This is a genomic window from Embleya sp. NBC_00896 (genome assembly GCF_045207785.1).
Taxonomy (GTDB): Bacteria; Actinomycetota; Actinomycetes; order Streptomycetales; family Streptomycetaceae; genus Embleya.
This window is the reverse complement of record NZ_CP108777.1, coordinates 1-228,783: the sequence shown is the minus strand read 5'-3', so window position 1 is coordinate 228,783 and position 228,783 is coordinate 1. Positions and strand designations below refer to the sequence as shown.

The 228,783-nt window shown below is 69.9% G+C and carries 203 protein-coding genes and 22 pseudogenes; 111 read left to right on the top strand and 114 right to left on the bottom strand.

Features of this window, described 5'->3' with window-relative positions; all coding sequences use genetic code 11:
• Positions 1-267 precede the first annotated feature (267 nt).
• The gene (locus OG928_RS34255; protein ID WP_331765891.1) at positions 268-843 is read right to left on the bottom strand and encodes a hypothetical protein; all 576 of its coding nucleotides are present in this window, start codon (positions 841-843) and stop codon (positions 268-270) included.
• Positions 844-1,447: 604 nt separating this feature from the next.
• Here OG928_RS34255 and OG928_RS34250 point away from each other — a divergent pair.
• Positions 1,448-4,120 carry a hypothetical protein gene (locus tag OG928_RS34250; RefSeq protein ID WP_331765890.1) on the top strand — a complete coding sequence of 891 codons (2,673 nt, stop codon included), beginning with the start codon at positions 1,448-1,450 and terminating at the stop codon, positions 4,118-4,120.
• Positions 4,121-4,205: 85 nt separating this feature from the next.
• Here OG928_RS34250 and OG928_RS34245 read toward each other — a convergent pair whose 3' ends face one another.
• Positions 4,206-5,282 (bottom strand): hypothetical protein, encoded by a 1,077-nt coding sequence (locus OG928_RS34245; protein WP_406291429.1) that lies wholly within the window; start codon positions 5,280-5,282, stop codon positions 4,206-4,208.
• 1,493 nt (positions 5,283-6,775) lie between these two features.
• Here OG928_RS34245 and OG928_RS34240 point away from each other — a divergent pair.
• A complete protein-coding gene (locus OG928_RS34240; RefSeq protein WP_331765888.1) occupies positions 6,776-6,919 on the top strand; it encodes a hypothetical protein in 144 nt (47 codons plus the stop codon).
• 176 nt (positions 6,920-7,095) lie between these two features.
• On the opposite strand, the gene OG928_RS34235 is transcribed toward OG928_RS34240, so the two are convergent.
• Positions 7,096-9,630, bottom strand: coding sequence for an FtsX-like permease family protein (locus tag OG928_RS34235; RefSeq protein WP_331765887.1), 2,535 nt, complete (start codon positions 9,628-9,630; stop codon positions 7,096-7,098).
• Entirely contained in the window at positions 9,630-10,463 is an 834-nt protein-coding gene (locus tag OG928_RS34230; protein ID WP_331765886.1) for an ABC transporter ATP-binding protein, read from the bottom strand. Before OG928_RS34230 ends, OG928_RS34235 begins: the two co-directional genes overlap by 1 nt.
• 341 nt (positions 10,464-10,804) lie before the next feature.
• Between OG928_RS34230 and OG928_RS34225 the strand changes: the two genes are divergently transcribed.
• From OG928_RS34225 to OG928_RS34215, 3 genes and pseudogenes are all read left to right on the top strand, one after another.
• Positions 10,805-11,368 (top strand): hypothetical protein, encoded by a 564-nt coding sequence (locus tag OG928_RS34225; RefSeq protein WP_331765885.1) that lies wholly within the window; start codon positions 10,805-10,807, stop codon positions 11,366-11,368.
• Positions 11,369-11,547: 179 nt separating this feature from the next.
• Positions 11,548-11,955 carry a YciI family protein gene (locus OG928_RS34220; RefSeq protein ID WP_331765884.1) on the top strand — a complete coding sequence of 136 codons (408 nt, stop codon included), beginning with the start codon at positions 11,548-11,550 and terminating at the stop codon, positions 11,953-11,955.
• Positions 11,956-11,963: 8 nt separating this feature from the next.
• Positions 11,964-12,217: pseudogene (locus OG928_RS34215) on the top strand (RNA polymerase subunit sigma-24); the annotation flags it as partial.
• A gap of 33 nt (positions 12,218-12,250) precedes the next feature.
• On the opposite strand, the gene OG928_RS34210 reads toward OG928_RS34215, so the two are convergent.
• On the bottom strand, positions 12,251-12,757 hold the full coding sequence (locus OG928_RS34210; RefSeq protein ID WP_406291426.1) for a hypothetical protein: 507 nt from the start codon (positions 12,755-12,757) through the stop codon (positions 12,251-12,253).
• Between the two features lie 59 nt (positions 12,758-12,816).
• Positions 12,817-13,194 carry a hypothetical protein gene (locus tag OG928_RS34205; RefSeq protein WP_331765882.1) on the bottom strand — a complete coding sequence of 126 codons (378 nt, stop codon included), beginning with the start codon at positions 13,192-13,194 and terminating at the stop codon, positions 12,817-12,819.
• A gap of 200 nt (positions 13,195-13,394) precedes the next feature.
• Here OG928_RS34205 and OG928_RS34200 point away from each other — a divergent pair.
• Positions 13,395-13,745: pseudogene (locus OG928_RS34200) on the top strand (class I SAM-dependent methyltransferase); the annotation flags it as partial.
• Between the two features lie 421 nt (positions 13,746-14,166).
• Positions 14,167-15,597 (top strand): hypothetical protein, encoded by a 1,431-nt coding sequence (locus OG928_RS34195; protein WP_331765880.1) that lies wholly within the window; start codon positions 14,167-14,169, stop codon positions 15,595-15,597.
• 43 nt (positions 15,598-15,640) lie between these two features.
• Here OG928_RS34195 and OG928_RS34190 read toward each other — a convergent pair whose 3' ends face one another.
• Complete coding sequence (locus tag OG928_RS34190) at positions 15,641-15,859, bottom strand: hypothetical protein (RefSeq protein ID WP_331765879.1); 219 nt, start codon at positions 15,857-15,859, stop codon at positions 15,641-15,643.
• Between the two features lie 67 nt (positions 15,860-15,926).
• Entirely contained in the window at positions 15,927-17,906 is a 1,980-nt protein-coding gene (locus OG928_RS34185; RefSeq protein ID WP_331765878.1) for a M20/M25/M40 family metallo-hydrolase, read from the bottom strand.
• A gap of 883 nt (positions 17,907-18,789) precedes the next feature.
• On the opposite strand from OG928_RS34185, the gene OG928_RS34180 reads away from it, so the two are divergent.
• The 3 genes from OG928_RS34180 (at position 18,790) to OG928_RS34170 (ending at position 21,382) form a co-directional block, all read left to right on the top strand.
• Positions 18,790-19,848: a helix-turn-helix domain-containing protein gene (locus tag OG928_RS34180; protein WP_331765877.1), complete on the top strand. Its 1,059-nt coding sequence runs from the start codon at positions 18,790-18,792 to the stop codon at positions 19,846-19,848.
• 46 nt (positions 19,849-19,894) lie between these two features.
• Positions 19,895-20,377, top strand: a complete 483-nt coding sequence (locus tag OG928_RS34175; protein ID WP_331765876.1) for a sigma factor-like helix-turn-helix DNA-binding protein — start codon at positions 19,895-19,897, stop codon at positions 20,375-20,377.
• Between the two features lie 183 nt (positions 20,378-20,560).
• Complete coding sequence (locus OG928_RS34170; RefSeq protein ID WP_331765875.1) at positions 20,561-21,382, top strand: SAM-dependent methyltransferase; 822 nt, start codon at positions 20,561-20,563, stop codon at positions 21,380-21,382.
• Positions 21,383-21,415: 33 nt separating this feature from the next.
• On the opposite strand, the gene OG928_RS34165 is transcribed toward OG928_RS34170, so the two are convergent.
• From OG928_RS34165 to OG928_RS34155, 3 genes are all read right to left on the bottom strand, one after another.
• Positions 21,416-22,342, bottom strand: coding sequence for a helix-turn-helix transcriptional regulator (locus OG928_RS34165; RefSeq protein ID WP_331765874.1), 927 nt, complete (start codon positions 22,340-22,342; stop codon positions 21,416-21,418).
• Between the two features lie 90 nt (positions 22,343-22,432).
• Positions 22,433-22,669 carry a DUF397 domain-containing protein gene (locus OG928_RS34160; protein WP_331765873.1) on the bottom strand — a complete coding sequence of 79 codons (237 nt, stop codon included), beginning with the start codon at positions 22,667-22,669 and terminating at the stop codon, positions 22,433-22,435.
• Positions 22,670-22,978: 309 nt separating this feature from the next.
• The gene (locus tag OG928_RS34155; RefSeq protein ID WP_331765872.1) at positions 22,979-23,551 is read right to left on the bottom strand and encodes a TetR/AcrR family transcriptional regulator; all 573 of its coding nucleotides are present in this window, start codon (positions 23,549-23,551) and stop codon (positions 22,979-22,981) included.
• Positions 23,552-23,709: 158 nt separating this feature from the next.
• Here OG928_RS34155 and OG928_RS34150 point away from each other — a divergent pair.
• Together OG928_RS34150 and OG928_RS34145 are read left to right on the top strand one after the other, a co-directional pair.
• Positions 23,710-24,279, top strand: a pseudogene (locus OG928_RS34150) (DUF2867 domain-containing protein); the annotation flags it as partial.
• A gap of 812 nt (positions 24,280-25,091) precedes the next feature.
• Positions 25,092-25,913 (top strand): annotated as a pseudogene (locus OG928_RS34145) (IS1380 family transposase); the annotation flags it as partial.
• A 167-nt stretch (positions 25,914-26,080) separates the two neighbouring features.
• On the opposite strand, the gene OG928_RS34140 reads toward OG928_RS34145, so the two are convergent.
• Together OG928_RS34140 and OG928_RS34135 are read right to left on the bottom strand one after the other, a co-directional pair.
• Positions 26,081-26,326 carry a hypothetical protein gene (locus tag OG928_RS34140; protein ID WP_331765871.1) on the bottom strand — a complete coding sequence of 82 codons (246 nt, stop codon included), beginning with the start codon at positions 26,324-26,326 and terminating at the stop codon, positions 26,081-26,083.
• A complete protein-coding gene (locus OG928_RS34135; RefSeq protein ID WP_406291420.1) occupies positions 26,323-26,580 on the bottom strand; it encodes a hypothetical protein in 258 nt (85 codons plus the stop codon). Before OG928_RS34135 ends, OG928_RS34140 begins: the two co-directional genes overlap by 4 nt.
• A gap of 797 nt (positions 26,581-27,377) precedes the next feature.
• On the opposite strand from OG928_RS34135, the gene OG928_RS34130 reads away from it, so the two are divergent.
• Entirely contained in the window at positions 27,378-28,349 is a 972-nt protein-coding gene (locus OG928_RS34130) for a DUF1838 family protein (protein WP_331765870.1), read from the top strand.
• 219 nt (positions 28,350-28,568) lie between these two features.
• Here OG928_RS34130 and OG928_RS34125 read toward each other — a convergent pair whose 3' ends face one another.
• The 4 genes from OG928_RS34125 to OG928_RS34110 form a co-directional block, all read right to left on the bottom strand.
• Entirely contained in the window at positions 28,569-29,684 is a 1,116-nt protein-coding gene (locus OG928_RS34125; protein WP_331765869.1) for a cell wall-binding repeat-containing protein, read from the bottom strand.
• A gap of 1,031 nt (positions 29,685-30,715) precedes the next feature.
• A complete protein-coding gene (gene vanX, locus OG928_RS34120) occupies positions 30,716-31,333 on the bottom strand; it encodes a D-Ala-D-Ala dipeptidase VanX (protein ID WP_331765868.1) in 618 nt (205 codons plus the stop codon).
• Positions 31,330-32,382, bottom strand: a complete 1,053-nt coding sequence (gene vanA / locus OG928_RS34115; protein ID WP_331765867.1) for a D-alanine--(R)-lactate ligase — start codon at positions 32,380-32,382, stop codon at positions 31,330-31,332. Before vanA ends, vanX begins: the two co-directional genes overlap by 4 nt.
• Positions 32,375-33,352, bottom strand: coding sequence for a D-isomer specific 2-hydroxyacid dehydrogenase family protein (locus OG928_RS34110; protein WP_331765866.1), 978 nt, complete (start codon positions 33,350-33,352; stop codon positions 32,375-32,377). Before OG928_RS34110 ends, vanA begins: the two co-directional genes overlap by 8 nt.
• Positions 33,353-33,458: 106 nt before the next feature.
• Here OG928_RS34110 and murF point away from each other — a divergent pair, with 106 nt between their 5' ends.
• Entirely contained in the window at positions 33,459-34,802 is a 1,344-nt protein-coding gene (gene murF, locus OG928_RS34105; RefSeq protein ID WP_331765865.1) for a UDP-N-acetylmuramoyl-tripeptide--D-alanyl-D-alanine ligase, read from the top strand.
• Positions 34,803-34,853: 51 nt separating this feature from the next.
• Here murF and OG928_RS34100 read toward each other — a convergent pair whose 3' ends face one another.
• From OG928_RS34100 to OG928_RS34085, 4 genes are all read right to left on the bottom strand, one after another.
• Entirely contained in the window at positions 34,854-36,044 is a 1,191-nt protein-coding gene (locus tag OG928_RS34100) for a peptidoglycan bridge formation glycyltransferase FemA/FemB family protein (RefSeq protein WP_331765864.1), read from the bottom strand.
• A gap of 116 nt (positions 36,045-36,160) precedes the next feature.
• Positions 36,161-37,282 (bottom strand): endonuclease/exonuclease/phosphatase family protein, encoded by a 1,122-nt coding sequence (locus OG928_RS34095; RefSeq protein ID WP_331765863.1) that lies wholly within the window; start codon positions 37,280-37,282, stop codon positions 36,161-36,163.
• Positions 37,283-37,298: 16 nt separating this feature from the next.
• Positions 37,299-38,411, bottom strand: a complete 1,113-nt coding sequence (locus OG928_RS34090) for a HAMP domain-containing sensor histidine kinase (protein ID WP_331765862.1) — start codon at positions 38,409-38,411, stop codon at positions 37,299-37,301.
• Positions 38,404-39,099, bottom strand: a complete 696-nt coding sequence (locus tag OG928_RS34085) for a response regulator transcription factor (protein ID WP_331765861.1) — start codon at positions 39,097-39,099, stop codon at positions 38,404-38,406. The genes OG928_RS34090 and OG928_RS34085 overlap by 8 nt, the downstream gene beginning before the upstream one ends.
• Before the next feature lie 244 nt (positions 39,100-39,343).
• Here OG928_RS34085 and OG928_RS34080 point away from each other — a divergent pair, with 244 nt between their 5' ends.
• Positions 39,344-39,700 (top strand): hypothetical protein, encoded by a 357-nt coding sequence (locus tag OG928_RS34080; RefSeq protein ID WP_406291415.1) that lies wholly within the window; start codon positions 39,344-39,346, stop codon positions 39,698-39,700.
• 446 nt (positions 39,701-40,146) lie between these two features.
• Here the strand turns inward: OG928_RS34080 and OG928_RS34075 are convergent, their stop codons facing one another.
• Entirely contained in the window at positions 40,147-41,085 is a 939-nt protein-coding gene (locus OG928_RS34075) for a phospholipase (RefSeq protein ID WP_406291413.1), read from the bottom strand.
• A 376-nt stretch (positions 41,086-41,461) separates the two neighbouring features.
• Here OG928_RS34075 and OG928_RS34070 point away from each other — a divergent pair, with 376 nt between their 5' ends.
• The gene (locus tag OG928_RS34070) at positions 41,462-41,680 is read left to right on the top strand and encodes a replication-relaxation family protein (RefSeq protein ID WP_331765859.1); all 219 of its coding nucleotides are present in this window, start codon (positions 41,462-41,464) and stop codon (positions 41,678-41,680) included.
• An 8-nt stretch (positions 41,681-41,688) separates the two neighbouring features.
• On the opposite strand, the gene OG928_RS34065 is transcribed toward OG928_RS34070, so the two are convergent.
• Positions 41,689-42,711 (bottom strand): ketoacyl-ACP synthase III, encoded by a 1,023-nt coding sequence (locus OG928_RS34065; RefSeq protein ID WP_331765858.1) that lies wholly within the window; start codon positions 42,709-42,711, stop codon positions 41,689-41,691.
• A complete protein-coding gene (locus OG928_RS34060; protein WP_331765857.1) occupies positions 42,708-43,679 on the bottom strand; it encodes an SDR family NAD(P)-dependent oxidoreductase in 972 nt (323 codons plus the stop codon). Before OG928_RS34060 ends, OG928_RS34065 begins: the two co-directional genes overlap by 4 nt.
• Before the next feature lie 139 nt (positions 43,680-43,818).
• On the opposite strand from OG928_RS34060, the gene OG928_RS34055 reads away from it, so the two are divergent.
• Positions 43,819-44,046, top strand: a complete 228-nt coding sequence (locus tag OG928_RS34055; RefSeq protein WP_406291411.1) for a hypothetical protein — start codon at positions 43,819-43,821, stop codon at positions 44,044-44,046.
• A gap of 171 nt (positions 44,047-44,217) precedes the next feature.
• Here OG928_RS34055 and OG928_RS34050 read toward each other — a convergent pair whose 3' ends face one another.
• The 3 genes from OG928_RS34050 to OG928_RS34040 form a co-directional block, all read right to left on the bottom strand.
• Complete coding sequence (locus OG928_RS34050; protein ID WP_331765855.1) at positions 44,218-45,087, bottom strand: class I SAM-dependent methyltransferase; 870 nt, start codon at positions 45,085-45,087, stop codon at positions 44,218-44,220.
• A 194-nt stretch (positions 45,088-45,281) separates the two neighbouring features.
• Entirely contained in the window at positions 45,282-45,851 is a 570-nt protein-coding gene (locus OG928_RS34045; protein ID WP_331765854.1) for a helix-turn-helix transcriptional regulator, read from the bottom strand.
• Positions 45,852-46,076: 225 nt separating this feature from the next.
• Positions 46,077-47,303, bottom strand: coding sequence for a trans-sulfuration enzyme family protein (locus OG928_RS34040; RefSeq protein WP_406291408.1), 1,227 nt, complete (start codon positions 47,301-47,303; stop codon positions 46,077-46,079).
• A 185-nt stretch (positions 47,304-47,488) separates the two neighbouring features.
• Here OG928_RS34040 and OG928_RS34035 point away from each other — a divergent pair, with 185 nt between their 5' ends.
• The 3 genes from OG928_RS34035 (at position 47,489) to OG928_RS34025 (ending at position 49,462) form a co-directional block, all read left to right on the top strand.
• On the top strand, positions 47,489-48,583 hold the full coding sequence (locus OG928_RS34035; protein WP_406291406.1) for an aminotransferase class I/II-fold pyridoxal phosphate-dependent enzyme: 1,095 nt from the start codon (positions 47,489-47,491) through the stop codon (positions 48,581-48,583).
• Positions 48,562-48,744, top strand: a complete 183-nt coding sequence (locus OG928_RS34030; protein WP_331765851.1) for a hypothetical protein — start codon at positions 48,562-48,564, stop codon at positions 48,742-48,744. The genes OG928_RS34035 and OG928_RS34030 overlap by 22 nt, the downstream gene beginning before the upstream one ends.
• A gap of 76 nt (positions 48,745-48,820) precedes the next feature.
• Complete coding sequence (locus OG928_RS34025) at positions 48,821-49,462, top strand: XRE family transcriptional regulator (protein ID WP_331765850.1); 642 nt, start codon at positions 48,821-48,823, stop codon at positions 49,460-49,462.
• A 20-nt stretch (positions 49,463-49,482) separates the two neighbouring features.
• On the opposite strand, the gene OG928_RS34020 is transcribed toward OG928_RS34025, so the two are convergent.
• Both OG928_RS34020 and OG928_RS34015 read right to left on the bottom strand, forming a co-directional pair.
• On the bottom strand, positions 49,483-50,187 hold the full coding sequence (locus tag OG928_RS34020; protein ID WP_331765849.1) for a hypothetical protein: 705 nt from the start codon (positions 50,185-50,187) through the stop codon (positions 49,483-49,485).
• Between the two features lie 267 nt (positions 50,188-50,454).
• Positions 50,455-51,771 carry a DUF2254 domain-containing protein gene (locus OG928_RS34015; protein WP_406291403.1) on the bottom strand — a complete coding sequence of 439 codons (1,317 nt, stop codon included), beginning with the start codon at positions 51,769-51,771 and terminating at the stop codon, positions 50,455-50,457.
• A gap of 295 nt (positions 51,772-52,066) precedes the next feature.
• Here OG928_RS34015 and OG928_RS34010 point away from each other — a divergent pair, with 295 nt between their 5' ends.
• Positions 52,067-53,914 carry a glycoside hydrolase family 15 protein gene (locus tag OG928_RS34010; RefSeq protein ID WP_331765847.1) on the top strand — a complete coding sequence of 616 codons (1,848 nt, stop codon included), beginning with the start codon at positions 52,067-52,069 and terminating at the stop codon, positions 53,912-53,914.
• A gap of 25 nt (positions 53,915-53,939) precedes the next feature.
• Here the strand turns inward: OG928_RS34010 and OG928_RS34005 are convergent, their stop codons facing one another.
• The 3 genes from OG928_RS34005 to OG928_RS33995 all read right to left on the bottom strand — a co-directional run bounded on the left by OG928_RS34005 (position 53,940) and on the right by OG928_RS33995 (position 57,065).
• Entirely contained in the window at positions 53,940-55,709 is a 1,770-nt protein-coding gene (locus OG928_RS34005) for a cation:proton antiporter (RefSeq protein ID WP_331765846.1), read from the bottom strand.
• Between the two features lie 55 nt (positions 55,710-55,764).
• Positions 55,765-56,019 carry a hypothetical protein gene (locus OG928_RS34000; RefSeq protein ID WP_331765845.1) on the bottom strand — a complete coding sequence of 85 codons (255 nt, stop codon included), beginning with the start codon at positions 56,017-56,019 and terminating at the stop codon, positions 55,765-55,767.
• Between the two features lie 269 nt (positions 56,020-56,288).
• Positions 56,289-57,065, bottom strand: coding sequence for an SDR family oxidoreductase (locus OG928_RS33995; protein ID WP_331765844.1), 777 nt, complete (start codon positions 57,063-57,065; stop codon positions 56,289-56,291).
• Positions 57,066-57,263: 198 nt separating this feature from the next.
• Here OG928_RS33995 and OG928_RS33990 point away from each other — a divergent pair, with 198 nt between their 5' ends.
• Positions 57,264-58,154: a helix-turn-helix transcriptional regulator gene (locus OG928_RS33990; RefSeq protein ID WP_331768209.1), complete on the top strand. Its 891-nt coding sequence runs from the start codon at positions 57,264-57,266 to the stop codon at positions 58,152-58,154.
• A 252-nt stretch (positions 58,155-58,406) separates the two neighbouring features.
• Here OG928_RS33990 and OG928_RS33985 read toward each other — a convergent pair whose 3' ends face one another.
• Positions 58,407-60,884 (bottom strand): hypothetical protein, encoded by a 2,478-nt coding sequence (locus OG928_RS33985; protein ID WP_331765843.1) that lies wholly within the window; start codon positions 60,882-60,884, stop codon positions 58,407-58,409.
• Positions 60,885-60,969: 85 nt separating this feature from the next.
• Positions 60,970-61,302: pseudogene (locus tag OG928_RS33980) on the bottom strand (PQQ-binding-like beta-propeller repeat protein); the annotation flags it as partial.
• A gap of 20 nt (positions 61,303-61,322) precedes the next feature.
• On the opposite strand from OG928_RS33980, the pseudogene OG928_RS33975 reads away from it, so the two are divergent.
• Positions 61,323-61,706, top strand: a pseudogene (locus OG928_RS33975) (orotate phosphoribosyltransferase); the annotation flags it as partial.
• A gap of 107 nt (positions 61,707-61,813) precedes the next feature.
• Here the strand turns inward: OG928_RS33975 and OG928_RS33970 are convergent.
• The 3 genes and pseudogenes from OG928_RS33970 to OG928_RS33960 form a co-directional block, all read right to left on the bottom strand.
• Positions 61,814-62,395 (bottom strand): hypothetical protein, encoded by a 582-nt coding sequence (locus OG928_RS33970; RefSeq protein ID WP_331765841.1) that lies wholly within the window; start codon positions 62,393-62,395, stop codon positions 61,814-61,816.
• A complete protein-coding gene (locus tag OG928_RS33965; protein ID WP_331765840.1) occupies positions 62,326-62,946 on the bottom strand; it encodes a hypothetical protein in 621 nt (206 codons plus the stop codon). Before OG928_RS33965 ends, OG928_RS33970 begins: the two co-directional genes overlap by 70 nt.
• 979 nt (positions 62,947-63,925) lie before the next feature.
• Positions 63,926-64,106: pseudogene (locus tag OG928_RS33960) on the bottom strand (hypothetical protein); the annotation flags it as partial.
• A gap of 104 nt (positions 64,107-64,210) precedes the next feature.
• Between OG928_RS33960 and OG928_RS33955 the strand changes: the two are divergent.
• Entirely contained in the window at positions 64,211-64,852 is a 642-nt protein-coding gene (locus OG928_RS33955) for a hypothetical protein (protein ID WP_331765839.1), read from the top strand.
• 327 nt (positions 64,853-65,179) lie between these two features.
• On the opposite strand, the gene OG928_RS33950 is transcribed toward OG928_RS33955, so the two are convergent.
• Positions 65,180-66,124, bottom strand: coding sequence for a LysR family transcriptional regulator (locus OG928_RS33950; RefSeq protein WP_331765838.1), 945 nt, complete (start codon positions 66,122-66,124; stop codon positions 65,180-65,182).
• 271 nt (positions 66,125-66,395) lie between these two features.
• On the opposite strand from OG928_RS33950, the gene OG928_RS33945 reads away from it, so the two are divergent.
• The 3 genes from OG928_RS33945 (at position 66,396) to OG928_RS33935 (ending at position 69,114) form a co-directional block, all read left to right on the top strand.
• On the top strand, positions 66,396-67,271 hold the full coding sequence (locus OG928_RS33945) for an alpha/beta hydrolase (protein WP_331765837.1): 876 nt from the start codon (positions 66,396-66,398) through the stop codon (positions 67,269-67,271).
• Positions 67,268-67,861, top strand: coding sequence for a flavodoxin family protein (locus tag OG928_RS33940; protein WP_331765836.1), 594 nt, complete (start codon positions 67,268-67,270; stop codon positions 67,859-67,861). Before OG928_RS33945 ends, OG928_RS33940 begins: the two co-directional genes overlap by 4 nt.
• A 62-nt stretch (positions 67,862-67,923) precedes the next feature.
• Entirely contained in the window at positions 67,924-69,114 is a 1,191-nt protein-coding gene (locus tag OG928_RS33935) for a multidrug effflux MFS transporter (protein ID WP_331765835.1), read from the top strand.
• Positions 69,115-69,246: 132 nt separating this feature from the next.
• Here OG928_RS33935 and OG928_RS33930 read toward each other — a convergent pair whose 3' ends face one another.
• From OG928_RS33930 to OG928_RS33920, 3 genes are all read right to left on the bottom strand, one after another.
• Positions 69,247-70,548: a glycosyltransferase gene (locus OG928_RS33930; protein ID WP_331765834.1), complete on the bottom strand. Its 1,302-nt coding sequence runs from the start codon at positions 70,546-70,548 to the stop codon at positions 69,247-69,249.
• Entirely contained in the window at positions 70,541-71,143 is a 603-nt protein-coding gene (locus OG928_RS33925; RefSeq protein WP_331765833.1) for a helix-turn-helix domain-containing protein, read from the bottom strand. Before OG928_RS33925 ends, OG928_RS33930 begins: the two co-directional genes overlap by 8 nt.
• 1,221 nt (positions 71,144-72,364) lie before the next feature.
• Entirely contained in the window at positions 72,365-73,375 is a 1,011-nt protein-coding gene (locus OG928_RS33920; protein ID WP_331765832.1) for a hydroxyacid dehydrogenase, read from the bottom strand.
• A gap of 484 nt (positions 73,376-73,859) precedes the next feature.
• Here OG928_RS33920 and OG928_RS33915 point away from each other — a divergent pair, with 484 nt between their 5' ends.
• From OG928_RS33915 to OG928_RS33880, 8 genes are all read left to right on the top strand, one after another.
• Positions 73,860-75,188: a sugar ABC transporter substrate-binding protein gene (locus OG928_RS33915; RefSeq protein WP_331765831.1), complete on the top strand. Its 1,329-nt coding sequence runs from the start codon at positions 73,860-73,862 to the stop codon at positions 75,186-75,188.
• Complete coding sequence (locus OG928_RS33910; protein WP_331765830.1) at positions 75,185-76,156, top strand: sugar ABC transporter permease; 972 nt, start codon at positions 75,185-75,187, stop codon at positions 76,154-76,156. Before OG928_RS33915 ends, OG928_RS33910 begins: the two co-directional genes overlap by 4 nt.
• The gene (locus OG928_RS33905) at positions 76,153-77,019 is read left to right on the top strand and encodes a carbohydrate ABC transporter permease (RefSeq protein WP_331765829.1); all 867 of its coding nucleotides are present in this window, start codon (positions 76,153-76,155) and stop codon (positions 77,017-77,019) included. Before OG928_RS33910 ends, OG928_RS33905 begins: the two co-directional genes overlap by 4 nt.
• 105 nt (positions 77,020-77,124) lie before the next feature.
• Positions 77,125-78,501, top strand: a complete 1,377-nt coding sequence (locus OG928_RS33900; RefSeq protein WP_331765828.1) for an alpha-L-fucosidase — start codon at positions 77,125-77,127, stop codon at positions 78,499-78,501.
• 51 nt (positions 78,502-78,552) lie between these two features.
• Positions 78,553-79,986 (top strand): polysaccharide lyase 6 family protein, encoded by a 1,434-nt coding sequence (locus tag OG928_RS33895; RefSeq protein WP_331765827.1) that lies wholly within the window; start codon positions 78,553-78,555, stop codon positions 79,984-79,986.
• A 32-nt stretch (positions 79,987-80,018) separates the two neighbouring features.
• The gene (locus tag OG928_RS33890; protein WP_331765826.1) at positions 80,019-81,446 is read left to right on the top strand and encodes a polysaccharide lyase 6 family protein; all 1,428 of its coding nucleotides are present in this window, start codon (positions 80,019-80,021) and stop codon (positions 81,444-81,446) included.
• Between the two features lie 162 nt (positions 81,447-81,608).
• Positions 81,609-82,469: a TIM barrel protein gene (locus OG928_RS33885; protein WP_331765825.1), complete on the top strand. Its 861-nt coding sequence runs from the start codon at positions 81,609-81,611 to the stop codon at positions 82,467-82,469.
• A 65-nt stretch (positions 82,470-82,534) separates the two neighbouring features.
• Positions 82,535-83,182: an SGNH/GDSL hydrolase family protein gene (locus OG928_RS33880; RefSeq protein WP_331765824.1), complete on the top strand. Its 648-nt coding sequence runs from the start codon at positions 82,535-82,537 to the stop codon at positions 83,180-83,182.
• 155 nt (positions 83,183-83,337) lie between these two features.
• Here OG928_RS33880 and OG928_RS33875 read toward each other — a convergent pair whose 3' ends face one another.
• The 3 genes from OG928_RS33875 to OG928_RS33865 form a co-directional block, all read right to left on the bottom strand.
• On the bottom strand, positions 83,338-84,387 hold the full coding sequence (locus OG928_RS33875) for a LacI family DNA-binding transcriptional regulator (RefSeq protein ID WP_331765823.1): 1,050 nt from the start codon (positions 84,385-84,387) through the stop codon (positions 83,338-83,340).
• 233 nt (positions 84,388-84,620) lie between these two features.
• Positions 84,621-85,856 carry a nickel pincer cofactor biosynthesis protein LarC gene (gene larC, locus OG928_RS33870; protein WP_331765822.1) on the bottom strand — a complete coding sequence of 412 codons (1,236 nt, stop codon included), beginning with the start codon at positions 85,854-85,856 and terminating at the stop codon, positions 84,621-84,623.
• A complete protein-coding gene (locus OG928_RS33865) occupies positions 85,853-87,082 on the bottom strand; it encodes a lactate racemase domain-containing protein (protein WP_331765821.1) in 1,230 nt (409 codons plus the stop codon). The genes larC and OG928_RS33865 overlap by 4 nt, the downstream gene beginning before the upstream one ends.
• A 99-nt stretch (positions 87,083-87,181) precedes the next feature.
• Between OG928_RS33865 and OG928_RS33860 the strand changes: the two genes are divergently transcribed.
• From OG928_RS33860 to OG928_RS33825, 8 genes are all read left to right on the top strand, one after another.
• Positions 87,182-87,367, top strand: coding sequence for a hypothetical protein (locus tag OG928_RS33860; RefSeq protein ID WP_331768354.1), 186 nt, complete (start codon positions 87,182-87,184; stop codon positions 87,365-87,367).
• The gene (locus OG928_RS33855; protein WP_331765820.1) at positions 87,364-88,737 is read left to right on the top strand and encodes a mannitol dehydrogenase family protein; all 1,374 of its coding nucleotides are present in this window, start codon (positions 87,364-87,366) and stop codon (positions 88,735-88,737) included. Before OG928_RS33860 ends, OG928_RS33855 begins: the two co-directional genes overlap by 4 nt.
• An 84-nt stretch (positions 88,738-88,821) precedes the next feature.
• Positions 88,822-89,667, top strand: a complete 846-nt coding sequence (larE, locus tag OG928_RS33850; protein ID WP_331765819.1) for an ATP-dependent sacrificial sulfur transferase LarE — start codon at positions 88,822-88,824, stop codon at positions 89,665-89,667.
• Entirely contained in the window at positions 89,660-90,361 is a 702-nt protein-coding gene (larB, locus tag OG928_RS33845) for a nickel pincer cofactor biosynthesis protein LarB (protein WP_331765818.1), read from the top strand. Before larE ends, larB begins: the two co-directional genes overlap by 8 nt.
• Before the next feature lie 317 nt (positions 90,362-90,678).
• Complete coding sequence (uxaC, locus tag OG928_RS33840) at positions 90,679-92,082, top strand: glucuronate isomerase (protein ID WP_331765817.1); 1,404 nt, start codon at positions 90,679-90,681, stop codon at positions 92,080-92,082.
• Positions 92,079-92,702 (top strand): hypothetical protein, encoded by a 624-nt coding sequence (locus OG928_RS33835; protein WP_331765816.1) that lies wholly within the window; start codon positions 92,079-92,081, stop codon positions 92,700-92,702. Before uxaC ends, OG928_RS33835 begins: the two co-directional genes overlap by 4 nt.
• Complete coding sequence (locus OG928_RS33830) at positions 92,699-94,141, top strand: gluconokinase (protein ID WP_331765815.1); 1,443 nt, start codon at positions 92,699-92,701, stop codon at positions 94,139-94,141. Before OG928_RS33835 ends, OG928_RS33830 begins: the two co-directional genes overlap by 4 nt.
• A 150-nt stretch (positions 94,142-94,291) precedes the next feature.
• The gene (locus OG928_RS33825) at positions 94,292-95,875 is read left to right on the top strand and encodes a serine/threonine-protein kinase (RefSeq protein WP_331765814.1); all 1,584 of its coding nucleotides are present in this window, start codon (positions 94,292-94,294) and stop codon (positions 95,873-95,875) included.
• A 54-nt stretch (positions 95,876-95,929) separates the two neighbouring features.
• Here OG928_RS33825 and OG928_RS33820 read toward each other — a convergent pair whose 3' ends face one another.
• The gene (locus tag OG928_RS33820; protein WP_331765813.1) at positions 95,930-96,679 is read right to left on the bottom strand and encodes an SDR family oxidoreductase; all 750 of its coding nucleotides are present in this window, start codon (positions 96,677-96,679) and stop codon (positions 95,930-95,932) included.
• A gap of 94 nt (positions 96,680-96,773) precedes the next feature.
• Here OG928_RS33820 and OG928_RS33815 point away from each other — a divergent pair, with 94 nt between their 5' ends.
• A complete protein-coding gene (locus OG928_RS33815) occupies positions 96,774-97,382 on the top strand; it encodes a TetR/AcrR family transcriptional regulator (RefSeq protein ID WP_331765812.1) in 609 nt (202 codons plus the stop codon).
• Positions 97,383-97,753: 371 nt separating this feature from the next.
• Here OG928_RS33815 and OG928_RS33810 read toward each other — a convergent pair whose 3' ends face one another.
• Positions 97,754-98,221, bottom strand: coding sequence for a MarR family transcriptional regulator (locus tag OG928_RS33810; protein ID WP_331765811.1), 468 nt, complete (start codon positions 98,219-98,221; stop codon positions 97,754-97,756).
• A gap of 84 nt (positions 98,222-98,305) precedes the next feature.
• On the opposite strand from OG928_RS33810, the pseudogene OG928_RS33805 reads away from it, so the two are divergent.
• The 7 genes and pseudogenes from OG928_RS33805 (at position 98,306) to OG928_RS33775 (ending at position 104,651) form a co-directional block, all read left to right on the top strand.
• Positions 98,306-99,233: pseudogene (locus tag OG928_RS33805) on the top strand (zinc-binding alcohol dehydrogenase family protein).
• Positions 99,234-99,450: 217 nt separating this feature from the next.
• The gene (locus OG928_RS33800) at positions 99,451-100,143 is read left to right on the top strand and encodes a TetR/AcrR family transcriptional regulator C-terminal domain-containing protein (RefSeq protein WP_331768208.1); all 693 of its coding nucleotides are present in this window, start codon (positions 99,451-99,453) and stop codon (positions 100,141-100,143) included.
• Between the two features lie 51 nt (positions 100,144-100,194).
• Complete coding sequence (locus OG928_RS33795) at positions 100,195-101,730, top strand: FAD-dependent oxidoreductase (protein WP_331765810.1); 1,536 nt, start codon at positions 100,195-100,197, stop codon at positions 101,728-101,730.
• Between the two features lie 587 nt (positions 101,731-102,317).
• Positions 102,318-103,445 (top strand): alpha/beta hydrolase, encoded by a 1,128-nt coding sequence (locus tag OG928_RS33790; RefSeq protein ID WP_331765809.1) that lies wholly within the window; start codon positions 102,318-102,320, stop codon positions 103,443-103,445.
• An 86-nt stretch (positions 103,446-103,531) separates the two neighbouring features.
• Positions 103,532-103,942, top strand: a complete 411-nt coding sequence (locus OG928_RS33785) for a hypothetical protein (protein WP_331765808.1) — start codon at positions 103,532-103,534, stop codon at positions 103,940-103,942.
• Positions 103,943-103,983: 41 nt separating this feature from the next.
• Positions 103,984-104,328 carry a hypothetical protein gene (locus tag OG928_RS33780; RefSeq protein ID WP_331765807.1) on the top strand — a complete coding sequence of 115 codons (345 nt, stop codon included), beginning with the start codon at positions 103,984-103,986 and terminating at the stop codon, positions 104,326-104,328.
• Positions 104,325-104,651, top strand: a complete 327-nt coding sequence (locus OG928_RS33775; protein ID WP_331765806.1) for a hypothetical protein — start codon at positions 104,325-104,327, stop codon at positions 104,649-104,651. Before OG928_RS33780 ends, OG928_RS33775 begins: the two co-directional genes overlap by 4 nt.
• A gap of 263 nt (positions 104,652-104,914) precedes the next feature.
• Here OG928_RS33775 and OG928_RS33770 read toward each other — a convergent pair whose 3' ends face one another.
• From OG928_RS33770 to OG928_RS33735, 8 genes are all read right to left on the bottom strand, one after another.
• Complete coding sequence (locus tag OG928_RS33770) at positions 104,915-105,481, bottom strand: dihydrofolate reductase family protein (RefSeq protein WP_331765805.1); 567 nt, start codon at positions 105,479-105,481, stop codon at positions 104,915-104,917.
• 463 nt (positions 105,482-105,944) lie between these two features.
• Positions 105,945-106,610, bottom strand: coding sequence for a hypothetical protein (locus tag OG928_RS33765; protein ID WP_331765804.1), 666 nt, complete (start codon positions 106,608-106,610; stop codon positions 105,945-105,947).
• A 334-nt stretch (positions 106,611-106,944) separates the two neighbouring features.
• On the bottom strand, positions 106,945-108,450 hold the full coding sequence (locus OG928_RS33760) for a hypothetical protein (RefSeq protein WP_331765803.1): 1,506 nt from the start codon (positions 108,448-108,450) through the stop codon (positions 106,945-106,947).
• A gap of 259 nt (positions 108,451-108,709) precedes the next feature.
• Positions 108,710-109,663, bottom strand: a complete 954-nt coding sequence (locus OG928_RS33755; RefSeq protein ID WP_331765802.1) for an RNA polymerase sigma-70 factor — start codon at positions 109,661-109,663, stop codon at positions 108,710-108,712.
• A 6-nt stretch (positions 109,664-109,669) separates the two neighbouring features.
• Positions 109,670-110,614 (bottom strand): NAD(P)-dependent oxidoreductase, encoded by a 945-nt coding sequence (locus tag OG928_RS33750; protein ID WP_331765801.1) that lies wholly within the window; start codon positions 110,612-110,614, stop codon positions 109,670-109,672.
• A 383-nt stretch (positions 110,615-110,997) separates the two neighbouring features.
• On the bottom strand, positions 110,998-111,195 hold the full coding sequence (locus OG928_RS33745; RefSeq protein ID WP_331765800.1) for a hypothetical protein: 198 nt from the start codon (positions 111,193-111,195) through the stop codon (positions 110,998-111,000).
• A gap of 206 nt (positions 111,196-111,401) precedes the next feature.
• Positions 111,402-113,915, bottom strand: a complete 2,514-nt coding sequence (locus OG928_RS33740) for an FtsX-like permease family protein (RefSeq protein ID WP_331765799.1) — start codon at positions 113,913-113,915, stop codon at positions 111,402-111,404.
• A complete protein-coding gene (locus OG928_RS33735) occupies positions 113,912-114,616 on the bottom strand; it encodes an ABC transporter ATP-binding protein (RefSeq protein ID WP_406291384.1) in 705 nt (234 codons plus the stop codon). The genes OG928_RS33740 and OG928_RS33735 overlap by 4 nt, the downstream gene beginning before the upstream one ends.
• A 224-nt stretch (positions 114,617-114,840) precedes the next feature.
• Here OG928_RS33735 and OG928_RS33730 point away from each other — a divergent pair, with 224 nt between their 5' ends.
• Complete coding sequence (locus OG928_RS33730) at positions 114,841-116,124, top strand: sensor domain-containing protein (RefSeq protein ID WP_331765797.1); 1,284 nt, start codon at positions 114,841-114,843, stop codon at positions 116,122-116,124.
• Positions 116,112-116,753 (top strand): response regulator transcription factor, encoded by a 642-nt coding sequence (locus tag OG928_RS33725; RefSeq protein ID WP_331765796.1) that lies wholly within the window; start codon positions 116,112-116,114, stop codon positions 116,751-116,753. Before OG928_RS33730 ends, OG928_RS33725 begins: the two co-directional genes overlap by 13 nt.
• A 363-nt stretch (positions 116,754-117,116) precedes the next feature.
• Here OG928_RS33725 and OG928_RS33720 read toward each other — a convergent pair whose 3' ends face one another.
• On the bottom strand, positions 117,117-117,446 hold the full coding sequence (locus OG928_RS33720) for a hypothetical protein (protein ID WP_331765795.1): 330 nt from the start codon (positions 117,444-117,446) through the stop codon (positions 117,117-117,119).
• Between the two features lie 535 nt (positions 117,447-117,981).
• Between OG928_RS33720 and OG928_RS33715 the strand changes: the two genes are divergently transcribed.
• From OG928_RS33715 to OG928_RS33700, 4 genes and pseudogenes are all read left to right on the top strand, one after another.
• Positions 117,982-118,314, top strand: coding sequence for a PCC domain-containing protein (locus tag OG928_RS33715; RefSeq protein ID WP_331765794.1), 333 nt, complete (start codon positions 117,982-117,984; stop codon positions 118,312-118,314).
• A gap of 507 nt (positions 118,315-118,821) precedes the next feature.
• A pseudogene (locus tag OG928_RS33710) lies at positions 118,822-119,013 on the top strand (IS256 family transposase); the annotation flags it as partial.
• A 356-nt stretch (positions 119,014-119,369) separates the two neighbouring features.
• Positions 119,370-119,564, top strand: a complete 195-nt coding sequence (locus tag OG928_RS33705) for a hypothetical protein (protein ID WP_406291381.1) — start codon at positions 119,370-119,372, stop codon at positions 119,562-119,564.
• 367 nt (positions 119,565-119,931) lie between these two features.
• Positions 119,932-121,188, top strand: a complete 1,257-nt coding sequence (locus OG928_RS33700; RefSeq protein WP_331765792.1) for a serine/threonine-protein kinase — start codon at positions 119,932-119,934, stop codon at positions 121,186-121,188.
• A gap of 479 nt (positions 121,189-121,667) precedes the next feature.
• Here OG928_RS33700 and OG928_RS33695 read toward each other — a convergent pair whose 3' ends face one another.
• The 5 genes and pseudogenes from OG928_RS33695 to OG928_RS33675 all read right to left on the bottom strand — a co-directional run bounded on the left by OG928_RS33695 (position 121,668) and on the right by OG928_RS33675 (position 125,097).
• On the bottom strand, positions 121,668-122,108 hold the full coding sequence (locus OG928_RS33695; RefSeq protein ID WP_331765791.1) for a hypothetical protein: 441 nt from the start codon (positions 122,106-122,108) through the stop codon (positions 121,668-121,670).
• Between the two features lie 106 nt (positions 122,109-122,214).
• A pseudogene (locus OG928_RS33690) lies at positions 122,215-122,445 on the bottom strand (acyltransferase); the annotation flags it as partial.
• Between the two features lie 47 nt (positions 122,446-122,492).
• Positions 122,493-122,747: pseudogene (locus OG928_RS33685) on the bottom strand (class I SAM-dependent methyltransferase); the annotation flags it as partial.
• The gene (locus tag OG928_RS33680; protein WP_331765790.1) at positions 122,744-123,760 is read right to left on the bottom strand and encodes an aminotransferase class I/II-fold pyridoxal phosphate-dependent enzyme; all 1,017 of its coding nucleotides are present in this window, start codon (positions 123,758-123,760) and stop codon (positions 122,744-122,746) included. The pseudogene OG928_RS33685 and the gene OG928_RS33680, both read right to left, overlap by 4 nt.
• A complete protein-coding gene (locus tag OG928_RS33675) occupies positions 123,757-125,097 on the bottom strand; it encodes a radical SAM protein (protein WP_406291380.1) in 1,341 nt (446 codons plus the stop codon). The genes OG928_RS33680 and OG928_RS33675 overlap by 4 nt, the downstream gene beginning before the upstream one ends.
• 374 nt (positions 125,098-125,471) lie before the next feature.
• Between OG928_RS33675 and OG928_RS33670 the strand changes: the two genes are divergently transcribed.
• Entirely contained in the window at positions 125,472-125,756 is a 285-nt protein-coding gene (locus tag OG928_RS33670) for a hypothetical protein (protein WP_331765788.1), read from the top strand.
• 216 nt (positions 125,757-125,972) lie between these two features.
• Here the strand turns inward: OG928_RS33670 and OG928_RS33665 are convergent, their stop codons facing one another.
• Positions 125,973-127,169 carry a serpin family protein gene (locus tag OG928_RS33665; protein WP_331765787.1) on the bottom strand — a complete coding sequence of 399 codons (1,197 nt, stop codon included), beginning with the start codon at positions 127,167-127,169 and terminating at the stop codon, positions 125,973-125,975.
• Between the two features lie 472 nt (positions 127,170-127,641).
• On the opposite strand from OG928_RS33665, the gene OG928_RS33660 reads away from it, so the two are divergent.
• The 5 genes and pseudogenes from OG928_RS33660 to OG928_RS33640 all read left to right on the top strand — a co-directional run bounded on the left by OG928_RS33660 (position 127,642) and on the right by OG928_RS33640 (position 132,046).
• Complete coding sequence (locus OG928_RS33660) at positions 127,642-127,803, top strand: hypothetical protein (RefSeq protein ID WP_406291378.1); 162 nt, start codon at positions 127,642-127,644, stop codon at positions 127,801-127,803.
• Between the two features lie 167 nt (positions 127,804-127,970).
• Complete coding sequence (locus OG928_RS33655) at positions 127,971-128,945, top strand: quinone oxidoreductase (protein WP_331765786.1); 975 nt, start codon at positions 127,971-127,973, stop codon at positions 128,943-128,945.
• A 36-nt stretch (positions 128,946-128,981) separates the two neighbouring features.
• The gene (locus OG928_RS33650) at positions 128,982-129,905 is read left to right on the top strand and encodes a TauD/TfdA family dioxygenase (RefSeq protein ID WP_331765785.1); all 924 of its coding nucleotides are present in this window, start codon (positions 128,982-128,984) and stop codon (positions 129,903-129,905) included.
• Between the two features lie 35 nt (positions 129,906-129,940).
• Positions 129,941-131,283, top strand: a pseudogene (locus tag OG928_RS33645) (MFS transporter).
• A gap of 163 nt (positions 131,284-131,446) precedes the next feature.
• Positions 131,447-132,046, top strand: a complete 600-nt coding sequence (locus OG928_RS33640) for a DM13 domain-containing protein (RefSeq protein ID WP_331765784.1) — start codon at positions 131,447-131,449, stop codon at positions 132,044-132,046.
• 152 nt (positions 132,047-132,198) lie between these two features.
• Here OG928_RS33640 and OG928_RS33635 read toward each other — a convergent pair whose 3' ends face one another.
• Positions 132,199-134,268, bottom strand: a complete 2,070-nt coding sequence (locus OG928_RS33635; protein WP_331765783.1) for a phosphocholine-specific phospholipase C — start codon at positions 134,266-134,268, stop codon at positions 132,199-132,201.
• 720 nt (positions 134,269-134,988) lie between these two features.
• Between OG928_RS33635 and OG928_RS33630 the strand changes: the two genes are divergently transcribed.
• The 4 genes from OG928_RS33630 (at position 134,989) to OG928_RS33615 (ending at position 139,042) form a co-directional block, all read left to right on the top strand.
• A complete protein-coding gene (locus OG928_RS33630) occupies positions 134,989-135,279 on the top strand; it encodes a hypothetical protein (protein ID WP_331765782.1) in 291 nt (96 codons plus the stop codon).
• 783 nt (positions 135,280-136,062) lie between these two features.
• Positions 136,063-137,403, top strand: coding sequence for a nucleotidyl transferase AbiEii/AbiGii toxin family protein (locus OG928_RS33625; protein WP_331765781.1), 1,341 nt, complete (start codon positions 136,063-136,065; stop codon positions 137,401-137,403).
• An 86-nt stretch (positions 137,404-137,489) separates the two neighbouring features.
• On the top strand, positions 137,490-138,404 hold the full coding sequence (locus OG928_RS33620; protein ID WP_331765780.1) for a hypothetical protein: 915 nt from the start codon (positions 137,490-137,492) through the stop codon (positions 138,402-138,404).
• Positions 138,389-139,042: a hypothetical protein gene (locus OG928_RS33615; protein WP_331765779.1), complete on the top strand. Its 654-nt coding sequence runs from the start codon at positions 138,389-138,391 to the stop codon at positions 139,040-139,042. The genes OG928_RS33620 and OG928_RS33615 overlap by 16 nt, the downstream gene beginning before the upstream one ends.
• A gap of 212 nt (positions 139,043-139,254) precedes the next feature.
• Here the strand turns inward: OG928_RS33615 and OG928_RS33610 are convergent, their stop codons facing one another.
• Positions 139,255-139,386, bottom strand: coding sequence for a hypothetical protein (locus OG928_RS33610; protein ID WP_331765778.1), 132 nt, complete (start codon positions 139,384-139,386; stop codon positions 139,255-139,257).
• Positions 139,387-140,042: 656 nt separating this feature from the next.
• Here OG928_RS33610 and OG928_RS33605 point away from each other — a divergent pair.
• Entirely contained in the window at positions 140,043-143,642 is a 3,600-nt protein-coding gene (locus tag OG928_RS33605; RefSeq protein WP_331765777.1) for a DEAD/DEAH box helicase, read from the top strand.
• 268 nt (positions 143,643-143,910) lie between these two features.
• Entirely contained in the window at positions 143,911-144,315 is a 405-nt protein-coding gene (locus OG928_RS33600; protein WP_406292077.1) for a hypothetical protein, read from the top strand.
• 320 nt (positions 144,316-144,635) lie between these two features.
• On the opposite strand, the gene OG928_RS33595 is transcribed toward OG928_RS33600, so the two are convergent.
• From OG928_RS33595 to OG928_RS33575, 5 genes are all read right to left on the bottom strand, one after another.
• Positions 144,636-144,782, bottom strand: coding sequence for a hypothetical protein (locus tag OG928_RS33595; protein WP_331765775.1), 147 nt, complete (start codon positions 144,780-144,782; stop codon positions 144,636-144,638).
• A gap of 235 nt (positions 144,783-145,017) precedes the next feature.
• Positions 145,018-145,887 carry a 4'-phosphopantetheinyl transferase superfamily protein gene (locus OG928_RS33590; protein ID WP_331765774.1) on the bottom strand — a complete coding sequence of 290 codons (870 nt, stop codon included), beginning with the start codon at positions 145,885-145,887 and terminating at the stop codon, positions 145,018-145,020.
• Between the two features lie 279 nt (positions 145,888-146,166).
• Positions 146,167-147,057, bottom strand: coding sequence for a hypothetical protein (locus OG928_RS33585; RefSeq protein WP_406292075.1), 891 nt, complete (start codon positions 147,055-147,057; stop codon positions 146,167-146,169).
• Between the two features lie 546 nt (positions 147,058-147,603).
• Positions 147,604-147,738 carry a hypothetical protein gene (locus OG928_RS33580; RefSeq protein WP_331765772.1) on the bottom strand — a complete coding sequence of 45 codons (135 nt, stop codon included), beginning with the start codon at positions 147,736-147,738 and terminating at the stop codon, positions 147,604-147,606.
• A complete protein-coding gene (locus OG928_RS33575) occupies positions 147,729-148,049 on the bottom strand; it encodes a hypothetical protein (protein WP_331765771.1) in 321 nt (106 codons plus the stop codon). The genes OG928_RS33580 and OG928_RS33575 overlap by 10 nt, the downstream gene beginning before the upstream one ends.
• Before the next feature lie 68 nt (positions 148,050-148,117).
• Here OG928_RS33575 and OG928_RS33570 point away from each other — a divergent pair, with 68 nt between their 5' ends.
• Positions 148,118-148,258, top strand: coding sequence for a hypothetical protein (locus OG928_RS33570; RefSeq protein WP_331765770.1), 141 nt, complete (start codon positions 148,118-148,120; stop codon positions 148,256-148,258).
• 133 nt (positions 148,259-148,391) lie between these two features.
• Here OG928_RS33570 and OG928_RS33565 read toward each other — a convergent pair whose 3' ends face one another.
• The 3 genes from OG928_RS33565 to OG928_RS33555 all read right to left on the bottom strand — a co-directional run bounded on the left by OG928_RS33565 (position 148,392) and on the right by OG928_RS33555 (position 150,251).
• On the bottom strand, positions 148,392-148,556 hold the full coding sequence (locus OG928_RS33565) for a hypothetical protein (RefSeq protein ID WP_331765769.1): 165 nt from the start codon (positions 148,554-148,556) through the stop codon (positions 148,392-148,394).
• A 510-nt stretch (positions 148,557-149,066) separates the two neighbouring features.
• The gene (locus OG928_RS33560) at positions 149,067-149,639 is read right to left on the bottom strand and encodes a dihydrofolate reductase family protein (RefSeq protein ID WP_331765768.1); all 573 of its coding nucleotides are present in this window, start codon (positions 149,637-149,639) and stop codon (positions 149,067-149,069) included.
• A gap of 291 nt (positions 149,640-149,930) precedes the next feature.
• Positions 149,931-150,251 carry a DUF6069 family protein gene (locus tag OG928_RS33555; RefSeq protein ID WP_331765767.1) on the bottom strand — a complete coding sequence of 107 codons (321 nt, stop codon included), beginning with the start codon at positions 150,249-150,251 and terminating at the stop codon, positions 149,931-149,933.
• On the opposite strand from OG928_RS33555, the gene OG928_RS33550 reads away from it, so the two are divergent.
• The 3 genes from OG928_RS33550 (at position 150,244) to OG928_RS33540 (ending at position 152,429) form a co-directional block, all read left to right on the top strand.
• Positions 150,244-150,753, top strand: a complete 510-nt coding sequence (locus OG928_RS33550) for a TetR-like C-terminal domain-containing protein (protein WP_331765766.1) — start codon at positions 150,244-150,246, stop codon at positions 150,751-150,753. The genes OG928_RS33555 and OG928_RS33550 overlap by 8 nt on opposite strands.
• A 190-nt stretch (positions 150,754-150,943) precedes the next feature.
• Positions 150,944-151,300 (top strand): hypothetical protein, encoded by a 357-nt coding sequence (locus OG928_RS33545; protein ID WP_331765765.1) that lies wholly within the window; start codon positions 150,944-150,946, stop codon positions 151,298-151,300.
• 259 nt (positions 151,301-151,559) lie between these two features.
• Complete coding sequence (locus OG928_RS33540) at positions 151,560-152,429, top strand: DnaB-like helicase C-terminal domain-containing protein (protein ID WP_331765764.1); 870 nt, start codon at positions 151,560-151,562, stop codon at positions 152,427-152,429.
• Between the two features lie 118 nt (positions 152,430-152,547).
• On the opposite strand, the gene OG928_RS33535 is transcribed toward OG928_RS33540, so the two are convergent.
• Positions 152,548-152,985: a hypothetical protein gene (locus tag OG928_RS33535; protein WP_406291373.1), complete on the bottom strand. Its 438-nt coding sequence runs from the start codon at positions 152,983-152,985 to the stop codon at positions 152,548-152,550.
• Between the two features lie 551 nt (positions 152,986-153,536).
• Complete coding sequence (locus tag OG928_RS33530) at positions 153,537-154,526, bottom strand: NAD(P)H-dependent oxidoreductase (protein WP_331765762.1); 990 nt, start codon at positions 154,524-154,526, stop codon at positions 153,537-153,539.
• Positions 154,527-154,695: 169 nt separating this feature from the next.
• Between OG928_RS33530 and sigJ the strand changes: the two genes are divergently transcribed.
• The 6 genes from sigJ (at position 154,696) to OG928_RS33500 (ending at position 159,092) form a co-directional block, all read left to right on the top strand.
• Entirely contained in the window at positions 154,696-155,643 is a 948-nt protein-coding gene (sigJ, locus tag OG928_RS33525; protein ID WP_331765761.1) for an RNA polymerase sigma factor SigJ, read from the top strand.
• A gap of 826 nt (positions 155,644-156,469) precedes the next feature.
• Positions 156,470-157,201: a DUF4232 domain-containing protein gene (locus OG928_RS33520; RefSeq protein ID WP_331765760.1), complete on the top strand. Its 732-nt coding sequence runs from the start codon at positions 156,470-156,472 to the stop codon at positions 157,199-157,201.
• A gap of 114 nt (positions 157,202-157,315) precedes the next feature.
• Entirely contained in the window at positions 157,316-157,528 is a 213-nt protein-coding gene (locus OG928_RS33515) for a hypothetical protein (RefSeq protein ID WP_331765759.1), read from the top strand.
• 2 nt (positions 157,529-157,530) lie between these two features.
• Entirely contained in the window at positions 157,531-157,902 is a 372-nt protein-coding gene (locus tag OG928_RS33510; RefSeq protein WP_406291372.1) for a fic family toxin-antitoxin system, toxin component, read from the top strand.
• 488 nt (positions 157,903-158,390) lie between these two features.
• Entirely contained in the window at positions 158,391-158,561 is a 171-nt protein-coding gene (locus OG928_RS33505; RefSeq protein WP_331765757.1) for a hypothetical protein, read from the top strand.
• Between the two features lie 138 nt (positions 158,562-158,699).
• Positions 158,700-159,092, top strand: a complete 393-nt coding sequence (locus OG928_RS33500; RefSeq protein ID WP_331765756.1) for a hypothetical protein — start codon at positions 158,700-158,702, stop codon at positions 159,090-159,092.
• Positions 159,093-159,114: 22 nt separating this feature from the next.
• Here the strand turns inward: OG928_RS33500 and OG928_RS33495 are convergent.
• The 5 genes and pseudogenes from OG928_RS33495 to OG928_RS33475 all read right to left on the bottom strand — a co-directional run.
• Positions 159,115-159,246: pseudogene (locus OG928_RS33495) on the bottom strand (IS982 family transposase); the annotation flags it as partial.
• Positions 159,247-159,257: 11 nt separating this feature from the next.
• Positions 159,258-159,410 carry a hypothetical protein gene (locus OG928_RS33490; RefSeq protein WP_331768353.1) on the bottom strand — a complete coding sequence of 51 codons (153 nt, stop codon included), beginning with the start codon at positions 159,408-159,410 and terminating at the stop codon, positions 159,258-159,260.
• Positions 159,411-159,594: 184 nt separating this feature from the next.
• Complete coding sequence (locus OG928_RS33485) at positions 159,595-159,873, bottom strand: hypothetical protein (RefSeq protein ID WP_331765755.1); 279 nt, start codon at positions 159,871-159,873, stop codon at positions 159,595-159,597.
• A 163-nt stretch (positions 159,874-160,036) separates the two neighbouring features.
• A complete protein-coding gene (locus tag OG928_RS33480) occupies positions 160,037-160,318 on the bottom strand; it encodes a hypothetical protein (protein WP_331765754.1) in 282 nt (93 codons plus the stop codon).
• A gap of 617 nt (positions 160,319-160,935) precedes the next feature.
• A complete protein-coding gene (locus tag OG928_RS33475; protein ID WP_406291371.1) occupies positions 160,936-161,304 on the bottom strand; it encodes a winged helix-turn-helix transcriptional regulator in 369 nt (122 codons plus the stop codon).
• A 110-nt stretch (positions 161,305-161,414) separates the two neighbouring features.
• Here OG928_RS33475 and OG928_RS33470 point away from each other — a divergent pair, with 110 nt between their 5' ends.
• Positions 161,415-161,897 (top strand): luciferase family protein, encoded by a 483-nt coding sequence (locus OG928_RS33470; RefSeq protein ID WP_331765752.1) that lies wholly within the window; start codon positions 161,415-161,417, stop codon positions 161,895-161,897.
• A 54-nt stretch (positions 161,898-161,951) separates the two neighbouring features.
• Positions 161,952-162,872 (top strand): NADP-dependent oxidoreductase, encoded by a 921-nt coding sequence (locus tag OG928_RS33465; protein ID WP_331765751.1) that lies wholly within the window; start codon positions 161,952-161,954, stop codon positions 162,870-162,872.
• A gap of 810 nt (positions 162,873-163,682) precedes the next feature.
• Here the strand turns inward: OG928_RS33465 and OG928_RS33460 are convergent.
• Together OG928_RS33460 and OG928_RS33455 are read right to left on the bottom strand one after the other, a co-directional pair.
• Positions 163,683-164,156, bottom strand: a complete 474-nt coding sequence (locus tag OG928_RS33460; protein WP_406291370.1) for a hypothetical protein — start codon at positions 164,154-164,156, stop codon at positions 163,683-163,685.
• Positions 164,157-164,310: 154 nt separating this feature from the next.
• Complete coding sequence (locus OG928_RS33455) at positions 164,311-165,009, bottom strand: response regulator transcription factor (protein ID WP_331765749.1); 699 nt, start codon at positions 165,007-165,009, stop codon at positions 164,311-164,313.
• A gap of 278 nt (positions 165,010-165,287) precedes the next feature.
• Between OG928_RS33455 and OG928_RS33450 the strand changes: the two genes are divergently transcribed.
• The gene (locus OG928_RS33450) at positions 165,288-166,478 is read left to right on the top strand and encodes an IS110 family transposase (protein ID WP_331765748.1); all 1,191 of its coding nucleotides are present in this window, start codon (positions 165,288-165,290) and stop codon (positions 166,476-166,478) included.
• An 18-nt stretch (positions 166,479-166,496) separates the two neighbouring features.
• Here OG928_RS33450 and OG928_RS33445 read toward each other — a convergent pair.
• A pseudogene (locus OG928_RS33445) lies at positions 166,497-167,750 on the bottom strand (sensor histidine kinase); the annotation flags it as partial.
• A 431-nt stretch (positions 167,751-168,181) separates the two neighbouring features.
• Between OG928_RS33445 and OG928_RS33440 the strand changes: the two are divergent.
• Both OG928_RS33440 and OG928_RS33435 read left to right on the top strand, forming a co-directional pair.
• The gene (locus tag OG928_RS33440) at positions 168,182-168,484 is read left to right on the top strand and encodes a hypothetical protein (protein ID WP_331765747.1); all 303 of its coding nucleotides are present in this window, start codon (positions 168,182-168,184) and stop codon (positions 168,482-168,484) included.
• 165 nt (positions 168,485-168,649) lie between these two features.
• On the top strand, positions 168,650-169,516 hold the full coding sequence (locus OG928_RS33435; protein ID WP_331765746.1) for a nucleoside-diphosphate kinase: 867 nt from the start codon (positions 168,650-168,652) through the stop codon (positions 169,514-169,516).
• 215 nt (positions 169,517-169,731) lie between these two features.
• On the opposite strand, the gene OG928_RS33430 is transcribed toward OG928_RS33435, so the two are convergent.
• Positions 169,732-170,490 carry a class I SAM-dependent methyltransferase gene (locus OG928_RS33430; RefSeq protein WP_331765745.1) on the bottom strand — a complete coding sequence of 253 codons (759 nt, stop codon included), beginning with the start codon at positions 170,488-170,490 and terminating at the stop codon, positions 169,732-169,734.
• A 920-nt stretch (positions 170,491-171,410) separates the two neighbouring features.
• Between OG928_RS33430 and OG928_RS33425 the strand changes: the two genes are divergently transcribed.
• The 5 genes and pseudogenes from OG928_RS33425 to OG928_RS33405 all read left to right on the top strand — a co-directional run bounded on the left by OG928_RS33425 (position 171,411) and on the right by OG928_RS33405 (position 175,837).
• On the top strand, positions 171,411-171,635 hold the full coding sequence (locus tag OG928_RS33425; RefSeq protein ID WP_331765744.1) for a hypothetical protein: 225 nt from the start codon (positions 171,411-171,413) through the stop codon (positions 171,633-171,635).
• A 103-nt stretch (positions 171,636-171,738) separates the two neighbouring features.
• On the top strand, positions 171,739-172,386 hold the full coding sequence (thpR, locus tag OG928_RS33420) for an RNA 2',3'-cyclic phosphodiesterase (protein ID WP_331765743.1): 648 nt from the start codon (positions 171,739-171,741) through the stop codon (positions 172,384-172,386).
• A gap of 511 nt (positions 172,387-172,897) precedes the next feature.
• Positions 172,898-173,023 (top strand): annotated as a pseudogene (locus tag OG928_RS33415) (IS5/IS1182 family transposase); the annotation flags it as partial.
• Between the two features lie 188 nt (positions 173,024-173,211).
• On the top strand, positions 173,212-174,726 hold the full coding sequence (gene metG, locus OG928_RS33410; protein ID WP_331765742.1) for a methionine--tRNA ligase: 1,515 nt from the start codon (positions 173,212-173,214) through the stop codon (positions 174,724-174,726).
• 397 nt (positions 174,727-175,123) lie between these two features.
• Complete coding sequence (locus OG928_RS33405; RefSeq protein ID WP_331765741.1) at positions 175,124-175,837, top strand: hypothetical protein; 714 nt, start codon at positions 175,124-175,126, stop codon at positions 175,835-175,837.
• A gap of 260 nt (positions 175,838-176,097) precedes the next feature.
• Here the strand turns inward: OG928_RS33405 and OG928_RS33400 are convergent, their stop codons facing one another.
• Entirely contained in the window at positions 176,098-177,447 is a 1,350-nt protein-coding gene (locus OG928_RS33400) for a M64 family metallopeptidase (protein WP_406291369.1), read from the bottom strand.
• A gap of 164 nt (positions 177,448-177,611) precedes the next feature.
• On the opposite strand from OG928_RS33400, the gene OG928_RS33395 reads away from it, so the two are divergent.
• Both OG928_RS33395 and OG928_RS33390 read left to right on the top strand, forming a co-directional pair.
• On the top strand, positions 177,612-178,985 hold the full coding sequence (locus tag OG928_RS33395; protein WP_331765739.1) for a helix-turn-helix transcriptional regulator: 1,374 nt from the start codon (positions 177,612-177,614) through the stop codon (positions 178,983-178,985).
• Positions 178,986-179,097: 112 nt separating this feature from the next.
• A complete protein-coding gene (locus OG928_RS33390; protein ID WP_331765738.1) occupies positions 179,098-179,289 on the top strand; it encodes a hypothetical protein in 192 nt (63 codons plus the stop codon).
• Between the two features lie 132 nt (positions 179,290-179,421).
• On the opposite strand, the gene OG928_RS33385 is transcribed toward OG928_RS33390, so the two are convergent.
• Positions 179,422-180,474: a ferritin-like protein gene (locus OG928_RS33385; RefSeq protein WP_331765737.1), complete on the bottom strand. Its 1,053-nt coding sequence runs from the start codon at positions 180,472-180,474 to the stop codon at positions 179,422-179,424.
• A gap of 442 nt (positions 180,475-180,916) precedes the next feature.
• Between OG928_RS33385 and OG928_RS33380 the strand changes: the two genes are divergently transcribed.
• Together OG928_RS33380 and OG928_RS33375 are read left to right on the top strand one after the other, a co-directional pair.
• The gene (locus OG928_RS33380) at positions 180,917-181,120 is read left to right on the top strand and encodes a hypothetical protein (RefSeq protein WP_331765736.1); all 204 of its coding nucleotides are present in this window, start codon (positions 180,917-180,919) and stop codon (positions 181,118-181,120) included.
• Positions 181,121-181,222: 102 nt separating this feature from the next.
• The gene (locus OG928_RS33375) at positions 181,223-181,723 is read left to right on the top strand and encodes a hypothetical protein (RefSeq protein WP_331765735.1); all 501 of its coding nucleotides are present in this window, start codon (positions 181,223-181,225) and stop codon (positions 181,721-181,723) included.
• 39 nt (positions 181,724-181,762) lie between these two features.
• On the opposite strand, the gene OG928_RS33370 is transcribed toward OG928_RS33375, so the two are convergent.
• Together OG928_RS33370 and OG928_RS33365 are read right to left on the bottom strand one after the other, a co-directional pair.
• Positions 181,763-182,056, bottom strand: a complete 294-nt coding sequence (locus OG928_RS33370; RefSeq protein ID WP_331765734.1) for a hypothetical protein — start codon at positions 182,054-182,056, stop codon at positions 181,763-181,765.
• 216 nt (positions 182,057-182,272) lie between these two features.
• Positions 182,273-183,433, bottom strand: coding sequence for an alpha/beta fold hydrolase (locus OG928_RS33365; RefSeq protein ID WP_331765733.1), 1,161 nt, complete (start codon positions 183,431-183,433; stop codon positions 182,273-182,275).
• 445 nt (positions 183,434-183,878) lie between these two features.
• On the opposite strand from OG928_RS33365, the gene OG928_RS33360 reads away from it, so the two are divergent.
• Both OG928_RS33360 and OG928_RS33355 read left to right on the top strand, forming a co-directional pair.
• On the top strand, positions 183,879-184,106 hold the full coding sequence (locus tag OG928_RS33360; protein ID WP_406292148.1) for a hypothetical protein: 228 nt from the start codon (positions 183,879-183,881) through the stop codon (positions 184,104-184,106).
• A pseudogene (locus tag OG928_RS33355) lies at positions 184,091-184,341 on the top strand (transposase); the annotation flags it as partial. The gene OG928_RS33360 and the pseudogene OG928_RS33355, both read left to right, overlap by 16 nt.
• Before the next feature lie 223 nt (positions 184,342-184,564).
• Here the strand turns inward: OG928_RS33355 and OG928_RS33350 are convergent.
• Positions 184,565-184,720 (bottom strand): hypothetical protein, encoded by a 156-nt coding sequence (locus OG928_RS33350; protein WP_331765731.1) that lies wholly within the window; start codon positions 184,718-184,720, stop codon positions 184,565-184,567.
• 148 nt (positions 184,721-184,868) lie between these two features.
• Positions 184,869-187,601 carry a hypothetical protein gene (locus OG928_RS33345; protein WP_331765730.1) on the bottom strand — a complete coding sequence of 911 codons (2,733 nt, stop codon included), beginning with the start codon at positions 187,599-187,601 and terminating at the stop codon, positions 184,869-184,871.
• 150 nt (positions 187,602-187,751) lie between these two features.
• Here OG928_RS33345 and OG928_RS33340 point away from each other — a divergent pair, with 150 nt between their 5' ends.
• Both OG928_RS33340 and OG928_RS33335 read left to right on the top strand, forming a co-directional pair.
• A complete protein-coding gene (locus tag OG928_RS33340; RefSeq protein WP_331765729.1) occupies positions 187,752-189,056 on the top strand; it encodes a hypothetical protein in 1,305 nt (434 codons plus the stop codon).
• 108 nt (positions 189,057-189,164) lie between these two features.
• Positions 189,165-189,449, top strand: coding sequence for a transposase (locus tag OG928_RS33335; protein WP_331765728.1), 285 nt, complete (start codon positions 189,165-189,167; stop codon positions 189,447-189,449).
• A 284-nt stretch (positions 189,450-189,733) separates the two neighbouring features.
• On the opposite strand, the gene OG928_RS33330 is transcribed toward OG928_RS33335, so the two are convergent.
• The gene (locus OG928_RS33330; protein WP_331765727.1) at positions 189,734-189,934 is read right to left on the bottom strand and encodes a hypothetical protein; all 201 of its coding nucleotides are present in this window, start codon (positions 189,932-189,934) and stop codon (positions 189,734-189,736) included.
• Between the two features lie 573 nt (positions 189,935-190,507).
• On the opposite strand from OG928_RS33330, the gene OG928_RS33325 reads away from it, so the two are divergent.
• Both OG928_RS33325 and OG928_RS33320 read left to right on the top strand, forming a co-directional pair.
• A complete protein-coding gene (locus OG928_RS33325; RefSeq protein ID WP_406292073.1) occupies positions 190,508-191,566 on the top strand; it encodes an alpha/beta hydrolase in 1,059 nt (352 codons plus the stop codon).
• A gap of 162 nt (positions 191,567-191,728) precedes the next feature.
• Positions 191,729-192,076 carry a hypothetical protein gene (locus tag OG928_RS33320; RefSeq protein ID WP_331765725.1) on the top strand — a complete coding sequence of 116 codons (348 nt, stop codon included), beginning with the start codon at positions 191,729-191,731 and terminating at the stop codon, positions 192,074-192,076.
• Positions 192,077-192,326: 250 nt separating this feature from the next.
• Here OG928_RS33320 and OG928_RS33315 read toward each other — a convergent pair.
• Positions 192,327-192,488: pseudogene (locus OG928_RS33315) on the bottom strand (SDR family oxidoreductase); the annotation flags it as partial.
• A 638-nt stretch (positions 192,489-193,126) separates the two neighbouring features.
• Here OG928_RS33315 and OG928_RS33310 point away from each other — a divergent pair.
• Both OG928_RS33310 and OG928_RS33305 read left to right on the top strand, forming a co-directional pair.
• Entirely contained in the window at positions 193,127-193,591 is a 465-nt protein-coding gene (locus OG928_RS33310; RefSeq protein ID WP_331765724.1) for an NAD(P)H-binding protein, read from the top strand.
• 26 nt (positions 193,592-193,617) lie between these two features.
• Positions 193,618-194,469 carry a hypothetical protein gene (locus OG928_RS33305; protein WP_331765723.1) on the top strand — a complete coding sequence of 284 codons (852 nt, stop codon included), beginning with the start codon at positions 193,618-193,620 and terminating at the stop codon, positions 194,467-194,469.
• A gap of 246 nt (positions 194,470-194,715) precedes the next feature.
• On the opposite strand, the gene OG928_RS33300 is transcribed toward OG928_RS33305, so the two are convergent.
• Complete coding sequence (locus tag OG928_RS33300; RefSeq protein ID WP_331765722.1) at positions 194,716-195,282, bottom strand: TetR/AcrR family transcriptional regulator C-terminal domain-containing protein; 567 nt, start codon at positions 195,280-195,282, stop codon at positions 194,716-194,718.
• A gap of 26 nt (positions 195,283-195,308) precedes the next feature.
• On the opposite strand from OG928_RS33300, the gene OG928_RS33295 reads away from it, so the two are divergent.
• Together OG928_RS33295 and OG928_RS33290 are read left to right on the top strand one after the other, a co-directional pair.
• Entirely contained in the window at positions 195,309-196,463 is a 1,155-nt protein-coding gene (locus OG928_RS33295) for an MFS transporter (protein ID WP_331765721.1), read from the top strand.
• A gap of 167 nt (positions 196,464-196,630) precedes the next feature.
• Positions 196,631-197,281, top strand: a complete 651-nt coding sequence (locus OG928_RS33290) for an SDR family oxidoreductase (RefSeq protein WP_331765720.1) — start codon at positions 196,631-196,633, stop codon at positions 197,279-197,281.
• 238 nt (positions 197,282-197,519) lie between these two features.
• On the opposite strand, the pseudogene OG928_RS33285 reads toward OG928_RS33290, so the two are convergent.
• The 4 genes and pseudogenes from OG928_RS33285 to OG928_RS33270 form a co-directional block, all read right to left on the bottom strand.
• Positions 197,520-198,709, bottom strand: a pseudogene (locus tag OG928_RS33285) (IS110 family transposase).
• Positions 198,710-199,007: 298 nt separating this feature from the next.
• Positions 199,008-199,859 carry a MerR family transcriptional regulator gene (locus tag OG928_RS33280; protein ID WP_331765719.1) on the bottom strand — a complete coding sequence of 284 codons (852 nt, stop codon included), beginning with the start codon at positions 199,857-199,859 and terminating at the stop codon, positions 199,008-199,010.
• A gap of 193 nt (positions 199,860-200,052) precedes the next feature.
• Positions 200,053-200,424, bottom strand: a complete 372-nt coding sequence (locus OG928_RS33275; protein WP_331765718.1) for a hypothetical protein — start codon at positions 200,422-200,424, stop codon at positions 200,053-200,055.
• 310 nt (positions 200,425-200,734) lie between these two features.
• Positions 200,735-201,259: pseudogene (locus OG928_RS33270) on the bottom strand (IS110 family transposase); the annotation flags it as partial.
• Here OG928_RS33270 and OG928_RS33265 point away from each other — a divergent pair.
• Positions 201,252-201,647: a transposase gene (locus tag OG928_RS33265; protein ID WP_406291368.1), complete on the top strand. Its 396-nt coding sequence runs from the start codon at positions 201,252-201,254 to the stop codon at positions 201,645-201,647. The pseudogene OG928_RS33270 and the gene OG928_RS33265 sit on opposite strands and share 8 nt — an antisense overlap.
• Before the next feature lie 90 nt (positions 201,648-201,737).
• On the opposite strand, the gene OG928_RS33260 is transcribed toward OG928_RS33265, so the two are convergent.
• The 4 genes and pseudogenes from OG928_RS33260 to OG928_RS33245 form a co-directional block, all read right to left on the bottom strand.
• Positions 201,738-202,013: a hypothetical protein gene (locus tag OG928_RS33260; RefSeq protein ID WP_406291367.1), complete on the bottom strand. Its 276-nt coding sequence runs from the start codon at positions 202,011-202,013 to the stop codon at positions 201,738-201,740.
• 676 nt (positions 202,014-202,689) lie between these two features.
• On the bottom strand, positions 202,690-202,860 hold the full coding sequence (locus tag OG928_RS33255) for a hypothetical protein (RefSeq protein WP_331765717.1): 171 nt from the start codon (positions 202,858-202,860) through the stop codon (positions 202,690-202,692).
• Between the two features lie 142 nt (positions 202,861-203,002).
• Positions 203,003-204,439, bottom strand: a complete 1,437-nt coding sequence (locus OG928_RS33250; protein WP_331765716.1) for a hypothetical protein — start codon at positions 204,437-204,439, stop codon at positions 203,003-203,005.
• Between the two features lie 365 nt (positions 204,440-204,804).
• A pseudogene (locus OG928_RS33245) lies at positions 204,805-205,496 on the bottom strand (DMT family transporter).
• Between the two features lie 65 nt (positions 205,497-205,561).
• Between OG928_RS33245 and OG928_RS33240 the strand changes: the two are divergent.
• The gene (locus tag OG928_RS33240; RefSeq protein ID WP_331765715.1) at positions 205,562-206,002 is read left to right on the top strand and encodes a hypothetical protein; all 441 of its coding nucleotides are present in this window, start codon (positions 205,562-205,564) and stop codon (positions 206,000-206,002) included.
• Here the strand turns inward: OG928_RS33240 and OG928_RS33235 are convergent.
• The 3 genes from OG928_RS33235 to OG928_RS33225 form a co-directional block, all read right to left on the bottom strand.
• Positions 205,925-206,224, bottom strand: coding sequence for a transcriptional regulator (locus OG928_RS33235; protein WP_331765714.1), 300 nt, complete (start codon positions 206,222-206,224; stop codon positions 205,925-205,927). The two genes, OG928_RS33240 and OG928_RS33235, sit on opposite strands and share 78 nt — an antisense overlap.
• Positions 206,221-206,640 (bottom strand): hypothetical protein, encoded by a 420-nt coding sequence (locus OG928_RS33230; protein ID WP_331765713.1) that lies wholly within the window; start codon positions 206,638-206,640, stop codon positions 206,221-206,223. Before OG928_RS33230 ends, OG928_RS33235 begins: the two co-directional genes overlap by 4 nt.
• 356 nt (positions 206,641-206,996) lie before the next feature.
• Complete coding sequence (locus OG928_RS33225; RefSeq protein ID WP_331765712.1) at positions 206,997-207,848, bottom strand: TniB family NTP-binding protein; 852 nt, start codon at positions 207,846-207,848, stop codon at positions 206,997-206,999.
• 536 nt (positions 207,849-208,384) lie between these two features.
• Between OG928_RS33225 and OG928_RS33220 the strand changes: the two genes are divergently transcribed.
• From OG928_RS33220 to OG928_RS33210, 3 genes are read left to right on the top strand one after another with little or no spacing between them, the layout of a single operon-like run.
• The gene (locus OG928_RS33220; RefSeq protein ID WP_331765711.1) at positions 208,385-208,822 is read left to right on the top strand and encodes a hypothetical protein; all 438 of its coding nucleotides are present in this window, start codon (positions 208,385-208,387) and stop codon (positions 208,820-208,822) included.
• Positions 208,819-209,175: a hypothetical protein gene (locus OG928_RS33215; protein WP_331765710.1), complete on the top strand. Its 357-nt coding sequence runs from the start codon at positions 208,819-208,821 to the stop codon at positions 209,173-209,175. Before OG928_RS33220 ends, OG928_RS33215 begins: the two co-directional genes overlap by 4 nt.
• A 35-nt stretch (positions 209,176-209,210) precedes the next feature.
• On the top strand, positions 209,211-209,423 hold the full coding sequence (locus OG928_RS33210) for a hypothetical protein (protein ID WP_406291366.1): 213 nt from the start codon (positions 209,211-209,213) through the stop codon (positions 209,421-209,423).
• 177 nt (positions 209,424-209,600) lie between these two features.
• On the opposite strand, the gene OG928_RS33205 is transcribed toward OG928_RS33210, so the two are convergent.
• Together OG928_RS33205 and OG928_RS33200 are read right to left on the bottom strand one after the other, a co-directional pair.
• Complete coding sequence (locus tag OG928_RS33205) at positions 209,601-209,693, bottom strand: helicase associated domain-containing protein (protein ID WP_331765708.1); 93 nt, start codon at positions 209,691-209,693, stop codon at positions 209,601-209,603.
• 961 nt (positions 209,694-210,654) lie between these two features.
• The gene (locus tag OG928_RS33200; protein WP_331765707.1) at positions 210,655-211,020 is read right to left on the bottom strand and encodes a hypothetical protein; all 366 of its coding nucleotides are present in this window, start codon (positions 211,018-211,020) and stop codon (positions 210,655-210,657) included.
• 762 nt (positions 211,021-211,782) lie between these two features.
• Between OG928_RS33200 and OG928_RS33195 the strand changes: the two genes are divergently transcribed.
• The 3 genes and pseudogenes from OG928_RS33195 to OG928_RS33185 all read left to right on the top strand — a co-directional run bounded on the left by OG928_RS33195 (position 211,783) and on the right by OG928_RS33185 (position 214,074).
• Positions 211,783-212,901 carry a pyridoxal-phosphate dependent enzyme gene (locus tag OG928_RS33195; RefSeq protein ID WP_406291365.1) on the top strand — a complete coding sequence of 373 codons (1,119 nt, stop codon included), beginning with the start codon at positions 211,783-211,785 and terminating at the stop codon, positions 212,899-212,901.
• Positions 212,898-213,362 (top strand): annotated as a pseudogene (locus tag OG928_RS33190) (transcriptional regulator); the annotation flags it as partial. The gene OG928_RS33195 and the pseudogene OG928_RS33190, both read left to right, overlap by 4 nt.
• 88 nt (positions 213,363-213,450) lie before the next feature.
• Entirely contained in the window at positions 213,451-214,074 is a 624-nt protein-coding gene (locus OG928_RS33185; protein WP_406292147.1) for a hypothetical protein, read from the top strand.
• A gap of 481 nt (positions 214,075-214,555) precedes the next feature.
• Here the strand turns inward: OG928_RS33185 and OG928_RS33180 are convergent, their stop codons facing one another.
• The 10 genes and pseudogenes from OG928_RS33180 to OG928_RS33135 form a co-directional block, all read right to left on the bottom strand.
• Entirely contained in the window at positions 214,556-215,044 is a 489-nt protein-coding gene (locus OG928_RS33180) for a DUF4265 domain-containing protein (RefSeq protein ID WP_331765705.1), read from the bottom strand.
• Between the two features lie 529 nt (positions 215,045-215,573).
• Entirely contained in the window at positions 215,574-216,578 is a 1,005-nt protein-coding gene (locus OG928_RS33175; RefSeq protein WP_406292071.1) for a TniB family NTP-binding protein, read from the bottom strand.
• 80 nt (positions 216,579-216,658) lie between these two features.
• The gene (locus OG928_RS33170) at positions 216,659-217,834 is read right to left on the bottom strand and encodes a hypothetical protein (RefSeq protein WP_406291364.1); all 1,176 of its coding nucleotides are present in this window, start codon (positions 217,832-217,834) and stop codon (positions 216,659-216,661) included.
• A gap of 871 nt (positions 217,835-218,705) precedes the next feature.
• Positions 218,706-219,407 (bottom strand): hypothetical protein, encoded by a 702-nt coding sequence (locus tag OG928_RS33165; protein WP_406292070.1) that lies wholly within the window; start codon positions 219,405-219,407, stop codon positions 218,706-218,708.
• A 601-nt stretch (positions 219,408-220,008) separates the two neighbouring features.
• Positions 220,009-220,386 (bottom strand): annotated as a pseudogene (locus OG928_RS33160) (TniB family NTP-binding protein); the annotation flags it as partial.
• Between the two features lie 1,594 nt (positions 220,387-221,980).
• A complete protein-coding gene (locus OG928_RS33155) occupies positions 221,981-223,237 on the bottom strand; it encodes a TnsA-like heteromeric transposase endonuclease subunit (protein WP_331768207.1) in 1,257 nt (418 codons plus the stop codon).
• Between the two features lie 124 nt (positions 223,238-223,361).
• Positions 223,362-223,616: a hypothetical protein gene (locus OG928_RS33150; protein WP_331765700.1), complete on the bottom strand. Its 255-nt coding sequence runs from the start codon at positions 223,614-223,616 to the stop codon at positions 223,362-223,364.
• A gap of 188 nt (positions 223,617-223,804) precedes the next feature.
• Positions 223,805-224,023, bottom strand: coding sequence for a hypothetical protein (locus tag OG928_RS33145; protein WP_331765699.1), 219 nt, complete (start codon positions 224,021-224,023; stop codon positions 223,805-223,807).
• A 1,249-nt stretch (positions 224,024-225,272) separates the two neighbouring features.
• Positions 225,273-227,423 (bottom strand): Helicase associated domain protein, encoded by a 2,151-nt coding sequence (locus tag OG928_RS33140; protein WP_331765698.1) that lies wholly within the window; start codon positions 227,421-227,423, stop codon positions 225,273-225,275.
• 290 nt (positions 227,424-227,713) lie between these two features.
• Positions 227,714-228,202 (bottom strand): DEAD/DEAH box helicase family protein, encoded by a 489-nt coding sequence (locus OG928_RS33135; RefSeq protein WP_331765697.1) that lies wholly within the window; start codon positions 228,200-228,202, stop codon positions 227,714-227,716.
• Positions 228,203-228,783 lie beyond the last annotated feature (581 nt).

The window sequence follows — 228,783 nt, the reverse complement described above, 5'->3', positions numbered from 1 at the left end:
TGCGCCCCCAATTACCCGGCGGTCGTCGCCGTACCCGAGTCGCGAACCCGCCCCTGGTACGACGCAGAGGCGTGCGTGATTCTGCCCGAGCCAAGATCACCCCCACAAGGACGCAACGCGCGGGTCACGACCACCCCAACCATGCTCGACGGACACCGCCGAGTACCCCCGATCGACGGTGGCCCGAGCGCGGTGCCGGTGCCTGCCCGAAATGGCGACAAGTACCGCATGGGGACAAGCACAGCGCACTCCCGTCGATGCTGCTTGTCACACACCGGGCCCACGGGTGCACCCGGGAGCGGCTGTTTCGAGATCGCGTTTCGCGTGATCGGGATAGGCGAACTCCGGAGCGCGGCCCCGGCTGCTCCGCAAGCGTTCCCGTCGGCGATGGCGCAGTCGACTCGAGCGCGTTGTCGACTGGGGCGCGCGAGACGACGGCGCGGCAACGCCCGAGATTGCGACGGCCCGATGGCGGTCGCGGTGCTGCCGCCGCGCCCGACACCCGGCGACGGCCCCGGCGGCGGACGCTCCGAGCAGTCCGAGGAACAGATCCCCGACGGTGTCGCGGTAGATGGACACCGACTCGGGCGTAGCGAGAACGAAAGCCCCGTACTCGAAGAACTCCCACAGGATCGCCGTAGCCGCCCCGGCCCCCGCGCAGCACCACGCGACCGCCCACGCCGGCAACGTGCTCCACCGCCGCAGCGCCACCGCGCACGCCGTTCCGAGCACCGCCCAGTTTCCGAAGTGACAGGCGTCGTCGAACCACGCGACCCGGTCGTACAGGTCGGCCGCGTTCCCGGCGACATCCACCACGAACGGCAGGGTGATCAGTGCGTCCACATCCCAGGGGTACGCCTGCCCCCGCCGCCGGACCCACCACCACACCGGCAGCGCTGGCGGCGAGCAATATTACAGCGCGCCAAATGCGACTGGCTTTGAGCACGTTGTGTAACCGCGCGTAGCCAACCGAGGGCCAGTCGGGACTGACCCTCAGCTGCAGCTCAGGCTCTGTGGCGCCTATGTCTGGGCAGCGTTTAGGCGTCGCGTTCGTCGGTGCTGTCAAATCCCTCGATGTATCCATCCTCCAAGAACTCGTGGACCAGGGCAATGGAGTTGTCCACCCGTGCCATCGACAGCCGGTACTCGGGGCCGTAGTCATGACAGTCGAGATAAACGGACGGAGCGAACATCCTCAGACTGACAAGCGTGTCGAACAGCCCGCGCCAATGCGGGCTTCGTGCCGGCAGCCTCCCGGATCCGATCAGCGAGGGTCGAGATCATTGCCGCCTACGCATGCGTCGACGCGGTGCTGTCTACGTACTTTCTTGAGTACTTACACGGATGCCACGTTTCCCGGATTGCTGCCAGAGTGGTCTATTTCCAGGGTTCCCGGGGCGTGCCGGTGACCCCTCGCACAGATCAGTACGACGAGAGAAGCGATTCCATGCAGGAGCGTCCGGTCAGTGTTCCGGCGGAAGCCGTCTGGGATGACGGCGACAAGGAGTGGGTCCTGGCCGAAGTGGACGAGGACGGCCGCAAACATGGCGTGGTGACCTACTGGCGGCCGGATGGCACCCTGGTCAACTGTTGCGCTTATGAGCACGGCGTGCCGCACGGCTCCTCCACCCGCTACCACGAGTCGGGGGAGGTCTCGCGCTCCTGCACATTCGTCAACGGGGTGATGCACGGGGTCGACGCCGTGTTCCGCTCCACCGGACCGACGACCGAACTTGCCTTTCCTGTCCACCGAATGCCGGACACCGTGTGGCGCTACGAGGCCCAGAAGGTCCACGGCCAGATCACCGGTGTGCGGTTGTTCGACCGGGAGGGCCACGAGGTCACCGAGACTGGTCAGCCCTACCCCGAGCGGCCGCAGAACGTCCCGGGCGGTGCCGTGTACCGGTCGAAGGATGAGATGTGGCTCGACGGCGTGAGGGATTCCGACGGCAGGCCGCGCGGTCTGTGGTGGAGTTGGAACCGGGAAGGTGTTCCGTCCAGGCTCAGCTATCACCGCGCCGGCAACGAGGTTGCTCTTTTCCCCAGTGGTGTGGCCAAGGCCAGCCCACTGGTCGAGGCTGCCCGCGACAGCGACGCCAAGTCGGTCGAGCTGTGCCTGGCAGCCGGTCTGGGCGCCTCGCCGGGCGTGGCGCTGCACGCCGCTTATGAAGGGCTGCCGGAGCTGGCACTGCGGCTGCTGCGGTCCGAGCCCGTCGGTGAGGCGGCACTGCCCGAGGTGCGTACACCACCCGCTGTGCCGTCGACCGGGGTTCCCGACGACGCGGTGTGGGTAGCGGGCCTGCTCGCGTTCGTCGCCGGCGAGATCGACGAGACGACCGGGGCTGCGGTCGGAACCTGGCGGCTGTGGGAACAGGCGTGGCATCGTACTTCGGACGTGGCAGGGCCGACGTATCATGCCCCTGACAGCTGTTACCACGGCTACGCGGAAGCCGACTTCGCCGACGGCAAGCTGGTGGAGCGCAGGACGTACCTCAGCTCCCGCACTCTCTACCGGGTGAAGCGGTACCGGCCGGACGGCGAGCTGCTGCTGGAGCGCGAGTACGACAGCGGAGTGCCCGAGTCGGAGCGTGAGTGGCCCGCCGACGGCATCACGATCCATCGGCGGTTCCACGGTGACGGTGCCGTCCGCGTCGAACGCACCGAGCGGGACGACGTCCTCGTGGCCGAGCACTGGTACGACGTGGACGGCAACCGGGTCGTCGACGTCACGCCCACCGACGCCACGGTCGAGAAGGCAGCCGTCGAACGGTGGCGTGCCCTGGACCCCAGCGGTGCGGTTGTCGCTGAAGGCCACGTCAAGCCCGGCATCCTCGGCAGGCCGGTGGGGCACTGGCGTCTGTTCGGCTTTGACGGCGCCGAGCTGGGGACCGTGTCGTTCGGGGGGCTCGACCTCGTCCGCCATGAGGACCTCGGCCTGTCCGCCCATGCCGTACATGTCTGGCGGTCGGCGCCCACGCCGACCGAACTGGCCGGTGTCGAGGCAGTGGAGTGGGATCAGCTCGACACGTTCTTCGGCTCCCCAAGTGAGGTGCCGTTCCTGCTCAAGGGACTGGCCGTCGTCAACCCGAAAGCGTTCTTCCTGCCCCTAGGGAACCTGTCGGCCAGGCTGCACCACCAGCACACCATCGCGGGGGCCACCGGACCGGCGTTCCGCTACATGACCGCGCTGCCCGGACGCGTCGACGGCGATGACGCCCGAGCCAGGCTGCTGGAGTTCCTGGCCGCCATCGCGACCCGCGACGGCGACCTCGGCGCCGCCCACCAGCTCAAGCTCATCCAGGCCCACCTCCCCGCCGATGCCACCGAACCGGGCGAGTTCTTCTCCCAGAACGGCGCCGAGTCCGCCTACCACGAGGTCTTCTCCGCCCTCGCCGACGCCGTTCCGACCTGGACCGGTCTGGCCGCCCACCACAGCGCCGAGATCCGGCGCTGGGCCGTCGTCCTGCTCGCCGCAGCGCCGGGTGAGGCGGCCGCCCGGGCTCTGCGCGACCGCCTCACCGCCGAATCCGAACGCGAAATCCGCGCCGAGATCATGCTCGGCCTGGCCCTGCACGAAGCCGGCACCGACACGCGCCGGACGTTGGAGCAGCACCTCACCGACGACGATCCGCTGCAGCGTTTCTGCGCCGCCCTGACCTGGGTACGCAAGCAGAACTCCCCCGCCGACGCAGGCGCCCAGGTTCTCATCGAAGCACTCCGCGGAAACCTCGACACCGACGGCTTCGCCAGCCTGTACCTCGGCGCTGGCGACCCCAAAACCGACGCCGCCACCACCCTGGCGCTCCTGCCGCTCGAGCAAGCCGAAACCCTGCTGTCCGGGTTGTGCGCGACCCTCGACGAGGTCCACTCCGTCGACGCCGTCTCCGTCGCCAACACCCTGCTCGACATCGTCTTCCCGACCGAGGCATACGGCGAGGGCGAGCCGCTCACCGACGCCCAGCGCACCGTAATCCGCGCGATCGCCGACAACCCTCACACCGGGGAGTTCAACGTCGATCTGAACGAGGTACTGCGGCGCAACGGGCTGCCGTGCAGCGCCGACGAACTAAGGGCTCTCGCGGACACCGCGCCTGCCTCCGAATCCGCCGGGGTGCAGTAGTTACGACGAATTGCCGGACCTGATGTTCCAGTTGCGGTTCTCCGTAACTGGAACATCAGGCCGTCAAGTGCGGTAGTCCGGGTGCCTACTCGGGTTCGGTGGGTGGCTGAGAGGCTCTGAGTCGGCTGGCGACGTAGCTGGCGCGGTCGCCCCCGTTGAGCTTGTGCCAGTTGTGGGCTGTGCCGTCGGCGAGGCCGAGGAGATCGGCGAGCATCTTCCAGTGGACGGCGCCGACCATGGCGAGCCAGGCCCCGTTGCGGGCCTTGCTGGTGCTGGGGATGCCTCGGCGTGTCAGTCGTCTCTGCAGAGTGTTGGAGGTCATGGGCTGGTCGGGTCGGAGGCCGGGGAAGAGGTAGGGCGTCTCGCGGGTCCTGAGCGGGGCGGCCAGCGGGCGTCGTTCGTTGATCAGCTGTTGGAGCAATGCCGACAGCCGCGGCCGAAGCCAGAGCGGGTCTCGTCCGAGTTGGAGACCGAGGACGCCCGGCTCCTCTGGGTGGACCAGGACGTGGTCGGTCGTGAGGCTCACAAGTCGATCAGTTCGCAGCCCGTATTGCAGGACGAGACAGCCAGCGACGCGGTCGGTGATGTGCTCGGACTCGTCGGTCTCCAGGCGGAGAGCGGTGAGGATCCGGTCGGCATCGCTCATGATCGCCCGGTCGACGGTCCTGGTCGCGGTGGCGATCGCGACGTTCTGAGGGATCAAGTGGGAGGTGGCGGCCCAGAGCAAGAAGGAGCGGGCTTGGTTCTGGCGGCTCTTGTTTGCGATCAGCCATCGGTCGACGAGGGTCTGGGTGACGCTGTCGAGAGTGCTGCCGCGACGGCGGATGTGGGTGAGCAACACGTGTGCCGTCTGCAGCTTGCGGCGTAGATGCTCGCGCTGGAACCGGTTGAGACCGGACCGTTCGAGGCCGTGGTAAGCGAGGGGCATGAGATGCCAGCGTGCGTATCGGGCAAGGACAGTCTTGTCGTGCAGGTCCGTCATCAGCTGACCGCCGGGCCGTCGCAGGTAGAGGGCCAGGGAGTACGGCTGCTCGTACTGCTCCAGGACTTCGGCCAGCGGGGCAAGATGGGGCGAGCGTTGGCCGTCGGGGTCGGCGAACGTCTCGTCGAGCTCCTGCAGAGCCCGACAGCGGGGGCACTGACCATGCAGGAGTCTGCCCATCGCGCTGCAAGTCGGGCAGCGGTAGGCGAAGTTGACTCCGGCGCACTCCGGGCAGAGCGGACCTGCTTCCTCCTGGCGGAAGACGGCCGCCAGCCGGCCGCATCGGTGGCAGCCAGCGTGGGTGAAGCGGACCTCGTCGACGCAGGGCAAGCAGACCGGGCCTTCCGGCCAGCGACGCTCGGCTCTGGCGAGCGTCCCGCAGCGGCTGCAGGGGACACTCGCTGCCCCGTAGCACGAGACGCAACATGGTATGCCGTCCCAGCTCGGCATCGGCATGGACGGGTTCTGTCCGCAGTCGACGCAGGTGGGACCGGGGCGAGCGTGCTGCCAACAGGCCGAGCACCACGGTCCGCGGGCGTCACGGGCGGTGACCACCTTCGTGATGCCGCAGCCGGAGCACGGTTGCGCGCAGTCGCGACGACGGCAGTTGTCGCACCAGGGCTGGCCCTCGGTGTCGCGAAAGGCGACCGGCATGCTCCGGCGACAGATGCGACATGGCTCGCGAGGCCGCATCTGCTGGGTGCAGGCCCGGCAGACCCCCGTGCTCAGGACGCCGATCTTGCGGTGTTTGCCGCAGCGCGGGCAGAGCACGATGGGTGCCCGCCGGTTGTTGCACTTCTCGCAGAGCGGTCCGTCGTCTGCGATCCGGTCCACGGCTTTCATTTCGCTGCAGTCGACGCACTTGTGTCGGGGCCGATCACCGCGATGTTCCCGCTGGTAGCAGGCACTGCAGACCGGGCTGCCGTCCTACTCGCGGGCGGTGATCGTTCTGGTGATGCTGCAGCGGGAGCACGGCTCGGCAAGTGCCTGCTTGCGGCAGGGTTCGCACCAGGCGCCCTCTTCGGTGTGAGCCGAGGCCACGACCATGCGACCACAGACCCAGCACGCCTCCTTGGGCAGAGTCTTTCGGTGGCAGGTGTAACAGATTCGCCCCGTCGGGGTGTTCTTCGTGGCCTTCAGCACGCGGCCGCAGACATGACACGGCAGCGGGATGCGACGTTCGCGCTGCCAGCAGCGACAGCAGACCGGCTTCCCGTTCCGCCGTTCTGCGACTTTCCCGTCCCGCCCGCAGACGCAGCACGGCTCGGCCAGATTCCTCGCCCAACAGAGCTGGCACCAGGACCCTTTCTCGTCCCGGAAGGTCGCGGGCTCCTGACGTCCGCACTGCCAGCAGGTCTCCGTCTGCCGGAGCTTGGTCCAGCAGGTGTAGCACAGGCCCCGCGACTTCAGCGCGATCGAGCGGTCCTTGCCGCAGTCCTTGCAGATGCCGTGTTCCTTCCGCCCCACCCTCAGCCCTCCGCATCGAAGAAGTCCGCCGACAGCAGCGGCATATCCGGGACCACGGGCCGCGGGCCCTTCGGCGCACCCCAGCGTGGCCAGGGCGGGCCCCCGACCTGCTCGCCAGGCGCGGCTGGTCCGACGCCGGCGGCCTGTGGCAACGACGCTTCGACGACGCCGCGGGCAACGGCGAGCACGCCGACAAGGCGGCGACCATGCTGGTGGAGGCGATCAACGCCATGGGCGTGAATGACCCGAACGAGCTGAACTACCAAGGAACCGTGTCCGGACGCGGCCACAGGTTCCAGCTTGACCTGCCCCATCTTCGGCTGCCCCGGGTGGACGAACCGGGCGACTGACGACGACCCGGACCAGGCACCGAACCGATGGACCGGGCGGTGCCGTCGGACCATTTGATGATCCAGGCAGTCGCCGGCACTGACGCGAGCTCCGACGCGGCATCGACGCCGGCACCGACGCGAGCGCCGGACGAGCCGAGATCGGCCCGTCCGGCGCTCGCGGTGCACGGACCGCGCTATTCCTTGGCGCCGACCGCGTCGATCGGAGCCGGCCGCAGCAGCCGGCGAGCCACCGGGGCCACCGTCAGCGGGGCCAGCAGGAGGGCGGCCGCACTGATCGCCAGGCACAGCTGCACCGGGACGTACGGGGTCGCGGTGTCGAACGAGCCCTTGTTGAACGGCACCAGGGTGGCCAGCGCAACCGACATTCCGAGCCCCAGGCCGATCACACCGACCATGATCGCCTCACGCCGCAGCACCGCTCGAACCTGGCCGTGGGTGCTGCCGATCATCCGCATCAGGCCCAACTCCCGGTTCCGGGCCGCCGTGGTCACCGCCATCGTGTTGATCGCGGCGATCGTCGCGAAGCCCGCGAGGATGACCAACATGATGTAGTTCAGCCACTTGTTCGTCTCTCGGTCCTTGTCCACCTGGGTCGCGTACGCGGCGCGGTCCTGCACCGACGCCCCCGGGTGACGCTGCGTCAGACCGGTCAGCGCCGCGTCCGCGGCCCGCACGTCCGCGCCGGGCGCGAACCGCACCAGCAGCCGCGTGTCCAGCGCCGTCTCCACGTGTCCCGCGACCGCGGCCCGCGGCAGCGTCACGCCGGCGGTGCCCAGTCCGCGATCGTAGATCGCCACCACGACCGGGTCGATCGGAGTACCGTCCCCGAGCCACATCGAAACCGGCTTGCCGACCTTGCCGTGCAGCGCCGACGCCACCTCGCGGTCCAGCGCGACCGCTCCGCCCGCCGGTTGCGGCGCGCCGGGCCGCAGCGCGTCGGTGCTGCCCTCGCGGACACCCAGATCCAGCGTGGTCGCCAGGTCCTGCGCGGTGCCCCCGATGCCCTGCGCGCTCTGCTTCTGCAGGCCGCCGTCCCGCACGACCACGACCGAGGTGTTCAGCACCGACGTCACCGACGCGACGCCGGGCGTGGCGGCCACCCGGGCGGTGGTCTGCGGAACGAAGCCCGGCCCGGCCAGCACCCGGTCGGCGGTGATCGCGTCCCGGGACTGGACGCTCGCATGGTGATCCTCGGCCGCGAACATGAAGCTCAGCGTGGCCGCGAAGGCAACCGCCAGCGCGATCGGGGTGATCGCCGACGCGAGCCGCCGCGAGTTGGCCCGGGCGTTGTCGAACGCGAGTTGTCCGGTGGTGCCGAACAGACTCCCGACCCACCCGAACACCGAGACGCACACGTGCGCCAGGATCGGGCCGAGCAATCCGATCGCGAGCATGAACAGCATGATCACGCCGCCGGCCGCGGCGATCGCGTCGTCACCGGTCGCGTTCAGCGCGATCCGGGTCACCGCGATTCCGCCGCCGAGCGCGCCGAGGCCGAGCACCAGCCGGATCCAGCCGACGAAGACCCGCTCGACAGCGGCGTCGCCCAGGGCCTCGGTCGGCTTGATCTTCGCACTGCGCCGCGCCGCGAGCAGTCCCGCGCCCAGCGCGGTCAGCGTGCCCGCGCCGATCGCCACGACCATCGGGATCCAGCCCACCGACAACGTGACGCCGTGCGCGACGAGCCCCCGGTCGTCCATGGCGGAGAACCACCAGCGGGCCAGCAGCGTGCCGGGCAGCACCCCGACGACGCCCGCCACCAGGGACACCAGACCGGTCTCGGTGGCGATCATCCGGCGGATCTGCCACGGCGTGGCCCCCACCGCGCGCAGCAGCGCGATGTCGCGCCGGCGCTGCCCCACCGACAGCGCGGTGGCACCGGCGACCACGAAGATCGCCACCATGAGCACAATGCCGCCCAGGGTGCCACCGATCGCGGTGAACATCTCCTTGGTGTTCCCGAAGTCTCTGTACTCGGCCGCCCCGCGGTCGTCCCCGGTGGACACCTTGGCACCGGTGCCGGCCAGTGCGGCCCGCACGTCGCCGGCGACCTTGCCGGTGTCCGCGCCGTCCGCCGGAAGCACTCCGATCGCGGTGACCGTGCCGGGATGCCCGGCCAACCGCTGCGCGTCCGTGTCGGACACGTACAGGTGCGCACCTCGGCCCGGCACCACGCCGCTCACCCGCAGCGCGACCTCACCGCCGGGCGTGGTCGCCCGCACGGTGTCGCCGACCTTGGTCGAACCGGCCGCGGCAGCGGTCAACACGACCTCGCCGGCGCCCGGCGCGGTGCCCTCGCGGGTACCGGCCAGCGGCGCCGAGGACCACCCGTGCCCGTCCACCACGGCCCGCTCGGTCTGTGCCGGGAAGGTCAGGTCGGGAATCACCGAGCCCACCCCCGGCACGGCCGCGATCCGCCCGGCGAGCCCGGCGTCGATCCGGGTCCGCTCGGGCAGCGGGGCCGATTCGGTGTACCTGCCCTCCCCCTTGCCCAACCGCTTGCTCACCTTGTCCGGCCCACTGACCAGGAGCGGCGTGTCGGCGTAGCGCTCGGGGGTGGCGTGCGCGCGGATCCCGCTCTCCATGAACACGCCGCACATCGTGACCAGCATCGCGGCGAACAGCAGCGCCACGAACGAGCCCGCGAACGACGCGGGTCGAAAGCGCACCGAGGTGCGCGCGAGACCGTTGGGTCGAAGCAGCGACATCAGGCGGCCCGTCCCTGCCGTGCGTCGACCTGGGAGAGGTCGACCATCCGGGCGGCGATCGCCTCGGGGGTGGGCCGGTACAGCTCGCCCGCGAGGTTGCCCTCGGCCAGGAAGACCACGCGGTCCGCGTAGGAGGCGGCGATCGGGTCGTGGGTGACCATCACGATGGTGGCGCCGGTCTCGTCCACGGCCCGGCGCAGCAGCGAGAGCACCTCCGCGGCGGTGGTGGTGTCCAGCGCGCCGGTGGGCTCGTCCGCGAAGAGCACGTCGGGTCGGGTGACCAGGGCCCGGGCGATCGCCACGCGCTGCTGCTGGCCGCCGGACAGCTGCGCGGGCCGGCGGCCGGTGTGCCGGTCGAGGCCGACCATGGCGAGCACTTCGGCGGCCCGGCGGCGGTCGGCGCGTACGCCCGCCAGCCGCAGGGGCAGCAGCACGTTCTTCTCGACGGTGAGCGAGGGCAGCAGGTTGAACGCCTGGAAGACGAAGCCGAGCCGGGTCCGGCGCAGCCGGGTGAGCTCGTTCTCCTTCATCGCGGTCAGGTCGTCGGTGCCGAGCAACACCCGCCCGCCGTCCGGCCGGTCCAGGCCGGCGGCGCAGTGCAGGAACGTGCTCTTGCCGGAGCCCGAGGGGCCCATCACGGCGGTGAACGTGCCCTTGGGGATCGCCAGGTCGATCCCGCGCAGTGCGTGCACGGCCGACGCGCCCTTGCCGTACGCCTTGGTCACCGCGTCCAGCCGGACCGCGCAATCGACCGACGCGGGCACCGCGTACCGCGGCGAGTTCGCGGCATCCCGCTTCGCCTGTCGTGTACCGCGACCGCCTCGCCCGAACATGGTGCCTCCTGTGACCCGTGATGCCTGCCGAAACCAACAGGTTCGACGCTACGGATCGGGGGCCGTTCGGTACGAGGGTGCGACCACGCGGATCGGGGGTGGGGGCAACCCCACCCCCGGGAGGGGGGTCAGGACGCGGGTGGCGAGGCCCTCCCCACCGCCGGGCGCTCAGGCGACGGGGCGGGCGCTCGGCTTGGCCCGGCCGGGGCCCACTGTCGGCCTCGGTCGATGATGGTGCCGGCCGTTCGAGGCCGGGACGACCCGCGCCGTTTCCGCGCACCACGATCACCCTCCCGGACGGCATCGACAACGCGCTGCAACAGGCCTTCGCCCTGCCGGCGTTGCTCGGCGCCGCCGAGCCGGACTCGCTCCAAGCCGCCCTCGCCGCCCTGTACGCCGCCGCGAACACCCACGGCACCGACCACCGCGGCTTCCTGGACGAGGTCCGCCGTGCCTGGCCCGAGCTCGGTGTCGTACCGCCCGCACCGCAGGTGCCGCCCCCGCCGCCCTTCCCGTTCCCCCCGACCGCCCGAAACGCACCCGGCGACACGGTGCCGGGCGAGCCGGCCTCGGCGGCCGAAGCCCGACCCACGGCTCCGGCGCCCGATCCGAAGGCCCCCACGGCCGCCCCGCCCCGGACCCGCCCTCCAACCACGCCTACCACCGCACCGCGGCTGCCGCCCGGTACGGGTCTCGCGCCGCCGGCGCGGCCGACCCCGGCCCCCGGCTCCCGGCCGCACCCCGACGGCAAAGGAGCCTCGATCGGGAGGGCGGCCCAGGTCATCATCGCCGTGACGTCTTCGGGCCGGCCCGAGGCCGTCGCCGCGGACGGCGTGGCGCGTTTGCCGATCGAGGGCGTCGATTCCGACGGCGACGGCGAACAGGAGCATCCCGACGCCGAATGAACAGGCAAGAGGACCGCGCCTCGCCACCGCCCCATTTGCTGTTCCTGCCCGCCCGCCGGGTCCCTCGCCCCACAAGAGCCCAAAAATAATCGGACGGCGATGTCGAGAACCCGCGTCCGGCTCCGTCCCCGGGGTGAACGCGACCACAAGGGGTCGCACGAGCATCGAGGAGCACCACGATGGCCAAGTACCTGCTGTTGAAGCACTACCGCGGCGCCCCGGCTTCGGTCAACGACGTGCCGATGGACCGGTGGAGCCCGGAGGAGATCTCGGCGCATGTGCAGTACATGAACGACTTCGCGGCCCGGTTGGAGGAGACCGGCGAGTTCGTCGACAGCCGGGCGCTCGCCCCCGAGGGAGCGTGGGTCCGCTACGACGGTGAGGGGCGCCCGCCGGTCACCGACGGACCGTTCGCGGAGACCAAGGACCTCATCGCCGGCTGGATGATCATCGACGTGGGCAGCCACGAGCGCGCCGTCGAGTTGGCCGGGGAGCTGTCGGCCGCCCCCGGGGCGGGCGGCAAGCCGATCCACGAGTGGCTGGAGGTGCGCCCGTTCTACACCGAGCAGCCCACCATCACGGAGTGACGTCACCGATCGACGAGATCCTGCTCAGGAACCTCACCCCGGGCGTGCTCACCGTCCTCGTCCGCCGCGGAGCCGACTTCGCGGCGGACGAGGACGCCGTGCGGGACGCTCCCGGTCGAGGCGCTCCGGGTCCGGGCGGCCGACCGGCGGCGGGGCACAAGTTCCGCGACGCGACACGCGCCGACGCCGCCGCCGCCGACGTGAGGACCGCGTCGACGAGGAGTCGGCACCCGGGCCGGCACCCGGGCAGGGCCCAAGCCTTCAGCCCGCCGAATAGGCCAACGCCGCACAGGCCCTAGCGCCGTACGTTGAAGAACGCCAAGCCCTGCTGCTCCGAGTCCTGTGCCTGGCCGCTCGCTGCCACGATCGCAAGCTGGACACCGACTTTCCTGATCCAATCGTCGTCCGGGATGACAGCCTCTCCGGAGAACGAGCCATCCGCTGCCGCGCGGAACTCGCCGAGCTGCGGATTCATCGGATCCTGGCAGATCACCTGCACGATTTTGCCCGGCTGGAAGCCAGTGCCCATGATCCGGATGGGAGTCCCCGGAGGACCCGAGTTCGGCTCGATGGTGATCTCGGTGTTGGCCAGGGTCGCGGCCGGCGGTTCGCCGTTGTCGTCGTTCACGCTTCCGACGAGCCACGCCACGGCGACGATCGCGGCTACGGCGACCGCGACCAGCATGACCAGCGTAAGTGGCCCCAACTGCTTGACGATGTTCTTGTTGTTGTTGTGGGTGCGTGAACTGTTGTCCACGGCCATGTCACGGCCGGCCATGTACGCCGAGGCGTCATGGTTCAACGAAGCGCGCAGATCCGACCGACCGAGGTCCTCGCCCGGGGACGGAGGTGGTGGCTGCGTCATGACGGGGTCTTCTTGACCGTCATGTCGCGACCGGCCAGATAGGCCTCTCCGTGACCGGAGACGTTGGCGCTCATCCGGATGTTGGTGATGCCGGCGCGTGCGGCGTCCGGCAGCAGCGGAGTCAGCTCTTGATCAAGGACGCGCTGCAACTCGGCCCGCAGCGAAGGGTCCTCGGACAGCAGCCGCCTGAGCTTGCGCTGCCAGTCGCCGATCAGGGCCTCTTCGACCGAACTGTCTCCGACCGCCCGTGCCTCGGTCACCTCGGTGCGGCAGTGCACCAGTTCCGCCTCGATGGCCGGGACCTCTTCGGCATGGCGCTGTCGCCAGAACGCCACCACCGCCTGGCGTGCCTGCTCCCAGGCCTGCGTCGCCATAGCCCCCACCACTGCGGATGCCGCAGCAAGTGTCAACGGATCCACGCGATTTCCCCCCCTCGCGTCCGAATGCCACTACCAAGGGTAGTCCGGAGCGCGGCACTCCGTGCGTGTTCGCGACAATTCATCCGTACGGGTGAAGCAGCCCCGAGTGCGAAACCGGATGCACCTCGGCGGGCGTATCCGCGACACTGCGTGCCATGACGGATCTGTGGACCGGCTCGGCCTACGACCTGCACAGCCACGCCCAACATGCCTGGGGCACGGACGTACTCGCTCGCCTGGAACCACCACTGAACGCGACCGTGTTGGACGCCGGATGCGGCAGCGGCCGCGTGACCGAGGAACTGCTGCGTAGGTTCCCCTCAGCCTCGGTGGTCGCGGTCGATGTCTCGCAGAGCATGGCCGACCAAGCCCACGTCCGACTCGCACCCCACGCGGACCGCGTCGTCCTGCGTCAGGTCGACCTCGAGGCCGGACTCCCCTTTGAAAACCGCTCCTTCGACGCCGTGCTCTCCACCGGAGCCCTGCACTGGGTCCGCGACCACGTCGCTTTCCTCGCCGAGACCGCTCGGGTGCTGCGTCCCGGCGGGCGCCTGGTCGTGCAATGCGGCGGCTACGGCAGCCTGGCCCGAGTCCGCGCCATCCTGGCCGAACTGGGCGTCGACACTGCGGCGCGCAACCACTACGCCACCCCCACATGGCTCTGCCATGGCCGCACATGCCGGCCATCCCCGGCACGGGAAACCCCGATCGCCTCGTCGGGAACGTGGCGGCGGGGGCGATCCGGCTCACGGAGGCGGAGGTGCGGCGGCTCGACGTGCTCGCACGATCCACGGTCACCCACTGTGTTCGAGTTGACACGCAGGGGCATGCGTCGCGTACTGGATATAAGGGACTATCCCCCCGGAGTCCGGTCGGTGGTGCATCCACCGCCTGTCGGGTCCCCCTCCCTTCTCCCCTGGAGCGGCAATGACCGTGCAGCAGCACGCGACGACCCAGACAGTTCTGGTGTACGAGGACGATCCCGGAGCTCCTCTGCAGGAAAATGTGCCGGTTCGGCACCCGGTGCCCCAGCTCGACACACAGCCCTTTCCGACGGCCATCGCCGAGGCCGCGCCGAATCCGGACAGTGCCGGGCCGGGCACGCCGGCTTTCCGCTACTGGGTGGCGGCCGACGCGCTGAGCACGGGTTGCCAGACCTGGGGTCCGTTGGTTCCCACGGGAACTCAGTGGGTCCCGTCGGTGGGACGTGTCCTGACCGTGCATCTCGACGCGGGAGTCGACCTCAACGCCTTCTACGACCGGCGAGGCCTGAAGTTCTTCCACCAGAGGGTGGAAGGAGTGGACGTCTTCTCGGGCCAGAGCCCCGAGATCGTCCGGCACGAGTTGGGCCACGCGATCCTCGACGCCCTGCGCCCCCAGCTGTTCAACGCGGCGATGCACGAGTCCGACGCCCTCCACGAGGCGTTCGGTGACATCAGCGCGCTGCTGACCGCACTCCAGCTGGAGTCGCTGCGGATCACCGTCCTGACCCAGACGCAGGGCCGCCTCGAGCAGTCCTCTCGCGTGTCGCGGCTGGCCGAGCAACTGGGCTGGGCGCTGCGCAAGATCGTTCCGGACGCGGCCGAACCGGACTGCCTGCGCAACATGTCCAACCACTTCTTCTACCGCGACCCGGTGCAGCTGCCGCCGGTCGGACCCGCGAACATGCTCACCAGCGAGTCCCACTCGTTCTCCCGGGTGTTCAGCGGCGCGTTCCTGAAGACCGTCGCGGGGATCTTCCGTCAGCAGGACAGCCAGGACCAGGTCGCTCTGGCCGAGGCGGCCCGGATCGCCGGCCAACTGCTGGTGGACGCCGTCGTGGCCGCGCCCGTGGTGTCCGGCTACTACGCGCAGGTCGCGGGCCACATGATCGCCGCGGACCAGCGTCGCAACGGCGGCAAGTACGGTCCGTCCCTGCGCTCGGCGTTCACCCGCCACGGAATCCTCTCCCTGGGCGCTGCCACGTCCCTCACCGCGACGGAGATGACACGCCAAGGCGCCGCCGTGGCCGAGGCGACGCCGGGCGGTAGTGACGAGGAGGGCCTGACGATGGTCACGGTCCAGGGGATGGCGTACGGCATCAAGGGGCCGCTCACCCTCTACGCCCCCGGGGAGGCCCGCCGGTTCGGCATCGCCGGCTCCGACCCCGCGGGCGGCTCGGTGCGGCCCGCAGACCCCGAGCAGGTCGCCACGTCGTACCTGGAGGACCTCCTCCGCCGCGGTCGGGTCGAGATCCCTGCCGAGCACCGCACCGACGTGGCGGTCGTGGACGACAACCCCACCCGGCTCAAGACCCACGAGATCGCCCGGAGCGAGACCACCGAGGGCCTCGCTCTGGTCCGGCGCTGCTTCGACTGAGAAGTCGACTGAGAAGTCAGCAGCTGAGAAGTCGGCTGAGAAGTCAGCTGAAAAAGCGCAGACGACGGACGGTGAGCCGTCCGTCGTCCTCGCGCTTGACGACGTGCGTCGTCCGAGACGTCGGCTCCTCGCCCTCGAACACCGCCTGGCCCCGTGCCAGCAGATCGCTGACGTACTTCTCGGTCGCCCGGCGCTCGGCCTCGTCGTTCTGCTCGTGCCCGTCCTCGCCCGAGGCCGGGTTCGGGTCATTGTCCGTGCCCATATGTGAACTCCATTCCGTATGTGAACTCCATTCCGTCGGTGTCTACAGCCCGGCGAATGGTCGGTGTCTACAGCCCGGCGAAGGTCAGAGCGGTTGCGGTGACCGAGCCGGCGATCGTGGCGGCGAAATCGGTGTCGTGATCCTGGTCGAGGAGTGTGTCCCCCGGGGTGTGGTACTGCCGGGTGCCGGTCCCGGGCGCGCCGTCGGGGGTGGAGAAGAGGTCCTCGGACACGGCGACGGCCGCCCATCCCCGCTCATGGAAGCTCGCGTGGTCGCTGCGTCCCACTGCCGGGTCGCCGGGGCCCGTGAGGTGCTGGACGGTCACCGCGGGATCGAAGGTCGGCACGGTGCGTGCGACGAGGTCGCCGAGCGCGTCGGAAGCCCCCACGACCGGGCCCGGTACGGAGGATCCCGCGTGGATCTCGACCTTGGGCGTGCTGCCCCGCTGCAGTCCCGCGATCATGTCCATCTGGAAGACCCCGGCGATACGGTCGCCCTCCGCGGCGGCGGCCCGTGCGTAGAACTTGCTGCCGACGAGGCCCTGTTCCTCGGCGTTGAAGAGCACGAAGCGCACGTTGCGGGTCGGCTGCCCGCCGTCCGCGAGCAGGGCGGCCAGACATTCGGCCGCGGCCATCACTCCCGCCGTCCCGCTTCCGTCGTCGTCGGCTCCCGGCGCGGGGTCCACCGCCGGGTCGTAGGGGCGGGGTTCGCCGTTCGCGTCCACGAAGTCACCGCTGGACGCGGTCGAATCCAGGTGGGCCGTGATGAGGACGGTGGAGTCCGCCCCGGCGACCCGGTGCTCGGCTTCCAGGTTGAACAGCTGTCGTCCCTGCCACCGGAACGGGTGCCGTCGGACGTGCAGCCCGAGTTCCCGGAACCGGCGGGCCAGCGCCTCCACGACCCGCGCGTTGTCCTCGGCCGCCGCATCCCTGCTGCGGACCGTCAGTGACTCGCCCTCGACCAGTGGCTGCACGCCGGAGATACGCGCCACATGGCCCCGCAGGGTCTCGGAGGTCACCGTCGCCCGCACCGCGGCGATCGTCTCGGGGGACGGGAGGCCGTTGCCGGACGCCGCGCCGGGCCGGCCCGGGCGCGGGCTTTCGGCCGCTGCGCCGGTGAGCACGTCCGCCTGAGCCTCGCCGGGCCGCGAAAGGAGCGTCGGGTCCGGCAGCAGGCGTTCCGTGTGTCCGGGCTTGGCACCCGGCAGGTGCACCTCCTCGACCGGCGCACCGGCGGGCACGGCGAGATACACACCACCCGGTGCGGGTCCGAGCAGGGCGGCCGGCGGGGCACCCCTCCCGGCCAGGGCGTCGGCGATGAAGCCGTATACGGCCGTGGCGCGCCGCGCCGCCCCGGTCGCCGACCCCGCGGCGTCGGTGGAGTCCGCAAGCGACTCGGCCTTTGTGACCGGACGGTCGTCGCGGATCAGGAAGGCCGCCCTGTCCTCCACCGGTTCGCGCCGGTCCACCGTGAACCCGGCGCGTTCGAGCGCCTCGGCACCGAGAGCGCTCGCCATGACGAGCACGAGCCGGTCCGAGGCCACATGCAGGGGAACCACCTCGGTCGTTTCCGCCGCCGCGGCCAGCTCCGGCAGGCCCCGGCCGTCCGGCAGCCCGATCCGCGCGAAGAGCACGGGACGGTTCTCCACCGCGGCGAGGGCGAACACCGGATGCGGAGCCGTACGCATCCCCGCCTCCCGCGCGAATGCTCTCTCCTGGGCATCCTCGCCCACGAACACACAGTCGTTGGCCGGCGCACCCCCGGTGCTCGCGACCGCCAGATCGAAGGGCCTGCGGCTGTCCTTCACACCCCAGTGCACAAGACTCGCGTCCGTGAAACGGCCGGGGAACGCCTCCTCGAGGGCCGCCGCCGCCCGTTCGGCCGCACCATCGCCCGGCCCGGGGTTGGAGATGATGCCCTTGCGTACGTCACGGAAGGCATCGAGGACGGCGACCACCCGGGGCCGGGGCCTGAGCGTCAGTGAGCCGTCGGGCTCCACGCGGGCATCCGCCAGAGTGGCCCCGATGTCGAAGAAGAGCACGGACATGTGAAGTGCCTCCGAATGTGGGGGGTTCCCTCCTCCGTCCTCTGCCCGCGACTCGTCCGTCCACTGCGCGCGACCCTCCGCCTGTACCCGATCGGCGTAAGTGACGTTTACGTACAGCTTCTCCCGCCAATCACGCTGTCCTCATACCCACGGGGCGGGCAACCCCGCCGGTAGGTGCCGTGAGTGCGATCGTCGGGAGGGCCTCCCGAATTGCGACGTCCGGGTGTGCTGCGCGAGCGCGATTCCGTGCGCCGGCGGCTGTGCCCCGCGTGCGGGTGGGGTCGAATGGGTCTCGCGCGTGGCGATGGCCGCGGGTATCGCCACGATTCCCGGGCGGGGCGGTCGATGACTTTTTGCAGGTGCATTTGCATTCGTGTCACCCGCAGGGGTGGTATTCCTTGTGTGGGCGTCCTCTGGGCGGCCGATTCCCAAAAGGGGCAATTCGCGATCCGGGATGGTTTCCGATCGGGTTTCGTCGTCGAGCGACGTTTTCGCGGCCTGTCATCCGCGTCTTTCGGTCGTTCGGAGGCCGGTTGATGTCCTGATCGCAGGGTGGCGGCCGTCGTTTCGGGCGGCGCGGCGAGCGACTGTGCATTTGCATCTGCAGTGAATCCTTGGCATCCAAGAAATTCTGGCGATAGCTTCCAGACCATCAAATGACCCCGGACGGCGGTCACGGTCCCGGGGTCATCAGGAAGAACGATCAAGGAATCGCGTATGTTTGAGCGATTTATGCGCCATAGGGCTTTCAGCAGGCCTCCGGCGGTTCCCGAATCCACCATTCCGTCCCGCGGCCGACACCCGCACACCGCGCCCGTCCCCGACCGCCGCGGCGGCCTCCAGAGATGGATGTCACCGATCCGTCCGGAAGGAGAAACAAGGAATGGACCCCCGACGGGGCAGCACGACGTGCGGGGCATGCGGCCGACGGTTCCCTCAGCGCAGGACGACGGGCCGCAAACGGCTGTACTGCGACCCGACCTGCCGCCGGCGCGCCCAGAAGACACGCGAGAAGCAACGCGGCCCCGCCACGCCGCTCCGCGCCGCGGGCTCGGAGGAGATCGGCATCGCGGGGATCCTGCGCGAGTTGGCCTGCGCGTTGGAGGAGGCGGAGAAGACCCGCGAACCGCTGCGCGTGCGCCTGGCCTACGCGGACCGCCTGACCGGGGAGACCCAGCGCTACCGCGCCGTCGTCGGCGAGGCCCGCCCCACGGACACCGGGACACGGCCGGCCCCACGCTGGTCCGCGCAACTGGCCGCGCGCCTGGGACACCGATCCCGGCCCGGCGGGGACCACACCGGCGACGGCGGACGCGCGCCGTCCTCGCAGCACGCCGGCGAGCGCCTGGCCGCCGCCCTGCGCGAGCTGCGCCGCACCGCCGGGATCACCGAGGCGGAGTTGGCGTGGCGGGCGGGCATCGGCGAGGCGTTCACCGCGCAGGTCCTGGCCGGCCAAGTGTCGCCGTCGTGGCCGGTGATCGAGACCCTGACCGGGAACCTCGGTGGGGACGCCCGCGAGTTGCGCGCACTGTGGGAGTGCTCGCGCGGCGTCGACCACGCCGGGCGCCGCGACCTGCGGGACCTGGCGCTGCTGTTGTGCGCGATGCTGCGCGGGCTGCGGCTCGCCGCCGGCCGCCCGGACCTCGACCGTCTGGGTGGGGACCCGCTCACCCCCGGGCTCGTCGAACGCGTCCTGGCCGGCCACCTGATCCCGGACCGGGCGACCACCGAGTTGCTCGTGGAACGCCTCGGGGCCCATCCGGACGTGGCCGGCCGGTTGTGGAGGCACGTCCACCACGGCGTCCTGGCCGGGCTCGACGACGCCTTCCCCGCCGGCGGGCTTCCACTCGCCGCACTCGCCGCACTCGCGGCGCCTCCGGTGCCCGACCGCGAAGCCGGCTCCGGACACGACCCCGAGCGCCCGGCCGCGGATGCCCCCTGAGACACACCCCGATCGCCCGCGACCGCGCACGAGAGGACGAGCGCCCATGCCCCCACCCACGCCCCACGGCCCCGGCCGACCGACCCTCACCACCGCGGGAGGTGTCCGCGACCCGCTGGACTTCTCCGCGTTCTGCCTGCTGCACCGGGCGAGGTGGGCGCAGTACGCCCGCCTGCGGGTCGGCGACCGGACCAGGGGCGAGCGGGCCGTGCAGTCCGCGTTCGCCGAACTGGCCACACACTGGGGCGACATCCTGCGCGGCCCCAACCCCACCGCCGGGGCGTGGAGGATCCTGGGCCGGGCCGTCACCCGCTCCCACGCCGCCGGCCCGGACAGCCTCCACGGGGCGCTGCCTCCCTCGCAGGCCGACGCCGTCGTGCTGCACTACCGCCTGGGGATGACCCTGACGGCCACCGCCGACCTGATGGGCACCGACCCGCCCGAGGTCGCGGCCCACCTGGTGCTCGCCGAACGCAGCCTGCCCACCCACGTCGTCCGGACGCTGGAACGCCGCCCCGACACCACGTGAGGGCCCGGAGATCGCGCGGCACGAAGCCGCGCGACCCGTTTCTCCTCTCGGGGCGACCCCTTTCGCGCCCCGAAACACCCGGTGCTCCCCGAACGAGTGCCTGACTCGCGCCGTCCGCCGCCCCTAGCATGGGTCGCGGCGGGCGGCGGCGCCCCCGACGGCGCGAACTCGAGGGGAAACACCATGGGGAGCACGGAGAAACGGGTTTCCGGCCCGACCGGCATCGACGTGGACACACCGAGCGCGGCCCGCATGTACGACTGGTACCTCGGCGGCACCGACAACTACCCCTCCGACCGGGCGGCCTGCGAGGAACTCCTCAAGATCGTCCCCAGCACGAGGGAACTCGCCCGCAACAACCGGGCCTTCCTGCGACGCGTCGTGCGGGTGCTGGCCGGCGAGTACGGGGTGCGGCAGTTCCTCGACCACGGATCGGGCCTGCCGACCCGCGACAACGTCCACCAGGTCGCGCAGGGCATCGACCGCGCGAGTCGGGTCGTCTACATCGACAACGACCCCATCGTCCTGGCGCACGGCCGCATGCTCCTCGAGGAGAACGACGAGACCGCCGTCGTCCAGGCCGACATGACCGACACCGCGGGCATCTTCGACCACGACGAGGTCAAGCGCCTGATCAAGCTCGACGAGCCGGTCGCCGCGCTGTTCGTGTCCGTCCTGCACTGCATCCCCGACGAGGCCGACCCCGCCGCGATGATCCGCCGCGTGGCCGAATGCCTTCCCGCGGGCAGCTTCATGGTCATCTGCCAGCTCGTCAGCGAACACGAGCACATCCGCGACGGCGTCAGCGACTTCATGGCCGAGGCGACCGGCGGCAACTGGGGCCGGGTTCGCGAGGAGGCCCAGGTCCGCGAGTACTTCACCGGGATGACCATCCTGGAACCGGACCTGGTCGAGGTTTCCACCTGGCGTCCCGACTCGCAGGTCGCACCACGCCAGGAGACCGACGAGTGGATCGAGTTCGGCGGCCTCGCCCGCATCCCCTGACCGACAGCGCCGGAAGGAACGGCCGCGGGCACCTCAGGCGTTCGCGGCCGCGGTGAAACGCCGCTCGGCCTCACGCAACATCCCCCGGCTCGACGCACGCGTCTCCGCCACGTGCCACAGGCCCAACAGGACCTCGCGGTAGGCGTCGATGTCGACGCGCTTGTTCAGGTACAACGCGCTGTTGACCTGCTCCAGGTAGATCATCTCCGTCGGCCCGCCGGGCGCGAACTTCAGATACGTCATCGGTGACGGGGGCGTGATGCTCGCGGACTTGTCGAACCGCACCACCCGGATGTTGATCCGATCGCGCGAGGACTCCTCCAACAGGTGCCGCATCTGCGCGGCCATCACCGCCGGGCCCCCGACCGGACGATGCAGGACTCCCTCGTCCAGCAGCGCCGTCAGATCCGGGTGCCGCTCGTCCTCGAGCAACGCCTGCCGTTGGCGGCGCAGTTCGATCCTGCGCGCGACCTCTTCCTCCTCGGCCCGCGGCAGGGCGGTGTGCACCAGCGCCCGGATGTAGTCCGGCACCTGCAACAGGCCCGGGACCACGTGCACCTCGTACGTGTGGATCTCTATCGCCGAGTCCTCCAGGCTGATCAACCTGGTCAACCATCCCGGGGTGACATCGCTGTACCGGTTCCACCAGGACGGTTCCAGAGCCCTGGTCAGCATGGCGTCGATCTCGGCCCGGAATCCCTCGTCGTGCATCCCGTACAGGTCCAGGAGGTCGAAGACGTCCCGCGGCCGGGGCGGGCTCTCACCGCGCTCCAGCCGGCTGATCTTGGACATGGACGCGCGGATGTGCCCGGCCGCGTTCTTGAGGCCCATCTTCCTGTCCAGGCGCAACTTGCGAAGCGTCGCCCCGAGGACCTTCATGGCCGCAGCCGGATTGCTCTGCTGGGTCAACGGGGTCACGGGCCCGATAGAGGACGCGCGGGCCAGACGGTCGGCGGACATGCGGGCTCCCGGGATGGGCGTGTCGACGCGCGCCAGTATCCCAAGAGGAAACCCGCCTGTCCGCCGCTTCGACAACGGCCCGACGGCGAATCAGTCGATCAGGCACTCGAATTCGCCGCGCGCGGCACCGGTGACGAACGCGACGATCCCAGCTCCGGGATACACCAACACCGGCCCTTCCGGGACCTTGGAATCGCGGACCGCCACAAGGCCTCCCGGAAGCGCGGCCAACTCCACACAGTTGCCTTCCGCCGTGCTCGAGCTGCTCTTGACCCACGTCGCGAACCCGAGCGAGCCCGCAGGATCACCGCTTCCGAAAAGCTCCATCGTCACCCTCCGCGCTCCCGTCCGACCACGCCCCTCGGGACGCGGCGACGGACACCGACAGACCTCATGCAAATCCACATGCATTTGCACGAGGCGGACCGACGGAAAGCCTAGCCACACGAAACCGACCGCGAAGTCCCCCGAAAGAGTGCTCCGAACACGCTCCCGTGAGGCCGCGCGGCGCCCGCAGCCTCCGCCGTACCGGCGAATCCGGTCGCCCCGGCATCGGCCGCGCTCCCCACACTCGACCTCCGGTGGGGTGTTGTTGACCGGGACGGCCCTGGGCGCTGTGGACGACGTGCGCGCCGGTCAGGGGCTGTCGGTCCGGCGTGGGCGGTTGAGGATGATGTCGCCGGCGTGGGCGCGGACCTGTGCTCTGGTGCGGTGGCCGTGGTCGGCGGCGAGGAAGTGCTGCCCGATGGCGACGCAGAAGGCCATCAGGCTGCGGGCCTCGACCTCGTCCGGGTCGGGGCAGAAGCTGCCGATCTTCTCGCGCAGCAGCGCCATGCGCCGGTTGTCCACGCGCCGCAGCCGTTCGGCGACCGCTTCGTCGCGTCGGGCCCAGTCGCGGATGGCCAGGTCGAGGGGCAGCAGGCGGTCGTCGGAGAAGGTCAGCGCACCCGCGCGCTGGATCTTGCTCTTCGGGTCGCCGCCTTCCCGTTCGACACGGTCGATCACCTCGTCGATGCTCTCCCGCTCCCAGGTGTCCAGCATCACCTCCAGCAGGGCGTCGCGGTCGGCGAAGTACCCGTAGAACCCGCCCTTGGTGACGCCGAGCCGCTTGGCCAGCACCTCGATGCGGACGGCGTCCGGACCGCCGGCGGCCAGGGCCCGCAGCCCTTCCTCGACCCACCTGTCACGCGGTGTGCGCGGCGTGCCCATTATGTGTCCCACCTCACTTTCATGCTGGATGTACGGAACCGTATGAACCGGCTAACCTCATCTTATACGCCACCGTATATCCGAACGGAGACGGCGATGCCAGCCGCTTGCGTCACATTCCACCATCCGCGGTCCGAGCCCCCGAGGCGGTCCTGCCGATGAAGCTCCCCGACGCCGCGTACACCGATCAGCCGTGGCGCATCCACGAACTCACCCGCGACTTCCGGGTGGAGGACGTCTGGGTGTTCCGCACGCCCGGCGCCGGGCCGGACGACTTTCCCACCATGCTCGCCGCGATGCGCGCGGCCGGCGGACCCGCGAAGCAGACCGCGCCGGTCCGGTTCCTGTTCGCGGCGCGCTGGAAACTCGGCGCCCTGCTCGGCTGGGACAAGCCGAAGACCGGTATCGCGGCACGGGTTCCGTCCCTGCGCGACCGCCTGCCCGCCGACCTGCGCGAAGCCCCGGGCCCCGAGTCCGAGCAGGTCCCCCTCACCCCCGTGTACGAACTCGACACCGAGTGTGCCCGCGAGCTGGCGAACAAGACCGTCCACACGGTCATGCACCTCGGATGGGTGCCGGCCGCGAGCGGCGACCACGAGCTGCGCATGACGGTCCTGGTGAAACCCAACGGGACGTTCGGACGGCTGTACATGGCCGGCATCGCGCCGTTCCGCTACCGCATCGTCTACCCGGCACTGACCCGGCAATGGGAGCGCGCCTGGCGGGAACACGGCCGGCCGGGTCAGGAAGGAGGCGACCCGGGCCGCGAGGAGTGCGGCCCAGTGGCCGTCGTCGACGGTGCTGTGGGCAGACACAACGTCCCCCCGTCGTTTCACGCCCTCACCTCGATGCCGGACTTCGACTACGTCGACGTGTTCACCCTCGCCGCGGCTGCGGGCCCGGACACCGGATCGGACGCGGACGCGGACAAGGAGGCCGCGGTCGCCACGCCCGAGCAGTGGGCCCGGGCGATGTTCGGCGACGTCCCCAGCGCCGCGGGACGGCTGATCTGGCGCGGTCTGCTCGGGCTGCGGCTGAGCCGCGGGCAGTCGCCGGACACCGTGGCCGGCTGGCGCATCGCCGAACGCGGCGAGGGCTGGATCCGGTTGGAGGCGACGTCCTGGTTCCTCACCGGCAACCTCGTCGTCCGCACGGCCGACGGGCGGGTCTCGCTGGCCACGTTCCTGCGTTACGAGCGAACCCTGGGTCGGCTGGTCTGGCCCCCGCTGTCCGCCGTTCACCGCCGCCTTGCCCCCGGACTCCTCCGCGACGCCGCGGTGAAGGTCCGCTGACGCGACGGCGCGGCCGTCGACCGCGTTGCGGCGGCGATGCCGTACGCCCGGGCGCCGCGCTCTGGCCCGCCTACGCCAGGACCGTGACGCTGCTGCGGTATCTGTCGGAGCCGCAGCTTCGAGAGCAGATCACCGCGGTCACCAATCGGACCGACTGGATCTCGCCGTGACGCTCGCGGTGGGCGGGGACTGCCTCTCCGGCGTCGGTGTCCTGCGCGAACAGCCCGACGTGTTCGGCCCCGTGGCGTCCGATCCGAGTGCTGTTGCGGCCCGGGAACGCCGGGTCGAACACCGCGAGCGATCACATCGAGGTCACCCGACAGGCCCTCGCGCAAGTCCCGAAACGACACCGGCGGGGCCGGAACACCCTGATACGGACGGATTCGGCGGGCGGCACCCACGAGTTCCTCGCGTGGCTGTCCCGGCCGGGCCGGTGGCTGTCCTACTCGGTCGGGTTCACGATCACCAAACGGATCCACGCGGCGATCCTGCGTGTTCCCGAGGCGGCGTGGACGCCGGCGTACGACGCCGACGGCCGCCCTCGTGAGGGCGCGTGGGTCGCGGAGGTCACCGACATGCTCGACTCGTCCGGGTGGCCGAAGGGCATGCGGGTGATCGTGCGCAAGGAACGCCCGCACCCCGGCGCGCAGTTGCGGATCACCGACGCCGACGGCAACCGCTGCGTCTGCTTCGTCACGAACACCGCCGGCGGGCAACTCGTGGACCTCGAACTCCGCCGGCGCCGACGCGCCCGCGCCGAGGACCGCATCCGCCAGGCGAAGGCGACCGGCCTGCGGAACCTGCCCCTGCACGGCCTCGCACAAAACCGGATCTGGTGCGAACTCGTCGCCCTCGCCTGCGAGTTGATCGCCTGGACGCAGACGCTCGCCCTGACCGGCGAAGCAAGGCGGTGGGAGATCAAGAAGCTCCGCTTCCGCCTGTTCTCGGTCGCCGCACGCCTGGTCCGGACCGGCCGACGGATCGTGGTCCGCCTGCCCGAACAATGGCCCTGGACCGGGCACGTCCTCGACGGCATCGACAGACTCGGCCGGATCGCCGCACCCACCTGACGCCCGAGCCCCCGTCCCGACGAACCGCGACACACCTCCGGAGACGTGGAACCCGGCGCCCACCCGATGCGACAATCGGGCCACCACACCCGAAAATCGAATCAACACCTCCCGACCAGCGGAAACGGGTCGTCAGCAAGCTGACGACCCGTCACGAAAGATCGAGGCTAGCTTGGCGTGCGGGCGACGAGCTTTTTCCGCTGCGGGTCTACACTCAGCTTCCCGCAGATATCCAGGAGGCTGCCTTCCCGGTATTCATGCGGAACCTCCAACTCGACGGCCGTGTGCTCCGGACTGACCGGCAGAGGACGGGGAAATACCTGCTGAGGAACGACGCCTCGGTAGTCTTCAGTCTCCACCGGGGCCGCCGCAAGGATGCGGCCATCCTCGTCGTGAACGATATGCAGTCTCATTGCGTCACCCTCGTGGCAGTCAACCGCACCAGACCGCCACCCCCTGAGATCATGGTTACGACGACGTCGGTGGAATTGTTCAGGTTGTTGTCATGGTTGGCCGAGACGCGCTCCAAGACGGTCGTGTCGTTTGCCTGAAAGGGCCGAGCCGCGAAGCCCCAGTACCAGTCCCTGTCGCCCCACGGAACGTTCCAAGCCACGGTTCCGGGGGCTTGGAACACCGGTTGTGCCCAGAAGTACGAAAGCGTTCCCATATGGAACAGGCTATCACCGTATGTGTTCGATCGAATTCAGGCTCGCCGCGTGTTGTCGTCCGGATGTCTTCTCGTGCCGGGAGGATAACCCGTGGCGCTATTCCGAAGGTCATGGCCGGCAGGTCGTGACCGATGTGATTATGCGACGGCCCATACCTGGAGCATCTCGTCGACGCGGCCGACGGCTCCTACGCGAGCCGCCGCGGGTGCCGAAGAAGACACCGGCCGGTTCGCCGTCGACCACGCACATCGCGTCGCGGAGCACGGACGGATAGAAGTGTTCCTGGGGCAGCCCCTTGGTCAGGCCCTCCCACGTACGGGAACGACTGCTGCGACTACTCTCCCCACGGATGGCGAGGGGCGTCCGAGCGGGCCCTGGCGCGTTCACGCGCACTCGACCCGGCGGGCGACCTCGCCCGCTGGGCGGCCGCGGTCGAAAGACTCGCCACCTGATCGCGGGTCCGGCCGCGCGGTGTGGCGCGAGCAGTACCCGGGTCGGGACCGCCCGCCGTTGTGGGTTTCGATGAGGCGGGCGGAGAATCGGTTGTCGCCCTTGGCTGCGCCTTCTTGGGTGGGGAGACCGGGTATTCGTCGTACTCGCGTCCGTCGACCATCTCCGGGATCGTGCACGCGATCCGCCGGCGTCGTGGATACGCGCGGTTTGCGCGAGAGCTGTAGGCATGCAAAGGCCCACGCACGCCTCCGAGTCGCTGCGCATAGGCTGCCGAGGGCCAGGCCACGACCGAGCCCGAGTCAGCGACGCCCGGAGTTCGGCCTACGACATGATGGGGGCGGACATGACCGAGACGCGTGGACGGACACCGCGTACGGAACCCGACAAGACGTCGCCCGAGGCCCTGATCGCGTCGCTCGACGACGCGAACGCCCGGCTCTTCGTGCGGCTGCTCGGCCGTCCCGACGGCCACGACATGCTCTACCGCATCAGCGGGACGGTCCACAACCACGTGCCCGGTGACGTTCACGGCAAGGTCTTTCCGCACGGTCGGGTGCTGTTCGGTGTCGAGGGCTACAACATCCGCCGGCTGATCCACCCGCCGGGCACCGACGACCTGCACATGGTCTCGCGCGAGATCGTCTTCTACACCGACCCACAGGCCGGCACCGTCCTTACGGAGTGGACGAATCCTTTGGACGGACACACTCGTCCCCTCCCACCGATCGCCAACGACCGCGTCCAACTGTCGTATCGCATCCGTGACGGCGCCCTGTACGCGTTGTATGGCCCCGCCGAGGTTCCACTCGCCGCCTCCGTCGCCCCGCGGCAGGTCCATCGCAACCTGGTGTGGACCCTGGACGTGCCTCCCGTTTACCGCCTGGCCGACCGCTACGGCATCGACGACGACTTCGGCCTCTCGAACTCGACCTACGCGTCGTGGGAGTTGTTCGACTTCCTGGTGCACGAGGACGACGCCCGGGAGTACTCCGTCACGGGTGCCGACGCCCGGAGGGGGGCGATGCCCGTCACCAACTGCTGGAGCCGGATCTGCCCGTACGTGCCGGCGATGGGGATCGCGGAAAGCGAGACGCCGGGCAACCTCGTCTACCACGCGCGGGCTTGGACACTGGACGGCTTCGACGCGCTCGAGCCGTGGCTGGCCGACCTCGTACGCACGCACCATCCGCTGTACACGAGCGCCCCCGACGCCCCCGGCACCGGACCCAACACCACCACCTGGACCGCGTTCCACGCCGGGGAACTCGCCCCACGCGGCCTCACCTGGCGCGAATGGCGCAACGCGACTCACTGACCCGCCCACTCACTCACCCGCTGTGACGGAGTTCGGCCAATGCCTACTCGGCGGCCATCGGCTCCGGGCCTCAGGAGCGGAGTTCCGCGGCGCCCCGATGCCGCAGCGCGGGTCGCCCGACGGTTCACCCCCGCCCGTTCCGTCGGGCCACCACCGGCGAGACCCGGAACGTGACGGCGCCCGCGACCGCTCCGGAGCGGTCGCGGGCGCCGTCGGGGGTCAGCGCGTGACCGCTGTGGCCGGCGCGCGCTTCGGGAACTTGCTCAGGCGGTCGCCCTTGTCCTTCGGCGCCGTCAGTGACGGGGCCTGTGGTGCGGTGCGCTGGGACTTGGCGTCGCCGCCGACGCCGAGCGCGCTCTCCGTGTCGGTGAAGACACGGTCGCTCAGCGCCATGGTGCCGCCGTAGAGGAGTGCGTTGTTGAGCGTCGAGCGGTTGGTGGCGATCCACGCCGCCACCCGCGAGTCGAGCTCGTCGCCGTTGCTCAGCAGCACCGGCGCCCCGATCAGGCCGGACAGCGCGCTGCCCGCCATCGCGTCGTGGTACGTGTTCATCGTCGCGATGCTCGCGTTGCCCGGCGTTTCGAGCCAGCTCGCCACCGCGAGCGAGGTGTCGATCGCGTCGTCGCCGGCGAACGTGTAGAACTCGCGGTTGTAGTGGTAGGCCAGCGCGTCCTCGGCCGGCGTGCCCACCGTGACCAGTTCCGAGCCCGGGTGTTGGTCGAGGTAGTCGCGCACCGAGTCGGGCAGGTTGGATCCGTCGGTGAGGACGACGACGCTGCCGTCGAGGGAGGCCGAGGCACCCGCCGCCAGCGCGTCGTAGTACTCGCGACCGGTGGCCAGGAAGATGTACTTCGGGCTGGTGTTGGCCGCGTTCGCGATGTTGATCGCGGTCTCGTACTGCGACGCGCCACCGATCCGGACGACGTTGTAGCCGAGCGCCTCGACCCGGTTCTCGACGTTCTCGGAGAGCGCGAGCTCGCCACCGAGGATGTAGACCGACTTGCCCTGCGGCAGGACGCGCTTGAGCTCCTCCTCCGCCTCCGGGCTCAGCGACCGGGTCTCGGTGAGCAGCAGCGGTGCCTTCTTGGCGACGGCCAGCGGCGCGGCCACCAGGCCGTCACCGAAGTGGTCGACGCGGGTCAGCACGACGGCCTCGGCCTCGCCGTCGTTGTAGGACGCCTGCGAGACCGCGGCCGAGGTGGCGACGGCGTTCCAGCCCGACAGCCGCAGAACCGAGCCGGCGTCGGCGGCGCCGGCCGGGGAGGAGAGAGCGACCGTACCCAGCGCGACAGAGGCGGCGGAAACGATCGCGGTGATCAGACGACGTGGCTTCATAAAGCCCGACCTTCTCTTGGAAGAATAACGAAGAAGTGCATGCCGACCGATGGCGATCCGGACAAGATCCGGACGAAGACGTGTCAGGGTGGAGTGCCGACGGACACTCTGAAACATTTATCGGTTATATCGATGCAGAGCTCGTGCCGTGCTCGCCGATACGCGCAGTTTGCGCGTCGGATGATTCCCCCACACCTCGGGCTGAATTTCCGAATCGTCCCCAAACGTCCGGATGCCGGTAGGCGAGATCAACTTAACCCGTCGCGGAGTTGAAAGCCAAGTCAATTCCTGTGTGGTGTGGCGCATTCCACTCGCAGGTCCCCCCACCTGGCGTTTCCGCCCTTCTCGTCCCTCTGTTCCGCATTCGTTCGGTGCCGGTTTCGGACCCGCCTCGCACGTGTTTTGTACTCGCGCGGCTTTTCCTCCGTTATTCGCGAAGCCGTCGGCCGGACCCGGTGGTACGGCCGGGAATCGAGGACCCGCCCACCCCGGCGACCGCCGGAGCGACGAGCCGACCGGAAAACGCCGCATAGGCGGACATCAGGGCGCGGAGTCGGGTTCGATTGCGCGTCGGGTCGTGAATATCGCCGTCCGTCGACAACCCGGGACATCGATTTGCGCCGAAAAAGGGCCGGTCGGCCGCCGCGCCGGCATCGAGTATGTCCACACGGAAGGAGCTTTGTCCTTTCGGCGCCCGATCTTTGGTGACTGCCAATCCCGTGTCCGTGCACCTTGTCGAGCCGCGTAGCGGGCGCGTCTCGTACACACCCGGCCGAAGGTTTGACCTCGCTCGCCGTCACCGGCCGCCCGGCCAACCCCCGACACCGCGAGCGGCCCCTGCAGAGTGGAGGCCCCCAGCCGTTCCTTCACCCACGCGCGCCGCGCCCGCCTGCGCCGGTGGGCCCCGGACGCCAGGCCGCCCGCCGGACGCCTCGTCGCCAGGCCGTGTCCGTCGCCCCGGGGGACGTTTCGACACCCACCTCACGCCCTCCGACAGCGCGTCGGGTATGCCGCCCCGTCGGCGTGCTCGACTATGCGATGGGGAAATCGAAATACGTGTCCGGATACGGTTCGTCGGTCAGCGTGTAATGCCACCACTCGCAGTCGTATGCGCTGAAACCGCAGGCCTCCATGAGGGTGCGGAGGTGCCGGCGGTTTCTCGCTTCGGCCGGCGTGATCCCTTGTGCTCCGTGATGCGAGATGGAATCCATCAAGTCATGGCCGCCGCCCATGGGGAGGATCTCATGGGAAGCCAGATCGTAGAGCGTGAGGTCAACGGTGCTGCCCCGGCTGTGACCCGACTTGGCGGCCACATATCCCTGCTCGAACATCTCGGCCCGGCCGATGTTCGGATAGTGCCGCGCCTTCGTGCGGCCGTCCTCCGGCTGCTTTGACCAGCGTACGAAGCAGTCGACGGCGCGCTGCGGGCGATAACCGTCCCAGAGGAGCAGGCCGAAGCCCAGGGATTCGGCCTGCTCGCGCGCTCGTTCCAGTCCTTCGCACAGCGCCCTGGTGCCGACGATCCGATTGGCCAGATATCCGTCCACGGGCTTGCCGGTGAAGTTGTCCCAGGTGGCGTACTTGGCGTCCCAGCGCATTCCGGCTGTTCCGGACGCAAGTTCGTCCACGAATACGAAGTCGTCCTTCATCGGCTCTTCCCCGTCAAGGCCAAGGACAGGATTCGGTCGAGCACTTCACCGAGCGGTATGCCTGCGGCCGCCATCATGCGGGGATAGCGGCTGTACGAGGTCATGCCGGGGAATGTGTTCACCTCGTTGAGGACCACCGCTCCGTCCTCCTTGAGGAACAGGTCCACCCGTGCGAGACCGCTGCAACCCAAGGCGCGGTATACGGCCATGGCGGTCTCCTGGACGAGCAGGCGTGACTCCGCGAGAATGTCGGCCGGAACGATCGCCGTCGAGTTGTCGGAACCGGTTTCCGGCGCATCCTCCTGATGGATCCGGAAGAAGCCGTGGGAGAGGGCGATCCGGTCCACCTCGCCCGCCATCAGGTCGAGTTCGTTCCCCAGGATGGCGCAGCCGATCTCGCTGCCGACGACGGCCTCTTCGATCAGCACCTTCGCGTCATATTGCCGCGCGGTCTCCACCGCGCTCTGCAGTTCTTCTGCCCGGGACACCTTGGTGACGCCGAAAGAGGAGCCCGAACGCGCCGGCTTCACGAAGACCGGATAGGTGAGCAGGCCGGGATCGATGTTCTGGTCTGCCGCGATGATCCGGAAATTCGGCGTGGCGATTCCCTCGCTTGCGGCGACGGTGTAGGCAAGGGATTTGTCCATGCACAGTGCGGAACTCTGCACATCGCAGCCCACATAGGGGATACCGGAGAGCTCGAGCAGCCCCTGCATCGCACCGTCCTCGCCGTGCTTGCCGTGCAGCACGGGCAGTACGACGTCCAGGGGGATCGTCTCGTACCGCCCCAGCGCCTGCCCCTCTTCCTGGACGAGCAGTCCGTGCACGGTGCTGTCCGGCGACAGCGCGGCCGGACGGCAGTTTCCGTTCTCCCAGTCCGCGTCGGGGCCGTCGCAGAGCTTCCAGGCGCCGTCCTTCGTGATGCCGATATAGAACGGTTCGTACTTCTCGGCGTCGAGGTTCCGGGCGACCTCTTGTGCGGACTTGATGGAGATGGGGTGCTCTTCGGAACGTCCGCCGAATATGATGCCGACCTTCAGCTTATCCATGCTGGTTCCCGCTTTCGAATTTCAGGCAGTTGGTGAGGGAGTTTTCGACCGTGTCACGCAGGGCGTGGTCCGTGTAGTAGGCGGTGTGCGGGCTGATGAGCACATTCGGCAGCTCTTGCAGCCGCAGCAGTGGCTTGCTTTTCATGGGCCTGATTCGGTAGTCGGCGTAGAAGATGCCTTCCTCGCCCTCGACGACATCCAATGCCGCGCCGCCGAGCCTGCCGCTTTCCAGTGCCGATGCAAGGGCCTCGGTGTCGATGAGTGCCCCTCGTCCGGTATTGACGATCAGCGCGCCCTGTTTCATCTGCTCGATACGCTGCCGGTTCAGCAGATGATGCGTATCCGGGTTGAGCGGTGCGTGGAGCGTGACCAGGTCGCTCTGCTGCAGCAAATCGTCGAGAGGAACGTATTCGGCGGGGGTTTTGGGGCGATTGTCGTGGGCGAGTATGCGGCAACCGAAACCGCGCAGCCTGTCCGTGACCGCAGCGCCGATGCGTCCTGTGCCGATCACGCCGACGGTCAGATCGCGCAGTTCCTTGCCGCGCACTTCGTTCAGCCGGTAATCGTGAACATCCGCGCGCCGGATGATGGATTTCGCGTTGCGTACCGCCATCAGTATCAGCATCAGCGTGAAGTCGGCCACGCTGTCCGGCGAGTAGCTGACGTTCTCCACCGTGATGTCGATGCCGGCCGCGTATTCCACATCGATGTGGTTGCACCCGATGCTCCGGGTGGAGATATACGTCACGCCGACTTGGCCAAGCGCAAGAAGAGTGGTGTTGGCGATGGGAGTCTTGTGGCCGACACTGATGGATCGGCTTCCGGCTGCCAGCTCGATATTCGCTTCGGATACCGGTGCGTCCGTAATGGTTGGCGTCATACCGAAGCGAGGCGTCAGCTCTCGGAACAAGACGGCCTCATCGGGGCCGCACCCATAGACGGTGATGCGGGGTGGTTCGCTGTAGGTCATACGTACAGTCAAGGCGTCGTGGTGTTGCCGGAACGTATGTGGATTTCGATATGCCGGCGATACACCGCGGCGCATTGACTGGTGGCATGACTTACAAGGAATCAGCGTGATCCCCCTCGGCCTCGGCGAGATCGCCGCGATTGTCGGCGGGACGGTCGAGGGCGACCCGTCCGTGACGGTGACCGCGCCGGCCGTACTCGACGGCCGGCAGGCCGAGCCGGGCGGCCTCTTCGTCGCCTTCGCCGGTGAGCACGTCGACGGCCACGAATACGTCGGTCAGGCCGGACGGGCCGGCGCGGTGGCCGTGCTCGGCTCCCGGCCCACGCTGCTGCCCACCGTCGTCGTCGAGGACGCTCGGGCCGCGCTGCAGGCGCTCGCCGCGCACGTCGTGGCCCGGCTGCGCGATGGCCTTACCGTGGTCGGGGTGACCGGTTCGCAGGGCAAGACCAGCACCAAGGACATGCTGGCGGCCGTGCTTTCGAGCGCGGGGCCGACGGTCGCCACGATCGGCTCGCTCAACAACGAGCTCGGTGTGCCGCTCACCATGCTGCGCGCGGACGCGGCCACCCGGTTCCTCGTACTGGAGATGGGAGCCCGCCACATCGGCGACATCGCCGAGCTCGCCGGCCTGGTGGCGCCCGACATCGGCGTCGTCCTCAACGTCGGCCAAGCGCACCTCGGCGAGTTCGGGTCGCGCGCGGCCATCGCCGAAACCAAGGGCGAGCTGGTGCGGGGGCTCGCGCCCGGCGGCACCGCCGTACTCAACGCCGACGATCCCTGCGTGGACGCGATGCGCGCGCTCACCGACGGCCCCGTGCTGACCTTCGGCCGGGCGGAGCACGCCGACGTGACGATGCTCGGCCTGGATCTCGACGGGCTCGGCCGTCCGTCCTGCACGCTGCGGACCGCCGACGCCTGCGCATCCGTCGCGCTGCCGCACGTGGGCGCCCACCAGGCGCACAACGCGTCGGCCGCCGCTGCCGCGGGGCTGGCGGCCGGAGTACCTCTCGACCTGGCCGAGGCGGCGCTGGCCACCGCTTCCCTGTCTCGGTGGCGGATGGAGCTGCGCGTCCTCGCCGGTGGCGCGACGCTGCTCAACGACTCCTACAACGCCAACCCCGACTCGACCCGCGCCGCCCTGGACGCGCTGGCGGCGATCGAGGGTGGGCGCCGCGTCGCCGTACTCGGCGAGATGCTCGAACTCGGCGACGCCAGTGCGGCCGAGCACCGCGCGATCGGGGAGTACGCCGCCGCCCGCGCCGACGTGGTGGCCGTGGTCGGCGAGGCCGCCCGGTCGATCGCCGACGGAGCGGGGGAGCGGGCGGTGGTGCTCGACGGCAACGGCGCGGCCGTCACCTGGCTGCGCGGCCACCTCGCCGCCGACGACGTGGTGCTCGTCAAGGCGTCCCGCGGGGCCCGCCTCGACGAAGTGGCCGCCCAGCTTACGTAATTGGGCCTCCCGCCTGCTGCCGGTCGGGCCTACCGCCCGCGGCTGTCGGGCCTACCGCTCGCGGCGCCTCATGTAGAGGTCGAAGGCCCGGTAGACCATCGGCCGCAGGGGCAGGTCCCACTCGCCCACGTACCTCACCGCCTGACCACCGGTGCCGACCTTGAACCGGATCAGTCCGACGTGCGGGTCGTCGGCGTCGAGGGTGGGGGTGATGCCGCGCAGGTCGTAGACGTCGCAGCCGGCCGCGAGCGAGTCGCGGATCATCGCCCACTGGCAGGCGTTGGAGCCGCGCACCTCGCGCTTCTCGGTGGAGGAGGCGCCGTAGGAGTACACCGCGTGGGCACCGACGCGGACCAGGATCGTGGCGGCGACCAAGTCGTCCTGGTGGCGGGCCAGATAGAGCTTGATCCGCTCGGGATCCTCCGCGCTCAGCGCGGCGAACATGGTCTCGAAGTAGCCCAGCGGCCGGGGCGTGAAGCGGTCCCGCTCGGCGGTGTGGACGTAGAGGTCGTGGAAGGCCTTCAGGCCCGCGCCGACCGTATCGACCGTGACCTCGACTCCCTCCTTGGCCGCCTTCTTGATGTTGCGGCGCCACTGCTGGTTCATGCCCTTGAGGAGCTGCTCCTCGGTCCTGCCGGCCAGCGGAAGCTCGTACTTGAACTGCGGATGTCCGACCCCGAAGCCGTCCATAGGGCTCTGCGGCAGCCAGCCCGCACCCCTGAGCCGGCCGGCCACCTGGGCGCCGACCGGGTCGGACCACTGGCTGGGCACCTCGGTGAGCCGCTTGGTGCCCGGGTCGGCGACACCCTCCTTGACCTGGACGGCGCTCCAGGTGTCCGTGCGCACCGGCGGGCCGAGCCGGATCGCGAACGCGCCGTGCGCCTTGAGATGAGCCGCCAGCGGGTCGAGCCATACGCCGAGATCGCCGGTCCAGTCGATGACCGGGCCCTCGGGCAGATAGGCCAGCGTGAACCGTTCGAGCTTCGGCACCGGGCGGTGCAGGACGAGCCCGGCACCGACCAGCTGCCCGCCGTCGAACCAGCCGAGGGACTCGCTGCGCCACTCGGTCTTCACACGGCCCCAGGCCGACGTCTGCGGGAAGCCGGCCGACCGCTGGGACCGTACGAACGCCAAGTGCTCGGTGGTGCTGATCGGCCGGACGGTCAAAGGCCCGCCCGAGGCGCCGGCCCCCGAGTACCGCCGGGCTCCGGCTGCTGTGTGTACTGGTTCGCTGTAGGACATGCCGCCAGTCAAGGCAATGCGGTGTTGCAGGCGCGTATGCGGTTTTCGATACGCCGGCGATATGTTCCGGAACTTTCGGTCCAGCCCGTTCCGGCACGTCCCGTACCGGGATGCGGTCACCAGCTGACGCGGGCTGCCACCGGCCGGTGGTCGCTCCCGGTGGCCGGCAGCACCCACGAACTCCGCGGCTCCACGCCCCGGGTGAGGATCTGGTCGATCCGTACCATCGGGAACTTCGCCGGCCAGGTGAAGCCGAAGCCGTTCCCGGCCGCGTCCTGGGCCGAGTGCAGCTGCGAGGTGATGCCGTCGAGCGCGCGGTCGTCCGTGGTGCCGTTCATGTCGCCGAGCAGCGCCACCCGCTCGTTCTGCTCGGCGGCGACGGCCTTGGCGAGCGCCTCGACGTTCCTGTTCCGGCTCTCCGTCCAGAAGCCTCCCCTGGGATTCACGCGAACGGATCCCAGATGGGCCACATACACGGCCAGCGGCCCGTGGTCGGTGGCCACCGTGGCACGCAGCGCCCGGTTGTCGACCGCCTTGACGTCGGCCGGCTTGGAGTCCCCCAGCGGCCCGACGTCCTGCGCGATGTCGACCGGCCGGATATCCGACAGCGGCAGCTTGCTCCACAGCCCGACCGTGCCCTGTACCGAGTGGTACGGGTACGCCTTCGCCAGTTCCTTCTCGTACATCGGCTTCGCCTGTGCGGTGATCTCCTCCAGGGCCAGCAGGTCCGCGCCGGAGGCGGCCAGGTCGCGGGCGGTGCCGGCGGGGTCGGGGTTGTCGGCGTCGACGTTGTGGCTGACCACAGTGAGGTCGCCGCCCGCGTGTGACTTGTCGATGAGTAGCCCGCCGAAGAGGCTCACCCACGTCACGACCGGCAGCAGCAGCGCGACCACCGCGGAGGCGGACCGACGCCACAGCGCCCCAGCGAGCAGCACCGGGATGAACACGCCGAACCACGGCAGGGCGGTCTCCACCAGACTGCCGATGTTCCCGCTCCGGTTCGGTATCTGCGCATGCAGCAGCAGGAGCAGGCCGAGCAGCAGCGCCGGCGCCGCGAGCCACCGGCCGCGCTTCCACGGCCCCGGCTGGGACAGGCCGCCGATCGCTCGGTGGATGACCGAGCGCTTCACTGCGGTCTTGGTGGTCTCGGCGGTTTCGGCGTTCACGGCGGTCTCGGCGCGCCCCTCCGCTTCGACCTGCTTCCGCGCGTCCGCAACGTCTTGTCTTGGTTCACTCATTGATCAAGTTCCTGAACTACTTGGCTGAATGCGGTGCTGGGGCGGGCAGTTGAACGGCGATACGCAGGCCGCCGTCGGCGCGCGGGGTGAGGGTGAGGGATCCGTCGTGTACGTGGACGATCCGCTGGACGATGGCCAGGCCGAGGCCGACCCCGGCGTGGTCGTTGTGGATGCGTTCGGTGCCGCGCTGAAACGGTTCGGTCAGGGTCGAGACCAACTCTGGGGAGACCTTCTCGCCGCTGTTCTCGACAGTGAGTACCGCGCTCCCGGAGCGGACGCCGGTGCGGACCCACACCGAACCGCGTTCGGGCAGGTTGTGCACGATGGCGTTGTGCACGAGGTTCGTCGTCATCTGCAACAGCAGCGCCGGCGACCCGGAAGCCGTGGCGATGTCACCGGAGGTGTCGATGGCGACCCCGCGTTTCTCGGCGAGCGCGAGCAGTGTCTCGGCGGCCTCTTCCACGAGCAGGGACAGGTCGACGGGCTCCCGGGTGAAGGCCTGCTTATCGGCGCGGCTGAGCACGAGCAGCGCCTCGGTGAGGTCGATCGCCCGGGCGTTGACGACGCGGAGGCGCGCGACGAGCTCGTCGATGTCGCGGTGCGGATCGTTGCGCGCCACGTCGAGAAGAGCCTTCGTGGTCGCCAGCGGCGTGCGCAGTTCATGCGAGGCGTTGGCGGCGAATCTCTGCTGCTCGGCGACGTGTGCTTCGAGCCGCTCCAGCATGATGTCGAAGGCATCGGCGAGTTCGCGGAACTCGTCCCCGCGACCCGGCAGCCGGATGCGGTGGGAGAGCGATCCGTTGGTGGCCATGCGGGTGGCGTCCGTGATGTGGGTCAGCGGAGCGAGCATGCGGCCGGCGAGGATCCACCCTCCCACGAGGCCGAACACCAGCAGGAATGCCAGTACTGCGGCTGCCCTCGGAGCGAATTCGTTGAGAAGAGCGGACCGGACGGGGAAAACACCGCCACTGGGCCTGTCATCAGGGTTGTAGAGCATCGCACGGTCAGGGACGTACCTCAGGAGGAACACCCACACCGCCCCCATCAGCAGGGCGCCGGCCAGCATGAGGAATCCGGCGTAGCTGAGGGTGAGCTTGACGCGCACGCTCACACCAGGCCGCCTATCCACGACTCTGCCCCTCGCGTCCGGTGCCGGGTGCGGTGTCGATGCGGTAGCCGACGCCTGGCACGGTGGCGATGATCCAGGGTTCGCCGAGCCGTTTGCGCAGGGCCGAGACGGTGATCCGTACGGCGTTGGTGAACGGGTCGGCGTTCTCGTCCCAGGCCCGCTCCAGCAGTTCCTCGGCGCTGACGACACCGCCTTCGGCGGCGACGAGGACTTCGAGTACGGCGAACTGCTTCCTCGTGAGCGCGACATAGCGGCCGTCGCGGTGGACCTCCCGGCGGAACGGGTCGAGCCGCAGACCTGCGATCTCCCGCACGGGCGGCCTGCTGTGCGCACGCCTGCGGTCAAGTGCCCTGAGCCTGAGGACGAGTTCCTGAAGTTCGAACGGCTTCGTGAGGTAGTCATCGGCGCCGAGCTCGAACCCGGTGGTCTTGTCGTCGAGGCGGTCGGCAGCGGTGAGTATGAGGATCGGCATGCCACTGCCGGAGGCGACGATGCTCTTGGCGACCTCGTCACCGCTGGGCCCGGGAATGTCCCGGTCGAGGACGGCGATGTCGTACGTATTGATGCTCAGCAGCTCCAGCGCGGTATCGCCGTCACCTGCGATGTCCGCCGCGATGGCTTCCAGGCGCAGGCCATCGCAGATGGCCTGCGCCATATAGGGCTCGTCTTCGACGATCAACACACGCATTCTCCGAGGCTACGAGCCCCGACATATCGTCGTCGTATCGAAAACCTCATACGGGACGGCAACATGCCGCGGCCTTGACGGCAGGCATGACCTTCAGGACCTTCAGCGAAAAGCCCCGCGCCGCGGACCGCCGTAACCGATCGACTCTCCTTGCGGCCCTTGCGATCGCCGGCATGACGCTGGTCGGCGCTCTCGGCTGCCAGTCACCAAACTGCCGTGCGACCAGGTCCTGTTGGTAGCGTGGGTGGCGGTAGCCGGCCAGCCACTTCACGTTCGCCGGCAGCACCGGGTCGATCAGCCCCACCCTGCGAAACGACCACCCTGCCAATACACAGTCACCGCATCGGCCGACCACCCGCTGCCCCGCATGCTCGAGGCCGGACTGTTCGTCACGCTCAACTCGGACGACCCGCCCATGTTCGGGACCGACCTCGTCAACGAATACCGCACCGCCCATCGCATGGGGCTCGGCCGCTCCCAGCCGGCCCACCTCGCCCGCAACGGCGTGCGCGCCGCGTTCCTCGAACCGGCGGTCAAGGCCGCCCTCCTCGCCGACATCGACGCCGTATGCGCGGACGCGGGAGTGGAATCCACCGAATAGCCAACCGCACGGGTACCGGCACAGAGTGGTGCCTGTCCGGACGGACGTTCCGCAACCACCGGCACCCGTAAGAGCAAGGACGAGAGGTGTCGACCCCCTGGTGGGGTCGACACCTTCCTTGTCGTCCACGATGCGGGAGCGGTAGGCGATCACGAGCCGGACGCGGGCCGGCCGATCGTCTTGGCCTTCGTCGTCCTGTTGGTACGGAGCCGACCACGGTGACGCCCCGCCCCCGGACGGCACGCCGGTATCGAGCCTGGTCGGCGGGCCCTTCTGCGGGCACTGGCATACGTGCGGGCGAGCCGGCCGCGCGGGCCCGTCGTTGGTCGCCGACCCATTGCCCGATCGGGTACGACGTCGAAGCAAGCCGTCGGCCATGGTCCCGGTCGACAGCTTGAGGGGGCCGTGAGGCGCAGGGCGGTACGGGCTCGGCTCGGGGCTGTGCTCTACCTGAACAGGCGGTCGCCGCTGGTGGCCATGCGGTGGGTGGCGCTGTGGCGGTTCACCCAGTCACGGATGGAGTTGATGGCGTTGGCGCACTGCCGGCTGTTGTCGTAATCGCGCACTCCGGTGAAGCTGCCGTAGCCGGCGATAATGCCGTCCACGCGTGCGTCACCCAGCAGTTTGTCGACGTACCACGGGTCGTTGTAGGTGGTCGTCCAGGAGAATGTTGCCGCGAGTCGTCCGGCGGCGCGGTCCGCGGCGCCCTTCTTCAGTTCCGTGCACGTGTTCCAGGTGGCTTCCGTGCAGTTGCCGAAGCCCTTGGTGATGTCGGAGTCGCCATAGTCCATCGCCCGGCGACCGGCCGGGAAACCGGAACCGGACCGGTCGAAGGCGCTGCGGACCTGGTCGCGGGTCCCGGTCGTGGTGATGCCCTCCAGCGGGCCGAGCCTGCCTTCCAGGCTCTTCCAGCCCCTGCCGCCGACGTCCGGGGTGCTGCCGCCGTGGTACTCGTAGAACCCGTAGAGCACCTGGATCCCGGCCGCCGTCAGCCTCTGGGACTTGTCACGCAGTCCGGCGACGCTGCACGTGCGGTTCGGCGCTTCGCCGCAGTAGTTCGGGTCCTTGATGTCCAACCAGACCAGCCCCAGCCGGCGCCCTGCGTTGGCATTGGCGAGAATGCGATCGATCATGCTGTCGAAGCTGGGGCCCAGTCGGGCCTCACCGGCCGAGGAACAGTCGTGCCAGGCCCGCCATTCGTTCGGATTCCACCAGGCACAGACGTCGATCTCGATGGCGTTGGCACCATGGGCCAGCGCGGCGTCCACGCCGTCCAGGGTGTCGACCCGGTGCGCGATCGCGTAGATCGCCTGACGCTGATCGGCTGCCGCCGCCGGCGTCGTACCGAGCGCGGTGACGCCGATGATTCCGAACAGTGCCGCCAAAAGCGCCAGTACCCTCCGCGGGCCGGTGCCGTGTCGGTGAGTGGTCAAGGAAGGCACTCCTTTATGTCGATGTCCCGAAGCGGACAACCGATCTCACCAACCGCACCGACGGGTAGGCAACCCTTTCGACTCACTCCGATGTGTGTTGAGAAAACAATCGGGTGGATGAGAACAGAAATTCCTGGGATGGTCCAATCACCGCCTCCCCGACCGGACTTCCACCGATTTTCCGCTGCCGCGCAACGTCAGTCCGGCCGCGCCGCCGGGTGCCGCATCGAGGGTGGACAGCCGAAACACGGTTCCACGTGCGAAGGCTCCATCACAGTTCGCGTTCGTCCAGAATGCCGCGCTTGCCGAGTGCCGAGCACGCCCGTCGATGGTGAACGTCACGTCGAGGCGTCCGAAGCCGACGTGGGGCCGGGCCCACCGCGACCGCGCACTCGGCCTGAAGTCCCCGAGCCGCCAGGCGCACCTGATCGGCGTGAACGGCTTCCACACCACCCTTGAGGCCCGCGCCCGCACCCACCCCGACACGAACGTGAAACGCTGGTCCGGCAGCGAGGCGCGTTGGTACGGGCCGTGGGCAGCCGCTTGATGCCCGGCTCAGAGAACCTTCGTCCTCGGGGTTGTCCAGTTGATGAGCATGATGCCGCCGCTGGCACCGCTGGCCAGACCGAACAGTGCGATCTTCATGCCGGGGTGCAGACGGCCTTGTTCGGTGGCGAGGGCGAGTTGCAGGGGGAGGGTGGCCGCGGCCATGTTGCCCGTACGCGCGAAGGTGGGCACGACCGCCTCGGGACGGGCGCCGACGCGTTGCGAGATGGCGCGCACGAACGGGACCGACGGCTGGTGGAGGCACACGAGGTCGAGTTCGCCGGGATCGGTGTCGTGTTCCTTGAGCCACTGGGCGGCACGGGCGTCCATGCCGAGGAAGGAGGCAAAGAGCCGCTGGGAGTCGATGTCCAGTCCCTGGGGCAGGCCGGGTGCCTGGTAGGGGTTGAACAGGGTGGCGGCGGGCCAGCCGGTGGAGTTGGCCATGAAGGTGGCGGCGATGATCCCGGGCTCGGTGCCGGCCTCGACGAGCAGGGCCGCGCCCATATCGCCGCCGGTCATCGAGGCCAGCGCGGTCCGCATCTCGTGGCGGCTGGTCATCGTCCAGCGGCTGAGCCGGCTCAGGGTCTCACCACACGCCACCAGGATCCGTCGATAGCGGCCGCAGCGGATGAGGGCATCGCCGACTTCGAGGGCGTTGAGGACACTGTTGCAGGCGTTGGAGATGTCGAAGACCGGGCAGGTCAGACCCGTCTTGGCGGCCACGATGTGCGCGTTGGCCGGTTCCTGGACGTCGGCGCTGACGGAGGCGAACAGCAAAAGGTCGACCTCGCCGGGCTCCAGCCCGGCCCGGGCCAGTGCCTTCAGCGCGGCGTGCGAGGCCAGGTCGGAGGGCAGCACCCCGTCGTCGGCGACCACGCGCTCCTCCAAACCGTACGTCCGGCGCAGCAGACCGGCGGGGATCCGCAGGGTGGGGCTGTGTTCGCGCAGCCGGTCCTCGATGGCTTCCACGGTCTGCCGACCGGCGGGCAGGTGAACGGCGACCTGCGTGATCCGGCTGTAGGAGACGCTCACGCCGCCGTCTCCACGGCCGCGGTGGGCACGGTTGCGGTGCGGGGCAGGCCGGTGACGGCGTGCTTGACCCGGTCCGAGAGCCACAGCGGTGACATCGTGTGGAGCGGGATGAGGAACCGGGCGTCGACGCCGACGGTGTAGCGCGGCCTGGGGCGCCGCGCGGACAAGGCGGCCGCGATGACCCTGGCCACCGGTTCCGGGCCGGGGACACGTCGGTTGACGGCGGTGAACAGCGCACGCGAACGGTCGTAGCCCGCCCCGCCGCCGCCGGGGTCGGCGCCGGCGAGGTCGGCGAGGTCGGCGACCGCACGCTCCAGCATCGAGGTCGCGAAAGCGCCCGGTTCGACCAAGGACACCCGCACTCCCGCGTGCGCGGTCTCCACCCGCAGGCAGTGCGTGATCGCGCTCAGCGCGTGCTTGCTGGCGCTGTACCAGCCGCCCATTGGCCACGGCACCCGCCCCAAACCGGAAGACACGTTCACGATCCGCCCGCCACCGCGCCGGCGCATCCCCACCAGCGCCAGCCGGCAGATCCGCATCGCACCCAGAAGGTTCACCTCCAGCAGATGACGCGCCTGCTCATCGCTCACGTCCTCCACCGAACCCGCCTGCGGCACACCGGCGTTGCTCACCACCGCCCACGCGCCACCGCCCGTCATCTCCTCCACCCGCGCCATCGCCTCACGGCAGGAAGCCGCATCCGCCACATCCAGCACCACCGCCTGCAGCCCGAGCCCCCGCTCGACCGCGGCGGCGACCAGAGCATCCGCCTTTTCCCGACTGCGCACGGTGCCGATGACATCCCAGCCCGTCGCGGCCAGCCGCAACGCCGTCGCGGCACCGATACCGCCGCTCGCCCCGTGACCACCACACTGCGCCCCGCGCGGTGGCCGGCCGGGGTGTCCGTCGAAGCCATGTGCGCCCGCCTTCGCATTCCCTGACGGCCCGCGTCCCGCACGCCACCGCATCCGGTGCTCAACGAGCCGGGCGGGGCGCGGATGCGGCCGGTACCGGCAATCCGGCGAAGCTGCATCCCGCGTTGCCACGACGGCCACGACCCCTGCGCTTCGACGTGAGCGACCGGGCAGCGTGAGCAGACGCGCGGGTATGGCGGGGCATCACAGCGTCAACATCCACCGCTGGGACGCGATCGTCCGCGCCTGGGCGGCCGGCGACGAACGGGTGCCGCAAACCCCGACGGCCGGCAAGGCCGCACCGCTTGTCACGGCGATCGCCCGGCCGGGGGTGCTCGATCGCGACTGCCGCGCCGGCACGCTGACGCGCGAGGAATGCTTCCGGGAGAGGAACGAGCTGTACAACACGTACTTCCCGTGAGAGCGGGTGCCCAGATCACGGGCCGGCTGGCGATCCTGCGTTCCAGCGAGCACTGTGGCTGCCGGCTGCCGGCTGCCGGCTGCCGGCTGCCAGCCGCCAGCCGCCGACTGCCGGCCGCCGGTCCGGCCGCGCGCAGCGCGGTGCCCGCCGGCTGTCGCCGACGTGCTCGGGTCAGGTGCGGCGTGCGGCCCACACGGTGCGTTCGGTGCGGACCGCGAGGTCGTTGCGGCGCAGGATGCTCAGGGGGCTGTCGGTGTCGAGCAGCCGGTCGAGGGAGGCGAGATCCTCGGCGGTGAGGGCGTGGGCGGCGCTGTCGCGCAGGCGCTTCAGGCTGCTGAGCGCGTAGTGGCCGACCGCCTCGCTGCGGGAGCCGTCGACGTTCACGGTGATCGTGCGCTCGCCCTCGACGGTGAACCCGGCGGCGGCCAGCCTGGGGCCCCAGTCGGCGCCGCGGTGCGGCACGTGCTCGGCGTGGTGGTGTGCGAGGGCGGTGTGGCAGCGGTCCTCGAGGCCGGGCCGCTCCCGGGGAGCGTCGGCGGGCAGGAAGCGCGGGAAGTCGGCGAGCTCGACGACGGCGAACAGGCCGCCGGGCGCGAGCAGTTCGTGGACCGTGCGCAGGGCGCGGTCGGGGTTGGCCATGTGGTGCATCGACGCCGACGCCCACACCAGCTCGGGCCGGCTGAGCTCGGGCCAGTCCGCGTCGAGATCGGCCGGCACCGTGCGCACCCGGTCGGCCACCCCGAGCGCCTCGGCCCTTTCCCGCAGGCGGTGCAGGTGGCCGGCCGACGCGTCGACGGCGGTCACCTCCGCTTCGGGGAAGCGCGCGAGCAGGGCGAAGGCGCCGGCCCCGGTCCCGCATCCCAGGTCCACGATGTGGCGTGGGTCCCGCTCGATGGGCAGCCATGCGGTGATGGACGTGATGTGCTCGGCGAGTACTTCCGCGTCCAGGTCGAGGAGTTCCGCCTGGTCGCCCGAGTCGGGGGTGTGCCGGGGAGCGCGGTGCGCGTCGTCGTGTGCCGCGTGCGGGGAAGCGTGGGTCATGACAGCCACGCTAAGCGGATCTTGCCGTTGCGGCAGCATGGTTCCCAGTGTGCGCAAGACGATGGCCGGATGAATTGCCGAACGCGCAAGAGGCTGTCTCGGGGGAGGGGGCGGCGCATGCCCCACCATCGTCTTTCGGCGTGATCGTGCGGAGCGGGGCCCGGGACGTTTTACCGGCAGGCCTGACCGCTGTCTCAGGCGTCGTCACCGCGCTGGTGGCCGCGGCGGGCGTCGCGGTCGAAGATGCCCAGAATCTCGCAGGGCCCGCCCTCGGCGCCGATGGCGTGCGGCAGCATCGTGGGGAACTCCACCGCCTGGTTCGTCTCCACGCGAATGCGCCGGTTGCCCAGCAGCAGAACCGCGGTGCCGGACAGGACGACGAGCCATTCGCGGCCCGGATGGGCGCGCATGCGTGAGGGGCTGTCGGGTGGCGGGTCCGTCATGCGCCGGCGCACGACGCTCGTGCCGGGGTCCGCCTTCATGGGCCAGCGCATGAGCCCATGGGCCGCGTCGATCATCGGGCTGGTGACGACGTCGTCGGCGGCAGTCTCGACGAGCTGGTCCAGGGAGGTGTCCAAGGCCCGTGCGAGGGCGACGAGTTGGTCCAGGGCCAGACGGCGCCGGCCGTTCTCGATGCGGCTGAGCGTGGACTGGCTGAGCTTGGCGCGGGTGGCCAGTTCCTCCAGCGTCCAGCCCTGCGCCACGCGCAGGGCGCGGATCCGCTTGCGTACCAGGCTGTCCATCTCGCCACCGTCTTGCGTCATAGGCAACATCGTATGCCTTAACCGCAAGCCGTGCGTGCTTATCGTCGTGAACGCGACACCCCGGTGGATACTCGTACACCACCCCGCCTGGCTGTTCGAGCGCCGACGCCGGGCCGAACAGGTCCTGGTCAGCGCCGTTGTCACCGCCCACCTGCTCGGCGCCGGGTCGCGGTATCGGATCCGCGCGGTTTTGGGACGCCTGATTACGAGCCTTGTCTCCGGGCGTCAACGCGTACGGGTTGCGGTGATGGCGGTGGTGAGGTCGTCCCACAGGTCTTCGACGTGTTCGCAACCGACACTGAGGCGAAGCAGGCCGGGCGGGACGTGTTCCTGGCCGGGGAGTTTGGCGCGTCGCTCGATCGTGCTCTCGACGCCGCCGAGACTGGTGGCCGAAGTGACGACGCGCACTGCGGCACAGACGGCGTCGGCGTGCGCTGCGTCGACGAGTTCGAAGGCGAGGACGGCCCCGAAGCCGGTCGTCTGCGCGGTTGTCCGAGCGTGCCCCGGGTCGCCGGGCAGGCCGGGGTAGCGAACGCGGGTCACCGCCGGGTGCTCGGCCAGGCGGCGGGCGAGGATGCCGGCGTTGTACTCGCCTCGCTCGAGGCGAATCGCCAGGGTGCGGATGCCGCGCAGCGCCAGAAAGGTTTCCAGTCCCCCGGGAGTGGCGCCTGCGAGTGCTCGTCGATGACGCAGGCCCTCGGCCGTGAGGGCCTCCGCGGCGACGGCGAGACCCATGAGCAGGTCGGAGTGTCCGCCGACGAATTTCGTGGCACTGTGCACGACGATGTGCGCACCCAGTGACAGGGGTTGTTGGCGAAGAGGCGTGGCGAACGTGTTGTCCACGACGACGATGCCGCCGGCCGCGCGGCCCGCGGCGCACAGTGTGGGGAGATCCGCGACCTCCAGGAGGGGGTTGGTCGGGGATTCGAGCCACAGCAGATCGGCCGGCGTTTCGTCCGCCAATGTCGCCAGGACCGCCTCGGTATTGGCGACGTCGACCCTTTCGACGTCCCAACGTCCGTTGTCGGCGCCGTCGGTCAGAAGAGCGCCCACGCCCAGGTAGCAGTCGGTCGGCGCGATCACCCGTGACCGGACCGGCAGAAGGTCCAGTACCGCGGCGGCGGCCGCCATCCCGGAGGAGAACGCGACGGCCGAACCCCCTTCGAGGTCGCCGACCACCGACTCCAACGCCTCCCAGCCCGGGGTGGCGTCGTCTCGGGCGTATTCGCGGGCGCCGTCGACGGCCGCGTGATCCGCGCTGTGGAAGTTGGACGCCATCACGATCGGAACGTTCAACGGTCGCCCGCCGCCCGCAGGGCGCCCTCCAGTGATCACCCGGGTCTGCATCCGGGTCGTGTCCCGCATGCCGGGCACGTCTTCCTTGCTTGACAAGGTTCCTCCCAAGGTCGAATCGATCTCGATACAGTGCACTATAGTGCTCTGATAGTGCACGACGCATGGAGAGCGGGAACGCGCCCTTGAGGAACGCCGTCCTTCGGGAACGCTGATCGGTCACCTCTCGCTGCCCGAGTAAGCGGGACAGGTCAGCGTTCACGAACCAGGTCCCGGCTCCGGGACACGCCCTACCCAGTAGACGGGATCGCGCCATGCAACTGCCTCCATTCTTGATCGAGCGCATGTTCGCCAAGCATGAGTTCACGTGCCGGGTGAACCTGACCGGATCAGACACCGAAGGACTGTCGCTGGACGCGCTCTGGGAGGTCGCCCCTGCGGACACGCGTCGGTGGTACGAGTCCCTGACGCTGGGCTACACCGAATCCCCGGGCCACCCGCTGCTGCGGGAGCTGGCCGCCCAGTCCTCCGGTCTCCGATCGGGGTCGGCGGTGCAGGTCTTCGCCGGCGCCACCGAGGCAGTGTTCGTACTCCTCAACGCCATCCTCGGCCCCGAGGACCACGTGGTGGTCATCGGCCCCACCTACCAGCTGCTGATCGATGTGCCACGTGCGATCGGGGCCGCGGTGTCCGAGATCTGCCTCCGGCGGGAGGATGGCTGGCGATTGGACGTGGACGAGGTCAGGCGCGCCCTGCGGCCGAATACTCGGCTGATCGTGGCGAACTTTCCCCACAACCCCACGGGAGCCTTGCCGGAAGCGCCGGTCTTCGAGGAGCTTCTGGGTCTGGTGGACGGCACAGAGACCCTCCTGCTGAGCGACGAGATCTACCGAGGCATCGAACTGGAGCCGCAACGCCGACTTCCGTCCGCGGCGGCGATGACGGCCAACGCGATCTCGGTCACGGGGGTTTCGAAGGTACTGGGCATGGCCGGGGTCCGAATCGGCTGGACGGTCACGCAGAACGCAGCGGTGACGGCGCGCCTACTGGACTACCGCTACTGGACGACGCTGGCCACGAGCGCGCCGAGCGAGGTCCTCGCCATCGCGGGCCTGCAGGCGGCTCCCGCGCTTGTGGATCGCGCGAACAGCCTGGTCCGCGCCAACGCAGGGGCGCTGGCGTCGTTCGTGGAGTCCACGCCTGGGTGGGACTGGGTGCCCCCAGTCGGTGGGACCTGCGCCTACCCGTGGCTGACGGCGACGGAGGCTCGGGCGTTCTCCGAGTGGCTGGTCGATCATCACGGTGTGCTGTTGGCTCCTGACGTGATGTTCGGGCATGCCGGTCAGCACCTGCGATTCGGCATGGGCAGGGAGCTGTTCTCCGAGGGGATGGCCACGCTCGTCCAAGCCTGGCCGGAGTGGCAGCACGAAACCTCCTGAAGAGCGCCCGGATCGCCGGCGCGCTCACGTCGCCTTCGTCGCGGGCGACGGAGACGATCCGGGAGACAACCCGGCCCTGGTCCTGGGCACGGCACGCGGCACCCGGCACGCGCCGACTGGTGTCGGGACTGACCCTGATCGGCATCGTCGAGGCACCCTGACGTCTCCCTTCGCAGGCGACTGCAAAGTTTGGTGCACTATAATGCCCTGGGAGTGTCGGATGGGGAGGCTCGGGAGATGGCGGAAGCTCCGGATGTGGCGGGAGCGATTGCCGCGCGAGTGCGTGGTGGGCGCCTCGATCGGAGGTGGACACTCGACGAGATGGCGCAGCGCTGCGGAGTCAGCCGCCGCATGCTTGTGAATATCGAGCGGGGGTCCACGAACCCGAGCATCGGTACGCTCCTGCGCATTGCGGAAGCGCTTGGCGTGGGTTTGCCGTGGCTGGTCGATGTGGTCCGTCCGCCCTCGCTGTCGGTTACGCGTGGCGGTACGGCCCCCGCGCTGTGGGAGGGGTTGTCGGGCGGGCGGGGTCTGCTCGTGGCCGGGTCCGAGGGGCCCGACGTGATCGAGCTGTGGGACTGGACGCTCGCCCCGGGTGAACGACACGAGAGCACGGCGCACACCGAAGGCACCCACGAACTCATCCTGGTCCTCGAAGGACGGGTGGAACTGACCGTGGGCACCTCCGCGGAGGTGTTGGCGACTGGTGATTCGGCCTCGTTCGCGGGAGACCTTCCGCACGCGTACGCGCACGTTGATCCAGCCGAAGGGTCCGCCCGCTTTGTCTTGAGCGTCCTTCAACCCACACATCGGTCGGTCCGGGCGACGACCACCAGTCGCGAACCCGGTCACGGCTCGTCGGCAAGCTCCCCGTCCTGACGCATCTGCTCGGTTCGTAGTCAGCGGCTGCTGCGGTACGGCGTCCAGCGGATGTGCTCGAACGGATTCCACGCACTGGGATGGTCGGGGCCGTCGATCCTCCGGCGCAGCACCAGGGCGACGGACTCGGCGTAGGCGGCCGGGGCCTGCTCGGACCCACCCTGGCTGACCGTCAGCCAGACGTCGCCGACCTGCCAGACCCGGTAGTGGCAGTCCAGGCTGCGCTCCCAGTACTTGGGGCGGTCGTCCACGGCGCAGCCCTCGTGCTCCGGCTCGCCGAGCATCCGCTCCACGGTGTCTGCGACGCTGCGCCAGTGGGCGTCGAAGACGGCGCGAGCCGTATCGTGGGGGTGCCGGGTCCAGTTGGGAACGAACCGGTCGAACTCGCGACGGGTCTCGGTGTGGTCGGCGTCGAACAGCTCGCCTCCCCGCCAGTGCACCTCGTGGTAGGCGGCAACCTCCACCGAGATCCGGTCGCACAGGAGGCCCGGCACCGTCTCGTCGTACGGAGCCTCCTGGAAGTGCCAGACGACCCCGTCCGGCGAACTGACCTGCCTGTACTCGGGGTTCTCGAGGTTCTGCGTATCCCACCAGTCGACCGGGGGCCCCAGGCCGCAGGCGTCCCATCCGTCCAGAACCGAGCTCTCCGTCCAGTCGGGCAGCCGGGCGAAGGCGAGCAGGTTGCGGATGAGGCTGTCGTCAAAGCCGAGGGTGCGGAAACACATTGGGCAGCAGGCTACCGGAGCGCGAACGTGCAGACGTTCGACGCGGTCCGCTGTCATGTCTACTGCTGACCCGCCAATCCTCCCTTCCCCGCAGGTCGTTCCCGCGTCCGTGCGGTTCGCGGGCGCGCCACCACCCGGTTGCTTCCTCCCGGCCGAGCGGTGCCGGACGTGGGCGGGCCCGCGGAGCCGGCGACCGCGCAGTCCGATGCCACCGGCCGCGGACGGCTCCGGCCGAGAACGGGCGGCGTCCGCGCGGTGACGAGTTGCCTACCGGTTCGGTCGGAACCGGCCGCCGATCCCCTGCCGGTCGGCCCACCGGGCGATGGTGCGGCGGGTCGGGTCCGTGAACGACCTGTCCACCGACTGGTCCAACAGGTCCAACTCCCGCCGAAGCGCGGGATGTCGCTCGCGCGGCAGAGTGTCCAGAAGGCCGTCGAGCAGGGCATACAGGCGCCGGCAGACCTGTGTGGACGTCGCCCCGTAGTCGCGGATCTCGGAGACGGCGAGCTGGAGGTAGTTCTCCCAGTCCCGCCCGTGCAGGACGAGACGTGGCCGGCCGCGGTCGTCCGCAATCACATAACGCCCCCGCAGCCGTGCTCTGCCGACCACACTCAGGAACGACTTGATGTGATTGAGCACTTGGACAGCTGTCGTGGGGTCGTTGACCGCCGGGGAGAGGGCACGGATGGCGATGTCCACGAGAACCCGAAGGGCGAAGGCGGGATCCTGTTCGATGGTCCGTTCGACGTCCAGGGCGACGAGACCGGTCACGCGGCGGGGACCGGGCGCGGACGTACCGCCGTGGATCTCGACGAGGACGGCGTCGGGGGGCACGAAATCTCCGATGAGGTGGGGCACGACGAGGACGCAGTCGTGGCGCACGGCGGTAGCGACCAAGCCGGCTTTGTCGAGTGCCTGGATCGCACCGCCGTGGGTCGAGCGGACAAATGCCACAGGGCCCTGTGGCGTTACGGATTCACCGTCGTCCGGGACGGATCCACGGACTTCCGTGGCCTCGCGGGCGAAGACACTCGTGCCCGTGCGTCCGACAAGGTCGGCGATGGCCACCGGCCTGAGGTTGTGCGTGAAGCGATTGAGATAGACGAGCAGCAGCAGAAGGCTGACGGCGACCGCCGCACCGGCGAGGGTGACCCCGAGGTCCGGTACCGAGTTCGACTCGATGCTGCGCAGGAGCGAGAAAGCGAATGCGAACGTTCCGGTGAAGGTGGCCAGGACGGTCTTCTGCAGCCGGTCTCTGTACCAAAGGCGCATATACCTCGGGGACAGTGCACCGGTCGCCTGCTGGATGACCAGCACACCGATGGTCACGACGAATCCGAGCAGGGCCACCATCGCCCCCACGATGGAACTGAGTACGCCGGCGGCGGTGGTCGCGGAATAGCGCCAGCCGCTCGGCGGCCAGTCCGCCCCGTCGGCGGCGATGGCGCATTCGGCGAGAATGACGCCCAGTGCCATGCCACCCAGTGGCGCGATCCACAAACTGGCTTTCGTGTACTGCCTCAATCGGAATAGAGCGGCCCAGGACACTATTCTGCGCATGCCCGAACCCTTCTCTCGCGGCAACCGATGCTCCGGGTGTGCGGCCCAGGTATGGTGCGCCGCCGGTCGGGGCGATCGATGTTCCAGGTATGGCCACGGTATGGCAGCAATGGAACGCGCAGCGGCACGGCGCACGAGGCGTCCGGCCGCCGCATCGGCCCGGCAAGACCGGCGCGGCGCACTCGCGTAGCCTGGACGGGTGGCTTCATGGCCGCAGGCCGCCGTGGAGGCGATTTGGCCGTCCGGTCGGAGACCGACGGAGTTCATGGAGTTCGTCGGGCCGGCCCGGATCCCCATCCTGGGCGAAAGCAGGCTCCCAATGGACGCGTACCCATTGATCGAAAATCACGGGCTGATCGGCGACCTGCAGACGGCGGCGCTGGTGACCACCGACGGCGCGATCGACTGGTTCTGCTGCCCTCGATTCGATTCGCCCAGTGTTTTCGGTGCTCTTCTGGACCGGGAGAGGGGTGGGCATTTCACTGTCCGGCCTTCCGGCACGACCTACACGACGAAGCAGTTGTACTTTCCCGACACGGCCATTCTCGTCACCCGCTTCATGACGGAGTCAGGGACGGGCGAGGTGGTCGACTTCATGCCGGTGACCGGAGGCGTCGCGACGGATCGCCATCGCCTCGTCCGCATGCTGCGCTGTGTGCGCGGCAGCATGACGTTCGAAGGGGACATCGCGCCCCGGTTCGACTACGGCCGTAAGCCGCACGAACTGCACATCACCGAGCACGGAGCGGTATTCGACGCGGAGGGAATGCAGCTGGCCGTGCATGCCGTCCGGGAGCCGGAGGACGAGCGCCTGCTGACGCTGCTGACGGGGGACAGGGATCTGCATCTCTCCCTGCCTCTGCGGGCCGGGCAGGAGCGCGGCGTCGTCGTCGAGTCGTCGCCCGACGGCCCACCTCGGGAGATCCGGGTCGCGGAATTCCAGCAGCTCTATGAGGAGACGATCGGATTCTGGCGGTCCTGGCTCGCCCAGTCCCGCTATTCGGGCCGCTGGCGTGAGGCGGTGGAACGCTCGGCCGTGACACTGAAACTCATGACCTACGCGCCGAGCGGTGCCCTGGTCGCGGCTCCCACCGCGGGCCTGCCGGAGCAATTGGGCGGCGAGCGCAACTGGGACTATCGGTTCACCTGGATCCGTGATGCCTCCTTCTCGGTCTACGCCCTCCTCGGCCTGGGCTTCAGGGAAGAGGCCACGGCGTTCATCGGCTGGCTGCGCGACCGGGTGAAGGAAGAGGCCGGTGGCGCCACCGACACAGGACCGCTGAACGTCATGTACCGGGTCGACGGCTCCTCCGACCTGACGGAGGAGATCCTGGAGCACTGGGAGGGGTACGAGGGATCCGCGCCGGTGCGTATCGGCAACGGCGCCGCGAGCCAGATGCAGCTGGACATCTACGGCGAGGCGATGGACAGCATCCACTTCGCACACCAGCACGGAATACAGCTCGACATCAAAGGCTGGTCCGCACTGCACACCCTCCTCGACTGGCTGGTCGACCACTGGGATCAGCCAGGCGAGGGACTCTGGGAGACCCGCGGAGGCCGCAAGGACTTCACCTACGGTCGCGTGATGTCCTGGGTCGCCCTCGATCGGGCCCTGCGGCTCTCCTCCGCGAGCGGGCGCCCGGCCGCCCGCGGACACTGGGCGACCGAGCGCGACCGGATCTACGAACAGGTCCTGACACAGGGATGGGACTCGAAGCGTGAAGCGTTCGTGCAGCACTACGGCAGTGACGTTCTGGACTCGTCGTTGTTGCGGCTGCCGACCGTGGGATTCATCACCCCGGACGATCCCATGTGGACGTCCACGCTGGATGCGATGGACCGCGAGCTGGTCAGCGACAGTCTGGTCTACCGCTACAACCCCGAGGCGTCGCCCGACGGACTGCGCGGCTCCGAAGGGACCTTCTCCCTGTGCACGTTCATGTACGTCGATGCCCTGGCACGGGCCGGGAGGACGGACCAGGCCAGGCTCGTGCTGGAGAAGATGCTCACCTATGCCAACCACCTCGGCCTGTACTCGGAGGAGATCGACCTGACCGGACGACAACTCGGCAACTTCCCACAGGCTTTCACCCACCTGGCGTTGATCGACGCGGCGATCACCCTCGACTCCGCTCTCAACCGGGCACGTCGGAACGGCGGGTGACACGCGGGGCATCCGCGAGTGACACTCACTGCCCTGAGGAAACCGGGGTGAGCAGGACGACGCTGTCGCCTTTCTCGGGCCTGACCGGCCGGTTCTCGGTGACCGGCTCCAGGCGCTGGTCGGCTCGTACCACGAAGAGCATGTCGTGGCCCGGCGGCAAGGGTGCGGAGGTGGGCCGGACCACGAACCGCGCCCCCGCCGCATAGCGTTCCGCCAGGGTGTGACGGACGAGCGACCTGCCGAAGAGGATGTCGCCGCCGGTGTAGGGAGCGACGACGCCGTGGCTGTCGTACGGAGGGCCGACGCGGTAGACGGGGCCTTCGACGTTGTCCTGCATGACGACCGAAGCGAGCGCGTTGAAGTCGTCGTCGTCGGTGACCAGGAACACGGCCGACACCCCCTCGAGCCGGGCGCCGGGATTGGTGGCGGTGGCCAACAGGTCGCCATGGGCGAGCTGGATTCCCGCACTTCTGATCCGTTCTCGCTCCTCCTCGGCGCCGGCCCACATCAACACGTCGAGGCCGGCGGATTGCAGGGACTGTCCCATCTCGACCACCCATGGCTCGCCGCCCACGAGGAGGAGGCGTGTCCCCGCCGGTTTGACGACGCCCAGCCGCCGAGCCACGGGGGCTGCTGTCAACGCGTACAGAAGTACCGTCCCCACGATCACCAAGAAGGTGACCGGGAGGATTCTGGCGGCGCCGTCCACCCCCCGGTCGACGAGGCTCGCGGAGAACGCCGACGCCGTTGCGGCGGCGACGATGCCGCGTGGATCCATCCATCCGATGAAGCCCCGCTCTCCTGGAGTCAGGTCCGAACGGGACGTCGACGCGAAGGCGACCAGGGGGCGCACCACCAGGACGAGGATCACGATGAGCACGAGAGTGGGCAGCAGCACCGGCGTCAGCGACGACGGGGGGACGGTGGCCGAGATGGAGACGAACAACAGCCCGATGATCAGCTGAACCAGGGTCTCGAAGAAGGGCCGGCGAGCGGGCATGTCGAAGCCGCGGAGGTTGGTGACGGCCAATCCCGTGACGATTGCGGCGATGAGTCCGGTGTCGTCCCGGACGACGTCACAGCCGGCCGAGACGGCGATCACGGTGGCGAGCTGCGCCAGGGTCCCCAGCGTTTCCCCGAGCCGCAGCACGCGCAGGGTCCACCACAGCAGCGCCGCTCCCACCGCCCCGCCGATCAGACCGACGGCAAGGCTGAGGGAGAACTGGCCGAGCTGGTAGCCCCGGCCGATGTCGACCCGGTGGGTGGTCGCGATGGCGTGGAAGACAAGAGCGCCGAGGATGCCGCCGATCGGGTCGATCAGCGTCCCTTCCCAGATGAGGATGCGTCGTGTCTCGTCGTTCGGCCTTACGAAATCGAGCAGTGGACCCACGACCGTCGGCCCCGACACAACCAGGATGACGCCGAGCATCGCGGCCACTCGCAGGGGCATGTCGAACAGGGCGGGTGACACCGCGGCGGTGACAAAGAAGGTCACCAGCACGCCGAGCACCAGCAGCCTGCCGACGATCCACCGCGTCCGTCCGGTCAGGTTGCGCAGGTTGAGTCCCAGACCGGCGTCGTAGAGGATCACCGCCACGGCCAGGGACACCAGGGCGGAGAAGTTCGCGCCCATGAGCTCGTCGGGGTGGACGACATCGGTGAGGGCGCCGGCGGTGAATCCGGCGGGCAGGAGCAGGATCAGTGCGGGGACGCGCAGCTTGCTCGCCAGGATCTGCGAGCCGGTGGCCAGCACCACGGTCAGAGCGAGCCCGAGAAGGATCTGATCGTCCGTCACCGCGCCTCCGCGCGTCGAAACGCCGAAGGCAGGGACGCAACCCGGCTCCGGTACATCAGGCGGTGCCTGCTGTGTCGTCGGCGTTCGGGCCGTTTCCCCTTCGCAGGTCGGTTTCGGAGAGTGCTTCCAACTCACCGTGGGTGTCGACCGGCACGCCGAGGCCGGCCGGTGCGCGCAGCCGGAAGCAGCCGATCAGATCGGAGGCTTCGAACCGGCGGGCATCCCCGGAGAGAACGACCGCGCCGAGGAAGGCAGGATGACGCAGCTGCTCGGGAATGATGTCATCCGGTACGTCTGCGGTGGCATCCATGATCCCGCTGTCTCCCTCACTACCCGGCTTCTTGTGCCTGATCGCCCCGATCCGGCACAAGGGTCAAGCAATCACCTGCCGCAGGCCGGCGAGCGATCGGGCAGGCCGCCGTTGGGCCGTCCGGCCGGACTTTTCACCCGGTCGGGCCAGCGGCACCGGGCGTCGACTGTCTACGGCACCGCCACGTCGCCGACGTGGTGACCGGGTCACCGGCCCGAGCCGAGTGCCGCCGCCCTCGTGCGAGGGCGGCGGCACTCGGCATCCCACGGTCAGCCTGCCTGCCCGGTGGGCATGATGGTGACCTGCTGCAGGTTGACCCGCGGCGGCAGGGTGGCGATGAAGCCGACGGTCTGGGCAACGTCCTGCGGCGTGAGCCACTCCATCGTCTCCTGGGAGCCCGCCAGCCACTCCAGTGCGCCTTCATCGGTGACGTGGCTCTGCAGTTCGGTGCCGACGATGCCCGGCTCGATCGCCGACACCCGCACCTTCTTCGCACCGAGCTCGGCCCGCAGGTGCCGGGACAGGTGTGTGACGTACGCCTTCGTGCCGGAGTAGACCGCGAAGGTCGGGAAGATGTTCTGCGCCGCGATCGACGAGGTGTTGATCAGGTCGGCCACCCCACGCTCACCGGCGGCCTTGACCAGCTGGGGCGTGAACGCCCCGATGATGTTCATCAGGCCGGTGATGTTGAGGTCGATCTGGCGCTGCCACTGGTCGGTGGCCAACTCCTCGACGGGGGCGGGGAGCATGACGCCCGCGTTGTTGAACAGCAGGTCGGCGCCGCCCAGTTCGGCCGCCACCCGGTCGGCGGCCGCCTGTACCGCCGCCGCGTCGGTAACGTCGGCGGCTATCGCCAGGGCCTCGCCACCGCTCTTCTCGATCCGGGTGACCAGGTCGTCGAGCCGTTCCGCACGCCGCGCCAGGACGACGACACGGGCACCCAGGTCGGCCAGGTGCTCGGCGGACGCCTCACCGATGCCGCTGGAGGCGCCGGTGACGACCGCGATTCGGCCGGCCAGGGGCTTGGAAGAAGTCTGCGTGGTCATGGCGCACACCTTTCAAGGTGAGTGAAGTGACTGATACGGGACGACGGCCCAGCGCCATCGCCTCAACCAGAACACCACCCATCACGCCCTCGTGGGCGGCCAAAATATGCCCTGACCAGGCAGGTATCCGCGAGGCAGGTACTGACAGGGCCACCCCCGCACAAGCTCGCGAGCCGTGGCGTGCTCACACTGGGGACCATGGACCGCACACGCGAGATCGCCGATTTCCTGCGCTCCCGGCGCGCCTCACTCACCCCGGACCGGGCCGGACTGCCGGACGACGGGCGCACTCGCCGTGTGCCCGGACTGCGCCGCGACGAGGTCGCCCGCCTGGCCGGCGTCAGCATCGAGTACTTCACCCGCCTCGAGCAGGGCCGCGCACAGAACCCCTCCCCGGAAGTCCTCGAAGCCCTCGCCCAGGCCCTCCAACTCGACCCCTCCGAGCGCGAGCACCTCACCGACCTGCTGGCCAGTCCCCCCGCCACCCGCCGCGCTCCGACCAGCCCGCAGCGGGTCCGGCCGGGCCTGCACCTGATGCTCCACACGCTGGAGCACGTGCCCGCCTTCATCCTCGGCCGCCGCACCGACGTCCTGGCCTCCAACCGGCTCGCCCGCCAGGTCCTGACCGACTTCGACGCCCTGCCCGCACCCCGCCGCAACCTCGCCCGCTACTACCTCCTGGACCCCGAGGCCCGCGAACGCGTCGTCGAATGGGAGCGGATCGCCGCCGAAACCGTCGCGGTCCTGCGCCTCGAAGCCGGCCGCTACCCCCACGACCGCCGGTTCGCCGACCTCGTCGGCGAACTCACCCTGAAATCAACCGAGTTCTCCACCTGGTGGAACGATCACCGCGTGCTGCGCCGCACCCACGGCGCCAAGTCCTACCGCCACCCCCTCGTAGGAGACCTCCACTTCTCCTACGAGTCCTTCCAAGCGCCCGGCGAAAGCGACCAGACCCTGTGCGTCTACAACGTCGAACCGGGCTCCGAAACCGCTCGGTCCCTCCAACTCCTCACCAGCTGGACGGCACCACAGCCGGACCCGCTCCCGCGGCCCGAGCCCACCATCCCGCCCGAAGCAGCCCTGTAAACGATTTCGCTGGTCGGCATCAAGCCGAAGTTCCGACCGACCGGGCGTCAGGCGCGGCGGGTGGCCGCCATGCGCAGGCCGTGGGCGGCGGCGACGAGCGCGATCACCGCGGCCCTCCACAGCCCTGAGGCCGGCGGCAGGGCGAGGGCCAGGACCAAGCAGCCGGCGGGGACGTGTCAGCCATTCCGACACATCCGCCGGCGGTGCCTCTGCTGTCAAGACTGCCGGGGCGTGTGGAGGCGTCCGTCGCTGCTACTCGCCGGCGACGGACACTGCGGCCACGTCCAGGAGTTCGCCGAGCGTGCCGTGGAACTCCGGGGCGAGGCGCACCGCGACCAGCCACGCCTCGACCGCCGTCCCGAGCCGCTCGCGCAGCAGAGCGCCGAGTTCCGCCGTCACCGGGTGATCGGCCTCGAACCGGGCGAACAGTCGCAACGCGCGTGGCACGAGCCGGCATTCGGCGGCGACATCGCGCACGGTCAACCGACCGTCGCGCAGATGGGCTTCCGCCCAGCCGCCGCCATCCTCGCGGAGCATGCCGTGCCGCAGTCCCGCAACGCTCAGTTCGCGCGGGCAGTCGGGGTGCTCCAGGGAGCCCCGCAACACGTGCGTCGACCACCCGGAGATCGTCTGCTCCGCGATCAGCGCGTCCCACGGCGGCGGGTCCCACTCCTCCAGCACGTCCCGCGCCCCCTCGTCCCCGTTCCGCAGCGCGGCGATCATCCGGTCGAGCGCGGCCGGGCCGGTGATCCGGGCCCGTAGGAGCGCCGGCCCGTCGGGCGCGGCGAGCGCTTGGCGCGCGACGGTGTCCGCTCCACCCGGTACCGGGGTCCCACGGCAGCCGCGGAGCGTGCGCAGGTCGGTCTTCGCGACCAGCGCCGCGACCTCCTCGCGCCCGGCGCGTTCCCACAGCACGGCCAACGCCCGCAGCCGGCCGACCTCGGTGCGGGGAATGCCCTGCGCGACCATCTCGCGCAGTACGCGCGGTTGCCCGGACAACGCCGCGAGTCGGAACCGCTCCTCGCGCCGCCTCTCCTCGTTGCGCCGCAGGTCGGCCAGGACGTGGATGCTCACCTGTACCGCGCCCGGGCGGCCCGTTCGGTCGACGCCGGCGAGGATGCGGGCCCGCTGGGCGTCGGTGATCGGCCCGAACCGGTAGAGCGCCGTGTTGACGTTCGGGTCGTCCAGGTCGAGGAGTTCCGCGACCGCGTCGGCGGGTTGCTCGACGAGCGAGGCCTGTGCCAGGGCCGCCGCCGGGCCGTGCTCGGCCCGGATCCGTCGGCGCAGCCCGGTGTCGGCGGCGCCCGGCATGAGCAACTGCTGGACGGCGCGCCGGTCGAGGACCGCGACGAGCGCGTTCCGGACCTCGGGCGCCGCGTGTTCGAACAGGACCAGGAACGCGAAGTCCTCCGGAGCGGGCTCGGCGGCGCCCGGCATGGCCGGCCTGGCCGGCAACGGCGCGTTGTTCGCGGCGAGGACCGAGGTGACCAGGTCGACCGGCGTGCCCCCGGTTTTCCCGCCGCCCCGGCACAGCGCCGTCCACGCGGCGGGGGAGTCGCCGAGCCGCGCGGCGAGGTCCGCCAAGGCCGCGCGCACCGCCCGCACGTCGCTCGGCAGGCACCCGAGCACCGCGTGCGCGGGAGCCGCTTCGGCCAACACCCGCACGGGGTCCAGGGTTCCGGCCCGCAGACCCTTGGCCAGACCGTCGGCCCAACTCCGGTCCGACGCATCCATCCCCGACGCCGTGAACACCTCGAGCGGCGGCACCCGGGGCGATACGTCGAAGACGGTGTACGGCTCCTCGCGTACCGCCGCGTCGTACAGGTCGTCGGGGCAGTCGGCGCGCACGGTCAGCGTCGCGAGCGCGGGACCCGGGAACGGCCGACGGGCGTGCTCACGGCGGATCAGCTCCCAGTCGATCTCCGCGAGCTCGGAGAAGGCGGTGGCGGTGCGGTCGGCGGGGCCGGCGTGCCCGCGACCGGGACGGTCGACGCCGCGACCGGCGGCGGCGGTCGGACGCGTCCCCGACCCGCCGGCCGCGCGCCGCATGCCGGGCAGCAACCGGTCGAGCGCCGTCGGCGGCGCGGAGGCCTCCGCCGCGTCCCCCCACCGATTCCGGAGCTCCGGATGCCCCAGGTCGTTGCGCTCGCCGGCCGCGCCGGCGAACGCCGCGACCGCGTCGTCACCACCGATCCGGCGCAGCCTGCGGCACCCCTCGAGCAGCACCGCCGGCGGCAGATCGGGGCCGAGGGCGAGCAACGTGTGGGTGAGGACCTCGGGGAAGGGCGCCCGCAGCGCGGCGATCCCACGGTCGTCCCGAGCGTCGCACAGGAGCTCGTCGACGAAGCCCTTCGGTCGGTACCACCGCCTGTCGCACGCGTCCGCGGCGTCCAGCACCGCCGCGCGCACCGCGTCGGCCTCGGCGTCACCGGCCCGGCCCGCCCGCGAGTACAGCACGGCGGACACCTCCGGCTCGCCCAACCGCGCGAGCGCCAGACGCACCGCGAGGCGGGTGTGCGAGTTCCCCGCCAGTGCCGCCCACAGCCGGACCTCGCCCCGGGCCAACACGGCGTCGGCCAGTTCCGCCGGCATCGGCTCGTCCGCACGCAGCCCGGCCTCGACCCGCGCCGCAAGCCGGTCGACCAGCGCCGCGTGGCACACCGGATCGGCCGCCCGGAACACCACCACCAACGGCGCCGAGTCCGCACCGCGTGCCGAAGTCCCCACCATTCCCGCCCTTTCCCATCCGTTCGCGCGAACAGCCGACACCGCCCTCCGGGCGGGTTCGCCGCACCGGGCCTGTCCGAGGCCACCGTTATGCCGGGCTCTTTCCGGCGGTGGCGTCCAAGGCGTACAGGCCCATGGCGGTGGGGACGTATACCGCGCCGTCGGCCACCGCCGGCGTTCCGACCTCGGTATCGGCGTCGAAGGTCCAACGCACGGCGCCGGTCGCCGAGTCCAGGGCGTAGACCTTCTCAGTGCCGCCGAAGTACACCACGCGGTCGGCCACCGTGGGCGATGAGACCTTCTCACTGCCGGTGTCGAGCGTCCATGCCTTGGTCCCGGTCGCCGCGTCCAGGGCGTACACGTGGGAGTCGCTGCTGCCGACGTACACCCGCCCGGCGGCCACCACCGCCCTCGACCCGCCGACGCTCGCGTCGGTGGCGAGCCAAGGAGATGGCGCCGCTGGTGCCGTCCGGCACCGAGGTGTTGGCCGGCCTGGAGATGGGGGGCATCCCCGTGGTCACGGCACTCGGCCGACACACCGGCCTTCCCTGTGCGTTCGTTCGTAAGCGGGCCAAGCCGTATGGCACCTGCCGCCTCGCTGAAGGAGCCGATGTCGTGGGCCGTCGAGTACTGGTGGTCGAGGACGTTGTCACCAGCGGCGGGCAGATCGTTCTGTCCACCGGCGATCTGCGTGCGCTGGGCGCCGAGGTTTGCGAGGCGCTTTGCGTGATCGATCGCGAGCAAGGCGGCACCGAGTCCTTGGCCGCCGAAGGCATCGGCCTGTTGTCGCTGCTGACGGCCACGGATCTGCGGGCCGCCGCCTGAACCGCGTTGTGAATCCCGGTTGAGGACCGCTCATGGTGGAGTCGGGTATTGGGACGTCGGAATGCCTGCGCTCTGAGCCTGTGTTGCGGCGCGGGCTCGGAGCCGGTTTACGCCGGCGCACCTTCGGAACCGCTCTCGAAGAGGATCTTGCGTGGGATCGCCAGCAAGGCCCCGCCGAGGGTCAGAGCTTCGGTGTTGGCGGCCTCGAGCACGATGGCGATGGCCAGATCGGTTGGGTCCACCGCTCCTTCGGCCTTGCCTGCGCGGGTGTGCCCGATGCTGCGGATGTGGCGGCCGCGGCCGATGGTGATGCGGACACCGTCCCGGCGGAGTTCAGCCTCCCTGTAGTTACCTGTGGAGGTGTACTTGTAGTGGCGGTCCTGGTGGGTGATGTCCAACCAGCGAGATCCTTTCCGGATCCCTCGGACACGCAGGTCGATGGCGACGATCACCCCGTCCATCTTGAGCAACCCGCAGTCGAGCGATGGATTTGCGAGGCCGCGGCCGGTGAACTCCGTTTCCGGGAACTCTGCTCCGACCACGACGATCTGGTTGTGAGGGACCGCATTGGGTGTGGATCTCGGATCGGTGCAGTAGGCGCTGACCTCCCCGAACGGACCTATCGTGCCGTGGAGTTCGCCAGAGCGCCCGTCGGGGACCGGCTGCAGTTCGAACGAGAATTCATGCATGCTTCATCCTTTGATGGGAGATGCTGCCGCTCTGGTGCGGCGACGACTGCCGACATCGGCCGGGTGGGCCGCCCAGTCTCCGGCAGATGCCTTCTGCCATTGGACGGCGACTTGGATGTGGACGCCGAGCAGCCGGGCAAGGATGGCGGCGGGCAGTTCGGTGGCGAGGGGCGCAGCGTCTCGGCGGCGCGGAGTTGGAGGACGTCGAAGGTGTCGTCGCCGCCGTTCATCCGCTGATCCCAGAGGCCGAGGCCGATGTCGAGCGGGAACGTGCGCAGGACCGTTTTCTCACCCGGTTTCATCCGGACGACGATCTCCGCCCGTTCCCCGGGGGAGAGCCGGATCCGATCCGTCGCTGCGGGGCGCTCGACCAGTCCGCCGTCGGTGGCGACCAGCGAAAAGGCGCGCTTGTCGTCGAAGCCGAAGTCGTGGATCCGGGCGGTGGAGGCGTTGAGCAGACGCAGGCGTACGAGCTCGTCGTCGACCGTCTTGTACGCGCCGAGCGTGCCGTTGACCAGAATTCTGTCACCCAGGAAGCCGCTGCAGCCCACGCTTGAGCCTGCGGAACCTCGGCCGCCCGGCCTCGGCTGGCGGTGTGGGCCCGGCCTCGGTGCTGGTCTCGGGGTTTGTGTCGGGGGTCGTCTCGACGGCCATGTTCGGTCGCTCGCATTCGGACGTGGATCGGTGAGGGGCGATTTCGGACATGGATCGACGGGGGTCGGTCGGCGAGGGCCGACCGGAGATCGGCCGGCCGGCCGTCGGGCCGGGTGAGGGGCCGGGGCCGGCGACCGTGCCGGACGGTCAGTGCCGCGCGGTTGGTGCGGCGGCGTCTCCGGTGCGGTTCATGATTCGACCCTCGCGTGGTGGCTTCCAAGACAAAGTAACTTCGTCAAAGAAGTATCTTCTCTAAAGAAGAGATTAGGGAGGGGGTCTGCCGATGTCAACACCACCGATGCGATCGGCGCCACTCCGGGTCTTCTCACCTCGGCGAGGCCGGGGCGAGCCTGCTGATGCCGATGGCCGAGCCGAGGCACAAGAAGCCCGAGAATGTCCGGCGCTACTTCAAGCCCTCCCGGAGGCGATCGCCGAGGTCCACCAGCCTGGCCGGCCCCCGGCGACAGCAGGCGGTGACGAGCGGCGGATCCCCGGGCCCGGGAGGGGCAGGCGGCGGTGTGCCCACGCACCGCAGCCGCCCCTCCCACGTCGCCGGCGACCGCGACCCGTCACCGGCCGACGTGTGCGGCGCGGCCGTCGCCTGGCCCACGGTCTCGTCCGGGCCTGCCCAAGGGGGATCGGTCGCGCTCCGCCGACGGGGACCGTTCACCACCGCTCGGCCTCGGCCTGCGCGTCGAACAAGTCGAACCCGCCCAATACCGGACCCGTCGGGCGCCGGCCCGCCGTCGCCCCCGGCCCCGCTCCTGGTAGGCATCGTCGAGGGCGTCCAGGCTGTCGCCGCGCCGGGGCCGATGACAGCCTCTCGTCGAAGTACCCCACCGCCTCCGCACGTTGGGCAGTCTCGCGACCGCCCGGCCCGAAGGTGCGCTCGACGATGCTTTTCGCCGTCGGCGCGAGGGGGCGGGGGCTGCACACTGATCCCGAGCGTCTCACACGCACCCTTGTCGCCCTCGACACGAAGACCTTTCCCCGGTCCACGACGATCGTCTCCGGCACGACGACCGGGCCGTGCCGCTGCGCCTTCAAGGGGTTCGTCCGGCGTCGTTGGCGGAACCGGGAAGTTCCGTCGCAACCGGACGCGGTCGGCGGTCGTCCCCCAGGGTGACCGATCACGTCCGGGTCCATCCAGGAAGGCACGACATGTCCGTCCCATTACCCACCCGCACCCTGCTCGTCTGCTCGACCGTCCTCGCGCTCGGCCTGTCACTGACCGGGTGCGGCAACACCGAGGCCCGCGGCGGCTCGGGGGCCGAACCCATGCCCACCACCAGCCTCAGCCACCCACCCGTGGGACCTCCCGCCGACAAGACGCGGCCGACCGACCCCAGACCCACGAAGTGGCTCGGCCCCGAGGATCCGCCGCCGCTGGCATTGGGCTCCGAGTTCGTCCTGCCCAACCTCGCTCGCGTAACGGTGACACAGGTCGCGACACCCGACGACGCCCCCGCGCCCGCCGGATCGCGGCGCGGCGACGTCCACCTCCGGCTCCGTCACGACGGCGCGAAACCGCTGACCCTGGACGGTCAGGTCCACGTGAGTGTGGTGCGCCACGACGACAACGCCACACACATGCCACAGATCGACCCGCTGCTCCCCGACCGGACCCCGGCCCCGTTGTTCGGCGGGGAGCTGACGAGCAAGGAATCCAAGGACGCGGTGATTGGCTTCGCGCTGGAGGAATCCGGCTTCGCGGCGGGCTTCGAGGTATGGGTGACGGTCGATCAGCCCGGCCGGGCCGCGCCCTACCCGGTCAAGTTTCTGTACACGCCGAAGGCCGGCTGACCCGCCGGCACCCATGGCCGCCCTTTGGAAGCGGCACACGCCGCTCTCCAGGACGTGCGCCACGTCGACCACATTGTGGCCAAGGGCAACTTCGAGAGGGCACACCGGCTGGAGCCGGACCTGACCGGCCCCAGCCGCGAATGGTTCACCCTCGACGCGGGCACTCGCCAGACGTTCGCCTCGCCGCCCCGGCCAGGCGTGCGCACGCCCGGACGGGTGCGACGCCTGCCGAGAACAGGGCGCGGCTTCTCGGGGCCCGCGCTAGCGATGACAGTGGAAGTTCCGGCGGCGCCGGGTGATCCGTGCCGGGCGGACCGGCCGGACGCCTCAGGAGGGTTCGGGGCCCGCTGCGGCCTGCTGCGCGCCGGGGGGCCGGGGTGGCCGGCGTGCGACGGCCACGGTCGAGTCCACGAAGGCGCGGATGCGCTCGTCGTCGTCGTCGCGCGTGCGCCACAGCAAGGCGAAGTCCATCGGCGGCATGTCGGGGGCCGGTACGTACACGAGGTCGGGGCGGCCGTAGAACTGTTTCAACTGGGCGTCGCCCATGGCGATCATGCGGCCGGCGGCGACCATCGCGAGGGCTTCCGCGTAGGTGGCGACCGGTTCCGGCGACCGCTGGATGCGGCGGCCGGTGGGCGTGTGGCGCGGTGCGTGGAAGTCGATGGCATAGTCCGGGAACGAGGAGACGGCCGTGGGGAGGGTTTCGTCCGCGAGTTCCTCGAACGCCACCGACTCGCGGCCCGCGAAGCGGTGGTCGGCCGACACCACGACATAGCGGTCCTGGCGGCTGACGACCGGGCCGATGGTGATGTCCGGTTCGTTGACCGGCAGCGACATGAGCAGGACGTCGGCGCTGCCGTCGCGCAGCTGCGACACGAAGTGGTGGACCTGCGTCTCGACCACGCGCACCGAGCACTCGGGGTTCTCCGCGATGAACCGCTCGCGGCCCCGGCTGACCAGGCTGCCGGCCAGGGCGCTCATGAAGCCGACCGTCAGCGTGCCGGTGATCCCGTGCCGGGCCAGTCGCGCCCGGTGCATCGCCTGCTGGATCCCCTGCTGGTGCGGGAGCAGGTCGTCGCGCAGTTTGCCGCCGACGTCGGTGAGCGCCACGCGCCGGCTGGTCCGCTCGAACAGCTCCACGTCCAGGCTCCGCTCGATTTTCTTGACGGTCTTGCTCACCAGTCCCGTGGAGATGTGCAGGCGCTCCGCAGTGCGGCCGAAGTGCAGTTCTTCGGCGAGGACCAGGAAGATCTCGATCTCTTGACGCTCCATACGGCCCCATCCCCCGCGGCACCGCAGGTGCCGGTTGACGCAGTTTGATCGATGTCCGATCTGATTCGAACGATGCCGGACGGTGCATGATCCTGGCATACCGTTGAAGGGCGCTCAACGGTGCGTTCCTCCAAGCGTCCGCCCACCTGCGGCAACGGCATCGCATCGTTGCCCCAGCGGCAACATCCGTTGTCCGATCTCGCGTTGTTCTCGATTCCCGGGAGCCCGACTCTTGGGGAACACGAGAAATCATGAGATCGAGGAATCCCCCATGGCCTTGGCGCCTTTTCCCGACGTGGCACACCGCTACGTCGATGTCGGCGACACCCGCGTCTTCTATCGCGAAGCGGGTCCCGCCGATGCTCCCGTGCTGCTTCTGCTGCACGGGTTTCCGTCCGCCTCACACCAGTTCCGCCGGCTGATCGACGCACTCGGTACCCGGTACCGGCTGATAGCACCGGACTATCCCGGATTCGGCCACAGCGACGATCCCGACCGGACCGCGTCGCCGTATTCGTTCGAACGGATCACGGACACCGTCGAAGGGTTCTGCCTCGCCCTCGGTCTCGACCGATTCGTGGCCTATCTGTTCGATTTCGGCGGACCGGTGGGACTGCGACTGGCCGCCCGGCGCCCCGAATGGTTCGCCGGCCTGGTCGTCCAGAACGCCAATGCCTACGACGAGGGCCTGAGCGATCTCGCCCGCGGGATGGCGGCGAACCGGCCCGGTGTCGAGGGAGCCGAGGACCGGGTGCGGGAGATCCTGGTCCTGCCCGTGACGCGCAGCCAATACGAGGGCGGCGCCGCAGACCCGACCCGGGTCGCCCCGGACGGCTGGACGCTCGACCAGCACTTCCTCGATCTGCCCGGGCGCAAGGAAATTCAGGTCGACCTGGCCTTGGACTACCACACCAATATCGAACGCTATCCCGCATTCCAGCAGTGGCTGCGCGAGAACCAGCCGCCGACGCTGATCCTGTGGGGCCGCGACGACGCGTTCTTCCCCGAGGCCGGCGCCCACGCCTATCTCCAAGACCTGCCGGCCGCCGAGGTCCACATATTCGATACCGGTCACTTCGCCCTCGAGGAAAAGCTCCCCGAGATCGCCCCCCTCATCGCCGATTTCCTCGACCGGAACGGGAAATGACCGTGACCTCAGTCGCCATCGCCTACTTCAGCGGCTACGGCCACACCGCACGCTTTGCCGAAGCCGTCCGGGACGGTGCCGCCTCGGTCTCCGGAACCGAGGTCCACCTCGTCGCCGTCGACACGGTCACCGACGAACAGTGGCAACTGCTCGACGCCGCCGACGCGATCGTCTTCGGCTCCCCCACGTATCTGGGCGACGTCGCGGCCAAGTTCAAGCTGTTCATGGAGCAGTCCAGCGGCCGCTGGAAGAACCAGATGTGGGCGGACAAGCTCGCCGCGGGCTTCGTCAACTCGGGCGCCAAGTCCGGCGACAAACTGCACGCTCTCCAGACCTTGTCGCTGTACGCCGCGCAGCACAGCATGCTCTGGGTCAGTCTCGGCCTGCTGCCGGGCTGGAACTCCAGCCAGGCTTCCGAGTTCGATCTGAACCGCCTCGGAGTGTGGCTCGGCGCAGCCGCCCAGTCGAACGGCGACGAGGGGCCGGAGGCCGCGCACCCCGCCGACCTGGCCACCGCCGAACACCTGGGCCGCCGGATTGCGGAACAGGCCGTCCGCACCGCTCCCGCTGCCGTCCCTGTCCTGGTCTGACGACCGCCCCCCTCGTCGCGTCCCGCCTCGTGGACGCGGCGGGGGCCTGCCCTGGAGCCGTCATGACCGTGGCCGCACAACCTCGGACCACCGCGCCGCGGACGACCGCGCCCCGACTCGCCCTCATCCTCGGGTCGCTCTCCGCACTCGGCCCGTTGTCGATCGACCTGTACCTGCCCGCCCTGCCCGAACTGGGCCGTGACCTGCACTCCGACGTGTCCGCCGTCCAACTCACGCTGACCGCCTGCCTCGTCGGACTCGCCCTCGGCCAAGCCGCGGTCGGACCGCTGAGCGACCGGTACGGCCGCCGGCTCCCGCTCCGGATCGGCGTCGTGGCGTACGCGCTCAGCTCTCTGCTGTGCGTGGCGGCCCCTACGCTGCCGCTGCTGGTCGCCGCCCGGCTGCTCCAAGGCCTGGCGGGCGGCGCGGCGATCGTCATCGCCCGAGCCGTCGTCCGCGACCTGTACGAAGGAGTCGCCGCGGCCCGCCTCTTCGCCACCCTGACGCAGATCAGCGGCCTCGCCCCGGTCCTGTCCCCGCCGGCCGGCGGCCTGCTCTTGCACGTCATGCCCTGGCGCGGCCTCTTCGTGGTCATCGCAATCGCCGGTGCGGTGCTGGTCGCAGCGGTCTGGCGGCTGCCCGAGACGGCGTCGGCGCCGTCGACCGTACCGATGCTGCGTACCGTCGCCGCCGTGGCCCGGGACCGCGACTTCGCCCGGTACATGCTCGCGGGCGGGCTGTCCTTCGCAGCGATGTTCGCGTACATCGCAGGCTCGCCGTTCGTCCTCCAGGACCTCCACGGGCTGAGCGAACTGCAGTTCGCCGCGGTCTTCGCCGTGAACGGCACGGGCATCATCGTGACCGGCCGCCTCGGGGCTCGCCAGGGCCGCCTCGGTCCCCGCGCACTCCTCGCCGTGGGCCTCGTGCTGTCGGCGGCCGGCGGCCTCCTGATCCTGGCCACCGTGCTGTGCGGGTTCGGCCTGTGGCCTTTGCTGGCCGGCTTCTTCGCCGTCGTATCCTCGATCGGGCTGACAATGTCGAACAGCGTCGCCTTGGCCTTGGATCGCTGCGTACCCGCCACCGCCGGCACCGCCTCGGCGTTGCTCGGCCTCTCGCAGTTCGTCATCGGTGGCCTGGTCGCCCCGCTGGCCGGCCTCGGCGCATCCACCGACGCCCTTGCGTTGGCCGTCACCATCGCAGCTCTGACAGCCGCCGCTCCTCTGGCACTCGCCCGCCGCCCAACCGCACTCTGACCCGTACCGGCTCCCTTCCTCCTGGGGACGCTGTGGGTAGATCCGCCTCGCTGGAACTCATCCAGTGGCCCGAGCCGGCCGCGTGACAAGGGCATCGTCCGGGGGAGCGACGTTCTGGCATCGGTGATGGCGTCAGCCCGCGAACCCTGTTTGCGCTGATGGTTCGGTCGCCTCGCGGTGGCGCGAGGCCAAGGCTTCGAGTTCCGTGACCGCTCGATCGGTGACGGCCTCGGCGGTGATCGCGCTCGCCATTCGCTGCGCGGCGGAACGGTACGACGGGTCGTTCAGGACCCGCTCGACAGCGCGGGCGATCGTCCGCGCCGAGCTGCCCTTGCTCACCGTGACACCGGCGCCCGCGAGTCGGACGTGCGCCGCCACCTCGATCTGGTCGCGGCCGAGCGGCACGCAAACCATGGGGACCCCGGCGGCCAGCGACTTGACGGTCGTCCCGTGGCCGGCGTGCGTGATGGTCACGGCGGTGTGGCGCAGGGCGAGGCGGTGCGGCGCGGACGCGACGACCCGGACGTTGGCGGGCGCGCGTACCGTCGCCGGGTCCACAGCGGGACCGGTGGTCAGCAGCCCGCGCACCGGCAGGGTGCCGAGGGCGTCCGCGATGCGCTCCAGCAGGTCGCGCTGCTTCATGAAGGAGGAGCTCAGGCCGACCAGCACCAGCGGTCCATCGCCGTCCGGGAGCGTCAAGTCCCCGGCCCAGGCGGGGTCGTCGAGGCGCGGGCCGACGTGGCGTATGTGGTCGGGGAACTGCCGCCCGGCGTGGTCGAGGGCTCGCGGCGAGAGCACGAGCACCCGGTCGGTGCGTTCGAACGCCTCGACGACGGAACCGAGCGGCTTCAGGCCGTTCGCGACGCGGGCGGCGTTGAGGGCGGGCAGGCCCTTGGCCCATGGTTTGCCCGCCAACCGGGTCACCAGCCGGTCGCGCAGCCGGCCCGGTGCGCCCTTGGCCGGGGCGAAGCCCAGCCCGGGCGGCGGGGCCCCCGGGCTGGGGAACGGGTAGATGGTCGTCGCCAGCGAGGCCACGGGGATGCCGGCCGCCTCGCCCGCGGTGACCGCGCCCAGCAGCATGTGCTCTGTGACCAGCACGTCAGCCGGACGGGTGTGCAACTCGGCGAGGGTGTCGCGGGCGTAGTCGGCGGCCGGTCCGCAGACGATGCGGTCCCGCAGCCGCGCGACCGCGCCGAGCGGCGTGCGGGCCTCGAAGTCCCTGATGACGTCCTTGGCCGGGTCGGCGGGGTCGCCTTGCGGCGCGGTGGTCCAGGCGACCGGCTCCAGGCCCGCGGCCGCGATCTCGTCGCGCAGCGACGCGTCGCCCAGCACCCGCACGTCGTGGCCGCGTTCGCTGAGCGCGCGGGCGACCGACAGCACGGGCGGTACGGCTCCGCCGCCGGCCCACGTGGCGAACAGGAAGTTCCTAGGCATGGTGTTCCTTCCGGGGGTCAATCGCGGTCAACAGGTCCCGCATGGCACGCTCGGCATCCTCGCGGGACAGGCCGAGATCTCGGCGCCACAGCTTCCACAGGTAGACGTCGGTGGCGGCGTAGTGCAGGTTGAGCGCGTGCTCGCGGGCCGGGCCGTCGGCGGGGAGCCGGTCGGCGAAGACCCGTTCCAGCCACGCTCTGTGGAGACCGCGGGCGTGCGCGGCGGCCCGGGCGGCCGACGGTATCCGGTCCATCTGTGCGATCCAGAGCACGTTGGCGTCGCCCTGCTGCTCGTAGTCGGCGAAGAGGACGGCGACGATGGCCCGCACGTCTCCCGTCGGAGCCTGGCGAGCGAGTTCGGTCTGTGCCGCCACCGCATCGGCGACGGCGTCGGAGAGCCCGTCCTTGCCACCGAAGTGGTTGACGATCGTCTGCACCGACACGCCGGCCGCCTCGGCGATGTGTTGCAACGTGACCTCGTCATGCCAACGCTGCGACCACAGCCCGGCCGCCGCGTCGATCACGCGCGCCCGGGTGACCTCCAGAGCCGCGGCCCTGGCGCCCATGCGGTACGAGCGCCTGTCCTTGCTTTCCATGGAGCTCATTCCATATTGAATTTAGCCGCAAGTCAAGTGAAAGCCCCGGCGTGCACTCACCACCAGCCCCGTCCGTACGACGGTGCAGTGCTTGGGGGTTGTGAGTGCGTGGGGTGGTGTCGGCGGGGTCGGTGACAGCGCTTCCGGTTTCCTCTTGTTGAGCTGGGCTGTTCCGGCTGACCGCGGATCTACCGGCTGTCATGGGATGACGAAGTCGCTGTCATGGTCTGCGAGGTGGGGCCGGCACAGCCGTGTCCCGGCTGTCGTGGGGATACACGTTCCTGTGTCGGTCGGCTCGACGGCGGGGTGTGCCGGCGGTATGAGCCCAAGCCGTCTCCGCCGCCTGTGTCGTCGGTCCCTGGCAGGCCCCGGACGTCGCCGCCCGCCGCCACATGGGCTTCGTCACTGGCTGGCTTCCCCATCACAAACCCGGGCGCTGACATGTCGGGTGGTGGTGCGCCGTCTTCTCGCTCTGGAACACGCCGGGACCTTGGAGGCGGTGCACGCCCGGATCGCCGCCGCTGCGGCCGGGTGTCGGGATCAAGCCCGTCCGCTCAGGCGGCGGCCCTACGAGAGACTCCGCCCGGCGGACGTCTCGGTCGGCGATCCCTCCGACAGGCCCGGCGGACAAGGGAGATGCGTGCGACGGCGGCTCGTCGAGGGATTCGGGCATCGGCCTTGAAGACCCCGGCGACCGGACGGTACCGGACGCTCAGCGTCTTGACGCCGAAACGCCGCATGCAACTGTCGTGTTTGAACGCCTCGGAAAGCCACTCGGTGCCCGGCTTGGCCTTGACCCGCTCACGTAACTCGTCTACACCTCACCACCGTTACACCTTCGGACGGAACTCGGTGAGTTCGGTCCGAAGGTGCACCCGGTGCGTAGATGACCAGGGAAGTGCGTTCGGGCGCACCGAAGTCGCTCTGATTCCGCTCGGGCTCATGGGGGCGACTCCTTCGCTCACTGCGGCGGCCCGGTCCGACGAGTCCGTAGAGCGGATTCGGGGCCGAGAGGTGTGCCGCGGCCCCGAAGTCTCGCAGCCCTCGCCAACGTCTCACTCACGCTTCGGTTACGTGATGCCCGTGGCTGTGAGCTGGTGGAAACGGGTGCCGAGCAGGCTTGCCCGGACCCTGGCATGCGGTACAGCATGACCTTGCCTGACGTCGTCGCCGATCGGAGGTTCCCGAGGAAGGGAGCCTTGTCGGCAGTGCCTGGCGGTGTCAGGCCAGCGAGGCGGCGCGGGCGGGGTCGATGGCGTGCTGGAGCGGCCGGTTCTGTGTGAGGCGGCGGAGTTCGTCGAGCACGAGCTGTCCGAGGCGGTGGCGTTCGGCGCCCAGGGCGCCTGCCAGGTGCGGTGTCAGGACGACGTTGGGAAGGGTGAACAGTGGCGAGTCATGGGCCGGGGGCTCGGGGTGCGTTACGTCGAGTACGGCGGTGAGGTCGGGCCTGGCGTGCAGGACCTGCGCGGCGGCGATCTCGTCGATCAGTGCGCCCCGCGCGGTGTTGATCAGTGTCGTGCCCGGCCCCATGGAGTTCAGCAGTCGTGCCCCGATCGAGCCGCGGGTCTCGGGCAGAAGCGGTACGTGGAGGCTGACGACGTGACAGGTGGCGAAGAGTTCCTCGATGGGGATCAGCCGGACTCCCGCGCGCTGGGCGGTGTCCGGGGAGGCGACGGGATCCGTGGCGAGGACCTCGACGTCGAAGCGGGCGAGGTGGGCGGCGACGAGCCGGCCGATGTGCCCGAGTCCCAACAGGCCCACCCGTGACCGGTAGGCGCCCGGGACGTCGGGATCGGTGGGGAAGCGGCGGCTCTGCGCCACCTCCCGCTCGATGCGGTGGGCCTGTTTCAGCCCGAGGAGGACATGGGCGAGCGTGAACTCCGCCACCGGAACGGCATTGGCCGCGGCGGCGGAGACGATCGGGATGTCGCGCTCCCAGAAAGCGGGTGTGGTCAGGTGCCGGACGGATCCCGCCGCGACGAGAACGGCCCGCAGCCGAGGGGCACGTGACAGGAGGGCGCCATCGAGGACGGGTGCACCCCAGCCCGTGAGCAGAACGTCGACGGTCCGCAGCACATCGGGGTCCGCGTCGAGCTCCTGCCGGGTGAGGGGCGGTCCCTGCCAGTGCACGAGCCGGCCGATCTCGGCCAGCACTTCGGGCGGGTAGACGTCGGCCCGCCGTTCTTCCTCCATGACCAACAGGGCTGTCGGTGCGGTGGCCGGTTCGTTCATGTCGGGTCGGTCTCCTCGGCCTGTTCGGTGGTGGACCGGCAGCCGGACGGTCGGCGGTCCCTGCTCGGACGGTGGCAAGCGTCTGACGGAACGTCACGGATCGGTGTGGCCTGTGTGCGTTGTCCGGCCCGTAACTCGCAGGAACCATACATCGGATCATTGAAATGTCATCGCCGTGACCTTGGATGCCCGATCTTCTTTGTTCGGGTGGCTGTTGTGGAGAGTGAGACACGCCTCGGGGCGAATGACTGTTCCCGCCAATGCCCAAATTGAGCAAATAAGAGCCTATTTGTGAGGGTCAGGTCGCCCTTCTCGTCCATCGGATGACGTGGGAGGGGTGCGGGGGTGCGCCGGATGAGCACACTCTCGTCGGTCGCCAGAACCTTTTGTATTCATCGGACTATTGACCGTTCGAATCGGACCCGGTTACCGTCCTGGCAAGCGCTTTCCAGGCCACTGTGATGCGGTGAAAACAGGAGTTGTCATGCAGAGATCGCGATGGATCGGTGCGGGGGCTCTCGCCTCGGCACTGATCCTCACCAGCTGTACATCCGGGCCTGCGGGAGTGGATGCCAAGCAGGACTCCAAGGCGCCTCTCGAGCTCTGGACCAGGACGACGCCGGGCGGACCGGGGGAGAAGGGCGCGCTGGAACTCGCCGCCGCCTTCGAGAAGGCCACGGGCTTCAAGGTCGAAGTCACGGCCATCTTCGACGACTTCGAGACCAAACTGCAGCAGCGGGCCGCCCAGAAGAAGCTTCCCGACATCGTCATGAACGACGTCACGCAGATCGGAACCATGCACAGCCAAGGTCTGCTCCGGGAGATCGACCTGGGCAAGATCAAGGACAACAAGCAGATTATCGGACAGGGGCTGGAGTCCGGGAAGAGCCTGGACGGCAAGCAGTACGGACTCCCGTTTTCCGCGCAGGCCTCCGCGCTGCTGATCCGCAAGGACTGGCGCGAGAAGCTGAAGCTCGACGTCCCGCGGACCTGGGACGACTTCGCCGCGATGGCCACCGCCTTCACCACCCAGGACCCCGACGGTGACGGCAAGAACAACACCGCCGGGCTCGCCGCCCCGCTGTCCACCAAGCGCGGTTACGCCTCCTGGTACTTCTCCAACTTCCTCTGGGCCGCGGGCGGCGACTTCATCACCGAGGCGGGGAAGGGCAAGTACAAGCCGGCGATGACCACCACTGCGTCCGTGCAGGCCATGCAGTGGTTCCGCGACCTTGGGTGCAAGGCCAAGGCCATCCAGCCCGGCGCCGTGACCATGGACACCCCGCCGACGAACGAGACGTTCGAGGCGGGCAAGGCCGGCATGTACGTCGTCGGTCCGTACCTGCTGCCCCGCTTCGACAAGTCCCTCGGCGCGGACAAGTACGAGGTCGTGCCGATGCCCAAGGGGCCGAAGGACGCCACCGTCCTCGCCGAGGGCAGCTCCATCTACCTGATGGCCGGCTCCGACAACCGGGCCGGCCAGGACGCCTTCGCCGGCTTCGCGGTTTCCGTCGAAGGCCAGAAGAAGGGGATGGAGGGCACCACCGGCTACACCGTGCAGATTCCCGTCAACACCACCGTGGACATCTCCCAGATCCGCCCCGACCCTCGCTGGAAGACCTACGCCCAGGCGTACCAGGACTCCGGGCGCTACGCGCCCGCCATCCCGAACTGGACGCCGGTGCGACAGGTGACGGCGGACGCGGTGAACGCGCTGATGGCGGACTGCGGCCTCGACATCAACGCCAAGTTGCGTGAGCTCGACAAGCAGCTCGCCGACATCCTCAAGGAGCAGGGGATCGCCGCGTCATGAGCCTCGACCAGGCGGAGCCGGGCGCCCTGCCGGCGGCCGGCCCCGCCCCGCGAAAAGTGGGCCGCCGGGGCGGCGGGGCCGCCGACCGCCGGGTGCGCGGCCGCAGAGGAGGCCGGTGGTGGACGCCCTGGCTGTTCCTCGCCCCGGCGCTGATCCTCTCCCTGTACTTCAAGTTCATCCCCATGGTCAACGCGGTGACCATGTCCTTCCAGGAGGTTCAGCCCTACCTGGGAAACCGGTGGGTCGGCACCGACAACTACAGCACGGTGTTGCAGTCCCACGGGTTCCGCGAGGCCGTATGGCACACGATCGTCCTCGCCGTCGGCCAGACCTTCGGCGCGATGGCGCTCGGCTTCGCACTGGCCCTGCTGATGGAGGGGCAGAGCCGTCGACTGGGATTCGTGCGCTCCGCCGCGTTCCTTCCGGTGGTGGTGCCGATGGCGGTCGTCGCCGAACTGTGGCGGATCATGTACCACCCGACCGGCGACGGCATGCTCAACTCCATTCTCGCTCTGGCGGGAATGGGCCCGTCGGGGTTCATCAACGACCCCGACACCTCGATGGCCTCCATCATGGTCACCGGCATCTGGCGCGGCGCCCCCTACGACATGATGATCTTCCTCGCCGGTCTGACGAGTGTGGACCGCGGTCTGTACGAGGCGGCCAGGGTCGACGGTGCCTCCCGGTGGCAGCGGGTGCGGCACGTGACGGTGCCCGGGTTGCGTTCGGTGTTCTCGATCCTGTTCATCCTCGCCGCGATTCGCGGACTGCGCGTGTTCACCGAGGTGTTCCTGCTGACCAACGGCGGGCCCAACGGCTCCACCGAGGTCGTCATGACCCTCATCTACAAGCTCGGGCTCGAGCAGAACCGGCTCGGTGTCGGTGCGGCGGGAGCGGTCCTGCTGTTCGTCGCGACGCTGATCCTGACCATCATCGTCCAACTGCTGCGGCGGAGGGAGAGCAAGTGAGCGAGTCGACCGAAACCGCGCTGGGCCTGACCGAGAGCCGCAGCATCGGCGGACGGATTCTGAAGGCCGTCGTCTACCTCCTGGTCCTGACCATGTTCGCGGGTCCGCTGCTGGCCCTGCTCGTCGGCGCCTTCGGCGACATCAAGGACCCGACGCAGCTGAGCGTCGTGCCCTCGGGCTTCACGTTGGAGAACTTCGACATAGCCTTCGACCAGGGGGTGCTCAAGTATCTGCTGAACTCCTTCTTCGTCGTCGGCTTCGGGCTGCTGCTCCAGGTGTCCGTCTCCGTCCTGGCCGGATACGCGCTGGCCAGGAAGGTCTTCCCGGGAATGACGCTGGCGCTCGTCGCCATCCTGGCGACGCTGATGCTGCCCGAGGAGATCCTGGCCCTCCCGCTGTCCGTCATTCTTTCCGACCTGCCGGTCGTGCACTTCAACCTCATCGGCACCCTCGCCGGCATGATCGTCCCGCTGGGCGCCTGGGGATTCTCCATCCTGGTGATGACCGAGTTCATGAAGGACGTGCCGCGCGAACTCGAGGAGGCGGCGCGCATCGACGGCGCCGGGGACTTCCGGATCTTCGCCCAGATCATCCTGCCGATGTGCAAGCCCGCGCTCGGCGTCATCGGGGTCTTCGGCTTCACGATGATCTGGGACCAGTACCTGCTGCCCCTGCTCGTGGCCACCGACTCCTCCTCGTACACGCTGCCGCTGGCGCTGCGGACCCTGCGGATCGACCCGGCCGTGACCCCCGGCGTGGTGATGGCGGCCTCGCTGCTGGCGCTGCTGCCCTCGGTGATCGTCTTCCTGTTCTTCCAGCGGTCCTTCGTCAGCGGCCTGTCCTCCGGGGCACTCAAGGGCTGACCCGCACACCCGTCGGCTCCGCCCCCACCCCCTCCCGTACGACCAGCCCGACGCGCACCGAAAAGCAACCGCGCGCCGACGGCCGACGAGAAAGAGCGATTCCCCATGACCGCGAGCGCTGACACCCCGCACGCGCATCCGTCCGCGACCCCGGATCCCGAGGCAGGCCCGGAGACGAACTGGTTCACCACCGCCCGGTTCGGCATGTTCGTGCACTGGGGTCTGTACTCCCTCGCCGCACGGCACGAGTGGGTGAAGAACCGCGAGGAACTGACCGACGAGCAGTACCAGGTGTACTTCGACCACTTCGACCCCGACCGCTACGACCCCGCCGAGTGGGCCAGGGCGGCCAAGGCCGCGGGCATGCGGTACGTCGTGCTCACCACCAAGCACCACGACGGCTTCTGCCTGTGGGACAGCGCCCTCACCGAGTACAAGGTCACCAACACCCCGTACGGCCGTGACCTCGTGGGGCCGTTCGTCGAGGCGTGCCGCGCCGAGGGGCTCAAGGTCGGCCTCTACTACTCGCTGATCGACTGGCACCATCCGTCCTTCCCCGTGGACGGCACCCACCCGCAGCGCGACGACGAGGCGTTCAAGGCCGCCAACGCCGACCGGGACATCCGCGAGTACCAGCGCTATCTGCACGGCCAGGTCCGCGAACTGCTGACCTCGTTCGGACGGATCGACTACCTGTTCTTCGACTTCTCGTACGCCGAGCGCGCCTGGTGGGGCGGCAAGGGACCCGACGACTGGGACTCCCCGCAACTCCTGCGGACGATTCGCGAACTGCAGCCGCACGTCCTCGTCAACGACCGGACCGGCCTTCCCGGGGACTTCGTCACCCCCGAGCAGTACCAGCCGTCCGGTCCGATGACCGAGAACGGGCGACCCGTGGTGTGGGAAGCCTGCCAGACGCTCAACGGCAGTTGGGGCTACGACCGGGACAACCGGGACCACAAGAGCCCCGACCTGCTGATCCGAATGCTCGTCGACGGAGTGTCCAAGGGCGGCAACCTGCTGCTCAACGTGGGGCCCGACGGCCGCGGCGCGCTCGACCCGCGCGACACCGCGATCCTCGACGAGATCGGCCGATGGACGCGGTTGCACGAGCGGTCCATTCGCGGTTGTGGCCCCTCCTCGTACACCGCCCCCGCCGAATGCCGGTACACCCAGCGCGGCGACCGGCTCTACGTGCACCTGTTCGCCTGGCCGCCGCGTCACCTGCACCTGCCGGGACTGGCCGGCCGGGTGCGCTACGCCCAACTGCTCAACGACGCGTCCGAGATCATCCCGGTCCACATCGACCCGGACCGGCCCGCGGTCAACACCGAGATGGGCGGCCAGCCCGCCGGAACGCTGACGCTCCAGATCCCGGTCGGGCGCCCCGACACCCCCGTACCCGTCATCGAACTGTTCCTGGACGCCCAGGCGACCCAGGACGCCGAGGACACCACCCGGGACACCCCGACCGCCGGCTGATCACAGGCCGGAACACCGTCCGTACCTCCACCACATCCTCACGGAGGCACCATGCAACGCCGCACGTTCCTGATGGGTACCGCGGCAGGGGTGGCGCTGGCCGCCGCCCCCGTCGGCGGAGCGCTGACCGCGAGCGCGAGCGCGGCCCCCAGGGCCGTCCGCACACTGGACGAGCTGCAGGCCGCGATCGACCGGGCACGACCCGGCGACCGGATCGTGGTGGCCGACGGGACCTACACCGTCCCCTCGGACCGCCCGCTCACCATTCGGAACAAGCAGGGCACCGGGCGCGCGCCCATCACCATCGCGGCCCGGACGCAGGGCGGCGTCATCCTGGAAGGCGAGCACAGCTTCGTCTTCGAAGCGTCCGGTCACATCACCCTCGGCGGCTTCTCCTTCCGGCAGCGGAACACGCTGGACATACCCCCGGACTGCTCGCACATCAGGCTCACCCGCAACGACATCCACCTGGCCGACATCGAGGGCGTGCACTGGGTGATGGTGCGCGCGGACGACAGCACGGTCGACCACAACCACTTCCACGGCAAGAGCACCCTCGGCATCTACCTCGGCATCGAGGGCGCGAACACCGAGGAAATGGCCCAGCGCGTCCACGTGTACCGCAACTACTTCTCCGACCACACCTTCACCGGCTCCAACGGCGGCGAACCGATCCGGCTCGGCGTCAGCCCCCGCGCCCTGTCCAGCGCCCACGCGATCGTGGAGTACAACCTGTTCGAGCGGGCCAACGGGGACCCCGAGGCGATCTCGGTGAAGAGTTCGGACAACACCATCCGGTACAACACCATCCGCAACAGTTTCGGCGGGATCGTACTGCGGCACGGCAACCGCAACCGGGTGGAGGCCAACCACTTCATCGACGGCACCGAAGGCGTGCGGATCTATGGCAACGACCATGTGATCGTCAACAACCACCTCTCCGGCCTGGCCGGGCGCGCCCTGGTGATCGGCAGCGGATCGGAGCGCGATCACCTGCCCGGCGAGACGCCCGAGGCGCGCCGCGGCAACGACGCCCCCGACCGCGTCCTGATCGCCCACAACACCCTGGTGAACAACGGCGGCACGATCTCCGGCGAGAGCCAGCGCCCGCACGAGCCGCGCGACGTCACCGTCGCCGACAACCTGCTCGTCGCGGACACGGGCCAACTGGTCGCCATGGCCAACACCGTGCGCTTCACCTGGACGGGCAATCTCCTGTGGGGCGCCGCCGCGGACGGCAACATCCCTGCGGGCGGCGGTACCCGGGTCGACCCGAAGCTGGTGAAGGACGCGTACGGCATCGCCCGCCCGGCCGCCGGCAGCCCCGCGATCGACGCCGGCACGCTGCGCCGGCCGCGCATCACGCACGATATCGACGGACAGCCCCGCACCAGGACGCCGGACGTGGGCGCGCACGAATACTCCCGCCGGGCGCCGAGGCGCGGACCCCTGACCCCGGCCGACGTCGGTCCCCGGGCCGACTGAGCGCACTCGCCCACTTCGATCCAGGAGGCACCATGCAACGACGCACGTTCCTCAAGAGCTCGGCCGTGGCCGCACTTGCCGCGGTACCCCTCACCACCTCGCTGTCGGGCAGCGCATCGGCGGCCGATATCCCGGTCTCCTCCCTCGCGGCGCTTCAGAGCGCGATCAACGGCGCCGCACCCGGTGACCGGATCGTCGTCGCCGACGGAACCTACACGGTCCCCTCGGGCGGCTCGATCAACATCTCCAACAAGAACGGCACGAGCGCCGCACCCATCACCATCGTGACCAAGACGCGCGGCGGTGTGGTGCTGCAGGGCGCACGCGGCTTCGTGCTCAGCAATTCGAGCAACATCGTGATCAGCGGCTTCGCCTTCCGGCAGAGCACCACGCTCGAGATCCCGACGAACTGCTCGGCGATCCGGCTGACCCGCAACGACTTCCAGTTCGCGGACAGCGGCGATCCGTACTGGGTCGTCGTCCGGGCGAACGACACGAAGATCGACCGGAACCATTTCCACAACAAGACCACCGCGGGCATCTTCGTCGTCGTCGACGGTCCCAACAAGATCGACATGGCGCAGAACGTGCAGATCTTCCGCAACCACTTCTCCGACCACAGCTTTACCGGGGACAACGGCGGCGAGCCCATCCGCTTCGGCGTCAGCGGCCGGGCCCTGGCCGACGCCGGCGGAAAGGTGGAGTACAACCTGTTCGAGCGCTGCGACGGCGACCCCGAGGCCATCTCGGTGAAGTCCTCGGGCAACACCATCCGGTACAACACCATCCGCGACAGCCGCGGCGGCATCGTGCTGCGGCACGGCAACGGTTCGACGGTGGAGGGCAACTACCTGATCGGCGGCACCGACGGCGTACGGATCTACGGCAACGACCATGTGATCGTCAACAACTACCTCAGCGGGCTGTCCGGCCGGGCCCTGGTGGTCGGCAGCGGCAGCACCCGTGACCACACCCCGAGTGAGACGGAGACCCAGCGGCGGGGCAACGACGCCTGCGACCGCGCGGTGATCGCGCACAACTCCCTGATCAACAACACCGGCATGCTGTCGGGCGAGACGCGGGCGTTCGAGCCGCAGGACGTGACCATCGCCGACAACCTGCTGGTCGGCGACTCCGGCAGCCTCGTCGCCATGGGAGCCACCTCCGGCTTCACCTGGCAGAGCAACCTGCTGTGGGGGGCGGCCGCCAACGGCAACATCCCCGCCGGAAGCTTCATCCGGGCCGACCCCCGGCTCAGTCAGGGCGCGGACGGTGTTCTGCGGCTCACGGCAAGCAGCCCGGCGATCGGCGCGGCCACGCTGGGCGGCATCGTCCTGGCCGACGACATCGACGGGGACCAGCGCGGCAGCGTACGGGACATCGGTGCCGACGAGTACGCGACGACGCACGCACTCCGGCACCCCCTCACCGCCGCGGACGTGGGCCCGAACGCCCCCTGAGCGACCACCGGTGACGGGGCACCGCACACCTGACCGGTCCGTCCACCCGACCCCGCCGGTCCATCCGACCCGGTCCGCCCGACCCCCGTGCGGGCGGACCGGGTCGGATCCCCACAGGGCGATCGCAGACCATCCGCAGGCCGACCGCAGGAAGGCAGGGCCATGACCGAGGAGAGCACCCGGAGCGCGGCGGAGCGCCCCCCGCTCCGCCCGCCGGCCGGGCCGACGGACACAGCGGGGGGCGGGCGGACCCGTCTGGGCCTGTGCTCGGTCACCTTCCGCCGGCTGCCCGCCGCCGAGGTCGCGCGACGCGCGGCCGACGCGGGCCTGGAGGTGATCGAGTGGGGAGCGGACGTGCACGCGCCCGCGGGGGAGCCCGGCACGGTCCGCGCGGTCCGTGAGGTCTCCGACCGCTACGGGCTGGCCTGTTGCTCGTACGGTTCGTACTTTCGCGCCACCCCCGCCGAGTTGGCCGGGTTTCCCGCTGTCGCCCGGGCCGCCGTTCTGCTCGGGGCATCCCGGGTACGGGTCTGGGCGGGCGGAACCGGATCGCGGTCCGCCCTGCCGGACGAGCGGCACGAAACCGTGCGCTGCCTGCGGGAGGCGGCCCGGATCGCCGCGGACCACGGCCTGGAGCTCGCGCCGGAGTTCCACGGCGGAACGCTCACCGACACCGTCGCCTCGACCGTCCGGCTGCTGGACGAGGTGGGCGCGGACAACGTCCGCACGTACTGGCAGCCGCCGCAGGACACCCCCGACGAGCAGGCGCTGGCAGGGCTCGTCGAACTCGGCGACCGGGTCACCGCCGTGCATGTCTTCTCGTGGTGGCCCGGCAACAACCGACTGCCGCTGGCGGACCGTTGGGACCTGTGGACCGCAGCCCTCGGCCTGCCGGCGGTCCGGGGTGTCGAGGCGCTCCTGGAGTTCGTCCCCGGAGACGACTCCGCGGTGCTTGCGCGCGAGGCCGAGACCCTGAGGCGCGCCGCAGCACAAACCTCCTCGATCCGACGTGGTCGACTGTGATCCGGCAGGGCACGAGTGAGATGTCCCGTCGCCCGCCCACCCACCAAGACGCCAGGACGGCAGGCATGCAACTCGAGGACGACGACACGCTCCTGTTCATCGGCGACTCCATCACCGACGCGGGCCGCGATCGTGCGGATCCCGCATCGCTCGGCGAGGGATACGTCCACGAGATCGCGCGGACTCTGCGCGAGCGGGCGCACGACGGACCCGGCCCCCGCGTCATCAACAGGGGGATCAACGGCCACCGCGTGTACGACCTCGAATCCCGCTGGAACACCGACGTCATGGACCACCGGCCCACGGTCGTCACGGTCAAGATCGGCATCAACGACACCTGGCGACGCTACGACCGCAACCTGCCCAGTCCGGTCGACGAGTTCGAGGCGTGCCTCGACCGCCTGCTCGCGGCCACCGCGCGGAAGCTGTCCGCACAGTTGGTCGTCATCACCCCGTTCCTGCTTCCGGCCGGGCCGGACCAGGAACGCTGGTTCGAGGACCTGTCGCCGCGTACCGACGCCGTCCTGCGGGCCGCTGCGCACAACGCAGCCCAAGTGGTTCGCGCGGACCTCGTGCTGCCCCGCGCGGCGCAGGACCGGGAGCCGGCGGAGCTGGCCCCGGACGGCGTCCACCCGAGCCCTCTTGGGCATCGGCTGATCGCCGACGCCTGGCTCGCCGAGGTCGCTCCCACGGCCGCGGACGCACGGCGGTAGCAGCGCCGCCGGTCACCACCACCGGAGCGTCGGATGCGCGCTCGCGTCCGTGCAGACCCTGGATCCGGTGCAGTCACCGCCCGGTCGGCTCTCCTCCAGGGCTGGTTGCGGATGGAGCGGTGGCCGGGGTCCGCGATCCGCGAGCCCGTACCGCTTTACGAGCTCGGACGCCGCGTGCGCCGCGCCTGTGCCGTCGAGTCACGGACGACCAGCTTTACCGGCAAGGTCATGGGCTTGCCGGTGCGCGGTGCCGGGTTGCCGCGCGAGGACAGCAGCGCGTCGACGGCAGCCTGTCCCTGGGCGCGCAGCGGGGCGGCGACGGTGGTCAGCCCGGGCCTGACGATGCGGGTCGGGAAGATGTCGTCGAAGCCGACCACGCTGACGTCCTCGGGAACTCGGACGCCGCGTGCCTGGAGAGCGAGCATGGCCCCGATCGCCAGTTGGTCGTTGTAGGCCACGACGGCGGTCGGCAGGTCGTCGGGGAGCGCGTCGGCGGCTTCGCGACCGCCTGCGACCGTCGGCGCGAACGGGCCCACGCGCTGCACCCGCATGTCCAGCCCGGTCGCCGCCTCGCGCAGGCTCCGCAACCGCATCCCGTCCGCCCACGAGGCCTCCGGGCCGGCCACGTAGGTCACCGTGCGATGACCCAACCGGGCCAGATGTTCCGCGGTCACGAGCATGCCGTGCGGGTTGTCGAGGGTGAGGCTGGGGACGTCGGCGACGTCCCGGTTGAGGACGACCACCGGCCGCTGCTTGGCAATCATGCGGATGGCCGAGTCCGACAGTCGGGTACCCGCCAGCACGAGTCCCTCGACGGCGGGCAACGCCCGCTCCAGACTGGCGCGTTCCACCCGGTCGGACTCCTGGGCGTCGATCAGCAAGAGGACGAAGCCGGCCTCGGCGGCGGCGGACTCGGCTCCCCGGATGATCTCGGCGTAGAACGGGTTGGTCACGTCGGAAACCACCAACGCGAGCATCGAGGTGCGGCCGGTGGGCAATCCCGACGCCAACGGATTGACGCGGTAGCCGAGCTCCGCGGCAACGCGCCGGATGCGTTCCGCGGTCGCCGCGTTGACCCGGCCCGGCCTGGCGAACGCCCGGGACACGGTGGACGCGGCCACCCCTGCGGCCCGGGCTACGTCGTAGATCGTCGGTGCCTTGCTCCCACCGGTCGCGGCGGTCGGCGCGCCGTCACGCTCGCTCACCCGATCTCACTTCCGTTCTCGTGGGAAAGCCGCAGGTCTGGGGCGGCGACACCCGGTATCGGACGACGCCATGGCTGCCCATCGGATGGTGGGCGGGAGCGCACTGTACTCCGTTTCGACGCCGTCACCCCGGCGCAGCCGTCGTCAAACGGCTACGCCGCCGGCCACCCGGCTGCCCGAACAGCGGTCCCCCGCTGACGGGCGAGACAGGCGCCCGCGGCGGCGCCGCGCATTCAGGCGGGTTCGGGGGTGAGCGTTTGCGGGGTGGGGGCGCTGGAGGTCAGGCCTGCTTGGTGGGCGGCGGCGGTGGTGGCGGCGAGGACGGTGTGGACGGGAAGGCCGAGGCGGGCGGCGAGGGCGGCGGCGGGGGCGAACTCGGGGGTTGCTTGGAGGATTCTGCCGCAACGGTGGCCCACCTTGACGGGGAGGCGGCTGCCGAGGACGTCCACGTGGGTCCAGCCTCGTTGGAGTTCGGTTTTGCGGACCGGCCGTTCGCGTACGCCCAGGGTGGTGGTGAGGCGGAAGACGGCGTCACGGAGGGGTTGGGCGCCTTGCGGTGGGCACAGGACGGAGAGCGTGTGCGCGGGGCGGCCCTTCTTCATGAGGATCGGGGTCAGCCAGGCGTCCGAGGCGCCGGCCTCCATGAGGGACGTGAGGACGCTGGGCCATGCGCGCGGGTCCAGGTCGTCGATATTGGTTTCCAGGACGACGGCTTCGGAGGCGTCGGAGGCGGATTCGAGGGTGGTGGCGGGGGCCGGGGTGCCGAGGAAGACGCGGGTGACGTTGGGGCGTCCGGGGGTGTCGCGGCTGCCGGCCCCGATGCCGGTTCGCTCCAGACGCAGGTGTGGCAGGGGGGAGCACTCGCGGGCCAGGGTGGTGAGCAGCGCCATGCCGGTGGGGGTGGCGAGTTCGCCCTCGCCGCCCGCGAACACTTGCCACTCGGCGGCGAGTTCGGCCACCGCAGGGACGGGGACGGGGAGTTCGCCGTGGGCGGTGGTGACGCGGCCGGCGCCCAACGCCACGGGACCTGCGGTCAGATCGGTCACGGCGAGGTCGTGCAGCGCGGCACAGACGCCGACGACGTCGGCGATGGAGTCCCAGGCACCCACCTCGTGGAAGTGCACCTCTTCCGTTGTGGTGCCGTGTACGTGTGCCTCGGCGACGGCGAGGCGACCGAAGGCGGCGAGTGCCGACGTGCGGACCGGATCGGCCAGGGGTGCCTGCTCGATGAGGCGGCGTACATCACGCCACGTTCGGTGTGCGTGGTCGTCGTCGCTCGGCGTCACCTGGATCCGTGTCGCTCGCATACCGGCGCGGGTGACCTGTGTCTGCGTGAGGCGTACCTCGCCGGGGACCACCGCCTCCACCGCGGCACGCACGGTGCTCAACGCGGCCCCGCCGTCGACGAGGGCGGCGAGCAGCATGTCCCCGGCGATGCCGGCGGACGCATCGACCCACGCGGCCCTCATGGGCGCAACCGATGCAGGACCTCGCCGGCTTGCGGCACGACGAGTGTGTCCGGGTCGGCGGCGAGCGCCGCGAAGTCCACCGCGGAGGGGTCCAGATGGCCGAGGTTCGCCCCGCGGACGACGTCTTCGGGAATGCCGGTCGCGAGGGTGACGGTCAACCGGCAGCGCTCGCCGCGCTCTTCGTCGTACGTGCCCGCGCCGCGCAGGTGTGTGGAGTGCGCCAAGACGCCCCAGTGCAGGTGCTTGAAGCGGTCCCACTGCTTGGTGAAGTAGTCGCGGCAGTGGTAGCCGATGTCCTCGATCTCCGGGTGCATCGCGGAGATCGTCCGCACGTGCGGCGCGTACAGGACGACCTCGCCGCCGTCCGCGACGACCGGTTCGAGCTTGTAGAAGCCTTTCGCCGCGGTCCAGATGTCCTCGTACTTCTCCGGGATCACGGACACCACACGCCGCACGGGGGCGTCGAGGTAGCGGACGTGGACCTGCGCGGACACGTCGGCCGCCGCCGACCAGGCCGCCTCCGGGGTCCCGTACGCCATCGAGTGCAGCGCCCCGGTGCCGGATTCGACCACGACGCACAGCGCGCGCCTGCGGCTCGGGATCAGCGCGGCCGCCTCGTGGATCAGCGCGCGGACCGGGGTGATGCCGCGCGTTCCGATGATCTCCGCGCTGGTGATCAGGGCCCCGAGCCAGTGCGACAGGTCGATGATGTCGGCGCCCGCGACGCCGGGGAAGAAGTACTTGTCCCCGCCGGAGAAGCCGACCACTTCGTGCGGGAAGACCGGGCCGACGACCAAGGCCACGTCGTGCTCCACGACGGCCCGGTTGAGGCGCACGTCGACCTCTTGGCGCAGCAGCCCGCCGGACAACTCGGCCACGCGCTCGGCGCCGATCGTGCCGACCGAGGCGAACGTCGACGGCTTCCACCACTCGTGGTTGAGGACGGTCATGCCCGGCAGCGGCGGGATGTGGGCGGCCAATTCGGCCTCGCCCATCGGCGCGTGCGTACCCAACGCGACGAGCACCGTCAACCGGGAGACCCGGCCGTACAGCGCGTCGTGCACCGCGGCGAGCAGCAGCGGAAGCGGGCAACTGCGGGTGCCGTCGGGTACCACCAGGCATACGCTCCGGCCGTCGAGATCCTCGCCGGCCAGTTGTTCGGCGACGAAGGCTCGCACCTGGGCCTCGGGAAGGACCGCGCCCGGCCCACCGATCTGTGCTGTCATGGCGGCCAGAGGACCATGGCGTCCGACGCGGTGCAAGTGCCCAGGGCAACACATGGCAACCGGTTGCCGCGCCGGGCCGACGGCAGCGAACATGCCGTCATGCCAAGCCTCCACTCCGACCGACCACTCCCCGTCGACCCCGGTGTGCGGGCTCTCGCCCGGCGCCGGTACGAGACGGCGCGCGACCTGCCGATCCCGTCACCGCACCGGCTCGACCGGGACGAGGCATTCGAGGCGGCGGCGGAACCGGTGAGCGTCAACCCGCGAAAGGTCTTCGAACTGTGACCGCCCAACCCGCGACCCGGCCCTTGTCCCGCGCGGTCGACGGACGCCCCGCCGCGCCGGTGCGCATGCTCCACCTCGGCCTGGGCGGCTTCTTCCGGGCCCACCAGGCCTGGTACACCGAGCACGCCGGCGACGCCGACCGGTGGGGGATCGCGGCGTTCACCGGGCGCAGCACCGCGATCGCCGAGCGGCTGACCGCCCAGGACGGGCTCTACACGTTGGTCACCCGTGCTCCCGACCGCGACCGCTTCGAGGTGGTCGGTTCGCTTACCTCGGCGCACTCCGGCGGCGACCACGCCGCGTGGCTGGACCACTGGCGGCGGCCGGAACTCGCGGTGGTCACCCTGACGGTCACCGAGGCGGCGTACGCACGCGCCCCCGGGGGCGGCCTGGACACCCGACGCGCCGATGTGAGTGCCGATATCACCGCACTCCGCGCCGATCCGAAGGCCCCGGTATCGACAGTCGCCGCGCGGCTGCTGGCCGGGCTGGCCGCCAGGCGGCGCGCGGGCGGCGGCCCCGTGGCTGTCGTGCCGTGCGACAACCTGCCGGGAAACGGCGAGGTCACCGCACGGGTGATCGGCGAAATGGCGGACGCGATCGGGCGCCCCGAATGGCGCGAGGCGGCCGCGCACGCCTCGTACGTCGGCACCATGGTCGACCGGATCACCCCGTGGACCACCCCGGACGACGTGGCCGCCGTCCGCGACGCGACCGGGCGCCGCGACGAAGTCCCCGTCGTCACCGAGCCGTTCACCGAGTGGGTGCTCAGCGGCGAGTTTCCGGCCGGGCGGCCCCGCTGGGAGGACGCCGGTGCCCGCTTCGTCGCCGACGTCACGCCGTACGAGGAACGCAAACTGTCGCTGCTCAACGGCGCCCACTCGCTGTTGGCGTACGCGGCGCCGTTCCGCGGGCACGCCACCGTCGCCGAGGCCGTGGCCGATCCGGTCTGCCGGGTCTGGGTGCGTGAATGGTGGGACGAGGCCTCGGCCCACCTGGACTTCCCCGAAACCGCGCTGGCCGCCTACCGGGACGCGCTGACGGCCCGCTTCGCGAACCCGCGCATCCGGCACACCCTCGCCAAGATCGCCGAGGACGGGGCCCAGAAGATCCCGGTGCGCGTCCTTCCGACGCTCTACGCCGAGCGGACGTCCGGGGCGATGCCGCCCGGCGCGCTCCGCGTCATCGCCGCGTGGATGCTGCACCTGCTCGGAAGCAACGGGATCCCCGTACGAGACGCCGCAGCCCCGGTCCTCACCGGATCACCGTCCGACGCTGCGCACGCCGTGCTGGCCTTCCTCGATCCCGCCCTCGCCCGAGACACCGAGCTGGTCGAGGCGCTCACCGCCCGCGCCTGGGAACTCGCCTGACCGAAGACGTCGTCATCGGCGTGGACGTCGGGAACCTGGGACATCGCCCGGACCGACAAGTATCAGCAGGAGGAGAAGCACGTCATGCTTCCGGGACTGTCCGACACCGACAGCGAGGCCGCCGACCGCGTCGGGACACTGCTCCACACGCCCGGACGGCTCGGTGTGGCCTTCTCCGGAGGAGTGGACTCCTCCGTGCTGTTGGCCCTGGCCGTCCGAGCGCTGGGCGCCGATCGCGTGGTCGCGGTGCTCGGCGTCTCGCCCAGCCTCGCCGCGGACGAGCGGACGGCAGCGCTGCGGGTCGCCGCGAAGATCGGTGCGCGCGTGGTCGAGGTCGCCACCCATGAGGGCGACCTGCCGGCCTACCGGGCCAACGGCCCCGACCGGTGCTTCCACTGCAAGGACGAGTTGTTCGCCCGCATTTCCGCGGAGGTGGTCCGGGCGCACGGCCTGACGGCCGTCGCCTACGGGGAGAACGCCGACGACGTGGTGCGTGCGGACCGTCCCGGCGGCAGGGCCGCCATGCGCCACCGGGTGCTGCGCCCGCTCGCCGACGCGGGCCTGGACAAGGCGGCGGTCCGCCGGATCGCCGCCGCGCTGGACCTACCGTGCGCGGACAAACCGGCCGCGCCTTGTCTGGCCTCGCGGATCCCGCACTTCAGCGAGGTCACACCGCAAAAGCTGAGACAGGTGGAGGCGGCGGAACGGGGCCTGCGCGAGCTGGGCTTCAGCGACTGCCGGGTCCGCCACCACGGCGATGTCGCACGGATCGAGGTGCCCGTCGCCGAGATCGCGGCGCTCGCGGGCGACCTGCGCGAGGCGGCCCTGGCGGTGGTCCGTGCCGCCGGGTTCCGGATGGTCGCCGTCGATCTCGCCGGCATGCAATCGGGCGCCTTCACGCTTTCCCTGATCGGAGTCCGCCATGGCTGAATCGTTCGCACGTCTCGACCACGACCGGATCGACCGCAGGGGATATCCGGAGGCGATCTTCTGCGAGGGGAAGACCCCGGACCAGGTGGGCGCGATCGCTGCCGAGCTGCGCGAGCGCGGCCGGGCGGTGGCCCTGTTCACTCGCGCCGGTCCCGAGCACGCCCGGGCCGTCCTCGCCGAACTGCCCGACGCCCGTCACGAGTCGGACGCCCGGTTGCTGGTGTGGCCGCCCGAACCCCCCGCTCCGGAGGGAGGTCTCGTGGTCGTGTTGGCGGCGGGCACCTCCGACCTCCCGGTGGCCCTCGAGGCCGAACTGACCGCCCGCTATCTGGGACGGCACTGTGAGCTGGCCGTGGACGTGGGCGTTGCCGGACTCCACCGCGTGATCGGCATGCTCGACCTGCTGCGTTCCGCCCGGGTCGTGGTGGTTGCCGCAGGCATGGACGGCGCGCTGCCCAGCGTGGTGGCGGGGCTGATCGCCGCGCCCGTCGTCGCGGTGCCGACCTCCGTCGGCTACGGAGCGGCCTTCGGCGGCCTGGCACCCCTGCTGTCGATGCTCAACGCGTGCAGCCCCGGGGTTGCGGTCGTCAACATCGACAACGGCTTCGGGGCCGGGCACCTCGCCGCGCAGATCGCGGCACCCCTCACGCCGGCGGGCGGCGCTCCATCGTGGGGGTCGGACGGCCGGGAATGAGCCCGCGCCGTGGCCGGCTACCCCCCAGCGGTTTTCGAGGACCCGCCCCGACCCGAGGTCCATGATCGGACGCGAGACGGGCGGCGGACCGCGCAGTCGCCTGCACGCCCGCGGCGTCCCGATATCCCACCCCACCTCGATCCATGTCGTCGGGGTTTTTCTGCGTCAGGGCGGCAGGGCGCTCGGTCCCACGCATGGCCCAAGTCGTCGACAGGCCTTGCTGATCGGCGCCTGTGCCCACCCCCGCACACAGGCTCTCGCGGCAACACATGACAACCGATTGCCGTGGCCTCCGGCTGCGGACAACCATGGGGAGCATGCCCTCCTCACTCCATCCCGACAGGCTCCTGCCCGTCGACGCACAAGCACGCGCAGTCGCCCGCCGTCTCTACGAAGCGGTCCGGGACCTGCCGATCCTGTCGCCGCACGGTCACGTGGACCCTCGGTTGCTGGTCGACGACAAGCCGTTCAGCGATCCGGCGAGTCTGCTGATCTCCTCCGATCACTACGTCACGCGCCTGCTGCACGCCTGCGGTGTCCCGCTCGACGAACTCGGAGTAGGGCAGGGGCCACTGTCCGAACAGCAGGCCCGCCAGGTGTGGCGCACGATGTGTGAGCACTGGACCGCCTTCCGTGGGACCCCTGTCCGCTACTGGATGGAGGCGGAACTCGTCGAGATCTTCGGCGCGACCGAGCGGCCCGCCGCGGCCACGGCCGACCGGATCTACGACCGGATCGCCGCGCGGCTGGCCGATCCGGCCTTCCACCCGCGGGCACTGTTCCGCCGCTTCGGCATCGAGGTGCTGGCCACCACCGACGACCCCGCGGACGATCTGGCCGCTCACCGGGCACTGGCCGCCGACCCCGACTGGACGGCGCGGGTCCTGCCCACCTTCCGACCCGACCGCTACCTGGAACCCGGTCAGGGTTGGGGAACGGCCGTGACGCGCCTGGGCGAGGCCGCGGACATCGACACCTCGGACTACGACGGCTACATCCGGGCGTTGGAAAACCGACGACGCCACTTCATCGCGCACGGCGCCACCTCCGCCGACCACAGCCACCCGGACGTGGGCACCGAACCGCTGACCCACGGCGAGGCCGCCCGCATCTACCGGGCCGCGTTGCGGGGCACGGCGAGCGAAGCCGAGGGTGTCGCCTTCCGTCGACACATGCTGCTCGAGATGGCCCGCATGTCCTGCGACGACGGCCTCGTGATGACCCTGCACCCATCCGTGCGCCGCAACCATCACGCGCCCACCCACGACCGGTTCGGTCCCGACACCGGCCACGACATCCCGCTGCGCGCCGAGTTCACCGACGCCCTGCGTCCACTCCTGCAGAGGTACGGAACCGCCGAAGGATTCCACCTGATCCTGTTCACCCTCGACGAGGCCGTCTTCACCAGGGAGATCGCTCCGCTGGCCGGGTTCTACCCCTCGGTCTACGCGGGCGCCCCGTGGTGGTTCCTCGACGCCCCCGACGCCATCCGCCGGTTCCGCCGCGCGGTTACCGAGACAGCGGGATTCTCCCGGACGTCCGGCTTCGTGGACGACACCCGAGCCTTCTGCTCCATCCCCGCCCGGCACGACATGTCGCGGCGGCTGGACTGCGGCTATCTCGCCGAACTGGTCGCCGAGCACCGACTCGACGAGGACGAGGCGATGGAGACGGCCGTGGATCTGGTCACGGTCAACCCGCGAAAGGCGTTCAAGCTGTGATCACCGCCTCGACCCGCACCCTCGGCGGGCGTCCGGCGCCGCTTCGCATCCTCCGTCCGGGACCGGGCGGGTTCTCGCGGGCACACCAGGCCGGGTACACCGGGCACGCGACGGACACCGCCCACCGGGGCATCGCCTCCTTCACCGGCACCGGCACCGGCACCGGCACCGGCACCGGCACCGGCACCGGCACCGGCACCGGCACCGGCACCGGCACCGGCACCGGCACCGGCACCGGCACCGGCACCGGCACCGGCACCGGCACCGGCACCGGCACCGGCACCGGCACCGGCACCGGCACCGGCACCGGCACCGGCACCGGCACCGGCACCGGCACCGGCACCGGCAGCGGCACCGACAACGCCCGGCGCCCGACCGCCCGAGGCGGCATGTACACCCTGATCACCCGGGGGAGCGACGGCGACCGGTGCGAGCCGATCGCGTCGGTCGGCGCGGCGCATCCGGGTGCGGACCCCGCCACTCGGCTCACCGACCGGTCGTCACCGGACCCGGCGGTCGTCGCGCCGACCGTCACCGAAGCGGGCGACGGCCAGACTCCCGAGGGCGGCCTCGACAGCGCACTGCCGGCGGTCACGGCCCGGGCCGGGGACCTCATATGACCGACGAGGTCGTCATCGGCCTCGATGTCGGGACCACCGCGGTCAAAGCCGTCGCTTTCCGGCTCGGCTCCACCCGGCGACATCTCGCCACCCGGGAGTGCCCGCCCGGTCCCGCCCAGAACCTGGCACACGTCTCGGCCGCGATCACCCACGTCCTGAGCGAATGCGCGAACGCCTGCACGGGCTCGCGCATCGTGGCGATATCCGTCGGTACGGCGATGCACGGCCTGCTCGCGCTGGACGACCGCAAACACCCACTCACACCCTTGGTGACGTGGGCGGACGACCGTGCCGTGGACCAGGCGTGGCAACTGCACCTCTCCGGGCAGGCAACCGAACTACAGCGCGTCTCCGGCACTCCCGTCCATCCGATGACCCCACTCACCAAACTGCTGTGGTTCCGCCAGGAAACACCGGAGCTGTGGTCGCGAACCCGTTGGTGGGCCGGATTGAAGGACCATGTCCTGCTTCAGTTGACAGGCCATCTCGTCACCGAACTGTCCTCTGCCTCCGGAACCGGCATGCTGGACATGACAACACGACAGTGGAACCCCGAGGCGCTACGGCTCACCGGTGTCCGGCCCGAGCAACTGCCCCGAATACTGCCCACCACGGCAGTCTTGGACCTCTCGCCCGCCGCGGCGCGGGCAACCGGTATCCCCGCCGGCACTCCCGTCGTCACGGGCGCAGCCGATGGCCCCCTCGGCAACCTCGGTACCGGGGCGATTGCCCCCGGCGTGGCCGGACTCTCGTTGGGCACCAGCGGTGCGGTGCGAACCGTGGCGACCGAACCGTACGCGGATCCGGAGAGCCGACTGTTCAGCTACGCGCTGACCGACTCGATCTGGGTGATCGGCGGCGCGGTCAGTAACGGCGGCAGCGTGGTCCGCTGGGCCGGAGACGTATTCGCCTCCGATGTGGAAGCAGGTCCACGACGCGACACCGAGCTGCTCGAACTGGCCGAAGCGGTACCCATCGGCAGTGACGGCCTGGTCATGCTTCCTTACCTGCTTCCCGAACGCTCACCGCTGTGGAACCCACAGTTGCGCGGCGCCTATCTGGGGCTCACCCACCAGCACACCCGCGGCCACTTCGTGCGCGCCGCCGTCGAAGGAACCGCTCTTCGTCTCGCGGAAATCGTCGCCGACCTGGACCGCGTCCATCCCATCACCTCCGTGCGCATCACCGGCGGCACCTTCCGCTCGCCGTTGTGGCAGAGCGTGGTCGCCGCCGCACTCGACCGACCCACGGTGTTCTCCTCGGGCGCGGAAGGCACCGCTCTCGGTGCTGCGGCACTGGGCCTGTACGCGCTGGGGCGCGCCTCTCGTCTCGACACCGCCCCGGCCCTGTTGGACTCTGCATACGCCGCAGGCGAACCGGTATCCGTCAGTGCTCACGATGCCGAGCAATACCGCTCGATGCGTCGAAGAGCGGAGTGACCGACGACCGATCCCCGAGCGTCGACGCGGCCGACATCGTCACCGGCCTTGCCCGCGCCACAGCAAGGCGAGGTTCTTCACCAGGCGCCCGACGCTGGTTCGAGTCGGGCTGCGGGAGCGCCGGGCCGGTCGGGTGCCGGGCGGCGTCGCGTGCATCTCCTCGCAGACGTCACCGGTCAGGGGCGGGTGGGGACTTCCCACAGGGTTACTTTCACGGGCGAGACCGCGCGGCGGACACATCGGCGAACGGGCCGTCCGCTCCACGGTCGTACGCGGCGGCGGGTGCCCTCGTCGAAGTCGGACCGGGGATTGGACTCTCGCTGCTCCGCCGGCGCCGTGAGGGTCCCACGGCTTCATCCGAAGCGTGATCTCGTCGTGATGCGCCTGGTCGAGGGGCGATCCCTCGAGGAGTGCCTGCGCGCGGACGGGCCGTTGCCCGCCCCGCGCGCGGTCGAGGTCGCGACCGCGCTGCTCAAGGCGCTGCAGGCCGCCCACGCCGCCGGGATCGTGCACCGCGACCTCAAACCGGCCAACGTGATGCTCACCGACGACGGCCAGGTGCTGCTCACCGACTTCGGTATCGCCGTCCACGAGACCGACACCAGACTCACCGCCGCGGGAGGCGTCATCGGCTCCGCCGAGTACATGGCGCCCGAACGCCTCCACGGCACCCGGGACCAGGCCGCCGGCGACCTGTTCTCGCTGGGGGCGACCCTGTACCAGGCGGTGGAGGGCATCTCCCCGTTCCGACGCGAGACCCCCACCGCCACCATCGCCGCGGTCGCCCTCCACGAACCCCCGCCGATGCGGCACGCCGACCCCGTCCTGGCCTCCCTCGTCACCGCCCTCCTCGCCAAGAACCCCGAGGACCGGCCGACCGTCGACAGCACCCTGGCCATCCTGCACGCCGGCACGCGCACGATGACAGCGGCGATGCCCATGCCATCGCGCCCACCCCAGCCGTCGACCGCGCCCGCGACGTCGACCGAGACGACGGCGGCGGTGTCCCGGGCGGGGCGTGCGGGCCGTCTGATCACGGGGACCTGCTTCCTGGTGCCCGCACTCGGGGTCATCGCATTCGTTTGCTCCCGGATCGCCGTTCTCAGAGGTCGCGATTCCGTCTTCGCCCCCTCCCTCGTCGCCTCCGTCCTGGTCGCGGTGCTCTTGGGGCTGGCGGCGATGTTCTACCGCTGGAAAGGCCATGGCAGGCCCTCCTACCGGATCGTCGGCGCGACCTTCCTCCCCGTCTTCCTCCCACTGGCCCTGATCTGGACAGTGTGGAACGCATTGTTGCGTTTGGTCCCGAACCCGGCCGGCGCTCGGACCGGTGGACGACGCGCAGCTTGCCGTCGAAGACGGCCAGGGCGGGCTTGGCGCCCACGGCCGTCGCGTGGCTGGAGAGTTGACGGTCCGGGCCCACCGGGTGCCGTCGAAGATGGCCTGCCACTTTCGAGTTCTCGTCGGTCGGCTTCTCAGTGCGCGTTCATCAGGGCGTCGGCGGTGTGGACCCTTGCCCATCGCGGATACAGCGGGTCGGGCCGCTTGGACGTGTGGGTCTACCGCACCAGGAAGGCGGCGATGTACGAAGGCGCGAAGCCGGCCATGGCATGCGGCATGCACGAGGACGAGAAGGCCCGCCTCCTACACCGAATCACCTTCGCGCCGCTGCGGCAGGGCGCCCTCCGTGCGCCCGGCCGGGTTGCGAGCGAGGCTGCCGGGGGCTCGTCCACCTGAGCGGGCCCGGTCGGCCGGGCGCCGCCATCCTCGCCGGATGTGCGGCCAGGGAAATCAGATCTGGTTCAGGCCGCCGTCGACGTACAGGCTCGAACCGGTGATGAAGCTGCTCTGCTCGGAGGCGAGGAAAGCCACGGCGGCGGCGATCTCCTCCGGGCGCCCGAGCCGGCCCAGCGGCACCTGCGTAGCCAGGTGCCGCCTGAGGCCGGCGGCCTGCTCCGGGTCGGGAGCGAGCCCCGACAGACCAGGAGTATCGGTCGGGCCGGGCGTGACGGTGTTAACCCGGATGCCGCGTCCCTTGAGTTCGTTGGCCCAGGTGCGTGCGAACGATCGGGTGGCGGCCTTGGACGCCGCGTACACGCCGAACGCCTCCGCGCCGACGTCCACGTTGGTAGAGCCGTTCAGGATCACCGAGGCGCCGTCGTTGAGCAGTGGCAGTGCCTTCTGGACGGTGAACAGCGTGCCCCGGACGTTGATGTCGAAGAGGGCGTCGAAGTGCTGTTCGGTGATCTGTTCCAGCGTCGCGAACGCGGCGACGGAGGCGTTCGCGAACAGTACGTCCAGGCCCCGTCCCCGGCTGCGGATCGTCTCGTAGAGCCGGTCCAGGTCGGCCGGGTTCGAGATGTCGCCGATCACCGCGGTAGCCGATGACCCGATTGCTTCGACGGCCGTGTCGAGTTCGGTCTTGCGCCGGCCGGTGATGAACACGTGTGCACCCTCGGCCGCCAGCCGTATGGCACTGGCCAAGCCGATTCCGGTGCCGCCCCCGGTGACGAGGGCGGTCTTACCGTCAAGCAGTCCCATGTGAACAACCTCTCTCGACTTCCGCATCGATCGCTGCTGAAGTCGAACGGTAGCACTTCCGCATCGATCGATGCGGAATGGGTAGACTGCGGGAGTGGAGACGAAACAGAGCGGCCCGACCGGTCGACCGCGAGGATTCGACGCCGACGAAGCTCTCGAGCGCGCCGTGCTGGTCTTCTGGGAGCAGGGCTACGACGGGGCCAGCCTGGCCAACCTGACGGCCGCGATGGGCATCTCCACCACCAGCATGTACGCGGCCTTCGGCAACAAGGAGGAGCTGTTCCGCAAGGCATTGGAGCGCTACACCGAAGGCCCGGGCGCATACCTGAACCGGGCCCTGGAAGAACCGACCGCCCGCGGCGTCGTCACCGCGATCCTGGCCGGCACCGTTCGAACCACCACCCGCCCGGCCCACCCCCACGGATGCCTGGGCGTCCAGGGCGCCCTGGCCGTCGGCGACTCCGGGCGTGGAGTCCGTGACCTTCTCGTCGCTTGGCGCAACAACGGCTGCTCCTGCGTCCGAGAGCGGTTCCAGCGAGCCGTCGATGACGGCGACCTGCCTCCGGAGAGCAATCCGGGGCTACTGGCCCGCTACGTCACCACCTTGGCATTCGGCATCGCCGTGCAAGCCGCGAGCGGTGTCGGCCGCGATGAGCTCCAGGAGATGGCCGACGCCGCCCTACGCAACTGGCCGCTCTCCTGAGAACCGCCCGGCGTTCGTCTTCGCGAGCAACTGTTCGCTGTAACGGCCGGTTCTCACAAACCCGGCACCTGCCGCCGAACGGCCTGCGGTTCGCGCACGCGCCGCCGTACCCCCGCCCAGGACATCTTGCGCGCCGGCGCGGGCCCCTGCACCCCGAGGGACGCGCGATTCTTCGCCCGTCCCGGGGCCCACGTCGCCGAGGTCCTGCTCCCGCCCTTCGTGCAGGGAGCGGGCCGCGGCGGGGTTGTGCTCGGTTCGGGTGGCCTGCCCGGTGCGGGCGCGGCACATGAGCTGGTCGAGAGCTTCCGCGAGGTTCGCTTCGTGCGTGTCGGCGTCGGTGCGCCGGGCCGGCGCCGGCAGCGGTCCCGGACTCAGGGCGTGCCGCGCACCGGGCGCTCGGGACGCGGCGTTGCCGACAGGGGCGGGGTGAGGAGCGGCTCGAGCAGCTGAGCGAGCTGCTCGCGCTGTTTTGGATCGAGTCGACCGGTGGCCGGTGCGAGGGTGTCGCGGACTTCCTCGTACAGGCGCTGGGTGAGGTCGCGTCCGGCGTCGGTGATCAGGACGACGACGGCGCGCTTGTCGTCGGGGCCGGTACCGCGTGTCAGCAACCCGCGCCGTTCGGCGCGGGCGATGAGGCCGGACAGGGTCGACTTGTCCAGGCCCAGAAAGGCCGCGAGGTCGCTCATGCGGGGGCGTCGGTCGCGCAAGATGCCGAGCACGCGCAGCTGGGTGAGGGACAGGTCGTGCTCGGCGCCGATGCGAGTGAGAACGCCCATGACCTGGAAGGCGCTGCGGACCAAGCCGTCGACCAGGGCGTCCGTGGAGTCGTCGGGAACCATGAATGCCACCCTACTTGACATTGTTTGCATTACCAACAACTCTCTAAGTGATTGGTATTACAAATCAACCCGTGGGAGTTCCTCATGCATGCTGCGGTCATCACGGCGTTCGACGCGCCGCCCGTCTACGGCGAGCACCCCGAGCCTGTGGCCCAGGGCGAGCACGAGATGGTGGTGGACGTCCTCGCGGCGGGCTTGCACCACCTGACCCGGGCCAAGGCGGACGGCAGCCACTACTCCGCCACCGGCGTCTTCCCGCTGGTGCCCGGCGTCGACGGCGTCGTGCGCGACTCTTCGGGCCGCGTGCGTTACGCGGCCCTGGACGACACGAACCTCGGCACCTTCGCCGAGCGCACCGTGATCGACACACGCCGAAGCGTCGTCCTGCCCGACGACGTGGATCCCGTCCGGATCGCCGCCGCGATGAACCCGGGCATGTCCTCCTGGGTCGCCCTGCGCCGCCGCGTCACCTTCCGCGAGGGGCAGCGCGTTCTCATCCTCGGCGCGACCGGCAGTGCCGGACGCATGGCCGTCCAGATCGCCAAGCGGTTCGGCGCCGCCCAGGTCTTCGCCGTCGGCCGCGACGCCACCCGCCTCAAGGCGCTGCCCGACCTCGGCGCGGACCCGGGCGCTCGCCTTCGACGAAATCGCCGCAGCAGCCGACGTCGACGTCGTCCTCGACTTCGTGTGGGGCGCCCCCGCCGCCGGCGCCATGCTTGCGATGCTTACCGCCCGTGCCGACCGCTCTGCCCCGCTGACCTGGGTCCAGATCGGCTCCATGGCGGGCGAGTCCGCCCCGATACCTTCCGCGGCGCTGCGTGCGGCACGGTTGAAGATCGTGGGCAGCGGCATCGGCTCGGTCCCTGCCCGTGACTTCATCGCCGAACTGCCCGAGCTGGCGAAAGCGGTGACCGAGGGCACCATCGACGTCCAGGCCCGTGCCGTGCCGCTGGTCCAGATCGCGCAGGCATGGTCCGAGAAGACCAGCGAGCGCCTGGTCTTCGTGCCCTGAAGCCCTCGGCCCACCTCACGTGTTCCGGCTGCCTGCCGCCGCTCCACGCGGCAGGCAGCCAGGCAAAACAAAGAGACCGCGGCTTCCTCCGCCCACCACCTGACCTCAGTCGAACAAGCGCCTGGGCACGTTTGGAAGTACGCCAAAGTAGACCGTTGCCCCAGTTGGAGCAGTGCACCAATTTGGCGCACCGCTCCAAATGTGTCACTGTGGCGGCATGGCAACGAGAACCAGCCGGCCTCAGCGGCGTAACCAGGTGCTCTCCCGGGAGCAGATCATCGAGACTGCGATCGAGCTGCTCGATGCGGGCGGCGAGAGCGCGCTGACCACTCGAGCGCTGACCGAGCGCCTGTCCACCGGGTCCGGGGCGATCTACTACCGGGTGGGCAGCCGTGACGAACTGCTGGACACGGCAACGGAAACGGTCGTCACTGCCGCACTGGCAGCCAAGCCCGCCGGGGCTGCGGCCACGCCCGAGGACGAGATCCGCACCGTCGCGCTGGCACTGTTCGACGCGATCGCCGAGCACCAGTGGCTCGCGACACGGCTGACTCTGCAGATCGTCCGGAAGCCATTCGGCCCAGTGACGGTGGGGATCTTCGAACGGATCGGCCGGCAGGTGGGTGCGCTGGGTGTGCCACAGGCTTCCTGGTTCGACGCCGCCTCGACGCTTGTGCACTACATCCTCGGGGCCGTCAGCCAGAACGCCCGCATCGACGGTGACACCTCGACCGTCCAGCCCGACCGTGCCGAGTTTCTCGGAGCGACGGCGACGGCCTGGCAGGGCCTCGCTCCCGAGGATTACCCGTTCATGCACGCCATCGTCGGCCAGATCAGGGAGCACGACGATCGCGAGCAGTTCCTCACCGGCATCGCCATCGTCCTCGATGGCCTGACCCGGCTCGGTTGACCCGCCCCGTCGGGCGGGTCCCCGGCGTGTGTTCTCAGAAAGGCATCTCTCATGCGTGACGTAGTGATTGCAGGCGGTGGCCCGGTCGGCTTGTTCCTGGCCACCGAGCTCGCCCTGGGCGGTTGTTCCGTCCTGGTGCTGGAGCGGGACGAGGAGGTCACCTCGCCGTACAGGGCGCTCCCGCTCGGATTGCGCGGCCTGAGCGCCGGATCGGCCGAGGCGTTCTACCGCCGCGGCCTGCTCGAAGCAGTGATCAACGCTTCGGGCGCCGATGCGAAGAAGGTCGGCGCGGCCCCCGACGCGATCGAGGCGCCGGGCCCCCGAGACGTGAGCCATTTCGCGGGCATGGGCCTTGACGCGGCCGACATCGACGTATCCGCCCTCCCGTTCCGGCTGTCCAGCCCGGCGATGGAAGGCTTCATGACCAGCCTCGAAGCGGTCAGCACGGTCATGGCCGAGCGCGCCATCGCGCTCGGCGTGAACATCCTCCGGGGCGCTCCCGTCATAGCCGTGACGCAGGACGACGAGTCCGTCACCGTCACGGCAGGCGGACAGGAGTACCAGGCCCGCTACCTGGTGGGCTGCGACGGCGGACGCAGCACGGTGCGCGGCCTCGCCGGCTTCGACTTCGTCGGCACGGACCCGCTCTTCACCGGATACGTCGCGCGCGTCACCTTCGCCGACCCGCAGCAGCTGCCACTCGGCTTCAACCTGACGCCGAACGGCATGTATCTGCGTACGCCCTTCGAGGGGCACCTGGGCATGATGGACTTCGACGGCGGCACGTTCGACCGCTCGAAGCCTCTGACTCGCGAGCACCTCCAGGAGGTCCTGCGCCGCATCACCGATACCGACGTGACGCTGACCGATGTTCAGCTGGCATCGAGCTTCACGGACCGTGCGATGCAGGTGACGACCTACCGCAAGGGCCGCGTGCTGCTCGCCGGCGACGCCGCGCACATCCACTCCCCCCTCGGCGGCCAGGGGCTCAACCTCGGCATCGGTGATGCCGCCAACCTTGGCTGGAAGCTCGCCGCGACCGCGACCGCGACCGTGCACGGCACCGCGCCCGAGGGCCTGCTCGACACCTACACCCGTGAGCGCTACCCCGTAGGCGCCGCGATCCTGGACTGGTCACGCGCCCAGGTGGCCACCATGAAGCCCGGCCCCAACGCTCCCGCGCTGCGGCAGTTGGTCCACGAGCTTCTGAGCACCACGGACGGAACGACCCTCGCCTACCGGAAGACGACCGGGCTGTTCAACCGCTACGAACTGGGCAGCGCGCAGCCGCTCGTCGGCTGCACCGCTCCTGACTTCTGTTTCGAGGACGGCACTCGCCTCGGTGACTTGTTGCGCCAAGGCCGGGGCGTGGTCCTCGACTTCAGCGGCGACCACGCGCTACAACGTGTGGCCAAGAGCTGGGAGGGCCGGATCCAGTACGCGGCCGGCACGGCACGCAACGACCTCGGATTCAGCGCCCTGCTCATCCGCCCGGACGGCGTCGTGGCCTGGGCAGACGATCACGCCCCCGACCTTGAGGCATTCCAGCAGGCCGCGAACCGTTGGTTCGGTAGCCCGCAGAACTAAAGCCACGGACCCGCTCCGGCTGGACAGATCGCTGCGCGAAACCGCGGCAGGAGCCGCCTCTGCGGCGGGCCGTCGCCGGGCTCGTGTCCGGGGCCCGGCCGTAGCAACACACCACAGACCGCGGTCCCATGACGGTCAGAGAGAGGCGCGCTCATGGAGGAAGACTTCACGCTCGCCCTGGTCCGCGCGTACTACGCCCACTTCTGAGCGCACCGCCTGATGCTACAGGTTGCCTCTGCCCGAGACGGCTGCTTCCGCCCAGCTTTGAGCCATGGCCGTCTCGGGTATCTGATGCCGTCGCTGTGATTCGGGGTCATCAACCCCCGCACGTAAACCTGGACGGCGTCCTGAGGCCGACGCACGCTGGGCAACTCCCCACCGTCAAGCTCCCATTCGCGCACCACGATGTTGCCCGCAGCACGGGGGAGTCAGCAAGGCCACCACCTTCGCCGCGGGCACCAAGCCCTGAACGGCCCCGGACCGTTCCCGGACGGCCGGCCCCTCCTCATCGCGCGCGCCCCAGCGGCGGCTGGCTACGGCCCCGTGCCCCGCGCCGATGACCCCTCTTCGGCCCTTTGGAGATGAACATGACCACACGTCAGCGTCGCACCATGTCGACGAAAGCCAAGGTAATGGTCGCTTCCGTGGCTGCGATCGCCGCAGCCGGGCTCGCCGTGCCGGCGATCACTTCCGCACAGGCGGAACCCCTCGCGCAAGCCGACACCGCGTACGCCGCAAGCGCAGTACAGAGCAGGCACCCTGACGCCCGCTGTTACGAGGTGCAGGTCCCGGTAACGGTCAGGAAGATAGGCAAGGCCCACATATACGGAGAGCTGTGTCAGCCGCGAAACGGCGGCAAGACGAGCAAGACCGTTCAGCTGCTCGTGCCGGGCTCCACTTACAACCACAGCTACTACGACATGCCGGTGAAGTCTTCCCGCTACTCGTACGTCTCCAAGGCCCTCGACGACGGCTTCTCCACGTTCAACATCGACCGGCTCGCCACGGGCAAGAGCACCCTGCCGCCCAGCTCGCGTTACACCCTCGACTCCGGGACCGAGGCCATCCACCAAGTGATCACCAAGCTGCGTGCGGGGCAGATCAAGGACCGCGGGTTCGACAAGATCGTATGGGTCGGCCACTCGCTGGGCTCGTCCATGGCCTGGGACCTGGCCAAGAAGTACAACGACGACATCGACGCCTTCGTGCTCACCAGCATGAGCCACGTCGTCCGCGACGAGGAGCCGTCGGACGAGGGGCCTGGAGAGGACGTCCCATTCGAGATCAAGGCCATGGACGATCCCAAGTTCCATGGCAAGATCAACGATCCCGGCTACCTGACGACGAATGCCGGCATGCGGCAGTTCTTCTACTACGCCCCCAACACCGACCCGGCCGTCATCAAGGCGGACGAACGCCTCAAGGACGTGAGCACCGCAGTGGACTCGGAAAGCACAAACCTTCCTCCGGCACAGTCCCCCTCCCGCTCGATCAAGGTGCCGACCCTCCTGGTCGTCGGTGACAAGGACCAATACTGCACCCCCGGCACCTGCACGCCTGAGTCGATGCTGACCAACGAGCGGCCGTACTACTCCGACAAGGCCGACCTCAAGGCCATCGTCGTGCCTGACAGCGGCCACGACGTGCAGCTGCACAAGAACGCGCCCACGACCAACGCGGCGATCCTCCAGTGGATCAAGGACGCGATGTCCTGACTCGCCCCGTGGCATGGTCAGCTGACCTGTCTGCCCCCGGAGAGCCGGGCCCCAGCTGGGCCAGGGACCTTTCGTCGAAGCACGAGTTGACACGGCTGCCCGAGGTCTTGCGGGCCAACCTCCGGCACCACCGGATCGTCCGCCGGGGCACCCATCCCTCAACCGCGCTGGCCTACATCGACGCCCGCAACCGCTTGACCAGGTGGTTCGCCAGTGAACGTAGTGATGAATCCGTTCGCCAGCGTTGGATCCGTCGACTCGACATGCTGGGCGAAGACCCTTTGGGTGATCCCAACCGTCCTACCGAGGCCCGGATCGAAGTGGTCACCTACCCCGAAGCCGTCGTTCTCACCGGCTTGTTCGCCTCGGCATACTGGCGAGACCACCCCCAACTGCCCACCGAAGCGGCACGGCGACTCAACATCGCACCCCACCAGCTTCCGCTGCGTGAGATGGGCGAGCCTGTGGTCGACGAGGGGATCTCACAGCCAACCTGAGTATCAGCGTCAATGTCAGTGGTGATTGCCATCATGGGGACATGAGCAACCAGAATCTGGCCACCGGCAGTGTCTGGCGGCTCCACCGCGGCGACCATGAGGTTGCGCGGCTGGCGGTGACCGGCGCCGATTGGCCCTGGATGCACGCCGACGTCGAGACACTTCCCGGCTTTGAAGAGTTCCGTCCGCTGTTCGCGGAGCAGGAGCGGGCCATCGACGAAGAGGCCTGGGAGCAGATCGACGAGTGCTACTTCCGGATCCGCAGTGCGCTCACCATGACGTTTCCCGACGGAAATCCCGTCGCCGAGTTCATGCTGCACATCCACGACGACGGCACCGCCGGCTGGCGCTGGCACGACGAGCCCTTCGACACGGTGAACCAGTGACGCGCTGGCTTCGCTGCTTCTGGGACGAGGAGGCCGTCTGCTTCTACTTCGAGCTGGACACGGATGGGCACGTGATCCGGCAGGTCGAGTTGCAGGAGCCCGGCAGCAAGGCTCTGGCCGCCGCGTCGCCGGCCGAGTGGCAAGAAGCCCAAAGTGCCGGTCAGCTGGCTGACTACGAGAGTGTCTACGGTCTGACTGCGGAACTACCCATCTCCGAGTGGGAGGGGCACGACCCGCAGTGGTTGTCGGCCGATGAGTTCGAGATCGTTTGGTCGACCGCCCGTCGGCAGCTTCAGGATCGTCAGCGGCGACATCCTTCCTGAGCACGTCCACTGCTGTGGCCTCTGATCAGGAAACTGCCATCTTCCGTGCGAAACCGGGAGTCAAGCGTCTCACCATCCTGACAAAGCCCTGCTCAGGTGGCATTATCCCGGCGTGATCCATGAGACACGCCACCAGCACCACCTTCGGATCATCCGCGACGCCTCGTCACTCCACCAGTGAGTCGCAGGTCAACCTGTCACCCCGCAGGTCAACAGCCCCGCCTCTGCAAGATCTAATGAGACGGGACAGTGGGTGCTGCTGCTCAGCGCTTCGTCTCGTACCTGGTCAGGACCACGCCGCCGGGAAACGTCCGCGTCTCCACCAGGTTCAGGTTCACCCAGCTGTCCAGCGCGGTGAAGAACGGCGTGCCGCCGCCTACCAGGACCGGATGGGCGGCGATCGCGTACTCGTCGATCAGCCCGGCGCGCATGGCCGCCCCGGCGAGCGTTGCGCCGCCGATGTTCATTGGGCCGCCGTCCTCGGCCTTGAGCCGGGTGATCTCGGCGATCGCGTCGCCGGTGACCAGGCGCGTGTTCCAGTCGACTTTGTCGATCGTCGAGGAGAACACCACCTTCGGCGTGTCCCGCCAGTTCCGCGCGAACTCGATCTCCGCCGGGGTGGCGTTGGGCTGCTGGTCGCCGGTCGGCCAGTAGGAGCTCATCGTCTCCCACAGCTTGCGCCCATACAGCGACAGGCCACTCGCCTGCTCGTGGTCGAGCCACCACTGGAACAGCTCGTCGCTCGGCGGTCCGCTCCAGCCGATGTCGTCGCCGGCCGCGGCGATGTAGCCGTCCAGGGTCAGGTTCATGCCGTAGATCAGTTTCCGCATGGCTCAGCCTTCCGTGCGTGGGTGTCCGGCGTATAGACCCGCGCGGCGCGGGAAACTCATCGGTGCGCGATCCGGGCTCGCCGGTAGCCCTCGTGTTCGGGGCTCAGCGTCGTGTACTCGGCCGACTCGGACAAGCCGCCTGATCTCGACCTCGCCCTCGCGAGGAGAACGGGTGGCCCACCGAAGACCGACAGCGCCCATGGCGTGAGATCGAGCGACCGGCCACAGCCCGAGCCGGCGGCCGCTCGGCCGGCCGCGCCCTACGCCATCCGCCCCGAACACCCGCCGCCGCGCCGACCTTGATCGAACAGCGCGGGCCCGCGTGCGCGGCGCCACCGAAGGGACACACACCATCGTGTTTCGCGGCATCCTCCCCTGGTACTGCGGGGCCGGGTCCTCCGCCGCACATGACGGCCATTCGGTGTGGTTGCCGGAGACGGGCGGGAGAGGAGGTGGGTTGTCGTCACGGTGGCGGTGCGGGTGGGTAGGGCGGGGTGGGCAGGGGGCCGAGCGGTGGCGGGGCCGGCCGTGCGGGTGGTCGGGGCGGTACGGGGGGCCTTGCGCTCGCGGCCAGGGCTGCGATCTCGTCGGTGATCACTTGCGGTCCGTGAACGGTGTAGGGAACTCCGTGGGCGGCCGGTCCCGGGCGCAGATCGTGGGCGAGGGCCCGGAACATGCCTTCCTCGACGTAGTACATGGTGCGGGCGAGCAGCGTCCCGTCGTGCAGCCGCAGGTGTAGTCCCACCGTCCCGGCGTCCGTGCGCTGGGTGGTGCGCAGTGTCAGTGTCACCTCGGCGATGGTGCCCCAGGGCACCGACGTGGTGCCGTTCGCGTCGTGCAGGACGAGCGCGTCGGGGCGGATCTCGAAGCGCCGTTTGGCCTGCGCGTACGTGAGCCGGGCCGGGATCAGCGTGGCGATGAGGCCGACGGCGGCGATAGCGAGCGGGATGACCGTCTCCCGAGTCCGGTGCGGTCCCTGGGAGGCGGTGAGGCGGATGGTGAACAAAGCGCCGGCCAACGCCAGTAGGGCGATGCCGAAGGCCATGCCCACGGCGATCCGGCCGATACGGGCGCCCTGCCACACGATTCGGTCGGGCTGGGCCACCCGGTTCGCTCGCGCTCCGTCCATCACTTAACCCCCGTGTCGCGATGTGCCGGGCAGTGTACCGTCCGCGCGGACCGGCGGCCACTCCGTGGCACGATGCCTCCGCCACGCGGTGAGCGTGTCGAACACGGTCGGCTCCGGGGTGGTGGCACGGCGAACGCGCCATGACGTACTTCCGCTCACCCCGCGCAGCCCGGAAGTTCCTCGCCGCCTTCGGTCGGGTCTCGCCCCGCCTCCGGCCCCGCCGCCACCTGATGACCGCACCCGCGTCCCGCGCCGAGATGGACCACCCGCTTCGCCGTCCGGTACCGAATCACCGGCACCACCGGCACCACCGGCCTGCACGTCGACAACGCCATCATGACGGACCGGGCTCATCCGGACGGCGCCCCACCGAGGTGAGCGAGGACGACAAGCACTTGAGTTGCAGGATCGGGCGCCTGAGCGCCGAGTCGAGGGACGAGTACAGGCTCAGGCGGAAGGCCCAGGCGCCGTCCGTGGTCGCGGGTCGCTCGCGGGTGCTCCAGCCGTCGAGGGCCGAGGTGAGAGTCGGGATCGTCGTGCTGTCGTACAACCCGACGGTGGACTGCACGACGGGCAGCAGCGCCGTCACCGGCGGCTCGGCGGGGACGAGGGTGTACTCGTACCGCGCGCCGATCGCGATCGTGCGGTCGGTCGGGTCGCCGTCGAAAACGGCCGCGAACATCGGGGCGAGGGGTTCGTTGGACCACGGGTCGATCGGGATGGCGCCGGTGATGTCGATGAACGGCACCACGGGCTCGCGGTAGCCGACCGTGGGTGTCCGGTACACGAAGGCCGGTGCGGTGTCCGGCCGGCCTGCGCCGAGCAGTCGCGCGTTGCGAGTGACCCGGGCGTTCGCCGACGCGTTCTGGTAGGCGGCGACGTGCACGGGCGGGAAGGTCAGCTCGCACGTGAGGAGGGTGAACGCCTCGACGGTCTGGAACGGGAAGGCGTAACACTGGCAGTGGTCGGTGTCGGTGCACCCGCAGCTTTCGGGGTCGACGGGCGTGAGGTCGTAGCGGTCGCCGGCCTCGGTGACGCAGACGATCTCGGGCAGGCCCACGTCGTCGGGGCCGGACTCCACGGTGTGCGTCAGCCGTAGGGTGGCGTACCAGCCGTCCTCGGCGTCGAGGCCGAGGGTGTAGCGGTGGATGGCTTCCGGGACCGGCCCGCCGCCCGCGATCGCGGGGACCGCCGGCGCGGTGGCGGGACCCTGCCCCCAGTGCGTGGTCCAGGCCTGGGCGACGGCCGAGGCGAGCGTCCGATAGGTGCCCAGGGCGTTGGTCAGGGCGGTGCGCCGGTCGGTGCCGGCCTGTTCCCAGTCGGGCAGCCCGGCGAGCAGGCCGAGCAGCGGGGCGGACACCGCGGTGTACTGCGCCAGCGCGGTGAACAGGTCGTCATCCGGCGCGGCGGCGGTCGAACTGGGGGACTGGTTGTAGCTGACCCGTAGTTCGACGGTGTCCTGTTCGGCGGACTGGTGCTGCACCGAGAGCCGGTACTGCCAGTGCAGTGCCTCGTCGAGCCGCGCGGCCGGGCCGGGGACGAGGGCGTGGTGGTCGAGCAGGATCGGCATCGGCGGGTACGCGCGCAGCGGGATCGGCACGCGCGGTGCGCCGAGGTCGAAGTCGAGGGCGGGCGGCGAGCCGGATCCGATCGGCGTGACGAAGCTGAGCCAGTCGGACCGGTCGTAGCCCTCGATCTCCGGTGTGATGCCGAACTCCAGTTCCAGGACGGCGAAGTCGAGGATGAGGTCGAGCGCGGCGTGCGCGGCCTCGTCGGGGACGGTGATCAGGAAGCCGACCTGGGAGTCGCCGTCGGCGAGCGAGACCTTGCCGTTCGACACGGTCGCGGTCCGCAGCCGCGCGGGGACGCGGGTGTCCCCCTGAAATGCAGCGATGGCGCACAAGAACCGTCACAGACCCCATTCCCACGGCAGCGCTATCGGATGACGCGACGTTGTGCACCGAAGCCGAGGCGGGCGGCCGGCCGGGCACCGGCTCGGCCGGCCGGCGCGACCTGACGCCATTCACGTCCGGCGGTCCTGCCCCAAGGATCACCTTCCGCCGGTCACATGATCCGCCGCTCGGGCTCTGGGTCAGCGTTCAGCCGGTGTCGACGGATCGGCGGCCTGCGCGCAGGCGGGTGCCGAGGTCGCTGACCTGGTCGAGGTGGCGCAGTTTGTCGGGGTTGGAGATGGAGTGGATGGTGTGGATCCGGCCGTCGGCGATGCCGAGTGCCATGACCGCGACCAGCCGGTCCTGCGCGTCGTACGCCTTGGCACCGGGCTGGCCGTTGACCTCGGTGAGTTGGATGCGCACGCCGTAGCGTGCGTGAACGGAGAACCCCGCCAGGACGGTGCGTGCGACGCGCTCGCAGCCGTTGACCGATCGGCCCAGTGCCGGGACCCTGCCGCCGCCGTCGCCGTGCAGCGCCACGTCCTGGGCCAGTAGTGCTTCGAGCGCCCGGAGGTCGCCCTGGTCGGCTGCGGCGAAGAAGCGCTGGGCCAGTTCTTCGCGTTGCCGCCGCGAGGCGTGGTAGCGCGGTCGGCGGTCGCGGAGGTGGTTGCGGGCCCGGGCGACCAGGTGCCGGGTGCTGTCGACGTCGGTGCCGATGATCTCGGCGACTTCCGCATACGGGTAGTCGAACACCTCACGCAGCAGGAACGCGGCCCGCTGGTGCGGCGACAAGCTCTCCAGCAGCACCAGGAACGCCAGTGACAGCGAGTCGGCGGTCTCGGCGATGTCGGCCGGCGTCGGACCGGTGACCAGCGGCTCGGGCAGCCACTCGCCGACGTACTGTTCGCGCCGCACGCGTGCCGAGCGGAGCTGGTCGATGGCGAGCCGGGTGGCCAGGGTGGCGATGTACGCGCGCGGCGAGGCGATCGGCTCGTCCCGTTGCAGGGTCTGGTGCATGCGCAGGAACGCTTCCTGGACCACGTCCTCTGCTTCGCTGACGCTGCCGAGCATCTGGTAGGCGATGGCGAACGCGCGCGGGCGCAGCTCGTCGTACAGACCGGAGGCGTCCACGCGTTCGGCATCGGGGTCCGAGGCAGGCATACCGAACTATCCCAATCCCTCGATGAAACCCGTGCGCCGGCTCGGATACTGCGGGGTCCAGTCCAGTTCGCGCTTGGCTTTCCCGCTGGAGATGCCGCGGGCCTGCGTCATCATGTTCACCGGGGCCTTGCCGGCGATCGCGCGGACGAGCCAGGCCGGTACGCGGCGCGGCGGCCCGGCGCCGAGCGCGCGGGCCAGTTCCGGCAGCCAGACGTGCACCGGTTCCGGGTCGTCGTCGGCGACGTGGTAGATCCCGGACGTGCCGCGTTCGACGGCCGCGACCGTGGCGGATGCGGCGTCGGTGATGTGCACCAGTGACCACACCCCGCCACCGCCGCCGACGATCGGGAACTTCCGCTTGCGGATCTGCTCGGTCATGACAGCGTCCGGCGCGGTGCTGATGCCGGTGCCGGGGCCGTAGAAGGCGCCGTAGCGGATCGCGATGCCGTCGCCCCAGGTGATACCGGTCACCGAGGTCTCCAGGTGGCGCAGTGCGGCCACGGCCTCCCGGGCGTCCGCCGGGGGGTTCGGCTCGATCCGGCCGCTCTCGTCGGCGACCGGCCCGCCGGTGCGTTCCATCCACATGGCGTTGCTCTGCGCCACGAACCTGCGGACGCCGACGGCGCGCGCGGCGGCCAGCAGGTGGTCGGTGCCCTCGGTGCGGAGCCGGTTGGTGGCCGCCGCCATCCGCTTCACGTTTTTGAAGTTCGCCGGTCCGCCCAGTGCGGTGAGCTGGTGGACGATGACCTCGGGCTCGGCCCTGGCCACCGCGTCGGCCACCGAGTCGGGGTTGAGCGCGTCGACGACGACCGGTTCGGCGCCGAGCGCGCGCAGGGCATCGGTCTTGCCGGCGGAGCGGGTCGTGCCGACGACCTCGTGGCCGCGCGCCACGAGTTGGGCGACGAGTTGGGTGCCGATGGCGCCGGAGGCTCCGGCAAGGAAGATCTTCATGACATCTCCGTTCGTGGTGTTCACCACCAAAGACGAAACGCCCCGGCATCCCATGACCAGCTGTGATCCAGTTCACAGTGCGATGCGGCTGTGCCGCCACAGGAGGCCGGTGCGGAGCTGCCCCGCCCGCGCCGCGCAGGTGAGCCGGCGCCGGGCCGGGAACCTGGTCCAGCCTCGGGAAGTACCCGAGGTACTGGTACGACTTCAACCACGCCGCCAACGCCGGCAGATGCGGACCAGTGGTCGTCTTCTCCCGCGCCTACGCGATCTCACGGAATCTCGGGCGTTGGGTGAAGCCCGCGGCCCGCGGCGGCGTGGGGTGGCCCGGTCATGGGGTGGTCGATGTGGTGCGCACGGCCGCGGACGGTCGTGCGCGCCTGGTGTCATTGCCGGGTGATCGGGGTGTCGGAGACGGTGATGGTCCAGCTGATTCCGTGGGGGGCGAGGAAGGTGAGGAAGCTGGTCGGGTCGTATGCCTGTGCCGGGGCGAGCACGCCTGGTTCGGCGCCGTCCGCGGCCAGGCGGCGGGCGGCTTCGACGGCGATCACGGCTGTGATGCCGTAGGTGTCGTGGCCCCGCACGACTCCGCGGGCTGATCGGCCGTCGCGGCTGACGGCGTCGATGAGGTAGGTGAACCGCTGGGTACGGCGGTCCTCCTCGGTGGGCCCTTCGGGCAGGCTGACGGTGATCTCCTCGATCGGCCGGACGCGCTCGGCGAGCAGGTGGGCGATCAGGTCCCCGGGGACGCAGCCGTCGTTGGCGGCGGGGACGACGATGAACGCGGAGATTATCGCCGGTCGCGCATGACGGCTCGGCCGGCGAGGGCGGTGGCGGAGAAGACGAGTACGAAGGTGAACGTGACGATCCCGGTGTACGTGAAGGGATCGATTGCGGGCATGATGCGGTCGCCGTTGCTCAGGGCGTACGTCATGGCGAACAGGCCGGGCAGCGCGAACGCGGTCCCGACTATGCAGGCGGTGGCGCCCAAGATGGCGGCTTCCCAGCGCAGGATCGAGCGTCGTTGGTGTGGTGTGGCGCCGACGGCCGCCAGGAGCGCGAATTCCGATCGGCGGGAGAGGGTTGCTGTCACGAGGGAGTTTGTGACCGCGATGGCGATATAGCCGAAGAGGACCATCAATATCAGCAGCCCGAACTTGTCCTCGCCGCCCGAGGCGCCGTCGGCGTCGGCGTCGGCGACGGAGGCGGACCGGGTGACCTCGGCTCCGGGCACGTCCGCCAGGTCGTTGCGGATGCGGCGTTCGACCCGCGCCACCGATTCGGATGCGGGGACCGTGACGGCCAGACCCGATGCGAGTCCCGAAGCGGTGGCCGGCTGCAGGTCGCCGAGTGGGAGCAGGACGTCGCCGAAACCGAGGCCGCGTTCGTACAGCGCGCTCACGTGCCGCTTGATCGACTGTCCGTCCGCCAGCACGATGGTGACCTCGTCTCCGACGTGGGCTCCCAGTTGTGCGGCACCGAGAACGCCGAGCACCACGTCGCCCTGCCGGAGACGGATCGGACTGTTGCTCGTGGGCTTGAGATCGGCGTAGCGCTCCACTTGGTCACCGGCGATGCCGAGTGCCTTCAGGGTCTGGGGGCTGTTGTCGCTGCCGGCGGGCGGCTGCACGATGACGCCGGTGGTCACGAACGGGGTGGCGGAGCCGACCCCGGGCACGCCTCGCACGAGTTCGGTCGTCCGGTCGCCGACGCCGGTACTCGACACGGTGACCGTGAGGTCGGTGCGCGCGCCCGCGTGCGCCTGTGCCTTCGACACGGCGCCGACGGTCGCGGCGCCGGAGAGCTGGACCGCGGCCAGCGCGACTCCGAGGACGATCGGGGTCATCGCGCCGCCGACGCGGGCGGCCCGGTGGCGAATGCTGCCGAGGGCCATGTATGCCGCGGCGGTCCGCGCGGCCGGTCGGCGCACGATTGCGGCCGCCGCGCGTACCACCTGCGGACTCAGCGGACCGATCGACAAGGCCATCACCAGTCCCGAGATCCCGGGAAGTCCGCTGGCCACATCGACGTTGGATGTGTAGGTCGGCGCCAGGGCCATCACGATGCCCGCCGCGAGGAGCACCACTCCGACGACAATGCGCCGCGCCGTCCGCGGCGATCCGGACGGACCCGTGTCGGCGCCCTCGAGTTGCGCCAGCGGACTGCTGCGTACGACTCGGCGCACCGCGACGCGCATGGCGATCTCCGCGGCGACGAAACCCGTCAGCATCGCCACGATGAAGGGGAACGGGCCGAAGACCGGCTGAAGGGTGCGGGGCAGCACCCCCCAGGATCGGATGGCGTCGATCATGACCGCTCCCACGAGTGGTCCGGCGAGTCCGCCGAGGCCCCCTGCCAGCGCGGCGACCACGCGGATCTCCGCGCGAAGCAGCCGCTTCACCTGTCGTGGCGTGGCGCCGACGATGCGGAGCATGGCCAACTCGCGTGATCGCTCGCGGATCTGGAGCGACGTGAGAGCGATGACGGTGAACACGGCGACGATGAACGCGACAGCGCCGAGCGCGCCCGAGGCGGAGACGAGTGCCGCCGTCGCCCGGCCCTGGGAGACCGCCTCGACGGGCCCCCGGGCGCTGCGATCCCACAGCCGAGCGTCGGCCTGTGGGACCAGGCGAGCGAGTGTCTGCTCGTCGGGCATCGCCTGCGGCCAGACGCCGATGACCGCCACGCCGCGATCGGGGTTGCCGCGCGTCCCGATCTGCCCGTCGCTCAGATAGACGTCCGGGACGTCGACTCCCGTGTCGTCGGCTGTGGTGGTGCCCGCGAGCGTGTACTCGACGGACCGGTCGCCGAAGCCCAGCGAGACTTTTCCCCCGGTCGCCAGGCCGTGGGAGCGGGCGACGTGGCCGGGCAGCACGATTTCGTCCGGCCCGACGGGTGCGTGTCCCGAGGCCAGTTCGCGGTTCCCGAGCGCGAACGCCGACCAGGGATGCGCATCCACCGGCTCGGCGTCGCCGGCCCGGGCTCCAAGGATGGCGGGCACGATGCGGTCGGCGACGACGCGGGACGCCGGCAGCGCCGCCGCGATCTCCTCGACCAAGGAGGCAGGCAGCAACGCCCGGCCCGGAACCGTCATGTCGACGTCGCCGCTGACCGGCACCGACTGCCGGGATGCGACCAACAACGGCGCGTTGTCGTACTCGCCGGTGGAGACCTGGCCGCGGACGCCGGTCTCCAGGAGTACTCCGAACGCCCCCACGAGAACAGCCGAGAAGAACACGGTCACGGCCAGTGCGACGACCTGGCCCGTGCGCGCTCGCAGCGTCAGTCGCGCGAGCTTGTTCACGACCGCCGCCCGAGGTCGGTCAGGGTTGCCGCGATCTGCCCTTCGGTGGCCCCGCGAAGTTCGCCGTGCCGGCGTCCGTCGCGGAGGAACAGCACACGGTCCGCGACCGCCGCGGCCCGCGGGTCGTGCGTCACCAGCAACGCCCGCTGTCCGAGGTCGGTGACGATCGAACGGAGCAGGCCGAGTATGACGTCGCTCGACGCGGTGTCCAGCGCGCCGGTCGGCTCGTCGGCGACGATCAACTCCGGGTCCGTCACGAGCGCACGCGCGAACGCGACGCGCTGTTGCTGCCCCCCGGACAGTTGTGCCGGTCGACGCTCGAGTGTGGCACCGACACCGACGGTCTCGGCCAGATCCCGTACGCGGCGCTGGTCGATCCGTCGGCCGGCCAGTCGCAGCGGCAACGAGATGTTGTCGGCGACGGTAAGGGACGGGATCAGGTTGTAGGACTGGAACACCACCCCGACGTGCGAACGTCGCATCTCGGCCAGTTGGGCCTCGTCCAGACCGGTGATGTCCGTGCCGCCGATGTGGATCGAGCCGGTGTCGGGCTTTTCCAGGCCCAACAGGCAGTTCAGCAAGGTGGTCTTGCCGGAGCCCGACGGTCCCATGATCGCGGTGAAACTCCGCGGCGCGACGGAGAGGTCGATGTTCGTCAATGCCCAGAACCGTGTGGCATCGGCGCCGAAGCTTTTGCTCAACCCGCTGACCGTCACGGCGTGGGCGTCATGGTTTCCGGGGTGTTCGCCCCTGTGCGCTTTCACGCAATCGACCGTAGGTTCGCGGTGCTTGCGACACAGTCCCCCGCGCACCCGACCTGCGGTGGTACGTGCGCCCACCCGCATGGTGGTGCCGGCTATACCCCTCCCGGCGGGCGGCCCGACGGGCTCTGCCGGGGACCTGGCGGTACAAGTAGGCTCACCAGGTGAGTTCCACCGAAGGCGTCGACACCAGGCAACGACCACGAGACGCAAAGTCCGTCCGGCGATCGGCTCTTTCGGTTCGGTACCTGGCGGCCGGCACCCTCTCCGGGCTGTACGGCCTGCTGGTTCTCGCGGTCCTCGTGGCGGTGGCCGCGCTGTCGGCGGTCGGTGTCGGGCTCCTGCTCACCGGCGCCGCGTCCGGGCTGTTGCGGCGCTGGTGCGACCGTGAACGCGTCAGGGTCGGACGGGCGCTCGGGCGGCGCATCGGTTCCCCGTACCTGAGCCCTGCCGCCGCCGGGCCGGACGTCGCCCGCCACCGCATCGCCGACGGCACACTGGCCCGCGACCTGGCCGCCGTCCTCCAGCGGATCATCGTCGGGATCCCGCTCGGTGTCGTCACCGTCCTGCTGCCGTTGGTGTCACTGCAAGCGCTGGCACTGCCGACGTACTGGTGGGCGATGCCGGACGGCAAGCCCGCTGACCAACTGTTCGAGATCACGTCGTGGTGGCTCGCACTGGCATCAGGCCTGATCGGGCTCGCCGGACTGGCCGCGTGGTCGATCGCCGCGCCCGCCGTGTGTTCCGCCGACGCGAAGCTCCTTGAACTGCTGCTCGCACCAACCCGCGACCAGGAGCTCCGGCTTCGTGTGCGGATAGAGGAGCAGCGCCGACGTTCGGCCGTCGACCTGCACAGCGCCGAGCTGCGCCGAATCGAGCGGGACCTGCACGACGCGGCGCAGAACCGGCTGGTCGCCGTCTCCATGTTCATCGGCACCGCGCAACGGCAGTTGAGCACCGGAACCGGCGATGTCGCGACGGCACTGGCGAAAGCACAGGACGCCAGCCGCGACGCGCTGGCCGAAATGCGTCGCATCATCCAAGGCGTCTATCCACCGGCGCTCGCCGAAGAAGGTCTGGTGCCTGCATTGGGACTGCTTGCCGACCGGATGCAGATTCCCGCCCGGCTGCGGGTCGACGCCCCGGCACCGACACCGGCATCCGTCGACGCCGCCCTGTATTTCTCGGTCGCCGAGGCGCTGACCAACGTGGCCAAGCACAGCAACGCGACGGAATGCGACATTCACCTGAATTGGAAGGAGGACAACGGCGAGATGCGCGTAATCACCACCGTGACCGACGACGGACACGGCGGCGCCGAGCGGTCGAAGGGCAGTGGCCTGGCCGGAATCGAGAGCCGGATCGGGGCACTCGGCGGCACGGTCGCCGTCGCCAGCCCACCCGGCGGGCCGACGTCGGTGCGGATGGAGCTGCCGTGCGAGTCGTGATCGCCGAGGACGACACGCTGCTGCGCGAAGGTCTTGCGGCGCTGTTGTCCGCCGAGGGCATCGAGGTGGTCGCGGCGCGTGCTGACGCCGATCAGCTGTACGAGACCATCGAGGAGTTCGACGCGGGACTGGCCATCGTCGACGTGCGGATGCCGCCGACGTACACCGACGAGGGTCTGCGCGCCGCGATGCAGGTCCGCGCCATGCGTCCCGGCTTCCCGATGCTTGTGCTGTCGGCCCACGTGGAGACCAAGTACGCCGGCGAACTGCTGGCCGACGGCGCCGGAGCGGTTGGCTACCTGCTCAAGGAACGGGTGGGCGCCGTCGAGGACTTCCTGCGCACCATGGACCGCGTGGTCAGGGGCGAGACCGTCCTCGACCCCGAGGTCGTGACGACCCTGATGCGCCGCGGCCGCAGTCCGCTCACCGCCCTCACCGCACGCGAACGCGACGTGCTGCAACTGATGGCCCAGGGCCACCGCAACGGCGACATCGCAGCCGAACTGCACGTCACCGAGGCCGCGATCCACAAACACATCCGAAGCATCTTCAACAAACTCGGCCTGCTCGCCGACGACGCGGGACACCGCCGAGTACTGGCAGTCCTCACCTACCTACGCGAGCAGTGACAAGCCACGATGTGCATCACCGACCCAGCCGGCCAACGACCCCCGCCCCATTCGGTGGTGGCGCCCCTTCTGCGAATGTGACGGCCCCGGCTCCGCCGGAAATCCGCCACCCGGCCGGCCGCGTCCTCACGGGCATCGATCGGCTCCGAATACCCACGAGACGGCAGATGGCGCCCGGCAACCGGACAGACCAGGACACCCGCAGCGCGCAGGGCACATGACCGGTGTTGACCAACGGCCGGCTTACCGTCGGCATTCTCGGACACCCGCGTGTCCGTGCCTGTGAGCAGCCCCCTCCGTTCCTGAGCGTTCGGGGCGGCGCGAGGCCGTCACCGACGCGCCTTGTCAGGCGCCCCGACGCGGTCAGGAGTACCAGGAGGCCTCCGTCGGCCGCGACCGCCGGGGTATTTCCCGGGCGGGCATGGGCCTGCGTTCGCCACCCGCGAGCAGGATGCTCACCGGATCGCCGCCGAGAGCGCCCGGGAGCGTCACTTCGACCTCGATGCCGCGAGGCGGGTCGGTGGGCAGGATCGCGGTCATCACTTGCGTCCGGGCGCGGTGGCCGTGGACGCGGGCGGCGGCGACCTCCTTCCCGTCCACGAGGAGCTCCAGCTCCCGCGTCCCGCCCATCCGCAGGCCCACGGTGACCGAGCAGCCGGCGTGCTCGCAATGAAAGTGATACTCGCGGCTCATGATCGCCTTCCCCAATAGCCGGGCGAAAAGGTCCCTCCACTCCATAGTGGCACCGGGCGGCGGCCGCGCCGGCCCTGGATCCGCCCCCGTGATCGTCTGCGTGCTCGTGGCGTGTCACGAGGTGATGACGCTCCGAAATCGGCTGTGACGCGTATTCCGGGACGGTCACTTCCAACAACCGGTGCCCCGGGTGAGGTTGGGCGTTCAGCGTCGTTCGCATGGAGGACGTTGGAGGGTTCCGAGGGTTGGTGTGGCCGGAGGTCGAGGACCTGGTGGTGGACGGGATCCGGGTCGTCGGTGACGCGGTGCGGGTCGACGCGCATTGTGGGCGCCCGACCCCGCCGAACAACCACGACTTCGTATGGCCCAAAGGGGTCCAGATGTGGTCTTCGAGCGGGCCCAAGACGGCGCGTGCGTGCGTGTCCTCCCTTTGCCGGGCCGGCCGGCGCTCCCTCAACCCCCGGGGAACTGGCGCCCGCCGGTGCTCCTCGGTCATGCTTCGGGGGCTGAGCCCCATGATCGGACGGAGTCCCGCATGATCGTCTTTGAAGTCCCCGCCGGTGAGCTCGTCCACGAGCTGAACCGCCAGGCCGCCGAGGCCGGTATCACCGACGCGGCGATCGTCTCCCTGATCGGGGCCGCCGACTCCTTCACCGTCTCCACCATGCCCGAAGGCGACGCGCTCAAGGACACCATCACCACATACGACCTGCCCGGTGAGATGACCGGAACGGGCGAGATCCGCAACGGCGTCGTCCACCTCCACGTCGTCATGGGCGTCGAAGGCGACCGTGCCATCGCCGGACACCTCCACGAAGCCTCGATCGGCACCCACTTCGCGCGCGCCTACGTCATCCCGGCCGGCTGACCGGCCCCCAGGTTCGGGTGCGCGCACCATCGGCCCCGTCTGTACCGGGTTCGCACGCCCTACCGTCACCGATATCCTCCGCGCCTGCCCTGCGTCGGCGGCTCCACCGTCCAGCCCGAGAGGTGATCACGGGGGCGGGCGGAATGGGCTGCGCGTGCCCGGCTCCACCCTGTCCGGACCGCCCTGGGCACCAACTTCGGCGGGCCGATCTGCGTGATCCGCTCGGCCTCCTCCCACCAGCTCCAGTGGGCCATGCGCGACGACAGGGGCGACAAGACCTGTAAGCAGTCCCGGACGCACCCGACTCCACCCGGACGGACCAGACTCCTGTCGCCGGGACGCGAGGAACCCAACTCCTACGCCGCCTGGTGCCGCAGACAAGGACCCGCCGTCCGGCGGAGCAATGCTCAAGACTTGTGGATCGGTCCCGGGAGGGCACGCGGAGGGCGTACATTCCCGAATGATCCTTGAGGTCTCCGAGTAGGCCCGCGTTGCAGCGCGGGTGCCGTCAGGCTCCGCACCAAGGTCACCCGCGGCGCCGGCAGCCCGGCCGCCGCCCTGGCGATGGTGTTCAAGCCGGTCGAGCCCGCCCAGGATCGATGGCGCGCGATCACCGGCGCCCACCTGGTCGCACTGGTCCGTGCCGGTGCCAGGTTCGAGAACGGAGTGCCGGTCGAGCGCGCGGAGAAGGCCGCTTGACTGAGTAAAGGACTACGGCGGCTGGACCTCGGCGGCCTCCCGGGCCATAGCGGAGCCATCCAGCTACAGAGGTCTGACCTATTCTCAGTCTTTCGCGACCGGACAAGGGGTGATCAGACATGGTTCTTCGGATCGGAGACGAAGTGATGGTCTCCTGTGAGGCGGCAAGGGCTCGGGTGGTCGCGGTGGATTCGCGCTACATCACTCTCGAATGGCCGTGGGGAGCGATCGACAACTCCACAAACTTCCGCTGGGACGGGAGAGTCGCCCTCCCATGGGGCGATTCCAACCACGAGTGGGCCCCATATCGCCTTGAGCCGGCAGCTCCTGCCCTCCGTGCGGGAGACATCTGCACCGTGTCCATCCCGCCGACCCGACTTTGTGTGGGGCACTACGAGGAGTACGACCCTCCGCGCAACCTCGGCTGGGCTCCCGCCCCCACCGCAGGGATCTATGTCATGCCACCGGAAAGCAAGGACGTAGAGGATGCGGGGTGCATGCTCTACCTGGGCGGAGCCGAGCCCTATCACGTGGAACCGGTCCAGGACTGAGCCCGGATACAGCAAGCCCCGGCCTCACCCGGACGCACACCACGCGGTCCAGGTATCGCGGTGGGCCACACGTCACCTCGTCCACAGGTCTTGACTATTGTTCCGCCCGGCGCCTACCCGGAACGCTTCACCGAAGTGGTAAGGCACGTCACCGCGTTCGCGGACCCGCTCCCGAGCGGCGCCGCCGGCTCGAGTACATGGCACGCGGCGACCGGCACTCGGGGATGAGCCCTTCGCCACCCGAGCCTCTCGGGCGCACCGACCCGACGAACGGTACGGCTGTTCCTGCGCAGGTGGGCCGTGTTCGCGGCGATCGAACGCCGTCCCGTCCCGGCCCGGCGTCTGCGGCCGCGTGATCGAGCGGCGGGTGGCGGTCAAGCTGCTGGTGCACGATGTCCGGGACACCTCCGGTGCGGCGCTGTTCCTCCGGGAGGCGCGGGTGGCCGGCGGCCTGAACCATCCCGGTGTGGTCACCGTGTACGACCTGGGCCAGGACCCGGACGAGGGAACGCTGTTCCTGGTCATGGAGTTCCTTACCGGCCGCGATCTGGCGAGCGTGCTGTCCGAGGACGGGCCGCCGCCGGTGGCCACCGCCGTGGGCTGGGCCGCGCGCGCCGCCACGGCGCTGGCGGCCGCGCACGACGCGGGCGTGGTGCACCGCGACCTCAAGCCCGCAAACCTCATGCTCACCACGACCGGCGACGTCAAGGTCCTCGACTTCGGCATCGCCCGATACGTCGAAAGCACCCACCACTCCAGCAGGGTCATGGGAACACTGGCGTACATGCCGCCCGAACGGTTCGACGAGCAGCCCGGCGACACCCGCTCGGACCTGTACTCCCTCGGCTGCGTCCTGCACGAACTGCTCACCGGCAACCCGCCGTTCGACGCCACCGGACCGGTCGCCATGATGAACGCCCACCTGCGCCGCGCACCGCGGCCGCCCGGCGCCCTGCGCCCCGGCGTCCCCACCGAACTCGACGACCTCATACTCGCCCTGCTGGCCAAGGACCCCGAACACCGCCCCGCCTCCGCCCTCGACGTCGGCAAGCGGCTGACCCGGCTCACCACACACCGCGCACCGACCCCCGACAGGGCCGGAATCTCGGCCGCAGCGACCAGGCAGAACCCCAGCCGGGTGTCCGACCACACAGCGACGACACCTGCCGATCACATCCGGGGCATCCGGCACGACCGGGGACCGACGTCCACGGCGCCCACGGTCACATCCCCCCACGTGGCGCCCGGCGCCACAGGGCTCGTCTACGAACTGCGCCGCACACTCACGAAGGACACCACCGTCCTGTCCGTGGACGCGGTGGCATTCAGCCCGGACGGCCGAGTGCTGGCGACCGGCGACGAAAACGGCGCCGTCATCATCCGCGACGCCCACACGGACGAACAACTACTGACCCTGGCCGACAAATCCGCGAGAGTCACAGCGCTGACCTTCAGCCCGGACGGCGGCACCCTCGCCGTCGGCGACCACGGAAGGGTCCACCTCTGGGCGACACATCCTCGAGGCGCGTTCGGCGCCACCACACAACAAACCACAAACGCGTCCCAGACCCGGCGGGGCATCGACGCCACCACGGCCCGCACGTCGAGCGGACCACCCACCTGATCCTCGAACTCCCCGTCGCCCGGGAACGCCCGCCCGATCGCCCGATACACCGGATCGTCCTGCCGCCTCGGCACCCACGACCCCTCTCGAACGCATGCCCCCGGCCCCGACGGCCCGCCCCGCAAAGGCAGCTCGCGTCTCCACGACCCACGATCAGGCGCCAGGCGGGCCGACGGCAGTGGCCGGGACGAACGCCCACCTCCACACCCGCCCGCCCCGCCCCGCCCCGAGCACGCCCGCCGCCGTGGACCTACGTCCATAGCGCCGTTGCGCCTGGGCCGTCGCTGATCGCCCTGACGAGATCCGGCCTCGCCTGAGCCCCCGCCATCACCCGTGCGCAGGTGTCGCGCATCGCCAAGGCAAAGCCCCACAGATGTGGCGGCAACGCGCCGGCGATCCCCGCGAACATCTCGACGGCGCCGGCTTCGTCTCGACCTCGACCGCGACACCCGCTTCAAGGTGGCCGGGGCGGCACGCGGTCAGCGGCGGCCGGTGGCCAGGATGACGAGGAACTGACCGCCGCCCGCCTCGATGTCGGCGGTCACCGGCAGCCCCGGTACCAGTCGGGAGAACCGGTCCACCAACCAATCCGCCGCCTCCTGGGCGTCCTTCCTGGTCGGACAACGGCCTACCATCTCGCGGCCGCCCTTGCGCTCCAGCCTTCCGGCAACGGTGATCAGCGGCGCGGGTTCGACCACGTACAGGTGGTCCGGCCAGGCGATGACCACCTTGACCGCGCCCTTGCGGGTGTTGCACCCGCGGTGCGCGAGCCGCTCGGCGACCTTGGCCTTCCGGTCGGCGGTTCGGCTGTCGACACTGGGCCCCCGCGGGTCGTTCACCGACTCGTCGGGGTCGACCGGTTCGTCGCACACCCAGCACCGCCAGCCGTCGCGCTCGGCTACATCATCAAGGAGAGTCACCCGAGCAAACTAGCCTGCCCGGCCGCCACCCCGGTGCACCAGGCCCATTGCCGGGACATCCGACGACTCACGGCCGAACTCGGCCGGCGGCTGCCCGGGCGGGCCCGAGGTTCGCCGCCACCCACGGGCTGTCGTCGAGGGCGTTCCGGATCAGCGCGGGCGAGCCGAAGGCCCACACCAGCAGCAACGTGCCGGACACCATGGCGGTGAGTGCGGGCAACAGGCGGCGGGCACGCCGTCCCCAGAACGCGACGAGGTTGATGCGGCCGTTGCCGGCCGCCGCCTCCTTGAGCAGCAGTCCGGTGATGAGGAACCCGGACAGCACGAAGAAGTAGTCGCGGACGCCGGCCCGGTGGAGGTCGGCGTTTCTCTTTCCCCACTCGACTGCAGTCGCTCGTCCTCGGCACGCTGACGGGCACGCGCAAGCATCGAGGGCATGATGTCAATCCCTGTGACCTCGACACCCGCCCGCGCGATCGGCAGGGTGATGCGCCCGGTTCGGCAGGCCACCTCCAGGACCGGACCGCCTGCCCGGACCGCTTGGCCGAGGAAGAACGGGATGGCGTGGGTCCGCGCGGCGAACTCCTGATCGTAGAAGTCCGCATCGTCGTATACGGCCAGGTCCTCCGGCGGTTTCATCGTGCCACCGCCGGCGTCGGGCCGAAAGCGTCAGCAAGGCTGGTCAGGACGGAGCCGGACCAACTGCTCTCCCCGAACACGCTGACCGGTATGGCGAACACGCCGCACTCGCGCCGGAGCGTCTCCGCTGGGATTTCAACCGGGAAGAAGTAGTTGCCGGGACAAGTCCGGCTCGCCGTGGGAATCGCCCCGAGCACTTCGTCCGGCAACCGTTCGAACAGCCGCTCGGCCCGTGCGGCCAGTTCGTCGACGATCTGCCGGGGCACGTCGCTGTGCTCGGTCAGCAGACGGTCGGCGAGCCTCAGCTGTGCCGACGTCGGCGGATCCACCCGGAACGCTTCGGCCAATTCGGCTTGCGCCGGACCCAGCAGGACCACGCCGAACGTGCGTGGCCACAGCCATCCCTTTGTGACCGAATGCAGCAGGACCGCACAACCGGTGTCCAGCAATCGCCGTGTGCCGGCAGCGAACGGGGCTCCCAGGTCGTAGACGCTGTCGATCAGCAGGCGGCGGCGTGGTGATACCCGCAACCACGAAATCACCGCGGCGCACTCGGCATCGGACAGGTATCGGCCGAGCGGCTTGCTGGGGTTGGCGAGCAGCAGGTATTCGGGCCGGTGGTCCGCCGGCGACCTCGGCAGGGCCGGCGCCGGTAGCGTCGGGTAGGACGCGGGCGCCAGGCCCGCAGCGCGGGCCAGCTCGAGGTAAACCGGGTACACGTCGCTGGGCAGCCACAACCGCGCTTGCACGGCGCGCAGCCAGTGGAACACCACGCCGAGCCCGTGACGGACCCCTCGACAGACCATGGCGTGGCCGGACCACTCTTCCGGCAGCTCGAAGCGCCGCAGCCAGGCACGGGCGAGATCGCACCGGTGCACCGTACTCATGTCGGTCGGCGGTTCCGGTCGCATCGGAGCAAGCGCCCGGTACACGTTGGTCTCGGCGGCGTCCAGAAGCGACGAGGAAGCACTGAGTTGCCGCTGCCGGAATTTCTGGAACTCGTCGAACCTCATGCCGTTGCACCTTCCGGCACGATCTCGCTGGCCCGGTCTTCCAGGGACGCGTAGCAGCGTCCGTCGGCCATGACGTTCCAGCTACGTGCGATCCCGTTGGTGCGTTCCCAGAGCAGGCTGGGTTCGGTGTAAGCGGCGATCCGCATCGGCCGTCCGTCCCAGCTGCCGTGGTAGACCGGCGCGCCCCAGGGCAGGCGGCTCGCCAGTTCGAAGCCATGCTGCTCGGCGAACCGGGTGACGATGGACAGCGAAACCTGGTGCTCTCGGCTCCAGACGTTGGCGGCGCGGTCGAAGTAGAGCGACTCAGTGCTGGTGGATACGTAGAGCTCTTTGAAGCAGACTTCCTCGACACCAAGAGCCGCGGCCCACGAAAGGTAGTCGGCGACCTCGGCCGCGTCGGCGACGCCGCCGTGCTGGAGCACGCAGATCAGCCTCATCCGCAGCCCCGGCCAGCGGTCACGTCCCACGCGCCAGGTGTCGATCACAGAGCTCACCGGCGTGCGCAGCATCATCAGCCGCTCGCTGACGGCGTCGTCCTGATGGTGCCGGGAGACCGCCAGCACGCTCAGGCCTGCGGTGCTCAGGGCTGCGAGGCGGCCGGCCCGGTCAGCGTGCCCGCCCTTCGCCAGGGTGTGCGCGTTCGTGATCAGGACGACCTTCGGGAAGGCCGCCGAGCAGGCGGACACCAGTCGCAGCTGCTGTTCGAACGGTATGAGCGTGGGCTCCCCGCCGCCGGTGATCACTGCACGCTCGGCACCCGCCGCACGGGCGCGCTCCAGCCAGTGGGCGACCGCGTCCCACGGGACCCGTGCCGGCGCTTGGTCGTTGGAGATCGAAGCCGAGGAGAAGCAGAACGAACACCGGGCTTGGCAGGCGGAGGCGACCGGCAGAAGCGAAACCGAGCGCGGTCGCGTGTCGGCGTAGCGACGCTGTGCCGATTCGTGCAGGTGCAGGGAGGCCGCCATCGCATCCTCGACGGTTGTCGGGCGCAGAGTGAACTCGTCGCCTACTTGGTCGAGTTCGTGGACTGCTGACAACCGGATGCGAGCCTCGTGCAGTTCCATGCCGAGGCCGGTCGACACGTTGGGCACCAACTTGTCGGGGTCCACCGTGGTTTCCAGCACCAGCAGCCGATCGCCCGGAATGGCCAGACGGTCCAGCAAGCGTCGCGCCTTGCCGATGCCGATTCCCAACTCCGCACGGGTCAGCAGGTGGAACCGGTCGGGATAGGTACTCTCCGGAATCCCTGCCTTACCGTAAGCGAACGCGTACTTGTCGAAGCCCTTCGCGAAGTTCGACAGCACGATGACGTGGAAGCGCTGGTCGCTATGGTTCATCCCGTCATCATGCATGAACGGGCCCCAGACGACATGGGCCGAACTGCGGGCGGAACGCGGTGTCCCGATCCGATCCGTCGTCAACGACACGCCCCGCCCTGTCGCGGTCCACGACACGGCCACCGGTGACCCGGCGGCCGTTGACCAGCCCGGTGTGGCCGAGGACCTGCCCTTCGTCCCGAGCACCCGATCGCACCCCCGATGCCAATGTCGACGGCGCCGCGATCGGTTCTCACGGAGACAGCGACGGGTTTCAGCTGCGGCAGCAGCACATCAAGTATGTGATCACTCAACACACCGGTTCAAAGATCGAACTGACCATCAGTCACGCTCGGTCATCCCGAAATGTTGATCAGAGCCGATCAAGATGGCCGTTGACAGCACGTCCCGCCGAGGTCAGGGTCGCCGCCGCGCTGGGGTGGCTGTGCCTGGTCGATGACCCGGTGCCCGACGACCTGCGCGCGGTTCTCGACGAGATCGTCACGGACGAACTCGGCCGCCTGATGGCCCAGGTGCCCTGGATGCGGCCGGTCGACGACTACTCCCGCGGCGCCGGACCGACACACACCCTGAACCAGATGTTCCACCCCGTCCAACACCCCACGGGCCCCGATCCCCGGGGAGACCCCGAGGGGTTCGCCGACGACCCGCCTTTCTGAGACCGACGCCGAGGGCACCGCCGCCGCACCTGCCACTTCCCTGGAGATCGAAGACTCCTGGTGAGAGCCTGCCGCGGGTGGCCGCTTGATCGGTGTCGCCCGTCGCTGGGCCTCCGTTGGATGCGCGTCGCACGCTTCGGCCGTCGGAGCGTGGTCGGCGCGTGCGTTGCGCAGGGCCTCGCCTCCTGTCGTGCGGAACTGTGGCTCATGGGGCGCTCAGTAGTCGTGGGAGGGTTCCTCGAAGGTATCGGGGTCGGTGACCCAGCCTGCGTTGAGGACGAGTCGAGAGGTGCGGTGCAGGGCGAGGAAGGCGAAGGGGCGATCGAAGCGGACGCTGATCTCGCGGGTCCGGAAGGGGTGGCGGGGGATGCCGGCAGCGATTCCGGAGAAGGCGGTGACGGCTGCGGAGCGGAAGCCGCGCGCGCCGAAGGTCGCCGTCATCGTCTGCGCGGCTTGCTGGATGGCCAGGGGCTCGGCGCTGATGCCGGGGAAGTGGTTTCGTGAGAGGTCCGTTGCCGTGCGCAGGCCGAACAGGTCGGCGTCGGCGAGGAGGTCGTGGTGGGCATTGACGGTGAACGCGACGGTATCCACGTGGAGCGTGGGTTCGCCGTCGACACTGGGGACGCGGGCCACGGACAGCCCGGGGCCCGGGGCGCCGTCGGGGAGGCGGTCGCCGGGGACTGTGGCCCGGCGGTTGTGGAGTGTGGCCACGGCGGCGGCCAATACCTGGCCTGCGGTGGCTTCGGGTGTTCCGAGGTACAGGTGGACGTCGATGCCATGGGCGCCGACGACCTGAAGCTCGGTGAGGGGGCCGGCTGCCGTGTCCGCGACACCGACACGATTCAGGAGACCGGAACTTCGGGACAGGCCGGCCAGGACCCTGCCGTGCCAGGGCCCTGTCTCGGCTACCAATACGCCTGGGATGAAGGGTCGGATCCAGTCGGTGCGGAGGGTCAGGGCGCCGGCCAGCACCAGCAGAGTCTCGTCGTTCACCGTGATCGGCATCGCGTCGATCTGCCCGTCCGTGCACCTGGTCGCCCAGGCGTCGAGGTGCAACCGGTCGCCGGCGGGGTCGCCGGTGAGTTGCCCGTTTATTTGGGCGGGCAGGTGGTCCAGCCAGGCCGGTTCGATGGGCAGGGTGCCGCGAGTCCACAGGCCCAGGGCCATGCTCAGGCCACGCGTGGCCCCGAGGGTGGAGAGCAGGTCTCGTGCTGCCGTTGCGGCGCCGTCCGCCGGGATGCCGAGTGCAGCCGAGAGTTCCTGCCGGGCGGGACCTGCGGCACCGGCGGCGAGGAGGCCGAGCAAGGGCCACACTCCGGCTGCGGCGAGTACCGTGCCTTCCTCCTGGGGCAGGGTCGCGGCCCAGCGTGCGGTCAGTCCGTTGACGGCTTCGACTGTGCCGTGATTGGCCATGTTTGCCTTTCGTCGCTCTCGGATCCTCGCGAGAGTAGAGCCGGAAGTATCGACTGGCGAGCGCATTTGCACGTTGCGGTCACTCGGAGACCGATCCGCGGGCCCGGCCAGGCAAGTCCCGGGCCGATCTCCAGGGTTGCGATCGTCGGCTCCTCGTCGAACGGCGACGGCGAGGCACTTGCCCTCACCCTCACCAACCTCCGGTCGTCGGCGGCCGGAACCGCGACCGCCTCGCACAGCCACCGCTTGCCGGTGGCCATCACCGCAGTGGTCCTGGCGCCGCCGTGCGGCCCGTCCGCGACCGCGTCCACGTCGGGGCTTTCCAGGAGGCGGACGATGGCGTCGACGGCATCGCGCTGGTGGGGGTTCAGCGGCGACACGGGCCGCCGCGCGGAATGTGGTGAGGTCTCGGGTGGGAAAAGCGGCAAGGAATGCTGCACGGTTTCTCTCTTCGTGTCGCCGGCTCCCGGATGTGCCGCCGCGCCCCGGCGCCCGCCCGCCCGGCCCCCGCCCGCCCGACGCCCGCCCGACCGACGCACACCCGCACCGTGCCGGCGCGCCCCGGCTGCGCGACGTGCCCGCGACGGAGCCGGGCGAGTCCGCCAAGCCCGCCGCGGTCGCGGTGACCGTCTGACGGCAGGACCCCATCCGGCCGGTCCCGCCGCGCATGCGAGTCCGCCGTACGCCGCCGCGCCGTCGGCGGGCCCGGCCCCAGTCCAACCTCGCCGCCTCGCGTCCCGAACCGCCCCGACGGGGCCCATGGCCGCGCGGCGGATCCGGAACGAACAACGGAGCACGACCATGGCGCATGCCACTCGCTTCAAAGAGACCGGCGGTCCCGACGTCCTGCGCTGGGAGGAGGTTGTTGTGGGGGACCCGGGCCCGGGAGAGGTACGGATCCGGCACGAGGCCGTCGGACTGAACTTCGCCGACACCTACTTCCGTACCGGTCTCTACCCGGCGCCGCTGCCCGCCGGGATGGGCGTCGAGGCCGCGGGTGTGGTCGAGGCGGTCGGAGACGGAGTGACGTACGTCGGGGAGGGCGACCGGGTCACGTACACCGGCAGCCCGCTGGGTGCGTACAGCACCGAACGGGTCATGCCCGCCGACTCGTTGATCAGGCTGCCGGACGCGATCGGCTTCGAGACCGCGGCCGCCTCCACCATGCGCGGCCTCACCTCGGCGTACCTCATGCGCCGGATCCACCCGCTGCGGCCCGGCGACACCATCCTTTTGACCGCGGCGGCGGGCGGCGTCGGCCTCATCGCCTGCCAGTGGGCGAAGCTCCTCGGGCTCACCGTCATCGGCACCGTCTCCAGCGATGAGAAAGCCGAGGTGGCCCGCGCCCACGGCTGCGACCACATCATCAACCACCGGCGCGAGGACACAGCCGCGCGGGTACGCGAACTCACCGACGGCGTCGGCGTACCGGTCGTGTTCGACAGCGTCGGACGGACGACATTCGCCGCCTCGCTCGCCTCGGTCAAACGCCGCGGACTCGTGGTGTGCTTCGGCACCGCGTCGGGGCCCGTACCGCCGATCGACGCGATGCAACTGGCCATACACGGTTCCGTGTTCGTCACCCGCCCGGCGTTGGCCGACTACATCGCGGATCCCGCGGAACGCGAGGAACTGGCCGGTGAGCTGTTCGGCCACATCGCCTCCGGGCGCATCGCCGTCGAGGTGAACCAGCGCTACGCGCTCGTCGACGCGGCCCAGGCACACCGCGAATTGGAGGCGGGAAGGACCACGGGCTCGTCCGTCTTCGTCCTCTGAGCGCCACGTGGACCACTCACCCGCAAAGGAAGCACCATGGACAAGACGCTTCGCCGCCCGGTGGACGCGCCCGCGCCGCCGCCCGCCGAACCCGCCGAAGCCGGGGGATCGATCCGGGTCGAGCCGCTGACACAGACCATCGGCGCCGAGATCCACGGAGTGCACCTCGGCGACGCGGCACGCGACGACGAGCTGTTCGCCGAACTGCACGGCCTGTTGCTGCGCTACAAGGTCCTGTTCCTGCGTGACCAGGACATCACCCGCGCCGAACACGTCGCGTTCGCCGAACGCTTCGGCCCGCTGGAGAACCACCCGGTGGTCGGCGGCGACCCGGACCACCCGGGCTTGGTCCGCATCTACAAAGACCCGGACAGCCCGCCGGAGCACTACGAGAACGCGCTGCACACCGACGGGACTTGGCGCGACACCCCGGCCATGGGGGCGGTCCTGCGCTGCGTCGAGACGCCCCCGGTGGGCGGTGATACGATCTGGGTCAACATGGCGGAGGCGTACCAAAGGCTCCCGGAACACATCAAGAACCAGATCAATCCGCTGCGCGCCCGGCACAGCATCGAGGCGACGTTCGGCGCCGTGCTCCCCGACGAGGAGCGGCGCCGGCTCAAGGAACGCTTCCCGGACGCCGAACACCCCGTGGTGCGCACCCACCCGGAGACCGGCGAGCAGATCCTCTTCGTCAACGCCTTCACGACGCACCTCGTCAACTACCACCGACCGGAGAACGTCCGCTTCGGCCAGGACTACGCGCCCGGCGCAGGGCTGTTGCTGCAGTACCTGATCAGCCAGGCGGCCATCCCCGAGTACCAAGTGCGGTGGCGCTGGCGGAAGAACAGCGTCGCCATCTGGGACAACCGCTCCACCCAGCACTACGCCGTCCAGGACTACCGGCCCGCCGTCCGCCGGATGGAGCGCGCCGGGATCGTGGGCGACAGACCGGTCTGAAGCACTGACGATCAGAAGGAGGCGGGTTGATGGGGATCGGGCTTCACCTGGGCGCGGAGCCGGTGACGGAGGCGCGCGCCGCCGGTGCCGGATGGCCGGTGCACCGGCGCTACGCGTGGCTGGTCTTCGCGTTGAGCTTCGGACTGCTGCTGTCGGACTACATGTCCCGGCAGGTGCTCAATGCCGTCTTCCCGATGCTCAAGGACGAATGGCTCCTCTCGGATGCGAAGTTGGGCTCACTCAGCGGCATCGTCGCGCTGATGGTCGGGCTGCTCACCTTCCCGCTGTCGCTGATGGCCGACCGGTGGGGGCGCGTGCGGACCCTGCTGCTGGCCGCGACGATGTGGAGCGTGGCCACCCTGGGCTGCGCGTTGGCAACCGGGTACGGGCAGATGTTCCTCGGCCGACTCTTCGTCGGCATCGGCGAGGCGGCGTACGGCAGTGTGGGCATCGCCGTGGTGCTCAGCATCTTCCCGACCGCGATGCGGGCCACGCTCTCGGGCGCGTTCATCGCGGGTGGGGCGTTCGGCTCGGTGCTGGGCGTCTCCATCGGCGGCGTCGTCGCCGATCACTTCGGCTGGCGCTGGGCGTTCGCGGTGATGGGGATCTTCGGCCTGGTGCTGGCGGCGGGCTACGGGTTCGTGGTCACCGAGGACAGGCTGTGTACGGGTCCGGCCGCGGCCGGCCGGGTCGCGGCCGGGGAGCCCGTGCGTGTGCGCGTCCTCCTGCCTCGGCTTTTCTCGTCGGTGTCGGTGATCAGCGCGTACGTCGGCAGCGGGTTCCAATTGCTCATCGCCGGCGCGCTCATCGCGTGGCTGCCCAGCTACTTCAGCCGCTACTACGACATGTCCTCCGGCCAAGCCGGTACCGCCGCAGGGGCGTTCGCGCTGCTCATCGCGTCGGCATGATCGTCGGGGGCATCGTCTCGGACCGGGTCAGCCGGGTGACCGCGATCCGTGCCTGGGATGTGGCGCTCACCTGCAGCCTTGGTTCACTCGTGCTGCTGACCACCGCATTCCTCCTCCCGGTCGGACCGTCGCAAGTGCTGGTGCCGGCGGTCGGAGCCCTCCTGTCGGCCGGGACCGCGGGGCCCGCCGCCGCCATGGTCGCCAACCTGACCCCGGCATCCGTAGCCGCCACCGCGTTCGCCACGCTCACCCTCGCCAACAGCCTGCTCGGGCTGGCCCCCGGCCCCGCGCTGACCGGCATGCTCGCCGACCACCTGGGGCTGCGCGGCGCACTGCGGCTCATCCCGCTCGTCGCGATCGCCGCCACCGCGGCCTTCGTGATCGGCCGCCGCTCCTATGACCGTGACCTCCGCCGCCTCGGTGCGTACGCCGAGTCGGCGGAGCCGAAGCAACCGGAGCAGACTTCGTGATCCGCGCCGGGCGGTCCCCATCCGCGAGGACGACTGGACCGGCCGGGAGTGCTGCGTGGAAGGGTCGGCTACGTAAGAGGACGGAAATGGGTGGAGGGCTCCGTGGGGTCGGTTTCTCCGCTTGACTGTTCGCTGTCGGATGTCGAACGTTGGGGGATCAGCCATGACGCGCTTGTTGCGGGTATTGGCCAGGCCGTGGGTGTCGGGGCTGTTGGTCGCGGGAGCGGTCGCGGTCGGGTTCGGGTTGTACTGGTTCCAGCCGTGGAAGTTGTGGGTGGACGACACGGTCGACGAGGCGCTTCCGCCGGTCGCGGCGGCGCCGCCCGTTCAGGTCGGGCAGTCGGCGCCGGCGGCCTCGGCCGGGCCGACCGGTTCGGCTCCGGTCGCCTCGGCTTCCCCCGCCGGGCCGGGTGCGCTCGCCGCCGGTGAGTTCATCAGCCACGAGCACGCCACTTCGGGCAGTGCGCGGATCGTGCGTCTCGTCGACGGCTCGCGCATTTTGCGTCTGGAGGATCTCGACACCAGCAACGGACCCGCCCTGCGGGTGTGGCTGACCGACGCGCCGGTCAAGCCCGGCAAGGACGGCTGGCGGGTATTCGACGACGGCGCCCATGTGAACCTCGGCGAACTCAAGGGCAACAAGGGCAACCAGAACTACACCTTGCCCGCCGACCTCGACCTGGCCCGCTACACGAGCGTCGCCATCTGGTGTGACCGGTTCGACGTCTCCTTCGGAGCGGCGGCGCTGACCTCTACGGCGTGACCGGGGCCTCGGCGGGCCGCCCGTCGGCGCCCTTCTCGGCCACGGCCGCCGCGAGGCCGAAGGGCCGCAACAACCGAGACTCGCACGACTCGACCCCTACGTTGCCAGGGGCGGGAACCGCAAGGCCCCCCGCCCCTGGCGTCAGTCGCGGCTCAGTGCGCGCCGAAGGCCGGGTCGCTCGTGCTGGCGCGTCCCGTCTCGACGTGGCCCGCGACGCCGCGCAGGTACGCGGCGTCCTGCGCGGCGGTGACCGTCAGGTCGTACCAGCCGTTACTGGCGTCGAGCTTCGCGTCGTGCACGGCGCTCTTACCGGGCCGCACTCGGTAAGACTTCGTCCGCCCCGGCTGGTACGCGTCGGCGACGGTCAGTTCCACCGGCTCGGCGCCCTTGTTGACCAGGATGAGCTGCACGTGTTCGCTGCGCCCGGGGCGGCGCACCTGCACCTCGACGCCCGCGAGGCCCGCGTGGCCGGTGGCCCGTCGGTGGAACCCGTTGGGCCCGTGCACCGTGAAGTCGTACGCGCCGTTCGGGGACGCCGAGATGTCCCAGCTCTCGGAGAGTTCGCGGCCCGCCCCGACGGTATAGGTCCACGGGCTGCCGGGCTGCGTGGTGGACGTCACGTAGAAGCCGGCGCCCGCCTTGCCCGGGTTGGTGAAGTCGAACCGCAGGCGGCCGTCGGCACCCGCGTGCGCGTCGGCGCCGAGGTCGTACGGCAGCGGCCGGGCCGGGCGCACGCCGGGCTCCTGCTTGGGCAGTTGGTTCTGCGCCGGGGGGTTCGGCACGTAATCGGGGTGCCGGTCGTGGCCGGCCGGGATGTAGTAGCCGGCGGTGCTCGGCAGGCCCGGCATCTGCGGGTCGGTCCGCGAGAAGTCGAACGCCGAGGTCAGGTCGCCGCACACGGCGCGCCGCCACGGCGAGATGTTCGGCTCGCGCACCCCGAAGCGCTGCTCTATGAAGCGGACGATCGAGGTGTGGTCGAAGACCTCGGAGCAGACGTAGCCGCCCTTGCTCCACGGCGACACGGCGAACATCGGCACTCGCTGGCCGAGGCCGTAGGCGCCGGCCAGGCTGCTGTCCCCCGTTTTCGGGGTGAAGTGCTCGCCCTCGACGCTGACCGTGGAGCGCCCCTGGGCGGGTGACGCGGGCGCGTACGGCGGCACGACGTGGTCGAAGAAGCCGTCGTTTTCGTCGTAGGTGACCAGGAGCACGGTCTTGCTCCACACCTCGGGGTTCGAGGTGAGCGCGTCGAGGACCTGCGAGGTGTACCAGGCGCCCCAGTTCGACGGCCAGTTCGAGTGCTCGCTGAAGGCCTCGGGCGCGGCGATCCAGGAGACCTGCGGAAGGCGGCCGGCCTGGACGTCGGCGCGGAGGATGTCGAAGTAGGTGCCGCCCTGCGTGATGCGGGTGCCGGTGCGAGCCTTGTCGTACAGCGGGTCGCCGGGGCGCGCGTTGCGGTACCTGTCGAAGTACAGCAGCGAGTTGTCGCCGTAGTTGCCGATGAAGGCGTCGTCGGTCCACCCCCAGGAGCCGGCCGCGTCGAGACCCTGGCCCTCGTCCTGGTAGATCTTCCAGGAGACCCCGGCCTCCTCCAGGCGCTCGGGATAGGTGGTCCAGCCGTAGCCGAGTTCGGCGTTGGAGATGACGGGGCCGCCGCCGACGCCGTCGTTGCCGGTGTAGCCGGTCCACATGTAGTAGCGGTTCGGGTCGGTGGGGCCCATCAGCGAGCAGTGGTAGGCATCGCAGATGGTGAAGGCGTCGGCCAGCGCGAAGTGAAACGGGATGTCGTCGCGGGTCAGGTGCGCCATCGTGGTGGTGCCCTTGGCCGGCAGCCACTTGTCGTATTTGCCCTGGTTCCACGCGACGTGGCCGTCGTTCCAGCCGTGCGGGGTTCCGGTCAGGAACTGGTCGCCGAGGTCGCTGCGGTCCGGCCGGAACGGGAGGACTTCGCGCTTGCCGTCGGACTGGTGCCAGACCGGCTTGCCGCTGGGCAGGGTCACCGGGTGCGGGTCCCCGAACCCGCGAACGCCGCGCATCGTGCCGAAGTAGTGGTCGAACGAGCGGTTCTCCTGCATGAGTACCACGATGTGCTCGACATCGCGCAGGGTCCCGGTGCGGCGGTTGGCCGGAATGGCCGCGGCCCGCGCGATGGGCGCCGCCAGCGCGGACATGGCGGCGGTCCCGCCCGTCAACTGCATGAATCTCCGACGATTGATGGCGTTCACAGTAGGTATGTCTCCTCGTTCGACCGCGTCAGGGGCGCTGGGTGGGTGCGCCGTTCAATGTCGAAGGCGCCGCATAACTGCGCGCGGCGGCCCGGGAAACTTCCGGAGAAACCTGACACAATTTCCCTCCCTCGTCGCGCCGATGTGTCACACCCGGCGCCGGAACATCCGGGGAAACCGAGGCCGCCGACCAAGCCGCCACGTCGTGGGCCGCCGCGCCCCAGGCGTCCGCCGCGCCACGCGCAGCGGCCGCACGTCGCCGTTGTCCTCGTCGTGCCGGCCGGCTTCGCCCTCGGTGGGTTCGACGAGACCGACTCGGCGCCGACGCGGACCCGGACGCGGCCCGCGTTGCGCGTATCCGGCGGTCGTCCTCGCCTCGCGGTCCGCGGGGCAGGCAGTCCCTCGCGCAGTTCGGCGACGTGAGCAGGCCGTGGACGAAGAGCTCGCGGGGGAGGCGAGGCGGAATGCGGCCTCGCCTCCCCGGTTCGCGGCGGTCTCGGTGTTCGCCGAGCGCCACCGCGCTTCCTTCTTCCATGCGAACTTCCGTGAGTCCATCAGCGCCACCGCCAACCCCGGCGACGAACGCGCGCACGGTAGTCGTCCCGGGAGGAGGAACAGCGCGTCCGCGCCGAGCAGGCGCGACTGTGGCAGATCGCGGCGCAGGAGCGTCGCGTTCGCGAGCGGGCCGAAGAACAAGCCAGGCAGCGGCAGGCGTCGCACGTGGCCGCCGCGTGGTGGGACCGGCTGTCCCCCAAGGAGCGCGACGACCTGTTCGCTGCCATCGCGGAGTGGGCCTGGCGCGAGGAGCGGCTTCGCGTGGAGATACCCCGAACACTTCACTGGGCGCCGCACTTCGCCTACGGAGTGGCATTGAACTCCACCGGACCGGTCCACGCGCTCCACGGGATCGTGCGCCCGTGCCCGGCACTGGTGCGCTTCGAGGTCGAACGGCTGCGACAGGGCACGGCCCTCGCGGCGTCCCAGTGCCGGACGCGCGTGCCGAGAGGATGAGGAATCGATCGTCGTCGAGGGAGCGGAAGCGCAACCGTTTCCGCTCCGTGCCGGTCGACGACGACTCCCGGACCCCGGCTGTCGGTCCCATCTGGAACCCTCGGCGCGTGCCGACAACCACTGCCCATGTCCACTTTCCCGAGGATGTCCCCGGAGACTTCGAGACGCACGTGACGTTCCGCTGTTCCGACGCCGACATAGCCCCGTTGACGATCTGGGGCCGCGAGCGCGGTGCGGGAATGACGCACATCGTGCTCGGGTGCGGACGCACACCTTCGCAGCCGATGCTGACGTTGGGCGCCCGCACGACGCTTGGTGCGGCCCGCAGGGCGGCAACGCGGCTCGCGGCGGGGGCCGGAGCGTGCGGCTTCCACGCCGTGCGCGTCAGGATCGAGGCTGCGCCGTGGCACGCAGCCGTCCCGGCGACCGACGCGGCCGCCGCGCTGGGCCACGCGTACTTCTTCGAGCACCATGTCAAGCTTGTGCTGGGACCGGGCCCGGCACCGAGGCGCCGGCCGGCCTCGCCGCCCTTGCGGCGCCGTACGGCGCGCACCTGTCGCACAACGCGCGCCGGAGCCGGCACGACGGCCGTCAGGAGCGCTTCGTCACCCAGCGCTGCCGCGGGGTCGGCGACGGCACCGCCGCCCGCGAACTCGCGTCGCTCACCGCGGCGTTGACAGCGAGTGGCCCACCACATCGTCTCGGCTGAGCGTGAGTTCGTCGTCTTCGACGACGAATCACTCGACCACGGCTGGATCGAGGAGAAGGGCGGGGCGACCGCATATGACCGGCGACACCACCGGCGACGATGACGTGATGACGTGGACCCACGTCGAGTGGGGCCCGTGGCCGGCGTCCGCCGTGCTTCCGCGGATTCCACCGAGCGACACCGAACGCGGCGAGAACGACCTGCCCTCCACACTGACCGTGGTCCGCGGCACGGGCATCGTGCAGCGCCCGGTTTTCGATCCCGCCCTGATGAAGTACAGCAAGGCCATGCGCGCCGGTGAACCCCAGTTCACCTCCCCGAGCCTCGCCGCCCGCTGGCACGAGGCACGCCATCGTGCGCTGGACGATGTCATCTCGGCCATCGCCGGGTCCCGTTGGGCCGCCAACCTGGTGTTGCGCGGCAGCGTCCTGCTCAAGGCATGGTACGGCGACGCCGCCCGCGAACCGGGCGACCTCGACTTCGTCGTCGCGCCCGAGACCTGGCACATGGGTGAGCCCCGCACCGCTCGCATGCTGGACGAAGTTGCCGCCGCGGCCGCCGCAGTGGCGCTCGAGCACGGCGCTGTGCGCATCGACGCGTCGAACGCGCGGAGCGACGAGATCTGGACGTACAGCCGCGTGCCCGGCATACGACTGGTCCTTCCGTGGCACGCCGAGGGACTGCCGACCGGCACCATTCAGCTCGACTTCGTGTTCAACGAACGCCTTCCCGCGGACGCCGAGTCGACCCCGATTCCGGCACGCGGTACGGATGACGTCCACCGCGTCCTGGCCGCCACCCCCGAGTTGTCGCTGGCGTGGAAGTTGCTGTGGCTGCTGTCCGACAAGTATCCGCAAGGCAAGGACCTGTACGACGCGGTTTTGCTTGCCGAGGCGACCCCGTTGCCACTCGAACTGCTCATGCGGACGCTCGTCGCAGCGGGGCCGGAGTGGGCCGGCCGCCGGTTCGGGCCGCAGATGCTGGAGGACCTCGCCTTCGACGAGGACGAACTGAACAAGGACTACCCGGAACTCCCGGACACCGTGGAAGGGCTGCGGCAGCGCCTGACGGCCGCGCTGGCCCCGACATTCGCGGAAAGCGCCGCGATCCCGCCCGCCGACGGCTACACATGGCGCGCGCGGCACCTTGCCCTCCGCATCGCACGGGCCCGGGAACTGCTGCGCGACGAGGGGTTGGAAGCGGTGCTCACGTTCCTCGACGACGAGCGCACGGACATGGCAGAGGGCATCGTGGTCCTTCGCGAGACGATCGGCGCCGACAGGTGCGGCCTGGCGGACGCCGCGGCGACCCTGACCGATCTCCGGCTGCGGCCGTACCACTCCGCCTCCTCCTACCGGCCCAACATCGCCCGCTTCGCAGAGGAAGCCGTCATCGCTCTCGGCGAATCCGTCTGACGGGCCGAAAGCCGATCCGAATCCGGTCGTCACGCGGGGGCGCCCCGGGCCCGCCCGCGTGGCGACCGTTCGCGAGGAGTCCACGAGTGAGCGCAATGCACCCTGAACCCGAGGACCTGGTCCTGGGGTTGGCCGGCCCCCACATCGCCGAGGCGGTGACCCGGCGCCTGGCCCACACCGCCGCGAGCGACGCGCGCACGCCGTGCTCCCGATGCGGATCACCGGACTGTGCCACGAACTCCGGGCGGCCATCCCCGTACGGTGACTTCCGCCCGGCCGCGGAGATCGTCGCGGACGTCCTGGGCGCACTCTCCAAGGGGCCGACGCCCGCGCGCCCACGGGTGCTACGCGGCGTCCTGCCGGCCGACCCCGGGAAGCGCCCGGTCTCCCTCACCCCCACCGAGCTCGCGCTCCGCCCCGACCTGACCCCGGACGAGTTGTCCCGGCTTCTCCACCTCGACAACCCCGAGGTCGACGCACGCCTGTTCGGCCACCCGGCCCTGAACGACCGGGAGCGCCGCCGCATGCTCGACGGCGTCGGGTCCGACGGGAGCGTGGGAACGGTCGGCGCGCCGCTGCTCGACCTGTTGTGGACCGTCGACAGTGTGAGGCTGCGGCGCAGGCTTCCGTTGGCCATCGGTTCCGGTGACCCCGGCGTCGCGTCAGTGATCGCGGGCCGTGTGGAACTACGGACGGAGTCCGGACGGTTGCGGCCGATCGTCGCGGTGTGGACGCGGCACGGCGTCGAGGCAGCCCGTCGGTTGCTGGAGTCCGCGTCGTACCCGGCGCCCCACGCCGAGCAGATCCGGCAGGCACTGGCGGCCCCGGACGGCTTGGACATCACGGGAACAAACGCCGCCGGACCAGAGGGACGCGTCTGTGGGCGAGGACACGCCTGCCGCACGCCGTCGAAGGCATCCCCACGCGGCCCCGCGAGGCTCACCCGTCACATGGGTACAGTTGCCAACGCCCGTAGCCTCTCACCATGCAGACAACTCTGATGATCTATGACGGCACCGCACCGGCCGACTCCGGCGTCCCGCGGACCGGGGGCGTGCCACTGGCTCCTGCAGGATTCACCTGGCCCATATGCGGGTCCTCTTGCGGAGGGCCACTGCAGTTCTTCGCCCATCTTCCCGTCGAGGACGGCGTCCTGTCGGTATTCGTGTGCCAGAACGACCCCGGCGCATGTGAGTCGTGGGACGCGACTTCCGGCGCGAACCGGGTCTATCTGTTTCCCCGGGAGGAACTGCAGCCGGTAGAGGCGCCCGCGACGGGTGTGACGCTGCTGCCCGCCACCTCGGCCATCCGCACCCACGTCGTGACGCTCGACCCCGCAGAGGACGACGATCACGACGAACTCGCGCCCGACGCCTACGACCTTGCCCGCTCGGGGTGGAAGCGGGAGCCCGAAGAACGATTCGGGAAGCAACGCGAAGTGCTCGGGTCACTCGGAGGCAGCCCCTCCTACCTCGAGGACGACCGACTGCCCGCATGCCCCGCCTGTACCGACACGATGGAATTCGCCGCACATCTGGAAGAAGGAATCTCCGCGCAGTCCGCGATGAACCTCGGCGGCCGGCTGGGCTACGTCTTCGTCTGCCGCGCTTGCCGCGAAGGTGCCTTCCTCACAGACTGAGCGGCACACCCCACCGCAGCCGACGCTCCGTCAGCCGCCCACCAGTGGCCGACGGAGGCTTGGCGCCGGTTCCGTTTCGATGCCTCGACGCCCTGCGGCGCTCCTGCCCGAGCCGGACAGCCTTCTTGCGACATCGAGGTGACCACAGTGCCCCGGGCGCCACGTGGCGTTGCGGGTGCACGGCGTGGTGTCGCGGCCGCCGCGCCACGCGGTCAGCCGTGGGACTCGGCGAACGCCTCGTCCACGCATCGGACGGCCCACGTCAACTCGGCATTCCCGCCGGTGGACGTGATTCCGTACCACTCGCCCGGGTCCCAGATCACCGGGACCTCGCCCAGGTGCACGCCACACCCCGGCGGGCTGTCCTGCGCCCCGCCGCACCCGATCACCCGGCCGAGCAACGGCGCGCCGTCGTCGTCGGTAGGGCCACCGCACGCGTGCGGCGATCGCGCGCCGAGCGGACACCGCCGAGCAGCACGGGCCCGCCCCTGATCCTTGTCCTGAGGGTGGTTGGCAGCTCGACGAGGACGACACCGTGCTGTGGGCGGCCGGCGACATGGCCGAGGCCCTCGCCACCTCCGACCCCGACCGCACCCACTCCTACGTCGAACTGCGCAAGCACCGCCGCCGATCGCTGTCCACCTCGGGCCTCAAATTCCGATTCCGTACACACGCCGAACGGCCATGGGCCGGGCGCGTCGTCGTGATTCGAGATCTCGGTCCCTTCAGTCCCTCATCCGCAGCCGGAACCGCTTCGACCTGCGCTTTCGACAAGGTCCGGTCCAGGGACCGAACGAGGCCGGGCCGCGCACACCGACATCGCGGAACTGCCCGCCGTCCCGAGGCACGTTGATCGGCCGACGGTTCGCCCGCCGCCGACGAGGGCCCAACACCCGGGACGGCAAGGGAGATTGCGCCCGGGGCCGATGGGTTTCGCGGACATATCGCGTTCCGTCCGGTGGGAGGGCCGAACTCCGTTCGATTGCTCCATGATGTGTCCGTGACATCACTTACCGATGCCGGCGCCGTGCAGCGATGTCCGGGCACCACGACCCGGGGACTGCAGTGCCGGGCGCTGGTGCCGGTGGACAACGGTTGGTGCGCCGCCCACAGGCCGGCGGACGCGGGGCCCGCTCCGGTCCGCGCCACGACGCCGGTCCGCAGCCGAAAGGGCAAGGCCCTGGAGGAGTATCGCGAGCGGATCAGGGCCGCGGTCGCCTGCCCCTACTGTGACGCCGCCGTCGGGGACCCCTGCGTGGGTACCAACGGCACCGCGAGGGTGAGCAACCACAACGAGCGGCGCCACCTCGCGCTCCAGGCCGACACCCCGTCGACCGCAACCACCGTCCCGGACCACTCGCCCGAGCCGCCCCTCGAACACCCCAACGACGCGACCGACGGGGACTCGACCGTGGCGAGTGTGATCGAACGGCACTGGGGCGTCACCGTCGCGGCGAGCGGACTGCCCGCGCGGATGCGCGAGCCGGGCTGGTACCACGAAGGCCCCGTCGAGTTCCGGTGCCCCCGGTGCGCGGGCGTCACGCACACCCTGCGGAAACCGTACATCGACACGAAGGGGGCCACCGGGCGCTACATCGCCGTCATCTGCCCGAGTTGCCCCGGCGTGAGCACCCTCAAGGACTTGGGGATCAGCTCCCGTGACCTGACGAAACCGGCGAACCCGCCGACGAGGACCCCTCCCCGCGTCGATCCCGCCCCCGGGTCCGGCGGGCCGGACGTGCGGCTGCCCGGCCCGCGCGGCGACCACGCCGGCGTCGCGACCGTTCCCGTCCGCGGCGTGCGCGTACCGCCACCCGCCACCCGCCGAGCCGATCGGCCGGGCGTGTGGCCCGCGGACCTGCCGTCCACCACTCACGCGGAGACGCGGCGACTGTACTGGTGCAAGGTCACCGACCCGCATTGGCGGCTGCCCGCACACGTCACCCCCGACACCGACGTGCGCGTGATCACCCCCGAAGGCGACGCGTACGAACCGCTGCGGGAACACCTCGACGAGCGCGGCGCACAGTGTCGATCCGTCCCCTACTGGGTGGAAGCCGAATCGGTGAGCACCCTCGGCGACGACGGCACGCTGGTCGAACCGGTCGCGCTTCCCCGACCCTCCCCGGTCGCCGCCGCGTCCGGCGGCGAACGCCCACCGGTCCTGGGCCCCGGCGCGCACGCCGCCCGCGACGTGTTCGAAGCGGCCTGGGAGGGCCTCGCACCCCAGGACCCCGACGCCGTGCCGGACCCGGTGCCGGTGAGTGAACTCGTCCCCGCCGCGTGGGCCTCGCTCCTGCCGCACCCCACGTTCAACCCGGCTCAGATCCAGGCCGTCCCCGTCGTCCTGGACGACACGGTCGGCCACGTCCTGATCGTCGCGCCCACCGGGGCCGGCAAGACACCGATCGGCATGGTCGCCGCCCTGCACACCCACGAACGCGGACGCAAGGCCGTGTGGCTGGTCCCGCAGCGTTCGCTCACCGACGAACTCGACCGCGACCTCGAACCGTGGCGCCGACAGGGACTGCGCGTCGCCCGCCTGTCCGGCGAGTACGCCACCGACGCCCGAGCCATCAGGGACGCGGACGTGTGGGTGTCCACCACCGAGAAGTTCGAGGCCATCTGCCGCACCGCGTCCCTGCGCGACGTCCTCGCCGAGGTCGGCTGCCTGATCGTCGACGAGATCCACCTCCTCGGGGATCCCGTCCGCGGCCCCGTCCTCGAAGCCCTCCTGGCCCGCGTACGCGAAGTCGCCCACCAGGTCCGCATCGTCGGATTGTCGGCCACCGTCTCCAACGCCGACGAGATCGCCCGATGGCTGAGCGCGACCCTGGTGAAGGTGTCGTGGCGGCCGACCCGCCTCGTCTGGCAACTCCCGATGATCCCCCTCGCCGCCGACCGGTCCGCCCGACAACTCTCCAGAACCCGCGCCGCGACCCGCCTCACCGAGACCGTCACCCAAGACGGGGGCAGCGTCCTGGTGTTCTGCGGCAGCAAACGCAACGTGCGCGCCACCGCCCTGGCGATCGCCGCGAGCAGGGGAACACGGACCACCGGCGTGGACACCGACGACACCGACCGCGTCCACGACCTGTGCCGCAAGGCCGGCGTCGGCCTGCACTACCGCGACTGGCCCCACAAACGCGACGCCGAACGCGACTTCCGCAACCGCGACATCGACGTACTCGTCGCCACCTCGACCGTCGCCGCCGGCGTCAACCTCCCCGCCCGCGCCGTCGTCGTCCGCGACACCCAGGTGGGCATGGACCGCATCGAAGTCTCCATGGTCCAACAGATGTTCGGACGAGCGGGCCGCGTCGGAGCCGGCGAAACCGAAGGATGGGCCTACCTGCTCACCGAGGAAACCGAACGCCCGATCTGGCAGGCCCGCCTGGCCGCCGGATACACCGTCCGCTCCCGGATCCGCAACAGCCTCCCCGACCAGGTCCTCGCCGAGGTCGTCCAGGAACGCGTCCGCACCGTCCGCGAAGCCGACGCCTGGTGGGTTCAGACCCTCGCCCACCACCAGGGGGGCGAAGACCCCGACCTCCTCGGCGACGCCATCGACTTCCTCATCGAAGCCGACTACCTACGACGAGACCCCGGGCCCCGCGGGGACGACGCCCTCACCGCCACCGACCTCGGCCGGCTCACCTGCCGCATGATGGTGGCCGCCACCGTCGCCGACCAACTGCGCCAAGCCATCGCATCCGCACCCGTCCCCGACAGCGCCGACGACGCGGAAGACCTCCTGATCACTCTGGCCGCGACCCTGCTGCCCGGACTCGAACAAGCCCCCACCAACGAACACGCCGAAATCGCCGTCCTGCGCGTCCTGCACGCACGCGGATTCGTCGACGACATCGGAGCATGGGCCCCACCCCGCACCGGACTCGCCTCCAAACCCTCCCTCGAACCGGGAGACCTCGCCCGAGCCGCCCTCATGCTCGTCGCCGCCGGCCCCCACCTGTTCCGCCGACCCTCCCGCGTCGTCGCCGGCATCCCCACCGACAACCTGACCCCGGTCCTGGACGAGGCCGAACGCTACCTCGCCTGGCTCGGCGCCCAAGGCACCTGCGCCACCCTGCACCCCTGGGCGGTCGTCGCCGCCGCCGACCTGGGTCGCCGCGTGCGGTGGCGCGCCCTGGGCCCCGGCCGGGGAGCGGGCCGCCTGCTGTGGATGTGCGAACAGATGGCCACACCCCTGCACGCCGCCGAGGCCGTGCCGCGCATGTGGAAAGCCGCCACCTCCCGCGGCATCACCGCGCCCGACTGGCCGGCAGGACGCGCCCCCAACGATTGCCGACTCGAACCCGACCAGTACACGGCCCTGCTCAACGGCCGCACCACCCACACCACGCTGGAGGCCGCACCGACACAGGCAACCATCGCCGCCGCGCCGCTGGGCGCGGTCGTCCACCTGTGGGACGGCGCCACCTTCACCACCCACACCCACACCGGCGACACCACCACACTCCCGTATCCACGCCCCGTCGACGACGACCCCTCCGCCGGGCGGCACGGCACGGCCGCCTTCACCCGCCGCGGCGACCACGTCGGAACCGGATGGCTGATCGCCTACCGCGCGGCCACCTGACCCGAAGCTCCTCATCCGGCCGTCGTCGTCTCTGCGCGGGTGATGCCGGCTGCGGGCCTTTTCTGGTGATCACCCAGTTGGTGCAGGCCGGCGGGACAGGCAGTTTGTCGGCAGGTGCAATGGAAAGAGTCAGCGGGACAGTGCCGATCCGATCCGGCGGCCCTGAGCATCTCGGAAGGACGGCGAAGTGTCTACGAGCAGTGCGGAGGCCGTTTCTCGCGAAGCAGCCGAGCTGTTTCGGTCCGGGAGAGACTTCGTCTTGGAGGACATGCAGCTGAGGCGGCTTCGTTACCACCTGCTTCGGCTGACCACTGTCGGCCTGACTCAAGTGGATGTGGAGGATTTGGGGGAGCTTGGTCGCCTCGCCTTCGAGGACGTTGATGTCATCGAGCAGTCGACGAGGATCAAGCAGCGTGCCGACGCCAGCGCCCTCGCGGTGGCAATCGCGGAAATCGTTGAGCAGTCCGCGCGCAGGGACGGCCCCCGAGCGAGGGTCATGGTTGGCGCGGTTCTCGGCGCATATGCAGCGCTTCACGACATTCCGCAAGAGAACGAATCGACAGTGGCTGTTCTCGGTGCAGTTGGTGGTGCGCTTGCCGCCTCGACCATGCCCGTCGTCCTCGACACGATCGATCAGGTGGGTGTGGGCGAATACCTCAGCATGCGGGACTGATTTCCGCTCCGCACCTGAGTCGGCGCCGTTGAACCACCGCGCCGCCGGCGGTGAACGACAAGACACCGCCCAGCGCTTCCCGGCCCGTCAGGGATGGGAACCATCCGTCCCCGGGCCGAAGATGTCCAGCCGGTTCGACCCCCTGGTGGTGGCGCCGGGACATGCAGGGGGCGGACATTCGCTCCCGGTACCTTCCCGCCGGCCGCCGCGATCAGCTTCGGCATGATGCCGTGTCGTGGGGGAGGCACGTACATCCCTGCCACGGCGGCCGCCGATAGCTGCTCCGAGGCCGGGACGGACCGCGCGAGGCGGGGGAATCGTCAGGACTCGGCGTCGCCTCCGGGGTGCTGGTCCAGCCAGGGGATCAGGAACTGCACCATGACCACAAGGGCGATCGCCGCGACGGCGCAGACAAGATCGTCTGCGCGATGGGGGATGCCGCGCTGGGTAATTGCCTCGAAGAGCACGTGCGAACCCGCGCCCCCAAAGTACTTCGGTCCGGCTGGACTGGTCGGGCCGTGATCGCCTGCCGGTCGGAGCGGTTGGAACCGCTCGGGTCGCGCCGGACACCCGGCCGGGTTCCAGGCTCCCGAGACGACGGCCGCTCGGGACGCCGGCCAACGGGACCCGGAACGCTGAGGACCCCGAACGCCCTTGACGACCTCCGCCTTCATCGGCACGCGGCGCTCCTGCCGACCCCGCCTACATCTGCACGCCGCGCTGGACGTCCGTTCGAGGCACTGCCGCCGAAGCGACCGCCGGGTGCCGGGTGTGCGGGGCGGGCGACGTCGGCATCCGAGGCGCCGGGGCGGGGCGTACATGACCGGAGGTCGCCCTTGCCGGTGACCAGCCCCGGCCGGCGACGACGGCCGCGGACATACTCTGGGCCCGCGCTCCGGGGCGATATCGGGCGGAGTTGATCACGCTCGCCGCTGTGAGAACCAGGTCGCCCTTCACCATCCATTCTCCCGAAACGCCGGTCAGCGGACGGCCGTTCACCTCGGGGCCGGGACCCGTCAGCACATGCGCCCGGAACGTCCCACGGTCGGGGTCGATCAGCACCTCCGCCTGCCGCATGCCCACCTTGGTCCGGGCCGGCGGATACCACGCCTTGAAGGCCGCCTCCTTCGCACTGAACAGGATGCGACCCCATGGGACGTCGGGTCGCTCGGCCGCGAGTTCGGCCAGCCGCCGTCGTTCCGCCGGTACCGTCATGCTGTCATACGACGTGATCCGTCTGCTTCCGGCGTTGGCGTCGATCCCGATGCTGAGGATGTCCGCGACTCGGGCCACGGCGGCGCAACGGTATCCCGTGTCGTGGGTGATCGTGCCGGTGACCTCGTCCGGCCACACCGGTGCCTTGTCCGGACCCTTGAGCACCGGCCCGGGCGGATATCCGAGCTCGGCCAGGGCTCGATGGGCGCATCGTCGACCGGTCCTGAACTCCCTGCGCCGTTCCGTGCTGGGAGCGTCGGCGATGATCGCCTCCTCCTCCGGAAACAGCACGTGCCCCGGCGGATCACCGAACACCTCCGAGACGACGACTCCGGGCGGCAGAATTCGTTCGATCATCGTCTGCCTGTCTCGGACGTACGGGCCACGCGGCCAAAAGGAAATCGAAGATCATCTTATCCACCCCGACGCCTTCCCCCGCGCGGCCCGTCCGAGGCGACCGACCGCGCGGGGATGCCGCCCTGATCGGGTGACGGGCAGCGGCCGGCTGCCGACCGCCATCGCCGCAGCGCGACGTCGTCGTCGAGGTCACGGCGCCCGCCACCATCCCGCCGCCGCACCGTCACCGACCGGGGTCCGCCCCTGCCGGCCGCCGCCCACGCCTTGCCGACCGGTGCGTCAGCGCTTGCGCTTGAACTCGTACACGGTGGCGCGCGCCGCACAGTCACGCGGCGGAATCATCTCGACGCGCAGAACCCCCGTGCGTCGGTCATAGTCATCGCCCTCGGTCTCGAAGTCGACGGCCGCACCGGGACACGCGCTGAGCAGGGGGAGCGCGCCGAGCGAAGTCACGTGCCCGGTCGCCGTCTTCCCGTTCAACGCCTGCTTCAGCTCGATCAGCAGGAGCGGCTTGGCCACGGGGAACAGCTTCGCGTCGGAGTCGTCCGAGGCACACAACAGCCGCTTCGCGTCCAGGAACGTGCATCCCTGGATGTCCTTGACCGGACGATCCAGCTCGATCGTCGCGGCGAGCGGCAGCGTACCCCCGCTGCGCGGCGTGGCCCCGTTGAGGATCGGCGTCGGGAAGACCAGCAGCCGGGTCATCGTGTCCCACTCGCCGGAGACGAGCCACCGGCCGTCGGGGGCAACCGCCGCGAACGAGTTGTTCATCGCCTCACCCGGCGCCAACGCATGCACATACTCGTGCGCGACACCCGACGGCGTGGTCACCCTGAACATCTTCGACGTCGCGTCCCCGCCGCCCTGATAGGCGTCGAACACATACCCGCGAGAGGAGTCCGGGTCCCCGATGTGCGACCACCCGCGCTCCCGCACAGGCGCGGGAATCGAGGTGTTCCCCGCGTAGTACATGTACGGCTTGCCACCGTGCGGCTGTACGCCGGCGAGCCCCTGCGCCTGGGACTGCGCGTCGATCTCGTACTGCCCGATCGCCTTCCACCCCTTGATCGCGGACGGGAACGCCGCGCTCGTGCCCTCCGGCGCCTGCTCCGCGTGCGCCGTACCGGTAAGCCCGACCGTCGCGCACAGCGCGAGGCAGGCCGCACCCATCGACAGTCCTCGCCACACCGCTTTTTGACCCCGCACGATCAGCTTCACGTCCACCCAACTCCTTGTCGCGCCCATGCCGGCCCACCATGTCCGGCCGCCAAGACCATGGCGCAGGAACCATGTCCGGCAGGCGCCGTCGGCCTGAACGATCAAGGAATTCCCGACCCCCGGCCCCACTCACCCCATCCGGCGCCGACGCGTCCTCCCGACGACCTCGACCCGGATCCGTACGACGCGGGGTGTGCACGCGCCGGCACGCCACCGACCCCGAATCGACATCGGCGGCCCAACCTCCGCGCGCAGCCGGCCGGTTGCTGCCCACCGAGGAGAGCGTCATCCCCAAGGACCGACGATCTGTCTCCGAAGGCGACGTCCGCATCCGAACGACCGGGGCATGCGCGACATCGCCGACCGACGCCGTCGGCCCGTACCTGCGCAGTAGGCACGTTCGGGACGGCTCTCGCCGGCGCGCCGTGTCGCGGGCCAGGTTCGGGCAAGGGGTGCCGGTGGAGCACGACCAAGCGTCGAGGGTGAGATATGGCAAGCTCAGTCCACGGGTCGAAGCCGTCGACCACCCTCGGTCGAAGGGGTGACGGCGCCCTCGGCGTCCACGCCTTCGTAGGGCTGCCATGTCGTCTCGTCGTGTCGGCGCTCCCATCCGGGCAGGATGGTCAGGGCCACGAGGCGGTGCGCGGGATGGCGACGGGTGGGTGTCGCCCCTCGGCGACGGGCCGGAAGTCGATGTGCCGTTCGCCGACTCCGGCCAGGGAGCCGAAGACGCTCGCCGGGAACGTCTGCTCGTCCCGCCGCCCGCACTCGACGTCCAGCCGCAGCAACTGGTGTGGGTACAGGCGTTCCTCGTGCAGCGGGGCGAGGCCGCCGTCCTCGTCCGGCGCCCGGATCCGCCGTCCGTGGTGGGCGGTGTACGAGTCCTCGGATGCCTTCGGTTGATGCGGGAACGCCGCACGTACCGCGCGGCGTTCGCAGCGCACGGCCTCGGAGGCCGTTGTGTGTTCGTTGTCCGCGTCGCCCGGGAGAAACGGGAAGACTTCCCGAAGCGGTGCTCAGTCTCGACCTGCCCGCTGCTCGCAAGGTGATAGCCCACCTCGTGCTGAACCCGGAAGCCACCCCGTCGCCGGCAGCACTGGCGGCGCTGGACGACGTCCTGGTGGCATGGCACAGGGCCGGAGTCGCCTGCTGATGCGGCGAGCAGCGCCGGTGAGAGTGGAGGGCGGCGCCGAAGGCCCGCCCGGCTCGTCGTACCCGGGGCGCGGGATGCCCGTGTGCGCCCGAGATTTTCGGGTCCTGGCCGGCGCAGGTGCGGTCGGCCGTGGTTATTCGGACAGGGCGGCCGAGCGCAGGGCGCGTGCGGTGATGCGGACGCCCGCCACCGTGCAGTCGACGTCGCTGCCGGCCCGGCGGCGCGGGCGGCCCTGGCGGCGGACCTGCGCCAGGAGTGCGCGCTGCACCCTGCCGAGGGGTGTGTCGTTGCCGCCCACTCGAATCCTCTCCTCGCCTGCCACCGATTGTTCGGAGAGCTTTGCCGATCTGTTGCGGCTGCGCAAGGGATCGGCGAAGGGGCGCCTGGGAACTCTCGTCACGGCCGGTCCGATGTCGGGCGCGCCCCGCCCGCCACGCCGGCTCGAGACCCGGACCGGACGCGCGCCCACAGGACACGGACTTCACTCGCACGCCGACACTCTCCCTCGAACGAGCGATCGCGATACCGGCCATCGGCGGTGAACTCGCCGCCGACCCTCGACGGCGGCACCTGCCCACCAGGCCGCGTCACGCCCCCCGACGGCCCCACCGGCGCAGGTCCGCCCGAGGTCTTCCGCTTCGTGGCGACCGGCACCGTCACTTGGTCGGGGCACCACCCTCAGGACGATCCGCCGTGGACGACGATGGCGCCCCACATCGCCCCGTACGGCTGAGGCGATGTGTCGATGCGACCGGGCGCCGGCCCCGAAGCGCCGACCGTCGCCCGGCTCCCCGCCGCGGCACTTCGGTCAGCGGACGACGTCGAAGACGTTCTTCTGCAGGCCGTTGGCGTACGCCTCGTGCTCGACCAGCCTCAGCTTCTGCGTGTCCTTGTCCGTGGCGCTGAACAGGCGCTTGCCCGCGCCGAGCAGGAGCGGGAACACGAGCAGGTGGTAGCGGTCGATCAGGCCGGCGTCCGACAGGGCCTGGTTCAACGAGGCGCTGCCGTGCAGGATGATCGGGCCGCCGTCGGTCTCCTTGAGCGCGGCGACGTCGTCGAGCGAGCGCAGGATCGTCGTCTCGCCCCAGTTCGACACCAGGTCGCCCTCGGACAGGGTGGTGGAGACGACGTACTTCGGCATCACCTTGTAGTCGGCGAAATCGGCCATGTCCGGCCACACCGCGCTGAACGCCTCGTAGCTGACCCGGCCCATCATCATCGCCGCGGCCTCCTGCTGCTCACGGCCCTTGATCTCGAACGCCTCCGGGAGGAACTCGATGTCCTTGAAGGTCCATCCGGAGTTGCGGTAGCCGGGCTCGCCGCCCGGGCCCTCCACGACGCCGTCGAGCGAGATGAACGCGGTGCTGATCAACGTACGCATTTCGGGTTCCTCGGTGTCTCGTTGCCGGTTCCCGGCGGGTTCGGTCGGTGCGCGCTCATGTCGCGGCCACCGGTCATGATCTTGGACTGTGGATCGCGGGGAAACTCATCGGCCCCTGCCCAGTCTTTCGGGCGCTCGGCGGGGTGGCGACGGCGGGACGCCCGTCGACGGGCGCGCGGGGCCTCGCACGGGGCTCTCTCGCGTGCGCGTCCGTCGCTGTTTCCCGTGCCAACCCGTCGTCGCCCGACGCAGGGGTCGACAGGGACAGGCCGGTGGGGGTGCGGGGTCGGGTCAGCGTGATGTGCGCGCCATGGGGAACAGGGCCGTGCCCACGGCCAGGTGGAGCAGGCCCAGCATGATCCTGGTGTCGGTGGTGGCCTGTTCCAGGCCGATCGGCACGAAGGACAACAGGAGGACGGTGCCGGCCAGAACGGCCCAGATCGTCTTGGCGGACCGGGTGAAGCGTTCCAGGACGGCCAGTGTCCCCCAGGCGAGCAGTCCCACCACCAGCGTGAACACGGCGATCTCCGGAGCGACGAACCGGTGGGCCTCGCTCTTGCCGGGGTCGGTGATCTCGAAATCGGTTCCGAGGGCGGCCGCGACCGTGAACAAGGCAGTGTTGGCCAGGACGGCGAGGCCGACGCAGAGGGCGCGCGTGCGCCGGGCGGACGTGTGGACGGGGCGAGCGAAGATCGAAACCGCCACCGCGGCCCTCGCCGGCGACGACCCGACCGCTGTGGCCCGCGCCCGCTTCCGGGCCGTCGGCCACGGCTACCTCGCCTTCGCCCAAGCCGAACCCGGCCTCTTCCGCGCCGCGTTCACCTCCCACGCCGACATGACCCAGGCCCAGGACCCCACCGCCGCCGGCCCCGCCGGCCGAACCCCCTTCCAAATCCTCGGCGACACCCTCGACGACCTGCTCGACACCGGCCTCCTGCCCGAAGACCGGCGTCCCGGCGCCGAGTTCCTCGCCTGGTCCGCCGTCCACGGACTCGCCGTCCTCCTCGTCGACGGCCCCCTGCGCGGACTCACCCCCACCCAGACCCGCACCTCCACCGACGACCTCCTCGACATGATCGAACGCGGAATCGAACAACCCGCGGACGCGACCTGACAGGAGGCCGACCCACCCCTGACGAGGGGCCCGGCCGTGTGCGAAGGCGTAAGGCCTTCGCGGGACCGTGCCCGCGGAGGGAATCTCCGGCGGCTGTTTCGGGATGCCGGGCCCGTGGACGACGCCGGCGCGGCGCATGGGCGCGGCGGACACGGATCCCCGTGTCGGTGCGTTGTGACAGCGTCACGGGGTGAGCTACGACTTGGCTGTGTGGGTGGGGGACCGGCCGGCGGAGGGCAAACCCGCCGGACGGGCCCTCGCCGTCCTTTACGACCACTACCTGGATGCGGACGTGGTGCATCCTCCGTCCGAGCGGATCGCGGCCTACGTCGCGGCACTTCCGCAGCGTTGGTGTGACGTGACCGAGGACGTGGGGGAGACCTCCCCCTGGGCCGCGGGGCCGTTGATCGGCGGGGCGGGCGGTCCGCTCGTTTACTTCGCGATGCGGTGGGACAGGGCCGAGGAGGCCTCCGCCTACGCGGCGGCTCTTGCGGATTCGATGGGGCTGGTCTGCTTCGATCCCCAATGGAACCGGCTCAGGCCCTGACCGACTTGGTCGGGAACCGCTTCACCGGCTCACTGCCGGGACGACCGTTGATCGACCACCGCCTCCATCCCGGTCCCGCCGTTGCCCTCGTCCCGGTAGCGCGTGGTCGTCCGAACTCGCCGCCGCTTGGGCGATTGCCCGCCGAGGGCCGGATGCCCGCGACCCGAGCCCTGCCTGTCGTGACGCGCAACGCCATTGATCGACGCCGGGATCCGCGGCCGGACTGGTCGCCGTCGGGTGTGCGGGCCGTGTCGGGGGAATGCCGTCCGCCGTGTTGTCGTGCACGCCCGGCCGCCCCCGCGCGGACATCGCCGCCCGATTGACGGCCGCCGCCGCCGGCGTCGACCACCGACGACTGCGCGCGGGCACCCTCACCGAGACCGAACGCGACGGAGCCGAGACCGCGTCGACCCGCCTGGCCGCCGGAGGACTCCTCCTCGACGACGGCGCCGACCTCACCCTGGACCTGCTCAGGGAGACCGCCGCCGACATCGCGGGCCTGCGCCTGGTCGCCCTGGACCCGCTCAACCACCTCCTCCCCGCCACCGCGACCGCCCCGGACGTCCGCCACGGCGTGGCCGCGTTGCGTCGCCTGGCGGCGGACCTGGACGTGCCGGTGGTGGCCGTGTGGGAGACCGGTCGAGACGAACCGGCCGAGGTCGCCGCGGCGTTGGCGGAGGCCGACACCGTGATCCACCTGACCCGCGAGGGCGAACTCGCGCTCGCGATCGTCGCCGAACGCGACCTGGGACCGGTCGCCGAAGCCGCGCTTCGCGCCGACCTGGCCCACGTCCGCTTCACCGACACCCCCACCGCGCCCGACACCCCCACCGCGCCCGACACCCCCACCGCGCCTGGCACCTCCACCGCACCCGAGCCGACCCCGCCCGCCCCGACCCCCGAAGCCATCGACCCCGCCCCCGATCCCGTGGCCGGCGCACCGGCGACCACACCCACCACGACACCCGAATCCGCGTCCTCCACACGCCGATCGGCCCGCACACCCCCGCGCGGACGCCGGCCGCGTCGAAGGCGCGCAGGGTTGTGGTGGACACCGACGAGGACCCCCTCCCCAGTGCGATCGCCGGCGCGGTCGAGGAGGAACTCGCCGTCGCCGAGGGCGATGTGACCGCCGCGGGGGAGGCGTTGGCCCGGCGGGGGGCAGGCCCGCACAAGTACACCGGTATCGTCCTGAAAAACAAGCCGGGAGTCACTCCACCGGCGACCAAGGTGCCGCCGGGGTGGCCCTATCCACACTCGTCCAGCATCCGTTGGGGCTTGGGTCGACACTTTCCCATCTGCGTCCTCGGGCCGATGACCCAGCAACAACGAACCCAACTGACCGACGCGCTCGCCCGGTACGGCGGCGAGCGTTGGGACGGCAATTGATCGATTGCGAGAAGCCCGCGCGAGACCGGGCCCATCCTCTCGACCGCGCTCGGCACCGTGTCGATGTCCCAACCGACGTCCAGGACTACCTGGGTCAACGACAGGATCGCCAACGCGATCGCCTTCTGCCCCTGATCGTCGGTCCTGTCCAACTCCGCTTGCGCGGCTGCGGCCAAGTCTGCGGCCTTCTTCCCACGCATGCTGGTGATCCCCTGGCACTCGGCTACGAAATCGATCACGCCAACCGGACCGCGCAGGCCGCGAAGGACGAAGACGAGAACCTCGCGCGATACCACGCCCGGCGAAAACCGCCCCGAACCCGCTGACACATTTCTCGGCCAGACTTCATGACAAGTTCACGGGCAACGACAATTGCGTGGCATGGTCAAGTGCCCTTCCCACTCGTGGAACGCGGCCGCCGCGGCAAAGGTGAGCGCCCATCGGACTGGGCGCTGCGCCGCCACGTCGACGCGCACCTGCGCCCGCCTCGGCCAGGGCCTCCCGCTGCGCCGCCGTCAGGTCGGTACCGCCACGCGGGTGCTCTTCGTGGTGGGCGGGCATCGTCGGATGCGGGCGGCCCGTCACCCGCTTCCCGGCTGAGTCAGGGCTTGTGGCGCACGATTCCCGTGGCGAACCAGTGGACGAGGAGCGCCGCGAGGTGCGTTGCGCCTTGGGGGCTTTCTCGGTGACGAGCGCGCTCGTGGCGCCCCCCGGGGTGACGGTCGCGATGCCCGTGCCACAGCAGCTTGAGCATGTCGGTGACGGTAACCGCCGGTGAGGAAGGGATCGGACGCCGGTCTCACGTTTGCCCGCTGTCCGGCCCGGGAGCCGAAGGGGCCCGCCGGCGTCACGGTTCGAGGTCGACGACCCCCTTGCCGCCCCGCATGTCCAGCGGCACGGAGACCTGGTCGTGCGTAATCAGCCAATCGCCGTCGATCTTCCGGAAGCAGAAGGTGACCCGGACCCACATGCCGCCCACCGCCGTTCCGTCGGGCAGTGTGCCGCTGAGGCGACCGAAGGCGTGCGTGAACGCCACGTCTTCGCCCACTGTGGGCATCAGGTGGCGCACCTCGTAGGTCACCTCCCGGAAGAACGTGAACACGTTCGCCCAGTTCTTGAGTTTCGCGTCGATCCCCACGTGCTGGAGCGGCGGATCGATGTCGAAGGACACGACGTCCGTGGAGTAGAGCCGCCTCAGACCCTCAAGGTCCTTGGCCCGGATCGCGTCGATGATTCCGCCGATGTGGCGGCGGATCGCGGCTTCGTCCGTCTCGCGCTGTGTGGGCATGGCCGTCCGTCCTTCCGTGCTGTGGGCGACGACGTGGTCCAGCAGTGTGTCCAGGGCGCTGACGTGGTGGGCGCCCGGCTTGAGTGTCGCGTGGTCCTCGAAGTCGGTGTGCAGGGACAGCGAGACCTGCGGGGTCACGGCACCCATCCGGAGCAGCTCGCACAGTGTCCGCAGCTGCCGGGCCGCGCGGGTGCCGCCCCCACCGCCGTAGGAGACGAACCCGACGGCCTTGTGGGTCCACTCCGCGTACAGGTAGTCGATGGCGTTCTTGAGGACGCCGGGGATGGAGGCGTTGTACTCCGGGGTGACCATGACGAATCCGTCGAAGCGGGCGATGGTGTCCGCCCATGCCCGGGTGTGCCCGTGCTGATACCGCCCGGCGAGCGCGGGCAGCGGCTCGTCCAGGTGCGGCAGCGGGTGGTCGAGCAGGTCGATCACCTCGAATTCGGCGTCGCCGCGGCGGGCCGCCCGCTTGTGGACCCACCGGGCGACCTGGTCGCCCTTGCGGCCGGGGCGGGTGCTGCCGATGAGTATTCCGATCCTGGTCATCGCTGTCTCCTGAGGTGTCCTACCCGGGCTCTCCGGGCCGGTGGTGTCTCCGAGCGGTACGACGACACGGCCCCGCGGAACGTCAGGGGGAGTCGCGGACCTGACAATCGGACGTGCTGTCTCGTCGGACCGGCGAGGGACGATCCGAACTTGGGGAGCCACCGGAACCATGACCGATCACGCGGAATCACGGCACGAGGAGTCCGACGCGGGCTTGGGCGCGATCATCGGCGAGCGGCGGCGGCTGATCGGTCTCGCCTACCGGCTCCTCGGTTCCCTGGCCGAGGCCGAGGACGCCGTCCAGGAGACCTACACCCGCTGGTACGCCATGTCCCGACAGCGGCAGGACGCCATCGACTCGCCCGGCGCCTGGCTGACGACGGTCGCCACCCGCGTGTGCCTGGACCTCCTCGGCTCGGCGCGTGTGCGGCGCGAGCGCTACGTGGGCGAATGGATCCCGGAGCCGCTGCCCGAGCGGACCGACTGGATCAGCGGGCGCCCGGGCACCGCCGCGACCGACCCTGCGGACCCGGCCGACCGGGTCACGCTCGACGAGTCGGTGAGCATGGCGTTTCTCGTCGTCCTCGAATCCATGACCCCGGCCCAGCGGGTCGCGCTCATCCTGCACGATGTCTTCGGCTTCTCGTTCGCCGAGATCGCCGAGATCACCGGCCGCACCCCGGCGGCGTGCCGCGAACTGGCTTCCTCCGCCCGGCGCCGCGTACGAACCTCCCGGCCCCCCGAGGCCCCGGCGGCCCACCAGGCGGGCCTCGTCAGGGACTTCAAGCAGGCGTGGGACGCACAGGACATCAACGCCCTCGTCGGCCTCCTCGCCCCCGGCGCCACCTTCACGGCGGACGGCGGCGGCGTGGTCGCCGCCGCGCTCCACCCGATCGAGGGCGGCGAGGGGGTTGCGCGGTACCTCACGGACCTCGCCGTCCGGGCGCCCGGTGGCCTGATGGTCCTGGAGCGCACGGTCAACGGCCGGGCCGGTCTGGTGATCGAGCACGAGGGCGTCATCGTGGCGGTGTACGCGTTCGACGTCGCGGACGACCGGATCACGCGCATCTGGGCGGTGCGCAACCCCGACAAACTCCACCCGTGGACGGCGGGCTGACCACAGGACCGGTTCAAAGTCCCGGCTGGTGTGGGAAGTTGCCGGCCCCAGCGTGTTGACGATCGCGGGGAAGGCCGTGCCTTCAGCGTCGAAGCTCCCGGTCGTGTCGGAGTCGTTGAGGCCTCGCGCGCCGTGACACCGATGCCGATGCCGTTCAGCAACTCGGGCGCGTTCTGCCGGTACGTCGCCGCGACGGCGGTCGATCCAGGATGCGGTGGACTCGTGGGGCAGGGGCGCCACACGGAACGCGCCCGGTCGTGCGCCGGTCCGGTCCTGCCACGCGGGTCCGGCGGCCAGGCCCCGCGGATTGGTGCCGTCGCGTCGCGGGAGTCCTCTCGACTCCGACTCCGACCCCGGGACCGGGCCTGCCCCGGTCGTGTCGGCGTGTCCTGCCGCCGGTGCGCGTGCGGCCGGTGACGCGGGGGCGGTAGCGGCCTTCGGCGGTGTGGTCCAGGACGATGGCCTCGAGGGCGAGTTTGGTGATTTGCGCCCGCTTCGGGTGGTGTGGCGGGGTGGTGTGTTGCCGGGGGCCGTGGGTGGGGACGGTGGTTGGGTCTTCGGCCGGCGGGGCTGTTGTAACACTGTCCTTCGGGGCGGCCTGTGTTGGCTGTGACCAGGGGGGACGTGGTGTTGTGGGGGTGTCGGGTGGGGTGGGTCGGGGTGGTTCTCGTTTCTTCTCGTGACCTTGTCACCGGTTGGTGACAGCGGTGTCGTGGTGCGGCGACTCGGGTGTCGCCGGGGTCGGTGGCCCGGCCATGGTGGTCGGGCAGGCACCGAGGGGCCGAGGGTGTTTCGGCTCCAATCACCGGATATCAAGGGGTCGTTCATGTTCCGCAACCGTCGCACCGCCCTTCTCGTCTCCGTGGCCGTCCTGGGCGGTGCGATGGTGACGACGGCGTGCCAGGGCACGGACTCGAACTCGAACTCGGGGGCCGCGCGGGGCTCCTCGCCCGTCGCTCCGCCGGCCGCCCCGCCGGGGGCGTCGACCACCGGCGGCACCGGAGGCGGCAACGCGGGAGGCGGCGGGACCGAGCCCGCCGGGAAGGTCTCCTCCGGGAAGGACTCCGCCGGGAAGAGCTCCGGCGGACAGGGCGCGACCACCGGAGGCGGGGGCGGCACAGGCGCCGGCGACAGCGGCTCGATCGGCAAGTGCCGCACCGACGACCTCAGGGCCACCGCGCAGGACGCCACCATCGGCGGCGACGACGAACTCACCGTCGCGGTGACGTTCAAGAACATAGGCCACAACTGCACGATGTCGGGATTCGCGGGCGTCGACCTCCAGACCGCCCGGGGGCCCCTGTCCGCGAAGCGCGTCGGCGCCCCGGCCGACCCGTTCGTGCTCAAGAGCGACACGTCGGTGTCCTTCGGCGTCACCTACCCCGGCGGCGCCACCGGCGACCACGGCGTCAAGGTCACGGGCCTGCAGGTCACCCCGCCCGGAGAGACCAGGACCATCACCCTGAGCTGGCCCGGCACCCCCACCGTGCCGGTCATCGACGGCGCCGGCTCCCCGATCAACGTCGGCCCCATCGGCAGCGCCGGCCAGGGCGGCTGACCCACACGCCCGCAGGAGGAAGCGGCCGGAGCCCCGGTGTGGGGTTCGGCGTCCCGCCCGTCACCCGTTCGACCCCGGTTCCCCGCCTTGCTATCAGGTGGTAGCTTGCGGGGTATGGCGAAGACTCAGGTGAATCTCCGGTTGGAGGAGGCCGCGGCGGAGATGGCGCGCCAAGCGGCGGAGACGCGGCACATACCGGTGAACGAGTACGTGGAACAGTTGATCCGCACGGACAACGAACGTCTGCGCGAAACGTTCCTCGCGGGTGCGCAGGAGGTCCTGGACGGCTACGGCGACCTCCTGGACGAGATCGAGGCGCGCGGGTGAGCGTGAGCGTCGATCTGGCGTGGATCCTCGAGGTCGCCCGCCGCGCGGGGCGCGACGACCCGGCTCCGGACGACTACGGGGTGCCGGTCGCGGCCGTGGAGCGGCATCGGGCGGTGATCGCCGGACAGGACGTCTACCACGGCCCCTACGCCAAGGCCGCGGCGCTCGCGCACAGCCTGGGCCGGATGCGCTGGCTGGAGCACTCGAACCTGCGGGTGGCCGTCGCGGTGGCCCACGGCTACCTCTCGGCGTGCGGCGTGTCGGTCAAGCTCACCCAGGCCGGTGTCACCGCGCTCGCAGACGAGTTGACCCGCGCGTCCTCCACCGCGGCGAGCGTCGCGGCGGTCCTCAAGTCCTGGGACACCACCGACTGAGTCCCTGGGCAAACATGCCTTCGGCGATGTCGGCGCGTGTGTCGGGGCCGCCTGCGAGAGAAGGTGGGTGGCCCCGCTCCGATCCTGGAGCCGCCGGCGAATCCACGTCCCGCGCCGTCCCCGATGCCGAGTCCCTGGCGAGGCCTTCAGCGCGGTGAACGCGGTGCCGGACGGAGAACTTGTCGCGCTGGACGACCCCGCTCTCCGGGCCACATCCTCCGGGGGCGGACTTCGGCGTTCAATGTCGCGATGGCGGTCAGTCACGGGCCTGGGCGAGGGAATCGACTCCGCGTGCCGGCCGCTTCGGCCTCCGGACCGGCTGCCTCACCACTCCGTCCCCGGCGTCCGTGTCATGAACGCGACCCTGGCCAACCGCCGAGCCATGACCCCACGGACCCGAGCACCCACACCCGGCCGCTGTTCCGGCCGGGTCCGCCGCAGCCATGCCATCGGCCGGGCGACCTCCCGCCCCGGCCGAGGCCCCGATCGTGGCCGCCGCCCGCACCACCGCCCTCGACCCGCACTTGCCGGTGCTCTACGCGGCGTCCGGCCTGTCCCGCACGGACGTCGCGGCCCGGATCGTCGCCGCGCACCTCCCGGTCGACTACCGCTGCCTGCGCGCCGGCCGCCTGACCCCCAGGAGTCCGCCGACCTCGTGATCCTCCACGGCGACATCGCCGCCGCGCCGATGAACGCCGAGGTCAGCTGACCATGGACGAGTTGCTCCGATGTACCTGGGTGAGTGGTGAGCGATCCTCGCAGGCATCATGGAGGCTGACCTTGAAGGAGCGACGCCCGTGAGACTCGTGTCCGACGCCGCTTACGGCGAAGTGGATCTCATCGCGACGGCGGCAGAACTGGCCTGCTTGGCAAGGGTGATAGCCGAGGGAGATGGGTTCATCGGCTCCGCGTCCGCGTCTCCGCTTGACGCCAACTGTCTGGCGGGGATCGAAGTCAGGAAGGCGCCCGGCTCCGGTGTCCGCATCGATCTTGACACCCGGCGGCAGACCCTTGTGATCAGCGGTGATCCCGATGCCAGGGCTGTCCTGGCCGAAAATCTGCATGCCATGGCCACGGCCGGGGACGGCGGTCACCTCCACATCGACTACTTCCCCGAGCACCCCTACCTGGTGGCAGGATCACTGCCCTTGGTGGTCAACAGCCCGCACGGAGGTATGCCGACCGGATGAACCGGACCCGCAGCCGATGTGATCAATGGTCGTAGGCGATCAGCGAGCGGGTGACGGGTGCGCCGATCAGGTGGTTGTGCCAGATCCCGACTGCCATCGCCAGGACGCGTTGGGCGACGCGGACGGCGACGCCCTCGAAGGTCCGTCCACCGTTTCCCGGCTGGGTCAGGGCTTGTGGCGCACGATTCCCGTGGCGAACCAGCGGACGAGGAGCGCCGCGAGGTGCGTTGCGCCTTGGGCGGTTTTCTCGGTGACGGGCGCGCTCGTGGCGCCCCCGGGGTGACGCTCGCGATGTCCGTGCCACAGCAGCTTGAGCATGTCGGTGACGGTGGTGATCGTCGCGGGGAGGGCGTAGGCGCCGAGCAGTTCGAGTTCGTAGGCGTCGGCGTTGTCGCGGAACTCGCGGATGACGTCGCCGAGGGTGGGGTTGGGTCGGGAGCCTGCGAACAGGTGAATTGCCCGAGGTCGCTGCGGCGTCGGCCGAGGCGGACACCGCGGTGTGCTATTCGTTCTCCTTCAAGGACTCGATCAGGGCGGCCTCCAGTCTCGAATGAAGATCCTCATTCGCCTCCCGTGTCGAACTCCATGCCGTGCTGAAGTGAACGGTCCTCTTCGCTTCGTGTGGCTCGCACAGGTCGAGCTCTATGAGAGCTCGAATGCTTTCGACCTGGTGAAATCCATTGCGCCGGAACTCCTCCACCACCTCGTCCAGGCTTGAACCGTCGAGCACCCCGCGCCGCACGGCGCCGAGTACCCTCCTGTATTCCGAGCGCTCCACCATCCCGCATCACCTCACCAGTGACTCGTGCCGAAGACCACTCTCGGCATCCGAAAGAAGTAAAGCCCCAGTGCCCGCGGACGAGCAGAGCGCCCGCCCGGTCGTGTTCCCTTCGATCCGAGCGCAGCGGCGAGACGGACAGCCACGGGGCGGGGGACACCGGTGTTCAGCCACGCGCGGTGGGGTTGTGGTGTGCGGCGTCGAACCAGGGCGTCTCGGGGGCGATGCGCCACAACGCGGCGATCATGGCCTTGAGTTCGTGGGGTGGGCCGTCCCATGTCGTGGTGGTCCAGGCGATCGGCAGGCCGATGGCGTTGTCCATCCACTGACCGCCGCGCCGGGTGTCCAGGCCGATCCGGCGGCGGTACTCCGCGGTGGCGACGACCCCGACCCGGTGGCCGCCACGCACCCGCCAGGAGGGCACGGTGGAGACGGCCGCCGAGGGCATGCGCGACGCATGGGAGAGGACCGGTCCGCCCGACCTGGTCACGCGCGGTTGCGCGTTCCGGGCCCTGGGGCGCGACGAGAGGCGGCGACATCCTGGGGTGGCTCGTGGACGGCCGGTCAATGGTCGGAAGGCTCGCGGTCCGATTCGCGTTCGGTGTTCGCCACGAACCGGCTCAGTCGGTAGCTGCTTTGCCCCACCGGGCGTCGACACAGTGTGTCGAGCCGGATCAGCGATTCGTCGACTCGCAGCTCCCGAAGACTGCGCATGTGCGCGCGAAACTCCGCGTAGTCTCGTGTCTCGAGGATCACCACCCACGGTCCGAGGTCCGGCGCGGTGCGAGCAACTGTCCGCTGCCTTCCGGCCTCTTCCCGTTGCCTCCTCTTCCTCCGTCCCGGCACCGGCCCAGAATCGCCGGTCGACGCCGGCACGGCAAGAGCATTGTGCCTTCGTCGACCTGCTCAGCGCCGACACCGAGTTCCCAGGACCCGATGAGCGCCACCGGATCACCGGACTCCTCGTCCGCGGGCTGACGGCGGGGCAGCCGGAGCCGACGAACTACCGCGACTCATCGACGGTTCGGCAGTTCTCGCGGAGCCTTTCGATTTCCTCGATTGCCTCTACTCGGACGGGCGGGCGTCGTAGCGAAGGCGCGAGTCTGCGACGTAGTCGCGGTGGGCATCGGCCCAGGCGATCAGTGCGGCGACGTGGTCGGAGAGCGTGGCGCCCACACCGGTGAGGGCATAGTCGACACGGGGCGGGGACGTCGGGGTCACGGTGCGGTCCACGAAGCCGTCGCGTTCGAGGCTGCGCAGGGTGAGGGTCAGCATGCGCTGGGAGATGCCGTCGATGCGGCGCTGGAGTTCCGAGTAGCGCTTGGGGCCGTCGGCGAGCAGGTTCATCACCAGCACGCTCCACTTGTCCCCGACTCGGTCGAGGACGTCGCGCAACTGGCAGGTGGGGTGGGACGCGTCGATGGGGGCGCGCACATCAGTGTGCGTAACGCGGGTCAAAGTGCCTTCTTCCGTCACCTCGGCATTCTCGATCAGACTCCCAGTGCACACAAGAAGTAACCAGCGCACAGAAAGTGCTGCACCTGATGAGCCTTGACCTGGCCTCCCCTCCCCTGCGTCCCGGCTCACGGCCGACGACCACCGGCCGGGAGATCCCCCACGACCAACTCGACCAGTTCTCTCCCCCGGGGATCCGGGCGGCCCTGGTACGCGAAGCCGAGGCCCTGCCAGGGGTGTTCACCGGCCCGAGCCAGGTGTCCGAGCCGTCCTCGCTGGCGCTGCGCCTACACCGGCCGACCGGGCCGTGGGAGGCGTACCTGCACCCCAGTACCGACGAGTTCGGCCATGTGCACCGGGCCGGCTTCATGCACCTGACCGTTCCGCGACCGCTGCTGGATCCGCTCGTGCGCGCCGGATGGGCCGAGCCGCACCCGATCGTTCTGCGCCACGAGTGGCCCGACACGATCATCATGCTCTACGCCCCCCGCGACGAGGGCGAACTGGACCTGGCCACGGCCGTGTTGCATGCCTCCTGGCGGCACGCGGCGCCGTCCGGGCAGAGCGCTTGACCCCGACCCCAGCCGCCAAACCCACAGTCAGCCCCTCACAGAGAAGGACCGACCATGCGTGCAATAGCATTCCGCGACTTCGGCGATGCCCCCGCATTGGCAGAGCTGCAGACACCCGATCCCGGACCTGGCGAAGTCCTCGTCCGCATCGGAGCCGCGTCGCTCAACGGCTTCGACCTCGGCGTGCTCGGCGGGATGATGCGCGGGGTGTTGGCGTACGACTTCCCCGTCGTCCTCGGAAAGGATTTCGCCGGCGAGGTCGCCGCTTTGGGCGCGGGGGTGACCGACCTGAGGGTGGGCGACGCGGTGTTCGGCGTGGTCATGCGGGCGACGCTCGGGCAGGGAAGCTTCGCGGAATACGTCGCGGTGCGGGCCGACTATGGCGTGGCGAGGCTTCCTGACGGCCTGGCCCCGACACACGCGGCGGCGCTCGCCCTGGCCGGCACCGCGGCCGTGAACGCGGTGGACGCCGTCGCCCCGGCTCCGGGCGAGACGGTCCTGGTGGTCGGGGCCACTGGCGGTGTGGGAGCGTACGCCGTCCAACTGGCAGCCTCCCGCGGCTGCACCGTCATAGCCACCGCGGAGCCCGGCGCGCAGGCCGCGTTCGTCACCGGACTCGGCGCCACCCACACGGTCGACCCCGCCGAACTGCTCGACCAAGTGAAGGCGATGGCTCCGGACGGCGTACCAGCGGCCCTGCACCTGGCGGGCGAGGGCTCGACGGTCGCCGAAGTGCTGGCCCCGGGTGGCCGTTTGGCATCGACGCTGCACTTCACGCTCGACGACGCGCGGGCTGTCAGCTCGACGGCGGTCATGGCCGATCCGGCCACTGCGACCTTGGAGCGTCTTGCCGCAGAGGCGGTCGCCGGGCGCCTGCGGATCCCGGTGACACGGACATACGGCCTCGACGAAGTGCCCCAGGCGATAACCGACTTCGCCAATGGCGCGGTCGGGAAGTCGGTTGTGCAAATCTGACGACTCGGCGGCGCTGCCTGCCTCGGGCTGCGAAGCCCCCGGTGACGTGGATGGCCGGTGGCCGGGCGGAGCGGCGGTCCGCCCGGCACCGCCCGGCACCGCCCCATTCTTCCGACCGACGCGCCATCGCTCACCCATACGGGGTGAGCCGGGGGCGATCGGGTGGTCCCGCGCAGGCGGGGGTGGGCCCGTGAAAGGTCGTATTCGGGCGGTTCACCTCCCGGTCGCGCGGGGGACTCATCGTCACCTGCGGCGCTGGAATGGCCTTGATGATTCGTGATGTGCCGGCAAGGCGCCACCGGCGGCGCGGGTGCGTTCGGGCGCTGACGGATTTCTCACGTCAACCGCCGGTGCTCTGTGGTTTGTGTGGTCGGAGCGTTCCTGTCGCGTCGATCCACCGGTAGTGCTCCCATCGTGCGCGGCCGAACGGCATGTCGGCCAGGAGACGGCCCCGCAGGGAACAGGCGTCCGGGTCCCCGGTATCGGCGAGCGGGACCTTCCAGAGACTCCCCGAGCTGTTCTGTTCAGGATCGGCGCCCCACCGCGCGGTGTCGATGCGGAACGCACCCGCGACGAGACGGCGCCGTGCGGGCCCCGAGGCACCGAGGAGGATCTGCGGGCCGGAATGGGGGTCGGTACGCCAGGACGCCATGTGCCGGTCTATCTGCCACCATCCTGCCGTGTGCTCCGTGATGTCGACCGTGCTCGGTCTCGCGGGGTCGAACTTCGTTCGCCCGTCCGTGGTCTGCCCTCCCGTGGTCAGGTACACGACGAGGGCGCCCCCGGTGAGGGCGCCGAGTTCACCGTTCGTCAGGTCCGGTTGGGCGATCCGGGCCGAGAGCTCGTCCGGGACACCGAGTGGACCAAAGCGCGGGCCGGTGCCCGGAGCGGTGTTGAAGCGGGGGAGCATCGCCGAGATGAGCGCCGCCTCCACGTCGAGATCTCGTCGGCGCCGTGCTCGTCCACCAGCCGGTCGAAGATCCGCTTCACCGTGTGGCGCTGCTTGCGCGGCGCATCCAGGTCCGCCCGAAGCATCCGGTCGATCAGCGGCTTGAACAGGTCCAGCCGGGTCACCCTGGGTGGCAGCTTCTTCCGAGGCTCCGGCCACGCCGACGGCAACGCGTTCTGCACGGGTGCGAACCCGACCCCGTACTTGCGCTCCAGCGCGCGGCTGGACAGGCCCGCGCGGGAGTCGCGGCGGATCGCCGCGTACAGATCGACCTTGGACGTCGGCAGCCCCCGGGCCCCCTTGTCGTGCAGAGCACAACCATGGTCCCGAGGCAAGCACTCAGGTGCTGTCAAAACTCAACGACATCACTCTCCCGTGGCACACGGCGCTGTCACCGCCGAGCAACAGGTGCTGTCACACCCCACGTATAAAAGCCACTCCTGGGACAGGCGCAGGTTCCGGCTGCTGATCCCAAGTCTCGGCTTCGGTCTACGTCTGCTCGGTGGACTGCTGGGCGGCCTCGCGTGCGCCGGCGCTGACCAGCCCTGTCTCGTAGGCGACGATGACGGCCTGGACACGGTCACGGAGTCCGAGCTTGGCGAGGATGCGGGCGACGTGCGTCTTGACGGTCGCCTCGGCCAGGTGGAGGCGGGTGGCGAGTTCGGCGTTGCTCAGTCCTCGGGCCAGCAGGCCGAGGACCTCCAGTTCGCGCGGGGTGAGCGAGGCGAGGTCGCGGTGGAGGGCGGCGGTGTCGCTGCCGCGCTGGGCGAACCGCTGCACGAGGCGGCGGGTGATGGCGGGCGCGAGGAGAGCGTCGCCGGTACGGACCGTGCGGACGGCCGCGGTCAGATGCTCGGGGGTGACGTCCTTGAGGAGGAAGCCGCTGGCCCCGGCGGACAGTGCCGCGTAGACGTATCGGTCGAGGTCGAAGGTGGTCAGGATGATGACGCGGGGTTTGTTGGGGGCGCCGGTGAGGATGCGGCGGGTGGCTTCCAGGCCGTCCATCTCGGGCATCCGGACGTCCATCAGGACCACGTCGGGACGTGTGCGGCGGACCGCTTCGACCGCTTCGGTTCCGTTGGTCGCCTCGGCGACGACGTCGAGGCCGTCGGCGCCGAGGATCAACCGGAATCCGGTGCGGACCAGGGTCTGGTCGTCGGCGACGAGCACACGCAGCGGCTCGGTCACGGTGTCTCCAAGGGGATCAGGGCCTCCACACGGTAGCCGCCGGTCAGGCGTCCCTACCTTGTTGATGGGCAGGGCGAGCCATTCGTAGGGTTCTCCCACCCAGGGGTGCCGGGTGTGGCTTTCAGGCGTCTGCCGATCGTGGCTTTGTTCGATTTGCCGCCCGGCACCCCGCGACGACTCGGCCGCTGATTAGGAACTGCGATTCGGTCGCTGTGTAGGGACTCGACGGCGAGGTCGTCTGCGGGACAACACGAACCGACAGACTTGCGGAGGCGCTTGTGGCGAGGATCTGGGCCGGGGTGGACGCGGGGAAGACCCACCACCACTGCGTGGCGATCGACGAGAACGGGAAGCGGCTGCTCTCGCGCCGGGTGGCCAACGACGAGCCGGTTTTGCTCGACCTGGTGGCGGACGTCCTGGCCCTGGACACGGACGTGGTGTGGGCCGTCGACCTCACGGACGGCGCCGCGGGCCTGCTCATCGCGCTGCTCGTCAACCACGACCAGCACCTCCTCTACATTCCCGGCCGGGTCGTCAACCGTGCGGCCGACGGCTACCGGGGCGAGGGCAAGACCGACGCGAAGGACGCGGCGATCATCGCCGACCAGGCCCGCGTCCGCCGCGACCTGCACCCGCTGCGGCCCGGCGACGAGCTCACCGTCGAGCTGGGGCTCCTCACCGCCCACCGTATGGACCTCGCCGCCGACCGCACCCGCTCGATCAACCGCCTCCGAGCCCTGCTGACCGGAATATTCCCGGCCTTGGAAAGGGAGTTGGACCTCACCAATGTCGGACCGTTGGTTCTCCTGACGGGTTATCAGACCCCGGCGGCGATCCGCCGCGCGGGCGCCCGGCGACTGGAGACCTGGCTGCACAACCGCAAGGTTCGCAATGCCGCGCAGCTCGCCGCCGGCGCCGTCGCAGCGGCCGAGCGCCAACACACCGCGGTGCCGGGCGAGAAGATCACAGCACGGCTGGTCCACACGTTGGCCAGGGAGGTGATGGCCCTCAACGAGCGGATCGCCGAGACGGACAAGCTCGTCGAGGGCCGGTTTCGCGAGCACGAACACGCCGCCGTGATCACGAGCATGCCCGGCATCGGGCCGTTGCTCGGCGCCGAGTTCCTCGCCGCGACCGGCGGCGACATGAGCGCGTTCGCCACCCCCGACCGCCTCGCCGCGTTCGCCGGCGTCGCCCCGGCCCCGCGCGACTCGGGCAAGGTCAGCGGCAACCTCCACCGCCCCCAGCGCTACAACCGGCGCCTCCAACGCGTGTTCTACACCTCCGCGCTGATCAGCATCCGGTACTGCGACGAGTCCCGCCGCTTCTACGACCGCAAGCGGGCCGAGGGCAAGCGGCACACCCAGGCAGTCCTTGCTCTGGCCCGCCGTCGCGTCAACGTCCTGTGGGCCCTGCTGCGTGACGGACGGTGCTACGAGCCCACACCACCCGTCACACTCGCCGCTTGACAACAAGATTAGGAATCGACCGGTGTTCAGGGTTCCGTCGTAGACGGCGAGGCGCTCGCGCAGGCCGATCAAGCCCCGGCCGTTTCCGGCGGCCGTGGCCGCGTCCGCGTGTCCACCGGTGTCGGTGACTTCCACCCGGAGCCGGTCCGGGCCATATTCGACGGTCACGGCGGCGGTGGCGCCGGACGCGTGCTTCACCGTGTTGGTCAGGGCTTCCTGGACCACACGGTAGGCGGCGAGTTCGACGCCGGGCGGCAGGGGGCACGGCGGGCCGGTCACGGTCAGGCCGACGGGCAGTCCGGTGTCCCGGACCCGTCCGACCAGCGTTCCCAGCTGGTCCAGGCCGGGCTGCGGGGCCAGTTCCGCCGCCGCATCGGCCAGGTCTGCACCTCCGTCCGTCCCCTCGCCCTCGTCGGCCATGGTGAGCAGTCCCATGACGTGGCGCAGCTCGGTCATGGCCGCCCGCCCGCCCCCCTCGACGGCGAGCAGTGCCTCGCCGGCCTGCTCGGGGGAGGTCTTCATGATCTTGCGGGCGGCGCCCGCCTGGATGATCATCACGCTGACGTTGTGCGTGACGACGTCGTGCAGTTCGCGGGCGATCCTGGCCCGCTCGTGCTCGACGGCCCGGCGCAACGCCTCGGCCTGTTCGCGTTCCAGATTGGAGAGCCGGGTGCGGCCTTCGTCGGTCCGGAGTTTCCAGGTGCGCAGCCCGAGGGCGGCTCCTGCCATAGGGACCAGGATCAGCAGGGCGATGTACTGGTTGGGGACGATCGGTGTCACCGAGTTCCCCGAGGTGCCGACCAGCAGGACCGACACCGGCAGCGCCGCCAGGGTGGCCACCCGGTAGGGGCTGTACACGGCGGCGCTGTAAACGGCTATCACGAACGCGTAGAACGTCAGCCGCAGAACGCTCTGCGGTGTCGCCAGTACCGCGGCCGTCACGATGCACAGCACGGTGAGCGGGTAGCGGCGGCGCAGCGCCAGGGCACCCGAGGCGATGACCGCGAGGGTCACCATGAAGGCCATGCCGCCGGGGCCGGACGGGCGCGGCACGACGTGCTCCACGCCGGGTGCGATCTCACGCACCACAATGTTGTTCGCGTTGTCGATGCCGTAATAGACAGTGGTGACGCCGAGCGCCAGCGCCACCAGCACGTCGAACTGCCAGGTGCGACGGCTGAGCCGCAGCGGCGGACCGGGCAGGAGTCTGGCGTCGCGGACCGCCTCGCGGACCGGGACCCGCAGCTGCTCCAGCGTCGTAGGTACGTTCATCACCGGTTCATTGTCGCCGCCGCCTGAACCCTCTGAGTCCGCCTCAGTGGTCGTTCCCGGCGCGTCGCATACATCGGGCGCCTACATCGCAAGGATGACGTTCCGGCAGATCATCCCGATGCGATATGGCAAAGGGTTCGGGCGGTGGCGGATCCTCGCGAAGCCCCTTGCGCGGCCGGACTCATGCCCTCGGACCGTCGGTGGGGCCCATCCCGTCAGTACCACCGCTGGGTTGACGGATCTTGTCGCGTGTTCGAAGGGTGGTTCATGGGAGGCGTGAGGTTGACGGTGTGCCTGCCGGCGGAGGCCAGGGAGGACCTGGTTGCGGCGCTGGCGTCGGCGCTCGAGCCGTTCGGCATGGACACCAGCGGGGCACGGGAGGTTCCGCCTGGGCGCATCACAACGATGTCGTCGCCTACTTCGTCGACACGATGGGTCTGACCTGCGTCGCCGTCTCCGCCCGCAGTGGTCCCCAGGTCGCGATGGACGGGATCCGCCTCATCGGCCGGAAACCTTCCGAACTCGCCGTCGAGCTCGTCGCGCACCTCGAAAAACTGGGCCTGGAAGTCCAGTTCATGCCCAGCGGAGACGTCGGCTCATCGGACCTGGGATTCATCCCGGACACACAGCGAGCCGGCGACACGCTCGTCACCTGCGCGCTGTTCGGCAAACCCAACGCATGGGCCAACACCGTATGGGACAGCATTCCGGGTGAGGGATGGCGGCAGATCTGACCCGCCCGGGGACGGTGTCCGGTCCGGGATTCCGATGCCGCCGGCCGCACCCGACGCTGTGCGGCACCCGGACCACCCTCCTCGATCCGGGGCCGCCCGGGCTTCCCGACAGGCGGGTGGAGTCGGGGCGATGTCCTGGGATCCCGCCCCATACAGGAGTCTTCCTTGCCCGAGCAGGACCGCCTCGCCATCCTCGTCGTCAAGCCGGACGGCGTGGCCCAGCAGCTCACTCGACTCATCTCGCTGTGGATGCGCGACCGGGGCTACAAGCTGCTCGGGTTCCGCGAGTTGATCCTCAGCCCCGAGCGCCGGCTCCTCCTGGACGCGAGCACCCGGATCGGCGACCGGACCGACCGGAAGCCGAGCGCGGTCCTGTACACCCTGGGACCTGTACACGCCTTGCTGCTGGAGCGGGAGAGCGGCCGGACGGCGGACGAGGTCTCGGCCGCTGCCGAGCTCGCGGGGCGCCTCACGGGGGACGTCCTGCCCCACCGGGCCCGACCGGGCACCCTGCGAGGGGACTTCGGAGCCCTGAACCCCGTCTTCAACCTGGTCCACGCCACCGACGACACCGAAAACCTCGACCGGGACGCCCAAGCCCTCTTCGACCACCCCCTCGCCGAACTCCTGGGGCCGCACGGTGCCACACCGAGCGGAATATCCCAGACCCCGCACCTCCTGCGCCCGTTCAAACTGTGGAGCACCGTGACGAGCGTCCTGTCCGCCTGGCTGGGACCGGATGCGGTACGGCCCATCGACTGGCCCGCCGACTCCCACGGCCCGTCCAATCCGGCGGTCGGCGCCGCCCTGATCGCCTGTACCCGCGCCGCACAACGAGCCGGGGGCGAGGCGGGCGCGCTGCTGACAGGAGTGCTCGAAGGGAGCACCTCCTACCCCCGGTTCGCCCGCCGGATTCCCCACGCCGACCCACGGATACCTCGCGTACACCACGTTGCGCCATCTGACGCTGTGCGCCGACACTCCAAGCGATGGGACTCTTGCCCGAACCGCGCGGCCCCATCGACCTGGTGAAGGTCATCATGGGGGAACGGCCGGCAACGAGACCATCGACGTCCGGGTGGCGGGCCGTGATGTGCTCGCGGGCGAGGTGGTGTTGTCCGAGCCGGCCTGGCCTCGGCCGGGCGGGCCGTTGTTCGCACGTTCGGTGATGTTGGTTCTCGGCGCCACCACCCGACGCGGTCCGGGCGGCACGGCCTGGAACGCGTCGGTCCGGAACTCGTGGATCCTCACACGGCTCGGATGACGCGGATCTTGGACTGCTTGTGCGGAAGGGCTTCCCAGTCGGTCATGAAGCGCGCGGCAAGGCCGTATTTCTCGGCAAGACGGACCAATGTCTCGGTGCGGTAGTAGAAGTCTTCCCGCAGCACGTGGTGCTCCTCGCCCTCGGTGCGGTTGAAGGTGAGGTCGAAGTGGCCGTCCGGGTGCAGGATCCGCCCCACGTGGGCCAGGCATTGCTCGATGACCTGCAGGGGCGAATGGGAGAAGACACTGTGGGCGTGGACCACGGTGAAATGCTCGTCGGGCAGGAAGTCGAAGGTCAGATTCCGTACCAGGGCCAGGTGCGGGAGCTTGTCACACAGACCGTGATCGACGAGGGTGCGCTGCGCGGCGAGCAGGATGTCGGGCGAGATGTCGATGCCGTAATAGTTGGCTTGTCCCAAGTAATCGATGAATCGCCAGCCCGCCCGCAGGTTGCCGCAGCCGATCTCCAGCATCCGGTCGGACGGCGCCAGTCCGTGCCCGATCAGGTAGTCGTATTGCAGCTTGCCCAGTGCCAGCCAACGGTCGTGGTTCTTGCTGCCGACCGCGCCTTCCACGTCGTGGGCGGTGTCGGAACGCATCACCGCCCGGTAGTACGCCACGTGGTCACCTGATGTGAGCCGAAACCAGGCGTCACGGCCGAGACGCCGGACATGCGGCGCGATACGCCGGGGATTGCGCACCGCGTAGCCCAACTGGTGCGTCAGGCTGGTTCGACTCGACACGCCGGACTCCTTCCCGACCGGGCCCAGCCGACATCTCGGCGAGGTCCCGACCTTCGTGGCCACCGTAAAGACGCGAGCGCGACCCGGCAGCCCAGCCGAGGTCTGTCATCACTCGAAAGGGGGTACTCCTGACCCGTTTGGCCTGCTTCCGCGTGGCTACGCCCGCGCCCGTGTCTCGGCGGATCACATCGGGGCAAGCGGTGGGCACTCGACATCAAAACCCACCCTCGGCATGCGACGTGGTGCCCAACCGCGAAAGCCCCTGCGGCGGACGCGCGCAGGTTCCCCGCGCAGGGCAGTGGAGTGTCCGCACCGGGCTGAGTGAGGACGTGTTCGTGCCACAACCACCCGTGGTGGTCGCCGGGTGCGGGCCCGATGAGCGCCGGCCCGCTCTTGCGGGGGCCTACCGGGATCGGGGGGACGGGGAAGCCCCGCCGCTGCTGCAGGGAATCGGGTCGTCGGGGATACCCGGGGAGGAGGCCGGGACAGTGGCGGGGCGAACCGGGGACGGGGGGTTGTCGGGGTGGAGTCGCCCGCCGCTCGGTGATTAGCGAGTCGCGAGGGCCTTCTCTTCCCCCGGTGCGGCGGGAGTGGATGTGGGTGCGGGTACGACGGCGGTACGGCGGCGCAGGGGTGAGTGTGACGAGCAGCCCGGCGACCATCCCGGCCGCGATCGGCAGCATCACGAGGAACTCGCCGTCGGGGGTGGCGGCGCGCGGTGCGTCGCCGGTCTTGCCCTCGGTGCCGATGTCGGCGAGTGCGGTGAACTCCGCGAGCCCGATGGCGTTCCCGAGGTTGAGGGTGGTGGAGGCGATGCCCTGCTCGTGCGCCCGCGGTACCGGTGGCGGAGGTGATCCACATGGAGGTCCAGACGATGCCCTGTCGACACCGGAGACCACGAGCCCGGGTATCAGCAGCCCGTGTCCGGCGTCCGAGTCGAAGCCGAAGGCAAGCCCGGCTGTGCCGATGACTCCGATGACGAAGCCGACCAGCAGCGCGGCGCGAGTGCCGACACGGCCGGTGAGGCGCCCTCCGCGTTGGGTGCCGGTGGCGATGGCGATGGCGATGGAGGGGATGAGGAAGGCGAGACCGGCCCGGCCGATCGGCGCGATCCACTTTCGCCCGAGAACGCCGTCTCGCGGTGAACGACCCACTGGATGGGACATTCGCTGGGGCGCGGGACGGACAGGTGTACCGGGCGGGACGGGGTTGTTCGCGGTCGTGCCGCAGCCGTGTTCTGATGGATGGGTGAGCGAAAACGGCTCCATGCGCTTGTTCGTGGCGCTTGTGCCGCCTCCCGAAGCGGTGGCGGAATTGCGTCGTGTCGTCGACCCGATCCGCTCCCGGTACGACGGGCTGCGCTGGACCGGGCCCCAAGGCTGGCACCTCACTCTCGCCTTTCTCGGCACGGTGGAGCCGAAGACCCGGATCGAGTTGGAGACCCGGCTCGCCCGCGTCGCCGCACGCCATCCGCCGCGGAACCTCGCGCTCACCGGCAGCGGCCGTTTCGGCGATCGCACCCTGTGGATCGGGATCCGGGGCGATCGGCGGGCGATGGCTGCCCTGGCCGCGGGCGTACGGCGCGCAGCCGACAAATGCCATATCCCGATCGAGGACCGGCCGTGGCACGGTCACGTGACTCTGGCCCGCGTCGCCCAACCACGCGGGGCGGGCGGGCGGCGCCCTGGGGGCAGTGCGCTCACCGCGCCGGCGGCCGATCTCGCCGGATTCGACGGGGTGGAATGGACCGCGGCCCGGCTGCACCTGGTGCGGAGCGTCATCGGCAACGGCCCGGCCCAGTACCACGACGTGGCGACGTGGCCGTTGGTGGGCAGGCTCTCATCGCACGTCCGCGCGGGAACCCGAGATGGTGCCGAGGAGTCCCGTTCGAAGTGAACGCCGCTTGAGCCGGCCGACGTTCGCGCGACGTGCTCCCGCCGGATCGAACGTCACCATTCCCATGCTTCGGGGAGTCGGTGGGCGACCCGGCGAACGTTCCCGGCCACGGCCCTGGTACTCCAGCAGCACTTCGGTATCTGTGCAGGTCAAAGCCTTGATTCGGCCGTGATCCGTGACGTGGTCCCGCGTCTCGCGTTGGTCCGGTCATGACGGGGATCGAGGTTGTGGAGCCGTGGGCGGCCGAGTTGGAGTCGTTGCTCTCGCGGGTGGGGCATCGCTTTGGTCGGCGGGAGCCACGGCAAAGGTCTGCGGTTTCGCCCGTGCTTGCTGTCCGTCTGGCTGGCGGGGACTGCGGCGCGCGGGACATGCTGGACCGTTTCCGTGGTGGTCGGCGTGCGCGTCGACTTACTCGGTGTCGCCGCCGCTGATGGCGGTCATGCCCTGCCATCCGGCGTCGGGCCCGTCCTCGCTAGGTACATCGCCTCCGGCGAACTGACCGGCGAGCTGGGCCTGGCTGTTCGGCTACCGCCGGCTCACCGTCCGATACGAGCGAAAGGGAAGCCACTTCCTCGCGTTCCTCGGCCTTGCAGCGACCCTGACGTTCTACAAGAAGCTCGCGAAAGTCTCCACGTGAGACATCCTCTAATTCCCCGCGCCATGTCGAGAGCTCTGTTAGCCTCGCAGCATGATCACACGCTCGTTCCAGATGATGCCCCGCCGGCGGGGTTGCTGAGACGGACGCGTGACGTTCCGAGGCCCCCGAGACGGGGCCTCGTTTGCGTTTGCAGGTCGGAGCCCCGCCTCGCTGAAGAGGAGGTTCCGATGCCCCAGGCACGTTCCTACATCACCACGACCATCCCGTACGTCAACGCCCGGCCGCATCTGGGTTTCGCCCTGGAGCTGGTACAAGCCGACGTGCTGGCCCGCCATCGCCGTCAAGCCGGCGACCAGGTCCGTTTCCTCACCGGCACGGACGACAACTCCCTCAAGAACGTCTTGGCCGCTGAGGCGGAGGGTATCGAGGTCCAAGCGCTGGTCGACCGCAACGCGGCGGCGTTCGCAAGTCTGCGCGAACCGCTGGCGTTGTCGTTCGACGACTTCATCCGCACCAGCAGCGATCCCCGCCACCGAGCGGGGGTGGAGCGCCTGTGGCGGCGGTGTGCCGCCGCAGGCGACTTGTACCGGAAACACTACGAGGGGCTGTACTGCGTCGGCTGCGAGCAGTTCTACACCTCCGACGACCTCATCGAAGGCCGCTGTCCCGAGCACGGCACCGAACCCCAGCTCGTGGCGGAGGAGAACTGGTTCTTCCGGCTCTCCCGCTATGCCGATGTCCTGCTGGAACTGATCTCCAGCAATCAGGTGCGGATCGAACCTGCTTCCCGCCGCAACGAGGTCCTCGGCCTGATCGCCGGCGGCCTGCACGACTTTTCCATCTCCCGCTCCCAAAGCCGGGCCCGCGGCTGGGGCATCCCCGTTCCCGGGGACCCCGACCAGGTCGTCTACGTGTGGTGGGACGCACTCGGCAACTACGTGACCAGCCTGGGTTACGGCACTTCCGATGCGGCTTTCGACCAGTGGTGGACACACAGCGGCAAACGGATCCACCTGGCGGGCAAGGGCGTGCTCCGATTCCACGCCGTCTACTGGCCGGCGATGCTGCTGTCGGCGGGACTCCGGGTGCCCACCGACATCCTGGTCCACGAGTACCTCACCGTCGACGGCCGCAAGATCAGCAAGTCCGGCGGTGCGGCCGTCGATCCGGCAGGTCTGGTCGCCGACGTCGGCACGGACGCGGTGCGCTGGTGGCTCCTGCGCGATGTACCCCGCGTCGCCGACGCGGACTTCACCTTGGATCGGCTCGTGACTCGCGCCAACAGCGATCTCGCTGGTGGCCTGGGCAATCTGGTCCACCGGGTCGTGACCATGATTCACCGCTACCGTGACGGTCGCCTTCCCGCTTCCGGCAGTACCCCGGCCGGCGCAGAGCGGTTGGTGGACGCTTGCGCCGGCGCCCCTCGGGAGATCGATGTCGCCCTGGACGAGTTCGACTTCCGTCGGGCTGCAGCCGCCGTGTGGACGATCGTGGAGGAGGCCAACCGCTCCATCGAAAGCACCAGGCCCTGGGAACTGGCCAAAGCCGAGCAAGGAGCAGAACACATCGCCGGGGAGCAACTGGACGGTGTCCTCGATGCTCTCCTGCATGCCTGCCTCTTCCTCGCGGACCGATTGACGCCGTTCCTGCCGGGAGCCGCGGCCCGCATCACGGAGCAGTGCACTGCGGTCGACGGCATCCTTCCCCCGGCAACCCCGTTGTTCCCACGGATCGAAAGCTGACCGAGTGGAGCGCCGGTGGTCCGCCCAGGGATCACCACCTGGGCGGACTCGGCCGCTCCGACCACCAGATGGCCCCGGCGCCCGCCCTTCATCCAGGACTTGTCCAGCCGATCATGTTCGGAGCCAGGTAGCGAGGGTGGTGCGGTGGCGGTGCTGAGGGAGACGTAGCCGCGCTTGTCGTATCAGGTATCGGCCCGGTGCTGCTTGTGCCGGTTGATGGCTCGTTCGACGTGTTGCGCTGCCTATAGGCCTTGCGGTCGAGGCTGGGCGGTCGCCCGCTGTTGTGGTCATGTCCGACCCCCGCCTTTGTTGTGCGTCAACATGCCGTGAGAGTAAGGAAGTTGTGGCTTGTTCGCCGTCTTCTGCTTGTCGGCGGCGCCGGGTCTACGCTGGATGCATGCCTCCCGGTGAGATGGTGCGGCCCGGCCCTGACGCTGCCACGACCGACCTTGTCTTCCGCGAGAAGGGTGGTTCGCGCGGCCAGGCGGTGCTCATCGCACTTGCCGCTGTGGCGTGGGTGCCCATTCTGTTCGGCGGCGCCGGATGCGTGATCTTCTGGTTGACGGTCGGCTTCGGCGCCGGCTCCGCCAAGGCGCTGCTCGTGGCCGGTCTGTTCGCGGCGGCCGCCTCCCTGATCACCTGCCCGTTCGTCGCGGCCAAGGAACTGCGTCATGTCCGCCGGGTTCAGTTTGCCCCGACGCAGGCCCCGGCCCGGCTCCGCTTCGTGCGAGCCCGTCGGCCCGGGCCATGGCTGCCGATCGCTGACCTGGCACGAATACTTCTGCACGAGACCATCATCGAGACCTACATGGGCGACCCGCAGCCGGCCGGCGGAACGGTGTCTGTGGCGATCGTGATCGGCGATGGCCACGTTGTGCACGTTTACTCCGGCCCGGAGTCCCCGGACGCGTGGCAATTGAAGCAGGACCTGGATGCCCTGCTTCCGGCAGTCGGCGTCCCCGTTGTGCTGGAGACATCGCGCATCCGATTGCCCAAGCCTCCGTCGAGACCTTTGCGCTCTGGATCGGCTCACGTTGCCGCGATCGTCACCAATGTGAACTCAGGCGGTTCAGGCGCCGGCAACGCGGGCGGGTCCACCGGCGGCGTGTGATCTTGTGACCGGGGACCCCGCGCTGGTCGAGTCGACCGGGGCGGTGATGAGCGCGGCCGCCTGGTTCGGCCCCGCCACCCTGGTACTGTTGCCCGACCAGATCCCGACCCGGCCCGAGCCGGAGACGATCCGATCGGCCACGACTCGGACTCGGTGGTGGTCCGGGCGCGGGGTCCGGATCCCGAGCGGACCGGCCGACGCGGCGCGACCCCGGCGCGGGGCGCGCGCCGGGGTCGCTGTACTGCCGTCGATCCGTACCGTCAGCCCTGGACCTTCCAAGTCAGGCTCGTCCGCAGTGTCTTGGCGATGGCAGGGTCCCGGACCGAGTCCGTCGGGTCGACGACCACCACGGTCAACCGGTGCGGTCCCGAGCGGTGCGCGTCGAGCGGCAGTTCCGAGACCTGCACCGAGTCTTCCCGCACCTGTGTCTTCAAGGGCTCGCCGTCGAGATACCACCGCACCTGAAGCGGCCGCGCGGCCGGACCGGCGGGCCGGGCCAGGGCGATGCGCGCGCTGTCCCCGGCATGCAGCGGCTGCCCGGTCGACGTGAGGGCGTGTGCCGCGGAGGCGTGTCGGTGGAAACCGGCGATCATCGCCTCGACCCCGGGCAGATTGAAGGGTTTGCCGCGGAAGCGCATCAGCGAGCCGTCCGTCGGCCGGTTCAGGCCGGTCACGTAATAGCCGCCGCCCGTGTACGCGCCGACCCTGCCGCCGTCCGGTGAGGCCTGGCCCAGCCAGCGGTACCACTTGGTGCGGGCGCCCCGCATCTGCGCAGCGGTCAGTTCGGTGATGTTGGACTCGCGTGGTTCGGGTCCGCTGTAGTGCTCGTAGCCGGGGATGCCGGGATAGAAGTACTCGTCGGCGAGCTTGCCGAGCGAGTGCCCCGTCTCGTGGACGGCGACCTGCCCGGACTCGGCGTTGTGGGCGGAGGATGTGGCGATGCCCTCGTATCCGAGCCTCGGGCTGGGCGTGTTGTAGCCGGCACCGCCGTACATGCTGCTGTTGGCGAGGACCATCACCAGGTCGACCGCGGGGGCGTTGTCGACGTACGAGTCGACCTTGGCCTCGTCGACGCAGAGCAGGCGATCCGTGTTCTCGCACCAGAAGTAGGATCCGAGTGCCGTGTCCCGCACCACGTTTCGGCTCGGATCGCCGGACACTCCGGACTGGCGGGAAACCGCGTCCACCGCCCACACATTGAAGAGATTCGCGTACGTGGTGTACGGCTCGACTGCCACGATCTCTGCCCAGCGCTCCCTGACATCCGTGTGGAATCGCGCGAGTTCGGCTGCGGTGTAGCCGTCACCGACGAAGACGATGTCGAGGCGGTCCGCGGTGGGGCCGTTGTCGACGACCTTGGTGACGGCGCCGTCGCCCGGCGCCTGGTCGGGCGAGCGGGCGCCCGATGGCCGTCCGTCCTTGCCCTGCCGGGAAACCCAGGTGTACCCGGATCCCGCCTCGGTGCGCGCGTGGGAGAGCGCCGCGGGCCCTGGGTGTTCCGGGCCCGGAATCTCCACCTTGACCAGGTCGGGCGTCGGTTGCGCCGCCGCGGCACCGGGAGCGGCGGCGAGAGCGCACACGAAGGCGACGGCCGCAGCGGCCGCGGTCATGGATCTGCGTATGGATGTGCTCGATCTGCGCAAGGGATTCTCCTTGACACGAGAGGGGAAATAAGTTTGAACTTGAGTGAATTTAAGTACGAACTTAAGCTAAGTGCTTGGGCGTTGCCGCACAATGCCTCCAGGGGGAGGAAGAGACACAGAGGGGGTACGCGATGGATGATCCGGCCACGATCGGATGCCGCATCCAACGGATGCGCACCGAACTGGGATTGACGCAGCGTCAGCTTGCCGAGCCGAAGTACACCGCGGCCCACATCTCCACCCTGGAATCGGGCAAGGCGCGCCCCTCCGAGACCGCCCTGCGCTTCCTTGCAGGGCAACTCGGCACCACCTACGAAGAACTGACCACCGGCCACCCCGCGTACCTCGCCACGGAACTGCGCCTCGCCCTCACCGACGCCCAACGGCTGCTCGCCACCGGCACCCCTGAGCAGGCCGCCCTGCGCTACCGGGAACTGCTCGCCGACGCCGAGCGCCTCGCCCTGGTGACCGAGCAGGCCGCCGCCCGCATCGGACTCGGCGACTGCGCCCTGGAGACCGGGGAACTGGCCCAGGCCCGCGCCCACTTCGAGAAAGCCGAGCGGCAGCTCGCCACCGAACCCCTGCCCCGTCGGGCCCGCGCGATCCGCGGCCGGGCCGTCGCCCACCTCCTGGCGGGCGAACTCCGTTACGCCTGCTACGTGCTGGAGACCGCACTCGACGAACTCGCCGCAAGTGAACTGCGCGACCCCGATGCACTCGTCCTGCTCTACGCCGCCTCCATCAGCCCCTACATGGACATGGGCGCGCACGCCCGCGCCGCACATGCCGCCGAGGTTGCCCTCGCGCTCGCCCCGCAGGTCTCCGATCCGGCGCTGGTCGCCGGTATGCACCGCAGCGTCGCCCGCACTCTGCTCGCCGAGGGCCGCATCGCCGAGGCAGACGCCTCACTCGCCAAGGCACAGGAGCTCTACCAGCAACTGCATCTGCGTACCGAACTGGCGCACTGCCACTGGATGCGCGGGTACGTCCATGCCCAGCACGACGCGCTCGAAGAGGCCGAAACCGAACTGCGCACCGCCCGCGAGATGCTGGCGGCCAAGCGCGCCCCACTGTTCACCGCCCAGGTCGAGGTGGAGCTGGCCGACGTGCTGCGCCGCCGCGGCCGCCAGGAAGAGGCACAGGAGCTGCTTTCGCGCCTCCTCGACCTCGGCGATACCCGGGGCGCGGTGCACGCGGCAGGTGCCCATCGGCTGCTCGGCCTGATGGCCGAGGACCGGGGTGATCCGGCATCCGCCGAGGAGCACTACGTCAGTGCCCTTGGTCTCCTCGAACGCAGCGGCGCGGCAGGCGACCTTGCCGACCTATGCACGCTCCTGGGCGACCTGTTGCGCCGCATGGGCCGCACCGAAGCCGCCATGGACGCCTACCGCACCGGCCTCTGCCACCGTGCGGCCCCCGGTACCACCACTCTCGGGCCCGCGCCCGGTAACCTCACGACGTTCGGGAACGCGGGGCGCGGGGCGGCCTATCTGTTCGCGTTGTGACCGCGGCTGTCGCCTCCGGGCCGTGCCGCGGACGCCGAGTACAAGCCGCTCCAACTGCGCGTGGCCGCCGAATGCGGCCCGAGAGTGCCACGCACGCTGATCACCCACAGAGGTGACCCGGGGCGTCCTGGCGATGCTCGACGTCCTCGGACTGCCGTACGGCGCGTTCGACTTCGTCATCACCCCGACCGGCGAGTGGGTGGTGCTGGAGGTGAACCCGTCCGGACAATACGGACTCGTGGAACAGGCCACCGGATTGCCCATCACCGCGGCGATCGCCGACTACCTCGAAGGAACCACGTGAGCGTCCTCGACGACCGGGCCCTGATGGCGGCCCGGGTGCGCTTGGTCGAGCGGATCACCTCCGGCGACGTCGTGCTCTCGTCGCGGATCGCCGAGGCGTTCAGCCAGACCAGCCACGTTCACGAGTCGATGATCACTCCTCGAGGTACAGGAACTCCGGTCCGTAGGTGTTTCCGCTGCCGTCGGGCAGCTCCAGCTGCACGAGCTTCCGCGCCTGGGTGCGCATCCCGCGCATTTGGCTGATCGCCGGCAACAGGGCGTCCGAGTCACCCGTCTGCCAGGCTGCCTCCAGCGCCCGCAGCATCACGCTGAAATGCGTGTTGAACGCGCCGAGCACCTGCTGAACCTCGGGCGTGGGCGCATTCGGCCCGCCGTTGGCCCAACCGCCCATGGGTACCCTCCCCATCGGGAAGGCCGGGGGCAACGGGACGTCGTCGCCCTTGAAGTCCCAGACGACCGGATCCTCCGACACCTTGATCAGCTTCTTGCCGTGGACCATCTCCCGGAACACGTAGAAGTGCGCCAGTTCCCCGGGCTTGTCGGGGAAGGGGTTCTCGGGCGAGGCGGAGGTGCCCTCGCCCTGCTCCTTGATGACCTCGATGGCGGCTCGCACCTTCTCGATGGTGTCGAGCGGAAGGATCTTGTTGCCCCGACCGTGGGTCTCCAGGGAGAAGTCGATCTGCCGGTCGCCGCCGATCAGGTGCTGGTGCGTCTCGAAGACCTCCTCGATCGCGGTGTAGAAGGCCCCGATGGTGGCGGAGGTGGCGAACCGGGCGACCGGGTGCTCCGGGCGCTCGATCTCGGAGAACATCTCGACCGAGGCCTTGGTCAGCCCCTCCAGGAAGATGATGAGTCCGGGCCGCACGCCGCCCGGCAGTACGTGCTCGTACTTCGGCACCACCTTCGGATCGGCGAGAACCGGCGTCCCTCCGATGGTGGTGAGCATGTTGCACGCCAGTCCCATGTGGGTCATCTCGTCGAAGATGATCTCCCGGATGTCCTTGGCGACTGCCCCGTTCGACTCCTTGATCGACCACAGGGCGCTCGCATACGGACCAATGGTCGCGATCTCCACCATGATCGCCTGCTGCAGGGAGTCCTTCAGCCACTCCGCATCGCGGTCCGCGGGGAGGACGCCCATCAGCTCGACGATGGCGTTGCTCTCATACTCAAGGACCGCGGTCATGCCACATCCTTCTCTCGTCTGAATGCAGACAGCATGAAAACCGTATCCATTCAGCAGGCCAGGCGAGTGAGGGGCGGGCGCGCCCCCTGGCGGTTCACCCGATCGACGCATACCGCCTCGAAGCCCGCGGTCACGCGAGTCGTCCTCGGCGGCGACGCAGCGAGACCGTGGGCGCAAGGGATGACCGAAGGCTCCTCGCCGAGCAACTCGGCGAGGAACTCGTCGGACGACGCGGTTCGATGCCGAGGCACATCCAGAGGCACATCCAGTCGGGCGGTCCGTCAGCTTCCGGGTCCGTGTGCGGCGAGACGGCCGGCGCAGGCGGCCGAGCCCATCCTGACTCCGGCCCTGGGCCCCTCTTCACACGGACACGCCACGGATGTGACGCGCACCACAACGCTCCCGCTGGTATGTATAGGGGAGCCGAACCGGAGGTGGAGTGATGGTGGGAAGCCGACGGGACATCAACTCCCTCAGCCCGAACGAGTTGAGCGACTACATCCATGCGATCGACATCCTGCGTGCACGCTCGGCCGCCGGTCCTGACGACGTGACCGGGTACGACTTCCAGGCCGCGCTCCACAACGACGGGTCCGTTGGCCCGTGCGAACGCGGCAGCGACCTGTTCCTCTACGCGGCTTCCTGACCCAGCCCAAACACAAGGTCGCGGACTTCGCCGACACGCTGGGCTGGACCAGCGGTACGAAGATCACGCTGAAGAACGTTCTGATGGAGGTGTACGGCCAGCATGCGCACGCCCGTGTTCGAGCTCCACATCCGGCCGATGTTCCGCGCCACCGACAAGGCCCACATGGACTTTGCGGTCGACCTGTGGGACTACGACGAGGTCGTCGCGAATGCCGACGCCATCCTGGCGCGGCTGCAGAGCGACATGCCGCCCGAAGCGACCGGCGGGCTGTGGCCGGAGGAGTGGATCACGCTCTTCCGACGCTGGAAGGACGGCGCCCGCAAGCGCCTGGACCTCGGCACAGCCACCTTCGCCTTTCAGCAGGGCACCGCGAAGACCACCATCACCGCGACCGGCACCTTTCCGGCGGCCGGCGTCGTGGGCTGGCTGCAACTGGAGAGCGAGACGACCACCTCGAAGACGTACGTCCTGTACTTCGAAGTCCCGGACGCCCTCGCGAGCGGGACCCCCCAGGCCTTCACTCTGAAGGAGAGCTACCCTTCCACCGACACCCGGTCCGTCTTCGTCCACGACAGCACCGGCACCCAGCAACTGCACTGAGAGCGCCGCCCAGGCCCTGGGTGTGGGACCGGAGACGTGCTACCGGCAGCCGGAGACGTTGAAGACGGCCACGTAGCGGGCCCGGCCGTACGAGAGCCGGGCGATCCGCCGGCGGCAACCAGGGCTCGGGCCGAGCAGGTCCCGCGACCTGGCCGCGGTTCGCTCGACCGCGCGCCGGCACGCGGCCGCGATCGACTCGTGCCTGTGGGCGTAGACCCTCTGTGTGGATGTCCTCGCCGCCAGGACGGCGGCGTGGCAGGCGTCGACCTCGTCGGTGTCGTAGTACCGGCGGGCCGAGTCGGTGGCGTGCACCGAGGCGTCGTCTGTAGTCACCGTCGACGCCGGATCACGCGTCGATCAGGGTAGTCATCACGATCGCCGGGGTCAGGGACAGTGCCACGCCGGCGACCCACCAGGGCCAGTGCCGTCCGCGCGAGAGCGCGCCCCAGGTCCCCACGCCGCCGACGTGATCGGAGACGAGGGTATGGGGCCGTGCCGCACGGGCCGCCCCGGCTGACTGCCAATCTCGGCCGCCACCCGCGGAGCCCGCTACTCCGTGGGCATGTAGACGCCGTCTTCGTCCACGAAGAAGCTTCCCTTGGCGAGGCCTTCGACGGCGGTGTGCTTGAGCCACTGCCGGGACATCCGGTGCAGGACCTTGGACTGGCGTTCCCAGACCATGGAGTGCCCCGCACAGGCGATCCGGAACATCAGCTTGTTCGGGCCAGGGATTGCGTCGTAGAGCGCGGGCACCGAGAAGTGGAGCAAGGGGCCCGAGGAAACCGGCGTGTTCGCCTGGGTGTCGAGATCTCCGTACACAATGAGCACGGGCACCGTCCCGCCGAGCGTGCCGTCCTGTGGCACCGTGGTGGAGTTCCAGCCCCACCAGTAGGAGTTCCGGATCCGCACCAACCCCTGCGCCACTCCGGACTCCTTGGGCCCCCAGCCACGGCCGATGGAGTCGTTCTCCATGATGGCCTTCCACACCACGTCGACCATGCCGGTCTCCCGCTGTTTCGGGCAGTGCTGCTCCCTGCCCCATGCTTCTTCGAAGCCCGCTTTGCTGCCGAGGTTCATGGGGAAGCCGAACACGGCCGGCGGCGTGGAGACCGGCAGTGCGGCCGGTGCGCTCGCCCTGCCCTCGGGCGGGAAGATCGGCGCGAGGAAGAGCAGGCTCGCCACCTTCTCGGGGTGTTGCAGCGCGTACGGTCCGATCTGGAACGCAGCCGCGGACCAGCCGACGAGCGCGACCTTCGACACATCTCGCAGCGTCCTGATGTACTCCACGACGGTGTTCAGCTCGTCCCAGTCGCTCTGCGAGTTGCCCAGCTGAGACTTGTACACCGGGGAGGGGCACGGGGCCGGGAGCGGGTTGGGGACCAGGAGGTCCTGCTGCTGGGCCGGGTTGGCATTGCAGGGTTCGTCCATCTTCGGGCGCGGTGACCGGCCGGATCCCTGGAGATCCATGATGAACACGTCGTAGCCGGCATCTGCCAGATCCTGGGCCCAGCTGTACTTGCCGTGCCTGAGGTCGAATCCCGCGAGAGCCGGGACGCTTCTGCCGTGGAGCATGAGGACGGCCTTGCGTGGCTGGTGTGGCTTGGTGCCGTCGTACTCCCGTACGAACAGCTTGACGGCCTCATCCTTGTTTGCGGGGACGGTTGAGACATGCGGGACCGCGTGGTCGTTGGAGGGGATGGTCGGTGGCATCGCCTGCGCTCCGATCGGTCGGCTCGGCCCGAGACGGACGCCCAGGCCAGGCCAGGCCAGAATCCGAAGGGCGGCCGCCCGATGCAACGAGCACGGCCGCCGAAGCCTTCCGCGTCACCCAATTGGGTAGGTCTGTCGCTCCAATCGGCCGAGTCCCGGTTTGGTGGGATCGGGCAGGGCGGCCTCCCTCACATGCGAGCCGAGGAGTGACGGACAGGTTTCCGGGGACGCGCCCCGCACATGGCGACCTGGCGCAACCTGGCCATCGGAGCCCTGCGCCTCGCCGGCACCAGGAACGTCGCCGCACGACCCCGATCGCCCACTCGCTCTGCTCGGCATCACATGACCACGAACCGGACATCATGCGACTACGCCGAGGCCCTGAACGTCTCCCTCGCCGGGTAGAGGTGCAGCACGCACGACTGTGCTGCCCCATACGCTGCGCATGGCCGCGATGCCGACGCCGAAGCAGATCGTTTCCGTGTCCTACGACCCGGACACGTTCGAGGAGTTCGTGAAGGAGTGGGTTCCGGCCCTCTCCACGAAGTACACCCTCGTCGAACGGCACGGCGGTTCCGGCGACCATGGAATCGATATGGTCGGATACCTGTCGCCGCAGAGGCTGGAGGGGGAGCGGCACAACTACCCGCGCAAGCCGTCGAGCACGGCGTGACCCTCGGCATCGACGTCCACGTCGTCCAACGCGATCCCGCCCTCAAGGGATTCAAGGTCCTCCCCAGACGTTGGATCGTCGAACGCACCCTGGGATGGCTCATCCACCACCGCCGCCTCGCCCGCGACTACGAAACCCACCCACACCGCTCCGAAGCCATGATCCACCTCGCCAGATCGACCTCATGAGCAGACGACTCACCCGCGAATCAACCCTGAACTGGCGTGGCACCTGAACCTGGAAGCAAACACCTTCGCAGGGATAAAACGCCCTTTAAATTGGCCCGGCCCGCCGCCGCTTTCGTCTCCAGGACCGACATCATCCGCCGGCAGTCTGGCACGAGGACCGCGCTGGTGAGCCCTCGCGCCGCGGCGGGGGACCGTCGATCCCGCCACCGCGGCAGACCCCACCCCGTCCTCCACCAAATCGGCGGCCTCCGCGACCGGTTCGGTCGGCACCTACATCACCGCCTCACGGGCGATGACCAGCCGTTCAAGGGTCCGCTCGGCCTCCTCGAGCACGACCGCGATCCGAGAGTCCTCCTCCCGCGCCTGCTCGACCCACTCCCGAGCAGTTGACTCCTTCGCTTCCAGCAGACCCAGCACCGAGTGCACCGGTCACCTCCACCCGATCAAGGAGAGACACGACGCCCCATCACTGTCTCGCCAAAACGGAGTTCACGCCTCACCAGCAGAAACTCAGTGGCCATGAGCCGTATGAATGCGGCTTCTCAGGGCTGCTCGGCGCCAGGTTGAGGCCTTCTCACAGTTGCTGCCCGGTCTTGGGGTCGTACTGCACAGCGACGGCGGCCACCTGATCGGTGGGCATGACTTCGACCCACTGGTCGAAGACCTGGTAGGGCTCGGCCGGTTTGAAGCCGCCGGACAAGGGGTCGAATCCGGTTTCGAAGACCTTCTCCGAGTTTCGCGTGATCTCGATGTCGGCGTCGGCGGAGTTCAGGTGTGTGGCAAGCAACGCCAGGACCTGGCCGACCTTCTTGCCCTGGTATGTTTCCGGGTCTTTGGGCTGTGGGACGTAGTTGACGCCGAGGCCCGCCTCACCCTCCACTTCCTTGAGCCATGAGAGTGCAGCAAGCTCCTGGCCGGGCCTGACGGGCAGGACAGCCTTCACCCACGCGGAGTTGAGGAATTCGTTGCGGCGCTCATCGGCGTCAATCTGGATCAGCCATCCCAGTGAACTGCCCAGCGGCGCCGGTTGCGTCTGCTCGGTGATGAGGTAATTCACCCGCCACTCGTTGGGGGGTGGCTGAGTATCGAGTGCTTTGTACTTGTCTGCCCTCGAGTACCAGCCGGCGACGGTCTGGCCCAGGAGCGGCAGCGGTGTGGTCACCGGCGTCTCGTCCTCGGGCGGTACTGGATACCTGCCGACGCTCTCCTTGGTGACCGGTGGGGCTACCAACGGGCCGGGCCGCCAGAAGTCGGGGGCGACGAAGTACAGCATTTCGTCTACGTCGAAGAACTGCTGGATTCCCTCTGCTTCCGGGAACGGCAGGTGCTTTGGGTCCTGGGGGTAGTGGCCGGTGGTCTCCAGTCGGCGGATGAGATTCCGGAATACCATGCGGCGCTCTTCGCTGCGCAGGTTCTCAGGGGACCGGGCGCGCATGGAGCTGACCAAGCGCAGGCGCTCGCGCACGGCCTTGCCGTACGCGTCGTGCTGCAGCCGAGCCACCTCCTTGTTGTACTCAGCCTCCCGCGCGGCGTTGAGATCGTTGATCTTCTTCTGGGCCGCTTCGGTGGGAATGTAGAGCAGCATGGCGTCGAAGGGAAGCGACTTCTTGCCCTGAAAGTTGGCGTAGGTCAGCCGCAGCTTGATGGTGTTCTTGTCCGGGTCGGGGTTAGGCAGCAGATCGCTGGCGTCGAGGGTGTAATGGACCTGGGCGCCGTGGTGGTCCATAGACGCGATCTTGCTGAGGGCATAGCCCGGTGGAGCAGGCGGCAGCTTCTCCTCGAAGCAGAACTGGATGATGTCGTTCTCGAGGGGCTCCCTGTCATGCAGTCCGCGACAGGGAAGCCCAGGGGTGGGTACGTATGTTTCCTCGGCTTCTTCTGCGTCCGGCCCTTGGCTGATGAGAAATGGAACTTCGAAGTGGAAGGGCACCAGCTTTTCGTCCAGAGGGGGCAGCTTCTCTGGTTTGTTGAGCCCCGTGAGATCAGGTGCTTCAACGACATGGACCATGTCACCCAGTCCGAGATCCCTGCCCGGTTCGCCGAGGTAGACCTGCCAGCACAGCCGCGTACCGATGTGCTGCAACTGCACGCCGACCTTGCGCATCTTGCGTCGCAGTTCGTAGTTGACCAGGTGGTCGGATTTGTTCTCCAGGACGTATCGGCGGCTGGAGGTATCCGTCGTCTCGGTCACCGTCTTGAAGGTGGTCTTGAAGTTCCTTTTGATCTCGCTGGTAGCCTTGGCGGTCTGTGTACGGGTGTGCTTGTGCGTGACCTCCGAGCCGCGTTTGACGGTGTTTTGAGTGCTGAAGCTGGCGCTCACATCGGCGTGGTAAATCTTGGCGTTCACTCCGCCGGTGGCGCTGACCCCCAGTTTTGTGTCACTGGAGTTGTCTTCCTTGACAGCGTCAGCGACGTCGTCCTGCTCTGTCAGGCTCTCCTCGGTCTTACGGGAGATCTCCTCCGACTGCTCGGACACCTTCTCGATCAACGTGCGTCTGCTACTGGTCTCGACCACCTCGACGGTACCGCCAGGGCTGACCCAGATATGTCCCGCCGGAGCCCCAAGGAAGGTGTCGAACTCGAAGAAGTACTCCCGGAACAAATTCACCAGCCCCACCGGCGAGAGCCCCCCTGAAGCGGCCGCATCGTAGTGCTGCTTCAGTGCGGCCAGTGCCGGATCGCTCATGTTGAGGGCGGTATCGCCCCTGAACCGGTCAAGGGTCAACCCGGCGAACGGCAAGTTGGGATGTGCCACGGACGCCGCGATCGAGGAATGTGCTCCGAACCATCCGCTCAGGGGCTGGTATACGCCGAACAGCTCACTGGCGTACGGCAGTGTGCCCATGAAATCGACCAGCGGACGCCCGGCGTATGCCGGTGCGCCCGGGGCAGGGACGGTCATTTTCTGGGAATGGCTCGGGGAGCCGCCCGCTGCACCGGCAAAGGGAACAGCAACCCAGGGGTTGCTGCCGGGTGAGGCCTTGACAAGGAGTACCTCACCGGTGGACACACGGGCCGGGGCGACAAATGCGATCACCTGCGGTCCCGACCCGCCGACCGTACGCCCGACGTACTGACGGGCTTCTCCCTGATCCCGCTGCAGGAACATTCCCTCCAACGCGGGCACGCCAGGGAAGGAGCCCGGGTCCAGCACATGGATGTCCGCGGGCAGCGCGAGGGCAAAACGATGGCCCTGGGGCAGGTCGGCTGAGTTGCCCTCGACCTTGTAGGACCAGATCTTGTAGGCAGCACCGATCCCGGAAGTGGGAATCGACTGCGTATTGACGAATGTAACCACCAGCGCCATGGGAACCTCTCGCTTTGCCCTATCCCCATCGCTTGGCATGCCACGGCACGCATCCACTGACGCCACCAGAAACAACAAATCACTCGACCGGTGCAACCCAGGCTGCGTGTTCGTCGCGGTGGTGGGCGGCTCGGCGGCGATACTGGGCGGATGAGGGACGTCACCGCTGTGGTCGAGCCGCTCCAAGAAGCGTGGGCGAAAATCTTCGTGCCGGGCCCCGGGGGCACGGCCGTCGTCGATCCAGACCGGCTGGTCCCAAGCGACAAGATCGCTGTAGCTGGTTGGCACGTCCTGGACCGGAGCTCACCGGACGGCGTCACCGTCACGCCGGTGAAGTATGCGGACATTCACCTGGACCGCGCGAAAGAGGCCGGAAAGGTCTGGGCACTGGAACGGGACAGCGGCGACACCCGACTGTTCTTTGTGTGGGCACCGCCGGCTCTGTTGTCAGAGCTGGCGGCTGGTGGCGCCTCAGGCGTGGACGTGCACGTACTGTTCCATCCGCCAACATATGAGACGTGCTACCGCAACACGCCTTACTGGAATGGGCGCTGCCGGGACTGGCACGGCAAATCCTGTTCGGCCGACATGCAGGACCAGCACCTCTATGTGCGGCTCGGGCTGCGCTACACGGCCGTCGACTTCCTCGCGATCGCCCATCATCTGGTCGCACAGCGCGGCCGCAAGCCTCGGATGGCGTACGTGCTCCCGGTCGCGGACAACCGTGACTTCGCCGATCTGACGCGCCCGGACCAGCTCATGAACGTACTAGGGGAGATCGCCAACTTTCTGCGCGCCGCTGTCCGCCCTGGGACCCAGGCCCAGACGCCGGTAGGCAAGGTGATGTTGTCCGCATACAGCCGCAGCGGCACCCGCCTATTGGGCGACGGCGGCAAGATGGGACTGTTCCAGCACCTCGACAGCCACAAAGACTTCTTTGCCCGCCATCTGATCCAGGTCAACGCCTTCGACATCAACCTCGCCGACAAGCCTAAACAGCGCATGGAAACGTTCGTGCCACTGTGGGCCGCAGTCCTGCGTTGGCGAGGACTGAACCGAGCGGCGCGCGCCTTCGTCTACACCGCATACGCCGACCACTTGGCGCATGTACTCACAGCCCGGCCCGGCCTGTTCACCGAACGCCAGGAGGTGAATCTGGAAGAGGTGCCGTGGAGCGACGAGACGCTGCGTGCGCCGAAGGGACCGGTGCGGGGGCGCGGTGTCGAGGCGTATGGCGACGACGGCAAGGTGGGCGTGCTGCATCTGCCGCCGACGTTCTTTCAGGAGTACATCCGCAACGGACCGGATCCGAGGGACTTCGTCGGCAACGTACGCGGCATGGAGCACCGTCCTGCGCATGGGCATGGGCATGGGCATGGGTGGTTTATGCGGTCGCTCATGTCGCATGCCCTTGGGCACGGCGATCCGTCCCTGTTCGCCGGCCCAAGAACCTGACGACATCGGCAGTTCCTCGTCCGCGGGCCGCGGCACTGGCAGTCGGTATGCCGACCGGGAAGAATCGCCGTCGATCACGGCAAGCGGGTACGGAGATACCCGTCGGACATGGCGGATGCGGAGTCGGAGGCGGTTCGGCCGCTGCTGCCGGTCCGGCGCGGCTGGAGGGCCCGGGGCGGGCAGCCGGAGGGCTACCGCCACCGCCAGATGCTGGGCGCGGTCCGCTACCTGCTCGGCAACGGTGTGAAGTGGCGGGCGATCCCGGCCGACTTCCCTGGCTGGGACCGGGTCTACGCGCTCCCCAGCGTCGAACAGATCAACTTTATCTTCGTCGGTCGTGGGCGGGCGGCGGGCCTGCGTTCGGCTCGGGTGAGGGCGTGGGGCGGGGGGTGAACCAGACGCCGACGGGTGTGAGCGGTCGTTGGTTGTGGGGTGTGGTGGGGTGTGTGGGCTGGGGTTTCGCAGTTGTATCGGGATGGTTGTTCCGGGCGTAGGGCTGGTGGGTGGGTTTTCGGGGTGTGGGGTGGGGTGTTCGGGTGGGTCCGGCGGGGTTGTGTGGTGGCATGGATGGACCACGGCTCCGCCCCCGAGATCGCCCTCGCCCGCACCGCGCCCGACACCCCGTCGCGTTGACCGAGGACGCCGAGACCTACAGCCGCGGCCCGGTGGGCCTTCACCTACGAGACCCCCAGCACCACGCTGCGCGTCGGCCCGACGTTCTCCTCGACGACATCACCACCGGCCGCCACCAACCCGCCTTGCGCGACGAACGCCCCTGGTGACAGCCCGAGTTGGAGGCGCTCATCGAGAATGCCACCCACCTGAGCCCTCGGCATCGCGGCGAGCCGTACCCGCCGCCGGCTGATCCGCAACGACACGGTCCCTCGTCGACGACTGCGTCAGCCGGACAGTGCGTCGCCCGGGCATTCTGCCCATGACGGCCACCACGCGCGGCGCCTTTGACCATCCCCGCCGCCTCGACCACGGCATTGACCGACATCGCGGCCAAGCCGCGCTCGCCGGCGACGCGAAGCCCGCGCGCAGCAGCGCCTCGCGTCCGGTCCCGGCCGACCGGGCCATACCGGCTCATGCCTTGCCCCGGCATCGAACGAAGTTCCGAGGATGTCTGCGATGCCCTGTCGGAACTTTGCTTGACTTCTCACGCTGTGTAATCGAGTGTATGCCCGACCAGTCGGTCATACAGGAAGGGGCAGTTCTCCAGCGGTGGCCGGAAGCCACCCGACGTGTGTCGGGGTCTGCCTTTTCGTGCCACACCTTGCGAAAGCACCGGCATCCATCCCTTGCCGGCCCGGCGCACCACTCATCGGTCCACGCCTTGAGGCCCGGAGAAGTCCAGGCCGCCGACTTCGAGGAATCCACCTGTGAAACGAACCCTCGCCGCGTCCGTCGCTGCGATCGCCATAGCGATCGGCGCTGTCTCGACCGCGCTCATGGGACCGCCCGCCGCCCGCGCCGACACCACCATGCCGGCCTCTCGGCCGGTTCTGGCCAACGCATACGGACTGACCCAGCTCCCGACCGCACCGAAGCCGACGGTCCCCGACACCGCCTACGACTTCGTGATCACCGTGTCCACCGCCGAGGTCGCCGGGACTCAGTTGAACGACGGCGGGCACCACATCAGAATCGTGCTTCCGTCGGACTACTACAGCAACCCCACCAAGCGCTTCCCCGTGCTCCACCTGCTCAACGGCTCCAGTGCCGACTCCGACCCCGCGACCTACTTCTCCGCCTACCCGACGATCAATAGCTCCGCCGGGATGATCTTCGTGATGCCCGACGGCGGCCCGCGCGGTTGGTACGCCAACTGGCTCAACCAGAACAGCGCCGCCGGCGCCCAGCGGTGGGAGAACTTCCACATCAACCAGGTCATCCCATTCATCGACGCAAACCTGCGCACCACCCCCGACAAGCAGCACCGGGCCGTCGCCGGGATTTCCATGGGCGGCTTCGGCGCCGTCCGCTACGCCGAGCGCCACCCCGACCTGTTCTCCCAGGTCGCCTCGTTCTCCGGCGATCTGGACCTGTCGCGCATGTCGGCGGACCTGCGTTTGGCCGTCGTCGCCTCCCTGACCACCTACAGCCCCCAGGTCGGCAGCGACGACCTGTTCGGCACCCCGTACCCGTTCTCAGTCAACTACCCCTACTCCGACGTCCTGTGGAACGACGCCAGCCCGGGCGCGCACGCCGACGCGCTACGAGGCATGGGCGTTTCGATCTACGTCGGCAACGGCGGCGGCGGCGCGATCCCGCCGGTTCCGGGCGTCAACGACCCCTACAACCTGGCCCTCGAATGGTGGCTGCCGGGCGCGGCCAACCACTTCAAGGCGGCCTTGGACGCCGCCGGTGTGCCCTCCTACTTCGTCAACTACGGCGACGGCACCGGCACCCCCTGGGCCGACTGCCGCGGAGGCCACAACTATCTGTGCTGGAAACAGGACCTCGCCGACTACATCCCCCGTCTTCAGCAGGCCTTCGGCATCTCCTAGCCAGGGGGTCGAGTGTGGGCGCGGCGCTGCTCACCGTTGCGTGAGAGCTCGCCTTCGATCCGCTCGTTGATTCCTGCGCCGGTCACGCCGGGCCGCCTCGGTGTGTTCTCCGGCTGGTGAATGTGGTTGCGGCGGGTCGTGCGGATGCGGTGATACTCGTCCATGAGTAGAGACGCCGAGGTCATTGTGCTTGCCCGCCATGCGGACGAGGTCATGGAGCCGCTGACCCGCCAAGACACGGAACGCACCTGGCGTGGCCACTTCGTGCCGGTCGCGGGTCAGTGGGGCTTCGACTTCGGGTGGGCCTCGGAACTCGGGAAGGAGCGGGCCCGCGCCGGCCTGCTCAAGCATCTGGAGTCGCTGCCGTGGCCGTATCCGGGGACGGTGCAGGTGCTGCTCCGCGACCAGGACGACGACTGTTTCTTCACCACCACCTCCACTGGCGGGGCCCTTCGGCCTCTGCGCGACCCGGACGCCGTCGACCTCGACGATGACGGCGCGCAGGACTGAAAGGACGCGGGTGGGAAGAGCACTGGTCGGGGCCGGAACGAGAGAGGTGCCCCGGACTGCGCGGTCGAGGGCCTCCGGGCACCCGAGGTCCCCGGTGCGCGGCACCGGTGGGGCCCGGGACGGCCGGGAATCCTCATCCGCATCGACGTGAGCGTTGTGTCATAACGCCGCCACCGCGGGGCCGCCGGGATCTGTGTCGCGGCCGTCGGGGGGTGGCCGGCGGCGGCGTGGTGCGGCCGGCCACCGGGGTTCAGGCGGCGAAGCCTCCGTCCACGGCGATGGCGGCGCCGGTGACGTACCGGCCGCCCTCGCCCGCGAGGTGGGCAACGGTCGCGGCGACGTCCGAGGGCTGCCCGTAGTGGCCGAGGGCGGTGAGGCCCTTCTGCGTGTCGGAGCCCGGGCCGTCGGAGGGGCGGCACGCACCACGCAGCAGGACCGGAGCGATCGAAAGCGAGGACGACACGGACGCGCAGCAGGCGAAGGACCGGGTGGACGCATCGGCGTATGGGAGCGCTTCGACCGCTACACCCAGGACGCCGACGCGGGCGAGGCCGCCACCAAGCTCGACGAACTCGGCTTCACCGGCGCGTGGATCGGCGGCGCAACCCCCGACGACGCCGCGCGTCCTGGCCGCCCTCGGAGCCCCACGCACCCGCGCCGTCCCGGTCACGCCCCCGGGATGTCCGGGGCCGACAACCGGGCAACCGGGCAGCCCCTGGCCCTTCTCGCCCAGCCGTCATGCCGAATCACCCGGCTCGCCACTGCCCCACTCGCCGACCGCGGTCACAGGGTCACCTTGCAACCGGGACGGAGACTCGCGGAATTGCCCGCACCCGTGGACAACCTGATCCGTCCGTTCGTCGCCGAGGCCGGGAACACGCCGCGACCGTACGCCGAACGAGCGTTCGCGACCTTTGCGTTCGGCAGCCGGAGGGTCACTTGTGCGGAATGTTGGTGGCGATCGAGATGTTGGACCCATGGGACCAGGCGCATCCGGGACGGGCAGGCCGGCGATCGTCTCGACGTACGGAAACGAACGGAGCTCTCACGATGGATGTATTCATCATCGGGACTACGGGCAAAATCGGTGGTCTGCTTGCGCAGGAGCTTCTTTCCAGGGGAGATTCCGTTCACGGGCTCGTGCGCCGCGATGAACAGCGGGCCGACCTCGCAGCGCGCGGCGTCCATGCGGTAGTCGGGGATCTTGCCGACATGTCCGTGGAAGCGCTGGCGGTGGTCTTCGGCAACGTCGACGCCATCGTGTTCAGCGCAGGGTCCAACGGCGGGAGTACGGAAACCACAAAGGCGATCGACGGCGATGGCGTCGCAAAAGCGATCGAGGCGACGCGGCGTGCCGGAGTCGACCGTCTTGCACTTGTTTCCGTACTCCCGGAGTCGTGGCGGGAGCGCAACCTCGGCGAAGACGTGGAGTACTGGGTCTCCTCCACCCAACGGGGCATGCGCAGGTCGTCCGGCCGACCAAGCCGGACCACGTTGCCCAGTCCGGTGGGGTAGTTGACTTTGCCCTAAGGTCATCACGCATGAGCTCTCCTGACGATCAGAATTTCGGCGTCCAGGTCGACGTCCGGGTGCGGCAGGCCGATCTTGGCCGAGACGGCTGGGCAAGCACGATCGGCATGGCCCGCTGGCTGGAAGACGCCCGGATTCGGCTGCGACTGCTCCGCTTCGAGCGCCTCATCGGTCTGGGCGGGTTCGGCCCGTACCAGATTCTGCTCGTCGGCCAACGGGTCAACCGGCTCGCTCAGGCTGGACCGACCGGTACCCGCGTTCAGGTGCACACCGGCGTTCGCCGGGTCGGGCGCTCCTCATTCACCTTCGAACAGGCGATCGTGGTCGGCGGCAAGCATGTGGGCAGTGGCGACGCCACTGTCGTGCTGGCCGACAACTCGGGGCCGCTCCAGCTTCCCGACGAGTTGATCGCCGATCTCGCCGAGATGCAGCTACCGGAGACAGGATCGTCGGCAGCTGCCCGTCCACGCCCAGAGCGCCTGCAACGTGCCCACTACCCGTATTGGGCCCCGCTGCGTTCCCGGATCGGTGACGTCGACTCCAACCAGCACGTCAACTTCATCGCACTGGCCACTTGGTACGACGAGACCGTCGCCACGTTCACCTTGCACTCGATCGGGACGAGCGGTGCGGACTCGGTGCCGGATCTACCCCCTTGGTCGTACCAGATCCAGTATCTCGGTGAGGTGACCTACCCGGGCGACTACGAGATCGGGCTCACGGTCCGCTCCGTCGACACCGAGTCCGTGCGCTACGAACTCGGTGTCTTCCGCGACAGCACCTGCCTGGGCGTGGCCGACGCCGTCGGCCCACTCGGCAAACTGACCGCCGAAGCCCTGGAAATGGCCCGGGCAGCGGACTGACCACGGTCTCTCGAGGGCAGGCCCAGGTTCATCCCGACATCGCGGCCCCTGCGGTAGACGAAGGGCACTTCCACCCAGTTGCGGGGACGGTGGTGCTCGTCGGCGAGGTGGTCGATGCGTACGGCGTCCGGGCCGGTTCGGGTGATGCGTTCGGTGCCGTCGAGGATCGCGCCGATCGCGGCCTGGCGGACGAGCCGGCCAGGCTGCCGATCCGCCCGGCGGTGCGGGCGTGGGAACGGCGCTCGGTCACTTCGGCGTGGGTGGAGCGGTGCCGTCCCGGTGTGATGCGGCGCGATGAGGAAGCTGGGCGCGGAGGCCGTCGATGATCACGCGGAGTTTCCACGCGGCCCGCGTGTTCTGGTCGCCGCCGGTGAGCCTCGGTACGAGGGCTCGCAAGGTGGGGTATTGCTCGGCGGGCAACGCCCGGAAGGTGGCGTCGAGTCGGGCGGTGAACGTCTCGGACCCGGTCGGGTCGGCACCGAGCCGGGCGCCTACCGAAGCCCGCCGGGGTTGTGGGTCGCCGGCGTTCTCCAGTGCGGTCGAGTACATGTACTGGCCGAGCAGGTCGATGCCCCAGGAGCAGGCGTCGTCGTCGAGGCCGCCCGTCCGAAGCAGGCGCGCCAACTCCTCGGTCAAACGCAGACTGTGAGGGCCGGGGAGGGCGTCCCGCAGGCCGACCGAGGCGATGTCGTTGTGGTCGGCCAAGGCGGCGACGATGCGCCCGACGAGCAATTCGAGGCGGATACGCCAGTCGCCGGCGCCCTCGTCCGGCACGACCACGTCGGCCACCGCGTGGTCGAGGACGAGCGCCATCAACTCGTCGTTGGGGCCGCCGGCGGATGTTCGTCCTGGGTGCCGCCGGGTTCACGGTGGCCTCCGCGGTGTGCGCGGCGGCGCCTTCGCCGGCCGTGCTCGTCGCGGCTCGGGTGGCGCAGGGCGCACTCGGCGCGTTGATGATCCCGCAGGGGTTCGGCGTCCTGAGCGCGGTGTTCGACGAGCGCGAACGCGGCCGCGCGTTCTCGACGTTCGGACCGGTGATGGCGCTCGCCGGGGTCGGCGGCCCCGTACTCGCGGGCGGCCTCATCGCTCTCGACCCTGCCGGACTCGACTGGCGGCTGATCTTCCTGATCAACCTCCCGCTCGGCGCACTGACCGTGGTCGGGGCGCTGCGGTGGATGCCGGCCGACCCGGGCGACCCGCTCGTACGGATCGACCCCCTGGGCGCCGCACTCGTCGCGACGGGATCCGCGCTCGTCGTCCACCCACTGATCCAGGGCCGGGAGGCGGGTTGGCCGTGGTGGACGTTCGCGGAGATCGCCGCCGGCATCGTGGCCTTCGCCGCCTTCGGACGGCGTCAACGCACGAGCCGCTCGCCGGTCCTGGTACCCAGCCTGCTGCGCAAACCCGCGTTCGTCGGTGGCCTCGCGGTCACCGCCGCGTTCTTCACCGGCCTCGGCGGACTGCTGCTCGTCCTGTCCCTCCACCTCCAACTCGATCTCGGCCGGTCCGCATGGGGAACCGCGCTCTCCCTGTCGCCGCTCGCCGCGGGCATCGGGCTCGCCTCACTGGCCGCCCCGTCGGTATCCCGCCGGCTCGGCCGCTCGCTCCTGCACCTGGGGCTGGGCGTCGAGGCGCTCGGTACGCTCGGCCTTGCCGCCGTGGTCGCGTCGGGATCGCCGGCCTGGACGCTGTCGATACCCATCCTGGTCGTAGGTCTGGGCGTGGGGCTGGTGTCCGGCACGCTGGTCCAGTCGATCCTGGCAGCGGCCGAACCCGCCGAGACGGGCAGCGCGTCGGGCGCCCTCAACGCACTCCAGCAACTCTCCACGGCCCTGGGCGTCGCGGTGCTCGGCACCGTGTACTTCTCCGCCCACGACTCCGGCTCCACCGACCCGGGAGCAGGCGGCTTGATCATCGGCGCATTCGTGGTCACCGCGACCTGCCTGGTCGGCGCGGCCCTGGTACTCCTGCTGCCTCGGACCCGTACCTCGTAGACACAACACCACCGACCGGGGCGCCCCCGGCCCGTCCCGGATCAGCCTGCATCCCCGCCGGACCCGTGACACCGAACGAATGACCGCATCACCCCGCAACACCCGCCATACCCATAAGCCATCACCCATATATCCGTAACCCCATCCACCACGTGAGGACCGCCGTCATGAGCAAAGTGATCGTCTTCGGAGCCAATGGCCGCACCGGACAGCTCGTCGTCCGCGAAGCCCTGAGCCTGGGGCACGACGTCACCGCCGCGGTGCGCGAGCCCGCCCGGTGGCAGCAGCCCCCGACCGTGGAGGGCTCGCCCGGCACGGGGAAGTCGAACGTCGTGCGGGCCGACGTACGCGACGCCGACAGCGTGCGCTCCGCCGTCGAGGGCCACGACGTCGTGGTCTCCGCGATCGGTCCCCCGGGGCGGCACGCACACGGGCTCTACTCCGACGCTGCGCGGGCCCTGGTGTCCGGGATGGAAGGCGCCGGCGTACCCCGGCTGATCGCGATCACCTCGGGCGGAGTCCACCACCGCGACCCCAACTTCCCCTGGTGGTACCGCAATCTCGTCACTCCGCTGGTTCGGGAGTTGTACGACGACATGCGGTTGATGGAAACGATCGTCCGCCGAAGCGCCGTCGACTGGACCTTCGTCCGCCCCGCCCGATTGCAGGACGAACCCCCCACGGGCAACTACCGCGTCCTCGACGCGAGCAACCCCAGGGGCGGCCGTAAGGTCACGCGCACCGACCTCGCCCGCTTCATCGCCCGCGAACTCGACGAACACCGCTGGTCCCACGCTGCCCCGACCCTGGCCGAGTGACCCACGACGTTTTCGAACGGTCGAGATCGGCCGCGGCGGATTCGAGAAGTTCCCGCAGTGCGACGAGGTTCGTACCGGCGTTCACCACTCGCCGAGTCCGGCAGCCACGAACGACATCCGCACCCGCCTGGGCGAAGGCTCCGGGATGCCGCCTGTCAGCGGCCAGTCCGGATTCCCCACGTACGGCCAGTTGCGATGTCACTCTCCGTCTCGCCGTAGCCGATTCCTAATCTTGTTGTCAAGCGGCGAGTGTGACGGGTGGTGTGGGCTCGTAGCACCGTCCGTCACGCAGCAGGGCCCACAGGACGTTGACGCGACGGCGGGCCAGAGCAAGGACTGCCTGGGTGTGCCGCTTGCCCTCGGCCCGCTTGCGGTCGTAGAAGCGGCGGGACTCGTCGCAGTACCGGATGCTGATCAGCGCGGAGGTGTAGAACACGCGTTGGAGGCGCCGGTTGTAGCGCTGGGGGCGGTGGAGGTTGCCGCTGACCTTGCCCGAGTCGCGCGGGGCCGGGGCGACGCCGGCGAACGCGGCGAGGCGGTCGGGGGTGGCGAACGCGCTCATGTCGCCGCCGGTCGCGGCGAGGAACTCGGCGCCGAGCAACGGCCCGATGCCGGGCATGCTCGTGATCACGGCGGCGTGTTCGTGCTCGCGAAACCGGCCCTCGACGAGCTTGTCCGTCTCGGCGATCCGCTCGTTGAGGGCCATCACCTCCCTGGCCAACGTGTGGACCAGCCGTGCTGTGATCTTCTCGCCCGGCACCGCGGTGTGTTGGCGCTCGGCCGCTGCGACGGCGCCGGCGGCGAGCTGCGCGGCATTGCGAACCTTGCGGTTGTGCAGCCAGGTCTCCAGTCGCCGGGCGCCCGCGCGGCGGATCGCCGCCGGGGTCTGATAACCCGTCAGGAGAACCAACGGTCCGACATTGGTGAGGTCCAACTCCCTTCCAAGGCCGGGAATATTCCGGTCAGCAGGGCTCGGAGGCGGTTGATCGAGCGGGTGCGGTCGGCGGCGAGGTCCATACGGTGGGCGGTGAGGAGCCCCAGCTCGACGGTGAGCTCGTCGCCGGGCCGCAGCGGGTGCAGGTCGCGGCGGACGCGGGCCTGGTCGGCGATGATCGCCGCGTCCTTCGCGTCGGTCTTGCCCTCGCCCCGGTAGCCGTCGGCCGCACGGTTGACGACCCGGCCGGGAATGTAGAGGAGGTGCTGGTCGTGGTTGACGAGCAGCGCGATGAGCAGGCCCGCGGCGCCGTCCGTGAGGTCGACGGCCCACACCACGTCCGTGTCCAGGGCCAGGACGTCCGCCACCAGGTCGAGCAAAACCGGCTCGTCGTTGGCCACCCGGCGCGAGAGCAGCCGCTTCCCGTTCTCGTCGATCGCCACGCAGTGGTGGTGGGTCTTCCCCGCGTCCACCCCGGCCCAGATCCTCGCCACAAGCGCCTCCGCAAGTCTGTCGGTTCGTGTTGTCCCGCAGACGACCTCGCCGTCGAGTCCCTACACAGCGACCGAATCGCAGTTCCTAATCAGCGGCCGAGTCGTCGCGGGGTGCCGGGCGGCAAATCGAACAAAGCCACGATCGGCAGACGCCTGAAAGCCACACCCGGCACCCCTGGGTGGGAGAACCCTACGAATGGCTCGCCCTGCCCATCAACAAGGTAGGGACGCCTGATGCGGCCGGTCGTGTACAGGCGAAGGGGCGGCCGGCTGGTTCGTCGGTGCCTACCGTAGGCAATCAGCTGTCGTCTGGGGTGTCCTGGTCGTCTTGGGCGAGGAGTTCTGCCGTGAGTTCCATGCATCGCATCCGGGCGGGAGAGAAGTCGTAGGGCATTTTGGTGACCGCTTCGAAGGCGCTCATCTGGGAGACCTCTTCGCCCGTCAGGTCGGCGTCGTAGATCTCGAAGAGCTTCTCCTCAGCCGCGTCCAGCCCGTCCGCCTCGATGGCCTGCACCAGGGCCTTGTGGTGGGCACAGTGCTGCGCGGCGAGTTCTTCGACACGCGGGTCATGGGGATCGACGCTGTCGTCGAGGGCGGCGTCGGCCGCCTCGAGGCGGTCCGCGTCGGCCCGCAGGTCGGGGTGGGTGGCCAGCACGATGAACACGCTTGCCTGGACAGCGGCTCCCAACGGCCCGAAGACCCGTTCCGTGACCAGCAGGGCGTCCAGGTCGGAAGGGCACAATGCGCCCGGAGGCAGGTGGCTAAGCCGGTCCGTCACCAGTTGGGAGAGCAGACCCAGCGGGCTGCCCACGGCCCGCAGGCGCTGGACTGCCGCGCGCTGACGCTTGATGTCGGCCTCCTGAGCGGCCAGGGTCTCCTCCAGCCGGCCCAGGGTCTCCTCGATGTCCCGGGCTCCGTCGAAGGCGGCCCGCATGTCGTCCAGGCTGATTCCGGCCTCCGCCATCTTGCGGATCGACAGCAGGCGGATCATGTCGTCGTAGCCGTAGCGGCGGCGACCGTCTCCGCCTCGCTCGGGCTCCGGCAGCAGACCGATCTGGTGGTAGTGGCGGATGGCGCGTGGGGTGGTCCCGGCGAAGGCGGCGGCATCACCGATCTTGACCTGGCGGGGAGGCGTGACGGAGGGGTACATCGCAGAGCGAGCCTTTCTTGCGGTGGTGCCTCGACGACACCACATGCCGCTACGGCAGGTGCAACAACACGCATCTCGACACCACCGAGAGCCAGGCCCTGATCACCACCGGGCCATCCGCCGCCATCGCCGAACCGAGCACGCCGGAGCCTCCTTCTGTCTTCACCCGTGAGCCGCTGAGCGATGTGGAACATCAACACAGAGTGACCATCGGCAGCCGGATACCTCCCCACCAAATGGCCGTCACCGGGGAACTCCAACTGGCCGCTGACAGCCGCCGTCGCATGGTCGGCGGACCCCCGGAGCCTGCGGCGCCTCGGCCGTGCGGTTGCGCGTCCTGCGCCTCCACGACGACCCGGTCGTCGATGCTCAGCGCGAGTGCTTCGTGCCGGGAGTGGTCCACGGGCCGGTCCGTGTCCTCGAGGAAGTCCTTGAAGCGCCCGTACAAGGTGCGGCAGCGCGCCGAGTTCGCCTGGTTCGGCCGCGCGGTGAGGCCCCACACGCCGTCGTGCAGCGCATCGAGGATCGTCACCAGGTTGTCGCCCGACAGGATGACCGTCTGCATACCGCTCTTGTGCTTGACGAAGCGACCGTCGGGCAGGTTCGGCGCCTTGCCACCCGCCTCGATCCCGATGTACGCGTCGGCGGATCACATGGCCCCGTTCGCCGTGAGCGGCCCGAATGCGTGCCACCACAGCGCGGCGTCCCGCCCGACGACGTCCTTCCGGGCCTGTCCTGGTGCTCTCGCACCGGCATGCCCCCGCCGCTGCGCCGCGCCGATCCCCGCCGGCGTCGTGGTTCGCGCGTTCGGGAGTCGACGGTCCGTCCGAGGACGTAGCGTCCACTCTTGATCGGCTGAATTCGGTGCTCGAGACGTCAGGTCGTGTACGGGTCCAGTGCCGGTGGCCGACGGCGGCCAGGTAGCCGGGGAAGAACTCCCGCAGGTGGGAGGTCGGTTTGTTGCCGGCCTGGGTTCGGTCCCAGACGGCGTCCTGCTGGGCACGGGCAAGGACCGCGACGGCCTGGGCCAGTTCGGAGTCAGCAGGAAGCGTGCGGTGGGCTGCGGCGTCGGTGCGCAGGATGTTCGCCGGCACCATCGCGTCCACGTGGTCGGACTTCTTGCGGGAGACTGTGTGTCGGTCCCGGTACCGGGCGGCGGCCATCGGATTGATGGCGTAGACCGGGCGGCTCGTCGCCCGCAGGCAGGCGACCAGAAGACCACGGGAGGTCTCGATGGCCACCGGGACGGGATCCTGCGGGGTATCGCCGTGCTCGGCGAGCATTCGAAGCAGCTGGTCGAGCCCTTCCGCGGTGTCATCGACGCGAGCGCGGGCCAACAGCGAGCCTGTCTCGTTGACCACGGCCATGTCGTGATGGTCGCCGGCCCAGTCGATGGACATCCGCGACGCCGACGCCGCCCGCGACGTCCTTTGGCGGCTGCGGCTGACCAATCCGGGCATCGTCGTTGCCTGGGCCGACTCCGCCTACGCCGGCCAGCTGGTGGACTGGGCCGCCAAACTCGGCATCACGCTCAAGACCGTCCCGCGGCCGCGGAACCAAAGAGGGTTCGTCGTCCTGCCCAAACGCTGGGTGGTCGAACGGACGAACTCGTGGACGCTACGGGCCCGCCGGAACGTCCGGGACTACGAGACCCGGCCCACCCACAGCGAAGCACACGTCAACTGGGCCGCGATTGCCGTGATGACCAAACGCCTCACCCGCAAGGGCGCCACCGTCATCCGCACCGCCGACCCCTGGCGCAAGAAGTACGAGCAGCCGGCCGCCTGACCAGCACGTTCAACGAGCCGTTCAAGGAGGGGGCCGAGTACCTGCCCGGCCGTGACGGCAGCTCCCTCGCGCGCCTGACCAAATACGGCATCAACAACTGGGCCCAGGCTCCTCGAAGGGGCTCGACCCAAGGCCGGCCCCGGCCGACCTGTTCCGCCGCTGTTGTCCCCGGTCGGCGACGGCAGCAGACCGGTCAAACCGCCAGATGCCGGGGCCGGGCGTCCGCACGCCCATACGCGAGCACCTGGGCGAGGACTTCCCGGAATCCACGTCTTCGGTGGAGTCTTCTCCGGTGGAGTCAGCGTCGTCGACCGTCCACGTGGTGCCGTGGGCGGTGCCGCCCTCGAAGTAGACGTGTTCGATCATGGGTTCATGATCCGGCCGTGGGCGACCGGCTTTCGGTGCGTCGGTGCGTCGGTGCGTCGGTGCGTCGCGGTGTACCACTTGCCTGCCGGCATCGCCGGTGGGTTCCGGCTCTCTCGCAGGACGGCCGATCGACAGCGCCTGATGACGCGCGTGCCGCGTAGTACGGAAGCCGGTCCATCGTGGCTCCCGCGAGGTCGGAAGCTGGTTCAATCCTCGGTGGCCGAGCACGCCGACGACGCGTTCCGGATGTGAGTCCCGCGCCACGCGTTCGGCCAGGACCGTGGGGTCGTTCGCGGTCCACTGGTGCGCCGTCCCGATCGCGTTCGCCGCCTGCTCCGGGACGTCCCTATTCTTGGGAAGGCGCCGGATTGGACGCGGGCGATGAAGGTCGACGGACTCGGCGGGCGGGGCAGGAACAAGCAACGGACGGTGCGAACCGAACCCGAAATGCCCCACGGCGGAAGCACGTTCCTCGCCGAAGAGTCCATCAGGGCCATGGGCGGCGACGTGACGGTTCACGTGAGTGGGCCCTGCACGGGGGAACGTGAGCGTGCTCCCCGTCACACCGTCGGGAAGACATCACGCGCGACCGACCCCCGACACGGTGATCGCCGGTACCGGGCGGTGCGGCGCGCCCACCTCGGCGGGTCCGGGTTGTCGCCCGGGCCCCGGAGGCTCAGCCGTCGACCGTGCCGCGTGACTGGCGGACGAGGTCGGCGTTGCCGCGCAGGGCGTCCAGGACCTGGGCGTCGATCCGGGCCCGGCCGTGCTTGTCGCCGCACGGGCACAGGCGCCATCCGTCGAATTCGATCCGGTCGGCGATAGCCCCGGGCTGATGGACCGACAATGGCCGCTCGGGAAGCCGACCTGCGATCGTCGTTCGGTCGGACCGGCAGTGGAATCGGAGTCACCTCGGCCGATTGGCGCGTCTTCGGGATTGGGCGGGCCCTTGTCTTTGCCTGCGGTTTGTCCCTCGGCCGGCCTCGCTCTCAGCCCATGGCGGGTCCGCGCGGTTCCTGTCTCGTCTCTCTCGAGTTGCGGTCCTCGCGTTGACGAGGCGTTCGTTCGACGCCCTGACCGACGGGGGTCGAGGACTGCGCAGACGAGCCGGCTCCCCGGGTCGAACGGACCGGGGTGAACGAGCGGGCCACAGTGGCCAGGGTTCCGTCGGCCCACAGAGTTCTCGGGTCGGGTACGCGAAGATTCGGGATTGTGGGGTCCTCGCTTCCTCGAGTGGTCTCGGCCGTCGTCTTCGTCCCGGCCACGGGGACCGGCACGGGTACCGGTACCGTCGCCGGAGAGTCGGGCGACTGCGGCGATGGCGATTCGCGTTGTGGCTTGGGGATCGATGCCGTCGGTTCGGCGGAAACGCTCGGGCGGATCCATGGGTTGGGGGGAGGTAGCGGCAGGAGTGGTTCACTGGCCGCCGCCAAGAGATATGTGTTGTTTTCCGGGACGTATCCCGATTTCCAAGCACGGTCAAGCTCGGTGACCTGCATGCCGTGCAGGAAGGCATCCAGAAAACGGGGCCGGTCGTCGGCACTTCGATCCAGGTCCCACATCAACTCGGCGAACAGGTCTTGGGTCAGGCCCTTCCGCGAGTCCCCGCCGAGAACGGCACCGGCCACCGTGTCCGCGTCCAACTCGTCTATGGTGCTATTGGCGTAGGTACCGATCTTCGCTGCGACCGCAGCGGCCGCCTGTTGGTTGCGGAGCACCGTGTCGGAGCCGAAATAGTTCTGATGAAGGTCGGCTTTCAAATTGCTGATCTTTCCGGGATCCGCGCCGGACGCCTCGATGTTCCGAAGTTCATTGCCGTAGCGGTGCACGACCGCTCCCCAGATGGCCTTCAGTTCGTCGGGTCGCACGCTGTTGAGCACGGTTTCCTGAACGCTGCGTTGCAGTTTCCCGTTTCTCCTGAGGGCGTCTGCGACCCAGGAAATTCCATGGCCGAACTCGTGGACCGCCGTGCTACCCACGCCAAATCTACGCTGCGCGCCGAAGGCGTTTCTCTCCTCACGCAAGAGGTCGCGAAGAAAAGTTTCCCGATTGTCGGCTCTGAGAACCGTGGAGCTGAACCACACCCCTAGCTGCGAGGGGTTTTCGCCCTGTGTGGCCACCGCACGGGCGATGGGAAAACGTTCGGGAGGAGTGTCGTCGATCGTCACGGTCCGCAGGTCGACCTCGCCATAATGCCTGGCCATGACGAGCAAGGAAAGAGCGGTCATCCTTGCATGCAACGGATCTGTTTCCGGATGTATCGTAACGAATGCCTTGCCTTTGTTGCCTCGTATATCCGTCAAGCCCTCCCGCAAATATTCTTGGATTTCACTCGTTCCCGTCAACCGGTCGAGCGTCCAATAATCACGGTAGTTTTGGGCGGCGACCGGATCCTGCAACGACGCATCATAGGCAATCCGATCCATGCGGGACCGCAGAGCTTGGGCCGATTGGAATTCCGCCCAGGATCGGGCCATCGTCCGCTGGTGCGCCTCCCGGGCCTGTCGGCTTATCGATGACAACGGTGCATCGCTTTCGTGGCCTGTTTCGGATGAACTGTGTCTGACCGGTCCCGTTGCCGGCGCCGTTGCCGGCGCCGAAGTCGACGTGTGGGCGTCTGCGGGTGGCGGATCGGCAGGCGTCGTAGGAGATTCTATCCGTCCTGCACCTGGGAATCCGCGGGGAGTTACCACCGCAGGAGTCGGGCTCCAGGTCGGAGATATAGGCTTCCGGACTTCACGATTCACGGTTCCGACGGGCGCAGCGTCTACTGGGAGCACCTGGGCAACCTTCAGTCGTGCCCGGCGTCGGTGCCGGATCCGGCATCGTTCGGCCCGGCCGGGAGCGCGTCGGCCTGCACGGCATGTTCCGTTTGCCCTTTCCGGGATCCTCCTTTGTCCGGCCGGAGGTCTCCTCCAGGGCTGTGAGGACCTCCTCGCTCACCCGCGTGCCCGCTGCGTCGTGGTCGGCTCGAAGCACCGTGGAATCCACGCTTGCCAGGGACATGTCCACCTGTCCACGGCGGGGGGCTTCGGCGATGATCACGTAGCGGGCCCGAGGCTGCTGCACCGACGGCGATCAGCGCCACCGCGATCGCTGTCACGGAGATCGCGGTGACCTCGGAGTCGGGCCCGGGGACGGACAGGTCCAGCATCACGGATCCCGCCAACTGCCCGGTGATGACGCCCAGGCCCAGGACAAGCACACTGAGACGACCGACTGCCGAGACGGCGATGAGGATCCCCACCACGCCCACGGGCCCGCCGAGATACATCCATGGTCGGGCGGGAGCGAAGTGGGGAACGCGGTGAGGAGGTCGTGCGCGATGAAGGCGAACCCCAGCGTGAGGGTACCGATCAGAAGGTTCAGCAAGGTCGCAACATAGGCGGAGCCGGATGTCCGCCGCACATGCCCGTTTACGGCCTGCTGCCAGCTCACGCACATGCCGGCGATCAGTGGCAGGGCCGGCAACCAGTAGGGCACATGCGCGTCGACCTGCCCCGTCAAACGGGTGGAGGTCGCTGCCGATCTATCGCGGAAGGGTACCGATGGGGGCCACCTACCTGGACGACCGGATCAGGGAGGGCACCGTTGTGGTGGTCGACGGCGACGGACCCGACGCGCGGGCGATGCTCCTGCCGATCGCCCAGTTCGCCGACAGCCTCACGGACGACCGCGACCACGGGCACCCTCAGGACCACAAGGAGGTGTGCCCGCGGCTGCACTGCCACGGCAACGTCCACTTGCCCGAGGAACACAAGGTGTGGGTACATCTGCACCACCTGCACACCGCCGGCCGGCTCCTGCTCAACGACAACGACGCCGTCCGCCTCGCCGTCCCGCCCCGGGAACCCGGAGAACGCCGGGCGTTCGTCTCCTGGCACGGACCGGCCGGCACAGTCGGTGAAGAGTCAGTCGGCATTCTCGGTGATCGCACGCAGCGCCTCGACGTGCGCCGTGAAGGCATGGCAGCCGCGGGTGGTGAGTGACAACCAGGTCCGCGGTCGTTTCCCGACGTACCCTTTGGTGATCTTGACGTAGCCTGCCTTCTCCAGCAGGGCGGCCTGCTTGGACAGCACCGGGTCGGTCACCTCGACTGTGTCGCGCACGTACGCGAACTCCGCCTTCTCGGCCGCCGCCAGCGTCGCCATGATCGAGAACCGAACAGGGGAGTGGATGATGTCGTCCAGCGCGTGCCGGGGATGACTCATGCCCGTACCCTCCGGGACGTCACGCAGGCCGCCACGAAACCGGGCAGCGCCACCAGCACCGCACCCGCCAGCCACCAGGCCGGGTCACCCGGGAAGAACGCGACGCCGATGCCGAGCACGAGCCCGTACAGCGTGGCCCAGGTTCCCATCATCACGTAGTGCGTCACCGCCATCCCCCGATGCGCGACCGGTTGCCGCGCCGCGTACACGCTCAACCCGACGATCAGGGGCACCCACACGGCCGTACTGACTATTGCGCCCAGCCGACCGCCCAGCAGGGCAAGGGTGAGCACCTGGGCGAACGCCATCGTCCCGTAGGCCAGTTGGAAGCGGATCACCCAGCGCGACTGCCGGTCCACCGATTCCTTGAGCCTCTCCGCCTGTGCCAGGGCCACCGAGGGGGTCAGTTCACTCATTTCCATATCTCCACCATGACAAGTACTTATCAAGTTGGCAAGTACTTGTCATTCCGACATGGCCGTCCAGCGCCGACGGCTGCCGCAGCGATCGCCGTCGATGTCGGCCAGGACACTCACCCGTCGAGGTAGCCGAAGGTTGGAGCCGAGCCCGGCGGTTGTGATTTCGCAGTGGTGGTTGGTGTGTGGGTGGTGGTGTGGGCTGGGGTGTTGCAGGTTGGATGAGAACGTTTCGGTGCCGTCTGGGTGGGGGGTCGTGGGGGCCTGACCTGGGGGTGTCGCAGTTTCGTTGAGAAGGCCCGGGCGTGTTTCACATAGCCCTGTGCGTCTAAAGGCCCGGTCCGTGCATGTGCTGGTCACGGGGCCTTGGCCTGGGTGGCAGGGCCGGGATCGCCCATCGCCCGGGTGTGTGGGACCCGGTGGTGGTGCCGGGGCGGTGCCGGGTTTCGGCGAGGTGGTCCAGGCGGATCCGGTCGAGGCTGGTTTTGGTGATGCGTTCGGTGTCGTCGTCGATGGTGGTGATCGCGGCTTGGCGGATGAGGCGGGAGGGGGCTGCCGATCCGGCCGGCGGTGCGTTGGTGGAGGTGGGCGGCGAGGCGGGGGAGCGTCCCTGCGCGGTGCGCGTTCAGGTCGAGGGCGGCTTCCACTCCGGCGATCAGCTCTGTGAAGGGTTCGCGTTTCCCGAGTCGTGCCGGGAACGCCCCGCACTCGATCAGCGAGGCCCGTCCGGCGAGTTGCGCCCCGCGCACACCACTGAACAACGGCGTCGCCACCACGTCGATGCCCGCGTACACGAACGTCGCGCCGATGCGTTCGGTGAGGTCTTTCAGCAGGTCGGCGGTTTCGGCGCCGGTGCTGGTGCGGGGGTTGAGGCGGTGGATCTCGTCGATGAGGACCAGGCGGACGCCCGCCCGGTCGTAGGTGTGGCAGACGGCCTCGGTGATCTGTGCCTGCGTCATGCGGGTGCCGGCGGGCACGCCGAGATAGCGGGCGAACTCGGCAGGGCCTTCGCGGTCGCGCCTGGCGGTACGAGAACATACGCGACCGTCACGTGTGTGTGGGCCTGCCCGGGCAGCGCCGGGGCGCGGCGGGTGTGGGCGAGGTGGCAGGTGCGTCCGACGCGGGTGCAGGGCGGTGGTCTTCCCGGCCGCGGCGGGGCCGGTGACGATCAACGCCGGTCGGGCGGTGGTCTGTTGGTGGCGGCCCACCCTCCAACGGCACCTCGGCGTCCAGAGCCGCGAAAGCGGTTCGCCACGGGCCCGGTCGAGGAGGTCGACACCGCGGGAGAGGTTCCGCAACCAGGTGCCGGGCCGCGTCCGCGGTGCTGCCGGTCTGGGCCCCGCGCAGCTGGACCAGCTCTTCCTGGGTGCCCACAGGGTCGGTGATCAGCGCGCGTGCCTCGGCGGACTCCATGCAGCGCCGCCTCGTGCCGGAGCCGCCCGTCTTCTCCTCCTTGGCCGGCACACGCAGCCGGGAATCCGACGGGGTCGTCCACCGGATCACCTTGACCGGATCATCTTCCGGGCGCGCCCGACCGCCCGCGTCGCGTGTCGCGACCCGTCGGCCGGCCCGGCTCCCGACAAGTACACCCCGGTGCCCGTTGCCCGTCGCCGTATCGTCGGGAGCGTCGGGCGCGTCGGGCGCCGGGGTTTGCCGGCTGGATGTCACACATCTAGGATTGTGGGCGGATGGGGCCTAGGACGTATATGACCCAGGACGTATGTCGCGTGATGGGAGGACCACCATGCCGTACGACACCGACATCGACACGGATGCCCCGGGCGCGGATGCCGTGAGTGGCGCGCGTGAGCGTCTGCTGTGGATGGACGTGGGTCTGTGGCGGCAGGCTCGCGCGCGTGCGGGCCGAGACGCCCTGGACCTGACGCCGGTGCTCGAGGCCCTGCTGAACGCCTATGCCGACGGCCGGGTGACCGTGACCCCGCCTTCGGGTCGTTCCCTGGGCCCGACCCGGGACGGTACCGCCCGGACCGGTTGCCGTACGGGCCCGCTCTCGCGGCGGGTGTGGTCGCGTGCCGACCACCACCGCGCGGCGGCGGGCGTGAAGTCGATGCCCGTGCTGTGTGAACTGCTGATCGGTGGATACGTCGACGGGCACCTGGAGACCACGTTGACCGCGACCGGCCACGTACCCCGCACACACCGAGAGGACGACGCGGCATGAGCGAGCCCACCACACCCCTGCCGGGCGGCGAACGGCTGCCCCGCCCGGAGCGGACCCCCGACGCCCTGCGCGTGGCATTGGCCCGCGTCGCGCCGCATCGCCTGCCCGAGATGGAACGCCAGAAGAACGAGGCCTTCCAACTCGCCGCCCAAAGCGCACACCTGGGGCCCATCCAGGGCTGGCTGACGGTATGGGCGGGCGAGGTCGAAGTCGAGCGCCGACCCGACCTCCTCGCCCGCCGCCACGCCGCCGAGCAGACCCTGCAGACCCTCGAACGCCAGGACCCGGCCTGGCAGGCCGCGCGCGCGGAACTCCTTGCCGTCCTCGCCGAGGCCCGCGAGGCCACCGGGTGACCTGGGCCTGGGAGTACGAGCCCGACGAGCCGTACGTGACCGCCGGCGCCCCACCGGTCCTGATCGTCCAAGTCGAGGAGAAGGCCGCCGAACTCGTCCGCGCCGCCGAGGCGCTCCACATCCACGGCGAAGCCTACGAAGGCCTGTCGCCCCAGGGCGGCACGGCCTTGGTCGCGAACGGCATGTTCGTTTACCAGGTCGTCCCACGCCACGAACGTGTTTACATTCTGCAAGTCACCGCCTGGTGACGGCCGCCATCACCATCCGACCTCACCCGGCGGCCTCGTCCTCCTCCCGGTTCCAGAACGGCAGCGCCTCTGACCGGAGCGACCCGAAACACCCCCACAGACACCCCACCCCACCTCCCCGACCTCACTCCAAACCTCACACCCACCAAGCACGAAAGACCCCCGGCCGACACGACTTCACCACCGCATGCCGAGTTCGGTGAGCAGCTGCACCCGCTCCTCGCTCAGCGATCCGCGCCGGGTGCGTTGGTTGTTGACCCACTCTCCCAACCTGACCTCGACGTCTGCGCCGGCATCGCCGACCGTCGCCGCGCCGGGCCCGCGGTCCCGCCGCCCGCGGAATCACCGTCCCGCGCGGCGATCACTACACGCGCCTCCGGGAACGCGCCGGCAGGCGCGGCCGCTTCGGGCGCGTCCGGCGCGGGTTCGGTGGTCGTCGGGCGGGACAACGACGGTGACGTCTCCACCGACGCGACGTGATCGGGGACCGTCACCTGGAGGCGAGCGGCGCGGGCTCGGGTACGCCGGGTCGGGATTGGGGTGTGGGCACGGGGCGGCCGGTTTCGTCGACCGTGCCCGGCAGGGCGAGCCCGGCCAGGGCCCGGTCGTAACGGTCACGGTCGCGGCGGGCACAAGACGCTCGGGTCCCGCCTCGGGTCCCGCCTCGGGTCCCGCCTCGGGTCCCTTCGGGTGGGCGGGGCAATCGAGGAAAACGCCTGGTCACCCGCCCTGGACAAGGGCCGGTGAACAGCCGACTACTTCTCCACGGGGTGTCGCCGTATCCGCCTGCGCCCGGAGCCTCCGTGAACAGCCGCCGGTCGGGCCCGGGGCGGGCGGGAAGGCGGCCGGCCCGGCCGTGGGCGAGGTCGCCTTTGGGGTTGCTTTCGGGGTTGCTTTGGCATCGGTCGGCCACCGATCGTTTTCCCTGGTCGCGGCCGCGTCGGGTCTCGATCGGCGCCGACTACTTCCCCGGGTGCCGGCGGTCGTTGCAGCACCCCGGTTCAGGGGATGCCATGGCGAAGTCCCCGACCTGGGACCAGGGTTCGGGGACGGGTACCCATGCGGGCCGCCGACGCCACACGCCGGCCGGTGCGCGAGGAGATTCAGGGCGCGGCTCGCGAGGCAGCCGCACACGAAGACTGACGTCGGGCTCTTCACCGCTCCGAGGCGGACGACACCCCCGCCGAGCACGCAGGGGCTCTCAGCGGGGGTGTCGGGGCCGCTCGAACCGTCAGCCGTAAACCATCTTCCAGCCACTGCACTTGTAGTCGCCGCTGACACAGACCTGCATCTCGAACCACCGGCCGGGGCCGACCTTGACCCTCTGGCTCGTGCCGTACCCGCGCGTCGCGTCGAGGTACCAGTAGCTGGCCTGGCCCTCGTTCCGATAGTGCACGGTCGCCCGGCGACCGTCGGACGCGGTGTCCTTGATGGTGAGGTAGCCGGTGCTGTAGTCGTACGTGGCTCTGGCACCCCCGGTGGGGTTGGAGATCGAGGTCGTCGCGGCGCTCGCGGGCGCGGCGACAGCGGTGGTCACCCCGAGAACCGCAAGGCCGGCCGCTGCGATGATGCCGAGCCTGGAGGTGAAAGTACGCATGCAGAAACACCTTCCTGGTAGAGGGATGGGCCGCCGGGTCGCCATGGGAACCCGACGGCATGCCGACGATCCTCGTCGAGCCCAACGCAGCCGAACCACACCCTTCGGGACTCGCGAGGGATTCGTGAGGGATCAGGCGAGGGGCCTGTCCGAGGTAGCACCCGGGCCCTGCGTCGAAGTGAGGCTCGGTAGCCGAAGTTCGCGAGGCTGCTTCGCGGTTGCGCCACGCGTTCGCAGCGGCCCGCCTCCACTCGACGCGATGGGGGTCGCGCCGGGCTGCACATGTGGCTGCTGTTCTCGGGCCACGGCTCAGAAAATGTTGGGCAACTGATCGTTTTCGGTCTGTTGTGTAGATCGCCGGTGCGGGTTGCCGATGGCGGTTCACGATCGCGGGCATGTGCGTCTGTGTCTGCAAACCCGGTTACGACTCGTCGTTGACGGATCGTCAATGGGCCCTGATCGAACCGCTGTTGCGGGTTCGGAGCACCGCTGTGGTTCGGTGCCGGCCCGGCGGGCGGTCATGTCGGATCCACGGGATCCGCGGGTACCGGGGCCGGTGGGGACGAACCGAAGGGCTTCGGTTGGAAGGACTGCCGTGACGTGGTCATCCGCGCCCGTACACGGCTCGGTGGCCCCGTCGTGCTCGTGTGGGCCGACCCCGCGCGTGGTGCCGGCCTCGTGGCCGGTGCCCTCCCGGCGGCCCGACGTCCGAGCGACGATTAGATGGATCGTCTAATGCTAGACTTTCCGTCTACATCGGGGATGGTGATCATGGACGTCTATCTCGACCCGCGCTCCGGGCGGACCTATCCACTCGACGCGCTGCGTTGGCGAGGTGATGACGGCGCGCCGCTGATGGTCGGGCCGCGGCCGGGTATCGGGCCGAAGGACATCGAGACCTCCACGCGCTCCCTGTGGCGCTACCGCGCCGCGCTTGCGGGAGCCGTCACCCGACCGGTGTCGCTCGGCGAGGGGTGCACCCCGCTGATCGAAAGGCGCTGGGGGGACCGGGACGTGCATTTCAAGCTCGAATGGTTCAATCCGAGCGGTAGCTTCAAGGATCGCGGAACCAGCGTGATGATGTCGCTGCTCGCCCGACGGGGAGTGGAGTCGGTACTCGAGGACAGTTCCGGCAACGGAGGTTCCTCGGTGGCGGCCTATTGTGCCGCCGCCGGCATCCGAGCCCGGATCCTGGCCCCGGAGGGGACGTCCGCGGCGAAGGTGTTGCAGGCCCGGGCCTACGGTGCCGAGGTGGTGCTCGTGCCGGGCGATCGGGCGGCCGCCGCGGAGCAGGCGATGCGCGAGGCGCGGACCACCGCGTACGCCGGCCACAACTGGCACCCCCTCTTCCTCGAGGGCACCAAGACCTTGGCGTACGAGATGTGGGAGGACCTGGGCTTCGCCGCGCCGGACGTGGTCGTCACGGTGGCCGGCGCGGGCAGCGTCGTCCTGGGATGCGATCTCGGCTTCGGCGAGTTGCTCGCCGCGGGTCACATCGACCGGCTCCCTCGGCTGCTGGTCGCCCAACCCGAACGATGCGCGCCCGTTCACGCGGCGTTCCAAGGGGCCCCAGCCGTCGACGTCGGGCCCACGATCGCCGAGGGCACGGCGATCGAGTCGCCCATCCGCCTGCCGGAAATCGTGGACGCGATCCGGCGATCCGGCGGCGACACCGTGGCGATCCCGGAGGACGACATCGTCGCGGCGACCCGTCGCCTGGCGGGCATCGGACTCTACGCGGAGCCGACCTCGGCCTCGGCGGCTGCCGCGATCGACGCCTTCGCCTCCAGGGAGGCGATCCGCCCCGGCGACACGGTGGTGGTCGTCCTGACCGGATCGGGCCTCAAGGCCGCCGCCGCGATGGGCAGGCTGTTCATGTGACCGAGGACGAGTCGTTGCTGCGCGAGACCCAGACGATCGTGACCGCCATCGGTCGCATGTTCCCGGGTGGGTGCGAGGTCGTCCTGCACGACCCGCACGACCGGGAGCACTCGATCCGCGCGATCGGGAACAACCTGTCGGGCCGCTGTGTCGGTGATCCGGCCACCGAGCCGGGCGTCGCCCGCATCCGGGATCCCGACTGTCCCAACGTCATCCGGAACCACCCCGACACCTTCCCCGGCGGCCGTCCGGTCAAGAGCACCTCCATCGGGATCAAGAACAGCGGGGGCGACTACATCGCCGCCGTATGCCTGAACCTCGACGTCTCACTGCTCACCACCGCGACCCGCACCCTGCACAACCTGCTCCGTACCGACGAGCAGGAGCAGTCCTTCACCGAGAGCCTGCGGGCACGTACCGCCGGGGAATTGCGCGCTCTGGTCGAGGAGTACGCGGCCGAACCCCGTGCGGCGCGGCGGCGGGGGTGTGCCGGCAGGCCGATCCGGGTCGTCGGACCCGAATGGGGGCAAGGTCTCCGACGGCCGTGTCGTGCCGCTACCGAACCCCACCGACAGCGGTCCCGGCGAGTCCGTAATGATCACCGCGTACCCGGGTGGAGTACGGGAGGGGGAGCGGATGCGGTGGCCGGTGGCGGTGCTCGCGTGTGTGGTGGTGGCCGCCGGGACGTCGGCGACCGGGTGCGCGCGCTGCTTCGCGTGTGCCGAGGAGGGCGGGCGTCCGTCCGGGTTGGTCGCCTCGGATCTGGTCGGAACCTACGCGGGCAAGCCTTCCGGTCGGCTGACGCTGGAGGCGGACGGCACGTTCACGGCGCTGGACTGGCCCGACCCGGACGATTTCGAGATCACGTCCTCGACCCTGCGGATACCGTCCGGCAACGGAACCCGGACCTTGAAACCGCGCCGGGACTTCGGCGATGTGCAGTTGCTCTTCACGACGTTGGGCACCCGCCACAACTACGGCGGTCGTTACGAGGTGTCCGGTTCACGCCGGGAACCTCGGATGTATCGGTTTGCCGGGGACCCCGACATCTGCAAGTTCCACACCTTCCGCCGCACGCGGCGAGAGAGCGAGTCCCCTCCGGTGCGCGTGTCCGAATCTCCGGCTGCGCGAGCGGCGGTCCGAGCGTCCGCGACCTCGGTCACCGAGGCCTGACGGGGGCGTGCCGCGCGGCCCGCTACCTGCGGTGGTGGGCCGCAGGCGGACGTGGTGGTCGGGGCCGGGGCGGGGGTGCGCCGTCGAGGGAATTGCCTCCGGCGATGTGTGGGCAGGTGAGGGCGGCGCCGGTCTCGGTCGCCATGACGGGGAGGCACCGGCGTTCGGGGGCCGACTGCTGGTGGTCCACGTGTAGTCGGGGCAGTCGGGGCAGTCGGGGCCGTCGCGCAGCGCGCGGTTGATCAGACGGCATCCCAGGCCTCGGTTCCCTGCATCAATGAAGAGGTTGGTTCGGTCAACGGTTCGTAGACACGGATGGCGTGATGCCCGGTGGGGATGAACCGGAACCCGTCGTGGCGGGTGAGGAAGCGGATCCACCGCGAGCGGGCCCGCGACATCCTGTGGCAAGGCGTCGGATACGTCATCGATCCTCTCTGCACCAAGAGCCGGCGTCAGGAGATCCTGCGAGAGGCGCGGGATGTCACGGGGTGCTCGCAAGCGGCATGGCGTCGGCCCACTCCCAGAAGGCGACCCCGGCGGTGACCGTCGTCTCCGTGACAGCGAACAGTTTCGAGGGTTCATCGCCCGGCGGGACGTCGACCGCAGCGAAGCGATCGCCGCTCCATTCGCTGAGCAGCCCTGCTGCGACGATTTCGGCCTTGACTTCGGCAACAGCCTTCTCAAGGTCGGCGGACGGCAAGTCCGGGGTGATCAGGATCCGGAGGACGCGATGCCACGAGGTTCCGACCACCTCGCCGACGTAGTCGTTCTCGTTGAGAAGTACGGTGTCGCCCAGACCGAGCCCATAAGTGAAGAACGGGATGCAGGCGACCTCGTAGCTCCCGTCATTGAGCGCTGTGAGCCAGAGCTGCTCGACCCGTCCGTCCAGCCCGAAGGGGCCCAGGTCGGCGCGCGCGATGTAGTTGGTCGCGCCGCGTCCGACCGGGTGCTCGTGGACGATGAACTGCATGTCTGCTCTCCCCGGGACCGGCTCCGATGACCGTAATGCTGCCGCAGTCGATCACGGCTGTCGGTGGCCACGGCTGTCGGCGGCGGGGGCCAGGTAGTCCGAGTGGGACCGGACCCGATCGATCAAGGCGCCGGCCTGCTCGCGTTTGCTCCGCAGGAAGGTGAGCGTGAGGTCGAGACCTTCATGGCCCCAGGCCAACGAGCGACCGACGGCCGACAAGCGAAGACCGAGCACGGGTGGAGCGCTTCCGATTTTCGCTCCCCGCGTGAACGAGGCGCCGCCGCGACCCGACGACGTGTGATTTCGCAGTGGTTGTTGGTGTGCGGCCGCCGCTGTGACCTGGGGTGTTGCAGGTTGGTTGAGAACGTTTCGTGGCGTCCGGGTGGGGGCCGTGGGGGCCTGACCTGGGGGTGTCGCAGTTTCGTTGGGAACGCGCGGGTGTGTTGCACATAGCCTGGTACGCCTAAAGGCTCCGGTCGTGTTTGTGCTGTTCACAGGGTTTTGGCTTGGGTGGCAGGGCCGGGATGGCCTACCGCTTGGGTGCGCGGGACCCGGGTGTGCCGGGGCGGTGGTGTGTTTCGGCGAGGTGGTGTGTTTCGGCGAGGTGGTCCAAACGGACCGCGTCGAGGCTGGTTCTGGTGATGCGTTCGGTGCCGTCCACGATGGCGCCGGTCGCGGCCTGGCGTACGAGGCGGGCCAGGCTGCCGATCCGTCCGGCGGTGCGTTGGTGGAGGTAGGACGCGAGACGGGGGAGTGTCCCGGCCCGGTGTGCGTCCAGGTCGAGGGCGGCTTCCAACCCGGTGATCAGCTCGGTGAACGGTTCGCGTTTCCCGAGCCGCGCGGGGAACGCCCCGCACTCGATCAGTGAGGCCCGTCCGGCGAGTTGCGCCCCGCGTACCCCACCGAACAACGGCGTCGTCGTGACGTCGATGCCCGCGTACACGAACGTCGCGCCGATGCGTTCGGTGAGGTCTTTCAACAGGTCGGCGGTCTCCGCGCCGGTGGTGGTGCGGGGGTTGAGGCGGTGGATCTCGTCGATGAGGACGAGGTGGACGCCGGCCCGGTTGTAGGTGTGGCAGACGGCCTCGGTGATCTGGGCCTGCGTCATCCGGGCCGTGAAGGGGACACCGAGGTAGCGGGCGAATTCGGCGGCCAGGGCCTTCGCGGTCGCGCCCGGCGGCACGAGGACGTACGCGACCGGTACGCGTGGGTGGGCCTGCCCCGGCGGCGCCGGGACACGGCGGGCGCGGGCGAGGTGGCAGGCGCGCCCGACGTGGAGCAGCGCGGTGGTCTTGCCCGCGGCGGCGGGCCCGGTGACGATCAGGGACGGTCGGGCGGTGGTCCGTTGGTGACGGCCCAGGATCATCAGCGTGCGCACGTTCGCGGCAAGGGTGTCGATGGCCGGGGTGCGGACGGTCACGAACGTCGAGTGGTAGGCCAGGCGTTCCTCCCGGCCGCGTGGCGGCGTGCCGGGCTCGGGCGGCACCGGGGGCGGTGCGGTCGCGAAGTCCTGCCGGCCCTGCCAGGTGGTCACCGGCCGGGACTGTTCCTTCGTGTCGATATCGGTGTATACCCACGCGTTGCCTCTGTCGTCGCCCGACTGCTCACCGGGGCTCACCATTTCAGGGCCTCCTCGTGTGCGTCGTAGAGCCCGTACCCCGTATATCGCAGGGCAGGGGAGCCCGGGTCGGCTTCGTCGGTGTCCCACCCCCGCGGTGGTGACTCGTCGGGACCGTCGTCGAGTTCGTCGAGGCCGTCCTCGCCCGTCCCGGGGACCGCGTCGCCGAGGTCCTGCTCCCGCCCTTCGTGCCCGGAGCGCGTCGGCGGGGGAATCCGGGTGGGTGTGCCGCGGGCCAGGAGGTTGTGCTCGATGCGGGTGGCCTGACCGGTGCGGGCGCGGCGCATGAGCTGGTCGAGGGCTTCCGCGAGGTTCGCTTCGTGGATGTCGGCATCGTTATGGCGGCCGGCGGTGGCACGCACGTACCGCCAGGTGCGGTCGTCGAACGGGTGGTGGGTGTGGTCGCGGTGGATCCAGGGGATCTCGGTCAACTCGCCGTCGGGCAGGCGGATCCACACCTGGCGGCCGTCGTGGGGGTTGTGGTGGACCTCCCACTTCCCGCCTCGGGTGGCGATGCCGGAGGACTGCCCGCGAAGCGGGCCCAGGACCTCGTGGTCGTACGTGCGGTGGTCGATGCGGATCCCGCGTTCGGTGACTGCCTGCCATCGCACCGGCAACAGTTCGAGGTAGTCGCCGCCGGTCAGCGGTACCGGCACGTATCCGCACGCCGCGACCAGGGCGGCCCACATCCGGTTCGGCGTCAACGCGACCCTGGGCATCACCGGATGGCGTAGTCCTTCGTGGGGGCGCTGGTGCCAGTGCACGAGCCATTCGTCGAGCAGGTCCTGCAACTGGGCGACGCTGAAGCACGCCTCGCGTTCGACATCCCTGCCACGCCGGGTGACGTCGGAGCCGGTGTACCCCGGAAGGTGTTGGCAGAACAAGGAGTTGATCGACCCGAAGGTGCGCTCCACGATGCCCTTCGCCGTCGGCGCGAATGGCGGAGCGGGCTGCACACTGATTCCCAACGTCTCACAGGCTGCGGTGAACGCCCCCGACAGGAAGACCTTCCCCCGGTCCACGACGATCGTCTCCGGAACAACGACCGGCCGCGCGGCAGCGCCCTCGAGGCGTTCGTCAAGCGTCATCAGCCGTTCGCGCGAGAGCAGCCGGGTGTGGGCGAAGCGCAGCGCGTCGGGCCACGTGGGCCGGGCCGGGTGCGGCACCGCCATCTCCGCGAGTGTGAGTGGTCGTTGGTTGTGGGGTGGTGTGGGGTGTGTGGGCCGGGGGTTTCGCAGTTGTATTGGGATGGTTGTTCCGGGCGTGGGGTTGGTGGGCGTGGTTTTCGGGGTGCGGGTGGGGTGTTCGGGTGGGCTCGGGCGGGGTTGTGAGCTGGGGTTTTCGCACTTGTATTGGGTTTCGCGGGTGTTGTGGGATGCATTGAGATTTTGTGCGGTTCGGATGGGAATGCCATAGGCGGCGGTTGCCGGCCTTGTCTTGCGGGTGGTCCCGGGGCTCGGCCCGGGGCGGGGTTTTCAGGGTCGGGTGTGGTGGCGGATCCAGGACCGCAAAAGGTCGTCGGGTCCGGGGGCCAGGCGTGTGAGTCCGAGTGTGAGTGGTCGTTGGTTGTGGGGTGGTGTGGGGTGTGTGGGCCCGGGGGGTTTCGCAGTTGTATTGGGATGGTTGTTCCGGGCGTGGGGTTGGTGGGCGTGGTTTTCGGGGTGCGGGTGGGGTGTTCGGGTGGGCTCGGGCGGGGTTGTGAGCTGGGGTTTTCTCACTTCCGTTGGGTTTCGCGGGTGTTGTGGGATGCACTGAGATTTTGTGCGGTTCGGATGGGAATGCCGTAGGCGGCAGCGTTTGGCGGTTCTTCTCGGGTGGTCCCGGGGGATCGGCCCGCAGCCCGGGGTTTTCAGGGTCGGGTGTGGTGGCGGATCCAGGACCGCAAAAGGTCGTCGGGTCCGGGTGCCAGGCGTGCGAGTCCGAGTGTGTGGGCGGTGTGTTCGAGGAATGTGGTCACGGCCGGGTGCCGGTCGGGCCGGGGTGTCGCCGGTAGGCGCGTACGAGCGAGGACGCGGGCGAGGACGACCGTTTCGGGATGGACGATCACGGGCCGGGCGGTGAGTTCCCAGGAACTGCCTTGCGTGGTCGTGTGGTCGGGGTTGAAGGCGGCCAGGCGGCGCCCTCGCGCCTTCCACCGGCCGGTGAGATACAGCCGGTGGTCGTACCAGCGGGTGACGATGGCCTGTGCCCACGTGTAGGCGGTGTTCGCGTTCGGCCGGCGCAGGAGCCTGCGGTGTTCCCGGTGTGTGGGCGAGTTCGGGCAGGCCGCGGGTGTCCAGGAGCCGCGGTCGGAGCCCACGGGTGCTCCAACACGAATGCCGCGAGCACCACACCCGATGGGCAGGCAGGTACATCCGTGCGCGTGCGGTGGCGCCTGCGGTGTGGCGCAGGGGCACCACGGGCACGCCACGAAGGAGTTGTTCGTACGGGTCGGGGCGATACCACGCGGCGCTGCCCCCCGGTTGCCCCGACGGCGTCCGGTGTTCGGGCCGGGTTCGCGTCCCGGGGCCGTTCGAGGTGGGGGAGCGCCCGCGCAAGGTGGTGGTGGGGGACTCGGGCGAAGACGGCGAGTCGGTGTCGTGCCGCGTCGTCGAGGTGGATCTCGGTCGTGTCGGTGTCGTCGGCGCCTCGCGCGCCCGTGGTGGTGATGCCGATGCCGTCCAGCAACTCGGGCACGCTCTGCCGATACGTCGCCGCGACGCGACCGAGCCAGGAGGCGGTGGACTCGTAAGGCAGGGGAGCCACACGGAACGCGCCCGGTCGCGTGTCGGTCCGGCCCCACAACGCGGGTTCGGCAGCCGGGCCCCGAGGGTTCGCGCCATCGTGTGTTGCAAGTGCTCCCGACCCCGACCCTGCTCCCGGGAGCGGGCCGGTCCCGGTCGCCTTCACGTGTCGTGTCGCCGTGTGCGGCCACCGGTGCGGGTGCGTCCGGTGACGCGGGGGCGGTAGTGGTCCTCGGCGGTGTGGTCCAGCACGATCCCCTCGAGGCCGGTTTGGTGATTTTCTCGGTGCCGTCGAGGATCGCTGCGATCGCGGCCTGGCGGAGCAGGCGGGCGAGGCTGCCGATGCGTCCGCCGGTGCGGGCGTGGAGATACGACGCGCGCGCGAGGGAGTGTCCCCGCGCGGGGTGTGCCCGCAGGTCCAGACAGGCTTCCATCGCCGCGACCAGGTCACGGAACGGCGTCCGCCCGCCCCCGCCGCCGAGGGGGACGGGCCCGCAGTCGACGACCGTGGCGCGCCCGGCGAGTTGCGCCCCGCGCACACCCCCGAACAACGGTGTGGCGACCACGTCGATGCCCGCGAACACGAACGTCGCGCCGATGCGTTCGGTCAGATCCTTCAACAAATCGACGGCCTCCGCCCCCGTCGTGGTGCGTGGGTTGAGGCGGTGGATCTCGTCGATCGCGACCAACCTCACCCCCGCCTCGCGGTAGGTGTGGCACACCGCGTCGACAATCTGCGCCTGGGTCGCCCTCGCGGTCACCGGAACCCCGAGGAAGCGCGCGAACTCGGTGGAAAGGGCCTTCGCGCTGGCACCGGGCGGGACCAGGACGTACGCCACCGGCACCCACCCCTCCAACGCCCTTCCGCCGCGTCGGGCGGCCTCGGCGAGGTGGCATGCCCGACCCACCTGCAACAGCGCGGTGGTCTTGCCCGTGGTCGGCGGCCCGGTGACGATCACACACGGCCGCGCGCCCGTCTCCTGGTGGCGGCCCAGGATCATCAGGGTGCGCACCGTCCGCGAGATCGCGTCGATCGTCGGGGTGCGCACGACGGCGAACCGCGAGTGATACGCCAAACGCTCCTCCACCCCACGCCCGGCCTCGCCCGCTTCGGGCGGTGTGACAGGCGGCCGTTCGACGAAGTCCCGGAACCCGTCCCACGTCACGGGCGACGGCCACCGGCCCTCCGCCGCCTCCGCGCCGGTCACCACAACTCGGCCTCGGCGTGCGCGTCGTACAACCCGAACCCGCCCGCTCCGCCGGACGCCCCACCCCGACTTCGACTCGGAGTCCGTGTCCTCGTCGAGGAACTCGCCGCCGCCGTCGAGGTCGTCCAGACTCTCCACACCAACACCGGCACCGTCGTGCGCCGCCGCGCCCGGTACGCGTCCCGGGAAGACGAATCCCGCGACCCCCTCCGAGTTCGCGGCATGCCCGTCGTGCCCGGTGCCCGCCTGCTCCACGACGCGGCGCGCCCCGGGAACCGCCCGACCCGCCGCGGTGTCCTCGCGTCCACGACTTCTTCGGCTCCCGCCGCGGGCGGGCCCCACGGCGGGGCGGACCTCGCGCAGGAGCGCCGCGAGGGCGCCGGCGAGGTCGGCTTCGTGCCGCTCACGGTCCCCGCGTCGTTCGACGCTCTCCCTCACGTGCCTCCACGCGTGGACGTCGAACGGCGCGTTCACGTGGTCGCGGTGGATCCACGGCACCTCGGCGAACTCCCCGCCGGGCAGGCGCACCCACACCTGGCGGCCGTCGTGGGGATTGTGGTGCACCTCCCACCTGCCCTGCCGCGCGGTCACTCCCGAGGACCGTCCCCGACACGCCCCCAGGACCGGATGGTCGTAGGTGCGGTGGTCGATGCGGATCCCGCGGTCGGTGACCCGATGCCACCGCACCGGCAGCAATTCCACATAGTCCCGCCCCGTGAGCGGCACCGGCACATACCCGCACGCCCCACCCAGGGCGCCCCACATCTCGTTCGGCGTCAGCGCCGCCCTGGCCATCATCGGATGCCCGCAGCCCCTCGTGGAGACGGCCCTGCCGCCCGACGGTGATCCATTCGTCGAGCAGGTCCTGCAACTGCGGCACCGTCCAACACGCCTCGTCCTCCACACCCTGTCCGCGCCGGGTCGTGTTCGACCCGGTGTACCCGGCCACGTGTTGGCAGAACAGCGTGTTGATCGCGCCGAACGTCCGCTCCACCACCCCTTTCGCCGCGGGCCTGCGCGGCGGGGCGGGCTGCACGCTCACCCCCAACGTCTCGCACGCCGCCAGGAACGCCTCGGACACGAACACCCTGCCCCGGTCGACCACGATCGTCTCCGGCACGATCACCGGCCGCGCCGCCGCGCCCCTCCAACCGCCCATCCACCGTCGCCAGCCGCTCATACGGCACGCTCGCCCGCGACAGCTCCAACGCCTCGGGCCAGTGCGGGCGCATCGGATGCGGCACCACCATCTCCGCGAGCAACAAAGCGGCGTCGACCGCCTTGGTCCCCTCCGGCCGCAACACCGCCGCCACGACGCTCCGCGTCGCCACGTCCACCGCGATCGTCAACTCCGGCCGCCCCAACCGCCCGTCGTCCAAAACGGCCATCACGTCCAAGCGGGTGCTGTCGACCTGGACCTGCTCGCAGCCGCGACACCCACGGGAGCGAACGGCGGCGTCGTCGCGCTCGCGGTCCGCGCCGGCCGCCCGGCTCGCTCCGCTGAATCGGCAAAGCGTTCACCAGCCGATAGAACGTCGCCCGCGACGGCAAGGCCACCACACCCGGCCCATGCGCCCGGTCCAGGATCTCCCCGGCCAACCGCCGCAACCCCTCCACCGTCCCCTTCGACCGCCCCCGCTGCCGCCGCAACGCCCTCCAACACGGCCACCACCACCCGCTCGTCGCTGCGCCCGGTCGCACTCGCGCCGCGCGTGGCGCGCTTGTCGACCAGCCCCCACAGGCCCTGCCGCCGATACCGGCCGCGCATCCGCTGCACCGTCGCCACACTCACCGCCCACCCCGACGCCCGCATCTCCTCGACCTTGGCCCGCTCCCGCTCCGCCATGGACCGACCCGGGCCGTACTGCGCACGCGCGCACCCCCACACCGCCCGGGCCGTCCGGCAACCCGCACTCGATCTCGTGGATGTGCCGCTGCCACGCGAGCGCCCGCTCGCGCTCTCGCAACGGCACCGTCTGGAACCAGCCCCACGGCAGCACCCCCGCCACAGGCGCCCGCACCCACCAGCGCGAAGTCCGGGGCCGCGCACAGGTACCCGACCAGCATCGACCCGACCACACCCCGCTCGTCCACCAGCCGCACCACCGGACCCTCCAGAGCGACCACCTGCCACGAACGCCCCTCGAACACCACATGCGCGCCCACCGCGACCACCGGCCGCCGACCCCCGCCGCTCACCACGACACCCCACCCTCGGCCGCCGCGCCGACCACCGCCTCGACCCCGGTCCCGCCCAGGCCGGCACCCGCTCGTGCAACGGCCGCGACAACACCACCGACAACCGCCCCGACCACAACGCGTGAAAGACCACCGGCCACACCACGATCGGATCACCCACCGCCCGCACACCCTCGATCAACGGCCGCGCCCGGGCGAACGCGTCCATCACGGCCGCCTCCACGGCGGGCGAGCCCCGATGACGGGGATGCCGGTATCCGGCCAGCCACCGCACGTTCGCCACGAGAACCGGGTCCGGTGGCTCGAGCCGCCGATACGACCAGCCGACCGCCTCGCACGCCGCCGCGACCACCCCACCGGCCCGCAACGCCCGCACCCCACCCGCACCGGGCGAACCCGGGCAGTCGGCCAGCAGCGCGGTGCCGTCCGCGTACCGGGCGAACACCTGCGGGACCCACGACCGCACCCCGCCCGTCCGCCGCGTCGCGCCACACCAACCGCACCGGCGGCCGCCCCGCCAACCCGACCACCCGCGGATCGATCCGAGAACGGCATCAACCGATCACGCATCACGGCCGGCCGTGCACCACATGGCCGCCGGTGGTCGCCGACCACCACCAGCCCGGCCCCCACCGCCGCCCCGGCACCACCGCAAACGCCGACACCGGCGCCAACTCCTCGAACCGCGTCGACCCCGCCGCCTCCACCCACGGCCGCTGCACCACGCCCCCCACCGCGTCGACGAACTCCGCCTCGACACCGGCCACTTCCGCAACCGCCGGGGTCCGAACCCCCGCCCCGCCCACCGCGAACCGCTCATCCATGCCCGTAGTCAAGTACGCGAGAAATCCTCAGAAAGACAGAGAACCCCACCACCACCCGAACGAGCGCACCCCCGCACGAACACCCCACGCACACCGAGCCCGTGATAACCGCTGCGCCGCAACAGGTCCGCCCCCGCCCCTACGCGCCGACCACCTCGGTCCGACCCGACCCGGGCCGGCCCACGCGCCTATTCGTCGTTCTCGTCCCGGCCGGCCGTGAGCACATCCGTCAACTCCGCGGCCGACAACCCGGCCCAGCCGGCGACGTCCTGCACGGGCACCCCGGCGTTCAACGCCGCGACAGCGGTCCGCCACAAAGCCCGCTCGAGGAATTCGACACCCCAGGAGAGGTTCCCCAGCAGGTGCCGGGCCGCGTCCGCGGTGCTGCCGGTCTGCGCCCCGCGCAACGGGAGCAGCTGCTCCTCCGCTTCCCCACGAGCTCGTCGATCAGCATGCGTTCCTCCGCCGGCACCATCGTGCGCCACAGCGTCCCCGAACCGCCCGCCTTCCGCTCCCTGCCCGGAGACCGCAACAGCGCGGCCGCGGTCGCCGGCCGATCCTCCTGCCGCACCCGCCACGGATCGTCCACCCACCCCAACCCCACACCCGCACCCGCGCCCCCACGCCGACGGCGGACGACGGCGCCCATCCACGCGATCAAGGGGCCGCCGTCCTCGACCACGACCACCGACCCCAACCACGCCCGCCTGACCCGCTCCCCGAGTTCACGGCAAAACGCCCCGTCCACCCGCAACATCCGAGGCCGCCCGGCACCACTGTCGCGCCACAACCGCTCCACCATGCCCGGATCCAGCAACGCGTCCGCCACCGCGACCACCTCCGGGAAGACGACGCGTCCCGCCCCACCACCCGCCACCACCCGAAATCACCCCCGGCGTCCCCGCCCGCGACCGCGTGCAGCCGCTGCGGCCAGACCTCCTCCCGCTCCCAGTGCAACGCCGACTCCCACCACCGGCACACCACCGCCCACGCGACCCCGAACACCTTCCCGGGACCCACCCCCGCCCGCGCCGCCCGCCGCGCCACACCGCCCACCGCCGCCGCGCCGCCACCACCTCCGGCACCTCACGCAAGTCCAGGTGTTCCGGAACCCCACCCGCGTCCGCGTCCAAACCCCACCGCCCGTGCCGCACGCACACCCGCTCCCACCGCGCCGCGTAGCGAACCACCCGCACCGGCCCGCCGGTACGCCGCGCCGCACACAATCGACACCCGAACGCCACCGGGCCCACCACGGCGCCGCCCCCCCCGCCACATCCCCCTGCGGCATCCCCGCCGTGCCCCACCCGGCAACCGTCGTCCTCTTCCCGGCCCCAGGACGGCAGCGCCCGCCCGAGCACCTCCTCCCCGACCCCACACAACTCCACCAACACCCCGCCGCCCCGCCGTCCCGGGACCACCTCCGCGTCCGCCCGCAGCCCTCCACCCCGGTGCGGGGGACAGTGGTTGGGCCACCCCCAGTGCCCCGCCAGGGGCGTCGGCGTCCACCCGTAACACCCGGCGACCCGGCCACCAAGGAACGACCACGTCGTCTCACCCCCGACCGGAGCGACCCGAAACACCCCACCGACATCCCCCGACCTCACTCCGAACCTCACACCCGCCAACACGACCCCCCCCGGCCGACACCGCCCCTCACCACCGCATGCCGAGTTCGGTGAGCAGCCGCACCCGTTCCTCGGTCAGCGATCCGCGCCGAGTGCGTTGGTTGTTGACCCACTTGCCGAGCCGGACCTCGACGGCACCGCCACCCTTGCCCGCGCCACCACCGAGTCCGGTCGCCGTCTGTGTCGCCACGGTCTCCACGTGTGCGCGGGGAACTTCGAGATCGCCTTCGCGTTCGCGGTAGGCGACGGCCGCCGCAAACGCCGTCTCCCACGCGCCCCGACCGCGCCTGCGCGCCCGCGCCCCGTCGCGGTCGGCCGCAGACCCGCCGACATCGACGCCCGCAGCCACCGCCACGTCGCCGTCCGCTGCGCCGCCGTCGTGTTCGGGGCGGATGCCGAGTGCGTCGAGCTGTTCGAGTTGTCCGGGCCCCAGCCGTGCCCGCACGGCTGCTCGCCGGTGCCGCTGCGCCCATCTGCCGATGTCCTGGCCGCCGGCGACGTGTCCGGGTGTCAGCTCCTCGAGGGCTCCGCCGCGGGCGAGGTGCAGGCGTACTTCGTTGGCGGCCCGCTGCCAGGCGATGGTCCACCCGTCGGGCTGCCACCACGGGTCCAACTCCTCCAGGGCCCGGCGGCGTTCGGGGTGCGCGTCGAGAACCCCGGCACGTCGCTGGTTGGCGAGCCATTGGCCGACGCGGATGCCGTCCTGGACGGCTCCCGGTGGCGCGGCGAGGTGTCCGACGCGTTCGACATACCGTCGTGCGACGGCGAGTCCGTCGTCGAAGGCGGCGTCGGGGTGTGACCAGACCATGCCGAGCATGACGAGTTTGCGGACGCGGCCGGCGTCGAGCCGCCCGGCGGCGTACTCCCTCCGTTGTACTGCCGCCCATTGCCCGACCGGGTAGTCGTGGTCGTGCTCGTCGCGTGTATCGAGCGGAATTCTGAGGTGGCCCCGCGTCCGGAGGAAGCGGCGTGCGGCGAGGTAGCCGCGGTTCCAGTCCGTTCGTCGGGGTCGATGACCCGTAGCCGCGCGAAGTCGGCGACGATCCGCTGCTCCCGTGGGCTGGAGAACCACACCAAGGAACGGCCGTGTCTCCGCCTCCACGCCCCCGCCCGGGCCGCCCGGCACATCCGGACCCGCCGGCCCGGCCGCCCCTCCGGCCCTCCCACGACCCCTCCCGCCCTCGGCGGCCCCCGCGCCGCCCGCCGCTGCGCCGGCTTCCGCTGTACCGCCGTCGGCCGCGCTGTCCGCGTCGTCGTCGGGTTCGTCCTCGACGACCGCCCTGGCTGCGCCGTGTGCGGTGGCCTGGGGGACGGCGAGGGCTTCGACGAGCTCGGGGGCGTGGGCCCTCAGGGCCTCGAGCACCGTCACCAAGTAGCGATGGCCATCCGACAGGAGCATGTCGTCGGGGTGTTCGTGGTCGTCGAGGAAGACGGGGACGACGATGCCGGCGACCTTGCCCTGCCCCGGTTGCTGCCGCAGAGCCCTACCCAGGGCCTGAGTGATACTCACAATACTTGACATTTCGTCGAAAATGGCTACGGCGTCGACGGCGGGACAGTCGATCCCCTCGCCGAGGATCCGCACGTTCGAGACCACGGACAGGTCGCCCGGTGTGCCGGGTTCGGCGAACCGGCCGAGAACTCGCCGCCGATGCTCGGCCGGGTGATCGCCATGCAGCCATTGGGCCCGCACGTCCGCGGGCGCCTGGTCCGGGAGTTCGGCGCGCAGCCGTCGGCCGACGTCGGGCAGTCCGAGGGCGAAGGCTTTGGCTTCGGCGACGCGGTGGTGGAACGTGATGACGGTGCGCAGGTTGTTCTCGCGCGCGGTCTTGAGGAGCGCGGTCTGCAACGCGGCGAGGCGTTTGCCGCGCCAGGCCTCGACCAGCTTCGGCGCGTTCGGGCTCTCGTCGTCGAGGGCCTTTCGCGCGTCGCGCCGGGCCTGGTTGAGTTCCTTGTCCCTGATGTCGGCCACCAGCACCACGAACCTCGCGAGCAGACCGCGCTGCACACTTTCGGCGAGCCCGAGCTGAAACAAACGCGGCCCGTAGATCTCGATCGCGTCCATGGACACGGCGAGTTCCTCGGGCAGTGCGGGGACGCGCGAGCGTCGCGATCCCCGGGTCTGCGACGTATCGCCGTCGCCGTCGTCATCTGACGCACCGTCAGCGAAAGCGGACATTTCACCGGTTTCGTAGATCATTTCCGTTTGCAGTTCCGGCGAGAAATACTCGTCTTCCGAATCGATTTCCGGATCGATATCGTCGGGGATCGGCGGGAGCTCGATGTGAGGTCGGGTGTGAGGTTCGGTGTGGTCTCCCGCCCCGAGACCGAGGCTCGGGGCCCTGGGCACGTGTCCCGCCTCGAAGAGCGCCTCCTGACCACCCGGACGCCCGGCGCCACCGCGCCGCCGCTCGCCACGCCGCCGCCTGCGCCGGCCTTTGAAGGGTTCGTAGATGCGGGGTGTGGCGGTCATGTACAACCGCCGCTGCGCCGGGACGAGTGTGTTGTCGTGGACGTCGGTCCAGGTCTTGTCGATGTGGCCGGCGGCTCTAGCCGGAAGCATAAATCGCTGAGGATGAGGGTCCAAGCCGGTAGGGCGGGGATTCCGTAGGGCCCGGTGTGGGCGTGGATGATGGCGCCGAGAGACGCGTAGGTGCTGAACACGGTGTACCGGGCGTGTTGTTGGGCCCACAGGGCGAGGCTGGGTCCGCTGGTGGTGGCGCGCACGCCCGCTGCGCCGAGTGCGGTGTCGCCTTCGAGGGAGCAGATGGCGAGCATGGGTTCGTCGTGTCCGAGGGTGCGCCAGGCGGTGACGGTCTGGGTGAGGAGGTCGAGGGTGGGGACCAGGACGAGGGTGCCGCCGGTGGGGGCGAGGCATCTGGCGGTCTCGGCGGCGATGAGGGTCTTGCCGGTCCCGGTGGCGGAGACGAGGGAGCCGCGGTTTCCTCCGGGCCCCACAGGGCCTTCGGAGCTCTCGCACGGCGTCGGCGGCCTCGACCTGATGCGGTCGAAGCCGTGGTGTGGAATTACGCATGGACCTTCTCCATTCGGTTCCGGAGTACCTGCCGGGGTGCCCGCTACATGTCTAATCTTACCTGTGGAAGAATTGAGTCACCGCTAGTCCCTGTCTTCCGTACGAACGTGTCTGAATGTTGGATTCGAGATGTCTCGAACGGTGACGCGCCCGGAGGATTCGGCCGCCGAGGGAGGCCGTGGCGGTGAGGTGGACCCGGCACCGGGCTCCGTCGCACCAGCGAGGAAAGACAAGAGACGTCAACCCCCATTATGCGGAAGCCCCGCCCCGGCAGCTCGCCTACGTCAAGTCGACTCCACCAACAAGCCAACGCCCGGACCCACTTGCCAGCTGGCCGCGCAGCTACAGGCACCCGCGAAGCGGTGGCATTAAGTCCCGCGGCGGGACCCCGGGTCCGCAGCGCGGACGGACTCCGACAGCCGCGAAGCGGCTGTCCTTCACTTGATGGCGCAACGCGCCATCCGGCCGCCACCTGGCGGCGGCCTTTCACTCGCAAGCCGCGCAG

What these genes read in the sequence shown, in the direction of transcription:
- OG928_RS33790 (WP_331765809.1), top strand. Translation starts at nt 102,318, where the DNA reads ATGACCACACGTCAGCGTCGCACCATGTCGACGAAAGCCAAGGTAATG.
- OG928_RS34220 (WP_331765884.1), top strand. Translation starts at nt 11,548, where the DNA reads ATGGCCAAGTACCTGCTGTTGAAGCACTACCGCGGCGCCCCGGCTTCG.
- OG928_RS33300 (WP_331765722.1), bottom strand. Translation starts at nt 195,282, where the DNA reads ATGGCGCTCGTCCTCGACCACGCGGTGGCCGACGTGGTCGTGCCGGAC.
- OG928_RS33235 (WP_331765714.1), bottom strand. Translation starts at nt 206,224, where the DNA reads ATGAGTCATCCCCGGCACGCGCTGGACGACATCATCCACTCCCCTGTT.
- OG928_RS34160 (WP_331765873.1), bottom strand. Translation starts at nt 22,669, where the DNA reads ATGGAGCTTTTCGGAAGCGGTGATCCTGCGGGCTCGCTCGGGTTCGCG.
- OG928_RS33385 (WP_331765737.1), bottom strand. Translation starts at nt 180,474, where the DNA reads ATGACCGCGGTCCTTGAGTATGAGAGCAACGCCATCGTCGAGCTGATG.
- OG928_RS33915 (WP_331765831.1), top strand. Translation starts at nt 73,860, where the DNA reads ATGCAGAGATCGCGATGGATCGGTGCGGGGGCTCTCGCCTCGGCACTG.
- OG928_RS33405 (WP_331765741.1), top strand. Translation starts at nt 175,124, where the DNA reads ATGCCTCCCGGTGAGATGGTGCGGCCCGGCCCTGACGCTGCCACGACC.
- OG928_RS34245 (WP_406291429.1), bottom strand. Translation starts at nt 5,282, where the DNA reads ATGGGCAGACTCCTGCATGGTCAGTGCCCCCGCTGTCGGGCTCTGCAG.
- OG928_RS34100 (WP_331765864.1), bottom strand. Translation starts at nt 36,044, where the DNA reads ATGTCCTACAGCGAACCAGTACACACAGCAGCCGGAGCCCGGCGGTAC.
- OG928_RS33755 (WP_331765802.1), bottom strand. Translation starts at nt 109,663, where the DNA reads ATGCCTGCCTCGGACCCCGATGCCGAACGCGTGGACGCCTCCGGTCTG.
- OG928_RS33465 (WP_331765751.1), top strand. Translation starts at nt 161,952, where the DNA reads ATGCGTGCAATAGCATTCCGCGACTTCGGCGATGCCCCCGCATTGGCA.
- OG928_RS34130 (WP_331765870.1), top strand. Translation starts at nt 27,378, where the DNA reads ATGACCGAGACGCGTGGACGGACACCGCGTACGGAACCCGACAAGACG.
- OG928_RS33480 (WP_331765754.1), bottom strand. Translation starts at nt 160,318, where the DNA reads ATGCCCTCGGCGGCCGTCTCCACCGTGCCCTCCTGGCGGGTGCGTGGC.
- OG928_RS33395 (WP_331765739.1), top strand. Translation starts at nt 177,612, where the DNA reads ATGGATGATCCGGCCACGATCGGATGCCGCATCCAACGGATGCGCACC.
- OG928_RS33900 (WP_331765828.1), top strand. Translation starts at nt 77,125, where the DNA reads ATGACCGCGAGCGCTGACACCCCGCACGCGCATCCGTCCGCGACCCCG.
- OG928_RS33530 (WP_331765762.1), bottom strand. Translation starts at nt 154,526, where the DNA reads ATGACCAGGATCGGAATACTCATCGGCAGCACCCGCCCCGGCCGCAAG.
- OG928_RS33885 (WP_331765825.1), top strand. Translation starts at nt 81,609, where the DNA reads ATGACCGAGGAGAGCACCCGGAGCGCGGCGGAGCGCCCCCCGCTCCGC.
- OG928_RS33895 (WP_331765827.1), top strand. Translation starts at nt 78,553, where the DNA reads ATGCAACGCCGCACGTTCCTGATGGGTACCGCGGCAGGGGTGGCGCTG.
- OG928_RS33800 (WP_331768208.1), top strand. Translation starts at nt 99,451, where the DNA reads ATGGCAACGAGAACCAGCCGGCCTCAGCGGCGTAACCAGGTGCTCTCC.
- OG928_RS33470 (WP_331765752.1), top strand. Translation starts at nt 161,415, where the DNA reads ATGAGCCTTGACCTGGCCTCCCCTCCCCTGCGTCCCGGCTCACGGCCG.
- OG928_RS33230 (WP_331765713.1), bottom strand. Translation starts at nt 206,640, where the DNA reads ATGAGTGAACTGACCCCCTCGGTGGCCCTGGCACAGGCGGAGAGGCTC.
- OG928_RS33310 (WP_331765724.1), top strand. Translation starts at nt 193,127, where the DNA reads ATGGATGTATTCATCATCGGGACTACGGGCAAAATCGGTGGTCTGCTT.
- OG928_RS33275 (WP_331765718.1), bottom strand. Translation starts at nt 200,424, where the DNA reads ATGCAGACGGTCATCCTGTCGGGCGACAACCTGGTGACGATCCTCGAT.
- OG928_RS34135 (WP_406291420.1), bottom strand. Translation starts at nt 26,580, where the DNA reads ATGGGAACGCTTTCGTACTTCTGGGCACAACCGGTGTTCCAAGCCCCC.
- OG928_RS34085 (WP_331765861.1), bottom strand. Translation starts at nt 39,099, where the DNA reads ATGCGTGTGTTGATCGTCGAAGACGAGCCCTATATGGCGCAGGCCATC.
- OG928_RS33260 (WP_406291367.1), bottom strand. Translation starts at nt 202,013, where the DNA reads ATGATCGAACACGTCTACTTCGAGGGCGGCACCGCCCACGGCACCACG.
- OG928_RS33195 (WP_406291365.1), top strand. Translation starts at nt 211,783, where the DNA reads ATGGTGATCATGGACGTCTATCTCGACCCGCGCTCCGGGCGGACCTAT.
- OG928_RS33795 (WP_331765810.1), top strand. Translation starts at nt 100,195, where the DNA reads ATGCGTGACGTAGTGATTGCAGGCGGTGGCCCGGTCGGCTTGTTCCTG.
- OG928_RS34035 (WP_406291406.1), top strand. Translation starts at nt 47,489, where the DNA reads ATGTTCGCCAAGCATGAGTTCACGTGCCGGGTGAACCTGACCGGATCA.
- uxaC (WP_331765817.1), top strand. Translation starts at nt 90,679, where the DNA reads ATGCCCTCCTCACTCCATCCCGACAGGCTCCTGCCCGTCGACGCACAA.
- OG928_RS33360 (WP_406292148.1), top strand. Translation starts at nt 183,879, where the DNA reads ATGGCCGCGATGCCGACGCCGAAGCAGATCGTTTCCGTGTCCTACGAC.
- OG928_RS34175 (WP_331765876.1), top strand. Translation starts at nt 19,895, where the DNA reads ATGCCCCCACCCACGCCCCACGGCCCCGGCCGACCGACCCTCACCACC.
- OG928_RS33170 (WP_406291364.1), bottom strand. Translation starts at nt 217,834, where the DNA reads ATGGCGGTGCCGCACCCGGCCCGGCCCACGTGGCCCGACGCGCTGCGC.
- OG928_RS33925 (WP_331765833.1), bottom strand. Translation starts at nt 71,143, where the DNA reads ATGGAAAGCAAGGACAGGCGCTCGTACCGCATGGGCGCCAGGGCCGCG.
- OG928_RS33625 (WP_331765781.1), top strand. Translation starts at nt 136,063, where the DNA reads ATGACCGGCGACACCACCGGCGACGATGACGTGATGACGTGGACCCAC.
- OG928_RS33765 (WP_331765804.1), bottom strand. Translation starts at nt 106,610, where the DNA reads ATGGACGGAGCGCGAGCGAACCGGGTGGCCCAGCCCGACCGAATCGTG.
- OG928_RS33950 (WP_331765838.1), bottom strand. Translation starts at nt 66,124, where the DNA reads ATGGAGCGTCAAGAGATCGAGATCTTCCTGGTCCTCGCCGAAGAACTG.
- OG928_RS33400 (WP_406291369.1), bottom strand. Translation starts at nt 177,447, where the DNA reads ATGACCGCGGCCGCTGCGGCCGTCGCCTTCGTGTGCGCTCTCGCCGCC.
- OG928_RS33910 (WP_331765830.1), top strand. Translation starts at nt 75,185, where the DNA reads ATGAGCCTCGACCAGGCGGAGCCGGGCGCCCTGCCGGCGGCCGGCCCC.
- OG928_RS33590 (WP_331765774.1), bottom strand. Translation starts at nt 145,887, where the DNA reads ATGATCGAACGAATTCTGCCGCCCGGAGTCGTCGTCTCGGAGGTGTTC.
- OG928_RS34240 (WP_331765888.1), top strand. Translation starts at nt 6,776, where the DNA reads ATGCTGGTGGAGGCGATCAACGCCATGGGCGTGAATGACCCGAACGAG.
- OG928_RS34070 (WP_331765859.1), top strand. Translation starts at nt 41,462, where the DNA reads ATGGTGAACGTCACGTCGAGGCGTCCGAAGCCGACGTGGGGCCGGGCC.
- OG928_RS33365 (WP_331765733.1), bottom strand. Translation starts at nt 183,433, where the DNA reads ATGCCACCGACCATCCCCTCCAACGACCACGCGGTCCCGCATGTCTCA.
- OG928_RS33970 (WP_331765841.1), bottom strand. Translation starts at nt 62,395, where the DNA reads ATGCATGAATTCTCGTTCGAACTGCAGCCGGTCCCCGACGGGCGCTCT.
- OG928_RS33810 (WP_331765811.1), bottom strand. Translation starts at nt 98,221, where the DNA reads ATGGTTCCCGACGACTCCACGGACGCCCTGGTCGACGGCTTGGTCCGC.
- larC (WP_331765822.1), bottom strand. Translation starts at nt 85,856, where the DNA reads ATGAGGGCCGCGTGGGTCGATGCGTCCGCCGGCATCGCCGGGGACATG.
- OG928_RS33290 (WP_331765720.1), top strand. Translation starts at nt 196,631, where the DNA reads ATGAGCAAAGTGATCGTCTTCGGAGCCAATGGCCGCACCGGACAGCTC.
- OG928_RS34000 (WP_331765845.1), bottom strand. Translation starts at nt 56,019, where the DNA reads ATGGATGCCACCGCAGACGTACCGGATGACATCATTCCCGAGCAGCTG.
- OG928_RS34190 (WP_331765879.1), bottom strand. Translation starts at nt 15,859, where the DNA reads ATGGGCACGGACAATGACCCGAACCCGGCCTCGGGCGAGGACGGGCAC.
- OG928_RS33515 (WP_331765759.1), top strand. Translation starts at nt 157,316, where the DNA reads ATGGCGAAGACTCAGGTGAATCTCCGGTTGGAGGAGGCCGCGGCGGAG.
- OG928_RS33320 (WP_331765725.1), top strand. Translation starts at nt 191,729, where the DNA reads ATGAGTAGAGACGCCGAGGTCATTGTGCTTGCCCGCCATGCGGACGAG.
- OG928_RS33375 (WP_331765735.1), top strand. Translation starts at nt 181,223, where the DNA reads ATGCGCACGCCCGTGTTCGAGCTCCACATCCGGCCGATGTTCCGCGCC.
- OG928_RS33150 (WP_331765700.1), bottom strand. Translation starts at nt 223,616, where the DNA reads ATGGATGAGCGGTTCGCGGTGGGCGGGGCGGGGGTTCGGACCCCGGCG.
- OG928_RS34025 (WP_331765850.1), top strand. Translation starts at nt 48,821, where the DNA reads ATGGCGGAAGCTCCGGATGTGGCGGGAGCGATTGCCGCGCGAGTGCGT.
- OG928_RS33920 (WP_331765832.1), bottom strand. Translation starts at nt 73,375, where the DNA reads ATGAACGAACCGGCCACCGCACCGACAGCCCTGTTGGTCATGGAGGAA.
- OG928_RS33880 (WP_331765824.1), top strand. Translation starts at nt 82,535, where the DNA reads ATGCAACTCGAGGACGACGACACGCTCCTGTTCATCGGCGACTCCATC.
- OG928_RS33440 (WP_331765747.1), top strand. Translation starts at nt 168,182, where the DNA reads ATGGGTCTGACCTGCGTCGCCGTCTCCGCCCGCAGTGGTCCCCAGGTC.
- OG928_RS33715 (WP_331765794.1), top strand. Translation starts at nt 117,982, where the DNA reads ATGATCGTCTTTGAAGTCCCCGCCGGTGAGCTCGTCCACGAGCTGAAC.
- OG928_RS34110 (WP_331765866.1), bottom strand. Translation starts at nt 33,352, where the DNA reads ATGACCTACAGCGAACCACCCCGCATCACCGTCTATGGGTGCGGCCCC.
- OG928_RS33990 (WP_331768209.1), top strand. Translation starts at nt 57,264, where the DNA reads ATGGACCGCACACGCGAGATCGCCGATTTCCTGCGCTCCCGGCGCGCC.
- OG928_RS33325 (WP_406292073.1), top strand. Translation starts at nt 190,508, where the DNA reads ATGGGACCGCCCGCCGCCCGCGCCGACACCACCATGCCGGCCTCTCGG.
- OG928_RS33940 (WP_331765836.1), top strand. Translation starts at nt 67,268, where the DNA reads ATGACCGTGACCTCAGTCGCCATCGCCTACTTCAGCGGCTACGGCCAC.
- OG928_RS33240 (WP_331765715.1), top strand. Translation starts at nt 205,562, where the DNA reads ATGGGGGCCACCTACCTGGACGACCGGATCAGGGAGGGCACCGTTGTG.
- OG928_RS33600 (WP_406292077.1), top strand. Translation starts at nt 143,911, where the DNA reads ATGCAGCTGAGGCGGCTTCGTTACCACCTGCTTCGGCTGACCACTGTC.
- metG (WP_331765742.1), top strand. Translation starts at nt 173,212, where the DNA reads ATGCCCCAGGCACGTTCCTACATCACCACGACCATCCCGTACGTCAAC.
- OG928_RS33560 (WP_331765768.1), bottom strand. Translation starts at nt 149,639, where the DNA reads ATGCGTACGTTGATCAGCACCGCGTTCATCTCGCTCGACGGCGTCGTG.
- OG928_RS33820 (WP_331765813.1), bottom strand. Translation starts at nt 96,679, where the DNA reads ATGGGACTGCTTGACGGTAAGACCGCCCTCGTCACCGGGGGCGGCACC.
- OG928_RS33520 (WP_331765760.1), top strand. Translation starts at nt 156,470, where the DNA reads ATGTTCCGCAACCGTCGCACCGCCCTTCTCGTCTCCGTGGCCGTCCTG.
- OG928_RS33200 (WP_331765707.1), bottom strand. Translation starts at nt 211,020, where the DNA reads ATGCGTACTTTCACCTCCAGGCTCGGCATCATCGCAGCGGCCGGCCTT.
- OG928_RS33890 (WP_331765826.1), top strand. Translation starts at nt 80,019, where the DNA reads ATGCAACGACGCACGTTCCTCAAGAGCTCGGCCGTGGCCGCACTTGCC.
- OG928_RS33770 (WP_331765805.1), bottom strand. Translation starts at nt 105,481, where the DNA reads ATGCGGAAACTGATCTACGGCATGAACCTGACCCTGGACGGCTACATC.
- OG928_RS33650 (WP_331765785.1), top strand. Translation starts at nt 128,982, where the DNA reads ATGGACAAGACGCTTCGCCGCCCGGTGGACGCGCCCGCGCCGCCGCCC.
- OG928_RS34125 (WP_331765869.1), bottom strand. Translation starts at nt 29,684, where the DNA reads ATGAAGCCACGTCGTCTGATCACCGCGATCGTTTCCGCCGCCTCTGTC.
- OG928_RS33945 (WP_331765837.1), top strand. Translation starts at nt 66,396, where the DNA reads ATGGCCTTGGCGCCTTTTCCCGACGTGGCACACCGCTACGTCGATGTC.
- OG928_RS33220 (WP_331765711.1), top strand. Translation starts at nt 208,385, where the DNA reads ATGCCGTACGACACCGACATCGACACGGATGCCCCGGGCGCGGATGCC.
- OG928_RS33935 (WP_331765835.1), top strand. Translation starts at nt 67,924, where the DNA reads ATGACCGTGGCCGCACAACCTCGGACCACCGCGCCGCGGACGACCGCG.
- OG928_RS33585 (WP_406292075.1), bottom strand. Translation starts at nt 147,057, where the DNA reads ATGGGTGCGGCCTGCCTCGCGCTGTGCGCGACGGTCGGGCTTACCGGT.
- OG928_RS34250 (WP_331765890.1), top strand. Translation starts at nt 1,448, where the DNA reads ATGCAGGAGCGTCCGGTCAGTGTTCCGGCGGAAGCCGTCTGGGATGAC.
- larE (WP_331765819.1), top strand. Translation starts at nt 88,822, where the DNA reads ATGCTTCCGGGACTGTCCGACACCGACAGCGAGGCCGCCGACCGCGTC.
- OG928_RS33640 (WP_331765784.1), top strand. Translation starts at nt 131,447, where the DNA reads ATGACGCGCTTGTTGCGGGTATTGGCCAGGCCGTGGGTGTCGGGGCTG.
- sigJ (WP_331765761.1), top strand. Translation starts at nt 154,696, where the DNA reads ATGACCGATCACGCGGAATCACGGCACGAGGAGTCCGACGCGGGCTTG.
- OG928_RS33340 (WP_331765729.1), top strand. Translation starts at nt 187,752, where the DNA reads ATGAGGGACGTCACCGCTGTGGTCGAGCCGCTCCAAGAAGCGTGGGCG.
- OG928_RS33930 (WP_331765834.1), bottom strand. Translation starts at nt 70,548, where the DNA reads ATGCCTAGGAACTTCCTGTTCGCCACGTGGGCCGGCGGCGGAGCCGTA.
- OG928_RS33665 (WP_331765787.1), bottom strand. Translation starts at nt 127,169, where the DNA reads ATGGCCAATCACGGCACAGTCGAAGCCGTCAACGGACTGACCGCACGC.
- OG928_RS33865 (WP_331765821.1), bottom strand. Translation starts at nt 87,082, where the DNA reads ATGACAGCACAGATCGGTGGGCCGGGCGCGGTCCTTCCCGAGGCCCAG.
- OG928_RS33140 (WP_331765698.1), bottom strand. Translation starts at nt 227,423, where the DNA reads ATGTCCGCTTTCGCTGACGGTGCGTCAGATGACGACGGCGACGGCGAT.
- larB (WP_331765818.1), top strand. Translation starts at nt 89,660, where the DNA reads ATGGCTGAATCGTTCGCACGTCTCGACCACGACCGGATCGACCGCAGG.
- OG928_RS34205 (WP_331765882.1), bottom strand. Translation starts at nt 13,194, where the DNA reads ATGGCGACGCAGGCCTGGGAGCAGGCACGCCAGGCGGTGGTGGCGTTC.
- OG928_RS33295 (WP_331765721.1), top strand. Translation starts at nt 195,309, where the DNA reads ATGTTCGTCCTGGGTGCCGCCGGGTTCACGGTGGCCTCCGCGGTGTGC.
- OG928_RS34235 (WP_331765887.1), bottom strand. Translation starts at nt 9,630, where the DNA reads ATGTCGCTGCTTCGACCCAACGGTCTCGCGCGCACCTCGGTGCGCTTT.
- vanA (WP_331765867.1), bottom strand. Translation starts at nt 32,382, where the DNA reads ATGGATAAGCTGAAGGTCGGCATCATATTCGGCGGACGTTCCGAAGAG.
- OG928_RS33490 (WP_331768353.1), bottom strand. Translation starts at nt 159,410, where the DNA reads ATGCTCAAGCTGCTGTGGCACGGACATCGCGAGCGTCACCCCGGGGGC.
- OG928_RS33345 (WP_331765730.1), bottom strand. Translation starts at nt 187,601, where the DNA reads ATGGCGCTGGTGGTTACATTCGTCAATACGCAGTCGATTCCCACTTCC.
- OG928_RS33655 (WP_331765786.1), top strand. Translation starts at nt 127,971, where the DNA reads ATGGCGCATGCCACTCGCTTCAAAGAGACCGGCGGTCCCGACGTCCTG.
- OG928_RS34010 (WP_331765847.1), top strand. Translation starts at nt 52,067, where the DNA reads ATGGACGCGTACCCATTGATCGAAAATCACGGGCTGATCGGCGACCTG.
- OG928_RS33720 (WP_331765795.1), bottom strand. Translation starts at nt 117,446, where the DNA reads ATGAGCCGCGAGTATCACTTTCATTGCGAGCACGCCGGCTGCTCGGTC.
- OG928_RS34020 (WP_331765849.1), bottom strand. Translation starts at nt 50,187, where the DNA reads ATGTGTTTCCGCACCCTCGGCTTTGACGACAGCCTCATCCGCAACCTG.
- OG928_RS34155 (WP_331765872.1), bottom strand. Translation starts at nt 23,551, where the DNA reads ATGGGCACGCCGCGCACACCGCGTGACAGGTGGGTCGAGGAAGGGCTG.
- OG928_RS33860 (WP_331768354.1), top strand. Translation starts at nt 87,182, where the DNA reads ATGCCAAGCCTCCACTCCGACCGACCACTCCCCGTCGACCCCGGTGTG.
- OG928_RS33680 (WP_331765790.1), bottom strand. Translation starts at nt 123,760, where the DNA reads ATGAGGTTCGACGAGTTCCAGAAATTCCGGCAGCGGCAACTCAGTGCT.
- OG928_RS34230 (WP_331765886.1), bottom strand. Translation starts at nt 10,463, where the DNA reads ATGTTCGGGCGAGGCGGTCGCGGTACACGACAGGCGAAGCGGGATGCC.
- OG928_RS33250 (WP_331765716.1), bottom strand. Translation starts at nt 204,439, where the DNA reads ATGGATCGGATTGCCTATGATGCGTCGTTGCAGGATCCGGTCGCCGCC.
- OG928_RS33540 (WP_331765764.1), top strand. Translation starts at nt 151,560, where the DNA reads ATGCCGTCCGCCGTGTTGTCGTGCACGCCCGGCCGCCCCCGCGCGGAC.
- OG928_RS33985 (WP_331765843.1), bottom strand. Translation starts at nt 60,884, where the DNA reads ATGGTGGGGACTTCGGCACGCGGTGCGGACTCGGCGCCGTTGGTGGTG.
- OG928_RS33180 (WP_331765705.1), bottom strand. Translation starts at nt 215,044, where the DNA reads ATGCAGTTCATCGTCCACGAGCACCCGGTCGGACGCGGCGCGACCAAC.
- OG928_RS34165 (WP_331765874.1), bottom strand. Translation starts at nt 22,342, where the DNA reads ATGTCCGCCGACCGTCTGGCCCGCGCGTCCTCTATCGGGCCCGTGACC.
- OG928_RS34060 (WP_331765857.1), bottom strand. Translation starts at nt 43,679, where the DNA reads ATGCGGTGGCGTGCGGGACGCGGGCCGTCAGGGAATGCGAAGGCGGGC.
- OG928_RS34185 (WP_331765878.1), bottom strand. Translation starts at nt 17,906, where the DNA reads ATGTCCGTGCTCTTCTTCGACATCGGGGCCACTCTGGCGGATGCCCGC.
- OG928_RS34170 (WP_331765875.1), top strand. Translation starts at nt 20,561, where the DNA reads ATGGGGAGCACGGAGAAACGGGTTTCCGGCCCGACCGGCATCGACGTG.
- OG928_RS33280 (WP_331765719.1), bottom strand. Translation starts at nt 199,859, where the DNA reads ATGTACCCCTCCGTCACGCCTCCCCGCCAGGTCAAGATCGGTGATGCC.
- OG928_RS33750 (WP_331765801.1), bottom strand. Translation starts at nt 110,614, where the DNA reads ATGAAGATCTTCCTTGCCGGAGCCTCCGGCGCCATCGGCACCCAACTC.
- OG928_RS34140 (WP_331765871.1), bottom strand. Translation starts at nt 26,326, where the DNA reads ATGAGACTGCATATCGTTCACGACGAGGATGGCCGCATCCTTGCGGCG.
- OG928_RS34050 (WP_331765855.1), bottom strand. Translation starts at nt 45,087, where the DNA reads ATGACCCACGCTTCCCCGCACGCGGCACACGACGACGCGCACCGCGCT.
- OG928_RS34180 (WP_331765877.1), top strand. Translation starts at nt 18,790, where the DNA reads ATGGACCCCCGACGGGGCAGCACGACGTGCGGGGCATGCGGCCGACGG.
- OG928_RS33335 (WP_331765728.1), top strand. Translation starts at nt 189,165, where the DNA reads ATGGCGGATGCGGAGTCGGAGGCGGTTCGGCCGCTGCTGCCGGTCCGG.
- OG928_RS34055 (WP_406291411.1), top strand. Translation starts at nt 43,819, where the DNA reads ATGGCGGGGCATCACAGCGTCAACATCCACCGCTGGGACGCGATCGTC.
- OG928_RS33485 (WP_331765755.1), bottom strand. Translation starts at nt 159,873, where the DNA reads ATGGTGGAGCGCTCGGAATACAGGAGGGTACTCGGCGCCGTGCGGCGC.
- OG928_RS33830 (WP_331765815.1), top strand. Translation starts at nt 92,699, where the DNA reads ATGACCGACGAGGTCGTCATCGGCCTCGATGTCGGGACCACCGCGGTC.
- vanX (WP_331765868.1), bottom strand. Translation starts at nt 31,333, where the DNA reads ATGAAGGACGACTTCGTATTCGTGGACGAACTTGCGTCCGGAACAGCC.
- OG928_RS33265 (WP_406291368.1), top strand. Translation starts at nt 201,252, where the DNA reads ATGGACATCCGCGACGCCGACGCCGCCCGCGACGTCCTTTGGCGGCTG.
- OG928_RS33380 (WP_331765736.1), top strand. Translation starts at nt 180,917, where the DNA reads ATGGTGGGAAGCCGACGGGACATCAACTCCCTCAGCCCGAACGAGTTG.
- OG928_RS33305 (WP_331765723.1), top strand. Translation starts at nt 193,618, where the DNA reads ATGAGCTCTCCTGACGATCAGAATTTCGGCGTCCAGGTCGACGTCCGG.
- OG928_RS33675 (WP_406291380.1), bottom strand. Translation starts at nt 125,097, where the DNA reads ATGAACCATAGCGACCAGCGCTTCCACGTCATCGTGCTGTCGAACTTC.
- OG928_RS34195 (WP_331765880.1), top strand. Translation starts at nt 14,167, where the DNA reads ATGACCGTGCAGCAGCACGCGACGACCCAGACAGTTCTGGTGTACGAG.
- OG928_RS33955 (WP_331765839.1), top strand. Translation starts at nt 64,211, where the DNA reads ATGTCCGTCCCATTACCCACCCGCACCCTGCTCGTCTGCTCGACCGTC.
- OG928_RS33995 (WP_331765844.1), bottom strand. Translation starts at nt 57,065, where the DNA reads ATGACCACGCAGACTTCTTCCAAGCCCCTGGCCGGCCGAATCGCGGTC.
- OG928_RS34095 (WP_331765863.1), bottom strand. Translation starts at nt 37,282, where the DNA reads ATGAGTGAACCAAGACAAGACGTTGCGGACGCGCGGAAGCAGGTCGAA.
- OG928_RS33215 (WP_331765710.1), top strand. Translation starts at nt 208,819, where the DNA reads ATGAGCGAGCCCACCACACCCCTGCCGGGCGGCGAACGGCTGCCCCGC.
- OG928_RS33615 (WP_331765779.1), top strand. Translation starts at nt 138,389, where the DNA reads ATGCAGACAACTCTGATGATCTATGACGGCACCGCACCGGCCGACTCC.
- OG928_RS34045 (WP_331765854.1), bottom strand. Translation starts at nt 45,851, where the DNA reads ATGACGCAAGACGGTGGCGAGATGGACAGCCTGGTACGCAAGCGGATC.
- OG928_RS33780 (WP_331765807.1), top strand. Translation starts at nt 103,984, where the DNA reads ATGAGCAACCAGAATCTGGCCACCGGCAGTGTCTGGCGGCTCCACCGC.